General features: G+C 39.1%; 214 protein-coding genes, 2 tRNA genes, 4 pseudogenes, 1 riboswitch and 1 other annotated feature. Of the genes and pseudogenes, 124 read left to right on the top strand and 96 right to left on the bottom strand.

Going from position 1 to position 230686, the window contains the following annotated elements:
• Positions 1-112 precede the first annotated feature (112 nt).
• Positions 113-508: a hypothetical protein gene (locus HRT96_RS06925; RefSeq protein WP_043994888.1), complete on the top strand. Its 396-nt coding sequence runs from the start codon at positions 113-115 to the stop codon at positions 506-508.
• Between the two features lie 48 nt (positions 509-556).
• Here the strand turns inward: HRT96_RS06925 and HRT96_RS06920 are convergent, their stop codons facing one another.
• A complete protein-coding gene (locus tag HRT96_RS06920; protein ID WP_293154152.1) occupies positions 557-1642 on the bottom strand; it encodes a tyrosine-type recombinase/integrase in 1086 nt (361 codons plus the stop codon).
• A 357-nt stretch (positions 1643-1999) separates the two neighbouring features.
• Here HRT96_RS06920 and HRT96_RS06915 point away from each other — a divergent pair, with 357 nt between their 5' ends.
• From HRT96_RS06915 to HRT96_RS06905, 3 genes are all read left to right on the top strand, one after another.
• Entirely contained in the window at positions 2000-2632 is a 633-nt protein-coding gene (locus tag HRT96_RS06915; RefSeq protein WP_293154149.1) for an SDR family NAD(P)-dependent oxidoreductase, read from the top strand.
• A gap of 77 nt (positions 2633-2709) precedes the next feature.
• A complete protein-coding gene (locus HRT96_RS06910) occupies positions 2710-3162 on the top strand; it encodes an MEKHLA domain-containing protein (protein WP_293154147.1) in 453 nt (150 codons plus the stop codon).
• Between the two features lie 52 nt (positions 3163-3214).
• Positions 3215-3314, top strand: a riboswitch (purine riboswitch).
• 67 nt (positions 3315-3381) lie between these two features.
• Positions 3382-4389, top strand: a complete 1008-nt coding sequence (locus HRT96_RS06905; RefSeq protein WP_293154145.1) for an adenosine deaminase — start codon at positions 3382-3384, stop codon at positions 4387-4389.
• Between the two features lie 72 nt (positions 4390-4461).
• On the opposite strand, the gene HRT96_RS06900 is transcribed toward HRT96_RS06905, so the two are convergent.
• Positions 4462-4701, bottom strand: a complete 240-nt coding sequence (locus HRT96_RS06900) for a plasmid replication protein RepB (protein WP_293154143.1) — start codon at positions 4699-4701, stop codon at positions 4462-4464.
• Positions 4702-4870: 169 nt separating this feature from the next.
• Positions 4871-6418 (bottom strand): sodium:alanine symporter family protein, encoded by a 1548-nt coding sequence (locus tag HRT96_RS06895; protein WP_293154141.1) that lies wholly within the window; start codon positions 6416-6418, stop codon positions 4871-4873.
• Positions 6419-7016: 598 nt separating this feature from the next.
• On the opposite strand from HRT96_RS06895, the gene HRT96_RS06890 reads away from it, so the two are divergent.
• From HRT96_RS06890 to HRT96_RS06880, 3 genes are all read left to right on the top strand, one after another.
• Positions 7017-7511 (top strand): hypothetical protein, encoded by a 495-nt coding sequence (locus HRT96_RS06890; protein WP_293154138.1) that lies wholly within the window; start codon positions 7017-7019, stop codon positions 7509-7511.
• A gap of 12 nt (positions 7512-7523) precedes the next feature.
• Positions 7524-9152, top strand: a complete 1629-nt coding sequence (locus HRT96_RS06885; protein WP_293154135.1) for an ABC transporter ATP-binding protein — start codon at positions 7524-7526, stop codon at positions 9150-9152.
• 146 nt (positions 9153-9298) lie between these two features.
• On the top strand, positions 9299-10174 hold the full coding sequence (locus HRT96_RS06880) for an alpha/beta fold hydrolase (protein WP_293154132.1): 876 nt from the start codon (positions 9299-9301) through the stop codon (positions 10172-10174).
• A gap of 173 nt (positions 10175-10347) precedes the next feature.
• Here HRT96_RS06880 and HRT96_RS06875 read toward each other — a convergent pair whose 3' ends face one another.
• A complete protein-coding gene (locus HRT96_RS06875) occupies positions 10348-10929 on the bottom strand; it encodes a TetR/AcrR family transcriptional regulator (protein WP_293154130.1) in 582 nt (193 codons plus the stop codon).
• Between the two features lie 157 nt (positions 10930-11086).
• Here HRT96_RS06875 and HRT96_RS06870 point away from each other — a divergent pair, with 157 nt between their 5' ends.
• Positions 11087-12139 carry an alkene reductase gene (locus tag HRT96_RS06870; RefSeq protein ID WP_293154127.1) on the top strand — a complete coding sequence of 351 codons (1053 nt, stop codon included), beginning with the start codon at positions 11087-11089 and terminating at the stop codon, positions 12137-12139.
• Positions 12140-12210: 71 nt separating this feature from the next.
• Here the strand turns inward: HRT96_RS06870 and HRT96_RS06865 are convergent, their stop codons facing one another.
• The gene (locus tag HRT96_RS06865) at positions 12211-13032 is read right to left on the bottom strand and encodes an AraC family transcriptional regulator (RefSeq protein WP_293154124.1); all 822 of its coding nucleotides are present in this window, start codon (positions 13030-13032) and stop codon (positions 12211-12213) included.
• 159 nt (positions 13033-13191) lie between these two features.
• On the opposite strand from HRT96_RS06865, the gene HRT96_RS06860 reads away from it, so the two are divergent.
• The 9 genes from HRT96_RS06860 to HRT96_RS06820 all read left to right on the top strand — a co-directional run bounded on the left by HRT96_RS06860 (position 13192) and on the right by HRT96_RS06820 (position 19113).
• A complete protein-coding gene (locus tag HRT96_RS06860; RefSeq protein WP_293154121.1) occupies positions 13192-13677 on the top strand; it encodes a YHS domain-containing (seleno)protein in 486 nt (161 codons plus the stop codon).
• A 43-nt stretch (positions 13678-13720) separates the two neighbouring features.
• A complete protein-coding gene (locus HRT96_RS06855) occupies positions 13721-13999 on the top strand; it encodes a DUF2282 domain-containing protein (RefSeq protein WP_293154118.1) in 279 nt (92 codons plus the stop codon).
• A gap of 16 nt (positions 14000-14015) precedes the next feature.
• A complete protein-coding gene (locus HRT96_RS06850) occupies positions 14016-14894 on the top strand; it encodes a DUF692 domain-containing protein (RefSeq protein WP_293154115.1) in 879 nt (292 codons plus the stop codon).
• Entirely contained in the window at positions 14887-15669 is a 783-nt protein-coding gene (locus tag HRT96_RS06845; protein ID WP_293154112.1) for a DNA-binding domain-containing protein, read from the top strand. Before HRT96_RS06850 ends, HRT96_RS06845 begins: the two co-directional genes overlap by 8 nt.
• A gap of 2 nt (positions 15670-15671) precedes the next feature.
• Complete coding sequence (locus HRT96_RS06840; RefSeq protein ID WP_293154109.1) at positions 15672-16136, top strand: DoxX family protein; 465 nt, start codon at positions 15672-15674, stop codon at positions 16134-16136.
• Positions 16137-16582: 446 nt separating this feature from the next.
• A complete protein-coding gene (locus HRT96_RS06835) occupies positions 16583-16804 on the top strand; it encodes a hypothetical protein (protein WP_293154106.1) in 222 nt (73 codons plus the stop codon).
• 541 nt (positions 16805-17345) lie between these two features.
• Complete coding sequence (locus HRT96_RS06830; RefSeq protein ID WP_293154104.1) at positions 17346-18146, top strand: abortive infection family protein; 801 nt, start codon at positions 17346-17348, stop codon at positions 18144-18146.
• A 118-nt stretch (positions 18147-18264) separates the two neighbouring features.
• On the top strand, positions 18265-18603 hold the full coding sequence (locus HRT96_RS06825) for a hypothetical protein (RefSeq protein ID WP_293154101.1): 339 nt from the start codon (positions 18265-18267) through the stop codon (positions 18601-18603).
• Positions 18604-18690: 87 nt separating this feature from the next.
• A complete protein-coding gene (locus HRT96_RS06820) occupies positions 18691-19113 on the top strand; it encodes a VOC family protein (protein WP_067042391.1) in 423 nt (140 codons plus the stop codon).
• A gap of 251 nt (positions 19114-19364) precedes the next feature.
• Here the strand turns inward: HRT96_RS06820 and HRT96_RS06815 are convergent, their stop codons facing one another.
• From HRT96_RS06815 to HRT96_RS06805, 3 genes and pseudogenes are all read right to left on the bottom strand, one after another.
• Positions 19365-19742 carry a transposase gene (locus HRT96_RS06815; RefSeq protein ID WP_293154094.1) on the bottom strand — a complete coding sequence of 126 codons (378 nt, stop codon included), beginning with the start codon at positions 19740-19742 and terminating at the stop codon, positions 19365-19367.
• Positions 19742-19870 carry a transposase domain-containing protein gene (locus HRT96_RS06810; RefSeq protein WP_293154217.1) on the bottom strand — a complete coding sequence of 43 codons (129 nt, stop codon included), beginning with the start codon at positions 19868-19870 and terminating at the stop codon, positions 19742-19744. Before HRT96_RS06810 ends, HRT96_RS06815 begins: the two co-directional genes overlap by 1 nt.
• A gap of 87 nt (positions 19871-19957) precedes the next feature.
• Positions 19958-20404: pseudogene (locus HRT96_RS06805) on the bottom strand (transposase); the annotation flags it as partial.
• A gap of 548 nt (positions 20405-20952) precedes the next feature.
• On the opposite strand from HRT96_RS06805, the gene HRT96_RS06800 reads away from it, so the two are divergent.
• Together HRT96_RS06800 and HRT96_RS06795 are read left to right on the top strand one after the other, a co-directional pair.
• Positions 20953-23202, top strand: a complete 2250-nt coding sequence (locus tag HRT96_RS06800; protein WP_293154092.1) for a pesticin C-terminus-like muramidase — start codon at positions 20953-20955, stop codon at positions 23200-23202.
• A 14-nt stretch (positions 23203-23216) separates the two neighbouring features.
• On the top strand, positions 23217-23603 hold the full coding sequence (locus HRT96_RS06795; protein ID WP_293154089.1) for a hypothetical protein: 387 nt from the start codon (positions 23217-23219) through the stop codon (positions 23601-23603).
• 663 nt (positions 23604-24266) lie between these two features.
• On the opposite strand, the gene HRT96_RS06790 is transcribed toward HRT96_RS06795, so the two are convergent.
• Positions 24267-24458, bottom strand: a complete 192-nt coding sequence (locus HRT96_RS06790) for a hypothetical protein (protein ID WP_112712778.1) — start codon at positions 24456-24458, stop codon at positions 24267-24269.
• A gap of 796 nt (positions 24459-25254) precedes the next feature.
• Here HRT96_RS06790 and HRT96_RS06785 point away from each other — a divergent pair.
• The 3 genes from HRT96_RS06785 (at position 25255) to HRT96_RS06775 (ending at position 29976) form a co-directional block, all read left to right on the top strand.
• Entirely contained in the window at positions 25255-27666 is a 2412-nt protein-coding gene (locus HRT96_RS06785) for a glycyl radical protein (RefSeq protein WP_293154081.1), read from the top strand.
• 171 nt (positions 27667-27837) lie between these two features.
• Positions 27838-28770, top strand: coding sequence for a glycyl-radical enzyme activating protein (locus tag HRT96_RS06780; protein ID WP_293154078.1), 933 nt, complete (start codon positions 27838-27840; stop codon positions 28768-28770).
• 48 nt (positions 28771-28818) lie between these two features.
• Positions 28819-29976, top strand: coding sequence for an iron-containing alcohol dehydrogenase (locus HRT96_RS06775; protein ID WP_293154075.1), 1158 nt, complete (start codon positions 28819-28821; stop codon positions 29974-29976).
• A 106-nt stretch (positions 29977-30082) separates the two neighbouring features.
• On the opposite strand, the gene HRT96_RS06770 is transcribed toward HRT96_RS06775, so the two are convergent.
• From HRT96_RS06770 to HRT96_RS06760, 3 genes are all read right to left on the bottom strand, one after another.
• Positions 30083-31408: a type II toxin-antitoxin system HipA family toxin gene (locus HRT96_RS06770; RefSeq protein WP_293154072.1), complete on the bottom strand. Its 1326-nt coding sequence runs from the start codon at positions 31406-31408 to the stop codon at positions 30083-30085.
• A complete protein-coding gene (locus tag HRT96_RS06765) occupies positions 31402-31746 on the bottom strand; it encodes a helix-turn-helix transcriptional regulator (protein WP_293154069.1) in 345 nt (114 codons plus the stop codon). The genes HRT96_RS06770 and HRT96_RS06765 overlap by 7 nt, the downstream gene beginning before the upstream one ends.
• Before the next feature lie 1210 nt (positions 31747-32956).
• On the bottom strand, positions 32957-33412 hold the full coding sequence (locus HRT96_RS06760) for a TerB family tellurite resistance protein (protein ID WP_293154066.1): 456 nt from the start codon (positions 33410-33412) through the stop codon (positions 32957-32959).
• A 400-nt stretch (positions 33413-33812) separates the two neighbouring features.
• Between HRT96_RS06760 and HRT96_RS06755 the strand changes: the two genes are divergently transcribed.
• On the top strand, positions 33813-35600 hold the full coding sequence (locus HRT96_RS06755) for an ABC transporter transmembrane domain-containing protein (RefSeq protein ID WP_293154063.1): 1788 nt from the start codon (positions 33813-33815) through the stop codon (positions 35598-35600).
• 137 nt (positions 35601-35737) lie between these two features.
• Positions 35738-35911: a hypothetical protein gene (locus HRT96_RS06750; RefSeq protein WP_293142476.1), complete on the top strand. Its 174-nt coding sequence runs from the start codon at positions 35738-35740 to the stop codon at positions 35909-35911.
• Between the two features lie 66 nt (positions 35912-35977).
• Here HRT96_RS06750 and HRT96_RS06745 read toward each other — a convergent pair whose 3' ends face one another.
• Positions 35978-36529, bottom strand: a complete 552-nt coding sequence (locus tag HRT96_RS06745) for a hypothetical protein (RefSeq protein WP_293154060.1) — start codon at positions 36527-36529, stop codon at positions 35978-35980.
• A 133-nt stretch (positions 36530-36662) separates the two neighbouring features.
• Positions 36663-39320, bottom strand: coding sequence for a beta-N-acetylhexosaminidase (locus HRT96_RS06740; RefSeq protein WP_293154057.1), 2658 nt, complete (start codon positions 39318-39320; stop codon positions 36663-36665).
• Between the two features lie 623 nt (positions 39321-39943).
• Between HRT96_RS06740 and HRT96_RS06735 the strand changes: the two genes are divergently transcribed.
• Positions 39944-41062, top strand: a complete 1119-nt coding sequence (locus tag HRT96_RS06735; RefSeq protein WP_293154054.1) for a porin — start codon at positions 39944-39946, stop codon at positions 41060-41062.
• Positions 41063-41318: 256 nt separating this feature from the next.
• Positions 41319-41987: a thioredoxin domain-containing protein gene (locus tag HRT96_RS06730; RefSeq protein WP_293154051.1), complete on the top strand. Its 669-nt coding sequence runs from the start codon at positions 41319-41321 to the stop codon at positions 41985-41987.
• 176 nt (positions 41988-42163) lie between these two features.
• Here HRT96_RS06730 and HRT96_RS06725 read toward each other — a convergent pair whose 3' ends face one another.
• Positions 42164-42445: a peptidylprolyl isomerase gene (locus HRT96_RS06725; RefSeq protein WP_006033961.1), complete on the bottom strand. Its 282-nt coding sequence runs from the start codon at positions 42443-42445 to the stop codon at positions 42164-42166.
• Positions 42446-42696: 251 nt separating this feature from the next.
• Between HRT96_RS06725 and pgm the strand changes: the two genes are divergently transcribed.
• The 12 genes from pgm to ttcA all read left to right on the top strand — a co-directional run bounded on the left by pgm (position 42697) and on the right by ttcA (position 54756).
• Positions 42697-44334 carry a phosphoglucomutase (alpha-D-glucose-1,6-bisphosphate-dependent) gene (gene pgm / locus HRT96_RS06720; RefSeq protein WP_293154048.1) on the top strand — a complete coding sequence of 546 codons (1638 nt, stop codon included), beginning with the start codon at positions 42697-42699 and terminating at the stop codon, positions 44332-44334.
• 465 nt (positions 44335-44799) lie between these two features.
• Positions 44800-46227, top strand: coding sequence for a cytochrome-c oxidase, cbb3-type subunit I (gene ccoN / locus HRT96_RS06715; RefSeq protein WP_293154045.1), 1428 nt, complete (start codon positions 44800-44802; stop codon positions 46225-46227).
• A 13-nt stretch (positions 46228-46240) separates the two neighbouring features.
• Positions 46241-46843 carry a cytochrome-c oxidase, cbb3-type subunit II gene (gene ccoO, locus HRT96_RS06710; protein WP_293154042.1) on the top strand — a complete coding sequence of 201 codons (603 nt, stop codon included), beginning with the start codon at positions 46241-46243 and terminating at the stop codon, positions 46841-46843.
• A gap of 11 nt (positions 46844-46854) precedes the next feature.
• Positions 46855-47046, top strand: coding sequence for a cbb3-type cytochrome c oxidase subunit 3 (locus tag HRT96_RS06705; protein WP_293135830.1), 192 nt, complete (start codon positions 46855-46857; stop codon positions 47044-47046).
• 12 nt (positions 47047-47058) lie between these two features.
• Positions 47059-47970 (top strand): cytochrome-c oxidase, cbb3-type subunit III, encoded by a 912-nt coding sequence (gene ccoP / locus HRT96_RS06700; RefSeq protein ID WP_293154040.1) that lies wholly within the window; start codon positions 47059-47061, stop codon positions 47968-47970.
• 96 nt (positions 47971-48066) lie between these two features.
• Positions 48067-48558 (top strand): FixH family protein, encoded by a 492-nt coding sequence (locus tag HRT96_RS06695; RefSeq protein WP_293154037.1) that lies wholly within the window; start codon positions 48067-48069, stop codon positions 48556-48558.
• A complete protein-coding gene (locus HRT96_RS06690; RefSeq protein WP_293154034.1) occupies positions 48558-50951 on the top strand; it encodes a heavy metal translocating P-type ATPase in 2394 nt (797 codons plus the stop codon). The genes HRT96_RS06695 and HRT96_RS06690 overlap by 1 nt, the downstream gene beginning before the upstream one ends.
• Positions 50951-51142: a cbb3-type cytochrome oxidase assembly protein CcoS gene (gene ccoS, locus HRT96_RS06685; RefSeq protein WP_293154031.1), complete on the top strand. Its 192-nt coding sequence runs from the start codon at positions 50951-50953 to the stop codon at positions 51140-51142. Before HRT96_RS06690 ends, ccoS begins: the two co-directional genes overlap by 1 nt.
• Positions 51132-51818 (top strand): sulfite exporter TauE/SafE family protein, encoded by a 687-nt coding sequence (locus HRT96_RS06680; RefSeq protein WP_293154028.1) that lies wholly within the window; start codon positions 51132-51134, stop codon positions 51816-51818. The genes ccoS and HRT96_RS06680 overlap by 11 nt, the downstream gene beginning before the upstream one ends.
• Before the next feature lie 44 nt (positions 51819-51862).
• Complete coding sequence (locus HRT96_RS06675) at positions 51863-52609, top strand: FNR family transcription factor (protein WP_293154025.1); 747 nt, start codon at positions 51863-51865, stop codon at positions 52607-52609.
• Between the two features lie 187 nt (positions 52610-52796).
• The gene (uspE, locus tag HRT96_RS06670; protein WP_293154022.1) at positions 52797-53708 is read left to right on the top strand and encodes a universal stress protein UspE; all 912 of its coding nucleotides are present in this window, start codon (positions 52797-52799) and stop codon (positions 53706-53708) included.
• 118 nt (positions 53709-53826) lie between these two features.
• Positions 53827-54756, top strand: coding sequence for a tRNA 2-thiocytidine(32) synthetase TtcA (gene ttcA, locus HRT96_RS06665; protein ID WP_293154019.1), 930 nt, complete (start codon positions 53827-53829; stop codon positions 54754-54756).
• Positions 54757-54829: 73 nt separating this feature from the next.
• On the opposite strand, the gene HRT96_RS06660 is transcribed toward ttcA, so the two are convergent.
• The gene (locus HRT96_RS06660) at positions 54830-55477 is read right to left on the bottom strand and encodes a DUF2987 domain-containing protein (protein WP_293154017.1); all 648 of its coding nucleotides are present in this window, start codon (positions 55475-55477) and stop codon (positions 54830-54832) included.
• Between the two features lie 267 nt (positions 55478-55744).
• On the opposite strand from HRT96_RS06660, the gene potA reads away from it, so the two are divergent.
• The 4 genes from potA (at position 55745) to HRT96_RS06640 (ending at position 59578) form a co-directional block, all read left to right on the top strand.
• Positions 55745-56848, top strand: coding sequence for a spermidine/putrescine ABC transporter ATP-binding protein PotA (gene potA / locus HRT96_RS06655; RefSeq protein WP_293154015.1), 1104 nt, complete (start codon positions 55745-55747; stop codon positions 56846-56848).
• Positions 56841-57698: a spermidine/putrescine ABC transporter permease PotB gene (potB, locus tag HRT96_RS06650; protein WP_293154013.1), complete on the top strand. Its 858-nt coding sequence runs from the start codon at positions 56841-56843 to the stop codon at positions 57696-57698. The genes potA and potB overlap by 8 nt, the downstream gene beginning before the upstream one ends.
• Positions 57691-58461 (top strand): spermidine/putrescine ABC transporter permease PotC, encoded by a 771-nt coding sequence (potC, locus tag HRT96_RS06645; RefSeq protein ID WP_293154011.1) that lies wholly within the window; start codon positions 57691-57693, stop codon positions 58459-58461. Before potB ends, potC begins: the two co-directional genes overlap by 8 nt.
• 82 nt (positions 58462-58543) lie before the next feature.
• On the top strand, positions 58544-59578 hold the full coding sequence (locus HRT96_RS06640) for an extracellular solute-binding protein (RefSeq protein ID WP_293154009.1): 1035 nt from the start codon (positions 58544-58546) through the stop codon (positions 59576-59578).
• A gap of 95 nt (positions 59579-59673) precedes the next feature.
• On the opposite strand, the gene cobB is transcribed toward HRT96_RS06640, so the two are convergent.
• On the bottom strand, positions 59674-60399 hold the full coding sequence (cobB, locus tag HRT96_RS06635) for a Sir2 family NAD+-dependent deacetylase (RefSeq protein ID WP_293154007.1): 726 nt from the start codon (positions 60397-60399) through the stop codon (positions 59674-59676).
• Between the two features lie 263 nt (positions 60400-60662).
• Positions 60663-61292 (bottom strand): phasin family protein, encoded by a 630-nt coding sequence (locus HRT96_RS06630; RefSeq protein ID WP_293154005.1) that lies wholly within the window; start codon positions 61290-61292, stop codon positions 60663-60665.
• Positions 61293-61535: 243 nt separating this feature from the next.
• Between HRT96_RS06630 and HRT96_RS06625 the strand changes: the two genes are divergently transcribed.
• Together HRT96_RS06625 and radA are read left to right on the top strand one after the other, a co-directional pair.
• Positions 61536-62762: a threonine/serine exporter family protein gene (locus HRT96_RS06625; protein ID WP_293154003.1), complete on the top strand. Its 1227-nt coding sequence runs from the start codon at positions 61536-61538 to the stop codon at positions 62760-62762.
• A gap of 85 nt (positions 62763-62847) precedes the next feature.
• Entirely contained in the window at positions 62848-64242 is a 1395-nt protein-coding gene (gene radA / locus HRT96_RS06620) for a DNA repair protein RadA (protein ID WP_293154001.1), read from the top strand.
• Between the two features lie 215 nt (positions 64243-64457).
• Here radA and HRT96_RS06615 read toward each other — a convergent pair whose 3' ends face one another.
• From HRT96_RS06615 to HRT96_RS06600, 4 genes are read right to left on the bottom strand one after another with little or no spacing between them, the layout of a single operon-like run.
• The gene (locus HRT96_RS06615; RefSeq protein WP_006034116.1) at positions 64458-64892 is read right to left on the bottom strand and encodes a YcgN family cysteine cluster protein; all 435 of its coding nucleotides are present in this window, start codon (positions 64890-64892) and stop codon (positions 64458-64460) included.
• Between the two features lie 11 nt (positions 64893-64903).
• Positions 64904-65575 (bottom strand): fumarylacetoacetate hydrolase family protein, encoded by a 672-nt coding sequence (locus tag HRT96_RS06610; protein WP_293153999.1) that lies wholly within the window; start codon positions 65573-65575, stop codon positions 64904-64906.
• Between the two features lies 1 nt (position 65576).
• Positions 65577-66539: a lytic transglycosylase domain-containing protein gene (locus HRT96_RS06605; RefSeq protein ID WP_293153997.1), complete on the bottom strand. Its 963-nt coding sequence runs from the start codon at positions 66537-66539 to the stop codon at positions 65577-65579.
• Positions 66540-66576: 37 nt separating this feature from the next.
• Complete coding sequence (locus HRT96_RS06600; RefSeq protein ID WP_293153996.1) at positions 66577-66855, bottom strand: YcgL domain-containing protein; 279 nt, start codon at positions 66853-66855, stop codon at positions 66577-66579.
• 125 nt (positions 66856-66980) lie between these two features.
• Between HRT96_RS06600 and minC the strand changes: the two genes are divergently transcribed.
• The 3 genes from minC to minE are packed head-to-tail and all read left to right on the top strand — an operon-like array spanning position 66981 to position 68789.
• Complete coding sequence (gene minC / locus HRT96_RS06595) at positions 66981-67700, top strand: septum site-determining protein MinC (protein ID WP_293153994.1); 720 nt, start codon at positions 66981-66983, stop codon at positions 67698-67700.
• Between the two features lie 15 nt (positions 67701-67715).
• The gene (minD, locus tag HRT96_RS06590; RefSeq protein WP_293153992.1) at positions 67716-68525 is read left to right on the top strand and encodes a septum site-determining protein MinD; all 810 of its coding nucleotides are present in this window, start codon (positions 67716-67718) and stop codon (positions 68523-68525) included.
• Complete coding sequence (gene minE / locus HRT96_RS06585) at positions 68526-68789, top strand: cell division topological specificity factor MinE (protein WP_293153990.1); 264 nt, start codon at positions 68526-68528, stop codon at positions 68787-68789.
• A 46-nt stretch (positions 68790-68835) separates the two neighbouring features.
• Here the strand turns inward: minE and rnd are convergent, their stop codons facing one another.
• From rnd to HRT96_RS06560, 5 genes are all read right to left on the bottom strand, one after another.
• Positions 68836-69966, bottom strand: coding sequence for a ribonuclease D (gene rnd, locus HRT96_RS06580; RefSeq protein WP_293153988.1), 1131 nt, complete (start codon positions 69964-69966; stop codon positions 68836-68838).
• Positions 69967-70075: 109 nt separating this feature from the next.
• A complete protein-coding gene (gene fadD, locus HRT96_RS06575; protein WP_293153986.1) occupies positions 70076-71734 on the bottom strand; it encodes a long-chain-fatty-acid--CoA ligase FadD in 1659 nt (552 codons plus the stop codon).
• A 227-nt stretch (positions 71735-71961) separates the two neighbouring features.
• Positions 71962-72837 (bottom strand): alpha/beta hydrolase, encoded by an 876-nt coding sequence (locus HRT96_RS06570; RefSeq protein ID WP_293153984.1) that lies wholly within the window; start codon positions 72835-72837, stop codon positions 71962-71964.
• Positions 72838-72842: 5 nt separating this feature from the next.
• Positions 72843-73547 carry a tRNA (adenosine(37)-N6)-threonylcarbamoyltransferase complex dimerization subunit type 1 TsaB gene (gene tsaB / locus HRT96_RS06565; RefSeq protein ID WP_293153982.1) on the bottom strand — a complete coding sequence of 235 codons (705 nt, stop codon included), beginning with the start codon at positions 73545-73547 and terminating at the stop codon, positions 72843-72845.
• A gap of 12 nt (positions 73548-73559) precedes the next feature.
• Positions 73560-75470 carry an ATP-dependent DNA helicase gene (locus HRT96_RS06560; protein WP_293153980.1) on the bottom strand — a complete coding sequence of 637 codons (1911 nt, stop codon included), beginning with the start codon at positions 75468-75470 and terminating at the stop codon, positions 73560-73562.
• A gap of 406 nt (positions 75471-75876) precedes the next feature.
• Between HRT96_RS06560 and HRT96_RS06555 the strand changes: the two genes are divergently transcribed.
• From HRT96_RS06555 to HRT96_RS06535, 5 genes are all read left to right on the top strand, one after another.
• On the top strand, positions 75877-76980 hold the full coding sequence (locus HRT96_RS06555) for a phosphoribosylaminoimidazolesuccinocarboxamide synthase (RefSeq protein WP_293153978.1): 1104 nt from the start codon (positions 75877-75879) through the stop codon (positions 76978-76980).
• 324 nt (positions 76981-77304) lie between these two features.
• Positions 77305-77973, top strand: a complete 669-nt coding sequence (gene hypB / locus HRT96_RS06550; RefSeq protein ID WP_293153975.1) for a hydrogenase nickel incorporation protein HypB — start codon at positions 77305-77307, stop codon at positions 77971-77973.
• Between the two features lie 42 nt (positions 77974-78015).
• Positions 78016-80703 carry an FAD-dependent oxidoreductase gene (locus tag HRT96_RS06545; RefSeq protein ID WP_293153972.1) on the top strand — a complete coding sequence of 896 codons (2688 nt, stop codon included), beginning with the start codon at positions 78016-78018 and terminating at the stop codon, positions 80701-80703.
• Between the two features lie 116 nt (positions 80704-80819).
• A complete protein-coding gene (locus HRT96_RS06540) occupies positions 80820-81161 on the top strand; it encodes a hydrogenase maturation nickel metallochaperone HypA (RefSeq protein WP_293153970.1) in 342 nt (113 codons plus the stop codon).
• Between the two features lie 456 nt (positions 81162-81617).
• Positions 81618-84305, top strand: a complete 2688-nt coding sequence (locus HRT96_RS06535) for an FAD-dependent oxidoreductase (protein WP_293154214.1) — start codon at positions 81618-81620, stop codon at positions 84303-84305.
• Positions 84306-84449: 144 nt separating this feature from the next.
• Here the strand turns inward: HRT96_RS06535 and HRT96_RS06530 are convergent, their stop codons facing one another.
• Positions 84450-86066, bottom strand: a complete 1617-nt coding sequence (locus HRT96_RS06530) for an NAD(P)/FAD-dependent oxidoreductase (RefSeq protein WP_293153968.1) — start codon at positions 86064-86066, stop codon at positions 84450-84452.
• Between the two features lie 223 nt (positions 86067-86289).
• Between HRT96_RS06530 and fdxA the strand changes: the two genes are divergently transcribed.
• The 23 genes from fdxA (at position 86290) to hisIE (ending at position 105710) form a co-directional block, all read left to right on the top strand.
• The gene (gene fdxA / locus HRT96_RS06525) at positions 86290-86613 is read left to right on the top strand and encodes a ferredoxin FdxA (RefSeq protein ID WP_293153966.1); all 324 of its coding nucleotides are present in this window, start codon (positions 86290-86292) and stop codon (positions 86611-86613) included.
• Positions 86614-86664: 51 nt separating this feature from the next.
• Entirely contained in the window at positions 86665-86946 is a 282-nt protein-coding gene (locus HRT96_RS06520) for a L,D-transpeptidase family protein (protein ID WP_293153964.1), read from the top strand.
• 292 nt (positions 86947-87238) lie between these two features.
• Entirely contained in the window at positions 87239-87448 is a 210-nt protein-coding gene (locus tag HRT96_RS06515; RefSeq protein WP_293153961.1) for a Flp family type IVb pilin, read from the top strand.
• 30 nt (positions 87449-87478) lie between these two features.
• Positions 87479-88069, top strand: a complete 591-nt coding sequence (locus tag HRT96_RS06510) for a prepilin peptidase (RefSeq protein ID WP_293153958.1) — start codon at positions 87479-87481, stop codon at positions 88067-88069.
• Positions 88070-88109: 40 nt separating this feature from the next.
• Entirely contained in the window at positions 88110-88331 is a 222-nt protein-coding gene (locus tag HRT96_RS06505; protein WP_293153955.1) for a hypothetical protein, read from the top strand.
• Positions 88332-88482: 151 nt separating this feature from the next.
• The gene (gene cpaB, locus HRT96_RS06500; RefSeq protein ID WP_293153952.1) at positions 88483-89277 is read left to right on the top strand and encodes a Flp pilus assembly protein CpaB; all 795 of its coding nucleotides are present in this window, start codon (positions 88483-88485) and stop codon (positions 89275-89277) included.
• A gap of 27 nt (positions 89278-89304) precedes the next feature.
• Positions 89305-90774 (top strand): type II and III secretion system protein family protein, encoded by a 1470-nt coding sequence (locus HRT96_RS06495; RefSeq protein ID WP_293153949.1) that lies wholly within the window; start codon positions 89305-89307, stop codon positions 90772-90774.
• A gap of 50 nt (positions 90775-90824) precedes the next feature.
• Positions 90825-91067, top strand: coding sequence for a hypothetical protein (locus HRT96_RS06490; RefSeq protein ID WP_293153946.1), 243 nt, complete (start codon positions 90825-90827; stop codon positions 91065-91067).
• Between the two features lie 15 nt (positions 91068-91082).
• Positions 91083-92438, top strand: a complete 1356-nt coding sequence (locus HRT96_RS06485; protein ID WP_293153943.1) for a Tad domain-containing protein — start codon at positions 91083-91085, stop codon at positions 92436-92438.
• Between the two features lie 8 nt (positions 92439-92446).
• On the top strand, positions 92447-92923 hold the full coding sequence (locus HRT96_RS06480) for a TadE/TadG family type IV pilus assembly protein (RefSeq protein WP_293153940.1): 477 nt from the start codon (positions 92447-92449) through the stop codon (positions 92921-92923).
• Entirely contained in the window at positions 92923-93411 is a 489-nt protein-coding gene (locus HRT96_RS06475) for a TadE family protein (RefSeq protein WP_293153937.1), read from the top strand. Before HRT96_RS06480 ends, HRT96_RS06475 begins: the two co-directional genes overlap by 1 nt.
• A gap of 39 nt (positions 93412-93450) precedes the next feature.
• Positions 93451-94677, top strand: a complete 1227-nt coding sequence (locus tag HRT96_RS06470; RefSeq protein WP_293153934.1) for a hypothetical protein — start codon at positions 93451-93453, stop codon at positions 94675-94677.
• Entirely contained in the window at positions 94677-96002 is a 1326-nt protein-coding gene (locus HRT96_RS06465; protein ID WP_293153931.1) for a CpaF family protein, read from the top strand. Before HRT96_RS06470 ends, HRT96_RS06465 begins: the two co-directional genes overlap by 1 nt.
• Before the next feature lie 11 nt (positions 96003-96013).
• Complete coding sequence (locus HRT96_RS06460) at positions 96014-96982, top strand: type II secretion system F family protein (protein WP_293153928.1); 969 nt, start codon at positions 96014-96016, stop codon at positions 96980-96982.
• 2 nt (positions 96983-96984) lie between these two features.
• Positions 96985-97962, top strand: coding sequence for a type II secretion system F family protein (locus tag HRT96_RS06455; protein ID WP_293153925.1), 978 nt, complete (start codon positions 96985-96987; stop codon positions 97960-97962).
• Positions 97959-98957 carry a tetratricopeptide repeat protein gene (locus tag HRT96_RS06450; protein ID WP_293153922.1) on the top strand — a complete coding sequence of 333 codons (999 nt, stop codon included), beginning with the start codon at positions 97959-97961 and terminating at the stop codon, positions 98955-98957. Before HRT96_RS06455 ends, HRT96_RS06450 begins: the two co-directional genes overlap by 4 nt.
• A gap of 168 nt (positions 98958-99125) precedes the next feature.
• Positions 99126-99244: a sequence feature (His leader region), on the top strand.
• Positions 99245-99281: 37 nt separating this feature from the next.
• Positions 99282-100193: an ATP phosphoribosyltransferase gene (gene hisG, locus HRT96_RS06445; protein WP_293131986.1), complete on the top strand. Its 912-nt coding sequence runs from the start codon at positions 99282-99284 to the stop codon at positions 100191-100193.
• Positions 100194-100232: 39 nt separating this feature from the next.
• Positions 100233-101528 carry a histidinol dehydrogenase gene (hisD, locus tag HRT96_RS06440; RefSeq protein ID WP_293153919.1) on the top strand — a complete coding sequence of 432 codons (1296 nt, stop codon included), beginning with the start codon at positions 100233-100235 and terminating at the stop codon, positions 101526-101528.
• The gene (gene hisC, locus HRT96_RS06435) at positions 101525-102592 is read left to right on the top strand and encodes a histidinol-phosphate transaminase (protein WP_293153916.1); all 1068 of its coding nucleotides are present in this window, start codon (positions 101525-101527) and stop codon (positions 102590-102592) included. Before hisD ends, hisC begins: the two co-directional genes overlap by 4 nt.
• 38 nt (positions 102593-102630) lie before the next feature.
• The gene (gene hisB, locus HRT96_RS06430) at positions 102631-103704 is read left to right on the top strand and encodes a bifunctional histidinol-phosphatase/imidazoleglycerol-phosphate dehydratase HisB (protein WP_293153913.1); all 1074 of its coding nucleotides are present in this window, start codon (positions 102631-102633) and stop codon (positions 103702-103704) included.
• The gene (gene hisH / locus HRT96_RS06425; RefSeq protein WP_293153910.1) at positions 103704-104324 is read left to right on the top strand and encodes an imidazole glycerol phosphate synthase subunit HisH; all 621 of its coding nucleotides are present in this window, start codon (positions 103704-103706) and stop codon (positions 104322-104324) included. The genes hisB and hisH overlap by 1 nt, the downstream gene beginning before the upstream one ends.
• A 1-nt stretch (position 104325) precedes the next feature.
• Positions 104326-105099, top strand: a complete 774-nt coding sequence (gene hisF / locus HRT96_RS06420; protein ID WP_293153907.1) for an imidazole glycerol phosphate synthase subunit HisF — start codon at positions 104326-104328, stop codon at positions 105097-105099.
• On the top strand, positions 105096-105710 hold the full coding sequence (gene hisIE, locus HRT96_RS06415; protein WP_293153904.1) for a bifunctional phosphoribosyl-AMP cyclohydrolase/phosphoribosyl-ATP diphosphatase HisIE: 615 nt from the start codon (positions 105096-105098) through the stop codon (positions 105708-105710). The genes hisF and hisIE overlap by 4 nt, the downstream gene beginning before the upstream one ends.
• Positions 105711-105864: 154 nt before the next feature.
• Here the strand turns inward: hisIE and HRT96_RS06410 are convergent, their stop codons facing one another.
• Positions 105865-106512, bottom strand: a complete 648-nt coding sequence (locus HRT96_RS06410) for a lysophospholipid acyltransferase family protein (RefSeq protein WP_293153901.1) — start codon at positions 106510-106512, stop codon at positions 105865-105867.
• Positions 106513-106851: 339 nt separating this feature from the next.
• Here HRT96_RS06410 and HRT96_RS06405 point away from each other — a divergent pair, with 339 nt between their 5' ends.
• The 6 genes from HRT96_RS06405 to cydC all read left to right on the top strand — a co-directional run bounded on the left by HRT96_RS06405 (position 106852) and on the right by cydC (position 113948).
• Positions 106852-107415 (top strand): GbsR/MarR family transcriptional regulator, encoded by a 564-nt coding sequence (locus tag HRT96_RS06405; RefSeq protein WP_293153898.1) that lies wholly within the window; start codon positions 106852-106854, stop codon positions 107413-107415.
• A gap of 20 nt (positions 107416-107435) precedes the next feature.
• Positions 107436-109025, top strand: a complete 1590-nt coding sequence (locus HRT96_RS06400; RefSeq protein ID WP_293153895.1) for a cytochrome ubiquinol oxidase subunit I — start codon at positions 107436-107438, stop codon at positions 109023-109025.
• Between the two features lie 11 nt (positions 109026-109036).
• The gene (gene cydB / locus HRT96_RS06395) at positions 109037-110176 is read left to right on the top strand and encodes a cytochrome d ubiquinol oxidase subunit II (protein ID WP_293153892.1); all 1140 of its coding nucleotides are present in this window, start codon (positions 109037-109039) and stop codon (positions 110174-110176) included.
• A 10-nt stretch (positions 110177-110186) separates the two neighbouring features.
• Entirely contained in the window at positions 110187-110321 is a 135-nt protein-coding gene (gene cydX / locus HRT96_RS06390; protein WP_006034505.1) for a cytochrome bd-I oxidase subunit CydX, read from the top strand.
• 115 nt (positions 110322-110436) lie between these two features.
• Positions 110437-112188, top strand: a complete 1752-nt coding sequence (cydD, locus tag HRT96_RS06385) for a thiol reductant ABC exporter subunit CydD (RefSeq protein ID WP_293153889.1) — start codon at positions 110437-110439, stop codon at positions 112186-112188.
• Positions 112185-113948, top strand: a complete 1764-nt coding sequence (cydC, locus tag HRT96_RS06380) for a thiol reductant ABC exporter subunit CydC (protein WP_293153886.1) — start codon at positions 112185-112187, stop codon at positions 113946-113948. The genes cydD and cydC overlap by 4 nt, the downstream gene beginning before the upstream one ends.
• A 67-nt stretch (positions 113949-114015) precedes the next feature.
• On the opposite strand, the gene HRT96_RS06375 is transcribed toward cydC, so the two are convergent.
• From HRT96_RS06375 to HRT96_RS06345, 7 genes are all read right to left on the bottom strand, one after another.
• Positions 114016-114495, bottom strand: a complete 480-nt coding sequence (locus HRT96_RS06375; protein WP_293153883.1) for a DUF1499 domain-containing protein — start codon at positions 114493-114495, stop codon at positions 114016-114018.
• A 101-nt stretch (positions 114496-114596) separates the two neighbouring features.
• Entirely contained in the window at positions 114597-116897 is a 2301-nt protein-coding gene (locus tag HRT96_RS06370) for a polysaccharide biosynthesis tyrosine autokinase (protein WP_293153880.1), read from the bottom strand.
• Complete coding sequence (locus HRT96_RS06365; RefSeq protein ID WP_293153877.1) at positions 116897-117415, bottom strand: polysaccharide biosynthesis/export family protein; 519 nt, start codon at positions 117413-117415, stop codon at positions 116897-116899. Before HRT96_RS06365 ends, HRT96_RS06370 begins: the two co-directional genes overlap by 1 nt.
• 9 nt (positions 117416-117424) lie before the next feature.
• Positions 117425-118615 carry an outer membrane beta-barrel protein gene (locus HRT96_RS06360; protein WP_293153874.1) on the bottom strand — a complete coding sequence of 397 codons (1191 nt, stop codon included), beginning with the start codon at positions 118613-118615 and terminating at the stop codon, positions 117425-117427.
• Positions 118616-118674: 59 nt separating this feature from the next.
• Positions 118675-120069 (bottom strand): undecaprenyl-phosphate glucose phosphotransferase, encoded by a 1395-nt coding sequence (locus HRT96_RS06355; RefSeq protein ID WP_293153871.1) that lies wholly within the window; start codon positions 120067-120069, stop codon positions 118675-118677.
• A 271-nt stretch (positions 120070-120340) separates the two neighbouring features.
• Positions 120341-121780 (bottom strand): lipopolysaccharide biosynthesis protein, encoded by a 1440-nt coding sequence (locus HRT96_RS06350; RefSeq protein WP_293153868.1) that lies wholly within the window; start codon positions 121778-121780, stop codon positions 120341-120343.
• 56 nt (positions 121781-121836) lie between these two features.
• Positions 121837-123075 carry an O-antigen ligase gene (locus HRT96_RS06345; protein ID WP_293153865.1) on the bottom strand — a complete coding sequence of 413 codons (1239 nt, stop codon included), beginning with the start codon at positions 123073-123075 and terminating at the stop codon, positions 121837-121839.
• 191 nt (positions 123076-123266) lie between these two features.
• On the opposite strand from HRT96_RS06345, the gene HRT96_RS06340 reads away from it, so the two are divergent.
• Positions 123267-124367, top strand: a complete 1101-nt coding sequence (locus tag HRT96_RS06340) for a right-handed parallel beta-helix repeat-containing protein (RefSeq protein ID WP_293153862.1) — start codon at positions 123267-123269, stop codon at positions 124365-124367.
• A gap of 10 nt (positions 124368-124377) precedes the next feature.
• Here the strand turns inward: HRT96_RS06340 and HRT96_RS06335 are convergent, their stop codons facing one another.
• Together HRT96_RS06335 and HRT96_RS06330 are read right to left on the bottom strand one after the other, a co-directional pair.
• Positions 124378-124920, bottom strand: a complete 543-nt coding sequence (locus HRT96_RS06335) for a DUF882 domain-containing protein (protein WP_293153858.1) — start codon at positions 124918-124920, stop codon at positions 124378-124380.
• A 69-nt stretch (positions 124921-124989) separates the two neighbouring features.
• Positions 124990-126216 (bottom strand): L,D-transpeptidase family protein, encoded by a 1227-nt coding sequence (locus HRT96_RS06330; protein ID WP_293153855.1) that lies wholly within the window; start codon positions 126214-126216, stop codon positions 124990-124992.
• 209 nt (positions 126217-126425) lie between these two features.
• Here HRT96_RS06330 and HRT96_RS06325 point away from each other — a divergent pair, with 209 nt between their 5' ends.
• From HRT96_RS06325 to HRT96_RS06315, 3 genes are all read left to right on the top strand, one after another.
• The gene (locus HRT96_RS06325) at positions 126426-126881 is read left to right on the top strand and encodes a YaiI/YqxD family protein (RefSeq protein WP_293154211.1); all 456 of its coding nucleotides are present in this window, start codon (positions 126426-126428) and stop codon (positions 126879-126881) included.
• Positions 126882-126932: 51 nt separating this feature from the next.
• Positions 126933-127406 (top strand): NYN domain-containing protein, encoded by a 474-nt coding sequence (locus HRT96_RS06320; RefSeq protein WP_006034223.1) that lies wholly within the window; start codon positions 126933-126935, stop codon positions 127404-127406.
• Between the two features lie 314 nt (positions 127407-127720).
• Positions 127721-128629, top strand: coding sequence for a TIGR01777 family oxidoreductase (locus tag HRT96_RS06315; protein WP_293153852.1), 909 nt, complete (start codon positions 127721-127723; stop codon positions 128627-128629).
• Between the two features lie 21 nt (positions 128630-128650).
• On the opposite strand, the gene HRT96_RS06310 is transcribed toward HRT96_RS06315, so the two are convergent.
• On the bottom strand, positions 128651-128989 hold the full coding sequence (locus HRT96_RS06310) for a hypothetical protein (RefSeq protein WP_293153849.1): 339 nt from the start codon (positions 128987-128989) through the stop codon (positions 128651-128653).
• A 14-nt stretch (positions 128990-129003) separates the two neighbouring features.
• Entirely contained in the window at positions 129004-130212 is a 1209-nt protein-coding gene (locus HRT96_RS06305; protein ID WP_293153846.1) for a ComEC/Rec2 family competence protein, read from the bottom strand.
• A 391-nt stretch (positions 130213-130603) separates the two neighbouring features.
• Here HRT96_RS06305 and HRT96_RS06300 point away from each other — a divergent pair, with 391 nt between their 5' ends.
• Positions 130604-131122 carry a DUF2062 domain-containing protein gene (locus tag HRT96_RS06300; RefSeq protein WP_293153843.1) on the top strand — a complete coding sequence of 173 codons (519 nt, stop codon included), beginning with the start codon at positions 130604-130606 and terminating at the stop codon, positions 131120-131122.
• Positions 131123-131202: 80 nt separating this feature from the next.
• Here the strand turns inward: HRT96_RS06300 and lolE are convergent, their stop codons facing one another.
• The 3 genes from lolE to HRT96_RS06285 are packed head-to-tail and all read right to left on the bottom strand — an operon-like array spanning position 131203 to position 134388.
• Positions 131203-132450 carry a lipoprotein-releasing ABC transporter permease subunit LolE gene (gene lolE, locus HRT96_RS06295; protein ID WP_293153840.1) on the bottom strand — a complete coding sequence of 416 codons (1248 nt, stop codon included), beginning with the start codon at positions 132448-132450 and terminating at the stop codon, positions 131203-131205.
• Positions 132450-133169, bottom strand: coding sequence for a lipoprotein-releasing ABC transporter ATP-binding protein LolD (lolD, locus tag HRT96_RS06290; protein WP_293153837.1), 720 nt, complete (start codon positions 133167-133169; stop codon positions 132450-132452). The genes lolE and lolD overlap by 1 nt, the downstream gene beginning before the upstream one ends.
• Positions 133162-134388 carry a lipoprotein-releasing ABC transporter permease subunit gene (locus HRT96_RS06285; RefSeq protein WP_293153834.1) on the bottom strand — a complete coding sequence of 409 codons (1227 nt, stop codon included), beginning with the start codon at positions 134386-134388 and terminating at the stop codon, positions 133162-133164. Before HRT96_RS06285 ends, lolD begins: the two co-directional genes overlap by 8 nt.
• 215 nt (positions 134389-134603) lie before the next feature.
• Here HRT96_RS06285 and HRT96_RS06280 point away from each other — a divergent pair, with 215 nt between their 5' ends.
• From HRT96_RS06280 to HRT96_RS06270, 3 genes are read left to right on the top strand one after another with little or no spacing between them, the layout of a single operon-like run.
• Complete coding sequence (locus HRT96_RS06280) at positions 134604-135212, top strand: hypothetical protein (protein ID WP_293153831.1); 609 nt, start codon at positions 134604-134606, stop codon at positions 135210-135212.
• Positions 135213-135235: 23 nt separating this feature from the next.
• Entirely contained in the window at positions 135236-138712 is a 3477-nt protein-coding gene (mfd, locus tag HRT96_RS06275; protein WP_293153828.1) for a transcription-repair coupling factor, read from the top strand.
• Complete coding sequence (locus HRT96_RS06270) at positions 138709-139875, top strand: CsiV family protein (RefSeq protein WP_293153825.1); 1167 nt, start codon at positions 138709-138711, stop codon at positions 139873-139875. The genes mfd and HRT96_RS06270 overlap by 4 nt, the downstream gene beginning before the upstream one ends.
• Before the next feature lie 10 nt (positions 139876-139885).
• On the opposite strand, the gene HRT96_RS06265 is transcribed toward HRT96_RS06270, so the two are convergent.
• From HRT96_RS06265 to HRT96_RS06240, 6 genes are read right to left on the bottom strand one after another with little or no spacing between them, the layout of a single operon-like run.
• Entirely contained in the window at positions 139886-141739 is a 1854-nt protein-coding gene (locus HRT96_RS06265) for a sugar transferase (RefSeq protein WP_293153822.1), read from the bottom strand.
• 2 nt (positions 141740-141741) lie between these two features.
• Positions 141742-142803 carry a glycosyltransferase gene (locus tag HRT96_RS06260; protein ID WP_293153819.1) on the bottom strand — a complete coding sequence of 354 codons (1062 nt, stop codon included), beginning with the start codon at positions 142801-142803 and terminating at the stop codon, positions 141742-141744.
• Positions 142787-144256 (bottom strand): capsule biosynthesis protein, encoded by a 1470-nt coding sequence (locus HRT96_RS06255; RefSeq protein ID WP_293153816.1) that lies wholly within the window; start codon positions 144254-144256, stop codon positions 142787-142789. Before HRT96_RS06255 ends, HRT96_RS06260 begins: the two co-directional genes overlap by 17 nt.
• Positions 144257-144258: 2 nt before the next feature.
• Positions 144259-144744, bottom strand: a complete 486-nt coding sequence (locus HRT96_RS06250) for a hypothetical protein (protein ID WP_293153813.1) — start codon at positions 144742-144744, stop codon at positions 144259-144261.
• A 21-nt stretch (positions 144745-144765) separates the two neighbouring features.
• On the bottom strand, positions 144766-145959 hold the full coding sequence (locus HRT96_RS06245; RefSeq protein ID WP_293153811.1) for a glycosyltransferase: 1194 nt from the start codon (positions 145957-145959) through the stop codon (positions 144766-144768).
• On the bottom strand, positions 145956-146477 hold the full coding sequence (locus HRT96_RS06240) for an acyltransferase (protein WP_366931166.1): 522 nt from the start codon (positions 146475-146477) through the stop codon (positions 145956-145958). The genes HRT96_RS06245 and HRT96_RS06240 overlap by 4 nt, the downstream gene beginning before the upstream one ends.
• A gap of 463 nt (positions 146478-146940) precedes the next feature.
• On the opposite strand from HRT96_RS06240, the gene HRT96_RS21935 reads away from it, so the two are divergent.
• Positions 146941-147078, top strand: a complete 138-nt coding sequence (locus HRT96_RS21935) for a hypothetical protein (protein ID WP_366931168.1) — start codon at positions 146941-146943, stop codon at positions 147076-147078.
• A 164-nt stretch (positions 147079-147242) separates the two neighbouring features.
• Here HRT96_RS21935 and HRT96_RS06235 read toward each other — a convergent pair whose 3' ends face one another.
• Positions 147243-148004, bottom strand: coding sequence for a Nif3-like dinuclear metal center hexameric protein (locus tag HRT96_RS06235; RefSeq protein ID WP_293153808.1), 762 nt, complete (start codon positions 148002-148004; stop codon positions 147243-147245).
• On the opposite strand from HRT96_RS06235, the gene HRT96_RS21930 reads away from it, so the two are divergent.
• Positions 148003-148377, top strand: a complete 375-nt coding sequence (locus tag HRT96_RS21930; protein WP_366931165.1) for a DUF1853 family protein — start codon at positions 148003-148005, stop codon at positions 148375-148377. The two genes, HRT96_RS06235 and HRT96_RS21930, sit on opposite strands and share 2 nt — an antisense overlap.
• A gap of 221 nt (positions 148378-148598) precedes the next feature.
• Here HRT96_RS21930 and fabV read toward each other — a convergent pair whose 3' ends face one another.
• Entirely contained in the window at positions 148599-149804 is a 1206-nt protein-coding gene (gene fabV / locus HRT96_RS06230; RefSeq protein WP_293153805.1) for an enoyl-ACP reductase FabV, read from the bottom strand.
• Positions 149805-150070: 266 nt separating this feature from the next.
• On the opposite strand from fabV, the gene HRT96_RS06225 reads away from it, so the two are divergent.
• The 4 genes from HRT96_RS06225 to HRT96_RS06210 all read left to right on the top strand — a co-directional run bounded on the left by HRT96_RS06225 (position 150071) and on the right by HRT96_RS06210 (position 154392).
• Positions 150071-150727, top strand: a complete 657-nt coding sequence (locus HRT96_RS06225) for a pyrimidine 5'-nucleotidase (protein ID WP_293153803.1) — start codon at positions 150071-150073, stop codon at positions 150725-150727.
• A gap of 154 nt (positions 150728-150881) precedes the next feature.
• Complete coding sequence (locus HRT96_RS06220; protein WP_293153800.1) at positions 150882-153320, top strand: YgiQ family radical SAM protein; 2439 nt, start codon at positions 150882-150884, stop codon at positions 153318-153320.
• 226 nt (positions 153321-153546) lie between these two features.
• Entirely contained in the window at positions 153547-154065 is a 519-nt protein-coding gene (locus tag HRT96_RS06215; protein ID WP_293153797.1) for an aminoacyl-tRNA deacylase, read from the top strand.
• 45 nt (positions 154066-154110) lie between these two features.
• Complete coding sequence (locus tag HRT96_RS06210) at positions 154111-154392, top strand: hypothetical protein (RefSeq protein ID WP_293153794.1); 282 nt, start codon at positions 154111-154113, stop codon at positions 154390-154392.
• 7 nt (positions 154393-154399) lie between these two features.
• Here HRT96_RS06210 and HRT96_RS06205 read toward each other — a convergent pair whose 3' ends face one another.
• The 4 genes from HRT96_RS06205 to HRT96_RS06190 all read right to left on the bottom strand — a co-directional run bounded on the left by HRT96_RS06205 (position 154400) and on the right by HRT96_RS06190 (position 158571).
• A complete protein-coding gene (locus HRT96_RS06205; RefSeq protein WP_293153791.1) occupies positions 154400-154708 on the bottom strand; it encodes a carboxymuconolactone decarboxylase family protein in 309 nt (102 codons plus the stop codon).
• A gap of 184 nt (positions 154709-154892) precedes the next feature.
• Positions 154893-155426 carry a molybdopterin adenylyltransferase gene (gene mog, locus HRT96_RS06200; RefSeq protein ID WP_293153788.1) on the bottom strand — a complete coding sequence of 178 codons (534 nt, stop codon included), beginning with the start codon at positions 155424-155426 and terminating at the stop codon, positions 154893-154895.
• 240 nt (positions 155427-155666) lie between these two features.
• Positions 155667-156893, bottom strand: a complete 1227-nt coding sequence (gene alr, locus HRT96_RS06195; RefSeq protein ID WP_293153785.1) for an alanine racemase — start codon at positions 156891-156893, stop codon at positions 155667-155669.
• Positions 156894-156942: 49 nt separating this feature from the next.
• Positions 156943-158571 carry a methyl-accepting chemotaxis protein gene (locus HRT96_RS06190; protein ID WP_293153782.1) on the bottom strand — a complete coding sequence of 543 codons (1629 nt, stop codon included), beginning with the start codon at positions 158569-158571 and terminating at the stop codon, positions 156943-156945.
• 358 nt (positions 158572-158929) lie between these two features.
• Between HRT96_RS06190 and HRT96_RS06185 the strand changes: the two genes are divergently transcribed.
• Both HRT96_RS06185 and dcuC read left to right on the top strand, forming a co-directional pair.
• Complete coding sequence (locus HRT96_RS06185; RefSeq protein WP_293153779.1) at positions 158930-159130, top strand: hypothetical protein; 201 nt, start codon at positions 158930-158932, stop codon at positions 159128-159130.
• Between the two features lie 239 nt (positions 159131-159369).
• Complete coding sequence (gene dcuC / locus HRT96_RS06180; protein ID WP_293153776.1) at positions 159370-160737, top strand: anaerobic C4-dicarboxylate transporter DcuC; 1368 nt, start codon at positions 159370-159372, stop codon at positions 160735-160737.
• A 400-nt stretch (positions 160738-161137) separates the two neighbouring features.
• Here the strand turns inward: dcuC and HRT96_RS06175 are convergent, their stop codons facing one another.
• Entirely contained in the window at positions 161138-162127 is a 990-nt protein-coding gene (locus tag HRT96_RS06175) for an alpha/beta hydrolase (protein WP_293154205.1), read from the bottom strand.
• A gap of 285 nt (positions 162128-162412) precedes the next feature.
• Here HRT96_RS06175 and HRT96_RS06170 point away from each other — a divergent pair, with 285 nt between their 5' ends.
• Positions 162413-163078 (top strand): HAD family phosphatase, encoded by a 666-nt coding sequence (locus HRT96_RS06170; RefSeq protein WP_293153773.1) that lies wholly within the window; start codon positions 162413-162415, stop codon positions 163076-163078.
• Between the two features lie 104 nt (positions 163079-163182).
• Positions 163183-163347 carry a hypothetical protein gene (locus tag HRT96_RS06165; protein WP_293153770.1) on the top strand — a complete coding sequence of 55 codons (165 nt, stop codon included), beginning with the start codon at positions 163183-163185 and terminating at the stop codon, positions 163345-163347.
• Positions 163348-163350: 3 nt separating this feature from the next.
• Here HRT96_RS06165 and HRT96_RS06160 read toward each other — a convergent pair whose 3' ends face one another.
• From HRT96_RS06160 to HRT96_RS06150, 3 genes are all read right to left on the bottom strand, one after another.
• Positions 163351-163653, bottom strand: a complete 303-nt coding sequence (locus HRT96_RS06160) for a hypothetical protein (RefSeq protein ID WP_293153767.1) — start codon at positions 163651-163653, stop codon at positions 163351-163353.
• A 229-nt stretch (positions 163654-163882) separates the two neighbouring features.
• Positions 163883-165040 carry an iron-containing alcohol dehydrogenase gene (locus tag HRT96_RS06155; protein WP_293153764.1) on the bottom strand — a complete coding sequence of 386 codons (1158 nt, stop codon included), beginning with the start codon at positions 165038-165040 and terminating at the stop codon, positions 163883-163885.
• Between the two features lie 15 nt (positions 165041-165055).
• Positions 165056-165736 carry a type 1 glutamine amidotransferase domain-containing protein gene (locus HRT96_RS06150; RefSeq protein WP_293154203.1) on the bottom strand — a complete coding sequence of 227 codons (681 nt, stop codon included), beginning with the start codon at positions 165734-165736 and terminating at the stop codon, positions 165056-165058.
• A gap of 247 nt (positions 165737-165983) precedes the next feature.
• Between HRT96_RS06150 and HRT96_RS06145 the strand changes: the two genes are divergently transcribed.
• Both HRT96_RS06145 and HRT96_RS06140 read left to right on the top strand, forming a co-directional pair.
• Positions 165984-166889, top strand: coding sequence for a LysR family transcriptional regulator (locus tag HRT96_RS06145; RefSeq protein ID WP_293153761.1), 906 nt, complete (start codon positions 165984-165986; stop codon positions 166887-166889).
• Between the two features lie 109 nt (positions 166890-166998).
• Positions 166999-167382 carry a hypothetical protein gene (locus HRT96_RS06140; RefSeq protein WP_293153758.1) on the top strand — a complete coding sequence of 128 codons (384 nt, stop codon included), beginning with the start codon at positions 166999-167001 and terminating at the stop codon, positions 167380-167382.
• Positions 167383-167528: 146 nt separating this feature from the next.
• On the opposite strand, the gene HRT96_RS06135 is transcribed toward HRT96_RS06140, so the two are convergent.
• From HRT96_RS06135 to HRT96_RS06125, 3 genes are all read right to left on the bottom strand, one after another.
• Positions 167529-168386: a PA4780 family RIO1-like protein kinase gene (locus HRT96_RS06135; RefSeq protein ID WP_293153755.1), complete on the bottom strand. Its 858-nt coding sequence runs from the start codon at positions 168384-168386 to the stop codon at positions 167529-167531.
• Positions 168387-168510: 124 nt separating this feature from the next.
• Positions 168511-170607 carry a 3-hydroxyacyl-CoA dehydrogenase NAD-binding domain-containing protein gene (locus HRT96_RS06130; protein ID WP_293153752.1) on the bottom strand — a complete coding sequence of 699 codons (2097 nt, stop codon included), beginning with the start codon at positions 170605-170607 and terminating at the stop codon, positions 168511-168513.
• Between the two features lie 3 nt (positions 170608-170610).
• Positions 170611-171825 (bottom strand): acetyl-CoA C-acetyltransferase, encoded by a 1215-nt coding sequence (locus HRT96_RS06125; RefSeq protein ID WP_293153749.1) that lies wholly within the window; start codon positions 171823-171825, stop codon positions 170611-170613.
• A 200-nt stretch (positions 171826-172025) separates the two neighbouring features.
• On the opposite strand from HRT96_RS06125, the gene HRT96_RS06120 reads away from it, so the two are divergent.
• The 6 genes from HRT96_RS06120 to HRT96_RS06095 all read left to right on the top strand — a co-directional run bounded on the left by HRT96_RS06120 (position 172026) and on the right by HRT96_RS06095 (position 180527).
• Complete coding sequence (locus HRT96_RS06120) at positions 172026-173741, top strand: DEAD/DEAH box helicase (protein ID WP_293153746.1); 1716 nt, start codon at positions 172026-172028, stop codon at positions 173739-173741.
• 307 nt (positions 173742-174048) lie between these two features.
• On the top strand, positions 174049-175158 hold the full coding sequence (locus tag HRT96_RS06115; protein WP_293153743.1) for an efflux RND transporter periplasmic adaptor subunit: 1110 nt from the start codon (positions 174049-174051) through the stop codon (positions 175156-175158).
• 11 nt (positions 175159-175169) lie between these two features.
• The gene (locus HRT96_RS06110; RefSeq protein WP_293153740.1) at positions 175170-178298 is read left to right on the top strand and encodes a multidrug efflux RND transporter permease subunit; all 3129 of its coding nucleotides are present in this window, start codon (positions 175170-175172) and stop codon (positions 178296-178298) included.
• Between the two features lie 179 nt (positions 178299-178477).
• Positions 178478-179047, top strand: a complete 570-nt coding sequence (gene mobB / locus HRT96_RS06105; RefSeq protein ID WP_293153737.1) for a molybdopterin-guanine dinucleotide biosynthesis protein B — start codon at positions 178478-178480, stop codon at positions 179045-179047.
• A 65-nt stretch (positions 179048-179112) separates the two neighbouring features.
• Positions 179113-179562, top strand: coding sequence for a pilin (locus tag HRT96_RS06100; protein ID WP_293153734.1), 450 nt, complete (start codon positions 179113-179115; stop codon positions 179560-179562).
• 5 nt (positions 179563-179567) lie between these two features.
• A complete protein-coding gene (locus tag HRT96_RS06095) occupies positions 179568-180527 on the top strand; it encodes a sterol desaturase family protein (protein ID WP_293153731.1) in 960 nt (319 codons plus the stop codon).
• On the opposite strand, the gene HRT96_RS06090 is transcribed toward HRT96_RS06095, so the two are convergent.
• The 16 genes from HRT96_RS06090 to HRT96_RS06015 form a co-directional block, all read right to left on the bottom strand.
• Positions 180465-183494 carry an immune inhibitor A domain-containing protein gene (locus HRT96_RS06090; RefSeq protein WP_293153728.1) on the bottom strand — a complete coding sequence of 1010 codons (3030 nt, stop codon included), beginning with the start codon at positions 183492-183494 and terminating at the stop codon, positions 180465-180467. The genes HRT96_RS06095 and HRT96_RS06090 overlap by 63 nt on opposite strands.
• 1 nt (position 183495) lies before the next feature.
• Positions 183496-183873 (bottom strand): tetratricopeptide repeat protein, encoded by a 378-nt coding sequence (locus HRT96_RS06085; RefSeq protein ID WP_293153725.1) that lies wholly within the window; start codon positions 183871-183873, stop codon positions 183496-183498.
• Positions 183874-183900: 27 nt separating this feature from the next.
• On the bottom strand, positions 183901-185508 hold the full coding sequence (locus HRT96_RS06080; protein WP_293153722.1) for a hypothetical protein: 1608 nt from the start codon (positions 185506-185508) through the stop codon (positions 183901-183903).
• A gap of 11 nt (positions 185509-185519) precedes the next feature.
• Positions 185520-186134 carry a hypothetical protein gene (locus HRT96_RS06075; RefSeq protein ID WP_293153719.1) on the bottom strand — a complete coding sequence of 205 codons (615 nt, stop codon included), beginning with the start codon at positions 186132-186134 and terminating at the stop codon, positions 185520-185522.
• Between the two features lies 1 nt (position 186135).
• Positions 186136-187350: a type II secretion system F family protein gene (locus HRT96_RS06070; RefSeq protein ID WP_293153716.1), complete on the bottom strand. Its 1215-nt coding sequence runs from the start codon at positions 187348-187350 to the stop codon at positions 186136-186138.
• Positions 187350-189011, bottom strand: coding sequence for a GspE/PulE family protein (locus tag HRT96_RS06065; protein ID WP_293153713.1), 1662 nt, complete (start codon positions 189009-189011; stop codon positions 187350-187352). Before HRT96_RS06065 ends, HRT96_RS06070 begins: the two co-directional genes overlap by 1 nt.
• Complete coding sequence (locus HRT96_RS06060) at positions 189012-190100, bottom strand: type IV pilus twitching motility protein PilT (RefSeq protein ID WP_293153710.1); 1089 nt, start codon at positions 190098-190100, stop codon at positions 189012-189014.
• A gap of 3 nt (positions 190101-190103) precedes the next feature.
• Positions 190104-190757 (bottom strand): hypothetical protein, encoded by a 654-nt coding sequence (locus HRT96_RS06055; RefSeq protein ID WP_293153707.1) that lies wholly within the window; start codon positions 190755-190757, stop codon positions 190104-190106.
• On the bottom strand, positions 190754-192532 hold the full coding sequence (locus HRT96_RS06050; RefSeq protein WP_293153704.1) for a hypothetical protein: 1779 nt from the start codon (positions 192530-192532) through the stop codon (positions 190754-190756). Before HRT96_RS06050 ends, HRT96_RS06055 begins: the two co-directional genes overlap by 4 nt.
• Positions 192529-193680, bottom strand: a complete 1152-nt coding sequence (locus HRT96_RS06045) for a type II secretion system protein (protein ID WP_293153701.1) — start codon at positions 193678-193680, stop codon at positions 192529-192531. The genes HRT96_RS06050 and HRT96_RS06045 overlap by 4 nt, the downstream gene beginning before the upstream one ends.
• Positions 193670-194212 (bottom strand): hypothetical protein, encoded by a 543-nt coding sequence (locus HRT96_RS06040; protein ID WP_293153697.1) that lies wholly within the window; start codon positions 194210-194212, stop codon positions 193670-193672. Before HRT96_RS06040 ends, HRT96_RS06045 begins: the two co-directional genes overlap by 11 nt.
• Before the next feature lie 29 nt (positions 194213-194241).
• Positions 194242-195018, bottom strand: coding sequence for a type II secretion system protein (locus tag HRT96_RS06035; protein WP_293153694.1), 777 nt, complete (start codon positions 195016-195018; stop codon positions 194242-194244).
• Positions 195019-195155: 137 nt separating this feature from the next.
• Entirely contained in the window at positions 195156-196148 is a 993-nt protein-coding gene (locus HRT96_RS06030) for a type II secretion system protein (RefSeq protein ID WP_293153691.1), read from the bottom strand.
• A 157-nt stretch (positions 196149-196305) separates the two neighbouring features.
• Positions 196306-196479 carry a hypothetical protein gene (locus HRT96_RS06025; protein WP_293153688.1) on the bottom strand — a complete coding sequence of 58 codons (174 nt, stop codon included), beginning with the start codon at positions 196477-196479 and terminating at the stop codon, positions 196306-196308.
• A gap of 10 nt (positions 196480-196489) precedes the next feature.
• The gene (locus HRT96_RS06020; RefSeq protein WP_293153685.1) at positions 196490-196870 is read right to left on the bottom strand and encodes a hypothetical protein; all 381 of its coding nucleotides are present in this window, start codon (positions 196868-196870) and stop codon (positions 196490-196492) included.
• 320 nt (positions 196871-197190) lie between these two features.
• The gene (locus tag HRT96_RS06015) at positions 197191-197619 is read right to left on the bottom strand and encodes a MerR family transcriptional regulator (RefSeq protein ID WP_293153682.1); all 429 of its coding nucleotides are present in this window, start codon (positions 197617-197619) and stop codon (positions 197191-197193) included.
• Between the two features lie 125 nt (positions 197620-197744).
• Between HRT96_RS06015 and HRT96_RS06010 the strand changes: the two genes are divergently transcribed.
• A complete protein-coding gene (locus HRT96_RS06010; RefSeq protein ID WP_293153679.1) occupies positions 197745-198272 on the top strand; it encodes a carboxymuconolactone decarboxylase family protein in 528 nt (175 codons plus the stop codon).
• Between the two features lie 124 nt (positions 198273-198396).
• On the opposite strand, the gene HRT96_RS06005 is transcribed toward HRT96_RS06010, so the two are convergent.
• From HRT96_RS06005 to queE, 4 genes are all read right to left on the bottom strand, one after another.
• Positions 198397-199773 (bottom strand): DUF1329 domain-containing protein, encoded by a 1377-nt coding sequence (locus HRT96_RS06005; RefSeq protein ID WP_293153676.1) that lies wholly within the window; start codon positions 199771-199773, stop codon positions 198397-198399.
• Between the two features lie 79 nt (positions 199774-199852).
• Positions 199853-201754 carry a DUF1302 domain-containing protein gene (locus HRT96_RS06000; protein ID WP_293153673.1) on the bottom strand — a complete coding sequence of 634 codons (1902 nt, stop codon included), beginning with the start codon at positions 201752-201754 and terminating at the stop codon, positions 199853-199855.
• A 284-nt stretch (positions 201755-202038) separates the two neighbouring features.
• A complete protein-coding gene (locus tag HRT96_RS05995) occupies positions 202039-202422 on the bottom strand; it encodes a DUF4440 domain-containing protein (RefSeq protein ID WP_293153670.1) in 384 nt (127 codons plus the stop codon).
• A gap of 162 nt (positions 202423-202584) precedes the next feature.
• A complete protein-coding gene (gene queE, locus HRT96_RS05990) occupies positions 202585-203253 on the bottom strand; it encodes a 7-carboxy-7-deazaguanine synthase QueE (RefSeq protein ID WP_293138082.1) in 669 nt (222 codons plus the stop codon).
• Positions 203254-203385: 132 nt separating this feature from the next.
• Here queE and HRT96_RS05985 point away from each other — a divergent pair, with 132 nt between their 5' ends.
• The 3 genes from HRT96_RS05985 (at position 203386) to HRT96_RS05975 (ending at position 204830) form a co-directional block, all read left to right on the top strand.
• On the top strand, positions 203386-203784 hold the full coding sequence (locus tag HRT96_RS05985; RefSeq protein ID WP_293153668.1) for a CidA/LrgA family protein: 399 nt from the start codon (positions 203386-203388) through the stop codon (positions 203782-203784).
• A complete protein-coding gene (locus HRT96_RS05980; protein ID WP_293153665.1) occupies positions 203781-204470 on the top strand; it encodes an LrgB family protein in 690 nt (229 codons plus the stop codon). Before HRT96_RS05985 ends, HRT96_RS05980 begins: the two co-directional genes overlap by 4 nt.
• A 156-nt stretch (positions 204471-204626) precedes the next feature.
• Positions 204627-204830, top strand: coding sequence for a CPXCG motif-containing cysteine-rich protein (locus HRT96_RS05975; RefSeq protein WP_293138086.1), 204 nt, complete (start codon positions 204627-204629; stop codon positions 204828-204830).
• Positions 204831-205011: 181 nt separating this feature from the next.
• Here the strand turns inward: HRT96_RS05975 and HRT96_RS05970 are convergent, their stop codons facing one another.
• Positions 205012-205617, bottom strand: coding sequence for a riboflavin synthase subunit alpha (locus HRT96_RS05970; protein WP_293153663.1), 606 nt, complete (start codon positions 205615-205617; stop codon positions 205012-205014).
• A 272-nt stretch (positions 205618-205889) separates the two neighbouring features.
• Between HRT96_RS05970 and HRT96_RS05965 the strand changes: the two genes are divergently transcribed.
• On the top strand, positions 205890-207263 hold the full coding sequence (locus HRT96_RS05965) for an MATE family efflux transporter (protein WP_293153661.1): 1374 nt from the start codon (positions 205890-205892) through the stop codon (positions 207261-207263).
• Between the two features lie 123 nt (positions 207264-207386).
• Here HRT96_RS05965 and norR read toward each other — a convergent pair whose 3' ends face one another.
• Entirely contained in the window at positions 207387-209024 is a 1638-nt protein-coding gene (norR, locus tag HRT96_RS05960) for a nitric oxide reductase transcriptional regulator NorR (RefSeq protein WP_293153659.1), read from the bottom strand.
• Positions 209025-209273: 249 nt separating this feature from the next.
• Between norR and HRT96_RS05955 the strand changes: the two are divergent.
• From HRT96_RS05955 to HRT96_RS05945, 3 genes and pseudogenes are all read left to right on the top strand, one after another.
• Positions 209274-209819: pseudogene (locus HRT96_RS05955) on the top strand (FAD-dependent oxidoreductase); the annotation flags it as partial.
• A gap of 173 nt (positions 209820-209992) precedes the next feature.
• Positions 209993-210757 (top strand): hypothetical protein, encoded by a 765-nt coding sequence (locus HRT96_RS05950; protein ID WP_293153657.1) that lies wholly within the window; start codon positions 209993-209995, stop codon positions 210755-210757.
• A gap of 229 nt (positions 210758-210986) precedes the next feature.
• Positions 210987-211366, top strand: a pseudogene (locus tag HRT96_RS05945) (transposase); the annotation flags it as partial.
• A 40-nt stretch (positions 211367-211406) separates the two neighbouring features.
• Here the strand turns inward: HRT96_RS05945 and HRT96_RS05940 are convergent.
• Positions 211407-211928 carry a GNAT family N-acetyltransferase gene (locus tag HRT96_RS05940; RefSeq protein ID WP_293153655.1) on the bottom strand — a complete coding sequence of 174 codons (522 nt, stop codon included), beginning with the start codon at positions 211926-211928 and terminating at the stop codon, positions 211407-211409.
• A 340-nt stretch (positions 211929-212268) separates the two neighbouring features.
• On the opposite strand from HRT96_RS05940, the gene hmpA reads away from it, so the two are divergent.
• From hmpA to HRT96_RS05925, 3 genes are all read left to right on the top strand, one after another.
• The gene (hmpA, locus tag HRT96_RS05935) at positions 212269-213459 is read left to right on the top strand and encodes an NO-inducible flavohemoprotein (protein ID WP_293153652.1); all 1191 of its coding nucleotides are present in this window, start codon (positions 212269-212271) and stop codon (positions 213457-213459) included.
• A gap of 95 nt (positions 213460-213554) precedes the next feature.
• Positions 213555-213630 (top strand) — tRNA-Val (locus HRT96_RS05930).
• A 6-nt stretch (positions 213631-213636) separates the two neighbouring features.
• Positions 213637-213712 (top strand) — tRNA-Val (locus HRT96_RS05925).
• A 234-nt stretch (positions 213713-213946) separates the two neighbouring features.
• Here the strand turns inward: HRT96_RS05925 and HRT96_RS05920 are convergent.
• The gene (locus tag HRT96_RS05920; RefSeq protein ID WP_293153649.1) at positions 213947-215668 is read right to left on the bottom strand and encodes a choline/carnitine O-acyltransferase; all 1722 of its coding nucleotides are present in this window, start codon (positions 215666-215668) and stop codon (positions 213947-213949) included.
• Between the two features lie 322 nt (positions 215669-215990).
• On the bottom strand, positions 215991-217034 hold the full coding sequence (locus tag HRT96_RS05915; protein ID WP_293153647.1) for a hypothetical protein: 1044 nt from the start codon (positions 217032-217034) through the stop codon (positions 215991-215993).
• Between the two features lie 194 nt (positions 217035-217228).
• Between HRT96_RS05915 and HRT96_RS05910 the strand changes: the two genes are divergently transcribed.
• Positions 217229-218608 (top strand): lyase family protein, encoded by a 1380-nt coding sequence (locus HRT96_RS05910; protein WP_293153645.1) that lies wholly within the window; start codon positions 217229-217231, stop codon positions 218606-218608.
• Between the two features lie 131 nt (positions 218609-218739).
• Complete coding sequence (locus HRT96_RS05905) at positions 218740-219675, top strand: hypothetical protein (RefSeq protein ID WP_293153643.1); 936 nt, start codon at positions 218740-218742, stop codon at positions 219673-219675.
• A 5-nt stretch (positions 219676-219680) separates the two neighbouring features.
• Here HRT96_RS05905 and HRT96_RS05900 read toward each other — a convergent pair whose 3' ends face one another.
• From HRT96_RS05900 to HRT96_RS05890, 3 genes are all read right to left on the bottom strand, one after another.
• Entirely contained in the window at positions 219681-221144 is a 1464-nt protein-coding gene (locus tag HRT96_RS05900; protein WP_293153640.1) for an SLC13 family permease, read from the bottom strand.
• Between the two features lie 263 nt (positions 221145-221407).
• Positions 221408-222283, bottom strand: coding sequence for a protease HtpX (gene htpX, locus HRT96_RS05895; RefSeq protein WP_293153637.1), 876 nt, complete (start codon positions 222281-222283; stop codon positions 221408-221410).
• A 270-nt stretch (positions 222284-222553) separates the two neighbouring features.
• Positions 222554-222739: a hypothetical protein gene (locus HRT96_RS05890; RefSeq protein WP_293153634.1), complete on the bottom strand. Its 186-nt coding sequence runs from the start codon at positions 222737-222739 to the stop codon at positions 222554-222556.
• 280 nt (positions 222740-223019) lie between these two features.
• Here HRT96_RS05890 and HRT96_RS05885 point away from each other — a divergent pair, with 280 nt between their 5' ends.
• Positions 223020-223787, top strand: coding sequence for an ATP-binding protein (locus HRT96_RS05885; protein WP_293154201.1), 768 nt, complete (start codon positions 223020-223022; stop codon positions 223785-223787).
• Positions 223788-223959: 172 nt separating this feature from the next.
• On the opposite strand, the gene HRT96_RS05880 is transcribed toward HRT96_RS05885, so the two are convergent.
• From HRT96_RS05880 to HRT96_RS05865, 4 genes are all read right to left on the bottom strand, one after another.
• Positions 223960-224949: a 2-hydroxyacid dehydrogenase gene (locus HRT96_RS05880; protein WP_293153631.1), complete on the bottom strand. Its 990-nt coding sequence runs from the start codon at positions 224947-224949 to the stop codon at positions 223960-223962.
• A 61-nt stretch (positions 224950-225010) separates the two neighbouring features.
• Positions 225011-225358 carry a DUF2956 domain-containing protein gene (locus HRT96_RS05875; RefSeq protein ID WP_293153628.1) on the bottom strand — a complete coding sequence of 116 codons (348 nt, stop codon included), beginning with the start codon at positions 225356-225358 and terminating at the stop codon, positions 225011-225013.
• Positions 225359-225585: 227 nt separating this feature from the next.
• Positions 225586-226431 (bottom strand): MBL fold metallo-hydrolase, encoded by an 846-nt coding sequence (locus HRT96_RS05870; protein ID WP_293153625.1) that lies wholly within the window; start codon positions 226429-226431, stop codon positions 225586-225588.
• Positions 226432-226963: 532 nt separating this feature from the next.
• Positions 226964-227137, bottom strand: a complete 174-nt coding sequence (locus tag HRT96_RS05865) for a hypothetical protein (RefSeq protein ID WP_293153622.1) — start codon at positions 227135-227137, stop codon at positions 226964-226966.
• A gap of 266 nt (positions 227138-227403) precedes the next feature.
• On the opposite strand from HRT96_RS05865, the pseudogene HRT96_RS05860 reads away from it, so the two are divergent.
• A pseudogene (locus HRT96_RS05860) lies at positions 227404-227616 on the top strand (tyrosine-type recombinase/integrase); the annotation flags it as partial.
• A 111-nt stretch (positions 227617-227727) separates the two neighbouring features.
• On the opposite strand, the gene HRT96_RS05855 reads toward HRT96_RS05860, so the two are convergent.
• Positions 227728-227874 (bottom strand): hypothetical protein, encoded by a 147-nt coding sequence (locus tag HRT96_RS05855; RefSeq protein WP_293153619.1) that lies wholly within the window; start codon positions 227872-227874, stop codon positions 227728-227730.
• Between the two features lie 494 nt (positions 227875-228368).
• On the opposite strand from HRT96_RS05855, the gene HRT96_RS05850 reads away from it, so the two are divergent.
• Positions 228369-229394, top strand: a complete 1026-nt coding sequence (locus tag HRT96_RS05850; protein WP_293153616.1) for an IS91 family transposase — start codon at positions 228369-228371, stop codon at positions 229392-229394.
• A 251-nt stretch (positions 229395-229645) separates the two neighbouring features.
• Here HRT96_RS05850 and HRT96_RS05845 read toward each other — a convergent pair whose 3' ends face one another.
• On the bottom strand, positions 229646-230104 hold the full coding sequence (locus HRT96_RS05845; RefSeq protein ID WP_293153613.1) for a hypothetical protein: 459 nt from the start codon (positions 230102-230104) through the stop codon (positions 229646-229648).
• Positions 230105-230313: 209 nt separating this feature from the next.
• Here HRT96_RS05845 and HRT96_RS05840 point away from each other — a divergent pair.
• Positions 230314-230686 (top strand): site-specific integrase (locus HRT96_RS05840; RefSeq protein ID WP_293153610.1); only part of this gene is annotated, 373 nt, incomplete at its 3' end.

Genomic DNA, 230686 nt, shown 5'->3' with positions numbered 1-230686 from the left:
AAGGTAAGTATAATGAATGGTAAGTGAACTAATTAGTGTGCTAAAATGTATTCACTTAATTCCTATTTTAAAATAAATAGGTTTTTGTTAACTCATGGACTCAGTGGTAAACATGAAGATTAAACCTGATGCAACACGAAAAAATAGCACGATAAGAATGTACGAAGACTTACTCGAAAAATTAGAAACGATAAGCGAACAATGTAACGTTTCAAAAAGTCAGTTTGTTGAAGGCATGCTTACAGATGTGTTTGAAAATGGTATGAATAATCTGTTACTAGGGACGGGGATTATTACCGTACACTTAAGTAATAAGATCACCAGGAAGCATGCTGAAAATGTGTTAATGGAAAACTATCCAAAAATTAAAAACACACTGTATGTAGAGACTGATAATGATGACACCGAAATTACGGTTAACTTAAATGGTAATCAGTTTAGTCATGACGATGTCAGTTGTATGTTTCATGCCACGCTAAATGAAATGGTACTGCTGATTGATGGGTAGACCTGAATTATTGGAAAGGTCATGTGCCTTTCCACTATCATGCAATACTTATATGTCGGTCATTGTTTCCAATCGTTCTCTAAATTCTCGTACTGTCGCGAATTTATTATTCACACCTCGAGTATAGAGCTCGACCATTCTTAATGTTTTCCATCTTCCCGCACGCATGACTAATGAGTCATCATAACCTGCACTAACAAGATCGCAAGAGGCGCCAACTCGGGCAGAGTGTCCACTGAATGGGCGTTCGGGTAAATCAACATGGAGATCAAAACTGACAGATTGATTATAATCTGTTATTGAATGCCAAGTATTAGCAAATACCAACTCAACAGTTTTGGTTGATATCGGTTTGTCATGTGGGTTTGGACTATGGTCACTTGATTTTAACTTTTCTAATTTACCACCGCGCGGGGTAATACGTTTAAACAAAAACTGGCCATGATGTGCTGATATCTTTTGTAAATACAAAGGCAGTAATTTAGAGGTGAATTTACTTAAATGAACAATAGAACCATCTAATGATTTATCAGTTTTAGAGTTAGTAATGTTAATGTTATACAGACCATTCACTTTTTGAATTTGATCAACAAATAGATTACAGGCTTCACTTTCTCGTAACAAACCGTCATAGCAAATGTTGAGCAATAGTGCATTGCGTATCGACAGTAGCGAGTTTATATCGAGTTGCTCGTTTACAAATTTCAAATGGTCATAAGAAAATGCGACAGCTTGCTTGCGCTTTATACCGCGTTTTACCTCTTGTTTCGAGATTATTTTTAACCGAGCGGTAATTATCGTTTTGAAATAAGGGATCTCTAAACCGGCTAAACTGTGGATCTTCGAAACGGCCCAGGCATAAATACGCAGTGTTTGGGCTTTGCAACCGCGCTCATTTTCTTGTATAAGAAATGCCTCAAGTATCGTTGCGTCTTGGAGAGGCAAGGGAATGACATTATGAGTGAGGCAATAATCATTAAATTTACTCACATGGTAATGTAACGACTTTAGCGTGTTTTCTTCTAACTGTTCTTTACGATCACTAAACCTAATTAGATTTTCTATGTGTTCTTCGGTTAAGTGTTTAGACGAGACTATTGAGTTATTATTTATATTTATCAATGCTTTAGGCATTACTTGTCCAGGCGAATAAAATGCTATTAATGATTAACCGCGCAATTATAGCATTAACAACTGTATAAGCAAACAGTATAAACACCTTGTTTTTTGGTGCGCTACGTGAAATCTGATTACGTGATGTGAGTCCTAGCTAGTAGATTTTACACAGGAACGCCTAAATTATTAATTTATATGGTATTATCGAAAAATAACCATTTTAATAACTAAATGGTAATGATCGAGTTTGCAACTTATGACTTATGTCATGCGGAACGGATACTTTTAAACAGCTGATTTATTGATCTTTGTCGTGACAGAGCAGCACATTTAGTTATAATGAGAATCATTATCAATAACGTGGTATCTAATAATATGAATGAAGTAGTAATTTTTGGTGCAGCAAGTGGTTTAGGACTAGCGATGGTCAATTACTTTACGAGTAATGGTGTGTCAGTCATTGGTGTTGCGCGTAATGTCGAAAAAAATGCACTTTCAATATTATGCGATAAAACGTATCAATGTGATGCAACCGATCAAGCGCAGGTTTCAAGTGTTGTCGAATCACTTAGTAAAGACGCTATTGTTATCTCAACTATGGGTAGCTTTCGTGCCGATATACCTGTTGATTATATCGGTCATAGGCATCTTATCGATGCATTAGAAAGTGCTGGCATTAACCGACTTTTATTAGTAACTTCATTGGGTTGTGGTGATTCGTGGCAGTTTATGTCTGCGCGATCTAAAGCTGCTTTTGGTAGTGCAGTAAGAGAAAAGTCACTGGCAGAATCGTACTTACAAACCAGTACCCTAGACTTTACGATCTTACGACCGGGTGGATTAAAAGATGGTGACGTGACTAACGCTGGTGACTTATCACAAGGTAAGGAAGTGCATGGAATGATCACTCGTCACGAAGTTGCACGATTGGTTCATGCATTACTACTTCAGGATAAGAGTAAGAAGCAAGTATTTGAATGTGTTGATCCAACTGTTGTTTACGGATAGTTGTGTAGCATATACGAATAGTTATGTAATAATAAGGTCCTTGACTCGACTCTTCATAGATAACAAGGATCTTATCAATGAAACAATATCCTAGTCCAAAAAACGGATATCGCCATGAACATGCCGATCTATTAATATCAAGTTACCAACGCCTAACAGGTAAAAAACTCATTGATAGTCGCCATATCGATATTGGCAAAGCTTTATTTGACGCTGACTTTGTCGTGGTATCGCATGGCACTGAAAGCGATCCGATATTTAATTATGGCAATAAGTCGGCATTAAAATCATTTGAACTTAACTGGTCAGAATTTGTGGCTTTACCATCGAGAAAGTCAGCAAAGCCCCTAGACAGAGATGAAAGACAGGATTTATTGGCGAGAGTCACAACGTTTGGTTTTATTGATGATTATCGCGGTTTACGTATTTCCTCTACTGGTCGTACTTTTTGGATAGAAAATGCAACTGTGTGGAATCTTATTGATAACAATGGGGCTTTTCGTGGTCAAGCTGCTATGTTTAAACCATAGACTTGCTAAATTACATTCTGTACAATCAGTTTCAAGCTAATTCAGCATTTCAATTCTGCAATTAGTTTCCCTTCGTATAACCCTAATAATATGGATTAGGGGTCTCTACCAGGAACCAATAATTCCTGATTACGAAGAGTTTAGTACTTTAGTACTTTTCTCTTTGTAGTGTCTGTTATTAAAGAGAAGTACTTAATAAATTTTATTAGGAACTTAATCATGAAACAATTTATTCAAAATTTACCGAAAGTAGAACTTCATTTACACATCGAAGGCACGCTTGAACCCGAACTTATGTTCGAACTTGCCGCACGCAATAATATAGATATTCCTTTCAGCTCATGTGCCGAAGTTAAAGATGCGTACAACTTCCATAACCTGCAATCGTTTTTAGATATTTATTATCAAGGCGCCAAGGTATTAATCACAGAACAGGATTTTTTCGATCTTACCTGGGCTTATCTACTGCGTTGTAAAAACGACAATGTTGTTCATACCGAGGTGTTTTTCGATCCACAAACACACACAGAACGCGGCATTAGTTTTGATACTGTTGTTAACGGTATCCATAATGCGTTATCTCAAGCCGTTGATGAGCTCGGTATTACCAGTGAATTGATCATGTGTTTTTTGCGTCATCTCGATGAAAAATCCGCATTTACAACATTAAATCAATCACTTGAACATAAAGACAAGATCGTCGCCGTCGGGTTAGATTCGTCAGAAAATGGTAACCCAGCCAGTAAGTTTGAGCGAGTATTTAAATATGCACTTGATGAAGGATTTTTAACTGTGGCACATGCTGGTGAAGAAGGGCCCGCCAGTAGTATTCGTGATGCGTTAGACCTGTTGAAATTAACCCGTATTGATCATGGTGTACGCTGTTCGGATGATGAAACGTTAGTTAAAGAGTTAGCCAAACATAGAACACCGCTGACCGTTTGTCCTCTTTCTAACATCAAACTAAAAGTTTTTGAACACATGGCTGAACATAATATTGTTGAGTTATTGCGTAAAGGTGTGTGTGTGACGATCAATTCGGATGATCCGGCATACTTTGGTGGTTATATGACAGACAATTTTATGGCTGTTGGAGAGGCGCATTCTATGTCTAAATCTGAAATAGCACAATTTACCTTTAATGCAATTGAAGCAAGTTTCATTTCAGATCAGGAAAAAAACCGGTTAATGTCGATGAATCAAGCCTATTTAGAGCAAAATATGTAATCTAGCACCGAAAAAGTGCCATTTTTACGGGGGGTGAATTACACCTGTATATATATACAGGTGTAATTCTGATCACGTAAAATCGATACTTATCTTCTTAAAACCAATCTTTTGTGCATTGGCTGCTGCCGCATCAATCGTCTTAAATGCCCTTGGGGTATTTGATTCTTCACGTTGTGATGTCATCACATGTACATTCTTATTTACTGTTTTTACGATTAAGATATAACCGTTCATTAAAGGCGCTCGTTTTATAGTGACCGCTTTAAGCCCGCCATTATCAAACAAAACTTTCAATTCTTTGAGTTCCAAACCAATGCATTCCTGATTTTTTGATTAAAATAAAAGATGTTATTGTACAATCAAAACTCGTATTTTAACAATCAAATTAGAAATTTGATTTATCTATATATAACGAAAAATGGTCCAGTCAATATTATTGACTGGACCATTTACTCTTTAAAAATAGAGGGTTATAAAATTAGTTATTTAACTCTTTAGATACTAGCGTACCTTCTTTACTGTAATCTTTTATTTCACCAGATTTAACTCGGGCAATAAACGATTGTAGCTCTTTTTTCACTACTGGCATTAAGAAATACAAACCGATGATATTGAAGATAGACATTGCAAAGATAGCTGCATCAGAGAAATCAATCACAGCACCAAAGCTAACACTTGCCCCGACAACCACAAAACAACAGAACATAATTTTATAGACAAGTTCCGTCGTTTTGCCTTCACCGAACAGATATGTCCAAGCTTTAAGGCCATAATAAGACCACGAGATCATTGTTGAGAACGCAAACATAACAACGGCGATTGCCAGAATATACTCGAAGATATCTGCCGTTTCAGTAAACGCCGCGGCGGTAAGTGTTACACCGCTAAGGTCGCCATTATTCATTCCTGAAATGGTGATCACCAATGCCGTCATCGTACAAATGATCACGGTATCAATGAATGGTTCGAGAACCGAAACGAGACCTTCAGTGATAGGCTCTTTGGTTTTTACTGCTGCATGTGCAATCGCAGCTGAACCCACACCAGCTTCATTCGAGAATGTCGCACGTTTCATACCTTGGATTAATGCACCAACAAAACCACCGGCAACACCAGCACCAGTGAAGGCACCTTCAATGATTTGTGCAAATGCATCGCCAATCATAGATGCGTTAGATACCAACACAATAACCGACATACCTACATACAATAGGGCCATTGCTGGGACTAATTTACTTGTTACTTTCGCAATGGATGGCATGCCACCAATAATAACCGAACCAACCATAATGGCTAAAATAACCCCTGTAACCCAACCATAGCCGTCAGGTATACCCAGAGCTTGTACAATCATTGCGTTCGCTTGGTTGCCTTGGAACATGTTGCCACCACCCAGCGCACCTAAAATAGTCATAATTGCAAAGCCGACAGCCAGGAATTTGCCTAGATTAGTAAAACCACGTTCTTTTAAACCTCGGCTTAGGTAATACATTGGACCACCCGAGACTTCACCGTTTGGCAGTTCATTACGATACTTAACACCAAGTGTACATTCACAGAACTTTGAAGCCATACCGAGTAGGCCACACAGGATCATCCAGAACGTGGCACCGGGACCACCAATAGCAAGTGCAGCACCAACGCCGGCAATATTACCAAGCCCGACCGTACCAGAAAGCGCGGTTGTTAAGGCTTGGAAGTGAGAAACTTGGCCGGGATCGTTATTGTTCGGATCAGTGAAGTCACCTTTAACGATCTTAACGGCTAAACCAAAGCGCTTGAACTGAACAAAACCAAAATAAAATGTGAAAATAATGGCCGCAATAAATAACCAGCCTACGATGATGGGAAAGTTTGTCCCATTAACAGGAACTGAGGTGAAAATTGTATTAGCAAACCAACTGAGGTTTTCGTTGAAGAACTGATCAACAGCCTTATCAAACCCGACTGGTTCACTGGCGGCGAAAGCCGAAGAGGTAAACATGCTTAATATTACAGCAATATAGAAACTAACCTTTGAGATCATATTCAATTCCATCCATGTATTATCTTATTTAAGCGATACCAATAGAATAATTCACTATTCAACACCGAATTACCGCTCCATGGCAAAATAAGTTAGCAATAAATAAACATTTCATCAACAATTGACAATGACTTACAGTAGATGTTTATTCTTATAAAAACTTTACAGATAGTTTTATAACCCACCATAAAGGGGTGTATCCAGTCGTCACAGCTGAAATATGGTGGTTGTTAGTTGATGTGCGATTAACGTCTTATAGGTTACGATCTGTTAAGTTTGTCACCTTTTTTTAGCATAATACTCTAAATTAGTTAGTCTATTTGGTTTCATGTACTTATAAGGAGTTAGTCTATTTAGGTGTTTAAATGGGGGGATTTAAAAGCATCAATTGTAGTTAATGTATAATTCATACCATTGCTTATTTCGGTTTTAGTAATCGGTCTATATAGGTTAATCCTCTTATTAAACTGACTAAATAACGGATAATTAGTGTGACATTATTATTTTAGTGATACATCTCACTATGAGAATGATTTTGATTTGCAATTGATAATAAATCTCATTAACATCGTTACCTCTTATAAATTTGAGGTGGATTATGGAATTGGAGCAATGCTGGATGCGTTACCTGAAGGCAGAAAAGTTAATGGAACATGGTTATTGGCCAGAAGCTCATCAGCTATATGGGGAGGTATTAGACAATCTTCCAAACCATATTCATCAGGCGTTAGAAAACGAACATATTAAACCATGCCAGTTTTCATGCTTGTTATTAGGATTAAGAGATGCCACTGTCGCACAGTCTGAAATTCTCAATCAAATGGGGCAGCAACAACGCGCATTTACCACGTTGAACCAGTCTTATGCGCTATTGCAGTTTATTTCTCTTGAAACAAGTGATCTTGTTCAACGAACGATGACGCTTATCGATAATAAAAGTGAAGATATTCTCCGTCATATGGGTGCTTTTTGTCACGCTCAACGCGATGCTCAGTGGATGCTTAAATATGAACATATCCAGAAAGCGCATCATCACTTTGCCAAGCTAAGAGTGACGGCAGACCCACACCATGCAACGCATCTGTTAAATTGATAAGGACGTATCATGCTAAACCAAACCATTCTTCGAGTTCGTAACCTCTCCGTCAGTTTTACTACCAATGACGGAATGGTGGATGCGGTGAAAAATATCAACTTTGATTTGAGGTCCGGCGAAACACTGGCTATTGTCGGTGAATCGGGATCGGGTAAATCTGTATCCTCTAATGCTCTGATGTGCTTATTACCAGCCAATGCTATCGTATCTTCACGATCGAGCATTGTGTTTGAAGGTGAATCGATCTTAGACAAAACCGAACGTCAAATGCAGTCTATTCGAGGTGACCGTATTGGCATGGTCTTCCAAGAACCAATGACGTCTCTAAACCCTTATTTACGGGTGGGCATTCAGGTTGCCGAAGCCATGATGTGCCATCGTAAAGTGTCAAAACAACAGGCGAAAATACGTGTTTTAGAACTCTTTACTCTCGTGCATTTACCAAATCCAGAACAAGCTTACGGCAAGTTTCCACATGAATTTTCAGGCGGTCAACTGCAACGTATTATGATTGCAATGGCGCTTATTAATGAACCTGACATTCTCATTGCCGATGAACCAACCACTGCGTTAGATGTTACGGTGCAGGCCGAAGTGCTGGATTTAATTAAAGAAATTCAGAAAAAAATGGGCATGGCTATTTTGTTTATTACGCACGATCTCGGCGTGGTTAAGCACTTTGCAGATCGAGTACTGGTCATGTGCAAAGGGGAAATAGTGGAAGAAGGGGAGACCGGACTACTTTTCCGGGAACCACAACACGAATATACAAAAATGCTGATTAACTCGATCCCGAAAGGTCAAAAACAGCCAATCAAAGCAACTGCTCCAGAGCTACTTTGTGCTGAAAATATTAAGGTTAAGTTCCTGGTTAAATCTCACTTTATTCCCAGTAAATCCGAATATTTTGAAGCGGTTAAAGGCATTTCACTCACACTGAAACAAGGTGAAACGTTGGGTATTGTCGGTGAGTCTGGCTCTGGTAAATCGACTCTAGGTCGGGCTATTATTGGCTTACTGCCCTTTACAGGTAATCTATCCTATAAAGGTCAAGATCTGCGTTTACTCAGTGATAAGGAAAAATTTGCACTGAAAAAAGACGTACAAATGGTTTTCCAGGACCCGTACGGATCTTTGTCACCGCGTATGACGGTTGGCGAAATCATTACTGAAGGCTTAAGAGTGCACAAACCCCTGATGTCCAAACAGGAACGCTTACAAAAAGCCTACCTCGCGCTCGAAGAAGTACGCTTAGAGCCGAACTCAATCAATCGTTATCCGCACGAGTTTTCTGGTGGTCAGCGTCAACGTATTGCCATTGCGAGAGCGCTGATCTTGAAGCCGTCTTTTATTTTATTGGATGAACCTACGTCTGCACTCGACCGTTCTGTTCAGCTTACCGTGATTGAGTTACTGAAAGAGATCCAGGTCAAAAACAACATTGGTTTCATCTTCATCAGTCATGATCTTGCCGTCGTCAAAGCCCTATCTGACCGGGTATTAGTGATGCAAAAAGGGAGAGTGATGGAGCAGGGAACTGCTGAGGAAATATTTCATAACCCTCAGCACGATTACACTAGAAAACTGATCAACGCTTCGTTTGACTTGGATGAAGTGGCAATCGAGGGTGTAGCTTAGCTTTCATTAATATAAATAAAATGCCGCAATATGCGGCATTTTATAGGCATCGAGCAAGCAAGTTTGATGGTTTCAAATAATATGTTGAAACTGGTATGACCTCGCGTACAATGTTGTAAATATGTTAAATGAATGGATAAGCTAAAATGGATAATTTTTTCACAGATGAAGTCGATGTTTATTGCCAAGATGGTTACAAACTTTCGGCAACACTCTTTAAACCCACAACGGAGATAAAAGCAGCAATTTTGCTTGCACCAGCGACTGGGATAACACAACAGTTTTACAAAGGTTTCGCCTGTTTTTTAGCAGAGCATGGATATGCCGTGATCACGTTTGATAACCGAGGTATTGGAAAGTCATTATCGGGTAAAGTCAGTGCTAGTACCGCATCACTACAGTGTTGGGGAGAGCAAGATATGCCGGCAGTCCTTGAGTCTCTCAAAACAACCTATCCAGATAGCTCTTATCACCTGATTGGCCACAGCGCCGGAGGGCAATTAGTCGGCTTAATGCATAATGCGAAAGACCTCAGCTCCATTTTCACTTTTGCCAGCTCTTCTGGCCGATTAAAAAATATGAAAATGCCTTATGCTTTAAAAGCACAATTCTTTATGAACCTGTTCATCCCAATGAGTAACCTGATTTTCGGCCATACAAAATCTCAGTTGCTTGGCATGGGAGAGCCGTTGCCCAAAGCTGTGGCTCAGCAATGGCGTCATTGGTGTAATGGACAGGGTTATGTGAAGACAGCCTTTGGAAAATCGATACATAATCACCTGTACAATACACTCTCGATGCCTTCCCTGTGGGTGAATGCCACCGATGATGACATCGCCATTGATGCCAATGTGGCTGATATGCTGACCGTTTTTAAAAATATGAATGCAGAAACACTGACCTTATCGCCTGAAGCATGTAATTTAACTGAAATCGGTCACATGAAGTTTTTTAGTCGCAAGGCAAGTCATTTATGGGAGCACCCTTTAACCTGGTTAGAAAGCAATGTCCCCCCGCAGTAAATTCATCCGGATAGCAAAAGCGTTATGTTCGTAGGGTTGGTAGGAGTAGTGGATTGCTTAAAAAACTATTGGTTATACTATCATCGCTTTAATTGCTTTTGCTTCAGCCCTTGGCTACACAGTTTGGTATAGCGCATTAAGAGGTTTATCAGCAACTGAAGCCGCAGTTTAATCTACCGACACACATCCTGATATAGCTGATCAGCGAGATGCTTAATGGTATTACCTTCTGGGTGAGTATGGGCGAATGTTCGTAATCCATAGATACCCATCATCAGATAGTGAGCACGTAAATCCGCATTACGGTCGCTGGTAATTTCCTTTTGATCAATAGCCTGTTGCAATACATGGGTAATAGCCACCTGCCAGTTGGCAAGATGTAGCGTAATAATGTCATGTACTTCTGCATCTTGTTCAGCGACTTCATTCAGCGCCTTAGTCAGTAAACAAGCCCGAGAGGCATCGCAGCTCTGACATTCTAGAACAATATGATCCAGATAGGCTTTAAGCTCAGTGAGTACGGGACGTTGACCGGTGAAAATCCCAGCGAACTCCGTATTTCTATCTAGACGATACTGCTCTAATGCGGCTAACAGAAGACCGCGCTTATTCTCGAACGCACAATAGATAGAACCAGGGTGCAAACCTGTGGCCTTTTTCAAATCTTGCATACTGGTCTTACCGTAACCTTTATCCATAAAGGAGGTCATGGCAGATCTCAGTACTTTTTCTCTATCAAATTCTGCAATACGCATGGCTAGTCGGTAACTCTTCTTGAGACTCTTTATCGCTGAGTCATATTATGCAATGAAGTCCATTATAATCAATTTTGAATGTTTATTCAAAAATAGTTGTTGAATGATCATTCAAAAAAGATTATCTTGAACGTACATTCAAGAAACGGACATCGCTATGACTGATAACCTATTTCAAACTTATGTACTTAATAAGACTTTATCGTTAAAAAATCGCATTCTAATGGCGCCGTTGACTCGCTGTATGGCTGATGATGAATTAGTACCGACTCAAGATATGGCTGACTACTATGGTCGTCGGGCCGAGGCTGGTTTAATCATTTCTGAAGCGGTGATCATACGTCCAGATGGTCAAGGTTATCCAAATACTCCTGGTATCTTTACACCGGCACAAATTGATGGTTGGAGAACTGTAACTGATGCAGTACATCAAAATGGTGGTAAAATATTTGCACAGCTTTGGCACACGGGTCGTGTTGCACATCCACACTTTTACCAAGCAACAGGTAGCCAAGATGTCATGGCGCCTTCTGCAGTCGGTGTTGAAGGTAGTGTACCTAGAATGCGTGAGCTGACTTATCAAATACCAAAGGCTGTATCGGTAGAAGAGATTGCTCAGTTAGTGAGTGATTATTCTCAAGCCGCAGCAAACGCGATAGACGCAGGTTTTGATGGTGTTGAAATACATGGCGCTAACGGTTATTTAATTGACCAATTCTTACATCACGACAGTAACCGCCGCAGTGATGAATATGGCCAGACACCTGAAAACATGTCACGTTTCGCTCTTGAGGTTGTTGATGCAATCGTTGCTCGTATCGGTAATGAGAGAACGGCACTACGTGTATCACCCGGTGCATACTTCAATATGGCTGGTGACAGTCGTGACCGTGCGGTATTCGATTATCTTATCCCCGAACTTGAGCAGCGTGATTTAGCTTTCTTACATATTGGCATTTTTGATGATGCGATGGAATTTGATTATTTAGGTGGTCGAGCGTCAAGTTATGTTCGTAGCATTTATAACAAGACATTAGTGGGCGTGGGTAGCTTTACTGCTGAAGCAGGTAGCAAAGCGATTACGGATGATAAATTTGATCTGCTGGCGATAGGCCGACCATTTATTGCCAACCCTGATTATGTCGAGCGTGTTCGAGATGGTAAGGACTTAGTTGAATATTCAGATGAGATGTTGACGAGTCTGGTATAAGACAAAGTACTAATATTTTGTAGATAGCGATAAGAATTAAGCGGGTTAGCATTGTGCTAGCCTTTTTTGTATTAAAGCGTTTGCTCAATCCACCGTTTAGGCGAAATGCCGAGTTTCTTCCTAAATACTCGCGCTAGCGCTGACCCATTTTCATAACCTACGGCATTAGCAACAAGGGCCACTGGCTTGTTTTGTAATAGTAGACCCTTCGCCACAACAATACGCCAATCAATTATATAGTCGCCTGGGCTTTGGCCTACCGTACGCTTAAATACGTCGGCAAATTTTGATCGAGACATAAGCGCTAGTTCTGCCATCTCCTCTAATCCCCATTGTCGCTCTGGTGTCTCGTGTATAGCCAATAACACTTTCGATATTTGCGGATGGGCTAATCCTGCGAGCAAACCATGCTGCATGATGTTGTTATCAATAACATGGCGTAGCACGTAAATAATAAAGATATCTGTCAACGCGTTAATCATTGGTAACCGTCCGCTATCTTCGTTAAATGCCTCTTCAAATAACCACTGTGCAGTTTTCATTAGCGCTTCGTTTTCACTGAGTTTGAAGCACAGTAATCTTGGCAGGGCATCGGCAATCGGATTCGCTGTATTTTCATTATAAACGATGCTTGCACAGACCAATTTTGGTGGATTTTCTTCACTGGCTATTACACGGTGCGCATGCTGTGTGGGAAAAAACATCACGGTGGGTTCATTGATTAAATGTGAGGTTCCTTGCTCATCAATTATTGTGATCTCACCACTTTGCAACAGATGTAAATGACCTTTGTTTGGTTCTCGATTGAAATTAGATATACCACAAAGATGACCGGTAAAGAACACTTCGGTATTCATTGAAAATCGTTGAAGAATGACTGATAACGGATCCATTATTACCTCATATAGAACTATTTTGGACGATTGGGTTCAATGTTAGGACTATGTCATCCCTTTTGAATGATTGAAAGCACTATATTTACAACTAAGGAAGACAACCTTCGAATGCGTAAATGGTTAACATTAAACTTTTCATAAAATACGGAGAATACTATGAAGCTTTCAACATTTGTAAAATCAACATTCATGACGACTGCACTTGTCGCTAGCAGCTTAACTTTTGCTGCAAACATTGAAGTAAATGCGAACAGTAATGACATCGCAATCAGTGGTTACGATACGGTGTCTTACTTTACAAAAGGTACGCCAACTAAAGGTTCGAACAATTTCACAGCCGCTTATAATGGCGCCATTTATCAGTTTTCATCTGCTGATAACCGCGATTTATTCAAAGCAGATCCAAGTAAATATGCACCACAATATGGCGGTTTTTGCGCGATGGGCGTGGCATTGAATAAAAAATTAGATACCGACCCAACTGCTTGGCATATTCGTGGCGACAAATTGTACCTGAATTACAACAAGGCTGTTCAGACAAAATGGAACACTGATATTCCTGGTTATATCGAAACAGCGCAAGTTAACTGGATTGATATTAAAGGATTAACCGAAGATCAAATCGAAAAAGTGTACGACTAATATTGAATCGTACTCATGACGCGTTAACGGTATAGGAACCATTATGAATAATAAATTAATAGTAAGTGCTGCATTAGCGGCTGTGATGTCTACGGGTGTTATTGCCTCTGCAGAAGCAGCAAGTAAAAAAGAAAAGTGTTACGGCGTAGCGAAAGCGGGTCAAAACGATTGTGCGAACTTAGCCGGTACCCATTCATGTGCTGGGCAATCAAGCCTGAGTCATGATAAAGGTGAGTGGAAATTAGTCACAAAAGGTACCTGTTCAACATTGGGTGGATTGTCGAAGCAAGAAGCCAAGCAGTTATATTTAACCTCTAAATAAGACTAAGGAGCATGTTATGTCGGTACATAGTAAAGATATATTAGTGGGTGTTGGACTAAGGCACCCACACTTTACCGACATATTAACGTCGGCTAAGCAAGTTGACTTTGTGGAAGTGCATTCAGAGAACTTCTTTGGACAAGGTGGCGCTGCATTATCTGTCCTTAATCAAGTAAGAGAGGCCTATCCTGTTAGTTTGCATTCAACGTCTATGGGTCTTGGATCGTTACAGGATATACCTGCGAGTTATTTAACGCGTTTAAAGCAATTAACGCAAACCATCGATCCTTTTTTAATGTCTGAACATGCTTGTTTTACGTGGGGGCAATTACAAATGCAAGGGCAACTGATACATAGCGGTGACTTATTACCGATAGCGCATACACGTCATAATTTAAATCGAATGTGCGAGCAAATAGATAAAGTGCAATCGTACTTAGGACGTGAGCTGATTATTGAAAATGTGTCGGCTTATGTGAAATTTGATGAAAGTTATCTTTCTGAAGCCGAATTTCTAACGCAACTGTGTAAACAGACAGGCGCTAAAATACTGCTCGATATTAACAATATTGCGGTGAATAGCTTGAATTTTGAAGGCGGAAACATTCAGAAATCGGTCACTAATTATATCAATACCTTGCCAGTGAATAGTGTCGCGCAGATACATCTCGCGGGTTGCAGTGCGGTTCCTGATGGTCAAATGGTTATTGATGATCATGCGCGGCCTGTTTCTGATGACGTTTGGCAAGGCTACCAACAAGCATTAACGCGCTTTGGTGCTGTGCCAACATTAGTTGAATGGGATTCAGATTTACCCGCGTGGTCAGTGTTAGTTGGCGAAGCAGAAAAGGCACGTGCTATAGCTAATACCGTGTTGGGGGCTAGTGATGAATGACTCTTTTATCAATGAACAACAGCGACTATTGGATACGATTTGGAGTGATGAGGAATCAGGTACAGCTCTAAATGGCTTTAGCACTCAAGGCATCAGTATTTATCGTCGTAATTTGTTAGCTAATGCTGAACGTGCGCTAAGCATCACTTTTCCGACTGTGTTTGAATTACTTGATAGTGATATTCGTACTTGTTTGGTCCAGCAGTTTCTGAAAACATCACCACCAGTTCAAGGTGACTGGGGACAATGGGGCGCTGAATTTTCTGAATTTATCGCGGCAACGAAAATTGGTGTGGATTATCCGTACCTTGTTCATTGTGCAGTTTTGGATTGGCACATTCATTGTGCGTTACATGGCCGCGACCAAAGTTTAGAGCAAACGTCATTACAACTGCTGACTAATTTCGAACCCGAACATATATTTATTACGTTTAACGACAATGTGAAATTGCTAAGCACAAGCTATCCAGTAGTGGAGATTTTTGACGCACACCATCACGATAATCAAGAGCAGCGCGATGGTGCTTTTAATCTTGCTAAGCAAGCCTTATCGTCTGTGCTGGTGGACCATACTGTCATGATTTATCGATCTGAGTTTCAACCCCAAGTAACCAAGTTAACAGAGAGTGAAGGGCGCTTCATTTTATCTTTAATGTTGGGGAATTCACTCGCTCAGTCGCTTGATACTGTGCGGCATGATAGTCTATTTTCATTTCAAGCCTGGTTGATTAGCGCCATCGAACATAACTTAATTCATTATTTTAAAGAGAGTTGACCATGAATACTTCAAACTCATTGTTGTTATCAGTGAATCAAATTTATCGACGTATTATAGAAAAAGTAAGTATGTTAGAACCTGTTGCATTACTGGCCGCACGTTTGTATGTCGGTTGGGCTTTCTTTTCATCTGGACTGACAAAGCTAAACAACTGGGACAGTACGTTATTTCTATTTGAAGAGGAATATCACGTACCATTATTGCCTTATGAACTAGCTGCTTATTTAGGGACTGCTGCTGAGATCATTCTACCCTTATTATTGATGGCTGGATTAGCAAGTCGTTTCTCTGCATTGGGGTTATTTTTCGTCAATATTGTGGCTGTTATTAGCTTGGAAGATATTGCCGCCGCCGCTTACGCTCAGCATGTATTATGGGGAACTCTATTGTTGCAAGTTGTTATCTTTAGTGGGGGGCGTTTTGCTTTTGATTATATGGTTAAGCGCAAGGTAGATTTGACGTAATAGACGACATTTTGGCGTTCTCCAAGAGATATTTCAGGGAGATAATTAAAATAAATGAGGCGAGGCTATGTCTCATCACTAACTTCTAATTTCACTTATGAACAGCAACGTGTTGCGTTCTTCAACTAACTAAAATGACTAGATAGGCGTATTTTATACGTGTTATTGGTATTTTGGTGAACGAAGTCTCGATTTATCAAAAGACAGTCAGGTTTATCTTGCAGGCTAAAATTAATGTCAATATACTCAATTACATAGCTAGCCTTGTATATAACTTATAAGACTAAATAAATAATTTACAGGACGGCTCGCTTTTCCATAAGCATGTAATTAATAAATTTGAAGTATAACCTTACTTTTCAATTAATTAATCTACTTTTATTGAGGTGAATGAATTTGGGAAATCGAGAGTCCTGTTATATAAATGTTAGGCAACAAGGGAAAGTATGTCTGAACTTTCAAGAGTCGGTGAAGATCAAGTAACTTGGTATCCATGCCCAATTGGCAGGCTAGAATCTGTATTGAAAAAAGTCTTATATACAAATAGAGGTTATGAACATGTTTATGCCCACAGGAAAAATATTGCTTATAACCTTCAATATATACAATTTCAAGATAAGGTACTTCAAGAGATAAAACTTAGCTCTGTCATTTCTACCAAACGATAAAAACAATTGTTCTTGTCGGTTGCAGTATTATCGAGTCATTATTACATTTCCTACTCATAGTTAATGGTTATCACACTAAAACGGATTGGGTTGAAAAAATTAGCTTTAAAGGCAATCAAAAGAAACTTGATGGTGAAGTGGTTAGAGTCGACACTGTTATTTATAAAAAACTACCCGAAGAAAAACTGAAGCATATGTCATTCGACGCAATGATCAAATGTGCAAAATCAAAACACATCTTTGGTTCAAATAAAGCTATATATGAAAAATTAGAGTCTTTAAGAAACCTGAGAAATAAAGTCCATTTACAGGTTATCAATAATCCAAATTGGAATACTTTTAATAACTTGGATTTATCTGATGTTTGTAAAGTATTGTATGATATTTTCACTAGCAGTCTGTTTGAAGTAACAGAAAAAGAAGAACAGTGTTTTAGATATTTACGGCGTAATTTTGTTGCCTAACATATAAGAATAGGTGTCGCGTAGCCGACACCTTATTCGAGTGTTGAGCAAGCAGTTACTCAAACGGAGGTTCAAATTTGAACGCATTAATTCCAAATTCAGTTATAGGTTCAGTGGCTTCAATAATTGCCGCACATTATTACAGTCACACAAAGCTCGAATCACTATTCATGGAAGCGGGGGCTCCAGGTGATGCTCCTCAGGGTAATTGTGAAACGAAATGTAGCAGTTGGCTAAAGCGTTGCAATGAAGATGATTCAGTTGAAGCATTGGAGGTTTTGGGTGGTGTTATTCAAAAATATATGGATAACGATTCTTTTTGTGGAAACGACCTTGAAACAGGACAAGAAAGGATTTCTGCTGCCTTAGCAAAAAACAACCTTGTATATAGAGTGAATGGCCATGTCATACCAGCAGGATCAAATTCAATAACCAAAACACTTGAAGATTTTTTTAAGACTGGTGACTTTTCGTCTATAGAAAAAGAATTCGAAAGAGCTGTGCTAAACATATCTTCAGACCCTCATGCATCAATTACAGCTGCATGCTCAATTATTGAATCGGCATTGAAATTTTATATCGAGAAGTTTGAGCTTGGGATGCCGAGAAAACTAAACGTAATAGATCTATGGGGAGTAGTGCGTATTGACCTTCCTTTGAATTCTGACCCCGCATTAGCTGCAGATCAGCATAAGATTTTAAAGGGTCTATCTGCAGTAATCGATGGAGTTGGAGCTTTCAGATCCCATATAGGTTCCGCACATGGAAGAGGTCAAACTCCCCCTTCTATTGTTCAAGCAGAGGCAAGGCTAGCAGTTAATGCATCCCATACAGTTGTAGTGTTCGTAATGGAACATTTGCATGCGAAAAGTGCCTAACAAGGCAAATCACGCGGACGGCTAAAGCTGTCACATTTTTTGCTAAAAAAGAAAAGGCGCAAAACACTGCGCCAGCACGCCGCCAGTGTTTGCGGCGTTATACGCCATCGGAGCATCAGTGAATAAACTAGAGTTCACAAAAATTATTAAAGAGGTAGTGTCTCAGTCAGCGATAGACGACACACTTGAGACCCTCAATGATCCTCCTGGCCGAAATCCAGATAAGAAATTACTCGTACAGTCAGAATGGTTTAAGGGTTTGAATGGGCCATTCGAGTTCAAGCGCATTGAATGGCTTGAGCTTCCAAATCGTATTGGGCACAAACCTTATGAGAATGCACCAACTCAATTTAAAACACAGGACCTTTCCAGAATAATCGAGCAGCTAAATGTTATTGGGAGCTTTGAAATTGATAGTGATTCAGAAAGTATCACTATATATGGGTACAAGCCCTAACAAGCGCATGTTGTCGGAATGGTAACCCCGCAAATGCGAGCGTTATAGCGCTGAGTTACATCAGCATTGAATTCAAGGATAGATGAATTGAAACAATCAATAGTACACATTGCGATAGTAGTTAAAGACTATGATGAGGCAATTGATTTTTATGTAAATAAACTCAGATTTGAGCTTGTTGAAGATACTTACCAACCAGAACAAGATAAACGTTGGGTTGTGGTTTCGCCACCAGGTTCCAATGGTGTCACACTATTATTAGCTCGTGCATCTAAGCCTGAGCAAAATGACTTTGTGGGAAATCAAGCTGGTGGTCGAGTATTCCTATTCTTAAATACAGATGACTTTTGGCGTGATTATAATCGTATGTTATCTGAAGGTATAAAGTTTATTAGAGAGCCTAAAGAGCAGGATTACGGCACTGTAGCGGTATTTGAAGATCTTTACGGTAATTTATGGGATTTACTTCAATTAAACCCAAATCATCCGATAGCATCAAGAGCGCTATAACATATAAGAATAGGTGTCGCGCAGCCGACACCTATTCGGGTGTTGAACAAGTCCGAAGCCCTTCTTTATATAGTAAATAACGTGTTTGATCTTGGTGGGTACTTCGCCTTGGGGCTAAACCCAAGACGAGCGAAATTGAGATGAATAACAGGGCTGTTATTTATCAATGAATTAACCTATTTTCACCATAACTATCGCATCTCCAATCTTAAGTGTTAACACCATTATCCTTATTATGTTTAGCCTTTCGGCTAGGTCGTTCGCGTGATACCAACGCACTTCATTTCATGCTGACAGCAAGGACAAATGCGGATTGCTTTGCTTGATATTGTTGCGGCGAGTTCAGATCTTTTCCAATTGAACAGATGCAGCAATATTGTTTGAATGCGCACTCTTAGCCGTGTGGCATTACCGTGTAAAAACCCATAATCCAGCACTCGCTGTAATCCTTTGGGAAGCACATGTTGCAAGATAAGCCAGAGAAATTGAAACGTCGGTAAAATTCTGGTTTTCGTTGTTTGAGTTTGCCCGTCTTTATATTTGAATATCACGGTATTATTGCTTGTGTCGATGATGTTTTTGTCGGGAAATACGCCCCGATATAAGTAAGCGGTCAAGCCTGATATCATCAGGCTTCTAGGTCGTAATTCCAAGGCAATAAATCACTTAAATCAGCAAGTTCATCCCGTTGCAGCAGTTCTCTGAAGAGTTTTTGGAAGTATAAATACGGATTTATATCGTTCGCACGGCAAGTCATCACAATACTGTAAAGTACTGCGATCGCGTCTGCACCATCCACTGATTGACTGAACATCCAATTTTTTCGACCGGTGATAAATGGCCTGATATTTCGTTCAGTGACGTTATTATCAATCCCTAATTCTCCAGAATACAAATAGGGCCTCAGCTTTTCCCTTTGGTTTAAGGTATAACTAATAGCTACGCCTATTTTACTTTTCGGGGTGACTGTCTTTCCACTTTTTATTAGCCATTCATGAAATTGCTGCAAGACGGGTTCTGCTTTTTTCACTCATAAGTGTTGCCGTTCTTCGGGGGTTAATAATTTGGATTTTTTCTCTATCGCGTAAAGCGATTGGATGTAATTTAATGCCACTGTGGCTTTGCATGTTTTTTTGGGCTGCGCGGTTAAGGCATCATGTAACTTACGTCTTGCATGAGCCCAGCAACCAACAGGAATAATATTGTCGATATTTTCATAAACACTGTAACCATCGCATTGTAAATAACCTGAAAACCCCGTTAAGAACGATTTAGAACAGCGACGTGCGATTTAGTTAGCCCACTTTCAGCTTGTAACTGAAATATGCGTTGCCAATGTTGTTCGTTTTTGCTTTGTTGCATGATTATCCTTCATTTAATGAAGGATAATCATGCAACAATTGAAAATATTTGGTAGGTGGGCTTAACTAAGCGTTTACTTTTATACAGTGTTGGAATGGCCGCTATGAATGCATTACTAAGGTGAAAGTTGTTGATATATGTTTGGAAGCCGTGACGTGCTAATTTTTCGGGTTTTGATATGGTAGGGATGTCGATAATCTAAGCCATATGTTCCCATTTTATGTTATGGCATCTACTCAATTAAAAGTTGTTTATGATTATTCGCAATATATTTGCTTATGTGAAATGTGATAATTATGAGCATAATACTTCGCCAGCCCCCCAAATAATAACTTCGAGGTAATAAATAATACAAAAAAACACTTAACTTATTGCAATATAATAACTTATGGTTTAAGTTGGCCCCAAACCAAATCGTTATCATTAAGTCTAATCAGCTTAAAATCACTGCAATTTTTATTTAATTGTGGGCATATAATGAATATACGTTACAAATTTATACCAAGTTCTGAATTATCCCATGATGAACTAGCGTGTAAACAATCCTCCGATGAAGTCATTAGGACGCTTTCGTGTGAGCGAAATACTGCTTCTTGGCTGAACCATCTTCCTCAAAGATTAAAGCAAACTCTTTTGCTTTCAGGTGGAGAACAGGCGTTAAACACACTCCGTCGATTATTATCTAGTGGGCAGTGGGTCGCGGTAAATGCTCAAAATCAGTACGCTCAAAATGAAAAAAAAACTGCCTTTAGAAACGCTTATTATAAACGCGTTACCGATGATATTGTTCAGGTACCTCAATCTACTGATGTGCCTATGGAACTAACGCCTGAGCATAAAATTGTCATCGAAATTGCAGGACAATCACCCGCGGGTAATGCGGAATTTTATTTGAGAAAGAAAGAGGACCAAATTGGAAAGCAATCAAAACCTCAATTAGATGTTCGAAATATACACCGTAGTTTGGTTGAATTTGATGTATTAAAAGACGCTACGCGCGATTTAGATCTGCAAATATACATGCACATACACCCAAAGCCTTTAAGTTATATATTAACGCAAGGGATAGCACCTGTTGATAAGGACACAGAAAAAAAAGAGTGGGATAATGTACTTATTCCTGTTAGAGCTTTAGCGTATTTAGGAAAAGAGAAAGATAAAAATAATATCGCTGAATTCAAAGCGGGGTTTTTATATCTATTTTGGAAAGGAAAATTATGGCGAGAGCTTGCCATAACTGATAATAGTTATTACAAAGACATTGATTTTATGTATTTCAAATTGATATACGTAGAAGAACAACGAAAAAAAACGCCTAAAACAGTGGAAAGATATTCAGAAGGATTTCAACAGCAGCACTTGCTAGTACCTTATAAATTAAAAGGCGAATATCAAGTTGGTGATAATGGTTTAGATTTACTTTTTAGTCCCGTAGCACTGACATTTAAAAAAATAGCTGATTTTGAAGCGAACAAACAAGCATTAAAAAAAGTATCCATCTCTCTTGATCCGCTAAATGAATATTCAAAAACACAGTCATTTGGTATACAAGAAAACATCTCAAATGCAAGTGCTTTTATTGCAGGTGAAGTGAAAGATACTTATATGCCTTGGCTCTCTGGCAATCTTAGGGTTATCAATCATTTAAAGTTCTCCAACATTGCAGTCGCTTATCTTGATGGACAAAATGGGATCTTAAAATCTGAACATTTCTATCCCGTATATAATTTAGATTTATTCACGAAAAGTGAAACTGATTTTTTCAAAAAAGGTGTGAAAGGAGAGGCTGTAAAAAGTATCCAAGAAGCACTTGTGATATTAGGACTAAATATTGGTAGTGCAGGCGCAGATGGTGATTTTGGAAACGCAACACAAAAAGCTATCGTGTTATTCAAGTCCCAATTCACTCCAACGAACAAGGTTCACCAAGATTATAATTTAAATAAAAGTACCGAAGCGGTTGATAAAGACACTTTACTTGGGATTGATGAGGCTCTTGTTGAACATTGGCGTTATATCTCAGATGAAATGGATAAAAAATGGCTACAAGTACCTATAGGGCAACTTACTTTTGATGCTGAAGGAAATGATATTAAGGATAATATGTTTTTCACTCGTGTTCCTCACGTCCCCAATAATGGCGGTAAAGTTATAGAAAGCTCAGGAGTTACGTTTGGGAAAGGATTAGATTTAGGAGGTCGATCCGCTTCTGATGTTGAAAAAATCTTTAAGGCGGCGGCTAAAAACTGCAACCAAATTTCGGATAAGTTATTGACATGGCTAAAAGGTGGAGCAGGAAAAACCAAACAACCAGCTTACACATATTGGCAGACATTGGATAAATGCGTACCAAAAGCAGAGCAAGAGATGACTCGAAAAATGCAGCATTATGCATTTTTAGAAATTTATGACGTATACGTTAAAGACTGTAAGCGTTTAACGCTTAAGCAGGATGTATGTGATGTTTACCTTAATGGTAATTCAATTGACTGGGATGCATTATCGACCAAAGTAAAAGAGGTACTCGTTGATTTACATTTTGTCGGTCGGTATTACGCGAAAACAAAAAGACTCATAATACCAGCGCTGTATAAAGACCAGTTAGAGGGTAAAGTAGGCGAAGATTCAGCATTTTATAAGGTGATGAATGATGATGACTGGTGGTTAGTAAATTTCCCAAAAATGTCTAAAACACGCGGTGATAATAGAGCCGAAAATTTAATTTAAAGAGGGATTGTTATATGTTGAAGGCTTTACTGTTGTTGGTATGCTCATCGTCAGTTTTATTCCCTTCTTTCGCTGAGGAAGAAGTAAATAAATACATTAAAGATTATTCATTTTACGCAATAATTCAAGGCGCTCCAAAGTACGATGCAAAAGGTATTGTTTACCAATTAAAATCTGACCCATGTGTTTATGTTGAGTCATTCAAAAAAAATAAAACCAAACGTTTTTGTAAATTAGGTGATAGCGGTTTAGATTTGGAAAAAGATTACCCTACAATTTACGTCGATGGATTATATGAAACTTGGGGAAAGGTTCGTTTTGACGTCGCAGCACCGTGGAATGAACAACATTGTAAAATTGATGTGTATGAACTAAAGATAGCTTGTAAACCTAGAGGGTAATAGCAACTAGTGGAATTGATTTAATTACACTAAAAGATATAAAAAGAGGGCTTTAGCATATTCTGAAGGTAAAGCCCTTATAACAGCCAAAAAATTTTTGACAGGCAAGATTCCGGTTTTTAGTCTCTATAATTGAATCTGAATGATGGTTTTCGTTTGGATGGTTAATGATCGCGAGCTAATCATATTAAGGATAGGTAATTATGACAACGAAATAACTAGACGACCTTGCAAAGTTAGCAGAAAAAGATTGAAATATCAATAATATACCCTCTATTTTAGTCAAGTTCTCACTGCATATTAACCACCATTGAGGTTATTGGACAAACTTGCTTTTTTCACTGCCCTATAGGTGTCTTTAACCGTTATTCTGTTCATTTTTATGAAGGGAATGACTATGTCACTTCACTTTATGAGTTAAATTCGCTGTGATTTAAGCTAAGTTATGGCTAATCTAGATTGTGTTTACTCACCGATAAACGCTAAACGAGTGCGAGCTTAATAGAAAGCAGAATAGCTTGCTTACCATGATCTCAATTGGGTAATTAATGGTGGCAGGTTTAGTATTAAAAAAATCCCTTTGTTAGTAGGGACTTTTTCTGTGATAAATGCTCAACATACCTATCTAGCCTGTTACTCACTTACGGCCTATAATTCCGGCAGTCAGTAATAACCACCTTCCGGGTTATGAACCTGAGGATCGTCTTTGATATATTCAAATCCGACTTCAAACTCGTGATTATCCATAAAATCAATAACCTGCATTGTATGTTGTTCGCGATCAATACTGATGATGTGGCCATCGCCTTTTTTACTGGAAATCATCATTCCGGTATGTAATTTTGACAGATCCATAAAACCTCCGACTCGAGACTGTTCTATTAATTATAGACACCATTGGCAAACTACAAATGCTGCGGTGCAACAAACGATCTAATAATGCATCTGCGATCGTCGTGTTACTTATCCTGTTGTAGCACTCACTTACCGGCAATTGACTCACCATTTTTACGTAACGCTACGTGAACTCAGAATCTGTAATCGACATCCTAAATCTATTTTACGTCGATTCGCTCCAAGTCAATTACTTAAAACCCGATGAGCATCTCCGGTATGAGATTTGGCTCAGTCATGCCCGCTCCTTTAGGTATATTATTCTATATTGTTCCATATTGAAATGTAGGTAGTGGCATTTTGTTTCAATATGAAACCGGAGGGGCTATTTTATGAATTTTTGTGACTGAAGTTAAATTAACAGCTAACACAAACAAACAAACAATCTTTAATTGTGGGGACGATCGAGCTTATTGAACGCAATATCATAAAAAAGTTTTCTTTAATAAATAGATTGGTTAATTTGGTCTTACAAATAAAAATTATTCTATAAAGTGACGTTTAAATTATTTTCTCACTTAGATTAGCATGTTGATTTAAAAAACGACTCAATGTGGCAGTTATTTTTAATAACCAGAATAATACTGGTGAGTGATGATGAATTATTTATCTAGACGTGATAGCTGTGTCGTATAAGCAAAGCATACAGGCGTTTTTTAATTTTGTTTTCTCGTTTAAATACGAAATGTCGGTTATAGAATTAACAACTAATTTAAAATATAAAAATTAATTGGTTATAATCATAAAAGGGTAAACTATGTACATTTTAAAAGATAATTTTAGTCAACCTAGCGACAGAATAATAACATTGAAAAATCAAATGCGTGACGCTGTCCCACGTGTAGAAGCAAGCCGGGCATTATTACTTACAGAATCATACAAAGAAACTGAAGATAAACCAACCGTTTTACGTAGAGCAAAAGCTTTTGAAAAAATACTAAATGAAATTCCAATAATAATAAGAGATGAAGAATTAATAGTAGGAAGTCAGACTATTGAACCTAAATCATCTCAAGTGTTTCCTGAATTCTCGCATAAATGGATTGTTGATGAATTTGAAACGATGGATAAAAGAAGCGGAGATGCTTTCCAAATAAGTGACGAAGTAAAAGAACAACTGAAAGATGTTTTTAATTACTGGGAAGGTAAAACAACATCTGAATTAGCCATTTCCTATATGACAAAAGAAAATATAGAAGCATTGGAAGAAAATGTATTTACAGTGGGTAATTACCACCTTAACGGCATTGGACATGTTTCGGTCGATTATGCCAAAATTCTAAAAAAAGGTTATCGAGGTATCATTGAAGAAGTAGAAAATACGATGGCAATGGCTGACAAAACAGCACCCCATTATTTAAAACAGAGACCATTCTGGGAATCGATAATTATATCTTGTAATGCAGTTATCAAGTATGCCAATCGATATGCAGATTTGGCAAATGAAATGGCAGCACAGGAAAACAATACTCGTCGTAAAGAAGAGCTTTTAATTATTGCTAAAAACTGTAAAAAAGTGCCTGAATATGGTGCGTCAAACTTTTATGAAGCCTGCCAATCTTTTTGGTTTATCGATATGGTTATCAGCATCGAATCAAATGGTCACTCAATATCTCCGGGTAGATTTGATCAATATATGTATCCTTATTATGAAATGGATACAAAATCAACAGATTTTGATATTGATAAAGCACAAGAATTAATTGATTGTATCTGGGTAAAATTTAATGACCTTAATAAAGTAAGAGATGCGATTTCTACAAGAGCTTTTGGTGGCTATCCATTGTTCCAAAATCTAATTGTAGGTGGTCAGACCAAAGATGGTAAAGATGCGACTAATGATCTTACCTATATGTGTATTGATGCGTCTGCTCACGTACGATTATCTGCACCTTCTTTTTCGGTGAGAATCTGGAATAAAACACCTGATGAACTTCTTATGAGAAGTTGTGAGCTTAGTCGACTCGGAACTGGTATGCCTTCCTACTACAATGATGAAGTCATCATTCCTTCCCTTGTCAATAATGGACTCACTCTAAAAGACGCCAGAGAATACGCAATAATCGGGTGTGTTGAACCTCAAGTTCCAGGAAAAACGGAAGGGTGGCATGACTCTGCATTCTTTAACCTAGCCAGACTTCTTCAAATTGTAGTTGATAATGGCATGTCTAACGGGAAACAAATAGGGCCAGAAACAGGCGAATTTACAGAATTCTCTTCAATGGAAGAAATTATAGACGCTTATAGAAAACAAATGGAATTCTTTGTATACCAACTTATAAGCACTGACAATGTCATCGATCTAGCGCATGCAGAAAGAGCACCTTTACCATTCTTATCTTGCATGGTTGACGACTGTATTTCTACGGGTACATCCCTTCAAGACGGTGGCGCACACTATAACTTCTCTGGTCCACAAGGCGTCGGTGTTGCCAATGTAGGCGATGCCTTTGCCGCGATCAAATATCTTGTCTTTGATACAAAAAAACTTACTTTAAAAGATCTAAAAGAAGCTCTTGCAACAAACTTTGGTGACGATGCAGAAAATGCAGAAGATAAAAGAAAGCATGAAGACATAAGACTACTTATAAAAAATAAAGCACCGAAGTTCGGTAACGACATTGATGATGTAGATGAATTAGCCAGAATTGGTGCTTTGATTTATTGTGAAGAAGTCGAAAAATATACAAACCCTAGAGGGGGCGATTTCCATGCGGGATTATACCCGGCAGCGATCAATGTATTACTTGGCGATCTTATCGGTCCTTCTTTAGACGGAAGAAAAGCTCACGACCCTTTAGCTGATGGTGTATCTCCTTGTACAGGTGCTGATACCAATGGTCCTACTGCAGCAGTAAATTCAGTTGCAAAATTAGATCATCATATTGCATCTAACGGCACTCTACTTAACCAAAAATTCTATCCAGGATCAATTAAAGGAACTAAAGGGCTACAAAATTTAGGTTCTTTATTAAGAGGTTATTTTGATCAAAAGGGGCTGCATATACAGTTTAATGTAGTCGATAAAGAAACGCTAATTGCGGCACAAGAAAATCCTAACGAATATAAAGATTTGGTCATCCGTGTAGCGGGTTATAGTGCTCAGTTTATTATTTTGGACAAACGAATCCAAGATGAAATAATCAGAAGAACAGAACAAGAATTCTAATATTAATAGGTAAGGACAATATTCCGCACCAACGTATTGCCATTTATTTAAAAACGTTAATTTTTACATTTAAGTAATTTAAAAATAATGCATTTAAGTTTAGTGTCTATATAAATCAGGTGCGGGATTAAATTCGTGTCGAATATTAGAATGATGATCAAAGGAATCCGTATGTTACGAGAAGATAGATATAATAAAAATAAAGAGGGTACCATCTTTGATATACAACGTTTTTCTATCAATGACGGACCCGGAATAAGAACTATCGTATTTTTAAAAGGTTGTCCTCTTAAATGTAAATGGTGCAGCAACCCTGAGTCTCAATCAAAAGATATTCAAATTACATTTAATAAAAGTAGCTGTATTAATTGTGGTAAATGTATAGATGTCTGCCCTCAAGGTGCCATTAGTTTAGATGGAAACAATAAAATAGATAGAGATAAATGTGACAATTGTGGTCTTTGTGTAGATAACTGTTATAGCAATGCACTTGTGAAAATAGGACGGAAAATTAAGGTAGAAGAGCTGTTACAAGAATTAAAAAAAGACAGCGTACACTTTAGACGTTCTGGCGGTGGCGTTACTTTATCGGGCGGTGAATTACTTGGACAAGCAGATTTTGTAGCCGAAATTCTAAAAGGTTGTAAATCGATGGGTTGGCATACTACTTTAGAAACGACTGCGTTTGCCAAAAAAGAAGCGGTTGAGAAAGTTATTCCTTTAGCCGATTTGGTTCTTTTAGATATAAAACATACCAATAATGACATTCATATAAACCATATTGGCGTGGGTAATAAAATTATTCTTGAAAATGCAAAACACATTTCAATGATATCAAAGGAACTGATTATAAGAGTGCCCGTTATACCTCATTTCAATTGTGATAATGAAAGTATAAATGCAATTGCTTCGTTTGTTAAAACACTAGAAAACGTCATAAGGGTAGATTTACTCGCTTATCATAATCTGGGGAGTTCTAAATATCAAAATATTGAAATGAAATATGAGATGGACAGTGATATCGCAATACCCACTGAGAATATTATGAATGAATTCAAAGAAGTGTTTGAAAGTTTTGATATGAAATGTGTGATTGAAGGGTGAGATTATACATTTATTTCGATTTTAAATATAAATTATAAAGGAAGTATTATGAGATATTATGATTATTTGATGCCAAGTGTGAATTTTTTTGGTCCTGGTTGTTTAGAAGTGATCGGGAAAAGAGCAAAAATACTGCATGGTAAAAAAGCGCTTATAGTGACAGATCAATTTTTATATTCTTTGGAGGATGGTCCTGTAAAGAGAACGATTGCTTACCTTAAAGAAGAAGGCATTGAAGCCGTTGTTTTCGATCGCGTAGAGCCTAATCCAAAAGACACGAATGTATATGATGGTCTTGAAGTATTTCAAGCCAATAATTGCGATATGATTATCTCTATAGGCGGTGGCTCTCCTCATGATTGTGGTAAAGGGATCGGCATTGCTCATACGCATAAAGGATATGTTTGTGACTATGCAGGGATCGAAACGTTAACGAACCCACTACCGCCAATTATTGCCGTAAATACCACGGCCGGAACGGCTTCTGAAATAACCAGACATGCTGTTATTACAAATACAAAAACAAAGATGAAATCTGTAGTGGTTAGTTGGAGAAACCTGCCTCAAGTATCAATAAACGATCCATTGTTAATGATCGGAAAACCGGCCGCGCTTACTGCCGCGACAGGAATGGATGCGCTTACTCATGCGGTAGAAGCCTATGTATCAAAGGATGCCAACCCAGTAACAGACGCCACCGCAATACAATCTATCAAATTGATAGCTGGAAACCTTAGACAGGCCGTTGCTAATGGTGAAAATCTTAAAGCAAGAGAAAATATGGTTTATGCTTCTCTTTTAGCGGGAATGGCATTTAATAATGGTAACCTTGGTTATGTTCATGCCATGGCTCATCAACTTGGTGGTCTATACGACATGCCTCATGGTGTTGCAAATGCAATGCTACTACCTCATGTTTGCCGTTATAACATGATTGCAAACCCTCAAAAATTTGCTGATATAGCAGAATTTATGGGTGAAAATATCGAAGGACTTTCAGTGATGGCCGCTGCTGAAAAAGCCATTGATTCATTATTTTCACTATCATCTGAAATTGGTATTCCGACCAGCCTTAAAGAAGCAGGGATCAAAGAAGAAGATATACAATTAATGTCTGAAAATGCATTAAAAGACGGTAATGCCTTTAGCAATCCTAGAAAAGGGAATGTAAAAGAGATAGCTGAAATATTCAAAGCTGCATTCTAAATGTGACGAAAGGCTGGAAGTTTCCAGCCTTTTAGTAAGCCAAATGAAGTTATTAATGTAAGGCGCCACGGAATGGTATTCGCCGTGTGGACCTCGTGATTAATTGCTAAATATTAAGCCTTAGATTTGACTCAACTTCATCGATTAACGATAGCGGAACTGCTTGTTCGGTAGCTAGCGCACGCCATGTAGATACGTGCTGTGTGATTTCGTCGATGGTTTCATCTATGAGTTTTTTAGTAAATAGGGGGCTTAGTGTACTCAGACTATAGAAGTCACTACGCTCAAAATGGTCACGCTTACCGTTGAGTGTCATCCAATGGCAACTTACCCAATGACTATCTGGCTTGTATGAGTATGCAATGTCGTAAGCGGGAGAAAGAGACCAGACTCCGGCATCGTTCATCATGAATCCAAAGTTCTTTGAGTGGTCGTCATGGTTGCGCGATATAATATTAAAGATTAAGCGCCTCAATAGTTGCATAGCCTCTGGCGCTTTCAATCTTAGTTGACGGACGACTCCAAACAATTCCTCATACGAGAATGAACCTGCTTGTTTGTAGCTAACATGTGCCATTGCATTCAGGGTCTGCACATGTACGCGCTTGTTTCCGATTCTATCGAAACGTTGAGTGATAAAGTGGCGACGATCCCCTTCGTTCAAGAGTTGAGTTGGCATCATATCAATACCGCAAAGCTTATTTGCCATGAGATAATACGTATATTCCATCGCGCCGTAACCTAACGGATCACCAAATGTCTCTTTGTTCTTGTTGTGCTCACTGACACCATCAAATTTCATTAAGTAATGAGTAAATCCTTCAGGAACTTCAACTTGCCCGGAACGCACTTCGCTAAAATCCTTGTTAAATGCTAAAACCGCTTTAGGTCTAGCACCACCGGCGCTCATTCCTACAGACATAAGCTCTAACATGGCGTCTTTGTCTTCACGGCCAGCATGATCAAGTTCGATTCCAAAGTCTTGTCTCTCAGAAAGAATGTTTTGAGCGACAGAAACCAGAGACTTGATTTCTATCTCTTGCGACTTATTGAAAGAGTTACCGTATCTCTTTGGCGGGGAGTAAGACAATGCACCCATACCTCTCGCGCCAGTATACTTTAGGCGCTCAAGCGGGGTTATCTCACTGGGTAATCGTCCGTTTCGGGCTACCCAAGCATTAAGGACTGTATTACCGAAATCATCTGGTAAAGAATCGGCCAAAAGCCCCGAAAGACCTTTAAAGGTGGCGTGATCGATTGATGGGAATGAATAAATCTTCTTGGAGAGTGGCATCATTAGCGGAGAGAGTTCAATGCCACTCGAAATGAAGCTAGGATCGTATTCAAACGCGCTTTGTTTTGTCACTGGGTCGTAACTGGCTGCGCCGACAGCAAGGTCGTTATAACTGACCTCAATAACTTCTTTTACCATCCTAGGTTATCCTCGTTTACGGGTGCTTGTTTTTGTTGTTCTCTTGGACTAGATGCTCTTTTTCGTTCATTCCCATGGAGTTGGGCAAGCTGAACCGGCGACACCTGGGTTGCCGGAAGAAAAATATCTATTTGATCAATAACGTCCAGTGCCTGCATAATAATGACCATGGTTTCGAGTGAGCATTGCCCATTCTCAGCATTGGCTATCTTTTTACGGGTTAATCCAGCGTCTTTTGCGATTGATGCTTGGGTTTTGTTCGCGTTAAGGCGGTAGGTTTTTAGTCTTTCACCAATCACCGTAGCGATTGCAGGTGCTGTCATGCTTGAATATCTCATATCAACCCTTTAATGTTCTCTTATGTGCTCATTATAGGTTAAAAATGACCTTAATGCTCACTAAATGGTACATTAGTTTAATTTATTTTAATGTCCCATAAATCACTCATTAATAGCTTGAAATACAACTAATGCTCCATATATGAATCATTACATGCAATCCTTATCCGATCACAATTTCAATTTCAGCATTACATTATGGTCAGTTTAAACAGCCAAAAAAGGATAGGGCGCTTGCACCAAAAATTTATAAACGTCTATTAAAAGTCATGATTTTACGGAGTTACACATATAACTGTATATAAACACAGTTATATTTAGATCTCCGTATAATCGAGACTTTTTAAGTGTTATTGATAATAAAATCAATAGTATAGATATTTTACGTGACGCTACGTGAAATCTTAATCAGTAACTAACATCCTAGTTAGTAAATTTAACCTAGGATCGATTCAAAATAGCATCTTGAATTCCAATTAGTATATTCAGTATTAGATTAGTTAAATTTGAAAATTTTAATAATGCCAGTTCAGCAAAATTATATCGAATAGTTAGCTAGATTAAAGCTGAAATCATTTTAAGAACTGTAAATCTAGACTCAGCTAATAAGTGATAACGAATGAATCCATAACGAGCACTATGTAAATCATGTTGGTAATCACAAGGAAAGCTAGCTTAGATTTCACGTATCGACGCGTTTTGAATAATTGTTATCACAAGATTTTGTTGATCGTGCTTGAAAGAACTAGAATACTTGAAGTCAGATAAAAACATTAATAATCAAACGTCTAAATAGAACACGCGCTATGTGAAATCTACAGTAACTATACTGGCATAACATTTTAGATTTCACGTAGCGCACAGGTTTTTGATATCAAATTGAAGTACCAGGGACAGCATTTTGATATCAATAACAAAATTTCAAACCGGACATCTCTATCTGGGTTCATATAGCACTGCGCATAATGTATATTATGTTAAATAGGGCGTAGTGGAACTTGTAATAGATGCCTATTCTATTAATGATGTCTATATTCATGGATATAGACAAGATTGAGATGTTGTCAATTTAACACTTGGGTTATTTACCATAAAGTATATGATATGCATCTAAATGATTACATCATATTTTATCCAAAATATGACGTAATCAAATATATTCACACATATAAAACCAAACACCGAACTGACGATTGGTTTTACCTGCAGATTATAACGGTTCTAGGAGCGTTGCTAACTTAGCTTTTATATAATCCGAATGTGTTACGTAAATGAGATCGGCGACTTGTCTGATTAATGCTTCTTCATGTGGATCAATAACACCGTCCGCATAAGCTACGTGCCACATTGATTCTATAAGCACATTCCTTTGCTTGTATTCAACATTTCGAAGCTTTGACGTGAACTCATAAATTGATATAGATTCTTCACTGTCTTTGATGGCAATTGCCAATAGTTCGCTTGCTCTATCTTTGTCGATACCAAGTAGTAATGAAAGTTGATGTACTTTAGCAGCGCTTTCTTTTTCATTAATGGTGCTATCTGCGCTGGCAACTTCACACAATAATGCCGCCATTGATAATTCAAACTCCTGTGTATCTACAGCACCTGGCAACGACGTATCATTTGATAATTGCTTAAACAAATTTTGTATTGCTTTAAACATACATGTATCACTCTTATAAATAGAAGGAATTAGTCCAGTTAGTCACTTTAAGACAACAAGATAGGTAAAAAGTTGTAATCAATACCCTTCGCTTATATTAACGAATTTCTACTACTCATTTTTATATTATTGTTGATGGCTATTAATGTTAAAGTTCTTTTTATGATAATAAACAACTGTTTTTTATATCTAATTATTCAATCTCGTTGATTATTTGTTATTATCCTTGGTCACTCTATGATTTATTTTAAACGTATTCATTTGCGATGAGTTCAATTGAATTTTGAGTATAGGCAATATTATCTATGATGCCGAAAGGCGCCGTATAGAACAAAAAATAATAACAAAATAGAGAGTATCAAGCTATTGAAACCACTTAATAACAAGTTAAGGTAAAACAATGAGTTCATCACCTACAGATAAGACAAGTGCAACACCATCATTCACTAGTTTGTTGCCTATTTTGGCTTTTATCAAACCATACAAATTAATGGTTTGTTATGCCCTACTCGCATTGTTAGTTACCGCAGCGGTTAACCTATCGCTTGGCCAGGGCGTTAAATTTGTGATTGATAATGGCTTTATTGCCGGTTCAGAATCTCAACTACAGTCCGCTATTGTGGTACTCGTTATGCTTATTGCTCTTCTTGCTATTGGCACATTTAGTCGCTTTTATTTGATGTCATGGTTAGGTGAACGCGTCAGCGCTGACATACGAAAAGCGGTATTTAACCAAGTCATTAAACTACACCCGAGTTATTTTGAAGAAAATAGAAGTGGTGAAATCATGTCAAGATTAACGACGGACACCACACTGTTACAATCTATTATTGGCTCCTCATTATCGATGGCGCTTCGCAGTGTGCTAATGCTCATTGGTGGCTTAATCATGTTACTCGTGACCAACATCAACCTAACACTTTGGGTCGTAGCTTCGGTGCCTTTTATACTCGTGCCTATTTTAATTTATGGCAAAAAAGTAAGACTTCTTGCAGCAAGCAGCCAAGATGCAATTGCAGATATTGGTACCTATGCCGGTGAAATAATTCAAAATATCAAGGTCGTACAAAGTTATACCCACGAAGAAACTGAGCAAGCGTCCTTTGCGAATGAAGTGGAAAATGCATTTTCAGTAGCAAAAAATAGAATTAAACAGCGTTCATTGTTGATCGCAATTGTCATTTTCCTGACATTCGGTGCGATCAGCATTATGTTGTGGATAGGCGGCATGGATGTACTCAATGGCAAGATGACGGGTGGTGAGTTAGGTGCATTTGTTTTCTACGCGATTATGGTCGCGATGTCTGTCGCCACTATCTCTGAGGTTTATGGAGAACTGCAACGTGCAGCGGGTTCTGCAACGCGATTGTTAGAGCTGCTTGAGGTGACAAGTAAAATCCAAAGTCCAGAAGTGCCTAAACAAATTATTAATGATCACGTTAATATTATCGAGTTTAAAAACTTGGATTTTCATTACCCTTCACGTCCCAATACTGCTGCTTTAAAAGCCATTAATTTAAAAATACCAAAAGGAAAAGTGATTGCTTTAGTTGGCCCATCTGGTGCAGGCAAAACCACTTTATTTGAATTACTACAACGCTTTTATGACCCTCAACGTGGTGAAGTCCTGTTTAATAATATTAATATAAATGAGTTAGAACTGAATGAAGTACGTAAACGAATGGGGATGGTCCCGCAACACCCGGTATTGTTTAGTTCCGATGTTTGGCACAATATCCGTTATGGTGATCCGAGCGCGTCGGATGAAGCGGTAATTAAAGCAGCGAAACTCGCTCATGCTCATGAGTTTATTGAACAACTTCCTGAAGGTTATAGCAGCTTTTTAGGAGAGCAAGGGGTTCGTTTATCCGGAGGACAAAAGCAACGTGTTGCCCTCGCCCGTGCTATTTTGAAAGACCCCGAAGTATTGTTATTAGATGAAGCAACCAGTGCGCTCGATGCCGAAAGTGAGCACCATGTTCAAGCGGCTCTCGAAGAGTTAATGCTAAATAGAACAACTCTTATTATTGCCCATCGTTTATCAACGGTGATAAACGCTGACCTTATCTTGTTGATGGATAAAGGCGAAGTGATAGCACAAGGCTCGCATAATGAGTTGATTGAGTCATCTGCATTGTATCGTCGTCTATGTGAATTACAGTTCGATAACGTAGCCAATCGAGCTTAAGTTAGCTAGATCTTAATTTTTATAATGAATTAATTTGAGGCACTTGTAGTTTGTTAGCCACTGTCTACTATTAGGAAGTAAGACGTAATATCGATAACATAAATCCCTGTATCCACTTATAAAAAGAGTAGGATAATATGAATAAATTAATTTTAATGATCACGTTCATCATCGCTTCAGCTACATTCAGTGTTAGCGCAACTGAAGGACAAGGTTCCGGTGTATTGGGACCAGAAGTAAAATGCACACTACAGGATGGCACTGTAATTAACACCTACGCGCAAATTTGTGTTGCGCGTAAAGGCAGTTAGTTCACACCAGAACCACATCAAGCATCAATTAGTACAAGCTTAATATTCTTGTACTAATGAGTCATTTCATTTAACGCCGTTTTGAATTTTATGTTGTACTTGCTCGTAACCCGTTATATAAGCAGCAGGTAGCGATATAACGGGGCCAAATTTACTGTTAGCTTTCTCTTGTAATTTGATCTCAAGGTCATCGTTATTGTTTACTAATTCAGGCATAGCGAATGAAAATACCTGGTCATAAACACATAATTCGTCGCAGGTTCTAAATGTCGCGCGCTCTTGTTTAATCTTCACCGATTCCAATCCATTGATAGACACGAAACCATATTCAAAACCAAAGTCTGTGTGTTTAACTAATAAGTTGACTCGTGTATCTATCTGATGCATATCATTGCTGCTTTCTCTGCCATACAGGTAAGCGTCAGCTTTAAACAGCGCCTTTGCTGTACCCGTCTCAGGCGGGAGCGTAATTGTTGGACCTGTTAATCGCTTACCTTCCCAAGTCTGTGTTATAGAAACCATGTCTTTAAATTGTTGAGCACTCGCGTGTTGATAAGTATTCGAACAAGCCACAAGTGTGAGTGGTAATAGGAGTAGTGCCAAAGATTTTAGTTTCATCTTAATCGTCTCTTGTTATAGGTCTGATAGTGTTAATCATAAGATTGTTTAGACTGTAATATAGCGACAAAGGCAATTGAATTAATATCCAATCACCCTTTAATTTAAGTCATTATAACGTTAGCTTAGTTAGCTATTTTACCGAAGTAATACGGCTAAAGCGTTTACCGTCTGGCGATACTGTTCTTAATTCAGCAGTCGTTACATCGACAGGTTTCGTCCATGTCGTCCATGTTGAACCTAAGTCAGTACTGTATTGCACTTCTAGACCAGGGAATGCGACGTTGGTGATCAGCTTACCTGATTCAATTTTACCACCTGGTACTGGTAGGCGATATTGAACACCCGTTTTGTCTATTTTAGCAAGTTCACGCTGACCAATGATGTTCGCAAATTGATTCCACGCAGATTGTTGTTTATTTGCGTCAACAAATGTTGTTTCACCACCTTTGAACTCACGGTCTTTGACGTAATCAAGTTCCCATGACGCTTTATGCCATGCACGTTCTGCTAACGGTAAGATACGTGGGTAAACCATGTATTCAAATTGGGAGTCTGTACGCACTGTTTCACTCCAAAGTTGACCTGAAATGCCATTGTAACCACGATTTTGAGTGTCGCCTTTTATGTTGAAATTATTACCGTCACGGTCTTTAGATGTTTCGGCGTTCTGAGGTAAATTATTCGGTGAGAATTTAAATACCTTTTTGCTGTCTGTATAACGTGTTGCCCAGTAATAACCACGCTCTTTCGAGTTTACTTCGTATGGGAAATCGAAATACAGGTAGTCAGGGTGCGACTGTACTACTTCAAAGCCTTTTTCAGTCATATGGTTAGACGTGTTTGCCCCGCCCCAGTATAAAGTTTCCCATACATTAGCCACAGCCGTTAAAGGCAAGTCTTTCGCATCTACACCTTTAAGCCCATCTTGCCATAACTGCGTTTTTTCAATGCCTGCAGCGGCAATAATGTTAGCCACTTTCTTCACAAACATTGGGCCAAGATCGTGTGGTGTTTCTAAGTTGTCATCTGCCGCTATTTGCGCTACGCATTGCGGTGATTTAGCCCAAGGCATTGATTCTTTAGTTAAGTCTTTATCACCTTTCCAACCAGTGGTGCCACCAGTCTGTTCGAAACCGTTACCGAGGTGAATATTCTTGGCTTCATCACCACCCATGTGCCATGTTTTTAATGGTTGGCCCGCTGCTTGGTGCATCGCTTGAACTTCGGCGATCACTTTACCGATGAAATTATACGTGGAGTCCATACAAGGGTTTAAGATACCGTCATTGTAGAATTGAATCGTTGTATAAACAGACTTGTCATCCGGATCGGTTAAGCGATATTCAGTTGCTTTTTCGATGTCAGAGTCTTTGTATTTATTGTAGCGTGCTTCCATTGCCACAACACCTGCACGCGCATGGGCTGGCATATCGATTTCAGGAATAACTTCAATATTACGTGCCTGAGCATATTGTACTAGCTCAATATAATCCGCTTTAGTTAGGTAACCTGTACCTCGATTGTCCGACGTTGGGCCTGAACCCAACTGAGGTAATAAACAAGTTTTCTCCTCTAAATCATGACAACGTTTTGCGCCGACATCGGTTAACTCAGGTAAACCAGGGATCGCCAAACGCCAACCTTCATCATCGGTTAGATGTAGGTGGAATTTATTCATTTTATAAGCACTCATCTGATCAAGTAAGCGCAATAGTGATTCTTTACTGTGGAAGTTACGTGCTATATCAACTTCCATACCACGGTACTCAAAATTTGGCGCATCTTTAACACTTACCTGTGGAATACGTTTGTTTGATGAAAAATCAGATGGGATTAATGAAGCAATAGATTGTAACGCATAGAGTGCGCCAGCATTATCAAACGCGAGCACTTCTGTCCCTGCATCTGATATTTCAAGTGTGTAGCCACCAGATTTAGCGAATTCATTGATTAATTGTTGCGGTGCAATAGTGATATTAACAGGGTAACTACCTGCTACATTTACACCAAAGTTTTCGAATCGTTGAGTCACAGCGTCCAGTGAACTCTGTTTCATTGCTGGTGCGTTAATGTAGATGCCTGCACTTAAGTCTGCAAAGCCTGTAACTTTGTCATCTTGCCACACTGGTGTTGGAATAATTTTGTTCGCTATTGAAGCCGCAGATAATTGCGATGTCGCTTCGTTTGTATCAAAACGGGTATTCGCGTTCATCACGATGTTGTTATCGCCGGCATGTCTTTTAAGATTTTCACCCGTTAACGGTGTAATTATTTGTGACATATCTTCCGTGTCAGTATTACTGATAACCTTCGGCTGTGCATTCTCTGCGGTTACATAATAACGAGGCATTACATCTGTTTCGAATAATGACCAATATTCAGCAATGAAGTTAACATCCACTGTTGAGTTAGCGTCAAAGCCTTTAAACTCTGCTGTTGGTGTGATTTTGTGTAAATCACCGTTGATATGCTCAATGGTAAACTCTGGAGATCTCACTTCTAGGATACGTCGAATACTGTGGAAGTATATCTCCCAATCGGCTGACTCAATCGCAGAGCCACTGTTAGTGAGTTGAATTGTTGCCTCTTGGCAAGCCGCCCATTCAGCACCTAATTGCTTGCATGTTGCTGCAGCATCACCTTCAAGCTTTTGATTTACGACATAAGTTACTTGAACAGATGTAGAAATAGCGTCGACGATACTTTGTGTTGTAGCAACTGGAGATGTAGTAGTACTACAACCCGCTAATGCAACACTTAACCCAAGTGCTATCGTTGTTTTTTTCATATTCGGCCTTCCTTTGAATGAAACATTTAAACTAAAGCTAAAGTAAAACTTAATACGCACTGTAAAGTAACTGAGGTGATTTACTATCTTAAATTCCATTTCATGTGACAATTATCACTAATATAATGGGTTTTATAGGAACTTACGTGATTAATGTCATTTAAACCAAAATCTTAAAATATGATAAGCAGTAATTTATTACTGCAAAAGACTAAATGCACGTCATCACATCAATCTACCAGTTAACATATCAGTAACCATTGCATAATACAATCAAATAAAAGCAATGTTGCACACCCTTCACAAGCCTGCAAAATCAACGGCTTGAATAGGTCACCAATCTAAATGTAAATGAATTGTATTATCTACGTTTCATTTTTCCTTGGGTTTAAACTGAGTTCGCCCTATAAATTATTAGCGTAAATTAATCATTTTAATTAACGGTAAATGCGACATTAATCATTGTTTATAGTTTTTAATTGAAAATATTGTGATTTTTATCACGACTAAGAACAACTTAATTTGTTTAGCGAATTAATATGGGTAGACTTCGAGTTATTAAGTTCAATATTAATTACCGAAACAAACCAAATAGCATTTGCATCTACTAAAAGGAATTTAAAATGAATAAGTTAAGTCTTAACATGGTTGCCGCAGCAGTTTCAACTGCCTTATTGTCAGCTGGCGCTAATGCATACGTATTAGGGTCCGAAAATACAGGCAATGTTGAAGTGTACGGTGTTGTCGCTGTGTCTGCGTATGGGCATACAGGTGATGACACCAACGTTACTGATTACAGTATCGATAATGAAACCCGTATCGGTTTCCGCGGCAGCAAGCAAATGACCGACGGTATCAATGTTATCTTCCAAGTTGAATCGGGCTATACAGATGTAGATGACTGGGCTGGTGGTGGTTTGGGATTTCGCGACACTTTTGTTGGTGTCGAAGGTGATTACGGTAAAGTAACCGTTGGTCGTCAGCTTACGCCTATGTATGAAGTGGTTGATTGGCCTTTCACAAACCCTGGTTTAGGGCGTGTATTTGACCCTGCTGCAACCGGTGATATTGCTTATATGTACGACCGTACGGAATCAATTCGTTATTTCGCTCCTGCGATGGGTAATCTGAACATCAATGTGGCAACGGGTCGTGCCGGCAGCGGTGAAAATGCCCACTGGTTCGGTGGTGCAGCGAAATATAAAGCATTTGATACGATCACATTACATGCGACGTTTGAGTATGGTAATAATAGACAATCAAAAGCAGCTGTAGATGGTGTCGCAGCAGGACACAAAATTGATGAGAATGGTGTGATTGTACCTGTTGCAGCTGTAGATCCAATAGACGCAGTTGTAACGGACACTTTTACTTATCTCGTTGGTTTTGAAGTGCCGATTGCCAGTACAGGTATTAGCATCGCTGCTGCATATAAATATGGTCAGGCAGAGAATGTTGCGACCAAAAATGTTGACTCACAAGGCTCTTACTCTGTTGTTGCACAATATTGGAATGGCCCGCTGGGTATTAAATTAGGTTACGCTGCGACTGAAGACGTTGAGTCAGATGACAACTCAAATGTAAGTAAAGGCGCTTCAGTTACATCATTACAAGTAATGGGTGTGGTTAACGGCTTTGTTCCTTACGTACGTCTAGGTATGACAGATCAACTTGGTTGGGGTGCAGATCCACTTGAAGACCAAGAAATATTTGCTCGTGTAGGTCTTGAATACGGTTTCTAACAGTTCGACCCTTATATAGCAAAGAAACATAGATAACAAAAAACCAGCTGCAGATGTTAAAATTTGTAGCTGGTTTTTTAATTTTACGTACTGATATTGTTCATCACTTAGCCTGGTATTAGTTTCATGAACCGATAAAGTGATTATCTGTACTTTTATCCGTACTTTTTATCTGTAAATGGACGTTTGATCAAGACGTTATTGATTTTTAAATCTAGAATACACAGTGTATTTCATTTTCTATTTAGGTTTATTCATGAAAAAATTATCTACTAAAAAAAGTTTAGAAGTAAAAAAGAGAAATAAAATAATCTCAATAGCCGTTTTGTGTATCGCTGTTGTTATCACTGCACTGTCATTTACGTCTAAAGAGTCTATAAATATTGACCAACATCTATATAGTCAAAATGATCTTATTTTCGGCAATAAATATGCAAAAGTAACTATCGTTGAGTTCTTTGATCCTGCTTGCGAATCTTGTCGTGCTTTTTACCCTCTCGTTAAAAGCCAAATAAAGAAATATAAGGGTAAAGTTAACTTGATTGTTCGACCTGTCGCATTTCATCGAAACGTAGGCCCTGTTGTTGCCGCATTAGAAGCGACTAAAATGCAAGGTAAATTCTGGGAATCACTTGGTACTACGCTTAATTATCAAAGTCGTTGGGCTATAAATCATGTAGCCAATGTTGATTTATTATATCCATATCTTCAAGATATTGGTGTTGATATTGAAAAGCTTAAAATTGATGTTAAGAACCCCGCTATCGCAGAGAGTATGGCGCAAGGTGCCTTAGATGCTAAAACATTAAAAGTTTTAAAAACGCCTACATTTTATGTGAATGGTACTGAGTTAAAAAGGTTCGGTGCTGAACAATTAAAAGCACTTATTGCGAAAGAAGTAAGCAAGGCTTACCCAGGAAAATAACAGCGTAAACGGACACAATCTAAACAATTGGTCACAGTAAACGTAAGCATAAAAAAGCCCTCAAATGAATTGGGGGCTTTTTCAATTACGAGCTAGTCGCCTGCATAGAAATTTGTATTAATACATCAGATATGAATTAAGTATGGTATACAACCTTGATAATATGATAACCGAGATTACGTTCTATATAATATCTTAACAATGTGCCAACCATGCTTGGTCTTCACAAGATGTGGAGTAAGAATTTCAGCATTGAAACAAACCTTGTCGAAGGCTGGAACCATCGCACCTTTTCTGAACTCTCCTAAATTACCGCCATCCTTCTTACCTGATGGGCAAATCGAATGCGACTTGGCAAGCTTCTGAAAGTTTTCACCCTTCTCGAGTTTTTTCAATATTTCGTATGCTTTATCTTGGTGCTTCACTAAGATATGTAATGCTGCTGCTGTTTTCGCCATAACTAATTCAACTCTAAATAAATAATTTACAATAGAGTATTTTAACACAATCAATCCACCAATACCTATAGTCTTAATCTACCGGCACTGGCGACTGGTTATAGAAAGCGCAGAAACAACAACTAAGACCCGTTTTTAGTGCGTTAATAGTCGTTTCAAATGAAGCAGTGTGCCAATGTCAACTTATAAGAGGTATACTATTAACAATTTAATTCATCATAGCTTTCATTTATTAAAGGATAAAATCGCACATGGCAGTTCATCCAAGAGCCGGTCAAAAGGCATTAAATTCCGATCTTTGCAACATCCCTGCACTTGTTTCAAACTATTACATCAATAAACCTGATGTAACTAAAATTGCTGAACGTGTAGCATTTGGCACATCTGGTCACCGTGGTAACGCTTTTGCATCTTCTTTTAATGAGGACCATATCCTAGCGATTAGCCAGGCTATTGCTGAATATCGTCTTGAACAAGGTATTACGGGTCCTTTATTCATCGGTAAAGACACACACGCATTGTCTGAACCAGCGAATATCTCGGTTATCGAAGTATTAGTGGCAAATGGTGTTGATGTACGCGTTCAAGCGGATGATGGTTATACACCTACGCCGGTTATCTCACATGCTATTTTAACGCATAACAGTCAGAATGAAATTCAAGCTGACGGTATTGTTATTACACCATCACACAATCCCCCACAAGATGGCGGCATTAAATACAACCCGCCACACGGTGGACCCGCTGACGGTGATGTAACAAAGATCATCGAAAACCGTGCTAACGATATCATTGCCCAAGGTTTAACGGCAGTTAAACGTATTAGCTTTGCTATTGCTATCGAGTCTGCGCATTATCAAGAGATTGACTATGTAGCAGGTTACGTTGCTGATTTAGAAAACGTACTCGATTTGAAAGCCATTTCAGATGCAGGCATTAAAATCGGTGTCGATACGTTAGGCGGCTCTGGTTTTGCATATTGGGAAGTGATCGCTGCGAAATATAATTTAGATATTGAAGTCGTAAACGATCGCGTTGACCCAACCTTCTCATTTATGTGTCTAGATAAAGATGGCAAGATCCGCATGGATTGCTCATCACCTTATGCGATGGCAAGCCTGATTAACTTAAAAGATGACTTTGATATTGCCATTGGTAATGATCCAGATTATGACCGTCACGGTATTGTCACTAAAAGTGGTTTAATGAATCCAAACCATTATCTTGCTGTTGCAATTCAATACTTATTTACCAACCGTACTAACTGGCCTGTCAATGCGAAAGTGGGTAAAACGCTAGTATCAAGTTCGATGATCGATCGCGTTGCCGAAAAAATTCAACGCCCTCTTTGTGAAGTGCCGGTAGGCTTTAAATGGTTTGTTGATGGTCTGCACACTGCAGAATTTGCCTTTGGTGGTGAAGAAAGTGCCGGTGCTTCATTTTTACGTAAAGACGGTACCGTTTGGACAACTGATAAAGACGGTATAATTTTAGCCCTACTTTCTGCAGAAATTCTTGCGGTAACAGGTAAAGACCCAGCGCAGTTATACGCTGAGTTGACTACAGAATTCGGTTCACCCGTTTATAATCGCATTGATGCCCCGGCTTCATTTGAAGAAAAAGCGATTCTTGCTAATTTATCACCAGAGTCTGTTCAGGCTGAAACATTGGCCGGTGAAACAATCACGGCTAAATTAACCAACGCACCAGGTAATAATGGTAAAATTGGTGGTTTAAAAGTAACGACTGAAAATGGCTGGTTTGCGGCTCGTCCATCGGGCACCGAGGCTATTTATAAGATTTACGCTGAAAGTTTCAAAGATGAAACACACTTAGCGTTAATTTTGAGCGAAGCACAAGAAATCGTGTCTGCAGCTTTAAAAGCTTAAGGCTGTTTTGATAACAAAAAAGCCAAAAGTATCGTTTTTAAATAGGTACTATTAATAGAAAAGACTAATCACTCATTTTATAATCAGAGAGATTAGTCTTTTTTTGTTAACAAGCTACCAACAAGGCCGGTACATTATTATATCTGCTTATCATTACTGGTACACAGTGTCATATATTTTGGTCGTTTTATTAAGCACTTTTGCTTGATCATAATCAATTTGAACATGAAAATTACATTTTAAGGCCGTTTTCTATTGATCTAAATCAAGCTAAGTATAAGACTCTATTTTTAGGACATTTTTAACAATATAACAAACAAATTCCGCTGTTAATGTTACGGAAAATCGCGTAATATCCCCATCTGAGTATGACTGTCAATTTAGATTACTTAAATTTACACATATTCTTTTTGGGTATTCACGCATCAACAGATGTTTAATTATTCGTAGCACCGGAAGCAAAATATGAGCTCTCATTCACCTATAAAAATTGACTATAACTATAAAGTTGTACGACAGTTTACCGTGATGGCTGTTATCTGGGGTATTGTTGGTATGTCAGTAGGTGTGCTAATTGCAGCACAGCTAATTTGGCCTGCACTAAATTTCGATACTCCTTGGTTAACTTATAGCCGTCTTCGTCCCCTACATACCAATGCAGTAATCTTTGCATTTGGTACTTCGGCCCTAATGGCAACATCTTTTTATGTTGTTCAACGCACGTGTCAAGCTCGCCTATTTGGCGGCATTTTACCTGCGGTTGTATTTTGGGGTTGGCAACTTGTTATTATCTCTGCCGTTATATCATTACCACTTGGTTATAACACGTCAAAAGAATACGCCGAACTTGAATGGCCGATTGATATCTTAATCACCTTTGTTTGGGTTATTTATGCCATTGTATTCTTTGGTACCATTGTTAAACGCCGTACGTCGCACATTTATGTAGCGAACTGGTTCTTTGGTGCATTCATCTTGACCGTTGCTGTTTTACACATTGTAAACAGTGCCGCTATCCCATTAAATGGAATGAAATCTTATTCTATTTACGGAGGTGCGATTGATGCAATGGTTCAGTGGTGGTATGGACATAATGCCGTTGGTTTCCTGCTAACAGCTGGTTTCCTTGGTATGATGTATTACTTCGTGCCTAAGCAAGCGAATCGTCCTGTTTACTCATATCGTTTATCTATTGTTCACTTCTGGGCATTAATATCGTTATACATCTGGGCTGGTCCTCACCACCTTCATTACACAGCACTACCTGATTGGACTCAAACAGTTGGTATGGTAATGTCGTTAATCCTATTCGCGCCTTCATGGGGTGGTATGATCAACGGTATCATGACGCTTTCAGGCGCATGGCATAAACTACGCTATGATCCTATCTTACGTTTCCTAATTGTATCTCTGTCTTTCTACGGTATGTCTACGTTCGAAGGACCAATGATGGCAATTAAGAGTGTAAACGCATTATCGCATTACACTGACTGGACTATCGGTCACGTACACTCAGGTGCACTAGGTTGGGTTGCAATGGTATCTATCGGTGCTATCTATCACTTAATCCCTGTATTGTTTAACCAAGGTCGTATGTACAGCATCAAGCTGATCAACGTTCACTTCTGGTTAGCAACTGTTGGTACGGTTCTTTATATTGTTTCAATGTGGATCTCGGGTGTAATGCAAGGTCTGATGTGGAGAGCGGTAAATGCTGACGGTACATTAACGTACAGCTTTGTTGAATCACTACAAGCTTCATATCCATTCTACTTCGTACGCTTCCTTGGTGGTGTGTTCTTTGTTACAGGTATGTTGTTAATGGCGTATAACGTCTTTAAAACAATGTCTGCAGCAGATCACTCAATCAAAGCTGACGCTGACGCTGCATAGTTAGGAGATAGTTATGAAACATGAATTAATTGAAAAGAACGTTGGTCTATTAGCGATCTTCATCGTCATTGCTATCAGCTTTGGTGCGATGGTTGAGATTACACCATTGTTCTGGCAAAAAGATACCACTGAACCACTTGACACTCTACGTCCTTATACGGCGTTAGAGATGGAAGGTCGTGATATTTATATCCGTGAGAACTGTGCCGTTTGTCATAGTCAAATGATCCGTCCATTCCGTGCCGAAACAGAGCGCTATGGTGCATATTCTGTAGCTGGCGAATCTGTATGGGAACATCCGTTCCTATGGGGTTCTAAACGTACTGGTCCTGATCTAGCGCGTGTTGGTGGTCGTTATTCTGATGATTGGCACCGTGCGCATTTACTTGATCCTCGAAGTGTTGTTCCTGAGTCAAATATGCCTGCTTTCCCTTGGTTAGCTGAGAATGTATTAGACGGTTCAGAATCTGCGGCGAAACTAAGTATCTTTAAAGACTACTTTGATGTTCCTTACACAGATGCCGATATTGCTGGTGCAGAAGCCGCAGTAAAAGATCACACTGAACTAGACGCTTTGGTTGCATATCTACAATCATTAGGTCATGCATTAAAATAAGGGGATAACTTATGGATTACGGTACATATCAAGGGGTTTATACCCTTATACTCATGGCCATTATGATCAGTATTATTGTTTGGGCTTACAGCAAACGTCAAAAAAGTGCGTTTAATGAAGCTGCTAATTTAGTATTTGCTGATGAACAAGTCCACAGTGATTCACTTAATGGAGAGCAGAAAGATAAATCTGCTCATATTTAGGAGTTTATGATTATGAGTACTTTTTGGAGTATTTGGATCACAGTGATCACACTAGGTAGTATTTTTGCTTGCCTAGCTCTGCTTTGGATGTGTGATAGAAATGACACAGGCGTTAAAGAAGGCGAATCAATGGGTCACTCTTTCGATGGTATCGAAGAGTTAAATAACCCATTACCAAAATGGTGGAAATACTTATTTATTTTCACTTGTATTGGTGGTTTTATCTATTTCGCACTTTACCCAGGTCTAGGCAGCTACAAAGGTTTACTTGGTTGGACTAGTGCTAACGAGTATGAGCGTGAAGTTGAATCTGCAGACGAAAAATATGCTGCTGTATTTAACAAACTGGTTAAAACAGAAGAAAGCAACTTTACCGAATACCGTGAAATTGCTGACATCGCTAAAGACACTGAAGCAGTAAAAGTAGGTCAACGCCTATTCTTACAAAATTGTTCTCAGTGTCATGGTTCTTCTGCTCGTGGTGCGAAAGGCTTCCCTAACCTAACGGATGGTGATTGGTTATACGGTGGGTCAACTGCTAATATCAAAACTACTATCATGCATGGTCGAGCTGGTGTGATGCCAGGTTGGTTACCTGTATTAGGTGATGAGAAAGTAGCCCAAGTAACTACCTATGTTGTTGGTTTATCAGGCCGTAAAGTAAATGCACGTGAAGCAGCAGCAGGTAAAGAAGTATTCCTTCAAACTTGTTTAGCTTGTCACGGCGCAGATGCTAAAGGTATGACTATGCTTGGCGCACCAAACCTTACGGACAAAGTTTGGTTATACGGTGGCTCACGTAAAGCTATCGCACAAACTATTAGTTATGGTCGTAACGGTGTAATGCCAGCATGGGGTGATATCCTAGGCGAAGATAAAGTAATGCTATTAAGCGGTTATGTTTACAGTTTAAGTGTAAAGTAACGTAATTGTAGTAATTTAAAGCTCCATTTACTGAATGGAGCTTTTTTTTTGGCTGTAACTTTGTTAAATTTCACCTTTCCCTTCTTGGAGTTCACAATGAAATCTTATTGGTATAAAGAACCTTGGTTCTGGTTCGTGGTTTTCTTCCCTGTATTGTCTGTGGTTGCTGGCACTTCGACTTTTATTATCTTTCAAAATAATCAACCAGATATGGTCTCTGATGATTACTATAAAGATGGTAAAAAGATCAACCAAGACTTAACTAAATACCACACAGCTTTAGCGCGTAATATTACTTTCAACCTTAAATTTGAAGATGGATTTGCCGTGTTTACACCAGCAACAGGTGATATGGTAGAAAATGAAGCGCTTAATATTTCATTTTTCCATGTTACGTTGGCAAAACATGATATTTCAGTGCTGGCAACAGCGTCGGGTGACGGAAGTTACCGCGTAGAAATACCTGGAGATATGCTACAAGGTAAATGGCGTGTGCGGGCAGAATCTTTTGATGGCAAATGGCGCATTCAAGAATACGTTAAATATCCAAATACTTCAGTAATTAAGTTAGACGGCGAGCAAGATTAATGTCAAACGGTACTAATTGTTATCACTGTGGCGAAGGTGTTTTAGCTGCAGATAAAAATAAATATAAAGTATACATCGCGCCTGAAGAACGTGACATGTGTTGTCCAGGTTGTATGTCTGTCGCTGAAATGATTGTCGGCTCCGGTTTAAGTTCGTATTATGCACACAGAACTGATTTATCACCGACAGCAAAGCAATTAGTACCGGATGAATTATTACGATTAGAAATATATGATGATAATGAAATTCAAGATGAGTTTGTTTATCAAGACGGCGAAATAAAAGAAATAACCCTCACCGTTGAAGGTCTTAGTTGTGCGGCCTGTGCTTGGTTAATTGAACGAAGCTTTCGCAGTACCAAAGGTATCCATTTCATTAACGTCAATGCGACAAGTAATCGTATATCGATTAAATGGATAGCTGAACAAATCAAACTAAGTGATATATTAAAACAAATTAATAACTTAGGTTACAGTGCATCGCCTTTTCAAGCCGACCAGCATGAACTGATGTACAACAAGCAACTTAAATCTTATTTCAGACGCTTGGGGTTAGCAGGGTTAGCGACAATGCAGGTGATGATGTTTGCTGTTGCGCTCTACTCTACTTGGTTTAGCGATATGGAAGAGATGTACCGCCAACTTTTCCGCTGGGTAAGTTTAATTGTTGCCACACCAGTACTTCTTTATTCCGCACAACCTTTCTATTCTAACGCGCTGCGTAATTTACGTACCCGAACCCTTGGTATGGATGTACCGGTGTCGATCGCGTTGCTCGGCGCTTACACCGCCTCTGCTTATGCAACCATGACGGGCACAGGTGAAGTTTATTTTGAATCAATTTCGATGTTCACTTTTTTCTTATTATTTGGCCGCTATTTAGAGTTAAGGGCACGAAAGAAAACATCAGAACTCAGTGCCAATATGGCAAAACTTATACCCAACATGGCATTACGTGTTAGTGAAGATAAGAGCGAACAACTGATTCCAACCAAACAACTTAATATTAATGACCACGTTATTGTTAAAAGTGGCGAAGTGATCCCCTGTGACGGCATTATTACGAATGGCGAAACAAGTGTGGACGAATCGATGCTTACTGGTGAATTTTTACCTATTGTTAAATCAGTTGCTAGTGATATCTACACAGGTAGTCTCAATGTCGAACAAACAATTACGATATGCGTAACTAAAACACACAAGCATAATTTGATTTCAGAAATTATTCGTTTACAAAATACAGCGCAGTCATCAAAGCCGAAGATTGCTATTTTGGCCGATAAAATATCACGTTATTTTGTGCTCACGTTATTAATCATATCCGTTGGTACTTACTTGTTCTGGTTAGGCCATGATCCCGACAAAGCCTTTTGGATCACCTTGTCTGTCCTTGTTGCAACCTGCCCTTGCGCATTATCATTGGCGACGCCAACAGCACTTACTTGTGCAACCAGCTTCTTGTCGCAGCGTGGGATCTTAATCCGTAAAGAGCACGTACTTGAATCGCTCACCAAAGTTGATGAAATCGCATTTGATAAAACAGGTACGTTAACCAAAGGTGTATTCACCCTTACCAATATAAAATCGGACAGTGGAATGTCAGAGGATGAACTGTTACGTACTGCAGTGTCATTAGAACAGCATTCAACGCATCCCATTGCGTCTGCGTTTAAATCAAACAGAGATAAAATTCAATTTGATAAAACAGAAAATCACATTGGTTTAGGTATTTCAGGATGGATTGGTGATGATAGTTATAAAATTGGCTCTGCTAAATTTACACAACAAATCAGCACAGAATCCGATGGTAAAGACATCGTTGTTTATTTAACAAAGAACAGTCAACTGATCGCACGTTTTTATATTCAAGATGAGATGCGTGATAATGTTGCGACGACTTTAGATTATATCGCTGAATCAGGCTTAACGGTTACGTTACTCACTGGCGACAATGAAAACAATACCGATAAAGTAACCGAAGGCTTGGCAATTACCAATAAGAAAACAAGCCAATCACCAGAAAGTAAACTTGCCTACATCAATCAACAACAAGCACAAGGAAAATTAATGCTGATGGTTGGCGATGGGGTTAACGATGCGCCAGTGCTCAGTGCTGCGACAGTATCTGTTGCCATGGGCGAAGGTTCTGATTTAGCTAAAAATAGTGCTGACGTGGTGTTATTAACTACAGATTTTATCGCAATGAAATATATGCTGGCTACTGCGACAAAAACATATAAAATAATCAAACAAAACTTAATGTGGGCGCTTGGGTATAATTCATTAATTTTACCGTTAGCAATCTCAGGTAATGTACCACCGTACATTGCAGTGATTGGTATGTCACTTAGCTCACTGCTCGTCATAGGTAATTCATTGAGGTTGTTGAAGTAATGGAAATTATTTTCATGTTAATTCCGATAGCGATGATTTTCGTTGCTATTGCCGTTGCTATCTTTTTTTGGGCTGTTAAGTCAGATCAATTCGAAGATTTAGAACGTGAAGGCAGTAATATCTTGTTTGACGATGATGATAATAATAACGAATCACCGGTTGTTAAATCTGTAACCAAACATGATAACTAGTCTAATTGCGGCGTTTATGATCGGGATATTAGGTGCTGGCCATTGTATTGCTATGTGTGGCGGTATCTCAGGCGCTATTGCACATGCCAGCAAACAAACGACAGACGCTAATACCCTCGCCCCGCTTTTTTATAATTTAGGACGAATCAGTAGTTATACACTGATTGGGGCTATCGTCGGGTTCACTGCGCAAATTGGATTAAATTTTGGCGCAGGTTATGATTTATTACTGATCTTACGCTTTGTTTCGGGTATTACATTAATACTGATTGGTTTATACATTGCACAACTCAATTCAGCGATTCTCCAACTCGAAAAAGTAGGTCGTTTAATCTGGCGCTACATTCAGCCACTTGCACGCCGATTTTTACCCTTAAAAACACCTTATCATGCCTTTCCTTTAGGCTTTTTATGGGGTTGGTTACCCTGTGGTTTAGTGTATTCTGCATTGACACTGGCTTTATCTAGCGGGTCTACATTAAATTCGGCATTAATTATGTTCGCATTCGGCTTAGGCACCTTCCCTATTATGTTCTTGGTTGGTAGATTATCAAGTGAATTCAACAAGTTAATACAGAATTCAAAATTTAAAAAGTTTAGTGGTTTATTACTGGTTTTGTTCGGTTTACATGTTATTTACATAGCTTTAGTACAATTAAGTGCTTCTGGTATATAAATTTGTTACAATATTGATATATATCAAAAGAGTTTATTGGAATTATGGCCTTAGATAAGAAGATACCAACACGAACTACTGCTTCGAAGAGTGAAATCCACTGTCAGAACTGCAGCATCAGTCAACTTTGCATACCATATTCTTTGAATGATTCAGAGCTAGATTCACTCGACCAAATTATTGAACGCAAAAAGCCTTTTCAAAAAAATGACGAGATTTTTAAAGCTGGAGATAAAGTTAAAGCACTTTATGCTATCCGTTCAGGTTCTGTTAAATCATATACAATTACTGAGCAAGGTGATGAACAAATCACAGGCTTCCATCTAGCCGGTGATTTAATCGGCTTTGATGCATTAAGCACAGGTGTGCACCCAAGTTTTTCACAAGCACTTGAAACATCGATGGTGTGTGAAATTCCGTATGACACCCTTGATGAACTGATTGGTAAAATGCCAATGTTACGTCGTCAAGTGATGCGCTTAATGAGTGGCGAGATCGCTGCAGACCAAGAAATGATCTTATTGTTAAGCAAGAAGAATGCCGAACAGCGTCTCGCTGCTTTCTTAAATAATCTTTCGATGCGTTTCTCTGAACGTGGCTTCTCTGCTAAAGAATTCCGTTTAACCATGACGCGTGGTGATATTGGCAATTATTTAGGCCTTACTGTTGAAACTATTAGTCGCTTACTCGGTCGTTTTCAAACAAGCGAAATGATTGAAGTAAAGGGTAAGTACATCAGCATTATCGATCGTGAAAGCCTTGCAGTGCTTGCAGGTAAAAAAGAAGCTTAAGCGAGTCACCTTTTAGTTAACCGCCCTTGAGTCAAAATGTTAACTCACGGGCTTAACAAAAAAGCAGCGCATTTATGGCATCTATCACAAATTGGGATATAGTTAGGTAAGTAACATTGTTGATTATGTATAATCAATATAATAAACATATACTTAATCTATATTCAATTTGTTATCAAGGTGTCTTATGAATAAATACAAAAATATTCTAGTGGTTGCAGATCCAGTAAACACACCACAAATCGCATTATCCCGTGCTTTGTATCTTGCTTCTCAACAAGATAATGTTTCTATTTCTCTTCTCCTTGTTATCTATGACCTTTCTTATGAGTTAACCTCTCTTTTTTCGAGTAATGAACGTCAGTCTATGCAAGACGCGATTGTTTTCGAAGAGAAGAAATCATTTACCAGACAATTAGAACAAGATTATCCAGGTATCAATATAAAGTTAAAGCTGATTTGGCATAAGCGTCCATTCGAATCAATATTAGAAGAAGCGAAGCTGAATAATCATGATTTAATTGTTAAAAGCACTCACGCTCATAATAAATTAAGTGCTGTAGTGTTTACGCCAACTGATTGGCATTTATTACGTAAAAGTCTTTGTCCCGTGTTATTAGTAAAAGATCATGAGTGGCCAATCGATGGCAATATTGTCGCGGCAATTCAGGTGCTTGAAAGCTCGAGCTTAAGTTCAGAAGATGATTATTCAATTAACGAGCGGATCACACAAGAAGCACTGCAGTTAAAAGAATTGTTGAATGCAAATATACACTTAGCTAACGCATACCCAAGTACGCCTGAGCATATCTCAATAGAAATCCCCAATTTTGATGCTGTTGCCTATAATCAAGAAATCGAAGAGCATCACAAAACAGCCATGTATAAACACGCAGAAAAATTTAACGTCGCTAAAGAAAATGTGCATATACAATCAGGGGCTCCAGAAGATGTTATCGCTAATATTGTTCAAGAAGTCGATGCCGAATTGGTCATTCTCGGGGCTCCAACGCGTAATGGGTTTTCTGCTTTCCTCATTGGCAATACGGCAGAAATGGTGATTGATTCAATTAACTGTGATCTTTTGGCGTTAAAATAATTCACGAATATGCGTTTACAAATTTAAGCTAACGCTATGCTCTGACTCCCGAACTTGCTTTTCAGGCTTGCTTGGGTATACTGCGCTGCTTACAGCAATATTTATCCTGAGTGTCCCAATGAATCCTGAAAATCTTACCGTTTTAGAAAAAAAACAATTTGCTAAATTGAACAAAAAATTGCGCCATGAAACAGGTAAAGCAATCATTGATTATAATATGATTGAAGATGGTGACAGAGTCATGGTTTGTTTATCTGGTGGTGCTGACAGTTATACAATGCTAGACATTCTGATTCAATTACAAGCAGCGGCCCCAATCAGTTTTGATATTATTGCGGTGAACTTGGATCAAAAGCAACCGGGTTTCCCTGAAGATATTCTACCCCGCTACCTTGAAAATCTGGGTATTGAATACAAGATTGTTCAGAAAGATACTTACAGCATCGTTAAAGACAAGATCCCAGAAGGCAAAACAACGTGTAGTCTTTGCTCTCGTTTACGTCGTGGTATTCTTTATAACGCAGCCGTCGAACTACGCGCGACCAAACTTGCACTTGGTCATCATGCTGACGATATCGTTGAAACATTATTCTTGAATATGTTTTTCGGCGCCAAAATGAAAACAATGCCGCCAAAACTGATTTCGGATGATAAACGTAACATTGTTATTCGTCCTCTGGCATATTGTCGCGAAGCCGATATTAAAGCTTACTCCGCATTTAAAGCATTCCCGATTATTCCTTGTAACCTTTGTGGTTCACAAGAAAATCTACAACGCCAAGCCGTCAAAAAAATGTTAGCACAATGGGATGAAACAAATCCAGGGCGAGTAAATAATTGTTTCAACTCGATCCGTAACATTGTACCAAGTCACCTTGCCGATCTTAAAGCGTTTGATTTTGTGAACATGGATCTAGAACGTGCTGATGAATTAACAGAATTCGATACTGCATTTGATAATGAAATTGATGTCATACCGACTGCACAATCTAAGTCAGGTGTTGAGAATTTCGATCCAACTGAAATGGTTACTATTGTCGAATTATAAAAACGGCAGAAGTTAAGAATAAAGTTAGTATTTTAAATAGAAAAGCACTGCGTTAATGCAGTGCTTTTTTTTCTTAAATTTCAGTTAACGGTACGATGCGTAGCGGCTGTTTACTGAATTTTATTCCAGCAATTTTATCGCGAATAATTTCGTCCTGCGATAATGAAATTTGTTTGCCGCTTTTAAATAAATGTCCACTGGTAGTGTAAGCATCTACAGTCTCATCAAAAATAAACTGTACGCCCACCGTTGCTGGTAAATTCATTCGGCCAAAGTAACCTGCCATATTGCCTAAAAACAAATCAAACTCTTCAATTTGCTTCACTAAAGATAAAGTTGAATATTCAGCAGTATTATTTTCTGTTGTCATAATTTGAAACGCAAGGTCACATGACGCTGTATCGGTCACGTTCACGTGCAGTTTTGCTTTATTGTCACGTAAGTCTTTATCGAATGGGAGCAGCAGCTCAGAGTCAGCACCAATTTCGACATCCGTAATAGCGCCTTCGAAATTAATAAATGCATTTTCAATCTGGCAATGTTTACCAGTCTGACTATTATTAAGAAAAACGCCTATTTTGGTATTAACATATTGTTCTTTTTTACTATTTTTTATTCGATTATAAAAACCATCATAACCAACGACTAATTCTTGGGCGCTTAAAGAAGGGACAAGGAGACTTGAAAGAAGCACCACTTTAATGAAATGGTTATTGAACATGATCTGATCCTTAATAAATAAGTAAAGGGCTAACTAAAACGAAAAGTTATATGACTTTGATTATACCTAACATCAGTCATAAATTAGAGTACATATTCCGCCTTTATTGACTTTTAAAGTTTTAAAAATGACCTGAACGTGTTTTAAATTCATTATTTTTATTGAAGTGTAAATTTATGCTTCATTTCTGTGAACTATAGCATTAGAATTCACGCAAATTGCTCATCTTATTAGATTAGATGTACCTCTTATTATTTAGGTTTATTGATGCTTAATAAAAATCAGAACTCAATCATTAGACTTGCTAACGCAAAAAAGTCATTTGATAACAAACTTATTATTAATGACTTAACATTAGATATTTACGATGGCGAATTCGTTACCATTTTAGGCCCTTCTGGTTGTGGTAAAACAACCGTATTACGTGTACTTGCAGGTTTAGAAACGCTAGACAGTGGTGATGTATATCTGGAAAATAAATGCATTACTCATGTACCCGCCGAAAAACGTAATACCAATACTGTATTTCAAGGCTATGCACTGTTTCCTCACATGACGGTGTTTGAAAATATAGCCTTTGGTTTACGCATGAAAAAAATTGCGGCATCAGAAATCACACAACGCGTAAACGATATTCTCGCTATCGTCAAGTTAACTGATTTTAAAGATCGCCAGCCAGGTCAACTTTCAGGTGGTCAACAGCAACGTGTGGCAATTGCACGCGCTGTGATTAACCAGCCAAAAGTACTGTTATTAGATGAATCGTTAAGCGCATTAGATTATAAGCTACGTAAAGAAATGCAGAACGAGCTTAAAATGTTGCAACGAAAGTTAAACATTACGTTTATATTCGTTACGCACGATCAAGAAGAAGCATTAACAATGTCTGATCGTATTATTGTAATGAACAACGGGAATGTTGCACAAATAGGTACACCACGAGAAATTTATGAAACACCGATTAACTTATTCGTGGCTAAGTTTATTGGTGAAATTAATATCTTCCCTGGCGTTATTGAATCATGCCTAGGTGATAATAAATACATTGCCAATGTGCATGGCTGCCAGTATACGATTTCAACAGAATTATCGTTAGATCTCGATCAGCACGTCAATATTCTATTACGCCCCGAAGATCTAAGAATTAAAGAAATAGACGCTAAAGCGACGTCGGCACAGATTACTGGGCATATTGTCGAACGGAATTATAAAGGAATGACACTGGATTCGGTTATCCGCTTAGATTCAGGTGAAAGAGTACAAATCAGTGAATTTTTTGACGAAGATGATCCAGATTTTGATCATAGTCTCGGACAAAAAGTGGCGGTTTCCTGGGTTGAAAGCTGGGAGGTTATCTTAACAAATGAATAATTCGTCGCTTTTTAAGCGTTTCTCTATTGGACTGTTACTTGTTTGGTTGAGCGTCTTCGTCTTAGTGCCTAATTTAATGATTATCGTCACCAGTTTTTTAACGCGTGATGATGCAAACTTAATTAGTTTAACGTTTACGTTAGACAACTATGTGCGTTTATTTGATCCCTTGTACTTTAAAGTATTACGTCATTCTGTATACATGGCGAGTATAGCAACGTTTGTCTGCTTAATTATTGGCTACCCTTTTGCTTATACGATAGCCAAATTGCCTAAAAAAATAAGACCGGTGTTGTTGTTCTTAATTATCGTACCGTTTTGGACCAATTCATTAATTAGAACATATGGCATTAAGATTTTATTAGCCAAAAAGGGGCTACTCAATGCTTTATTACTCAATTTACATATTATTGATAAACCGTTAAAGCTGATGTACACCGAATTTGCCGTCATTTTTGCCTTGGTGTATATATTACTGCCATTTATGATTTTACCTTTGTATTCTAGTATTGAAAAAATAGATAAAAACTTGATTGAAGCCGCGAAAGATCTTGGTGCATCCAAGTTTACTACTTTTTTAAAAGTGGAATTACCTTTGACTATGCCGGGTATTATCGCTGGTATGCTATTGGTATTTTTACCTGCGATGGGGATGTTTTATATCGCCGATCTGGTCGGTGGTGCTAAAAACTTATTGATTGGTAATGTCATCAAAACACAATTTTTGAATATTCGAGATTGGCCGTTTGGTTCTGCCGCGAGTATTACCTTAACGGTGTTCATGGCTGGGTTACTATTTTTCTATTATAAGGTAGGTAAATCGATTAAAAACAGAGGTAACAATGCTTAAACGTCATATTTCCAAAGTCTTGTTATTATTCGTATATATCTACTTGTATACTCCCATCTTTATTTTGATCGGAAATTCGTTTAATGGTTCTAAATACGGCTTAAAATGGAAGGGGTTCACGACAAAGTGGTACGAGCTACTCTGGAACAACGATACATTACTCCAAGCGGCATTTAACTCGATTACCATCGCTGTTTTTGCATCATCCATTGCCGTTGTTATTGGTACGTTGGGCGCTGTGGCTTTATTTAAGCATCAGTTTAAAGGGAAAAAATTTATATCTGGGCTACTCTTTGTGGTAATGATGTCTCCTGATATTGTGATGGCGATTTCATTGTTAGCTTTATTTATTATTCTTGGTTTAGACCTTGGTTTTGTTACCTTACTTATCGCTCACATCACCTTTTGCATCCCGTTTGTTGTGATCACAGTTTACAGTCGTTTAAGTAATTTTGATAATGCAATATTAGACGCCGGTAAAGATTTAGGCGCAAGCGAAGCAACCATTTTTAGACGTATTATTTTACCGATTGCAAAACCAGCTATTATTGCGAGTTGGTTATTGTCATTTACCTTATCGCTTGATGATGTAATTGTGAGTTCGTTCGTGACGGGCCCTAGTTTTGAAGTACTGCCATTGAAGATATATTCAATGGTTAAAGTTGGCGTTTCGCCAGAAGTTAATGCATTAGCGACGGTCATGATTTTAATATCAATTTCGTTTGTTATTGCCGCTGCTCTTATTAATAAAGGTGAAAAGTAGATCCACTAGAATCGCTTTAACTTGTTATGCAGCCTTGTGCTGCTGTTGTTTACTATTCAATAAAAGAAGATGTCAAATTACTATGTTTAAATCGACCGTAAAGTGTATCGCCGCTGCCCTACTCTTTAGTAGCTCAGCTTACGCAACGACCATTAATTTCTATAACTGGTCTGAATATATTCCGCCAGGTCTGTTATCTCGATTTACAGAGGAGACCGGTATCAAAGTTGTTTACTCGACATATGAATCAAACGAGTCTATGTACGCTAAATTAAAAACGTATGATAAGAATGGTTATGACTTGGTAGTACCTTCAACTTATTTCATTAGTAAAATGACAAAAGAAGGTATGCTTCAAGAAATCGATCATAACAAGCTAACTAATTTTGATAACCTCGAACCGTCTTTGTTAAACAAAGAATACGATTTAGGTAACCGTTATAGTATTCCATATATCTGGGGCGCTACGGGTATTGGTGTTAACACTGCAAATATTGAACTATCGTCAGTAACAAGCTGGAAAGACTTGTGGGATCCAAAATGGGAAGGTCAGTTATTATTAACCGATGACGCTCGTGAAATATTCCATATGGCACTAAAAATACAAGGTCATTCAGCTAATACACAAGACAAAGAAGAATTAGCACAAGCATATGAGTTATTAAAAAAGCTTATGCCTAACGTGCTTGTATTTAACTCAGACACACCTGCTAACCCTTATATTGCTGGTGAAGTAGAGTTTGGTATGATTTGGAATGGCAGCACGTACATGGCGCAACAAGAAGATAGCGACATTACAATGGTATATCCAAAAGAAGGTGCTGTATTTTGGATGGATAGCTTAGCGATTCCTAAGAATGCGAAGAACGTTGATGCCGTACACAAGCTCATTGACTTTTTGTTACGTCCAGAAGTTGCAGCAGAAGTTGCTTTAGAGATTGGTTACCCAACACCCAACAAAGCAGCTAAAAAATTACTACCAAAAGAGTTTACTGAAAATAAGATCGTGTTTCCAGATGCAGAAACAATTGCAAACGGTGAGTTCCATTCTGATGTTGGCGAAGCGAGTATTATATACGAACGTTATTACGAAAAATTAAAAGCACAAAACCTATAAGGTTAGCCGCTAATTAACGTGAGTGTTGGATATTAAAAAGGTGCATAGAAGATGCACCTTTTTATTATCCATTATATAAGATTACAATCGTTCGTTTAGAAGAACTGTTTATCGCGAGCCATTAACTCTTCTACCAATTCTCTCACTTCATCTGTTGCTTTTCCTACACGATGCTCTCTAAAGTTATCCGAGATATGAGTCGCATCAAGGTTTATTTCAATTGTGTGTGCACATACTTTATTGGCTTCATTAACAAAATCAGCCGCTGGGTAAACCGAGCCAGATGTACCGATAGCGATAAAAAGATCAGCCGTGCTTAGCGCTTTATAAATATCGTTCATAAATAACGGTATTTCATTAAACCAAACCACATGTGGACGAAGGTTACCTTGTTCGTTACAACATGGACATTTCAATGATTTATTTAACTGCTTGTATGGGAATAATTTTTGTGTTTTTTCACAGCGCGCTTTGACTAACTCGCCATGCATATGAATAATGTCTTTTGCTCCGCCTCGCTCATGTAAATTATCAATATTCTGAGTAACAATAGTGACATTACCGGAATAATTTTTTTGCAATTCTGCGAGTGCTACATGCGCGTCATTCGGTTGAATGCTGGGCAAAGACAATTGATTAAATCTTTGATTATAGAAACTATAAACTAACTCAGGATCTCTACGGTAACCTTCCAGAGTGGCAATGTCATCAATGTGATGCTTAGCCCATAAACCATCACTTGCACGGAATGTTTCAATCCCTGATTCAGCTGAAATACCAGAACCGGTGAGGATGACTATGTTGTTATAGGTGTCAAACATTTAACTTCTCTTTGTTATAAAACTTGTGTTAACCATACCATTATTGTGCTTTTGTGGCACGATGAAATAATCATTTGAGATGATTTATTTGTGTAATGTGATACGGATTTAGAACTTACTATTCAAATGATTATAATGAATTACGTGACCAGCTGTTACATCTTCGACGCAAGATTAATGAAAGACGAGACGTGTATTCTAAGCATTAAATCGGTAGTAAAAGTCTGCTCACTATTACTACCGAAATAACCATTTTAAAATTCTTATTTCTTTTTAGCTACGTTTTTTTTAACACGGCGATTAGTTACTTTTTTTGTATGTGGCTTAACTACTGCCACTTTTCCAACTACTTCTGTTACTACAGGTTTAACGATAACGGGAGTCACTTGAGTAGTAATTTCAGTCACTGCCTCCGTCACTTTTTCAACTGCTGTCGTGATTTCAGCAGTGACTGTTGCAGGTTTATTTGTTACCGCTAGCTCGACTTTTCCAATGACTTCCTCTGTAGCCGTTACATTTTGTTGTTCTGTTTTAGCATCTGCAAGTGCAATTTCAATTTGTTCTATTTTATCAATAATGTTATCGAAAGTATTAGCATCAATATGCGTTAAATTTGAAACTGCACTTTGAACTTTACCTTGTAAAGCATTAGTCGCATTTTGACTAGCCGATGCTAATTTATCTTTTTGAAATGAGATAGTCTTTGTCGTATCAGCCTCTAACTTGCGGCCACGTTCGACTAATTCGTCAAAAATAGAATGGCTTTTAGTCATAGTGTTAGATGCAGATTCATAACCTTTATCATAGGCTCCTAAACCTGCTAACCAGATATTACGTGTAATTTGATCTTTGGCAGACCATGCTTGTTTTGCTGCAGTGATTACTTTAGACATAAAAAACCCTTTTAAAGCCGTTAATTCAATGTAAATTTTGTTACTCACATATTATCGAGGTAAATTAGAAGATACATTCCAAAGTTTTAGATCCATAAGCCAGCTCGCACTGTTAAAATAATTTGTTGATTAACCCTATATTAATAAGTTTCAATTAAATTAAAAATATCCAACAATTTAGCTAACAAATTAACTTAAATAGAACTAAAATAAGTGTCCTTTTGTATTTCCCAGAATATAACTATGCCCACTCAAACCCATAAACTGCAAATAAACTTTATTATTAAACTTGGCCTTGCATTACATCGTTGTGGTGCGACAAGTTACAGAATTGAAAACCATTTGTTGAATTTGGCAAAATTCTGGAATATTGAGGCAAGTTTTCTTGTAACACCCACTGCTTTTACCTTCATATTTTCTAGTAATCCAGATGATCAACGCACACATATTGCACGTGTTCAGCCCTCTGAAAATGATCTGGGGAAATTGGCTGTTATTGACGAAATCGTCGAGAAAGTTGTTGATTCACAGGTGACTCTCGATGAAGCTATCGAATTGTTAATCGAAGCAAAGCAACAACCGGGTTTTTATGGCGTTAAAACAGAAGCGCTAGGCTGGTGTGTAACAGGCGGTGCGTTTGCTATGTTATTATCATCGTCAAGTTTAGATATCATCAGTTCGTTCTTATTTTCATTTCTGGTGTTTATATTATATAAATTATCAGCTCACTCTCTCCGTTTAGCGTCTGTTGTGGAGTTTTTTGCGCCGTTTATTTCCGCTATCCTAGCCTGTTTCGTCGCAAGCCTCGGCATACACATCAATGTACCTTTTGTGATTTTATCTTCGGTTATTATTTTCATTCCCGGGCTTGCACTCACAGTGGCATTAAGTGAAATCGTAAATAAAGATCTTGTATCTGGTACATCAAAGCTAGTTGATGCAACGATGCTGTTGTTCAAACTGTATTTCGGTGCATTACTCGGTATTACATTAGGGAACCTGATATGGACAATCGATCCACTGATGTTAGATATGAGTTATTCACTACCTGACTGGAAAAACTATATTGCAGTTGTTGCGCTCTCAACAGGACTTGTTGTTGCTTTTAATGTGCACAAGTCAGATATGATTTGGGGTATTGCGGCGGGTCTGATTGCATATATAGTCAGTACCTTTGCCGCACAATATTTAGGATTTACACTGGGTACTTTTGTGGGTTCGTTTACTGTTGGTCTTTTCAGTAATATCTATGCCATTGTTAAAAACAGACCCGCATCGATTGTATTACTTCAAGGCATTGTATTGTTAGTTCCTGGTAGCCGTACATACATGGACTTGAACACTTACATCTCGGGACATCAAATTTTAAATAACATTAATGACAGCGGTTTTGTATTTATGATCTTTATCGCAATCCTCGCTGGTATGATCCTAGCGAATGCCGTGTTACCTGCGAAAAAGAGTTTGTAATATCATCAAGCTACCTTAATAACTGTATATACATCCAGATACTCATGTTATCATTACGGCATGAGTATTTTTTTATAGTTAAGTCATGGCCAAAACTCCAAAAATAAAAATAAGTTTCCTCTGTTCCGAATGTGGCGCTAACTTCCCTCGTTGGCAAGGCCAGTGTAACGCTTGTAAAGCATGGAATACATTAGCTGAATTCAAAGAAGCAACATTACCTAGCCAACAACGAACAATTGCATCTCAAGGTGGTTACGCCGGTACAATCGGCAATACTGTTAAAAAGATGTCAGAAGTATCGCATGTCGAATTAAACAAAATTAATACACAAATTGGTGAATTAGACCGTGTGCTTGGTAATGGCCTTACCGTCGGCTCTATTGTATTGATTTCTGGTGATCCTGGTGCAGGAAAAACGACAATATTGACACAGCTCGCTGCAAATATTAGTAAGCAAATGGTTTCAATGTACTGCACTGCGGAAGAAAGCTTAGAACAGTTCAAAAGCCGCGCGATAGAACGCTTGAAAATTGATTTTATTGAAGACAACTTTCTTCTCATGTCTGAATATATCGTTTCGAATATTATGGAACGAGCACTCGAATCAAAAGTTAAATTTTTAATTATCGATTCCATTCAAGCGCTAGAAAGTGAACATTGTAATGGTAGTGCCGGTTCAGTCAGCCAAGTGAAAGGCTGTGCACAAGAGCTTAGTCGATTTGCGAAACAACACGGCATTACGCTAATCATTGTTGGTCATGTGACAAAAGGCAGTGACTTAGCCGGTCCTAAAACACTTGAACATATTGTTGATACCCTACTCCACATTGAAGTTAACGACAGTATTATTCGTACTATTCGCGCGAGTAAAAACCGTTTTGGCGATGTTGACCAAGTTGGTATTTTCCAAATGCACAGTAAAGGTATGCTGTCTGTTGATAATCCAAGTAAATTGTTCTTGTCTGGTGCTGACGAGAAAGTAGCTGGCTCTGCGATTACTTGCATACGTGATGGCAATCGTAATTTGTTGCTTGAAGTACAGTGCTTAGTTTCGGAATGTGAAGCTGAAAATCAACAACGTGTCAGTATTGGTCTTAGTTTCAACCGTTTGAAGATGATAACAGCCGTTCTACGTAAACACGGCCGGATTAAACTCTTCCATGATATTTATGTTAACTTGGTCGGCGGTTTAAAATTACCTGAAACAGACACGAGTGCTGATTTGGCCATTGCGGCGTCACTTATTAGTTCACTGAATGATATAGAAATGTCTCGTAAACATTGTTTTATGGGGGAAATATCACTGAGTGGTGAAGTTAGACCGATTAATGGTGGTGTTCCTCGTGTAAACGAAGCGATCAAACACGGTTTTGAAGTTATCTATATCCCTAAAGCTAACTATCATAAGTCGATGGAAAGTAATGGCGCTAAGATAATTCAGATCGAAAAGATTAGTGATCTGTTAGAAGCGCTTAATTAACTTAGTTTGCTAGGAAATCATTGAAATTGAATGTTTAGATAATGGTCCGTCTAAGTGTTTAATTTAAAGTAAGATGTTTTTAGCAATATCAAAAACATCTGCATGATGGTCTAAGTAAGCTAGAGTGAATTATCTAATAAGCCTTAAAATACAGCGTAATTAAAGGGGCAATTAAGCCCCTTTAATGTTTTTACAACCACAACTTGTTTGAGCGGTTATAATTTAAACATGATGATATGGTCTTCTAAATCACCTGCTTGTGACTCGGCAACCGCTTTACCACGAATCGAATAACCTAACTTATGCATCTCTGATTGACTGCCCGTGAGTAATGGATGCCATTCCGGTATGTCACGCCCTTCTAAGAGACGCTTGTAAGCACATGTTTCTGGAAGCCAATGGAATGCATCAATATCATCGAGTGTGACTTTAAAACAATCAGAAACGTACTTAAATCGCTTTTCATATTTTTTACAGCGACATGTTTTAGTGTTTAATAATTCGCAAGCTACATTGGTGAAATGAATTTCTTCTGATTCATCTTCAATGATCTTATGTAAACAACACTTACCACATCCATCACAGAGTGATTCCCACTCTGAATCTGTCATTTTAGCGAGTGTTTTAGTCTGCCAAAATTTTTCTACCATGTAATTAATCTCTAAATGAACTCGCAGCCGAATTTATAACGGTTTGTAAGTGTTAATGCAAGCTTATCGCCTGAATTAAGTACCCCTACCCCTGCGGGCGTGCCTGTTAATACAATATCACCGGGTAACAAGGTAAAACATGCCGTAATTTCAGTCAGCAATGACTCAATAGAACGCATCATATTAGCAGTACATCCCTGCTGCCTTAGCTGATCATTGACGGACAACGTGAAATCAAGGTTATTCACATTTCCAAACTCTGCAAGTGGGATAAATGGAGTAACCGGACAAGCATTATCAAACGCTTTAGCCCTTTCCCAAGGATGACCTTGGGTTTTAAGCGATGATTGCAAGTCACGTAAAGTAAGATCAAGCCCTAAACCAACCCCCCAAATTAACTCAGAAAGTACAATTGATGTTCCTTTCGTTATTGGTGACTTAATTAATAGTGCCACTTCTAACTCATTGTGGCACTCCCCTAAATCAACTGGAAGTTGCAACGGCTTATCGAGTGCAACTAATGAGGTTGAAGGTTTAATGAAAAGTAATGCTTGCTCGGGTACGTCATTACCAAGTTCACGGATGTGATCAAGGTAGTTACGACCTATACAAACAACTTTACCAACTGGCAGTGCGAGTTGCTTATTATCTATGGTTTGGTGTTCATAAAGAGAATCAATCATTTCAGTCCCTGAATTTGATAGCATCTGATAAGTGTGCGACGGATGTTGCAAAATAGTCTGAACGGTTCCAACGCATTATGCTTTTATAATTGTTGTAAGCTAAATAGATACGACCATTTTCACCATCGGGCATGATCAGTGACGCATCAAGAACAACGTTTGGTAATGATTCACCTTCAAATGTTCTTATACCTAACGCTTGCCATTCTGGTAGCGTCTTGGTCAGTTTTAATCCTGAAATCTTAGCATCATAGCCTTTTGGCAGTGTTACTTGTCGACCCCAAGTATGAGTATCGTCCCACTTTGCTTGTTTAAGATAGTTTGCAGCAGAAGCCAGTGCGTCAGCTCTGCTGTTCCAGATATCTTTTTTACCGTCGTTATTATAATCAACAGCATATGCATTAAAGGATGTTGGCATGAATTGAACCTGACCCATAGCGCCGGCCCAAGAACCTTTCATATTTTCGGTGGTAATATGACCTTCATCAATAATTTTTAAGGCCGCAAAAAATTCCTTCTTAAAAAAGGTTTCGCGTCTGCCATCATAAGCAAGGGTAGCCAATGCGGAAAGTGTCGAAAAGTTGCCCGTATAATTACCAAAGTTAGTTTCAACACCCCATAAAGCTACAATAAAGCGTGGTTGTACACCATAGTCTTTACCTATGCGCTTTAATAATTCGATATTCTGGTCGTATAACCTACGTGCTTTCGCTATTTTCCACTCAGGCACGGCTCTGGGAATGTATGCATCGAGCGTGATTTTTTGACGCTCTGGTTGCGCTTTATCATGCACAATGGTTTTTTTACGGTATTGGATAGAAGCAAACGCGTCATCAAGCGTATCCGAACTCAATCCAAGTGTTTCTGACTCTGTACGTAAGGTAGATAAATACTCATCAAATGTCGGTTTAGCTGATACAACTGATGAACTTAAAACGAATAATACTAATCCTGCTAATTTCATTTTATCTCCTTATAACGACGTTCAAATAGTATTTCGTCTATTTATTATTATCACGCCATTTTTTATATTCTACTAAATGATCGATTGGTGGTGGCGGCATTTGCAGATAAAACCCTTCCGATGTTAAATTTGCTAATACATTTTTTGTATTAGCAAAAGCCAACGTTCGTTTTTCTGTCAAATTCATCGTCACAACTAACTTAGGTTGACCGAACATTTCCAATAAAGTTTCTGGAACTTGGCTAAAATCTTCACGACGAGATATAAATAAATACATCCCTTCTTTTTTATTTGTCTTATAAATTGAACAAAGCATTGTTTTTCTCTTAAGTTATGAACTTGCCTATTTTACGAGTAAAATATAACATGGCATAATGATTTATCTAAGTGCTATAACGATAAATGCTAAAACAGGCATAAAAACTAAGCAACCAGGAAAAAATGATGGTAGAACAGTCGATAAAATTTAAAGGGACAAGTTTTACACTTTCGGTGATTCATATTGAAAATGATGCGGCTATGGCTAATCTGCACACCTTTATTGCCGACAAAGTAGGCCAAGCACCCGCATTTTTTAAATCTGCTCCCGTGGTGGTTAATGTTGCCAACCTTGTTGAAAATATCGATTTTAAGGCCATTCAACAAATTATCACCCAAAATGGGATGAACCTCGTTGGTATCGAAGGTTGCCAGACTGCGGAACAAAAACTCGCAGTTCGAGAGTCAGGACTTTCGGTTATTTCAAATACGGCTAAAAATACAGCGACTAAATTAGTGCCGGCTGCAGATATAAAACCAGAAGTTCAGACGGTCATTGTTGAAAAATTGATAACAAAGACCATAGTTCATAAAGGACAGATACGTTCAGGTCAACAAGTTTACGCTCAGAATGCTTCATTAACAGTACTCGGTAATATAAGTGCTGGAGCAGAAGTGATCGCAGACGGTTCAATTCATATCTATGGCGCATTACGTGGCAGAGCAATAGCGGGCGCTAAAGGTGATGAAAGTGCACAAATATTTTGTAATAAATTAGACCCTGAGTTACTGTCCATAAATGGTACTTACATTTTAAGTGATGCAGTCCAGGCTGAATTCATAAATACTCAAGCACAAATTAATTGTATCAATAACAAATTAGAAATTACAAAGTTCGATTAAATTCAAGGAATTAAAATGGCTGAAATTATTGTTGTCACATCGGGTAAAGGTGGTGTAGGTAAAACAACTACCAGCGCTGCAATTGCTACTGGGCTCGCACTACAAGGGAAAAGAACTGTTGTTATCGATTTTGATATCGGTCTACGTAATCTAGACTTAATCATGGGGTGTGAACGCCGTGTAGTTTATGACTTCGTTAATGTGATCAATGGTGAAGCAAACCTATCTCAAGCATTAATCAAAGATAAGCATGTAGATAACCTTAATATCCTACCCGCATCACAAACACGTGACAAAGATGCACTAACAAAAGAAGGTGTGGGTAAGGTTTTAGAACAATTAGCTGAAAATCATGATTATATCGTGTGTGATTCGCCTGCAGGTATCGAAGCAGGCGCTATGATGGCATTATACTTCGCTGACATTGCAATTATCACCACAAACCCAGAAGTATCGTCAGTGCGTGATTCAGACCGTATCATCGGCATGCTGCAAAGCCGCTCACGTCGTGCTGAGCTCGCTCTTGAACCGATTAAAGAGCACCTGCTCATCACACGCTATGTTCCAGAGCGTGTCGAACGTGGTGATATGCTGAGTGTTGAGGATATTACTGAAATTTTGGCGATACCACTTGCAGGTGTAATTCCAGAATCAAGTGCAGTACTTAAAGCGTCAAACAATGGTCGACCTGTGATCTTAGATACAGAAAGTGAAGCTGGACAAGCATATGCTGACACAGTTGCTCGAATTCTTGGTGAAGAGCGCGAATTTCGCTTTCTTGAAGTAGAAAAAAAAGGCTTTTTAAGCAGAATTTTTGGAGGTTAAATGTCGTTACTTGATTATTTTCGTTCGTCTAAACCAGATGCAAGTTCAGCAAATCTAGCAAAAGATCGTTTACAGATTATCATTGCTCATGAACGTAGTTTACGTGACAGTACTCCTGATTATTTGCCACAGTTGAAACTTGATATACTTGAAGTGATTAAAAAATATGTTGCAATCACCTCTGACCAAGTTCATGTTAAACTTGATCAAAAAGACAACAATCTTTCTGTATTAGAATTGAACGTGACTCTTTCTGAAAAATAAAAATAGTTAAGCAAGTGCTTCAAATAATCTGCACTTGCTTAATTTTTTATTTATTTACCATTAAACTTTCAAATACAGTATTGCCTATCAATTCTGCACGCCAATTACATAACATAATAGGTTTCTCTCCTACTTCTCGCTCTTCGGCTGTTAATTTCCAACACCAATTCAATAACTCATTAATAATTTTCTTTGAACCAATTAATTCAGCTGGAATATTTTTATCTTCAGCGACAACCGCAATTTTATTTCGTATCGATTGGACAATCTTTTTGTAACCTGGGTGATCTGAAATACGTATCAGTGGTTCAGGTAACTGAGCATCAGAGAGTACCTCGACCTGTTTTACGATTTCAATTATTTGTTTACCATGGCGTTTGATTTCTATTGGTAATAACTCAAGCTTATTTAAATCTCGTAATGACTTTGGTTGCTGCTTTGCGATTTCAAGAATGTGTGCTTCTTTGACAACAAAGTTTACAGCCATATCACGATTTACAGCATTATTTTCACGCCATTCACCTAATGCTTGTAATGTGGCCAGTTGGCGAGGAGACAAGAAAGATGCGTTTTTGAATTGCTTATACACCGTTTTAGGGTTTTTCTTTTGCATTTTACGACGGCGTAAATTATCTAATTCTTGTAAGTAATAATCATAATACCCTAGCTCGTTAAGTTTAACTTCTAATTCATTCCAGCAAGGTAATAAATGATAAACGTCCGCGGCGGCATAACTTAATTGCTTCTCTGTTAATGGGCGAGCCAACCAATTAGAACGTGATTCACCTTTATCCAGAGTGATTTTTTGGAACTCAGCAACTAAGCCGCCAAAGCCAAGAGAAGAACCGAGACCACAAAATGCCGCAGCGATTTGGGTATCATGGAAAAAGTCGGGAAATTTATTTGCCACTGTCATGAATACATCGAGATCTTCAGAACAAGCGTGAAGAACGACAGGTTGGCGATCAAGAAGTTGCCATAAAGAACTGAGGTCTTCGACGGCAAGTGGATCGACTAAATAAGTTTCGGTGCCTGTATATAGCTGAAACAATCCAAGAATGGGGTAATAAGTACGCTGTCTGATAAATTCCGTGTCGATTGCTAACACTTCAACTTCCGCACATTGCGCTATCATCTTCTGCAATGTTATTTGATCTTCAACTAAAATATATTCCACTTATAACCTCAAAAAAAAAGCCACTTTCTTACAATTTAGAAAGTAGCTTAATTTTAACGAAATATATTACTAATTATAAGTGTTTTATGACTTTAAATTAGATAAATCATTAATCACGCAATTCACGACGTAATATTTTACCCACATTACTCTTTGGTAATTCATCACGGAATTCGATAATCCGTGGAATTTTATATGCAGTAAGATGTTCACGACAATGAGCGATGATTTCTTCTTTCGAAATCTCACCTTTTTTAACAACAAATATCTTAACAGTCTCGCCTGAAGATTCGTGAGGCACACCAATAGCTGCAGCTTCAAGAATGTTGTCGTTTAACGTTAGTACATCTTCGATTTCGTTAGGGAATACGTTAAAGCCAGAAACAAGGATCATATCTTTTTTACGGTCAACAATGTAGAAGAAACCAACTTCATCCATACGAGCGATATCACCAGTGTTTAACCAGCCATCAGCAGTCATCACTTCAGCGGTGTCTTGTGGACGCTGCCAATAGCCTTGCATAACCTGAGGACCACGCACTTGCATTTCGCCTACTGCACCAGGTTTTGTTAATACACCACCTTCATCATCAATAATACGAACTTCTGTTGATGACACAGGTAGGCCAATAGAACCATTATATTCATGCAAGTCGTAAGGGTTTACGGTTACAAGTGGTGAACACTCCGTTAAACCATAACCTTCAAGTAAGTGATTGCCTGTGATCTTCTTCCACTTTTCAGCGACTGAACGTTGAACAGCCATACCGCCGCCAACTGAAAGTTTCAATGCAGAAAAATCAATCTTTGCGAATGTTTCATCATTTACAAGCGCATTAAACAAGGTATTTACACCTGTAATCGCAGTTGGTTTATGGTCGTCAATTTCTTTGATTAACGCAGGGAGATCGCGAGGATTGGTAATAAGAATATTTTTACCACCTCCTAAGAAGAACAACAAACCATTCACTGTTAATGCAAATACATGGTACAGCGGCAAGGCCGTAATAACGGTTTCTTTACCAGGGTCTATAATACTACCGTATGCACCTTGTGCCTGTAATACGTTAGCAAGCATATTTTTGTGCGTTAAAATTGCACCTTTTGATACACCCGTTGTGCCACCGGTATACTGGAGGAACGCAATATCATCAAAGCCAGTTTCAACTTTGGTAAAGGGTAATGAACGACCTTTACTTAATACACGGTTGAATGAAATTGAATTTGGTAGGTTAAATTTAGGTACCATTTTCTTCACATACTTAACGACTAAGTTGGTGATAGCGCCTTTTATAGGAGAAAAAAGATCACCTAATTGCGTTAAGATTACGTGCTCAACAGCTGTATCTTTAATTACTTTTTCTAACACACTAGCGAAGTTTGAAATGATAACGATGACTTTTGCGCCTGAATCATTTAATTGATGCTTCAACTCACGCGGTGTATATAAAGGATTAACATTAACAATAACCATACCGGCACGTAATGCACCAAACAACGCTATTGGGTATTGCAGTAAGTTCGGCATCATTAACGCGACACGGTCGCCTTTCGTTAATTTAAGCTCGTTTTGAAGGTAAGCTGCGAAAGCTCGAGATTTCACATCGATTTCGCCATAAGTTAATGAACAGCCCATATTTACGTATGCAGGTTTGTTTGCATAGTTTTGAACTGTCTGATCGAATATATCGTTTAAAGAATGAAACGAACCAAAGTCAATTTCTGCGGGAACATTTTCCGGGTATCTCTTTAACCAAACCTTTTCCACCTTAACACTCCTTTTATTTAACTTTTTAATTTAACAACACAATGGCTTTATTATTAATCCCTTAATAATTAATGGCTATTGATGAAATTATTTATTGTGAACGGATCTTAATTGATTAACACTCAATTAACAAATGAAATATCGACATTAGTCGTTTATTTAAACCTTCATAATTTAGAATTAGATTACAATAATCTTATTTTAAGCTGTCAAATAAACCATGATAGTTAATGATTAACAAATTTAACGATAGCGCTTGCGGTTTCAGCAGCATTATCCATGTGAACATGATGCCCGCCTGAGAGTTTTAGAATATTAAAATTTTCTTTACAAAATATTTCTAAATTTAAGCTCTGATTAATTAAGGGATATCCTTTACCGCCAATTATGATCAAGCATCTAGTTGATATAGAAGATAAAATATCAATTACTTGGGGTTCTGTCAAACGCACTAATGAACGAACTTTCAGCTTAGGGTCAGAACAAAAACTAACGCCACTTTCATTAATGGTTACATTTCTGTTACAAATCAATTTTGCATGTTCTTCATTTAAATCTGAAACGAAACAGCGGGCTTTCACAATCTTTTCCAACGTTAAAGCATTATTTTTACGACTCGTACTTTGGTTGCTGTTCTTATTGTAAATCGCCCGACTCTCTATGCCTTTACGTAATTGGTTCACTGTTTGCTCTGCTTCTGCTGAAATAGCACCCAAGCCTTCAATTAATACAACACGTGTTACTAACTCTGGAAAAGTCGCAGCAAGAATAGAACAGATCATCCCTCCCATTGAATGCCCTATAATAGTGACAGGGCCCCAACGTTGAGATTTAATAATCTGATATAAATCATCGACCCACTCAATAAAGTTGTAATGCCCTACTTTATGGGTAGAAAGTCCATGACCAGGTAAATCTATCGCAATTAATTGATAAGGTAGAGAACCATCGTCCAAACTGTCTTTTAACGTATCTGCGAGCGGGATAAAACTGGCAGCATTATCTAACCAGCCGTGTACGGCAAGCAGCACGGGTTTAGACCTATCTCCATATTGTAAACCAGCAATAATATTGCCGTTAACCTCCATGTTAAAATCAATCATTATTGTTACTCTCTGCCTGGTAGCTTCTTCCAAGTAACAGTATCTCGAACATAAACAGGCATTGCATCTTCGACTGCAACGGCTTTACCGTTTGCAAAATCAGCAGCCGCTATCGCGAGCATATCGTGTGATATTGGAAACTGAATACCTTCACATGCAGTGAGTCGCGATACATTTAATCCAGCAAGTTGTTCTGCGTACGTTTCCCAACCGGTACCAAGCGTATAAAACTCGCGCTCTGGTTGGTTGAAATTAGCCACTAATTCAGCAGCGGTAATGACCATTTCATTGCCAACTAACGTCATTATACCGGCATCATTAAGCTGGTATTGAGCAAAGTATATTTCGCCCATTCGCGCATCAATAGCCGGTAATACATCGGTTGCATTATGTAATCGATGTGCACCTTGCGCCATTATCGCCAATGTAGACACTGGTAACATTGGTAAATCAGCACCAAAAGCGAGCCCTTGCGCAATACCAGTACCAATACGAACACCGGTAAAACTGCCCGGCCCGCGACCAAATGCAAGTGCATCTAAATCTGTCAACTTAATGCCCGCTTCAGACAATAAGCTATCAACCATAGGTAAGATTCGCTTAGTGTGTTCACGTGGACTTACAAACTCTCTTACTAATACCTCACCGTTAATACTCAGTGCGGCAGAACAATTTTCTGTTGATGTATCTAGTGCTAAAATATTACTCATAAAATTCACTTTCTAATTGTTAGTTTTCTTAATAAAAGATAAAACGCTATTTATATCTCTGGTTCGTGGCATATCTGGTAAGCTATTGATAAACGTAGCGCCATATCCACGAGAGACAATACGCGTATCACAAATAATAACACATCCCGTATCTTTGACATCACGGATTAAACGCCCTACCCCTTGCTTTAAATTAATCACAGCTTTTGGTATTTGCAACACAGAAAAAGGATCTTCACCTTTGCGCTGGCAATCTTCGATACGCGCTTGTAAAAGAGGATCATCAGGTGATGCAAAAGGCAATTTGTCAATAATAACACAGCTTAAGGTTTGTCCGCGTACATCGATGCCTTCCCAGAACGAGTATGTGCCAATAAGTAATGCATTACCGTGCTCAATAAATTGGTCGAGTAACACTTGTTTATTATCTTGTCCTTGAACAAAAATTGGCATACTAAGCTGTTGTTGTAATAGACTCGCTACCTGTCTAATCATGTAATGACTTGTGCATAAGAAAAAGCAACGACCTTTATTGGCAATAATAATGGGCGCTAATTTTTCAACCAGTATTCGGGCAATATTGGGATCATTGGGCTCGGGTATATTACGCGGTACACACAATATGGCCTGACTTTGATAATCAAATGGACTTGCTAGGATTAGTTCTTTGGCATCGGCCAATCCCATTTGTTGGCGATAATGTGAGAAACAATTATCGACAGCTAATGTCGCAGAGGTAAAGATCCAGGCTGATTTACTCTTGGCTTGTTCAGCGCTAAAACGTTCTGCAATATTAAGGGGCGTTATATTTAAAGTAAAGTTTCGCTTAGTGCATTCGTACCAATAGCTCTCACCGGTATTATTAACCGCCATTATTTGTTGAAATGTGGCTTTAATTTCCACAATACGATCGAAGCATTGATCGACAAGTTCCGTTCTACCAAGATTAAGCTTGATTACTTCATATATGAAATCGAGTTGATCTTGAAAGCGTATAATCGTTTTCATTACCGCTTGTTGATTGAATAAATGTCGCCAATTTCCGCGACCAGATTCCATCGAAAAACTCAATCTTAAATCTTGCGTCGCATTTGCTAAACCATTTGCGGCTTTGGTTACTTGTATTGAGTCCTTAAGGTCTGTTCGCCCCAAATACTGCACGTCTTTACATAACGCTTGTATCTGTTTACTGGTGATACTTTTACCAAAATACGCTGAAGCGATATCAGGTACTTGGTGGGCTTCATCAAAAACAATCACATCAGCGTCTGGTAATAGTCGACCAAACCCTGAATCTTTAACATTCAAATCAGCAAAATATAAATGGTGATTAACAACCACTATATCCGCGTCAAGTGCCTTCCGGCGGGCTTTGACTAAAAAACAATCGTCATAATCAGGACAATCTCGTCCTAAGCAATTATCATTAGTCGAGGTAACTAAGGGTAAGATCTCAGCGTCGTCTTTCAGTCCCGGCACTGAACTCATGTCACCGCTAATGGTGATATTGGACCAACCCTTTACTTTGACATAGTCACTTAATATGGTCTGGTTTTGATATTGAGTTTCTCGCCCTAACCGCGTTAATCGTTCGGTACACAGGTAATTACTTCGACCTTTAAGCAACGCAGTTTTGGCTTTGCTGTTTAACGCATCAATAATAAAGGGTAGATCGCGATTGAATAATTGCTCTTGAAGATTTTTACTCCCCGTACTGATAATGGTTGTTTTATCATTAATCAATGCTGGTATTAGATAGGCAAACGTTTTACCTGTCCCTGTTTCAGCTTCAACAATTAAATTACCCTTGCTTGTGATCACTGAATTGATGGCTTTTGCCATATCTATTTGTGGTTGACGAGCGGTATAGCCATCGATGACCTTGGCTAAAGCGCCACCCGATAAAAAATATTGCTCTATCACCAACAAGTTTCCATATAGTTTTATAAGACAGCATTTAATATCATCACTGGTCACAATAATCAAATTGATGTTTTATAAAACTGAGTTTATGGTTGTTTTTCGACCCTATTTTAGACACTATCACGCTAATACATTATCTGCATATTACGCCTTGTTCTGATATCTAAGCGAGTCTCTGATATAACATGTTGAAGTAGTTTGAGGATATAGGTTGTTCTTTTTAACAAAATTAATCAGTAATAGTGGCATCACTCTCCACATCTGCTAAAATCGCCGTCAATCGACAGCAACACCTCGAATCTAGCTAAATGAGTCCAAAGTAACTTGGAAGAGCCTTCAGGGAAATTGAAAGAAACTCTTCCAAGTTACTTAGGTATAAGATTAAACTCTATAAGGATAGTTAACAATGAGTCTTGCTGATAAAGTATTAGCTGTAAACAATGATTTACCGATCCGTACAGATAAACCGGTTCACAGCGGTAAAGTACGTTCTGTTTACTGGTTAACTGAAGCTGACAGTCGTCGTCTAATCGAAGAAAAAGGTTACGATGTAGCGGCGGATGCACCACTTGCGATTATGGTTATTAGTGACCGTATTTCTGCGTTTGAATGTATTTGGCATGGTGAAGATGGCATGCGCGGTGTACCTGGGAAAGGTGCTGCGCTAAACGCAATTTCAAACCATTGGTTTAAGTCTTTCCGTGAGAACGGTTTAGCTGATAGCCATATTCTTGATATCCCTCACCCATTCATTTGGATCGTTCAAAAAGCCAGACCAGTAATGATTGAAGCAATTTGCCGTCAATACATCACGGGTTCTATGTGGCGTGCTTATAGTAAAGGTGAGCGTAACTTCTGTGGTATCGAACTACCAGAAGGTTTAACTAAAGACCAAAAGCTACCAGAATTACTCATTACACCGTCGACTAAAGGTATTTTAGAAGGCATTCCAGGTGTTCCAGCTGTCGATGATGTTAACATCACTCGTAAAAACATTTCAGATAACTTCGAAGCATTTAACTTCAAATCGCTTGATGATATTGCTTATTACGAAAAGTTACTAAAAGAAGGCTTTAACGTAATCAGTGATGCATTAGCAGATGTTGATCAGGTATTTGTCGATACTAAATTCGAATTTGGCTATGTCACAGACAGTAAAGGTCAAGACAAGCTTATCTATATGGATGAAGTGGGTACGCCTGACTCATCACGTATTTGGGATGCAGCCGCTTTCCGCGAAGGTAAAGTGATTGAAAACTCAAAAGAAGGTTTCCGTCAATTATTACTTAACTACTTCCCTGAACCAGATATTTTACTCAATAAAAACAGAATGGATGAACGTTTAGCGCTCGCTAAACATAATGTATTACCAACATCTGTATTAATGTCTGTTTCTGAAACTTACTTAAATATTGCAGAAAAGATCACTGGCGAAAAGATTTTTTTATCTGATAATCCGAAAGCTGAAATCATCGAGATCTTACGTAACGATTATAATCTTATCGACTAATACGACTCCGCACAAAATACATCAGTATCAAGCGAAAAAATAATAATCTAACTAATTCTAGAGCCGTTCACTTAAAGTGCACGGCTTTTTACTTTTCCATTCCAGCGCTGTCAAATTTAATATCTAAATTTCAATCATTAAGCTTTCGACCCCGCACCTCATTATTGATTAAATATGATCAACATCTAATATTAGAGTTAATACTCAAATTTTCACAAGTACCCACTAGTAGGTATCGAGTGGTAAGCGTAGAATGGAATCAACTAATTTAATTATTGTTGGGGGAACGCATCAGCCTACCCCACGCTACATACAGGTGAGTTTATGGATAACTTTAAGATTATAGAAATAAAAGAAGGCATATTTGCCAATAATAACAAACACGCAGATTCGTTACGACTTGAGTTAAAACAAAAAGGTAATTTACTAATAAACTTAATGTCATCTCCGGGTTCAGGTAAGACGACAACCCTAGTTGCTACAATTAGCAAACTTAAAAATGAAATGAATATTGGTGTTATGGAAGCTGATATTGATTCCGATGTTGACGCCCACACTATTGCCAAAACCGGTGTCAAAGTGATCCAGTTACACACGGGTGGAATGTGCCATCTCGATGCAGAAATGACGATGCAAGGACTACAAGGGCTTGATGCGGAAGGGCTTGATTTAACGATTTTAGAAAATGTTGGTAATTTAGTTTGTCCGGCCGAATTTGATACTGGCGCAGCCAAAAATGTAATGATTCTGAGTGTTCCTGAAGGTGACGACAAACCGCTTAAATACCCATTAATGTTCTCTATCTGTGATGTACTCCTAATTAATAAAATGGATGCAATGGACTTCTTTGATTTTGATTTAGAAGCCGCTATAGAGCGTGTCAAAAAATTAAATCCAAATATTAAAGTATTTCCAATTTCAGCTAAAACTGGCGAAGGTATTGAAGATTGGACTAACTGGCTTCGTACAGAAGTTAAAGATTGGAAAAAATAAAAATAAAAATAAAAATAAAAATAAAATTTTGGAGGCAATGTGATGGGAAAAGACAAAGTTTTAGATCTTGCGAACAAGATCAGTCGGGTTAAACGTGGTTCAAAAGCTGGTATTACGTTTGACGATCCTGAATATAAGATTTATAGCCCTTGGATGTCTGAAGACGTGGCAGAGGTTACCCTTTGTTTGAAACTACGGGAAAAAATGAGTGCGGCGGAAGTTGCTTCTGTTTGCGGCAGGCCGGAGGAGGAAGTAGCTAAACTGCTATGGGAATCAGCAGTAGGCGGAGCAGCCTTTGTGAACAATGTTGAGGGTGTGGACAAATACTGGGTTGATATCTGGGTTCCTGGCCACATGGAAATGGTTGTTAACAATAAAGAGCTTATTCAGAAGTATCCTGAACTAGGTGCCGCTTTTGATGCCTTCGGTAAGAAAAAAGGCCCACTGTGCGCAGGTAATATCCCTGTTGGTAAAGGCCCTATGCGTGTAATTCCGATCGAAACTTCGATTGATGGAGATACAAGAACGGCCTCTTATGAAGAAGTGTCTAAATACCTTAATGATAATGAAGTTTTCTCTCTTTCTGATTGTGCTTGCCGTACATCTCGCGAAGCCATGGATGAAGGTTGTGGTCATTTAAAAGAAGATATCTGTATTCAGATGGGCCATGCGGCGGAATACTATATCCGTACCGGTCGTGGTCGCGAGATCACCCGTGATGAAGCGATGGAAGTGATTAAAAAAGCGGAAGATAACGGCTTGATGCACAGCATTCCAAACTTAGATGGTTCTGGTAAAACTCACGCAATCTGTAACTGTTGTGGTTGTGGTTGTTTCGCAATGAGACTTGCGGAACAGTGGCAAAACCCGGATATGGTTCGTTCTAACTATACGGTTAAAATTGATCTGGATAAATGTGTTGCTTGTGGCGAATGTGTTGAAACATGTCCGACTAATGCGTTGAAACTAGGTCAGAAACTATGTAGTAAAGTGCCAGTAGCTGAAAAAGAACGTGAACTGCCTCATAATACTGAATGGGGCGAAGATAAATATAACCCTGATTACCGTACCAACAAACAAGTTGTTACGGAAGGTGGTACTGCACCTTGTAAAGCAGGTTGCCCGGCTCATATCGGCGTTCAAGGCTATATCAAACTTGCTTCGCAAGGCAATTATGAAGAAGCTCTTAAACTGATCAAGATGGAAAACCCGTTCCCAGCAGTGTGCGGACGCATCTGTCCAAAATTCTGTGAAGACGATTGTACCCGTTGTGATCTTGATGGTGCAGTTGCTGTTGATGACATCAAGAAATTCATTGCGCAGAAGGAAATGGACGCGGATACACGCTATATTCCGAAAATTAAATATGACTATGATAAGAAAATTGCTGTTATCGGTGGTGGTCCAGCCGGTCTTTCTTGTGCTTACTACTTAGCAGTTGAAGGCTACAAAGTAACGGTATTTGAAAAACAAACTGCGCTGGGTGGTATGTTAACCCTTGGTATTCCGTCTTATCGACTTGAAAAAGATGTGATAAACGCAGAAATCGATGTTTTGAAAGAATTGGGAGTTGAGTTTAAAACTGGCGTTGAAATAGGTAAAGATATCACTCTTGCTGAACTGAGAAAACAAGATTACCAAGCATTCTACTTGGCAATTGGTGCTCAGGCTGGTCGTTCGCTAGGTCTTGAAGGTGAAGATGCGCAAGGTGTTGTGACGGGTGTTGAATTCTTACGTAAAGTTAACCTAGGTGAAAATAGCGAACTTGAAGGAAAAGTGATTGTTATAGGTGGTGGTAATGTTGCCATTGACGTAGCAAGAACCGCTACCCGAGTTGGTGCTGCACAAGTGGATATGTTCTGTCTTGAAAGCCGAGAAAGTATGCCTGCTCACGTAGATGAAGTAAGTGAAGCCTTAGATGAAGACATTAACATCAACAATTCTTGGGGTCCAAAACGTATCGTGACGGAAAATGGCCGAGTTGTCGGGGTAGAATTCAGAAAATGTATTTCTGTAATAGATGCAAACGGCAGATTTAACCCGAGCTATGACGAAAACAATACAAAGATTGTTGATGCTAACCATGTATTGCTTTCAGTTGGTCAAGCAATAGATTGGGGTAACATACTTGAAAACAGTAACATCGAGTTAAATCCTAACCAAACAATCCCTGCAGACGCTGCTACTTATCAAACGGATGAGCCAGACGTATTTGCTGGCGGTGACGTAGTAACTGGCCCTCGATTTGCCATTGATGCGATTGCAGCAGGTAAAGAAGGTTCAATCTCTATCCACCGTTATGTTCAAAATGGTCAAAGTTTGGTTCTTGGTCGTATTAAACGTGATTACCGTGCATTTGATAAAAAGAACATTAATCTTAATGGATTTGACAATGCACCAAGACAGAATATTGCTCATGTTGACGGTAAACAGTCTAAACAAACATTCCGTGATCTACGTGAAACATTCACCGAGGAGCAAGTACGGTTAGAAACTGAGCGTTGTCTCGGCTGTGGTGTAGCTGTTGCCGACGAATTTATGTGTATAGGTTGCGGTTCATGTACAACGAAATGTAGATTTGGTGCGATTACGCTTGTTAAAACACATAATGCTGAAGGTTCAGACCTGAAAGAAGTGAAGAAGATCATTATCAAGCATGCGTTAAAACGTAAAGTGCGAGTGGCAGTAAACAAACCGATCAAAAAAATAAAAGCGTTTATTAATAGCTAAGCCCTAAAGCTGGATAATTAATCAATGTTATAAAACCAGCGGTTTAGGTCAATGGTATCAAAAGGGCGAGGAATATAGTTATTCGCCCTTTCAATCAAAATAATAAGGAGGTTCTTATGCACGAATTAGGCGTTGTCTTTGAAGTCATAAAAACCGTTAAAAATTTCGTAGATAAAAATGGATTAACAAAAGTCGATACAATTGTGCTGCAAATTGGTGAACTATCATCGATGATCCCAAAATACATTCACGAATGTTTCCCTGCAGCCGTCGACGGTACGGAGTTTGAGGAGACAAAATTGGACATTGAAATCATTCCCGCAGAAGCAATCTGTAAAGAGTGTAAGTATGTTTTTAATATTATCAGACACAAATCTGAATGTCCGAGATGTGAAAGTCTGGAATGGGGTATGTTAAGCGGTAAAGAGTTCTCGATAAAAGAAGTCATTGCTTGCTAATAGTTGCACACAGCTGTTTTTTTATGACTGATTTTTCATATTACCTAAAAGCTAGGTCGCTGGTTGTCACGTGTTGGCAAAGGCGATCTCGGCAATTTAAATCTTAATTCCCACAAGCCACTTCTGCTTCAAACTTAAATACCGTTCGTTAACAATAATGTAGTAATTAACTTTTCACAGACATAACACGTTGTTTTTTAGCTAATCGTGATTTGCATCCAATCATAAACACTCAAAAATGAGTATAATAACCACATATTTAGTGCGTGATTGTATGCGTGGGATAAGACCTAGTTCCTATTATAACAAGAGGTCGAGCAGGCACTCTTATCAGCGTATTAGCGGCGCATAAAAAACTTAACGTTCCCCCTTAACTGTGTCAGAAGGCGATGACTGGACATGCAGTTAAGTGACTAATTTAAAATAATAATAATTTAAACATTTGGAGTTAATGTGATGGTAAAAGAAAAAGTAATAGACTTGGCGAATTTGATCAGTAGGACTAAACGAGGGGCTAAAGATGAAGTCAAACCAGAACACCCTGAATATAAAGTATTAGAACCTGTAGTCACCGATGAAATGGCAGAAGCGGCGTTGTGTCTTAAATTTCGTAAAGGGAAGACTGTAGAAGAAGTTGCTTCTGAGTGCGGGAAATCACCAGAAAAAACCAAAGAACTGTTATGGGAACTCGCCATGGTAGGAGCCACTATTGTGGGCGAGCAAGACGGCGTCGATAAATTCTGGCTCGAGCTCTGGGTCCCCGGCCACATGGAAATGCTGGTCAATCACAAAGAAAATTCGATTAAATATCCGCAAATGGGTAAAGCATTTAGTGATTATGGCAGAAAAAGAGGCCCCCTTGCGATAGGTAACTTTCCGATAGGTACGGGACCGATGCGGGTTATACCAATCGAATCTGCGATTTCAGGTGAATCTAAACGTGTATCGAATGATGAAATATCTAAATACTTAAATGATAACGATCGATTCTCGGTATCAGACTGTTCTTGCCGTACTGCCAGAGAGGCAATGGGAGAAGGCTGTGGTCACCTTAAAGAGGACATGTGTATTCAATTAGGCAACGCCGCTGAATATTATATTCGTACTGGCCGTGGTCGTGAAATCACCCGTGAAGAAGCATTTGAAATCATTCATAAAGCCGAAGATAACGGTTTAATGCATAACATGCCAAATGTAGACGGACCTGGGCACACACACGCGATATGTAACTGTTGCGGTTGTGGTTGCCTTGCTTTAAGAAACGCCAACATGTTGACGAACCACGATTTCGTGCGTTCTAACTATACTGTAAAAGTAGATGCAGATAAGTGTGTTGCTTGTGGCGAATGTGTTGAAGTATGCCCGACTAATGCATTGAAACTAGGACAAAAACTGTGTAAGAACACGCCTATTCCGAAGGTTGAACGTGAGCTTCCGTATAACACAGAGTGGACGCCAGACAGATGGAATGAAGATTACCGTATTAACAGAGAAGTTGTTATGGCAGAGGGCACAGCACCTTGTAAAGCGGGCTGCCCTGCGCATATCGGTGTTCAAGGTTATATCAAGTTGGCATCGCAAGGTAAATATGCTGAAGCACTCCAACTGATTAAGCTGGAAAATCCGTTCCCTGCGGTATGCGGACGTATTTGCCCAAAATTCTGTGAAGATGATTGTACCCGTTGTGATATAGATGGTGCGGTTGCTGTTGATGATATTAAGAAATTCATTGCACAGCAGGATATGAACGCTGACACGCGTTATGTTCCAACGATTAAACATGACTACGATAAGAAAATTGCCATTATCGGTGCTGGTCCTGCTGGTCTATCTTGTGCTTACTATTTGGCTGTGCAAGGTTACAAAGTTACCGTGTTTGAAAAACAAAAAGCGCTGGGCGGTATGTTAACACTGGGCATTCCTTCTTACCGTCTTGAAAAAGATGTGATCAACGCCGAAATCGATGTATTGAAAGACTTGGGCATTGAATTTAAAACCGGCGTTGAAATTGGTAAAGATATCAGCCTTAATGATCTTAGGACACAGGATTACAAAGCATTCTACATGGCTATCGGTGCGCAGGCGGGTCGATCGCTAGGACTAGAAGGTGAAGATACACAAGGCGTTATCACCGGTGTAGAATTCTTACGTCATGTTAATCTAGGCGATCACTCGAAATTTGAAGGTAACATAATTGTTATCGGTGGTGGTAATGTTGCTATTGATGTAGCAAGAACGGCAACCCGAGTCGGCGCTGCACAAGTAGATATGTTCTGTCTTGAAAGCCGTGAAAAAATGCCTGCACACGCAGAAGAAGTTGAAGAAGCGTTAGATGAAGACATTAACGTTAACAATTCTTGGGGTCCAAAACGCATCGTCGCTGAAAATGGCCGAGTTGTCGGTGTAGAATTCAGAAAATGTATTTCTGTATTTGACGCAGATGGCAAATTTAATCCGAGTTATGACGAGAATGATACTAAGATTGTTGCAGCTGATCACGTATTACTTTCAGTGGGTCAAGCGATGGATTGGGGTAGTATTCTTGCAGACAGCAAAGTTGTATTAAATCCTAACCAGACTATTCAAGCGGATGCTGATACTTTCCAAACGGGTGAACCAGATATTTTCGCCGGTGGTGATGCATTAACAGGTCCTCGTTTTGCCATTGACGCGATTGCACATGGTAAAGAAGGTTCTATCTCTATTCATCGTTTTGTTCAACGTGGTCAAAGTTTGGTGTTAGGTCGCCTAAAACGTGATTACCGTGCATTTGATAAGGCTAATGTTAATCTTGCTGGTTTTGATACCGCACCAAGACAACAAACTTCGCATGTAGATGGCAAAAAATCGAAAGAAACCTTCAAGGATCTTCGTGAAACATTTACTGAAGAGCAAGTAAAGAAAGAATCGGCACGTTGCCTAGGCTGTGGTGTGGTCATTGCAGATGAATACACGTGCATTGGTTGTGGAGCCTGTACCACCAGGTGTAAATTTGATGCTATAACCCTAACCAGAACCTACGATGCAGACGCGGTAGAGTTTAAAGACCTGAGATCTACGGTCATTAAACACGCACTAAAACGCAAGGTGCGGGTTGCGGTCAACAAACCAATTAAAAAGATTAAAGCAATTTTTTCGAAGTAACCAATAAAATTATTAATCTATAAAAAGGGCGGTTAATTCACACTAACCGCCCCTCTCTCTATCATAACGCGAATGTTTTACGCGTGCATGTCGATGTTTAATCAACTCATTAGCTAAACACTAACAACACTTGATTTAAAAGAACTAAGTTTCTTTTCCAAGCATAGAAAGTGCCATTGCTTCTGCCACTTTAATACCATCAATACCAGCAGATAAAATGCCACCAGCATAACCTGCACCTTCACCGGCAGGGTATAACCCTTTCGTGTTGATACTTTGGAAATCACGACCACGTTTAATGCTTACAGGCGATGATGTACGCGTTTCAACACCCGTTAGTGTTGCATCTTTGGCAGAGAAACCTTTAATTTTCTTTTCAAAAGCCGGTATCGCTTCACGGATAGCAGCAATCGCAAAAGGAGGAAGCGTTTTGCTTAAGTCAGTAAACTTAAGTCCTGGCTTATATGATGGCACAACATCACCAAATTCACCTTCACCACGACCAGTAAGGAAATCGCCTACTGTTTGTCCAGGAGCATCGTAGTTACTACCACCAATAACGAAAGCGTTCTGTTCCCATTTACGTTGTAAATCAATACCCGCTAATGGGTTACCTGGGAAATCTTCTGGCGTAATACCAACAACAATAGCGCTGTTCGCATTCATTTCATTACGCGAGTATTGGCTCATGCCATTTGTTACCAAACAACCTTCTTCTGACGCTGCCGCAACAACAGTACCGCCGGGACACATACAGAAGCTATAAACCGAACGACCATTCTTACAATGATGAACAAGTTTATAATCCGCAGAACCAAGTAGTGGGTTACCGGCATTTTTACCAAAACGCGCGTCATCAATGGCTGACTGTTTATGTTCAATACGGAAACCAATTGAGAAAGGCTTAGCCTCTAGGTAAACGCCACGTTTTTGTAGCATTTCAAATGTATCACGCGCACTGTGACCAATAGCCAGAGAAATATGATTTGTTTCAATAATTTCGCCACCAGCAAGTTCAACACCGGTAACTTGACCATTTTCAATTAAAATATCATCAACACGGGCACTAAAACGAATTTCACCGCCAAGCGCAATGATATCTTTACGCATACGCTCAATCATAGTAACCAGCTTAAATGTGCCAATATGTGGCTTACTTAAGAACATGATCTCTTCAGGCGCGCCCGCTTTAACAAATTCAGTTAAAATCTTACGCGCATGAAATTTTGGATCTTTTACTTGGCTATACAATTTACCGTCAGAGAATGTACCCGCGCCACCTTCACCAAATTGAACATTTGATTCTGGATTTAAAACACGTTTACGCCAAAATCCGAATGTATCTTTTGTTCTTTCACGCACTTCTTTACCACGTTCGAGAACAATTGGTTTTAATCCCATTTGCGCAAGGATTAACGCTGTAAATAAACCACATGGACCAAAGCCAATCACAACAGGACGATGCTCTAGTTCTTCTGTTTTTTCAGCAACAAATTTGTATTCCATATCAGGCGTCATTCGAACATGCTGATCTTTTTCAAACTTAGCCAGAAGCGTTTGCTCATCTACGCTATCAGCCAACGTAATATCTAATGTATACATTAAGATAATCACATCTCGTTTACGTGCATCATAACCACGACGAAAAACAGTATATTCACTCAATTGTTCAGGTTGCAGTGACAATCTCTGTAAAATATATTCATTAATAGCTTGATCATCATGATCTAACGGAAGTTTTACATCGGTTAAACGTAACATAGAAAATTATCCAAATATCAAAGTGCATCGCGCTGTTAGAGCACTAGCCAGAAAACTAAAATCTTAGGGCGAGTATTTTACGTTATTATGAAGAGATATGCATTTTATTATTTGAAACTAGCTTGTTTTTCATGCCTCTTTTTCAATCTACCTAGGATGTTAATTGCTTTTAGGTCGTGCTTACGTATAATGCCTGCACTTTGAAAATTGAGGAACAAGCATCATGGCTTTTGTCGTAACCGAAAACTGTATTAAATGTAAACATGGTGATTGCGTCCCTGTATGCCCTGCCGATGCCTTTCATGAAGGACCAAACTTCCTCGTCATCAATCCTATAGCCTGTATTGATTGTGGACTGTGCGTGCCAGAATGCCCTGTCGATGCCATTTACCAAGAAGATGAAGTGCCAGAAGATCAACAGGTATTTATTGAAATAAATGAAGAGCTCTCTGAACAATGGCCTATTATTACCGAAAAATGCGAGCCACCAGCAGATGCCGACGACTGGGATGGTGTAGAAAATAAACTGTCTTTATTAGAGCGTTAGCCCTCACCGCTCTAATCTTAAACCGTTTATATTAATGAAAAGCACTCCGAAGTGGAGTGTTCAGCTGGCGATGGCTTTCCTTACCCCGTCTCCCTCAATCCTACATGGACACCTACTCGTAATATTATTAACAACGACCTGCTGCCGTTACATAACAAAAATCACACCGCTTTAAAAAGTCTTAATTTTTATCGAGCCAAAGGTTACGATTTAAATACGTTATACCAAGAGAACCACCTTAAAAATAACAACGCTATATTTTTACATGACACGCCAACTAAATATCTGTTTAAACATCACAATAGAGCATTGAGTCACGGTTGTATCCGTTAGGTATAAACCACCTGAGACTACAACAATTATTGCCCGTTTTTATCACTTATCAAACAGCCTGGATTGATAACTTAGGGGACATCAATTGGCGTAACGACTTATATAATAAGGACAAATCATCGAACACAAGCACAATTCATAAATATACACAAGAAACATTAGCCAATAATCAGTTAGTGCTCTAGTTTTATCTATATGCTTCTCAAGCGTGGTATACAAAGAAGTAAAGCTAATAAAATCAATGCATTAATTTATGTTTGTGGATTAAAAGCAATGTAGCTGGAGTAATAAAATGAATAAATTATCAGTATTTATCCATGATTTTATAAAAGATGAAAGTGGTCTTACTGCAGTGGAGTATGCCATTGCCGGCGGATTAGTCGTTGGCGCAATGGTTACAGCGTTCTCTGACTTGGGTGATGCTGCCGTAGTGCGAATTGATTGTTTAGCTGATGCCGTCGGTGGTGCCGTTGGGGCTGGTTGTGCACCTGTTGTTCCGTAATCAAACGCTATTTTAGTCTAGGGGAATAATATGACGGAATATGCGTTGTTAACATCGGTAGTGATCACATTATTTAGCTTAAGTGTGGCTTTATACTTTGACCTTCGTTATCAACGTATCCCTAATCTGTTGTGCTTATTAACTTTCTTACTAGGCATAACAGTTAACAGCTATTTTCATAGTTGGGATGGTCTACTTGAAGCATTATCTGGAGCAGGTCTTGCCACCTTATTGTTAATCCCAGCTTATTATTTCAAAATCCTAGGTGCTGGAGATGTCAAATTAATAATAGGTATTGGCACGTTGGCTGGTCCCTTAGTCCTAACGTGGTCGATTGCTTACGGCGTTATCTTTGGCGCATTTACAAGTATATTAATTGCAACCAAAGCGGTAGGTTGGCGTGGTTTAAAAATGATGATTTATCGTTATATCGATTGCTTATATTTACGTACATATTTTAAACCCGAAAAAGGAGATGCAGGAAGGGTTAATGTGCCCTACGCACCCGCATTGATGCTTGGTTGGATGTTAGCTACTTATGTTAACCATGACATTGACGATTTGATGTGGACGATAGAAGTCATTATTAATGAAATTAGCACATCTCTTAATCTCATATAATTCTCCTATAACTTTAATATAAATAGGAACGGACATGATTATGACGGACCAATCGGTAAATGGGCAGCAACAAAATCAACCAACATTATCCACTGATGACAATACCCCCTTACCTGGAATCGTTTTAGAACAAGAAAAAACTAATTTTACTTATGAACACCTTGCTAAACGCCCGACAACGATTACCGAAACAGGCTTATCCGCTCAACTCCTGACACAATTACTTATTAAGCACATACTTTTCAGATCTAATGCTTTCTGATGACACACCCGCTGAGACATTGTCTACTCAGTATCATTACTGATCAAGTTAAATTGAATGAACTCCAAAACCAAGTCGAAAACAACTTAATAGATATCACATGGAAGCACTACTTTGTTAGTCAGAACGAATAATATTAGAGGTAGGTAACATGAATAAAAAAACCGTAATTTCAGTTACAATCTCGATTATGTTTGGGGTTGGCGCTATTTTAATCGCACAAAACTGGTTAGAAACCAATAAAGTGGCGGCTCCAGAAAACCAAGTTTATATAGCCTTTTCCACTATGATTATTCCCGTAGGTACGATCATTGAATCCAAACATATTAAATTGAAAGTTTTGCCCGAGTCTATGTCAGCTGATAATACTGTCGCTGAACCAAATGAAATCTACGGCATGATAGCGAAAGAGACTATTTATATAGATGACATCATCCGATTAGAAAGACTGCTCATCAAAGGTGAAGGCAGTACACTAGCAAGCCTTATTTCAGAAAATATGCGCGCTGTATCTATCCGTGTTGATGATGTTGTCGGTGTGGCTGGTTTCTTATTACCAGGTAACAGAATAGATATTTTAAATACGGTATCCGGTAGCGGAGGTTACGTAAAGACAGAAGTAATTCTACATAATATTAAGATATTAGCCATTGATCAACGCGCAGCAATAAATGAAAACAAGCCTCAACTTGTAAGAGCTATCACCGTCGAAGTTAACCTAGAACAAGCTGAAATATTGATGACGGCCCGTAATAAAGGACGGTTACAGCTAGCACTACGCAATCCAACAGACAGCCACGCTGTCGATTTTGCAAGCAATAAAGAAGTGACCACCGATGATATTGTTGAAATAGCGCCACCTGTGTTTAAACCGCGTCAAATTAGAAAACATAAAGTCGAAATAATCCGTGGAACAACCCAAGAATCTGTCCAACTTAAAATTTAGTTATTCGACTATAAATAGGTGATACATATGAATATAAACTCCCATTTTTATAAATATGAGTCTAAGCAATGGTCATTAGTTGTTTTAATTTTCATCTCCAATTTAATTTTAGTGAGTACAGCGTTCGCTGGCGGACCAACTGCATTAGATGATGATAGTGTTAGAATTCCTATTTTCAAATCTAAAACGTTACAAATGGATAAAGCGATCCATCGCGTATCCGTAGGTAATTCTGATATTGCTGATATCCTAATTCTACGCAGTCGCGAGCTGTATATAGTCGGTAAAAGATTAGGCACCACGAACATGATGGTATGGGATAAAGACGACAACCTAGTTCACGTGCAAAATCTAGAGGTAACCCATGACTTAAATAGTCTTAGAAAACGTCTATACAAATACTTACCAAATGAAGACATTGGCGTAGAAACCTCACAAGGTCAATTGGTGGTCAGTGGGCAGGTCTCATCATTAGTGAAAATGAATACTGCCGTAGAAATTGCCCAAGGTTATGCAACAGCAGCTAACGTGGACAAAAGTAACAGTACTGTCGTTAATATGATGTCTGTCGGCGGTGGTCAACAGGTCATGTTAGAAGTCACGGTTGCGGAAGTTAGTACAGATATAGGTCGCAATTTGGATGGTAACACCGTTCTGGGTGCATTCGGTTCAGATGGATTTGCTGGTATAGGGACAGGGACTGGTAATGTGCCGACTAATATTTTAGGCACAATAGATACTAATATTTTTGCTCGCTATCTCACTGGTGATATGTTGTTTAGCGTTGCTTTTGACGTAGCAAAAAGTAAAGGGTTAACGAAAATACTTGCAGAACCCAATTTAACGGCACTGAGTGGCCAGTCTGCTGAGTTTTTATCTGGTGGTGAGTATCCAGTGCCGGTTTCAACTGATGATGGCGTTATAATCGAATATCGAGATTTTGGTGTGGGTGTCAGTTTTGTACCAACAGTACTTGATTCTGGTAAAATCAACCTAAATCTTAAGGTACTTGTCAGTGAACTCAGTAGCGTCAATAGTGTGATGATCTCAGCATCAGACTCCAACACATCAACTATCATCCCCTCTTTAATCAAAAGATCTACCGCAACCACGGTTGAACTCGGAGATGGCCAAACTATCGTTATTGGTGGCTTGCTAAGTGATAACCTTCGTGAATCTATCACTAAATTCCCAGGTTTAGGTAACATTCCGATTTTAGGCCAGTTATTCACAAGCCAAGAGTATATAAGTGGTCAAACAGAACTGGTTATTATGGTGACACCTCGCTTAGTCAGACCCTTTAACAAAGATGGCATGATATTACCTACCGATGGCTTTGTGCCCGTGTCTGATATGGAGTTTTACTTACTCGGTAAAATGACACAGCAAGAGAAAGGCTCTGATACCAAAAAACCTAATGATACTTCAGATACGCCCGCAAGTATTGTGCCAAATTCGGGTGGCACGGAGCAACAGTATGGCCATACTCTCAATTAGCTAAGTATTGATAATACATTTATAGCAAGCAATTGAATTAAGGGATCATGATGAAATATATAAGTTTAATACTGCTCTGTAGCCAATTCTTATTCGGTTGCGTGCAAGAGCCTAATTACGAATTATCAGCATCAACGCTATATTTTAAAGACATACAAATTCTTGATCCCAATGCCCCTGCAAAAAATGATGGCATAACCAATACTCTTGAAGGTAAGTATGGCCAAAAAGTTATCTCTTCATATCATGATAGTGCTTATGACGCTAAATCTGCGCGTGATATTTCACAGTAATTGAAAGGCTACATTATGGGTATCAACTCAAACAACACCTTAAGAAATAAACAAAACGGTAACGTTCTCATTGTGTTTACAGTAGCCTTATTTGCTCTTATTGGCATGGCTTCATTAGCGCTAGACGGCGGCCATTTATTACTAAACAAAGGGAAATTACAAAATTTAGTCGATGCTGCAGCTTTGCATGCTGCTACAGAGTTAGATGAAGGTGCAACTCATGAGCAAGCTAGGGCTGCAGTCGTCGCCTTGATCCAATTAAACATAACGCATAACGATCACCATGAGTTAGCAAGTGCAATCGACTTTTCAAGTGTGAATAATAGTCTCGATCAAATGACAGCGCAGTTAAACGTAGAATTTTCACAATTACCAGATCCGTTTATTCAAGATAATAATGAAAGCGCAAAGTATGTGAAAGTATCTTTATCACAGTTAGATCTAGATAACTTTCTCGCTGATGTGTTCAGTTTTAATAAACAAGTTTCAGCGACAGCACTGTCGGGTCCTAGCTCTGATATAAGTAATTGTTATCAAGACTTAGTCCCTATGGTCGTTTGTGCTGACTTAGCGAACGCTAACGCAGATGCGCTGACAAATGAGTATGGTTTAAAAGAATATAGTCTAAATTTGATGAAAATTGGTTCAAATTCAAACTCTCCAATCGGTCCCGGAAATTTTCAGTTACTTCGTCTTGGTTCCAATACCGGGGCCGCAGACATCCGTGCGGCAATGGCTGGTGACACAAATCTTGGCACAGTCTGTTTCACGCCCGGAATAAGCAATCAATCGGTACCAACAGAACCAGGTAATACAGTAGGGCCAGTTGCACAAGGACTGAATACCAGAATGGGAGAATGGTATGGACCCGTTAATTCGACCGAGCACCTAAGAGATACCAATATATGTGAAGGCGCGACGATCGAACTTGATTCAAATGGTGACGCTCTTGAAGCAGGTGCTGCCGCTAAATCATATACATTTAATGACTACGATAACGATGAAGCCCAATATCTAAACGACGCGAACACTTCATGCGATGCCATTAACCCGATATCAGGCGGTAATATCATTGCAGAACTGAGTGCTGGGTCGCAAGTGGCCAGATCAGACCGCCGTATTTTACAGGTTGTTATCGCAGATTGTAACGGTACAACAAATGGCGCGAACGATCTTGACTTCCTTGATATTGGTTGTTTTTTTATGACCCAAAAAGTGGGTAGTTCAGGACCAACTTCCTATGTCGTGGGTGAGTTCATTAATAGTGGCGGAAACTGTACTGATAGTGGAACACCCTCTATAACTCCAGTGGATAATGATGGTCCATATAAAATTGTATTATTTCATGTACCAGGAAGCTCTGATTCTTAGGAGGCGTTATGTTACGAACCACAATCAAAACAGGCGGTGCAAAACATAGTAAAGAACAAGGTTTTGCCGCGATTGAACTTACGATAATCCTACCTTTTCTCTTATTAATAATTTTTGCGACTGCCGAATTCGGTCGGTTACTGTATCAATATAATGCCCTTAATAAAACAGTACGAAACGCATCCCGCTATTTAGCAGGTAATACCAAACTTGGCACTGGTGTATATAAAATAAGACCGGACGTAGCAACTAAAGTGACGACATATATAAAATATGGTGGCCCAGGCTCAGTAACGCCTCTACTACCAAACTTAACGTCTAGTACCATAGACTTAAGTTTATCCGGTAAATTTGTCACTATTAGTGTTTCTTATCCTTGGCAACCTTTATTTTCAGACATGTTCACTACCTTTGGCTTAGGTAATGATATTGATATTGATATGAGTTTCCCACTAATATCAACCTATACAATGAGGGCGTTCTAATGATTAACTACAATCACAGTAAACAACAGGGTGTATATGCTGTGGAGTTTGCTATAGCTGGTAGTTTATTTTTCTTACTTTTATTTGCCGTGTTAGAAATTGGTAGACTATTTTTCACCTGGAATGTACTAACGGAAGTCACACGACGTGGCGCTAGATTGGCTACGGTTTGCTATTTTGATACCACAAACATTGTCGCTTTTGATGACATGATCTCGACTTCACTATTCAATGACCAACCCATCATTCCGAACCTTTCGGCAGCAAATTTACAAATTCAATACCTAATGGATGACGGGACTCAAGTACTAAGCTCTGTTGACGCTAATTTCATTCATTTTGTCAAAGTAGATATCATAAATTATCAGCACCAATTATTAATACCGGGATTATTTCTAACATTAAATTCACCTACATTTTCAACTACGTTACCAAGTGAGAGTTTAGGCGTGACACCCAATACGACAACTTTATGTACACCAACATAATGATAAGACTAGTAACTATTTATTGGTAAGGAATCATAAATGAACAACCAAAATTCAAATAATATAATTGGATTTAGTGAAAGTCACTCCGTCCCGATAGATCGAGATGCACAAACATTGCCTTTTCCACTAAATTGTTTAGTCGTTTGCCCTAACTCGACACTACGCCAGAATTTGTCCACGTATTTAGCTTCAGTTACAAACTTAAAAGTAGGTTATTGCACCACATTGGAAAGTAACTTAAACAATCATAATTTGGTTATCTTCGTACTAGATAGTGATAACCATAAGACTATAAATGACATTAAAGAAATTGCGAAACATAATATTAATTTCATCCTAGTTGCAGACAACATTAAAAATGAGCTTATTCGAACAGCTGTGCAATTCAAAGTAAAAGACATTATTTCTGTACAGGATGTAGAAAAAGAATTGATTAACTCATTACTAACATCCGCTAATGAGTTAATGCAAGCCCGTAAAATAGCCCCGCTATATACCATCATCAACGGTAAACCAGGATCAGGTGCCAGCTTTATCACCAGTTGCTTAGGTGAGATTAGTGCCCATTTATCGAACCAAGAGATTGCTATTATAGACGCAGATCTAAATTATGGTTCACTTGCTGACACGTTTAATTTTGATGCGAATTATTATTTAACCGATGCGCTAAATGAAGTAGATAAATTAGATAATACAGCCATTAAATCAATGATGCTAAAAAGAGATAACCTGAGCCTGTTAGCCAGTAAACCTTATACTCAGCTCAACACCAACCCACAAATTTTACAATGTTTAGATCAACTAGTTTGGAAAGTAAAGTTGAATCACGACCTTGTATTAGTTGACTTATCACGTGGTATTGAGCATTTCACCATCCCATTATTGAATTTATCATCTAAAGTTCTGATTGTGGTACAGCAAAGCATACTCAGTCTTCGCGAAGCAAAAGTAATGATTCAACAATTAACCCAGAACCTAGGTATAGATACACATAAGTTACATGTCATCGTTAATCGATATTCGGCTAAAAATAGTAATATATCACTCACCGATATAAAAAAAGTCTTGGGCATCGATAGCCTATATGTAGTAAGCAACAATTATCAACTTGCCAATGCGGGTATCGATTCAGGCTCACCATTATTAAAAGTAGCTGATCATAAAGTAATACAAGATGAGGTATCACATATTATCGGGGAGTTATTCTCAATTGAGAGTCCTGTGAAAATAACCTTATTAACTAGAATATTTCGGAGACTATAATGGAATTTGTCAACAACCAAACGAATGACCCCTTTAGTATGTTAACAGCTAGCGATATGGAGACCAAACAAGAAATATTTGGTCAACTGTTAACTCAACTTGATCTCTCGGTGCTAGAAACCTTACCCCCAGAGGTTGCCAAAGAGAAAATAGCTAACTCTTGCTATCAATTTCTGAATAAACAAACCAGACCAATTAGTCTCGATGTTAGGAAAGTGTTAATTAAATTAATCACCGATGAAATATTAGGACTCGGTCCGCTTGAGACTTTACTCGAAGATCCGACAATCGCAGATATTCTAGTCAACAGTTACGACCGAATATTTGTCGAGCGCAATGGTAAATTAGAACAAGTATCAGTTCAATTTTATGATGATAAACATTTGTTAAATATCATCGACCGCATCGTATCCGGGGTAGGCAGAAGAATCGATGAGTCATCGCCAATGGTCGACGCCAGACTCAAAGATGGTAGCCGTATCAATGCCATCATCCCCCCGCTTGCGCTTGATGGCCCTGCATTATCAATTCGTCGTTTTACTGTTGATAAGCTACAGATACAGCAACTTATCGACTATGGTTCGATGACTCAACCGATGGCAGATCTCATCCAAGCAGCTGTATTAGGTAAATTAAATATTTTGATTTCTGGCGGTACGGGTAGTGGTAAAACCACACTATTGAATATTTTATCCGGGTACATACCCGATAATGAGCGAATTATTACCATTGAAGATTCAGCTGAATTACAGCTACAACAGCCACATACGGTTAGGTTAGAAACAAGACCTGCGAATATCGAAGGTAAAGGTGAAGTAACCCAACGTGAGTTGGTAAAAAACTGTTTACGGATGCGTCCCGACCGAATTATTATCGGAGAAGTACGTGGCAGTGAAGCTATAGACATGTTAGCTGCGATGAATACGGGTCACGAAGGCTCAATGACAACACTGCACGCTAACACACCACGAGATGGCTTAGGACGATTAGAGAATATGGTATGCATGGCAGGGTTTGATATGCCAGTACATAACATCAGAACTCAAATATCATCGGCCATTGATGTGGTAGTACAATTACAGCGACAAGAAGATGGCAAGCGACGTATCACCAGCATCCAAGAGGTCACCGGAATGGAAGGTGAAATGATCACTATGTCTGAAATTTTCACTTTCCGACGCGAAGGAAAAAATGATGATGGCAGCATTAAGGGAAGATATGCAGCTACAGGCGTTGTCCCCACCTTTGCGCGTAAACTCAAAAATAAAGGTATTGACATACCTCACAGCCTATTCACTGTCGATATGCTGTCCAACGGATTTTAAGTGGTTAATTTATGAGTTCTCAAGTCATTTTTTTACTCTTAGTATTTGCAGCGGTAGTATTGTTATTTCAAGGTTTTTTCATCTCCGTATATAGTCCACAACGAGCTAATTCCAAACATATACGTAAACATCTAGCATCACTAGCAGATTGCGATGAAGAAGCCCAAGCTGAGATTTTAATCAATAAAAAAGTAGAATCTCTATCCCCTTTCTTACAGTGGATTGAATCATTACCGTTAGTTTACAATTACACCTACAAGATGGAACTTTCCGGATCAAAAATGTTAGGTCATCAATATCTGATACTGACTCTTGTCTTATCGCTTATCGTAGCAATAACAGCATGGTTTATCAGTCTGGATATGATTTTTACAGTGTTTTGTGTCATCACTATGTTTACCATTATGCACTTAATATTGAACCGGAATATAAATAAGCGCATGGAAATGATTGAGCAACAATTCCCTGAAGCATTAGACATACTTAAACGCGGACTGCAAGCGGGTTATGCTTTTAGTGATTCAATTAAACTTGTTTATGAAGAACTTGAGGGAGAACTATCTGATGAATTTAAGCTTATGTTTAATCGCATTAATTTCGGTAACGATGTTCATACAGCCCTGCTTAATTTTGTTAAGCGCGTACCGAGCACGTCCGCAATGGCCTTTTGCAGTTCAGTGTCTATCCATAAAGAGACCGGGGGTAATCTTGCAGAAAATATAGATAATCTGTCGAAAATAATTAGACAAAGGTTTACCTTCAAACGCCGTGTCAAAACATTATCAGCTGAAGGACGACTGTCAGGTTGGGTACTCGTCTTAACACCTTTCGTTTTGTTTGCAGTGCTTTATATTTCATCCCCAGATTACACAAGCATTCTAATTAATACTCCAGAGGGTTTAAATTTACTAAAATGGGGCGGGATCGGCATGCTGCTTGGTATATGGTGGATTATTAAAATAATTAAGATTGAGGTATAATCATGAATCAAATTATACAGCTTTTTGAAGCAACGTTTACCGACCCTGTCATGGTTAAATGGGCTATTTATCTGATTGCAGGTATCGCAGGAATAATGCTAGCGATAGCTCTTTCGTCATTAGTATCGGGACTTTATTCCCCAGTTAAAAAACAATTAAATAAACTATCTAAAGAATCGACACAACCCGACGACTTAGCTAAAGAATACGAGTCATCACTAGAACATACGATTGATAAATTAAACAATATCCCTTTTATCAACAAACGTTACCAAGGGGACTCATCCACTAAAAAATTGCTGATTCACGCAGGCTTTCACACTCAAGACGCTTTAAAAATATTCAATTCAATTAAGTTATTATTACTCTTAATCAGTGGCGCGCTAGTCCCTTTATTAATCAATCAAATTTCAACTTATTCAACATCCACGATTGTCTATATAATGTGGTTTGTACTGGGTACAGCTTATCTTTTACCAGCTATTATTTTACAAAAAATAGCCAAGCGTAGAATGGCTGATTTAAAACGTTATTTTCCTGATGCGCTTGATTTACTTATCGTGTGCTGTGAATCAGGGCTAGGTTTACTTGAGTCATTTCAACGTGTTGCAAAAGAATTGAAACTTGCCCACCCTTATCTCTCTTATGAGCTCAACCTCGTCTGCAGTAAAGTTAGATATGGCCTAACATTGCAACAAGCTTTGAAAGAATTTAGCGACAGGACCGGTCTGGACGATATTAGAGGGCTTAACTCCGTCATTGTTCAAAGCTTAAGACTGGGTACTGGTGTAGCTGCGACGATCCGTATATATGCAGATGAATACCGTGAAAAAAGGCTGCAAGCTGCAGAAGAGAACGCAGCTAAATTAGGCGTAAAAATGATTTTCCCTATGATGTGTTGTATTTGGCCTTCCTTCTTTATTGTCGCAATCGGACCTGCAGTACTAAAAGTGATGAGTGTTTGGGGAGATGCATTTTGATTATAAAATCAGATCGAATCAAAAATTGGTTATCTGCCATTATAGGGTTTACTTTTTTAGTTGGTTGCACGACTACCACAACAGGTGGCAGCCAGCTCAATTTTTCAGACGTCCCGCCGGACTCAAGAGAAACAACGCTATCACAGGCTATTTCCGCTGAACAAAATAGCCAATATGACAAAGCCATCGTGCTCTATGCCAAAGCATTAAAGTTACAACCTAATGATGACGACAATCCAGCAATCAGTATGACCAATACAGCGTTATTTTATAAAATTGGTTTACTTGAAGTTAAACAGGGCAATACAGAGCTGGCCAGAAAAGCATTTGGACAAGTACTTAAAGATGAACCAGCACATGTTTTAGCGCAAACACAGCTTGGTGTTATATATTTAGCTCAAAAAAACAAACAAGATGCGTTAGTACTATTAACAAAAGCGATAACCACAGATCAACAACGCCTTACTAATCAAGTCAAACCTGTAAAGGGCTATGTGAAGCTTGATGAACAATCACCACTACAAGCTTACATGGGGCTCGCTATCATTCATGATCTTAAAGGCGCTCACAAACAAGCACGCGCATTGTTAAACTTAATATTACCGATAACACCACAAGACCCAATTCTATTCACTAATATTGGATATTCTCATTATCTGTCTGGAAATTACGTTGAAGCTGAAATAAATTTTAAAAAAGCCATCGACATCGATATCCGATTTTCTAAAGCTTGGGTAGATTTAGGTTTAGTTTATGTCCGTAAGGGGATGTACTCAAGAGCATTACAAACCTTAAAGCAGGTTATGCCAACAGAACATGCGTATAATGATATCGGTTACTTTCTAATATTAGAAGGTCGCTATCGTGAAGCCGAATACTTTCTTGAACGCGCAATAGAACTCTCGCCAAGTTATTTTGTGAAAGCCAATATCAACCTTGAAAACCTTAAACTTCATTTAAATAAAGATATCGATTTAGCTTATTCAGATAAATAATGATCCTTAGTTTCGATAGCGTTTAGGTTTTGATATAAATATTGTGTAAATAATAGTTAAAAATCATTGCAATTTTATCCTAGGTTGCTATTGTGAACTCAACCAAACTTATTAGTAACATTATACTAACTGGAAAAAACTTATGAATAACACTCTGAAAGTAAACGTGCATCACCATCATCATATTTGATTAGCTTTCAGGCTGTTGACTGGAGGTGTATGCACGCAAGCTTCCGGAACTCATTTAGAAAACCCTCGGAAGATTTATCTTTCGGGGGTTTTTTCGTTTATAGACAATTATTTTGACAAGGTTAAAGGATGACAATGTTAGAAATTAAAAATGACCAACCAAGACTAAGAATCGCAATTCAAAAATCAGGCCGTCTTAGCACTGAATCTCAAAACCTGCTTAAAGCAATGGGTCTTAAAATTAACATGCGCGAACAACGTCTGATCGCGCACTGTGAAAACATGCCAATTGATCTACTGCGTGTACGTGACGACGATATCCCCGGTTTAATCATGGACGGCGTTGTTGACCTTGGCTTCATTGGTGAAAACGAATTAGAAGAAAAAGAATTAGAGCGTAAACGTCTTGGCGAACCCGCTGAATATAAAAGGCTTAAGCGTATGACTTTTGGTAGCTGCCGTTTATCAATTGCAACAACTGAAGAATTTGACTACCAAGGCCCTCAATCACTTGAAGGTCTACGTATTGCAACGTCATACCCTGAATTGCTAAAACGTTATTTAGACGAACAAGGTATAAACTTTAAATCAGTGATGCTTAATGGTTCTGTTGAAGTTGCCCCTCGCGCTGGTATTGCTGATGCAATTTGTGATCTGGTATCAACAGGTGCAACACTTGAAGCGAATGGTCTTAAAGAAGTGCAAGATATCTTCCACTCAAAAGCCGTGTTAATCCAAGCAAAAGCGCCATTATCTGAAGATAAACAAGCGTTAGTTGATCGCCTGATGGTTCGCGCTCAAGGTGTAATACAAGCGAAAGAAAGTAAATACATCATGCTACACGCACCAAAATCACAACTAGATGCTGTCATTGCGCTGCTTCCAGGTGCAGAACACCCAACGGTATTACCACTTGCATCAACTGACGATATGGTTGCGGTACACTTGGTTAGTACTGAGAAGTTATTCTGGGAAACAATGGAAGAACTTAAACAGTTAGGCGCAAGTTCAATTTTAGTATTACCAATTGAGAAAATGCTCGGTTAGTAGCAAACATGCACAAGCAATGTTAAGGGAGGATCAAGCATGAAAACAGTAGTATGGGATCAACTTAGTCAGGCAGAACAATCCGCATTATTAATGCGCCCTGCCATATCAAACTCAGCAAAAATAGGTGACATTGTTACCGATATTATTGCTCAAGTGAGAAATGAAGGTGATAACGCTTTAAAAGCACTCACCGCAAAGTTTGATAAAGTTGAGACGGATTGTTTACGTGTGACGGCGGCTGCAATTGAAGCCGCAAGCCAACGCGTAGACAATGAAACCAAACAAGCGATCAAACAAGCACAACAACACATTCATCTTTTTCATGAAGCGCAAGTACAAGATACGATTCGTGTAGAAACGATGCCTGGTGTGGTGTGCGAAATGCACACGGTTGCGCTTGATGCTGTTGGTTTATATATCCCCGGCGGCACAGCCCCACTACCATCAACTGTACTCATGCTTGCGACACCGGCTAACATTGCAAACTGTGAACGTATTGTATTAACAACACCACCGCCGATAGCCGATGTAATTTTGTATGCTGCGCAATTATGTGGTGTAACCGAAATTTATACGCTGGGCGGCGCACAAGCAATCGCCGCTCTCGCTTATGGCTCTGAATCGATCAACAAAGTAGATAAAATATTCGGCCCTGGTAATGCCTTTGTAACAGAAGCTAAACGCCAAGTAAGCATGGATATTAAAGGTGCTGCGATTGATATGCCCGCTGGTCCATCCGAAGTATTGGTGATTGCCGATGCTGACGCTGACGCTGGTTTTATTGCCGCCGACTTACTTTCGCAAGCTGAACACGGACCAGATTCACAATCAATACTGGTTGTATCATCGGCCAAACTAGCGGCAGAAGTGTCTCAAGAAGTTGAACTACAATTAGCGTGTTTATCTCGACAGGACATAGCGGTACAGTCTATTGCATCAAGTTTAATCATTGTGACCGATGATATAGACACATCGATTGCAATTAGTAACCTCTATGCTCCAGAGCATTTAATTGTTCAGACTGAAAATGCACGTGGTTTGTTGCCGAAACTAAAACATGCAGGTTCAATTTTCTTAGGTGCTTGGTCTCCAGAATCTGTCGGTGATTATGCAAGTGGCACCAACCATGTATTACCAACCTATGGTTACACTAAAACCTATTCAAGCTTAGGGCTTGCTGATTTTACCAAACGCTTTACTGTTCAGGAGTTAACCCAAGATGGTCTCAAGAGCTTGGCGAAGACGGTCACTTGTCTGGCTGATGCAGAAGGACTCGACGCACACAAACGTGCCGTCACAATCAGAATCGATCGTTTGGAGGCAATGCTATGAGCAACAAGTTAACAACACTCGCAAGAAAGAGCGTACAAGAGCTAACGCCATATCAATCAGCGCGTAGAATCGGTGGTACAGGTGACATTTGGTTAAATGCCAATGAAGCTCCTGATTCAGGGCACTATTCATTGGACTGCAGTCGCTTAAACCGCTATCCAGAGTTTCAACCGGCATCTGTGATCAATGGTTATGCCGATTATGCCGGTGTAAAACCAGCACAAGTTATCACCACTCGTGGTGCTGATGAAGCGATTGAACTGCTGATACGTACTTTCTGTGAGCCGGGTGAAGATAGTATTCTCATTAACCCACCGACTTACGGTATGTATGAAATCAGTGCTGAAACCTGTGGTGTTAGTATCATAAAGCAAGATCTAGATGCGAACTTCGACCCTGATTATGCTGCGATTAAAGCACAGTTAGACACAGTGAACATTGTATTCTTATGTGCGCCAAATAATCCAACCGGTAATCTACTCAATACTGATAAATTAACGGATTTATTGATCGCAGCGACAGATAAAGCCCTTATCGTATGTGATGAAGCTTATATCGAATTTTGCCCCGAAGCATCACAAGTACAGCTATTACAAGATTTTGATAACCTGGTCATTTTAAGAACGCTATCAAAAGCATTTGCGTTAGCATCATTGCGCTGTGGTTTTGCATTAGCCAGTGAAACCGTTATTGGTTTAATGTCAAAAGTGATTGCACCTTATCCTGTACCAGAGCCGGTTGCACAAATTGCCAGTCAAGCGTTAACAGAATCTGGTATCGCGGTGATGCAAGCGCGGGTAAAACAACTTAACGGTATGCGCAGTGCATTTATCGACGAGTTAAATCAATTACAGGGCATCAACAAAGTATTCCCTGCAACGGGTAATTATGTATTAGTACAATTTAACGCAGACCAAAAAGTGTTTAGCTTATTAGGCGAACAAGGTATTGTATTAAGAGATTTTAATTCCAAAGTAAGATTAGAAAACTGTATTCGAATCACCTTAGGCAGCGCGGCTGAAATGAACACTACATTAGCCGCTTTAAAGTCCGTACTCTCTTAAATAAAGAGTCTTAAAAAATAAACGAGCAGGAGTCCGATGTGAGCAAGGAAAAATTCTTATTTATTGATCGTGATGGTACATTAATTGATGAGCCCATTAGCGATAAACAAGTCGACAGTTTAGAAAAGCTAAAGTTTGAACCATTCGTGATCCCAGCGTTACTCAAATTACAAAATGCGGGTTACACACTGGTCATTGTTTCTAATCAAGATGGGCTTGGGACTGATAGCTACCCACAAAGTGATTTTGATATCCCCCAAAATGCCATGATGGCGTTATTTGCTTCACAAGGTGTTAAATTCGAGTCTGTATTACTCTGCCCACACTTTACCGAAGATAACTGCAATTGCCGTAAACCGCATTTAGGCATGGTAAAAGAATACTTACACTCTGGTCGAATCGATTTTGCTAACTCGTATGTGATTGGTGATCGTATCACTGATATCCAACTTGCCGAAAACATGGGCATTGAAGGGATCTTCTATAATAGAGATAACTTAAATTGGCCGATGATTGAACAGCAAATACTGAATAAAGGTAACCGTGTTGCGAGTGTCACCCGCACCACGAAAGAAACCAATATCCAAGTCGATGTCGACCTCGACAGCCAAGGTGGTAACATTATTGATACCGGTATGGGATTCTTTGATCATATGTTAGATCAAATTGCTACACATGGCGGTTTTCAACTAAAACTGAGCGTCACTGGCGATCTACACATTGATGATCACCATACCGTTGAAGATACAGCACTGGCGTTAGGTAATGCGATCAAGCAAGCATTAGGCGACAAACGTGGAATTGGCCGTTTCGGTTTTGTATTGCCGATGGACGAATGTGAAGCATCTTGTTCTCTGGATCTATCTGGCCGCGCTTACCTGAAATTTAATGCAGACTTCCCTCGCGATCATATTGGTGAGTTTGCAACCGAGATGGTGCCACATTTTTTCCACTCTTTAAGTGATGGCATGGCGGCGACGCTGCACCTTAAGGTTGAAGGTAAAAATACCCACCACCTTGTTGAGAGTTTATTTAAGGTATTTGGCCGGACACTGCGCCAATGCATTAAAGTCGAAGGCGATGTACTACCAAGCTCGAAAGGAGTGCTTTAATGGATCAAGCAAGTGGCAATGATAAATTAAATAGCAAGGTTGTCATTATTGATACCGGTTGTGCCAACCTGTCATCGGTAAGATTTGCTATAGAACGCCTTGGTTATACGGTAACAGTAAGTCGCGAAGCAGACGTATTACGTAACGCGGATAAATTATTCTTACCCGGTGTTGGAACTGCGCAAGAAGCTATGAAAAACTTAGCCGAACGCGAACTGATTGAATTAGTCAAAAGCCTCACTCAGCCGGTATTGGGGATTTGTCTAGGTATGCAGTTACTGGCTGAATTCTCGGCTGAAGATGATGTGGCAACACTTGGCTTAATTAGTGGCAGTATCGAACATATGCCAAGTGAGGGTGTTCGGCTACCTCATATGGGCTGGAACCAAATAGAGCCACAACAAGATCATCCGTTATTCAAGGATATTCCGAGTGGCAGTTATTTCTATTTTGTACACAGTTATGCGCTGGCCGTTGGCAGCGACACGATTGCAACCTGTACCCACGGCGCACCGTTTACTGCGGCCGTGAATCGAGATAATTTCTACGGTGTACAATTCCACCCAGAGCGTTCAAGTAAAGCGGGTGCACAATTAATCAAGAATTTCCTGGAGATGTAATATGTTAGCAAAACGCATAATACCGTGTTTAGATGTTAAAGATGGTAAGGTCGTCAAAGGGGTTAAATTCCGTAATCATGAATTGATTGGTGACATCGTTCCACTTGCTAAACGTTACGCTGAAGAAGGCGCTGATGAATTAGTATTTTATGATATTACCGCCAGTGCGGATGATCGTGTCGTGGATAAAAGCTGGGTAAGTCGCGTTGCAGAAGTGATTGATATTCCTTTCTGTGTTGCTGGTGGTATTAAGAGTGAAGAAGATGCAGCGCGTATTCTAGAGTTTGGTGCTGACAAAATATCAATCAACTCCCCTGCATTGGCGGATCCAAGTTTAATTAACCGTCTTGCTGCTAAATTTGGCGTGCAATGTATTGTTATTGGTATCGATAGTTATTTTGATGAAAATACCCAAGAGTATAAAGTTTATCAGTTCACCGGTGATGAAACTCGCACCCAAGTAACCAAGTGGACAACCTTTGAATGGATCAAAGAAGTTCAAAAACGCGGTGCCGGTGAAATCGTACTTAACGTGATGAACCAAGACGGTGTTCGTGGCGGCTATGATACGGTGCAATTATCTAAAGCCCGTAAGATCTGTAAAATACCATTGATCGCGTCTGGCGGTGCCGGTGAAATGGTGCATTTCGATAGTGTATTTAAAGATGCAGACGTTGATGGCGCATTAGCCGCAAGTGTATTTCATAAGCAAATCATCAATATTGGTGAACTAAAAGAATACCTACGAGATCAAGGTGTGGAGATCAGAACATGATAACAAACGAACAAATTAGCCAACTTGATTGGAAAAAGGTAGATGGTTTAATGCCAGCAATCATTCAAGACTCAATATCAGGTGAAGTATTGATGCTGGGTTATATGAATGAAGAGGCTTTAACGGCAACACGTGAATTAGGTAAGGTGACATTTTTTAGCCGTACTAAACAACGTCTGTGGACAAAAGGGGAATCTTCAGAGAACTACCTGTTAGTGCAAGAGATCACCAAAGATTGTGATAACGACACATTACTTATCACCGCTAAACCTTGTGGTCCAACATGCCACCTCGGCACCGAGAGTTGTTTCGTAACAGAAAACAAACCCGCCCTCACTTTTATCGCACAACTAGATAAACTATTAGAACAACGTAAAACAGCGGACCCAGCAGAAAGCTACACAGCAAGTTTATTTGCACAAGGCACTAAACGCTGTGCACAAAAAGTCGGTGAAGAAGGTGTTGAAGTTGCATTGGCTGCTGTTGCAAAAGACCGAGATGAATTAGTGAATGAAAGTGCTGATTTACTGTATCACCTGCTCGTGCTATTGCAAAAAGAAGATGTGCCACTAACAGAAGTTGTTCAGTGTTTAGAAAACCGTCATAAATAGCGTCAAAACAGATACTAAATAGGTATCAAACAGCTACTTATTAGATCTAAATCAGTTAAAACTCAGGTTTTTCCGAACCCGGAGTTTTAACTGTACATTTAAACAGTACTTTTAAGGTTCCCGTAAAAAACGAACCAGACAAGGTTATTTTCAATTAGCGCTTAAATTTGGCCAGACAATATTTCTCTTTAAATTTCGGTGTTACATCTTTAAATACCATATCAATTGCCGCGAGATCTTTCTCAATATCACCCGTCACCTTGATCACATCACCTATCGTTACTCGCTTATTCTTATAATCGAGTTGATATAAAATAATCGGCACATTTGCTTCTAACGCTATGTAATAAAAACCTGAGCGCCAAAAATCTTGATATTTTCGTGTACCCTCTGGTGACATCGCATAGAGAAACCGTTCTTGACTATTAAAAATATTAACAACACTCTGCACCATATTGGTCGACTTTGAACGTTCAATCGGCACACCACCTAAAAAGGTCAATACGTTTCTAAATGGCCAACGGAACATTTCAGATTTACCAGCCCACTGCACGTTCACCTTATTGGCAAATCGAGCACTCATTAACAATGGGAAATCCCAGTTTGAAGTATGCGGCGCATAGGCAATTACCGCTTTTTTATACTCATGTGGGATCGGTTCGCAATACCAACCGGTTAAATCAAGAATTTTATTCGCGATCCTGCTAAAAAATTCATTCTGAGAACTATCCTTACTTATATCTTTACCATTTGTGTCGTTGTTATTTATGCTTGATATTCCAGTTTCATTCTTAATTGTCATTATTTTATCCACTATTTATAAACAGACAATTGATACACATAAAATCAGGTTAATATCCGCTCACCTATATAGATATTAACCTTATGTAAATTAACCTAATTTAAAATGCTTTATTATTTAATTAAGTTAATCTAAATCACAATCGTCGTAAGAATGGCTACAGGGTGTCATTAAATCCTGTTTATAACAAGTTTTTATAAATCAATCCCACGTTATAGCATTTTGATATAAATCAACAAAACTTTACACTCCAGAGCTATTTACACCGTATTTGACCTTGATCAATTACAGTTAGTGATTTAAACTTTCAGAAATTTCTGAAAGTTTATTAGGTGCAACGTGAATATCTCCACACAAAACCAATCTTTTGTATATCACTTCGGTGAAATGGGCAGCCGTTGGGGCTTTAACCGTACTGTTGGCCAGATGTATGCGCTGCTTGTTATTTCTGAAGAACCTCTCAACGCCAATGATCTTGCCAGTGGGTTAAGTATCTCTCGCGGCAATGTCAGTATGGGCATTAAAGAACTGCAATCATGGCAGTTGATCCAAGTTAGCCACATTCCAGGTGATCGCAAAGAATACTACAGTGCCATAGGCAGCATTTGGGATATGGCGAATACTGTATTCAAAGAACGTAGAAAGCGTGAAATTGATCCGACGCTATCTTTGTTACGTGCTTCACTGTTAGACAAACCAACAGATGCAAGTGACGAATATGCTCAGGGGAAAATGCAAGAGATCCACGACCTACTGGAAATGGTCACTGAATGGGCGGCAGAATTACAGCGCCTTAACCCAGAACAACTCAGTCGATTAATGAAGTTGGGTGCTGGTGTCTCCAAAATGTTGTCTGTTAAAGATCAATTATTTCCTAATAAAAAAAATTCTGATTCAAATTAATCTAGTGGAGTATTGTTAAAATGATTAATGAAACCTTAGTAGAGTTATCCCGCTGGCAGTTCGCCATCACAGCTCTATTCCATTTCCTTTTCGTGCCGCTCACAATCGGTATGACTTGGATCCTGTTTATCATGGAAGCAGTATACGTGATGACGGGCCGTATTATTTACCGTGATATGACTAAATTCTGGGGTAAGCTGTTTGCAATTAACTTTGCCATCGGTGTCGCGACTGGCTTAACAATGGAATTTGAGTTCGGTACTAACTGGTCTTACTATTCACATTATGTGGGTGATGTATTTGGTGCCCCACTCGCCATTGAAGGTCTTATGGCATTCTTCCTCGAATCGACCTTCGTTGGTATGTTCTTGTTAGGTTGGGAAAGATTAAGTAAAAGACAGCATCTGGCTGCCACTTTCTTAATGGCAATAGGGACCAACCTGTCAGCGATGTGGATCTTAGTTGCAAACGGTTGGATGCAAAATCCCGTCGGCAGTGAATTCAACTACCAAACAATGCGTATGGAGATGGTTAGCTTTTCCGAACTAGTGTTAAACCCTGTAGCCCAAGTTAAATTTATTCATACTGTTGCTGCCGGGTATGTGGCAGGCGCAATGTTTGTCATGAGTATCAGTAGTTACTATCTATTAAAAGGTCGTGACGTGGCGTTTGCTAAACGTTCATTTTCTGTTGCAGCCGGATTTGGTATTGCTTCTATCTGCTCGGTATTACTACTGGGTGATGAATCAGGTTATGAAGTTGGCGAGGTACAACGTGTTAAGCTGGCCGCTATTGAAGCTGAATATCATACAGAGCCCGCACCTGCCGCATTCACCCTCATTGGTTTTCCTAATGATGAAACCATGGAAACGGATTACGCAATCAAGATCCCTTATGCGTTAGGTATTATTGCCACCCGTTCACTTGACGGTCAAGTAACAGGTATCAGTGATCTGAAAAAAGAGCATGAAGTACGTATCCGTGAAGGTATGTTCGCTTATGATTACTTACAAAAATTACGTAATGGTCAAGAAACGCCAGAAAATATTGCCCGTTTCAATGAGCTAAAAGGCGACTTAGGCTATGGGCTATTGTTAAAACGTTACACTGATAATGTCATTGATGCGACTGAAGAACAAATTCAGATGGCCGTTGAAGATTCTATTCCACCTGTTGCGCCAATATTTTGGGCATTCCGTATCATGGTTGGTAGTGGCGTTGTTATGTTTGGCTTGTTTATCTTAGCCTTCTACTACAACGCTCGCCGTGTTATTGAACAAAAACGCTGGTTATTAAAAGCCATTCTATTTGCCTTACCACTGCCTTGGGTTGCGATAGAAACAGGCTGGTTTGTTGCAGAGTTTGGCCGCCAACCTTGGGCTATCAGTGAAATTTTACCGACCTTCATGGCGACTTCAAGTTTAGAAGCAAGCTCAGTACTCTTTACTATGATTGCCTTCATCGTTGTATATGCAGTGTTGTTCGTTATCGAAATGTGGTTAATGATTAAATTTGCGAAAATTGGTCCAAGTTCATTACATACTGGTCGTTACCATTTTGAGCAAGAAACTCAACAAGCATCACCACAATTACGTCAAGACAAATACTAAGGGCTTAGATTATGTTTGATTATGAAAGCTTAAAACTTATCTGGTGGTTAATCATCGGGATACTACTCATCGGGTTTGCAGTGACCGATGGCATGGATATGGGCGTGGGTGGTTTACTGCCTTTCGTTGCAAAAGATGATACTGAACGCCGTGTTGTGATTAATACGATTGCCGCCCACTGGGACGGTAACCAAGTATGGTTTATCACCGCAGGTGCGTCTTTATTCGCGGCATGGCCAATGGTATATGCGACTGCATTTAGTGGTTTCTACTTTGCCATGATGTTGACACTTTTCTGTCTATTTTTACGTCCATTAGGATTTGACTATCGCAGTAAAATCGATTCACCAAAATGGCGCTACAACTGGGATAAAGCCTTATTCGTTGGCAGTATGGTTCCGCCATTAGTGTTCGGTATTGCGTTTGGTAATTTACTACAAGGTGTACCATTTAGCTTTGATGAATTTATGCGTGTTACGTACACAGGTTCATTCTTTGCATTGTTTAATCCTTTTGCACTTCTTAGCGGTGTAGTGAGTGTATCTATGATGCTTATGCACGGTGCAACTTGGTTATCAATGCGTACCGATGAACATGTAGCAGCGCGTTCAGCAAAAGCAGCACAGATATTTGCAGCCGTACTTGTTGTTAGCTTTAGCCTTGCAGGTCTAATGATTGCCACTTCAATTGATGGTTTTATCATTCAAAGCACGATAGATCCACTTGGCCTTGCACAACCAACAACAAAAGTTGTAACCACAGCAACAGGAGCTTGGTTAAATAACTTTAATGCACATCCTGTACTTTGGTCATTACCTGCAACAGGTCTTGTGATGGCGATTGTCGCTGGCTTACTTGCACGCTTCAAGCCAGGTGGTTTAGCATTTACTGCAAGTGCATTATCAATTGCTGGTGTGATATTCACGATGGGTGTCTCTATGTTCCCATTCATCATGCCGTCAAGCAGTATGCCTAATCACAGCTTAACGTTATGGGATGCGGTATCAAGTGAGAAAACATTAAACATAATGCTCATTGTGGTCTCGATATTCTTACCAATCATCCTTTGTTATACCACTTGGTGTTATCACAAAATGTGGAGAACGGTAACCCGTGAAGAAATTAAAGATAACAACTATACATCTTATTAAGGAGTAAACCATGTGGTATTTCAGTTGGATCCTAGGTGTTTTACTGGCTGTTTCGCTCGGTATCATCAATGTAATGTGGTACGAAATGGAACAGCATACAGATAACGTAGCAAAAGATCAGGATGATGAAAATAACGAAAAATAAGGATTAAGCTTTGCGCCCAAGGATGGGCGTCTGTTTATATACCCAAGTTACTTGGGTATAAACCTCCAATTTCAGGGTCTATCATTTCAATATTCCTCCAATTTCAGGCTACCCAATGACAGAATCAGTTAATACAGATTACACGCAAAAAGAACTTTTAACTTGGCTTAAAAGCCAACGCACTCAGGCCCAAGGTCGTTTAAGCAAAGCGATTGCATTAGGCGCATTTAATGGCATATTGATGATTGTTCAAATGGCTATTTTAGCTGGCATCATCAACGAAATCATATTCTTAAACAAAACCCTTACAGAAATAACCCCGTTATTATTTGGCTTGGTTGCCATCATTATTACGCGTACTGTATTCGGTTATATCAGTGAGCGATACAGTCGTCATGCTGCCATGCTCATTAAAGTGTCGATAAGACAACAATTGTTGCAGCACTTATTCGCAATGGGTCCCGCAAAAACACAGACTATCGGCAGCGCCAAAATAGCCCAACTGCTACATCAAGGTGTTGATTCACTCGAAGATTACTTCTCAGGTTACTTACCTGTGGTCGCTTACTGTTCGGTGATCCCAAGCGCGGTTTTATTTGCCGTATTCCCAATGGATTGGCTTTCTGGTTTAGTGTTAATGCTAACGGCGCCGATGGTGCCAATGTTTATGATCATTATTGGTCATAAAGCGCATGATTTAAACCAAAAACATTGGACCAAACTACTGCGCATGAGCAGCCATTTCCTTGATATTATTCAAGGGCTGACTCAGCTTAAAATATTCAACGCATCGCGCCAAGAAATGGCTGCCGTAAAAACCATTAGTGAAGACTATGGTAACCAAACCATGGGGATCTTAAAGATCGCCTTTCTGTCTTCATTCATGTTAGAGTTTTTGGCCTCTATTGCTATTGCACTTGTTGCTGTGATCTTAGGTTTTAGACTTTATTATGGTGATGTCGATTATTTATTAGCGCTGTGGGTGTTGTTACTTGCCCCGGAATTCTATTTACCATTTAGACAACTAGGTACTCAGTATCACGCTAAGATGGCCGGAGTTACCGCAGCCCAAGATATGCTACAAATTCTCAGCATACCCATTAAAGAAAATCAAGCTGAGACACAGTTTAAAGCACCTTTCGACATCAGCTTAACTGATGTTAACTTCACCTACTCGGGTCGTAAAAATACGCTTAAAAATATTAACTTAACGCTATCTAATCACGGTTTATATGCTGTTATTGGTGAAAGTGGCGCGGGTAAGTCAACGCTGATCGATACCATCTTAGGTTTTAATACCCCTGATAGTGGCTCAATGACGATCAACGGTACTAAACACACATCTGCAGAGCGTGATGCTTGGCTAAATCATTGTGGTTGGATCGCACAACAAGGCCACATTTTCTACGGCAGTCTTGGTTTCAATATCGCGTTAACAGAAGACTATGACAACGCTAAGATCCAGCAAGTATTAACCAGTGTCGGTCTTGCTGATTTTGTAGCGCAATTAAAAGATGGGTTAAACACCCATGTTGGTGAAGGTGGTGTGGGTATTTCTGGTGGTCAGTCTCAACGATTAGCATTAGCACGTGCATTTTACCACCAGCCGGATGTGCTCATTCTTGATGAGCCAAGTAGCCATTTAGATAAAGATACCGAGCAAATTGTCAGTGACAGCGTCGCTGAATATGCCAAACAGCATTTGGTTATTGTTATCGCCCATCGTTTACATACAGTGGTTGACGCGAAACAGATCATTGTATTAGAACAAGGTCAAATTATCGAACAAGGTACCCACACAGAATTACTTGCGCTAAATGGTAGCTATGCAAATACTGTTAACATCGATATGGAGATGAACGTATGAATCCATTAGTTAGATTGATGAAACTCCTTAAACCACAGCTCCCGTTAATGTTACTTGGTACCTTGTTATCGATTATCACCATAATGGCTAATATTGGCTTGCTCGCGGTTTCCGGTTGGTTCATTACCATCATGGCCATTGCGGGACTGTCTGGTGTAACAGCTAACTATTTCACGCCTGCCGCCATTATCCGTTTTTTAGCAATTGTACGTACAGCAGGCCGATATGCTGAACGTTTGTTAACGCACCGGGCGACATTTAATACCCTTGCTGCATTACGTTACTATTTTTATACCCGCTTAGAGCCGTTATTGCCCTACTACCGTGTTAACTTTAAGTCAGCCGATATCCTTGCTCGTTTGCAACAAGACATCGATGAACTTGATAATTTTTACTTAAGAGTGTTACTCCCTGCATTCGTTGCTATTTGTAGTATTCCACTGGTTGGCTGGGGGGTGAGTTTTATTTCATCCGACCTCGCGTTGGTTATTGTCGGTGCATTAATCCTTGTTGGTTTTGTGTTACCCATATTCATTTTCTTATTAAGTAAAAAGCGCGCACAACAACAAGCAAAACTCTCAAGTGAGCTAAAAGTTGAATTAGTCGACGGCATGGTATCAATGCGTGAATTATTGGTTTATCAAATTTCACATCAATATCAACAGTCGATCAATCGAGTGTCAGAAAGCTATCACCGCGCTGAATTACATTTACACCGCCTGCATGCATTAGCCACTGCGTTAACATTTTTAGCCATTAACGCTACCGTGTTTGCAAGCTTATATCTACTGGTACCTCTGGTACAAACTGGCGATTTAAAACCTGAGTTTGTTGCTAGTAGTGCACTGCTCATTTTAGTTTGTTTCGAAACGGTCATTAATATGCCCCTCGCCTGCCAAATCTTACCTAAAGTGCATGACAGTGCCGCTCGTTTGTTCGAAATTATTGATAAGCCTATTCCCGACCTTGGTGGCGATACTTTAGTAACAACCGGTCCAATTAAGTTTAATAATCTAAGTTTCACTTATCCTGATGGTCATGACTGTGTATTAAAAGATATTGACCTTACCATTCAACAAGGTGAGAAAGTGGCGATTATCGGTGCCAGTGGTGCGGGTAAATCAACCTTAGCTAATCTATTAATGGGATTCTGGCCTATTCCGCCATCGAACAATACGTCACAGTCAGATATGCTTGATAAGTTAACGCCATGTATCACTATTAATGACGTTGACTTAAATCAGTTGAATACAGAATCATTACGTGAACACATTGCATTGATGAGCCAAAACAGCCATCTTTTCCATGCCACGATTGGTGACAACCTGCGTTTAGCCTACCCGAAAGTAACAGAATCACAAATGCGTGATGTATGTCAGATTGTGGGGTTAATCGATTTTATTGATGAGTTAGAGAATGGATTTAAGACGTGGCTAGGAGAGACTGGTTCTGGTTTATCCGGTGGTCAAAAACAACGATTATGTTTAGCGCAAGTGTTATTGCGAAATGCAAAGGTGCTCGTGCTCGATGAGCCAACCAAAGGACTTGATCGCCATAGTGAAAGAACCATCATTACCAATCTATTTCAACAACTGGAACAATCACAGCAAAGTTTACTGTTGATCACCCACAAACCATTAATGTTACAAAAGATGGATAAAATCATCGTGATGGACGAAGGGACTATTGTTGCCCAAGGGGATCATAAAACCTTAATGGAAACCAATGATTATTACCGAAAACTGCTCAACTATTTCTAGACGTTGGTAACGCAGAATATAAACCGGGTAATACACACAAATGTATTACCCGTCTTAACTTAAGCAATTACTTAATTGCTTCACTCACTAAGCCTTTCTCACTTAGGTATAAATATAAAGCGTCCACACGCTCTTTATTCACGCCAAAATCAAATTTTCCATATCGAGATGCAGACCGAACGGCAATAATACCGTTTTGTTCACGAAGATGAAGTTCAAAATCATCAACAAAACGCATGAATGTACTTGTACTTTCGACATACAAATAATCTTTAAGTTCTCTCACTATTTCCATATTGCTTTGCGAGTCTAGGTATAGCTTTATTTCAGCCCATACCTGCTCAGAGTTCGCTTCTAATTTGAATGCTGGGACATAGTGACTTTCGTCTAGACTGTCACTTGATACACAATTAGGTGTGTCAGGACAAGGTGCTAACGTTGAATTAACAATACCTAAATTATGGGGACGTGCACCAGTACATGCAGTAAGCACAAGGCTACAAGTTAATATGAATGTAAAACGGGTATATACTCGAGACGTAAACATTTGAATCCTTAAGCTATTAACCACTGACGTAATTTAACCAAAAAACTCAATAAACAGCAAGTAGTCATCTTGTAATAAACATTTGCTTTTATAGCGCACTATTACTTAGCTGGTTTTTCGGTGTACTCATCATCACTGTAATAACCATAATAATAATCAGACCCAGACACACCATCTGTATTAACGTGGTTCATCACAATACCAACAAGATTGGCATCAACTTTAGCAAGACGGCGAACGCCATTTTGAACTAACCGCACCCGTGTTACTTCACTCTTAATGACATAAATAATTGCGTCTGTATGCAGTGATATGATCAATGCATCACTCACTGCCTGAATCGGTGGTGTATCAATAACAATTCGATCATATGACTGCCTTAAACTGCTCAGTAACTGCTTAAACCGTTTCGAAGATAACAATTCTTGCGCATTTTTGGGCGTCGGTCCACAGGCCATAATATGTGCACCGGATACTTTATCTACGGTAATGCAGTCTGTTATATTCGCTTCACCAGTAATCAATTGTGCTAGTCCAGGTTTATCTTTTGGTATATTAAAATTATTTGCTAGACTCGGTTTGCGCATATCAGCATCAATAAGGATTGTTTTTTCAATCTGAGCCAACGAGAAGGCCATATTTGTCGCTGCTGTGGACTTACCTTCGTTCGGTTGCGAGGAGATTATCCCAATAACCTGATTAACCCGTTGACCTTGTGCTAATAAAAAACTAGTTCGCAATGTGCGTATAGATTCAGAAAATTTACGGCCTTTTTCATCAAAGAAATAATGCAAATCTAAATTTTGGTGGCGTTTCCTGCCAATCTTAGGCAGTACACCTAATACCGGAAGACCAAGTTTGGTCTCTATATCGCCGACCGAGTTAAAATTATCAGTGAAGTATTCTTTAACCAATAAATAACTAATATGTAAAATAATCGTCAATACAAAAGCAATGATAACAAGTAGATTCGAACTTAACGTAATAGGTTTATTTGGCGTATGCGCTCTGTCGGTAAAACGTGCGACGGCGGCATTAAAGTCACTGGTTAATGCCGTTTCTTTAGAACGTTCTAGGAAGGTATTAAAAAGTTTACGGTTACTTTCTACGTCACGAACTAATTTCTGGTATTCATTGTCCTTGCCGATGACATCCTGAAATTCACGTTGAATCTTCTTATATTCCCTTTTTAAAGCAGCAACATTACTCTGTTTCATTTTAAGATCTCTACCCAATCCGGTCACTAATTTAGAGATCTGAATGGTCAGATGTTTATTGACCGTATAAAGCTCAGATTTAGCCGCGATAAGATCAGGATGTTTACGCCCATAGATTTGTGATAATTCAGATACTTTTAATTTAGCTTTCACCTTTAAATTTTTAATATTTTGAATTACGGGGTGCGAGGTTATCTCTGGTATTGATTCTAATTTATCAATGTTCTTTATACCGTATTCACTTACTGCTCGGACAAGACTCCGTAATTGATTCACTTCATTTTTGGCTTCAATTAATTGATGAGAGGTTTGCTCAAGCTCATTGCCCACTAAACCCGTTAAACCTCTCCCTCCACGATTTTGTAAATCTATGATATTTTGTTCTTTACGGTATACTTGTAATCGTGATTCCGACACATCAAGGCTCTCGCGTAAATCTTCGAGTCTTTTTCTTAGCCAATGAGCTGCATTTTTATTGATTGACGATTTAACCTCAAGATCTTGCGCTATATAAGCCTCACCAACGGCATTCGCGATCAAGGCAGCCAAAGCGGGATCTTCACTGTCAAACGAAAGCTTAACAAGCTGTGTTTTTCTAATTGGGGTGACAATTAAACTGTTTGAAAACTGTCTTAAACGTGCTCTTTTCTCTTTTTGGCTTTCTAACTCTTCGAAACTAATCTCGCTACCAACTTGCGATACACCATTAATATAACCAGCACCGATATTTTCGCTAAATTCATTATCGACTTTATCGTCAATAACAAAGAAATTCACTGATGGTAAAGCCTCTAGTAGGTGACCGACCAACATACTTTTCCAACTTTCACTTGTTTGGAATGATGGCTGTTGTTGGAGATTTAGGCGATCGAATACAGTTTCTGCGATGGAATAAGACTTAAGAATTTCAAACTGCGTCAAGTAATACTCTTTCCTATTCGAATTGAGCCCTTGAACTGAATCAAATGCAACCGCTTGCACTTGATCAGCTTCGATCAACAAGGTTGCAGAAGCACGGTATACCGGTGACTTATTTGATAGGTATAATGCTGTAAATATAGAGACTAAAACAGCTAGAAAGAATATCCGCCATTTATATCGTTGGATCACATGCCAATGCGGTGAAGGTAACACAATGTCATTATTGACAGACGATTTATTGAGACTCTGTTCTAGTTTATCCATCAGAAAAACCTTTGCTTAATCAAAATGGTATCACCAGCGTTAACTTTATAGGTTAAGCTTGCGTTAATTTGCTTATTTTTGTTTTTTTCCTTAAGTAAATATATCTTACCTTTAGATGCTCTCTCGGTTAATCCGCCCGCTAAAGCAATTGCTTGGCTTACTGTTAAACCTGGCTGATAGGGGTAACCTCCTGGCTTTTGAACTTCACCATGAATGTAAAAAGGACGGTATTCGACAACGTGGACATAGACATTAGGGTTAACTAAATAATCGCCTTTTAAACCTTTATAAATAAGTTTCTCTACTTGTTTAACCGTTAACCCTGTCACCTTTATTTCACCAAAAAAGGGATAATTAATTTGGCCACTATTACTTAGTAATGTTTCCACCGTGAGATCTTTTTGACCAAAGACTTTAATCTCAACTTTATCACCAGGTCCTAAAATATAGAAATTCTTTGCTATAACCGAAAATTGTATTAAAACAAACAACATACCAATAATGATTTTTTTAATCATGCTTGCCACCTAAAGCGTAAACGTTAAACTTACACCAACAACATTTTTATCATATTCAAACACTGTGTTCGTCGATTGGTTTTTATCCCATTCACCAAAGACAGCAATTGCAAAATTTTGAGTTAAATCATAATTAATTTTTAGTGAATACCCATAGGTATCATCAACTCGTGATATACCACTGTAGTCATCTTTATATTTATAGACACCGAAAGAAGTATCATAATATGTCGCCCAGTAATGTCTCCATTCGACCTGGTATTTTGTTTTCAGAACATAATCTCCCTCAACATCTGGGTCTTTAGTTGCTTGGGATGTCGAAAATGTCAGCTTAGAATAAGTAAGTGGTCGCCACACCCCACCAATATTCCAACTAAAACCGGTGAAATCATCACGACGGCTGTCAGTAAACTCTTTAGCTTGAACACCTATTTTAATAAAACCATGTAAGATTGAAGAGGCTTCCCATTGCATGCCAAAAAGTGCCGTGTATACATCCGAATCTCGGTTGAATTCATTCGGATCGTTGTAGTCATAGCCAATTTTTTCAACATTAACTTCTATAACTGTATCTGTGTGTGCTCTAGTCGAATAATAAAAAGTAGAACCGAGTAAAACCGAATCATAATTACTCCGTCTCGTTATTGCATAAAAGTTACGGTATTCTTTCGTATAATATTGAAGATCAAAAACAAGTCGGCCTTTTGTTTGTTCAGCGCCATACTCATAGGCAACCGCCAGCGTGTTTTTCCCATACAGAATTGGTTCATCTGTTTTTTCGAAATCTTCTTCAGTTTTTCCGGTCCCACGTGGTTCCGTTAACCACTCACCTTTTACACTAAGGTCAATACGATGTGTATCATTTGGCTCTATATGCGCATTCATGCCCAGTTCAACATCGGTATAATTATCACTGCTACTTGCTTCGTACATCCCTTTTTCTGCATTTATATCAAAGCTATAATAATTAATACCATCGTCCATTTTAAAATTAACAGACGGCATAACAGCCATAATTACACTACTGGTACCACGTCCTTGCTCGTTATAAATATTATCATCATAGACAACACCGATTTCTAAAGATGGTTTAACAAATAAACCACCATCAGTAATATGCGTATCTGGTATGTAAGCAAATACACCATCACTCAATAAAGCTAAACTAAACCAGTACAAGTTGACATTAAATACTTTCATTCAGGCCACTCCATTTGTACACTAATTCCAGCTTGCATCATGACTTACCTCTACACATACTAATAAGTGTTCGACCTTTTTAAACAGGTCAGTATCGTTAACATTAGAATTTTCAAGTCAAACCAGATTGACCACTGCAAAATATAATAAAGGTCAAATTCAACTCGTTTTTGCATTTTATCTAATGTATCAGTCTCTCCTCGCCAGCCACTGACTTGTGCCCAACCAGTGATCCCAGGTTTTACGTGATGACGTAACATATAAAATTGAATAAGTTTACGATATTCTTCGTTATGCGATACAGCATGAGGCCGAGGACCTACAACGGACATGTCACCCATCAATACATTAAAAAACTGAGGCAGCTCGTCAAGAGAGTTACGACGAAGAAAGGCACCAAAGGCGGTGATACGTTTGTCTTCTCTTGTAGCTTGTTTAATTTCCCCATCCGATTCCATTACCGTCATACTTCTAAACTTGAGGACAGAAATTGTTTCGCCTCGTAATCCGTACCGACTTTGTTTAAATAATACGGGGCCTGGAGAGGTCAGCTTTAATGTTATCGCGATGAGAATGTACACAGGAGAGAGCAGTATTATCGCAATTAGACTCACGACGATATCTTCAAATCGTTTAAGCAATATTTTGGAACCTAAATAAGGAGATTCAAAAATACTCAGGGCGTCAATTTTACCTATATGAGTCAGACGACCATGCATAACGTCTGATAACATAAACGCAGGAACGACATATACATCTACAGTGGTATCAGATAATAAATTGATAATTTCGGCGATGCGCTTCTCCGCTGAAATCGGTAATGCAATAAACAGGATATCGATTTCGCCATTTTTTGCGTCATTAATACATTTTGATATATCACTAATTACCGTTAACCCTTTCGGTAAACGGTCTGTTTCTCTATCATCAAAAAATCCAACAAAATCAAAACCTAATTCGTCACAATGACTGATTTCATGATATAAATTAGCCCCCGTTGATGTCGCGCCTAATATAGCCATTTTGCGAAGATTTATGCCGAGTTTACTGCGTACCACTGTCCATTGATGTTTTAAGATTCGCCACGTAAAACAACTCGAAAATGACACGAAAAACCATGTACTTAAAACATAACTGGGAAAATAAAATGAGTTTTCAAGCCACATTCCTATCCCCAAAAGTATAAGAAATGAAGATATAAACACAGCAATAACCGTCATCAACACTGTTAAAAACCGGCCGACACGCCAACATTGATATAAATCAAGCGCTTCCGCGATATATAAAAACACTACCAACGCTGTTAACGCAACAATAATATAGTCTTGTGTCATTTCAAGACTATTACTATTAATTACAAAGACTAAAGAAAATGTAATACAACTTAAATCCAAAAGACGATAAATAAAATAATAATTATCAGAACTCACCTTAAATGTATTAACAGGTTTCAAAACGCGATTCCTTAACAAATTTAAAGTAGACTCATTTTTAAATAAATGAACTACTGAGCTACAAAAACTTACCGCTCATCCATTGAATATGTCATTGATAATCCGTTAATCTCTCTCTATTACTACAATATAATTAGATTGTATATAAATACACATCGAATATATCATTAACTATAGCAGTGATTTTTTTTATGGCAGTAACCTAGAGATTTGATAAAAACGCTCATTTTTGTAAATAAATATAACATTGCCGAGTAAAAACTCGGCATGACTAAATTTTAAATCTCATTTTTCGGTTTAAGAAAAACGCTATTATTGCAACAACTACAATAGGGAGAACTACATTCGCTATATTATAAAGGCTATTCACAAAACTAAACGAATCTTGCGGGACGTTATTGGTTGATTCAAACAAGAGGTTAACTAAACTAATCAATACTAATAAAGACAATAGGACAAAGTACTTCAACCCTTTAATTCTAAATACATAATAATGTAAAACATAAAAACATTGGAAATAATTAATTATAAAAGCGACAACTAAACTAATACACAACACTGTCATTTCACCCGTATAAATACCCAGAATGATAGCCGAGACATTTACAATTGATGAGAATATGCCGCAATAAAACATTTCCTTTGTCGCGCCCATAGCTTGATATACCCCCCCAGTGGAACTTAAAACCATTTGCACAGGAATAGACAGCGCCAATATTTTCAACAACTCACTTACAGCCAACCACTGCGAACCGAATAATATGAAAATAATATCATCGGCATACCAAAATATGATATTAGCTGTTAGCATTCCCAACACGGCAAGTTTATAAATTAATTTATAATAAGCAGAAAAAATGATACTTGGCTGATGTTTATAACGTGTCAATACAGGTTGTAACGCGGGGTTTATTGCAAAAGTAAACAATTGCAGTGGATAACGCATAATTTGGTAGGTTTTTTCATAAAATCCTACAGTCGAGATCCCAAAATATTTAGCCACCAATAACGTGTCTAAATTCCGAGAGAAAAAATTAAGTATATTAAAACCGAGCTGAAATTTAGCTATCGCTAATAACGGTAGAATACTCGTTATCTGAGTGCCCAATTTGGCTTGACCTATTTCTGTCTGAGCGGAAAAACGGTAATAGAATACAAATCGGCCTACCGGTGTGACCAACAGTTTAATCGCTAACGCCACCACGCCAAAACCGAGAAAATAAAGCAAAATACAGACCATTAACGCCATTATTTCTGCCAATATCTCAGCTTTACCAATAATAATAAATCTGGTATCTTTTTGTAATGAGGCTAAAGGCAACATTGCTAGCGCTGAAAAAAATACATTCAATGCTAATACATATGTTAACAAGTTAACGTTAGTTAATTGAAGCCAGTTCGCCAATACCGGCGTAAGATAAATGAATAATAAAGTCAGTGATATACCAATAATAAGCGTCGCCGTAAATATACCATCACGCTGATTAATTGAGATGGTTTCTTGGTGAATAATGGCAGGAGCAAGACCCGATGTAGCTAACAATTGAAAAAAAAGAATTAACACTTGTAATGCCGCCAAGGTACCAAAATCTTCAGGTGTGAATAAACGCGCCAATATAGATAAAGAGGTAATTTGAAGCAGATAAAGCGAATATTTGCCAATGAGACTGTGTCGGATCCCTTTATTCAACTCTTGATTTATTCTACTCATCAGTATATATACCTGTTGCGAAGCAGATAATTAAATCATCAGGTGTCATTAATTAATTATCGTGTATTGTTCACTTCATACCTAACTTGATAAATACCTGATGAAATTATTATTACGACCATTAAAAACCATGCCATATTCACATCTCTAAATATACTTGACTCGGTTACATTATGGAGGATAGGAATAATAAGTGCGGCATGTAAATATTTATTATTAGACTTTAACATTGATATCATTAAAAATGTAAATATGAACAACGAACCGACAACACCAAATTGTAGTAATAATTGTAAATAACCATTATGCGCCGATGATACATACTGCAAAAAACTATATTTATCATCTAATACGAACGGTATTACACCCACACCAAAATAACTGCCATAACCATAACCCAGAGTTATCGCATCAAAAAATCCAAGATCGTAATATAGCGCATCCCATATAATCCCTCGACCAGTAAAAAAATCATCATCCACGTATAATGCAACATGCTGGTAATCATTAATATGATAACTAACCCCAGGAATTAAAATGAATACACTAAAAAAAATGATCGCCAAAGAGGATGTTATGACTTTTATTTTAAACAAGCTAAGTTGTGTCATCAAAAAATAAATCACACAAAGTACGATACTTGTTTTACTCTGTGTTAATACAAGCAACATAAATAGTAAAACAAGCATTCCATTTAAAAGTTTACTATTTATATTAAATGATTTAGTCCACATGTGACTTATAACGATAAGAACAACTAAGTTGACACCCATCGTATTTTTAGATTTCAAATAGCCAGCCAGTTGGATATTTTCATTTAATCCAACGCCTTGTAAAACGGCTGACAACACCATCAGAATACATATAATAACTGCAAGTTTAAGGTTTAACTCAATACTTTTATGATAATAAGAAAAACACAGTCCAACCGATAGTGACGTACAAAATAAAACTTGAAACATAGCACGTTTCATTGAAATAAACGGATAATTTGACCAACTAGCACTCATTAAAGCAACCGCACAAACGACCATTAAAAAAAAAGTTTTATATATTATTACTGGTTTTAATTTGTTGATCTCGGTGTTTATTAAAAATCTAAACGAAAAAAACATGAATACAAAAATCCAAAATACTTGTTTAAATGTATTACTCTGAGCTAGGCTATTAGTGAACACATCTAATTCATGGTCCACAGCGCTCATTTTATTGGTAAAGTCAGGATTGAAAATACTAAGACAAAACAATAGCATGAATAATAAACCATATTTTTCAAGCCAAATAATAACATTCATAAAAAATCCAACTAAGAAGTGATAATACCGTGAATATGTTGGTACTATTTTAGATGATCGCATAATAATTAATTCAGCATAAATATGATATTAGACGCTAGGTAAGCATTTGGCATTTCATTCGCTGTCAAGGTGAGTCTAATGCGCTATCCTTAACACTGTTACATTACCCTGCGGCAAGGTTCGGTATGATGTATAACGTTATTAATCGATATAAAAACAAAGTATCTTGGTTTATATCAATTTTATGTATAGCTATTTTTGCCATTCCCGAAAATGCTGAATCAACAAATACCAAACGTGACTGTACAAAAATAATTACAACGGGAAACAAGAAGTTATCGAGTTATATACCATCGTTTTCGAAACTTAGTCTCGCTTTAGAACAGCATATTGAGGGGGATATAATCTGTCTTGCTGATAAACGTCAGCCAGCCATTATGATTGAAGATTTCGACAGTGGCAGTAAGCCGCTAATAATACGTCCTTTGCATTACCTTGGCACCACCATTAAAAGTAGGCATTACACAGGAACAGGAATAACAATAAAACATTCAAATGGCATTATCATCGAGGGTTTAATTATAACCGGTGGCTTAAGCGCAATTCTGATACAAGATTCATCAAATATTTCACTTTTATCGAATAGGGTCTTTAATACCGGCAATCAAGCGATATCGATCAAACCACGGTATTTCGGAGGCAAGCACTATATAATTGAAGATAACATCATATTTAATACTGGGTTGCTCAATCCCCGATTTGGAGAGGGCATATATATTGGAGATGGGTCCTACACTCAAGACCGGAGTCAGTTGAAAATACAGTACACAGTGAGTGACGTAATGATACGAAATAACATTATTCATCACACTGGCAATGAAGCGATTGACGTAAAATCAAATGCCTACAATGTAAAAATAATCCGTAATAGCATAAACCATATCAATTTAAAATTTAACGCTGCGATCACCATCGCGACTGAATCATCCTTTGCACCGCTTGGCGGATATCTAGTTGAAGATAATGTGATCGCGAATATCACTAATCGTTCAGGCTATCGACCAATAGGTATCGCGGCTGGACATGGTGATACCATCATTAAAGATAATCTGATTATCGATAAGAATGAGAATTTCATCGCAATTTGTCTATTCACTACTTTTTTAAATCCTAAATTAAATCACGTTATATTAGAAAATAATCAATTAATTGGTACCGGAGTACCATTTTCAGACGCATGTACAGGCGGGACTAACAACAACGCTAAAGCAGAGATCACATTTAAGTAACACTTTTAAATCACCAAATTCTTACACGGCCTGTATCTACATGGACAAAACCTGATTTAGGGTAGTAACCTACACCCCCCAGTTTTAACGATATAGCAGCATCACGTAAATGAGATATCTTCACATCAGGTATGGCGATATCAATTGCCATACCTCGCATATGATAGCTTTTAGTGGCAACCGCACTACTTTTTCTCGCTAACATTTCGTTAGTTTTAGGTGATCGGTAACCCGAAATAACATGATATTCATCAGCAACATTCAATGTTTTATTGAGCTGATATAACAGCTCGTATAGACGCTTGTCCATCGGTGCAGATAAATTTTGTCTGTGGTCACGCAATAAATGGCTGAAATTTTCGAGGGTGTCTTGTTGATACGAACCATCAATCCAGAAACTTCCCTGGCTACGCTCTCTCGTGTGTATATTATAAAAACCTAACTTTTTAATACCGAGTACACTTTGACTTGCTTGAGCCGGCATAACTGAATATGCAGCTAATCCGCCTAAACCTACTAACACCTTTCTACGTGTTGGACATACTGTTGACACGAAACCACCTTGAACGATTTTTATACAGAAACAGTGGAATGTATATGCAAAATACGACTTAATCAAGTTTTATCTCTGCAAAGCATATATGTCGTCACGGAATTGGCTTAATCCACTGTCATCGATCCATGCTGTCCAATACACCAAGTGAACAGGTAAAGGATCATTTAAAGGGAACCATTTGGTTGTTTCTCGGCTAATTTTTAGTCGTGACCATAGCGGTTTATTATCAACTAGGCTGTTTGCTATCCAATTGGCTAATTCATCAACTTTTTCAATTCGGATACACCCAGACGACAATGCCCGGTTTGCATTACTAAATAATTGCGGATTACTTGTATCATGTAGGTATACGCTATAATCATTAGGAAAATAGAATTTATAACGACCAAGCGCATTTTGGGTACCAGGCATTTGTTCGAGTCGATACGGAAATTGACCATAGGCAAGTTTCTGCCACTCTTGAGGGGATTTTTCTATTTTTTGGTTTTGATAGTTAAACACCTTAAAATTACGCTGGCTAAAAAATTCACCATTGATTTTTACTTTCGGTAATAAGTCATCTTCTAAAATACTTCGTGGCACTCGCCAACTCGGATTAATGACCATACTACTGATTTCACTTGTTAATATTGGCGTAGGTTTTTTAGGTTTACCTACAATAACACGCGAACGCAGCGCTATTTCACCGTTATCGCTGAGTAGTAATTCATAAGCGGGAATGTTTACAAGTAAATATCGATCACTAAGATTAGCCATAAAATAGATTTTTTCTTCCATATTTTTCCGTAATAACTCTGCTCGACGCTGAGGATTAATATTTAACCACTTTAAAGTATCAGGACCAATAATCGCATCTGCTTTAAGGCCATGACGGCGTTGAAAATTGCGAACAGCAACCGCTATCTCGACGGTATAAACATCAGATAAACGTAGTGACTCTTCACTGTCGCCGAGTAAAATAAGTCTTGAATGGATTTCATCTACGGCTGCACTACTATCACCGACATGTAAAAGGCGTGAAAGCGCTATATCATCCCAGCTATATTGCACTGAAAGCCAATTTAAATAACTGGCACGACTCGAAAATTGCAGTACTTTTTTGGATACCGGTACGTCACTAATAACATCCATGTTGGGTAATAAATTATCTGGTTGTATATTACGATGATTCACATATGCGTAGTGTTTATTGCTGACTGTATTCATGCCATTTATCATATGCGCTGCTTTACCGAGCATCGACACTTGATGATGCGGTAAAGCTGACGCATGATAACTAATTGATGATATCATAATGAACAATAAAGAAGATTTTAGCTTGTTGTTATCAGTGCGTTTTTGTATAATTTTCAATCTCTTAAAAAGATAATCCTTATACATAATAGTCTCCCAGTGAGCATAAATTAAGTATGGTTAATAAATATCAACTCACCAACATTTTTATCTTTTTATACGTTAAAATATCCTTCTTTAAATAAGCATGAGGTTATATGCCAAACAATATTACAATATGGGTTGATGCGGATGCATGCCCTACTCCGATGAAAGAAATTCTCTTTCGTGCTGCAGTACGTGTAAAAACACCACTAGTATTCGTCGCAAACCACTGGATACGCGTACCAGCTTCTCCTTATATATCAATGACCCAAGTACCTTCTGGATTTGATGTTGCAGATGACCACATCGTATTAAAAGTCGCTAAAGATGATCTTGTTATTACCTCTGACATTCCATTAGCTGCTGAGGTTATCGAAAAAGGGGCGCATGTGATAACCTCACGTGGTGAAAAATATACATTAAGCAATATTCGTGAACGTTTAAACATGCGTGATTTCATGGACACAATGCGAGCGAGTGGCGAGATGACTGGTGGTCCACCAGCATTAGGGTCAAAAGATAAACAAGCATTTGGCAATGCGCTTGATCAGTACCTCGCGAAATACGCAAACAAAGCATAGTCCATTATCATAGAACTAAATAAATCTACCGCGGAATAACAGGAGTTGCACGTGCAAAAAATAGCCGTATTTGTTGACGTACAGAATATCTATTACACCACTCGCCAGACTTATGGGCGTCAGTTTAATTACCGCAAGCTCTGGCAACATTTATTATTACAAGGTGACGTAGTCACTGCTTATGCTTATGCGATTGATAAAGGTGATGATCAGCAACGTAAATTCCAAGATGCACTCAAACATATCGGTTTTGACGTGAAGCTTAAGCCGTTTATCCAACGCAGTGATGGGTCAGCGAAAGGTGACTGGGATGTAGGTATCACCATCGATGTACTACAAGTTGCAGAGTCAGTCGATACTGTTGTACTGCTCTCTGGTGATGGTGACTTTGCAATCCTGCTTGATACGATAAAAGCCCGTCATCAAGTCAGAGCTGAAGTTTATGGTGTGCCGGCCCTAACAGCAAATGCATTAATAAATAGTGCCACGGTATTCAACCCTATTTATGAAGATTTCTTATTGTAGGCTAGCCACTATTGCTAGTTGATCGTTGATCGTTGCTAATGGCTAATTGCAAATATAAAAGCCGGTATCGATCTCATGCGCTTGTACAACACATGTTGTTATTCACGTTTTTTCCACATGTTTGATGTTAGGTTTACGGTTTCTACACGGGCCAGCTAAGATTAAACATGAATATCAAATATATTAATTTAGTCGCGATGCCCGCTGGTAGCACGAGCGAAGAAACGTATGCTGGTATATTGTATGTCAAAATAGTAATAACACAGACTTAAATAGCCTACACTAAAGGAAGGGTTATTTACAAAGGGGCGAGTATGCATATTCTCATAACAGGTGGAACTGGCTTTATCGGCCAAGCATTTATTAACACCTTTCATGCTGATTATGATTTCACGGTATTAACCCGCGATATCAGTAATGCCAAAAATATTTTTTCGTATATTTCAACTGATAACATCAGGTTCATCTCTCAGCTAATTGAATTACCGAGTGCGATTCATATTGATGCAGTGATCAATCTAGCCGGCTCACCTATTATGGATAAAATGTGGAGTGTCAAACACAAACATATTTTAGAATCAAGTCGCTGGGAAATAACCCAAGATTTAGTGGACTTGATCTCAACAAAGACCATCACACCTGAGGTTTTTATTAGTGGTTCAGCCATTGGTGCCTACGGTCGTCAAGGCGCGCAAATTATTGACGAAAAGCATACCGAGCATCACCCAGAATATGCAAGTCATCTCTGTGAACACTGGGAAGAAATAGCCCGTACAGCCTGCCCGTTAACGCGTACGGCAATCATACGAACAGGCATTGTATTAGGTAAGAACAACGGCGCCTTACAAAAAATGGAGTTGCCTTTTAAATTAGGACTTGGTGGTCCAATCGGGCAAGGTGAGCAATATATGTCTTGGATACATATTGATGACATGGTCGCGGCCATCAATTATGTAATACAGAACAAATCAATATCAGGCACTTTTAACTTTACATCACCAAACCCTGTAACCAATCGAGAATTTTCGAATAAATTAGCCGCTTGCTTTGGTAAGAAAGCCCGGTTTACTATCCCTACACTATTTTTACGGCTGTTATTGGGCGAACGTGCAGATCTTATTATTTATGGCCAACGGGTATTACCAACTCGATTACTCGATGTTGGTTTTACTTTTCATTTTGACAGCTTAGACCAAGCATTGTCTGCCATCTATGCTTCATGAACACGTATATTGTAGAGACATTTACTCACGTTTTCGTACTAATCTAATTGCATCTACAATATTGACTAGCCATACACAAACTAACGAGACAGTAGCAAGCTGAATACCTTGAGTATCGAGGCTGGCCATCTGTTGTGTCACTAATTCATTAATACTCAGCAAGTCTAGTTGCCCTCCAGACATCAATACTTTGTCTACCATCAATTGCGTTTGCGTCATCGTGACATCTATTATGTAATAAAGCGGTAACGCCGCAGCAATTGCATATATACCTGCCGCCAACTGTTTTTTTAACCACCAATGGGCAGCCCCGGGAAATACAAATGCAGATAAAAGCACTGCTTTAACGGTATTATTCATAAAACATTCCTGATTCAACTGAAATAGCTATAACAAATTAATGGTAATAATAACAAAGATAAAGCATGTAATGTACCCCGGAACGGTTTTAATATAAAACTTACAATCAATAGTACTAACATAAGTAACAGACTATTAGAAAAAGTATTATCGAATGTGCCATCAAACTCCAGCCAAATTACATCATTAACCGTTAATGCACCCCAAACACCTTGGATAAAATTTAATACCTCATTAACGCTAGCAATCAAGATACGACTCAGCCCTGGCATGATCGCTAATAACAGCACCGCCAGTAGTAATACAGGTAAAATCAATACACTAAACACTGGGATAAAGACTAAATTAACCAACGCAGACAACAGACTGAATCCAGAGAATACAGCCATTTGAATGGGTAAGATGAGTACCGTGAGTAACACTTGGCTATAACAAAGGTGGGTGACTTTATGTAGAACCCCCTTAATGACCTCAGTTACTCTATCCTTATTGGTAACAACACTGTTTCGATCTATTGCCACAGGTTTAGTTGGCTTATTCAACCACACAAGTATAAAAACAGCCGCCATCGCTGAAAATGATAACCAAAAACTTATTGAAAATACCGCAAAGGGATCTAGCAGTAAAGTAATCAACAACATCATTGAAAAAAGTTGAGACAAAGTAACTTTGTAATATTGAACACGATATAAGCAATGCAGGCACAACAAAATAATGGCGCGTAATGCAGGTAATGAGAAGCCCGCAATCCAAGCATAAAATATTGCAACCAAAAGACTCATCGACAAACTGATAACGAGATAATAAGGCGTTTTAACCAACCTTAACAATCCTTGTATAAAAATATAACAGAAACCAAATATCAGACCAATGTGCAAACCAGAAATAGCAACAAGATGACCAATGCCCAGTTGTTGTAGCTGGGTCCAAAGTTCATTGGTAATGTAATGTCGGTCTCCAAAACTTAAAGCATACAACATAGGGTTGGGATTGGCTGGCAATACGGACTTGAATATTTGATACAAATGGCCACGTAAACTAAGCTTAGATCGTATTACCTCTCCTTTTGTTATGATGCCAGCGAACGTTATATGACGTGATAACAACTTCGGTTGCTTAGTGTTAATTAGTCGTACCTTAAAGCGCCACACTTGACCAATCCCAAGTGGCCCTGGATAATCATAATCTGGATTTGACCACTTTAAGGCTAGTTTCGGTTGCATAGAAGAAAGCAACATATTATTAATTTTTATCACCTTTACATCAAACAAAAGTCGGTTTTTTTTATTTACTAATGTTATTACCTCAGCTGTTATGATATTGTCTTGAGCTACTGTAGTTGACAGTTGTTTGTGTTGGAACACCGTATTGTATAATAATGTATTTGATTCATTTATCACGTTATTTTTATACAACGTAGACCAACTTAATACGACAAACATGAGTACTAATATAGGTGGTACTTTAGCGTAAACAAGGACGAAGGCAGCGACTGTTATTATCGTGATAAATTGAATGCGTTCAATATCTACAAAGAACATACTTATTAATATGGTAATGGAAAGTAGTATGGCCTTTAAGGTCATTCATTACCCCTGACATTTGATTAGAATTATGCCTAAGAATTTAATTAAGAAATATCTCCCAAATCCCGAGTCAATCAAAGAACACAAGCACCTTAAGATTTTTGGTGACCTGTTACACAACGCAAACCTTTGGCACTTAAATCGCCGCTCTGCAGCAGGTGCATTTGCTGTTGGTCTTTTTATAGCATTTGTTCCCGTGCCTTTTCAGATGTTATTAGCGGCCGGCTTTGCAATTTTATTTCGTGTTAACTTACCCTTATCAGTAGCACTAGTGTGGTTATCAAACCCTGTGACCATGCCACCGATGTTTTATGCTACTTATGAGTTAGGTGCATGGTTATTGCAAGTTCCCGTTCACCCATTCTCTTTTGAGCTGACTTTGGAATGGTTAATGCAGGCTATATCCTTATATGGACCGGCATTTTTACTCGGCTGTTTTGTATCCGGTGCATTTTTTTCTATCGTAGGTTATTTTAGTATTCGCTGGCTATGGCGTTGGAAAATTATTAATGCATGGAACAAACGTAAAGAGTCACGCACAAAATAATAGTTAAAAATGAGAAGGCCACATCACTTAATCAGTGATGTGGCCTTTTTTATATCTGTAGGAATGGACGAGGAATCGCGTTATTTATTGCCTAATTCATGCGCAGGCTGTACCGAACACGCTTTATTCGCAGGATAAATGGTCGCTATCACACTCATCATCATAGCAACACCACCAACCACCAGCACATCATTTAATGCTAGCTGTGACGGTAAGAAGTCAATAAAGTAAATATCACCGGATAAGAATTCCTGACCGATCAAGCCTTCAATAAATTGGATAATCACAGTGAGATTCTCTGAAATCAAAATACCTAGCACCGTACCAGAAACTACACCAAGAATACCGTTAATCCCACCGTGTACAATAAAAATTAAACGTAATAGCGTATTTGATGCACCCATGGTTTTCAATATTGCAATGTCAGCGCGCTTATCATTAACAGCCATGACCAAGGTGGTGACAATGTTAAAACAGGCAACGGCAATCACTAATGTCAAAATCACGTACATCAAGCTTTTAACCATCTGTATATCTTGGTATAAAAAGCCCTGACTGGTCATCCAGCTGCGAATATACAAGTAATGATCTAACTGATTACCCGCTTCGCGAACAATGCGGTTAGCAGAAAAAATGTCTGTTACCTTAATACTCATGCCATCTGCTTTAAACGCTTTATCTTGAATATCTTGAGCTGCGCTTAAAGGTATATAAGCAAGGTTGTTGTCTAATTGTCCACTAAGATGAATGATGCCAGAGACGGTAAATCTGAACCGACGTGGCGCCTTAAATGATCGACCTGATTGCTGTGATAATAATACCGTGACCGGATCACCAAGTTCTAAATTCAACTCTTTTGCAATACCGCGTCCAATTACAACGGTTCTATTATTAGCTGGGTCACTTAAGCTATCCCAACTTCCCTCTGCAACATAACGATACACTTCAGATACTTGCTTTTCAGCCTCACTGTCAACAGCACGAAGTTGTACCGCTTTTAGTTCATTTCCTTTTTGCAATAAACCATTAAGCTTAATAAAAGGTGCGGCGCCGACAACTTCTGGATGCGCAAGTAATTGATCCTGTGTGCGCGGCCAATCATCAAACGGTTGACTCACACCTTCAAGTTCACCATTAGGCACAACCGCTAAGATCCGATTTTTAAGCTCATATTCAAAGCCATTCATTGCCGATAAACCAATGATCAGTACCATCACCCCTAACGCAATGCCAATCGTTGATGACGCCGAGATAAACGCAATAAAACCATTACGGCGCTTCGACGAGGTATATCTCAATCCGATATAAGCGGCTAACGGACGAAACATTATACTTCCTCCATCACAGCATTTACCTGTACTGTTTCGCAATCATTGGTCAATACACCATCAACCATATGCAAAGTACGGCCTAATCGGTTCGCTAGCTGTTCATCATGAGTAACAATAATAAAGGCGGTATCACACGTTTCATTTAACTCTTTTATCAAATTGAAAATAGTGTCCGCACTGCTTTGATCTAGGTTACCGGTGGGTTCATCTGCAAAGACGATATTCGGCTCATTAATTAACGCACGAGCAATCGCTACACGTTGACGTTCACCACCAGAAAGTTCACTTGGTTTATGTTCAACACGATGGGATAGCCCCACTCGCGCTAACATAGCCAAGGCTTTTTGCTTAGCAAACGTCACTTTCATACCCGCTATTAATAGCGGCATGCACACATTTTCTAACGCGGTGAACTCATTGAGTAAGTGATGAAATTGATACACAAAACCCATATTCTGATTGCGCATTGCAGCTTGTTGTTTCTCTGACATACTATGAATATCGACACCATTAAGATATACAGAACCTGAAGTCGGCATATCTAACGCGCCCATCAAATGCAACAAGGTACTTTTACCAGAACCAGAACGGCCAACAATCGCAATTAACTCGCCTTTTTCGACAGTTAACGACACTTGTTTTAATACGTGGGTATCAAGATTACCTTCTTGGTAAACTTTTTCGAGATTTTTGCAAACTAATAAAGGATTATTCATATCGTAATGCCTCGGCAGGTTTTACATTTGCCGCTCTAAATGCAGGGTAAAGTGTTGCGAGTAGACTTAATGCAATCGCACCGAAAATAATTGATGCGATCTGCGACCAATCAAATAAAACAGGTAATAAGCGGGCTCCACCCGATGCTTGCGCTAACAGGTTGAGTCCAATTAATGACATAAACTCATTGAGATTGGCTGCTAAAGTAATGCCCATAATACCGCCAGAAATTGCACCCAATACGCCGGTCCAAGCGCCTTGGATAACAAATATTTGCACAATAGTCGGTCTATTCATGCCCAAGGTTTTCATGATCGCAACGTCAGTTTCTTTCTCCGTCACTAACATGACTAACGATGACAAGATGTTAAATACTGCCACCGTAATAATTAAGAACAACAATAACCCTATCATGTTCTTTTCCATTTTCACGGCTTGGAATAATTCACCACGGGTTGTTTGCCAGTCCAACGAATCAAAGTTACTGAAGAAATCTCGACTCGCTAGTTCATTAACCGAAAACGGATCATGTACAAAAACACGATGTTGCATTGGACTTGACCGTGATAAGCGCACCAATTTACCCGCATCAGAGATATTCACTAATACCTGGGTGGCTTCGACATCAGAACCAACCGAATAAATTCCCACCACCGTAAATTTACGTTGGCTCGGCACTCGACCCATCGGGGTGAAAATACTGCCTTTAGTCGAAATAAGTCTGATTTTATCGCCGAGTTTAACATTCAATGACTTTGCCATGCTCCGGCCAATTATGATGTTGTACTTACCTGGTTGCAGTAATGAGATATCACCGATCAGCATATTCTGACGAATAACGTCCCATTGCGGATAGGACGATGGGTCTATTCCCTGTAACTGTGCGCCTTGGATCTGGCTTTTACTTTGTACCATTGCATCAGCTTGTAAAAACGGTGTAACCGCGGCAACTAAGGGATCGTCAGCTAAAGCAGATAAACTTTCATCAATATTATCCGAGCTTAATTTAGGTGTCACGATGACATGCGGCACAGCACCGAGAATACGCGTTTTCAAATCTTGCTCAAAACCGTTCATTACCGATAAAACCGTGATCAAGGCTAATACCCCGATAGTGATGCCAGCGGTCGAGAATAAGGTAATAAATGAAACAAATCGATTGTTGCGCTTCGAGCGAGTGTAGCGCAAGCCGATAAATAAACTTAGAGGGTAATACATAAATAGAGTAAGAAGTCCTTGCTAAAAACTGCTATTCATTCTAGAGACATGACCACTAATGAGCAAGTAAAATCATGCTTTGTCTTCAACTTGTGACCGATTAGTTATTCTGGTTTAAAACAGCGTCTTAAAAGCGACTACCATAAACTAAACAAGATAAATATAAATTAATATGGCACAATAACAGGTTAGCAATCTAGAAAAGGATGACTGCAATGACTCAACAATATTTTTCTATTAAGCACAGTTTATCTGTCAATATTGAACCAGTTTCTATTGATCAGGTCCCAACATCTAGATTGGCACTCGAAAACGAAATGCCAATCCCATTTAAAATGGCCAATGATGTTGCTGAAATTGACAGCTCTGCCCTGCGATCTATTCGCAATATCGGTGAACAAGCTGACGCGCTTGCTGATTTCTTACAGATGCAAAACAACAAAATAAACTTGATCATGGGCTATGTATTGGCACAACAAGATCACCCAGAGTCTCGCTTTGACACCTCAGAATTTGGTGCCGGAGAGGTCAAATTTTTAGCTCATGGTGATTTAGCCTTAGAACAAGCAGTGCGTATTAAGATATTTTTACCGAACGACTCTTCAGCTATTTATTGCTATGGCACCATCTCTGCACGTGAAGTACAAGAAACAGATCAGAGCCTCATTGAGTACACCGCTGCGTATACACGTATCCGTGATATCGACCGCGAAATATTGATCCGCGCAACCTTACGCATTCAGCAGTTACAGCTTAAACAACGTGCCGAGCTACGCCAACAACACGATCTGAAAAATGATGATCAACAACACAACCCTCAATAATTACGATTAGATTACTGACCACTATGAAATCAACAGCTATTCTTTCTTTACCGTTACCAAAAAAACAAGGCGACAAGATCGCCTATGGTAACCTTGTTGGCAGTAGCCTCGCATTCACACTTGCAGAGCTATGTTCACAAACCAAATCCCCTATCCTTGCGGTTGTTGCCGATACCCCAAGTGCATTAAAGCTTGAGCAAGAAGTACGGCACTTTTTAGCCGACGACAAACCGCTAATTACATTCCCTGATTGGGAAACGCTGCCGTATGATAACTTCTCTCCACATCAAGATATTATCTCGCAACGAATTCATGCTCTGCACCGCTTCCAACAAACCACCAACGGGTTGATTATTGTATCGGTAAATACCTTGATGCAACGTATCGCGCCAGTCAGTTTCTTAGCCCAGCATAGCTTGATCGTAAAAACAGGCGACAAGATTGACATGCACGCGATGCGCCAGCGGTTAGAAACCAGTGGTTATAATGCCGTTGACCAAGTACTAGAACACGGTGAATTTTCTGCTCGCGGTTCTATTCTTGATCTGTATCCGATGGGCAGTTCATCACCGTTTCGAATCGACTTTTTTGATGATGAAGTAGAAGAAATTCGTGGTTTTAATACCGAGACACAACGCTCGGAAGATATCCTTGACGCGATTAACTTATTACCCGCTCACGAATTTCCTACGGATGCTAAAGCGATAGAATTATTCCGTCAGCAGTTCAGAGAATTGTTCACACCATCGCGTGAAGCTGAATCAATTTATCAGCAAGTAAGTAAAGGCTTCTTACCTACAGGTATTGAGTACTATCACCCATTATTCTTAACTGAAACTGCCACGTTATTTGATTATTTACCTAAACAACTGACCATTGCGCAAATAGGTGAATTGCATCAAGCATCAGAAGTGTTCTTCCAAGACGTTGAACAACGCTACGAAGATCGCCGCCATGATATTCAACGTCCATTACTGACACCAAGCTCACTTTATTTGCCTGTTTCAGATCTATTCCAAGCACTTGGCCAGTACAGTAAAGTCAGCTTAAGCAGCGAATTGCTAAATGAAAAAGCAGGTAATACCAACCTAGGCTTTAGCAAGTTACCTGAAATAGCCATTAACCATCAGAAAAAAGCGCCGCTAACACCCTTGCTAGAATTTATCGAAGGGTTTGACGGTAAAATCATCTTTAGTGTTGAATCTGAAGGTCGCCGTGAAACACTGTTAGAGCTACTTGCAAAAACTAAATTAAAGCCTAAAGCAATTACCAGTATCGCTAAGTTTTTGAAAGCTAAACCTGTGATCGGTATTTGGGTTAGTCAGTGTGAAAACAGCTTTATTATTGACGAACTAAATGTGGCCATTATTTGTGAGAACGAATTACTTGGTCACAAGATCATCCAGCGTCGTCGCACCGATAAAAAAATACAAGCAAATAACGATGCGCTAGTCAGAAACCTAACCGAATTAAGTATCGGTCAACCTGTTGTACATATCGAACACGGTGTTGGCCGTTATCTTGGTCTACAGATCATTACTAATGCAGGCATGGAAACTGAGTTTTTAACGCTGGAATACGCTAATGCAGCAAAGCTTTATGTTCCCGTTTCAGCACTACACCTGATCAGTCGTTATAGCGGTGCAGGCGAAGCATCGGCACCACTGCATAAACTAGGCAGTGATAGCTGGGTAAAATCGAAAAACAAAGCAATGGAGCGTGTTCGAGACGTTGCGGCAGAATTATTAGATATCTACGCACAGCGGGCAGCTAAAAGCGGTTTTCAATATAAATGCGATAAAGAATCGTACGCAGCCTTTGCCGATGGTTTCCCGTTTGAAGAAACTGACGATCAGAAAACTGCAATTCAAGCCGTCATGGACGATATGCGTCAAAACAAAACCATGGATCGTCTGGTGTGTGGTGATGTAGGCTTTGGCAAAACAGAAGTAGCAATGCGCGCCGCGTTCATGGCAATGATGAACGATAAGCAAGTCGCCGTACTGGTACCGACCACCTTACTTGCTCAGCAGCATTTCGAAAACTTCAAAGATCGTTTTGCGAACTGGCCGGTACGTGTGGAAGTGATCTCTCGCTTTAAAACAGCGAAAGAGCAAAAGTTGATTTTAGCTGACGTCAAAAACGGTAAAGTTGATTTACTCATCGGCACACATAAATTGCTCAGTAACAAGATTGAATATTCTGATCTCGGTTTATTGGTCATCGATGAAGAACATCGCTTTGGGGTGCGCCAAAAAGAAAAAGTAAAAGCGTTGCGTGCGGACATTGATATTTTAACCTTAACAGCAACACCGATTCCAAGAACATTGAACATGGCAATGAATGGCATGCGTGATTTATCTATCATCGCCACACCACCTGCGAAGCGTTTAGCGGTGAAAACATTTGTTCGCCAATACGACGAAAATATCGTAAAAGAAGCGATCATGCGTGAAATCATGCGTGGTGGCCAAGTTTATTTCTTGCATAACAATGTCGATTCAATAGACAAAACCGTAGAAGCACTCGCAGAACTGATACCTGAGGCGCGTATTGTTGCCGCCCACGGACAAATGGCAGAGCGTGAATTAGAATCGGTTATGGCTGATTTCTATCACCAGCGTTTTAATGTATTAGTCTGTACTACCATTATTGAAACCGGTATCGATATTCCCAGCGCGAATACCATCATTATGGATCGCGCAGATAATCTCGGTTTGGCACAACTTCATCAATTACGTGGTCGTGTTGGGCGTTCTCATCACCAAGCCTACGCATACCTGCTAACACCACATCCGAAGCGTATCTCCAGCGACGCTAAAAAACGTCTTGAAGCAATTGCCTCACTAGAAGTCCTAGGGGCAGGTTTCACCTTGGCAACGCACGATCTTGAGATCCGTGGGGCTGGTGAACTATTAGGTGATGAACAAAGTGGACAAATAACCTCTGTTGGTTTCGCGCTGTATATGGACATGCTCGACCAGGCAGTGAAAAGCATCAAACAAGGAAAATCAGTTTCGCTTGAAGAAGCCCTCAAAAATCAAACCGAAATTGAACTGCGTGTGCCCGCGTTATTGCCGGATGATTACATTCACGACGTTAATATGCGTTTATCACTGTATAAACGTATCGCAAGTTGTCAAAGTGAAGAGCAGTTACGTGAGTTGCAAGTAGAACTCATTGATCGTTTTGGATTATTGCCCGACAATGCTAAAAACTTGATCCGTCAAACCGAGTTAAAATTACTAGCAGAGCCTTTAGGTATTAAACGACTTGAAATAGGTCCCGCTGGTGGCTATATTAGCTTTGGTGATGATAATCAGGTTGATGTAGGTTATCTTATCCGTCTTATCCAGCAACAGCCGCGTGTTTATAGTATGGATGGTCCATCAAAATTAAAGTTTGCAATCAAATCACCGGATGCAAAAGATCGAGTTAAGCTAGCTGAAGCAATGCTAGTTGAATTTGCAAAAAATAAGATTGCAGGAGTTAAACGTTGAAAAAGTCGTTAATCAGTTTATTAGTAGGTCTATCTGTTGGCAGTTCATTTGCAGTGAGTGCGGCAGATCAAGAACGTTGGTTTGAAGTCGAAGTCATTTTATTCGAGCGAAATATCAACCCAGCCAAAGTAACAGAACATTGGGACCAGTCTTTATATCCAACTTATTCGAAATCGAATAAGAACCCGATGGCATTATTTATCAATGACGATAATTTAATCACTCCAAATAGTAGACACGGCATCAATACGCTAGCGTTAGGCAACGAAAGCAATACCGTGGCAAGTGGTCTACAACCAACCATTATTGATGATAGCCAAACTTTACCTGTTTTCGGTGCTGATCGAGACGAGTCTGTGGTGCAAGCAGTTGATACAAACGCGGACATCATCAAAGCGACAAATGTGGTTATCGATGGTGCTAATTTAAAAGATAGCGTTAAGGATCCAGCTCTCGAAATAGTGCCTGCAAGTGAATTACAACTTACAGCGCAATTTAAAGCATTAAACAATCACGCTAATTATAATGTTGTTTTGCATTCAGCATGGCGTATGCAGCCAAAAGACCGCAACGAAGCAGTCCCTATTCGCTTGTTTGCAGGTCACAATTATCAACAACAGTATCAACCAAATGGCGATGTAATCACCCAACAAATAGAACCTGTTGTTACACCAATCAGCGCATTAGATGTATCTGCTGAACTTGCAGAGCCAACCGCACCAGTTTGGAAAATTGACGGTGAGTTGACCATTTATCTAGAGCATTACCTTTATGCAAAAACAAATCTATTTGTGCGTAAAGAAGGAACTAAAACCATAACAGCGAAGGAAAGCATTGCAGCTGAATCACAAGAATCAAACCAAGCTACTAATGTTGAAAATATTGACCTATTAGCATTATTAGGTATTCATTTAGAGCCAAAAGCTGCTGAGCATAACGGAGTGGTATTAAGTAATGCGGAAGTTACGGTTGAAGAAACTAACATTATCGAACCTCAAGATAAAACAGTGCCTTTCTTGAATAGTTATCCGATGCAGCAACTGAGGGTGATTCGAAGTGGTGAAATACATTACCTGGACCACCCTATGTTTGGCATGCTCATTCAAATACGTAAATATGAGCAGCCAATGACCAAAGATACCACATTGAAAACAGCGAAGTAATAACGCCTTATTAATGACCTTCAAACTTCACCATCGTTAAAAAGGTTCTTAATATGATCATCACATCTGCTTTTATCCAACGCGTAAAACTCGTTAGGCTTAGAGCATATGTATGATCCCAATAGAGTTTATTTTGCACATCTTCTAAGCATGTATCTGCACCTTGTGATATTTGAGCTAAGCCTGTGATACCAGGCCTAACACCATTTGTACGCTCTAAGTAATAAGGAATTTTCTCTTCTAATTTACCACAAAATACTGGTCGTTCGGGTCTTGGCCCTACGATCGCCATATCTCCTAATAACACATTAATCAATTGCGGTAATTCGTCAATGCGCGTTTTACGTAAAAATCGTCCTACCGATGTCACTCTTGAGTCTTGTTTCTGCGCCCACACAGGACCCGATTTTGACTCACACTCCACACCCATGCTCCTAAATTTTATAAGCATAAATATTTCAACATAGTCATTGCGAATTTCTCCGACCCTAAGTTGACGATAAAAAATCGGTCCTTCAGAGTTGAATTTAATCGCCAACGCAATAAATGGCACAATAGGAATTAAAATAGCGAGCGCAACGATTGATATAACAATATCTGAAAAACGCTTAGGTATAACCACACTTTTCTTCTGAAAATCAGATGTTGCTTGTTCGGTATTAATCTTGATCCAAGTACCACGATCTAAACCAAAAATGTAGCGGATACCACCATAAAAACTAGCCATGTACCCAACAGCTATATAATACAAAGATGCCCAAGGTTGCTTCACTGGTGCTGCCTCAAACAATAATCCCAGCGCAGAGCCACCATACAGGCAGCATTGCCCTAGCCACAAAAACCAAGCTGTATTGGCAATAACCGTTGAATTACTGTTTGTTAAAAAAGCAGTAAATATAAATAAAGCTAATAAGTTAAAGGGCATTAACGTGCGTAAAAACTTACCACTGAAAAAATTAAAACCAGTCAAACCGTGTTGAGATGAAAACAAACCGCGTAATCTTAATACTTGTTGAACATTGCCAGCACCAATACGTGTTCGACGAGAAAAATCATCGGCTTCATTTGTTGCTTCCATCTCAATAATCGAAATACGCTCATCCCATACAGCTCGATAACCACGGCTCACTAACAACATTGGAAAAACAAAATCATCATTAATGGTATCAACCGGGATCTCTTCGAACAATGATGCTTTAATCGCATATAACGCACCCGAAGGGCCAATAATAGAACCGGTAATACTCTCTGCTCGACGAATATTACGTTGATAGTTCCAATAATGTGCCTCACCTTTAGATCCATGATCATAAAGTTGGTAATCGCCGGTGACAACACCCACCCCCTCCTCGGCCATGCGATATGCAAATATTTGCATGGCATCAATCGAAATTAATGCACTCACATCACTTAATACTAAAATATCTGATGTCATCTTATAGCGCATCAATAGCTTATTTATAACATGCACCTTACCGTGATTAACTTCAGCAATGTCTAATTCAAGATTTACATTATGCAATTGATATTGTTTTAAATACTCCTTCGCAATAGCAACTGAATCATCAGTACAACCATCAAAACCGAGCACCACATTGAGCTTATCTGCAGGGTAATCCAGCATTAATAAGTTGCTGAGTTTTGCGCCTAAATGTTTAGCTTCGTTAAAAACAGGCATCACAATAGTGATCATAGGGAGAGCTCGATCTACATCATTGGATAGGTAATTCCGAGATTGAAATGTATCAACCCTGCCATCAGCAGGCCGTGATGTTGCATAGTACTGCAAAAACTTAGGGTAAACCCAATGATGATAGATAAATAAATTGATCGATACGATAGATCCAAACAAAAGCCAATCCATAGCTACTCCTTAATTAATTGATTATAGGCTTTAATCATCATTCTTATATCAAAGTGCTTAGTAATGAAATTGCGCGGATAATACTCAGTGCTACGTTTCATCTGCGCTTGGATCGCAACGTGAAATTCATTAACAGTATTTAGTTTAATTAAATGCCCAGTTTGTTTGCATACACCTTCATGCACAGCCCCCACATCACTACAGACAACAGGCACGTTACAAGATTGCGCTTCTAAAATTGACAGCGGTAGTCCCTCATTAGATGAGGTTAATACAAATAAATCTAATTGATGATAAAATCCAACCATATCATCTGTATAACCAATAAATTTAACTTTAGTTGATAGGTCTAATTCCTGCACTAAATTGGTCAGGTTTTGCTTTTCAGGGCCATCTCCAGCAATATACAACACAACATTAGGTATATCGGCAACCGCTTTAATCAAAATATCTAATGATTTTTCCGTTACCAATCTTGCTGCACAGCCAATCTTGAACACCCTTGATCTATATTTATAACGCTTGTGATTTAGACTGGGATAAAATTTTTCGGTATCAATGCCATTTAAAATCGTAACAGGGACGACTCCTCGACCTAGTACTTGTGATAACTGTATTCCAACAGTCTCAGCATCAGCGACTAAGGTAATATGATTCAATCGCAACATTAACTTTGTCATCTGTAATTGTTTATTATCAAGTAAGTGCCACGCATCATGCTCTGTATGTATGTGCTGTATATTTGTTAATCTTAAGGTTGCCATTACACCATAAAGTAACGGTCCGATATGATGCGTATGTATAATATTAGTATCCAATGACATTAATACTTTACGTAAGCGCCTTACTGTTACAAGTTTAAATCCAGGCTTTTTTTCTAAAAATATTAACCGTTCTTGATAACGTTTCAATATCGGCCAGTGAGTCAAACAAACTGACTTCTCACCTTCGAGAGCAACGATATACACTTCGACATTAGAGTTTTGTAAACGCATGATATCAAAAACTAATTTCTCTATACCACCGGGTTTTAGATGCTGAATTATTTCAACCATTATTTTCATTTTCGCTGTCCTTTTCATAATCAATCGAAGGTAATCGCGCGAGGATATTTATATTATCAAATGCATTGAAATTTCTGATATGCCATAACGTATCATCTAATAATTCAGCAGCCACAGTCAGACCAATACCACAGCCAATACCGCCAATAAGGCCCAGAACGATATACAGAGATAAAGACAGATTTGTGGGATAACCGGGAGTGAAAGGCATGTCGATCACTTTTATTTTTTCAGGTTCTTCATGCCGACCTAACTCACCAGTAACTTTCGCCATTTCATGACGATTTAGTAGATCATGATACAATTTTGTATTCACAATCAAATCACGCTCTAGGGCACTCAGCTCTTTAGCTACATCAGCCTCCATTGCAACGTTACTCGTTAAACGCTTCGATTGTTGGTGCAACATTGCAATTTCATTTTCCAATTGAATGACTCGTGATTGTGACGTTTGCAGGTTTTCTAACTGAGACAGTAATAATGAGGGGGCTTTGCTCTCACCATTTCCACTGTCAGGTACTGAAGCAAGATTCCATAACTGGTTTAACTGTTCGTCAGTAAATTCAACATTTTTACTGAGTAATTTGTTTTGTTCGTTTTTAAGATTATTTAACAGTAATTCAACGGATTGTACTTTAGAATGTTTACGGGTATATCTGGCTTTTAATAATGACAGTTTTGCCTCTGCTGATACTATTTGTTCTTCGACAATACCGATTACAGGATTAGTTTGAGCCAACTTCAACTTCAAGCTTTTCAACTGGCCATAAGCGCCTGACAATTCAATATCTTTATCTCTAATTGCACTATAAATTGAAAACAATGTCTGGTTGTTTTGAATAAATAACTCAGGTAAAACACCGAGATGTTGGCGACGGAAGGCTGCCATTTTTTCTTCTGCGGTGACTAATTTGTCACGTCTCAATTCTAACTGCGTAAGTAAAAACTTTTCCGATGAAACGATAGAAGCTCTACTTGGCGCCATTAAACTATCAATGAATAATTGGCTCACTGAACTTAAAATAGATTCCATTTCCCTTGGATCATCCCAACTCAACGATATAATAACTAAGTCCGTACCAGACAAGGTTAATGTGATCGCGTCAGAAAGTTGTTCTACAATCAGATCTCTTGCTCGATAATCACTGTTTTTATCTATTAATTCATTCTGCTCTGCAACGGTAAATAGAATGTGCCGACTATGTAATAATACCCGTAAAGCCACCATTCGGAACTCAAGGTTAAAAGACACGGATAAATCTTCTAAAAATGGATTAAGTAGTGCGCTTTCCTGAACCAAGATTGATGTGTGAGCGTCGTATCGTTTAGGGGTTAGAATACTGATCAACGACGCAATCATTACAGCAAATAGAATAGAAATGCCAAGATAAAAACGTCGACGCCATATTATTTCGATAAATCGATAGATATTCCCCCATATAGTGGTACCCATACTTACAACCTAGTACTCTCGATTAAGCCTACAGGTTTATTGGTTGTTGCATGTGTTGCTTTCACAATTTTCTCTTCAATCAACATAGAATCAACCACTAATGTTGGGTCATAACTAATTTTAATAACCTCTTGGTGTTTTGCTAAAGCTTGAATAACGGCTTGTACGCGTTTATGCCCAATAGATAACCCCATATAATCATTTGCAGATTTTACTTTACCGTAACTGATGATCGCACCATGCTGCCAGTCATATAGAGACAGTAATTGATTGCGCTGTTCTCTCGTCAGTTCTATCTGTTTGTACTCAAAAATAAAATTTAGCGTCCTCGGTTCTACAACTGCTGGTTTACCTAGTGCTGATATTGATGCGATCCCAGGCATTGCCATTGGTATAACCGTAGGTGAATTTACACATCCATACAGCAACATCAATGGCATTAACAATAATTGCACTCGTATAAGTTTATAATGAATAAATCCGTTCATAATATTTTCCCGGCAGCCTTATTATTTATATTCAATACTGCATTTAACCGCTAATTTTTCAGTTAGTAACGTCGTAACATAATCACATCGAGCCTCCCACGTTGCACTTTCAACCATTTTCCGTGATTTATCTTTTAATCGTATTAACTCTGTCTTAGTTAATGCTAATGCCGAACTTAATTGTGCTAACATTTGTTGCTGATTTTCAGCGATATAAAGACATTCCGAAAATGCCATCACCGCAGGATATTTAGTACTTACAATTGGATGACCAATGGCGAGGTACTCTCTTAATTTTAATGGGTTACATGCTTGAATCTGTTTATTATCAACAAATGGAATTAAAGATACTTGCCAATTAGCAGCATATTGAATCAGCTGTTCGTGTGCCATGTCAGGCAGATGAATAATATTGTCATATTCAAAAATTGGACACTCTGCAGTATCAATTCGACCAATAAATAAAAATGTAACATCAGGTCTAGAACTCGCAAGAAAAATAATTAATTCAAAATCTAACCAACTCGTGATACTGCCATAATAACCAACGACCAGATCAGAATCAGGGTAATTATCAGGGCAGTCACAGACTGTTGAGAAATATTTTAAGTCAACACCATGCGGGAGCAAATAAGTTTTATCCTGAGGAAACTGACGTGCAATGTTCTCACTCGCAGCAAAGATAACATCGGCACATTTAACTAACTCATCCTCTTCAATTCTAACTTGTTTATGATCAACGCCATGCAACGCACTAAAATCATCACCAACATAATAAACAACTATATCTTCTTCTAATGCTCCGATAACACAGCGGCCCGTTGGTAATGATAACCATAAGATCCGCGGTAAGCTTTTATTAACTGTTTGCTTAGCCAATAATGCGCGGGTCTGGTATGTAAGTAACAAACGATTGATCACATAAGCAATATTGCTTCCTGGCCAAGGTACAGCCACTGGTGCTAGAATTTCTAACGGTTTAATCTCGGCAACAAACCGAGTTTCATTATGATTAAAATCATTTGTCGTTGCATTAAACAACTGTTTTAACTTTTCAATAATACGTTTACTATCCGTCAACCTCGGATGTCTCAAACCGATAGAGTTAACCCAATACACTTGATGCTTATTTGTCATGCATTTCATCAAATGTTGAGTACTACTTGGGTGACGGCCCCAGTCTTCACCAAATACAATCCATTGCCAATTGTTCATAGCGATTTAATCACCTTAGCGGGTATGCCAGCAGCAAGTACACCGGAGGGTAAATCATTGGTCACGATACTACCTGCCGCTACAATTGTGCCTTCACCGATAGTGACGCCAGCCATTACACTAACACCCGTGGCAAGCCAAACATTACGTTTTAGAATGATGTCGCCGACTTGTGATTCATGGTCAGGCAATCCTGCAGCACGCTCTTGAGCATCAATTGGATGACCAGGATACCCAGCAAGAAAAACTTGTCCTGCTAACCTGACATTATCTTCAATAATAATACTGCCACCGACAGCAATATTATTTTGCCAATTTATATCCACATTATTACCAATGACCAGATGTGATGCTTGTCCATTCATACTACGCCCGCTTAATGTTGATATGCCAGAAACTCGGCAATTATCACCCATTTCAATGGTTAAATGCCCTAATACTAGTGGCATGCCTGAGTATAAATATAAATTACTCGGTTTCGTTATTAAGCGACTTTTAAATAACGGTGTCCAATACATAATCCGCAATATACTTGCGAATAAATACGTAATAAATAGATGGATTCTAAGCATACAAGGATGGAGAATTGGTATGACGGGACTAGACACATGCATAACCCCACGAATGCAACGATAACATGTTTTGGCTAGCGCACTTTCGTCATTTTTTAACCACAACTTAAATGAACCAAGCATATCCATATAAGTATATTCCTTGCAATCAGTTAACTATGTAACAAGCCTAGACTATATAAAAACAATGGGTTAGATGTGATATAAAAATATGTCATATTAACCGCCACCAAATGTGAAAAACATCACCACAGTTACTAATTAAATCGACTAAGCTAACTATTAATACAAAGGATTTGTAATGATTAAAATAGGGGCGAATATGAAACCAACAATGAGTGTCATTATTCCAAATAAGAATTGTCTTCCTTCTCTGCCTCGAGCAATCGAGCGTATTTGGTAACAACGTATAGAAAAGATAGAAGTCATTATCGTGGATGATGGTTCAACTGATGCGCGCTGGAAATGGATTTGCCAGCTTTGTCGAAAACACAATAATATTATCGCCAAGTCGCATGTCCAGCTCAAGCATTGGCTTGTGATATAAGAGCATTGTGCGAACAACTAGCATCACGTCGTTTTAGTAATATTTTAACCGACTTGAAACTCAGTATTCATATTTCTGAATACGATAATGGGATGAATTTTTAATTTGATAAGTGAATTGTGGTTTACTCATCAAATATATATTTAATGAGTAAACCCTTCTAATTAAACAGGGTTGTCGATATCAATAAAGGTAACGTCCAGCCCTTTTTCTTCCGCTAGCCACTCCCCAAGAGCTTTAATACCATAACGTTCTGTTGCATGATGGCCCGCAGCAAAAAAACTCATACCGGCTTCACGCGCTAAATGAATTGTCTGTTCGGATGCTTCACCACTGATGAATGCATCAATGCCCTGTTCAATCGCTAATTCAATATAACTTTGACCACCACCAGTACACCAAGCCACCGATTTTATCGGTTTACCAGCATCTACAACCAGTGGCGCACGGTTAAGTTGAGTTTCGATACGTTGAGTGAGTTCCTCAGTTGAGATCTCATCTTCAAATTTACCCACTAAAGCAACACTCGCTTTATCCCACGGTTCCAAACCACGACGAACCGTAATACCTAATAGCTTAGCCAATTCAACATTGTTACCCAATTCAGGATGTATATCTAACGGCAGGTGGTAAGCATACAAGTTAATATCATGCTTGATCAGTGTTTTAATGCGGTTATATTTAATCCCCGTAATCGCTGGTGATTCATTTTTCCAAAAATACCCATGATGCACCAAAATTGCATCAGCTTGTTGCTCTACTGCAGCGTCAATTAATGCTTGAGATGCTGTGACACCCGTGATCACTTTAGTCACAGTATCTTTACCCTGAACCTGCATACCGTTAACGGTAAAATCACGAACACGATGTGGCTGCATAAATTCAGTTAAAATATTTTCAAGTTTTTTATTATTGAGTGAGGCCATGCCCGCTCCTCGTTATTTGTTGAATCCTAATCTAAGGTTATATGTATACGTTAAGTTGGAGCTTGAAGCAAATAACATGCCGATAGAAAGTATTTTAGACACCTATAACTATAATTTTAACCATCCGATAGTACGTGTTCTAGCATGGTCGATTGCAAGTCCTCCAATGGTAAACGTAAATAGTCACGCCCTTATTTCAACAGATTGGTTAGCTCAACAATACACTGACTACTTACCGCGGCTCTTTGCTTTAGATATCGAACCTGCGCCATTACTTAATTTTATACGACCAGCTACAAGGTTGGGTTTATATTTTGAACAACTTTGGCACTTTTTTTTACTGATAATCCAAAATAACACATCATCATTTTAGGGAAATATGTATACACCATGATTGGTATCAAATAATGAAGCCTGATTACCTTGCGACTCGTACAATGCGAGAACTTGATAAATTTCAACACCAAAATCTGAGCGAAAAAAAACCGCTGCAGCTGCTTAGATATGACAATCAGAAAGAAGCTGAACGGTTAATACTGGTACCCGATGAATGGTTAGTTAAATTATACTTGGCCGCTCAAAATAGATAATAAATTAATCCAGTGTGATTGGTTCAAAATCAACAATTGGATTAACGTCAGCATCATAATCAACCCCTTCAACGCCAAAACCAAATAATGCCAAGAACTCATCTTTGTAGTACTGGTAATCAGTCGTTTCAAATAAGTTGTCGTCAGTCACTTCGTCCCATAACTTCACGCAAGTTGCTTGAATGTCGTCACGTAATTCCCAATCATCCATGCGTAGACGATTTTCGTCGTCTAATTTAGCGCAGCTAACACCTTGCGGGTAAAGTGAACCACGGAATAAACGTGAAATTTGCTCTAAACAACCTTCATGTAAACCATGTTCTTTCATCACACGGAATGCCATTGCGATATAAAGTGGCATAACCGGAATTGCAGCACTTGCTTGTGTGACGACACTCTTAAGTACCGCTACGTTTGCACTGCCACCTTTTGCTTTCAAGTCGGCATCGATCACATGCGCGGCACGATCAAGATCTTGCTTCGCCTTGCCGAGTGCACCATCCCAATAGATAGGCCATGTAATTTCTGTACCGATATAGCTATAAGCAACGGTTTTACATCCGTCAGCTAATACACCAGCATCAGATAATGCAGACATCCATAGTTCCCAATCTTCACCACCCATAACGGTAATGGTATCTTTGATCTCTTGCTCTGTTGCTGGTTCAACACTTGCTTCAAATATTTTATTTTTATTGGTATCAACCGCTTTCGCTGTATACGTCTCACCAATAGGTTTCAAGCAAGAACGTACAACTTCGCCTGTGCTTGGCAATTTACGTACCGGTGATGCTAATGAATAAACAACGAGGTCAATTTGACCAAGATCTTCTTTAATTAGGTTAATTGCAGTTTGTTTTGCTTGGTCAGAAAATGCATCGCCATTAATGCTCTTTGCATATAGACCTTCTTCCGCTGCATATTTTTCAAATGCAGTGCTGTTATACCAACCTGCTGTACCCGTCTTTCTCTCCGTTGCCGGTTTTTCGAAAAATACACCAATAGTTGAAGCACCACCTCCGAATGCAGCAGTAATACGAGACGAAAGCCCGTAACCACTTGATGAGCCAACTACCAATACACGTTTTGGTGCATTTTCAATAACACCTTGTTCTTTATTATACTGTATCTGTTCTTTAACATTTAAATCACAGCCAATAGGATGAGCTGTGGTACAGATGAAACCGCGAGTTTTTGGTTTAATTATCATATTATCTTCACAATGTTGAGACACAGTAGATAGAATAAAAGTTTCTGAAAAATTAAGCACCTATTTTTTAACGTTTTTCATCTGGTTGGAGTTCTAACCACAAAAATAAGACGCTATTTAAGCAAACAAAATAGGATACATTTGCATTATTGTACTTTTACACTAATATTGCAGCCTTATAACGTTTACTGCTCATTCAGGTTTTCATCACACATAACAAATGTACTATTAATACATTGAGCAGAGTCAAAAGTAGAGAAAGTAATATGCAGAAAATTAACCAAGCCAATACTTATTTATTCGATCTTGATGACACCCTTTATTCTCCAAAACTTGGTATTTTAAAACAAGTTGAATCACGAATGCATAAATTCATTTCAAATGCATTATCATTACCACTTCCAGAAGCAACACTTTTATCTAACCAGTATTACAAACAATACGGCGGTACAGTGAAAGGGTTGATCAAGCACCATCATGTGAATCGTGATGATTTCATCCATTATTGCCACGACATCAATATGACAAAACTGAAGGCACAGCCAACTTTAGGTCAACAGATTGACCAATTGGCTGGCCGTAAAATAATTTATACGAATTCACCAAAACATTATGCAACTAAAATTCTAACGGAATTAGCGTTAATCGATTGCTTCGATGATATTTTTTCATTAGAAGACGCCAATTATGAGCTAAAACCACACAATTCAAGCTATCAAACACTCTGTAATAAACACGCGATTGATAGTCATAACACCGTCTTCTTTGATGACCAATTACGTAACCTAAAACCGGCTAAAACCCTTGGTATGACTACTGTATGGTTAACTGGTTCAGAGCAAGTTGTTCCTAATCTGGACTACAAAGCCGATTATGAAGCAAATAATTTGACTCAGTTTTTCAACTTGTTACAAGCAAGCTAAATATTTATAGCTACTTTTAATCGCAAAAGACGTTATAAGTGGCTATAATCCGCCCTCAGTAACGGCTGGCTTCTCTTTATAGTATTTATTCCAGTCGTGAAAATAGCCTTCGCAATTAACTTTGCGCACTAAAATTAATACCCAAGAGTACTTTATGCAACAAACTGCCAAAGATCTTTTTTCATACCCAAAATATCAGAATCGGGTGACAAAACCCGCACCATTTTTGCCCATGACACGTGCAGAAATGGACCAACTCGGCTGGGATAGCTGTGACGTTATTGTTGTTACAGGTGACGCATATGTCGATCACCCAAGTTTTGGTATGGCTATAATTGGCAGAACCTTAGAAGCACAAGGTTTTCGTGTGGGTATTATCTCACAACCAGATTGGGAGGATGCAGAAGCGTTTAAACAGTTAGGTCGTCCAAACCTGTTCTTCGGTGTCACATCGGGCAACATGGATTCAATGATCAACCGCTATACTTCCGATCTTAAGTTACGTCATGATGATGCTTATACTGCAGGTGATATCGGTGGTAAACGTCCAGATCGTGCCGTATTAGTATATACCCAACGTTGTAAACAAGCATATAAAGAAGTACCCGTTGTGATTGGTGGTATCGAAGCAAGTCTACGTCGTATTGCCCACTATGATTATTGGTCAGACAAAGTTCGAGGTTCCGTATTACCGGATTCAAAAGCTGATATGCTGATTTACGGTAATGCAGAACGACCACTTATCCAAGTTGCACACCGTCTTGCCAGTGGCGAATCAATTAAAGATATTAAAGATGTTCGTGGTACGGCTGTCATGCTAAAAGAACCACTACCGACTTGGAAAGGTATTGATTCTCGTACATTAGATACTCCGGGTAAAATCGAACCGATTATCAGTCCGTACACAGAAATTGATGAAACTTGTTCTAAACAAGATAATGAAGACGTCATTGATAATTCCGATGCCGATGTAGCGAAACCTATCGTGATGCAAGCGCCTAAGCAAATGCCTTGGCACGAAACCTATATTCGCCTTCCAGACATGGAAACTGTGAAAAAAGATAAAATGTTATATGCGCATACATCACGTGTATTCCATCTGGAAACGAATCCTATTTCATCGCGTGCTTTGATCCAAAAACATGGCGCACGTGAAGTATGGTTAAATCCACCAGCGGCTCCGCTTGCAGAAGGTGAAATGGACGGCGTATTTGATTTAGAATATGCACGTGTTCCACACCCGAGTTATGGTGATGAAAAGATCCCTGCATACGATATGATCAAAACATCGATTAATATTATGCGCGGTTGTTTTGGTGGTTGCTCTTTCTGCTCGATTACCGAACATGAAGGTCGCGTAATTCAAAGTCGTTCAGAAGATTCTATCGTAAAAGAAATGGAAGCCATTCGCGATAAAGTACCTGGTTTTACCGGTGTTATCTCCGATCTTGGTGGACCAACAGCAAACATGTACAAATTAGGTTGTATGAGTGAAAAAGCAGAAGCGACGTGTCGCCGCCTGTCTTGTATCTTCCCGACCATTTGTAAGCACATGGACACAGACCATACTCCAACAATTGACTTGTATCGTCGCGCACGAAAAGTTCCGGGCATTAAGAAGATCTTGATTGCATCGGGTGTACGTTATGACTTAGCGATTGAAGATCCACGTTATGTAAAAGAATTAGTACAGCATCATGTCGGTGGTTACTTGAAGATTGCCCCTGAGCATACCGAAAAGTCACCGCTTGATATCATGATGAAGCCTGGTATGGGCACATATGATAAGTTTAAAGAAATGTTTGATCGTTTCTCTGCGGAAGCGGGCAAGAAACAATACCTTATTCCTTACTTCATCTCGGCGCATCCAGGTACCAACGATAAGGACATGCTGACGTTAGCCTTATGGTTAAAACAGTATAAGTTCAAACTTGATCAAGTACAAAACTTCTACCCTTCACCACTTGCAAATGCAACGGCTGTGTATCACACAGAGCTTAACTCATTACATAAAGTACGTGAAACAGATGAAAAAGTCGTGGTACCAAAAGGTGCACGTCAACGTCGTCTGCACAAAGCGCTGTTACGTTACCACGATCCAGCTAACTGGCCAATCATTCGCGAATACCTGCTTAAAACAGGTAACCGTCATCTGATTGGTCGCGGACCAAAACATTTGGTACCACCAGAAAGCTTAGCTGAAAAACTAGCAATACAAGCGAAGGCGAAACCACACTTAGGTAAAGGTGGCGCGAACAGTAAGAGCAAGCCGAGTACCAGTAATAAAGGTGTTAAGCAACAACGTGCAGAACCAGGTACTAAGCAGTTCACTAAAGCGTTAACTAAACACACCGGTCTAGCGCCACAAGAAGGTGTTGGTATTAACGAAAGCAGTAACAAAGGTAGTAACAAGCCGAACCGTAAAAAGCCAACTGTAGGTGGCAATAGCAGCACCAACGGTAGCAAGAATGCGAACGGCAGTACCAAGGGTGGCGGATTTAAGAAACCAGCGGGTAACCGTCCAGCTAGTGCGAATAAGTCAGCTAATAAAGGTGGTCAAGGCCAGCAAGCTAAGCGCAGTAACAAACGTTAAGCATTAGTGCGCTTTATTGCCTAACTTAAATAGATAGCTAAATACTAAAGGGTAAAATGTTTATGCATTTTACCCTTTTTCTATTCCCCCCATCGATCAACATTTCATCATTTCTTTTACTGAGCTTGTCCCATAATCCATCATTAAAGCAATTAACAACTATAATTAAAGCTCCGAAACATTCTTGAAACATGTATTAGCGCATTAACCGCAAGGGAGGTTGATTATGCTCATGCGAAAAATAACCCATTATTTAGATCAAGCTTATATAAACTACCAAAGTGATCATCACCCGCCCGGTTATACAGCGCAACATGTTGCTGAATTAAGTAAAACCAGTGGCATGTCTTTTGCCAAAACTGTCATTATTACCGCAGATACAAGACTAGTGATGGTTGTTATGCCCGCCCCTTACACCATCGATTTTGACAATATTGCTTTTTCTATTGGTGCTAGTTACGTCAACTTAGCATATGAACACCAGTTCAGTAGTATGTTTCCCGACTGTGAAATCGGTGCTATGCCGCCTTTCGGTCATTTGTTTAACATGCCCGTTTATATTTCAGACACGTTAATACAGCAAGATGAGCTCAGTTTTAATGCAGGTGACCACGCTGAAACGATTAAGATGAAAACGTCAGATTTAGTTGACCTAGTACAACCAATAATAATTAGTTGTGGCTTTAACAAAGCAGGCAGTGGTTATCATCATGAACATGCGAGACAAGGTAAATTAAGGCATTAAAAACACGTTAAATATTCCTATTCACCACCAGAGGATCTCTAAGTTATGAGGATTAGCGGCGCGTTATTAACCAGTTCAGAAAGTACATTAGCTAAAATAAAAGGTCAATCAAATTGGCAGCAAGAAGTCGATGCACTTGAATCTAACTCTGATGAACAAGCTGTGATAGATATCATCACCGCCAATATAATCCTCACGATTCAATGCAGCGGCATCACTATGATTGGTGAGCTATACAAAAATATTGATGTCTATGCCCAAGACGCATCACAACATATTAAAATTGATGTAGATAATGTTATTCACAAGGTAATGCGTAATCTATAGGTTAAGACTATAACTTTTCATCTGCCCAACTCATTGCAGCCATAACGCAGGGAAAACCCAATGTGCTGGTGAGCAGCAGTAATGCATGGCGAATTTCATCAATGCTTGCACCTGCTTCAAGCGCTCTTTTAGTATGACTATGAACAGCCCCTTCTGAACGAATAGCGGCGGCAGCAGCTAATTGGATTAACTGTGCGGTTTTTTCATCGATTGGTCCTGCCTGCTTTGCTGCTTTACCAAGTGATTCGACGGCATTGATCAATTCAGGGTGTCTTTGCTTTATCTTCAGATATTGAGTGGATGGAGTTGTAGCCATAAGTTGATCCTATATTTAGCCAGAGAATAATCATGTGTTTATTATGATTGGTATCACTACTAAATTAGCTCAAAATGCAAAAAAAGCTAAACCCTTTATACTTAAAAAGTATTACAGTAGATTAGCTTATAGCTTAGCGGCCGCTAAATATGGGCTTTCATTGGGAGAATAAACAAATGGTCTATTATTTCGCTTTTGGTCTGAACGGTTTAATTACCGACTCATCGCATTCAAGGAAAGGACCATCCATCAAATCAATGCAATAAGGGATAGCTGGGAATACCGCATCTAAACATTCGCGGATTGATTTCGGTTTACCCGGTAAATTCACAATTAATGTGTCTGCACGTAGCCCAGCCGTTTGACGAGAAAGAATTGCAGTTGGAACAAATTTTAACGATTCAGCACGCATTAACTCGCCAAATCCAGGCATCATACGATCACAAACCGCTTCTGTCGCTTCTGGCGTTACGTCACGCTTAGCAGGGCCTGTGCCACCTGTTGTTACGATCAAACTACAGTTTTGCTCATCTGCCATTTTGATTAATGTTGCTTCAATCACGTCTTGCTCATCAGGAATAACTTCATAAACAGCTTCCCACTCAGAAGTCAGGTACTCGTTTAATACAGCGATAATGGCTTTACCAGAAAGATCTTCGTATATGCCAGCACTGGCTCTATCACTTACTGTCACAATACCGATTTTAGCTTTAGTCATGTTTATTCCATATAGCCTATTTGATTAATGCCTAATTTTAACTGAAGCGATGTGATGTGTAAAATCAACGAGTTGATCTACCTCAAGCTATATTATAACTAAAAGTAAAAAAACTTGGCTACCTCGCTGTAATTATAGTCATCCCAACTCACAGCTAAGACTGCATCGTGGCCTGTTTCATTTAGCCACAATACAGAATATTGCTATGTATTAGTCAACGACTTTGACTTTTCAGTATTTTTATTTAACGTAAAATCGTGGATTAGCCGAGCCCCATAAGGTATAAAGTTCTGGGAAGATAAGGTCTGCATTTTTTTCCATTTCAGAAATCGTAATTCGTTCTTTGTTTTCAGCACCAAAAAGCGTTACCTCTTGCCCAGGAGAAACGCCTTTAATATCAGTAATATCGACCATAGTTGTATTCATTGATGTCATGCCAATAACTTTTGCTCGTTGACCATTAATAATCACTTCACTTGTATTACCCATCTTACGAGGATAACCATCAGAGTAACCCACAGGTAGGTTTGCCAGGATACTTGCACGTTTAACGGTATAAGTACTGTCATAACCAACAGTTTGGCCTTCAGGCAGGTGATGAATTGACGCAATACGTGTTTTAAACGACACAATTGAAGGGTATTCAGGGTTAGTTGGTAAATCACCATAAAAAACGCCGCCCGGTCTAACCATATCAAGCTGTGCTTCTTTCACATTAATCGCCGTATAAGAGTTTGCAACATGCAAAATAATATCATCTCGATTTAGTGATGCATGCTTCATTAACCAAGTACTATTTTGTTTAAATTCAACCAATTTATTACGGATATATTCTGCATTGTAATTAGGAAAATGAGTCATGATCCCAACTACTTCAATACCTTTTGATGTAGCGATAGTAACAGCCTCCTGCTTGCCAGACTCAGATGACATATCAATACCGTTTCTTCCCATGCCACCATCATTTAATGCGATATGAACCTTAATGGATTTACCTGTTTTCTGATAAAGTGCTGCCAATTGTTCTACTTGACTCTCGCTCCCAATTAACTCTTCGATATTCAGTTCTAAGCTCTGTTTAATTTCATCTATACTCGCAGAACGAACACGCATAAGCTGACCATCAAAGCCACTTACTCGCACCAATCGAGCTTCTGCATTACTCGCAATGGCAATACAGGGTATCCCCTGAGCGATTACCGTAGGCATCAGACCACGGATCCCATTTCCATACGCATCTGCCTTCATAACCGCACAGATCTTAGTACCGGGCTTAATGTGTTTTTTAAACTGTTGAATGTTTTGTTCGAACTGGCCTAAATTTATCTCTAACCAAGCATTGGATTGCTGGATCTCTTGTCGAGACGGAATCGGATTATCTAATAATAATGGGGCTGAGCTAGTTAAAAATGACGGAAGCAAAAGAGAAGCGATTGATAAAGATAATAATTTTTGTTTAAAGGTCACGAGAAATCCTACATAAATAAAGCCCTCAGAAACGAGGGCATAAAATTAACTAAAGTTTGAAACGGCCCATTGCATTTTGCAATGTTAAAGATAATTGACTGAGTTCGCGGCATGACTCTGCCATTTTCTCTGCGCCATTAGCTGCATCCTGAGAAGAAACATGAATATTTTCTACGTTTCTACTTAGCTCATCAGCAACACAGTCTTGTTCACTACATGCACTCGCAATTTGCGCACCCATATCAGCTATATGTGCAATGGATTCTTCGATTGACAACATAAACTGTTGCGAATTAATACCTTGCTCTACACATGTTTCGATACTGGCACGAGAACGAGCCGTCGCATCACTGGCCTCTTTAGACATTAGTTGTAGTTTTTCAATAATGACAGTGATCTCTCCGGTTGAAGCTTGTGTGCGTCCTGCAAGAGTTCGCACTTCATCAGCAACCACTGCAAAACCTCGACCTGATTCACCGGCTCGTGCAGCTTCAATCGCAGCATTCAACGCTAATAAATTAGTCTGTTCTGCTATATCACGGATAACGTCGACGACAACATTAATTTGTCTAGACTGCAGTTCTAACTCAGAAACAGAATCACCCGCTAAGCCAACTAGGTTAGCAACTTCTTGAATGGAATTAACCATGTCTTCATTGTTACGCGCACCTGCTTTTGATTTGTCATTCGCGCTAGATGCCTGAGAAGCAGATTGCTCAGTATTATTTGCCACCTCAGCCACAGCCGCTTTCATTTCTGTCATTGCTGTTGCAACTTGAGTGATTTGACATTGCTGATCTTTCATTCCATCCGCAGATGAATTGGAAACAAGGCTCATATCTCCAACCGCATTACTCAGTTTAGTCACTGCAGAAATAATCTCATGAATCAGCTGACGTAGATTACTTTGCATTTTAAGTGATGCATCGGCCAAAGTGCCTAATTCATCATTACCAATACAGTCTCGATCTAGTTTTTGTGCTAAATTGCCATTTGCAATTGCGTTGGCTTGCTCAACGACTAATTTAAGAGGACCACAAATAAGTCGAGTCAACATCATGGTCATCCCCACCATAAGCACTAAAATCGTAATATTGCCGATAATAGAGGTAGTGTTTAAACTCATAACCGAATTCAAAATTGAATCACGATTCTGATCTAATGCCTCTTTTAAGATCTCGATAAGCTTATTAATATCTGATTCAAGACTTTCAAATTGAGTAAGAGACTGTGCCAATATTGGATATGCGGCAGCATTATCCATCGCAAGCATTTTATTGTTAAATTGGTCCATACGTAAAAGATACTGGTTCCAATTATTCATCAACCGATTGAATGTTCGAGTTTCTTCACCCGGCCACACGGTTTTACCATAAGCAGCCAAACCCACTTTAATTTTTTTACGAAGCTGTTTATTACGCTGGATAAACTGTTCTATCTTGATTTTATCTTGAAGAGGAATAATAGCAAACTGGCTACGACGTAAAAGAGACATTTTATCGCGTATTTCATCCACTTCAAATACCGCAGGTAAAGTATCATCGGTGTAGTTCAGCAGTTCACCCTTGATCTTTCCTAGCTCCGTAATAAGGAGTAGGCCTAGCGCCAAATTGATCATCGCAATAATCGTAAAAGCAAGAGCAATTTTCTTGCCTATCGAAAGGTTTTTAGCAAACATAAGTGAATTACCTTAAATATACATTTCTATAACCAGCAATATCCTATACATAGGACTGCCAGCAAAATTATATGTCGAAAAGCCGTGCAAGCTATCATCTCGATACGCGGTTAACAACAGTAATATTTACATTGCTTACATCCCACATAAACCGGTCACGCAACGCTCGATTCGAGTTCAAATTATCAGCAATCACCTCATAAACCAATCCAATTTACACTATCTATAATTAGATAGTGCAAAACTAACCATCGAATAAAGTTAAATATTGACATACACGAAAATTTCACATTCAAACCCCACAGGAACATCACGACCACAACATTCCATTAACGCCCTTATCAAAAAAGGTGTTTTCATGTTGGCATTATTTATTGATCTAGCTGTAACGATCCCAGTGGACGATTTTATTATACAAGAATACAAAGCAGCGGAAGTATTGCTCACAACAGATATTTCGCTGCTAAGCATAATAGGATTACTGGGTAAACAAGTTCTGACATCAAGCATAACAAGTACAGGAAATACAGTTACAGATTTTGTAGTAAAGTTTGTATAATCAACAACCGGAGTCACGTTCCAACGTGAGATGTCTCCCAATTACACATAAAACAATCACTGCAAGCCCCTCCCTGTTAACGTGACAATAAAAATCCTGTTTTAGATCATTAATTTTGTTGTTAACAATCGTTTTATCATCCCTTTTTAGGTACCTTGTCGGTTGTGATATCTAAAGACTATTTTAAATATCAAATTATTTTATTACTCACTTTAATACAATAAAAAAAAGGTGTTTTCATGTTGGAATTATTTATTGGTCTGGCTGTGACTATCGCAGTGGGCTATTTCATTGTAAAAGAATACAAAGCAGCTGGCGTATTGTTAACCGCAGGTATAACACTACTTATCGCCACCGGTATTCTTGGCAAACAAATACTACCTGGGCACATACAAACAACCGGTAATATACTCACCGATTCATTAGAGTTTGTTAAGTACATGTTGCAACATCGTGGTGGCGGCTTAGGCATGCAAATTATGTTGCTATGTGGTTTTGCAGCTTACATGACTAAAATTGATGCCAACAATGTGGTTGTGAAACAATTTTCAAAACCACTGTCATTTATCAAATCACCTTATACCCTACTTGTTGCGGCCTATATTGTTGCTTGCTTAATGTCACTAGCGGTAAGCTCTGCGACAGGTCTTGGTGTACTACTCATGGCGACCTTATTCCCAATGATGACGGCAATAGGTATATCTCGACCAGCGGCCGTCGCAGTTTGTGCATCACCTGCTGCAATCATTTTGTCCCCAACGTCTGGTGATGTGGTTGTCGCAGCCGAAAAAGCTGGATTACCACTGCATGTATTCGCTGTTGAGACAGTACTACCAGTATCAATCAGTGCCATCATTGTTATGGCTGCCGCGGCATTTTTCTGGAATCGGTATTTAGACAAAAAAGAAAATACGCCTATGGTCAAAACAGATATCTCAGAAATAACGGTAACCGCACCAGGCTATTATTCAATTCTGCCATTTTTACCCATCGTAGGTGTATTTGTATTTAATGGATCTACAATTGAAGGGTTGGAACTGGATATCTATACCATCGTGGTTTTTTCTATCTTTATTAGCGCAATTGTCGACTTCATCACTAAGCGATTTAACGGTAAGGCAACCTTAGAAGATTTAGAAGCCTGTTACGAAGGAATGGGCGATGCATTTAAAGGTGTAGTCATGCTATTAGTCGCTGCGGGTGTATTTGCACAGGGCTTAATGTCTATTGGTGCGATTGATAATTTAATCGGTCTAGCTGAAGCAGCTGGAGCTGGTGGGTTTGCATTAATGCTGATGTTGACAGGTTTAACTGTTGCGGCAGCAATAGCGACAGGTTCAGGAAACGCACCTTTTTACGCATTTGTTGAACTAGCCCCTACCCTTGCCGGTAAAATGGGCTTAAACCCAGCTTTCTTAATTATTCCTATGCTACAGGCATCGAATCTCGGTCGCACAATATCTCCGGTCTCAGGTGTAATTGTAGCGACCAGTGGCATGGCTAAAATTAGTCCATTTGAAGTGGTTAAACGGACTTCAGTCCCCGTGTTAGCAGGCTTAATAACCGTTATCGGTGGTACTATGGTTCTTGTCCCTATGTATGCTTAATCTTACAGTTTTAGTTTTAAATTAAGCTAAATAACGAATATTAACGATATAAGAGGCTAGGATGGAAACCCCTAGCGTTAAATGACCTCGACTGTGATTAATACCTAAAAATCCCTAGTGCTGCATGCTTATTGCGTGCAGTACTAGGCCAATAGCATATTAACATTATTATGTGGTCGGTAACGATGGCGTTAAACGGTCTTATCGGTGCTGGCGTACCGCATGATTGGCTAACACACGTGATTGGATGACCATGCACTTAGTGAACGTGAAAATATCACCTTGGAAGTAAGTCGTAAGATTTTAGAAGCTGCATTATAAGATCTCTTTTATATACAATATCGGCTGGTTGGTAATATGGCCAACCTTTAAAATGCTAACCATATACACTTAATTTTACTTATTTCATGTAGCCATCTAACCAGCGGAATAATTCGCTGTAAACACGCTCTCGGACATCCTGACGGGAAAGTACTAAATCGTGTAAACCATCTTCAATACGGATCTTAGTTATAACATCACCAATATTATCAGCATATTTATCGATTGCATCAACGTTTAGTACGGTATCTGTTCGTGATGCTTTTTCGGTATAAAAAAGAGGTGAACTACTGTATTTAGAATGCATGACTAAGATCGGCATTTTAATATTTAGACCTTTATGCAAAATATTTTGTGCTTTATACACAGACGCAAGCCAACCCGAATAAACAGGAATGTTACCATTTACAACAGGTTTCCAGTCGTAGTTAAATTCCCATTCACCGTAATAATCATTACTTAACGACTTGCCATATACTTTAAGAGCTGGAGGTGTTGGTAGTTTACAGTATGGGCAGAGTAGGCCTGCACTAATTACGGCCGTCGCTAGCGGGGTTTCAGAAAAATACGGACTGTTTAAGAATACTGCATCAATTGTATTGTCATCCTGAAACTTATTAGCATAGATAGCGCTAATTAAGCCACCAGTTGAGTGCCCGGCTAATAATAGTTGGTTATTACCTTCTTCACCGCGAATAATGTGGATAGATTTGGTTATCTCTTCATCATATTCACTGATATCCTTCATCATATTAGGATGCTGGTTTGGTAGCATCGAACGGCCATATTTTCTCAGGTCTAAAGCATAGAAATTATAACCATGGTCTATATATTCTTTGGCCATTTCTTCTTGGAAAAAATAGTCTGAGTAGCCATGAATATATAAAACTGCTTTTGTAGAAGTAAAATCATTACGTTGTCTGATTAGGGTTGCAATTGCTTCCCCGTCATAATCATCCGGTAATGCTATTGTTGTGGTTTCAAAGTTAGATAGTTCAGTATCTGCTTGCCAGGTTATTGCATAGACGGGGTTAATTAATCCGATGAACAAAGTGGTCATAGCTAACATGTTTTTCAAAATACACTCCCTAAAAATACCTATAAGAGGGTGTTATGTTATCATTTATGATTGTGTATGTTGTGACTTATATCACTTAGCATATTTAATTAAGCGTTTATTCTGCATTGCGAACGTTATGTTCTTATGTTCTTATACTATTGTAATATAATAGCTATTTGATAAAGAAGGGATAATAGTATCGAATAAGTCGATCTTAGCCTTAACTTAATTACACATCTTAAATCTGGTAGAGTAGATAACTCTCAGATATTTAATGCTATAGAGGAAAAACAAGTGAATTACCAAGCTGCTATTTTTGATATGGACGGACTACTTCTTGATACAGAGCGTGTTTGTAAGAGGATCTTTGAAGAAGCATGTGCCTCATTATCAATTCCTTTTTTAGAAGATGTCTACTTAGATATTATAGGTCGTAATTCTCAAGGCATTGAAAAAGTCATTCGCGCAGGTTATGGCAGCGACTTAGATTACCCAGTACTACATGAAGCGTGGCGTATTCGCTATAACGCCGTCGTTAAACACCAAGCCATCCCAGTTAAAGACGGTGTTGTTGAACTCTTAACATGGTTAAAAAATAACAACATTCCGACGGCTGTTGCAACATCAACACAACAAGATGTGGCTAAAATAAAATTAAATCTTGCCGGTTTAGACCACTATTTTGATAATTTAACCACTGGTTGCGAAGTTAAAAATGGTAAACCAGACCCTGAAATTTATTTACTTGCGGCAGACCGCTTAAATATTCAGCCAGAGCAATGTTTAGCCTTTGAAGATTCTAATAATGGTGTACGCGCTGCTGTAAGCGCGAATATGCAAACATTCCAAATACCTGATCTTGTCCAACCAACTACAGAAATATTGACATTAGGTCATACTGTAACCCATTCTTTATCAAACGTTTTAGCTACTCTAAAGAAAAATTCACAAGCTGCATAATATACTTGAAGTAACTTGAGTATAAATATACTCCCACCTCGAGTAACGCTTCTGCCAAAAACAAACTAAAATTATTGATATGCGGGTTATTAGAGGTAATCAATATGTCTGTATTTAACGAAACCATGCGCCAGAGAGGCAAAGCTGAAGAAGATATATTCTTTGCTAAGTTAGATCTTGAACTTATCTCGGCGCTACACAAGAAATTAGATAAAGAACAGCAACAAGAATTACAGCAAATACCAACGGAATCAGGTTACGATCGTTAGCGCTTAAACCTGCAAGGCAGATGTCGAATCAAAAAATAACGAGACCAGCGCCTTCAAAGCACCATGATCAACCAAAGTAGCACTACCAACAACAAAAATGATAATGCCTGCAATAAAATAACGGAATAAACTATGCATTCCATCATCCAAAATAGCTTCTGGTGAACTATTGTCAGATTGCGGTCTATCGGCAGACACTAAGATCTTTTTGTGTTGAAAATACCGATGTAAATTAAATCGAGCAATTGCAGCAAACAAAAAACCCGATAACATAATTACGCCCAATATTAACTCTAATTCAGTCATTACTCTTCCTTAAGTATACATAACAACAATTCAATGAAATATATTAAACAACCTTATCATTAAGTTATAACATCATTGAATTAAAAAAGTATGACACTGGGACTAATATATGACTATTCGTCATTTTATAAGTAAAAAAAAGCTGAAATGAATAATCATTCCAGCTTTTACTAATAACATGTTATTTACTACTAGTTAACGACATAAATAAAGTGGTAAAGCTCTGAATTTACAATGCGGTCTCTAGGATCTTACGGCTTACTTCCAAGGTGATATTTTTACGTTCACCCAGTGCTACCATGCCGTGTTTCTCTAGTTTTGCAATCAGATTATCGATGTCACCCGCTGTAATACCCACTTCAGTAAGGGTTGTAGGTACTTCCATTGCTTTAAAGAAAGCTTCTGTTTTTGCTATCGCTTGATCGATTTTTTCATCTTCGTCAGCAACAGTAATATTCCAAATTCGTTCCGCATATTGCAATAGTTTACTGCGTTTATCCTCACGAAGTACTTTCATTACTGCTGGCAATACGATAGATAAACTACGCGCGTGGTCAATGCCATGTGCAGCAGTCAATTCATGGCCAATCATATGCGTGGCCCAATCATGTGGAACACCAGCACCAATAAGACCGTTTAGCGCCATCGTTGCTGACCACATAATATTACCACGAACGTCTAAGTCGTCTTTCGTTTCAGGCTTTAAAGCTTTTGGCCCTTCTTCGGTCAGCGTTAACAATAACCCTTCAGAAAAACGATCTTGTACTTTAGCGTTGATGCTATAAGTCATGTATTGTTCCATAGTATGAACAAATGCATCAACAACGCCGTTACTGATTTGGCGATCAGATAGGCTTAAACTAACCGCAGGATCAAGGATCGCAAAAGTAGGTCGAACAAGCGGACTACCAAATGATAACTTGCTGCCGTCACGCATAATTACCGCACCACCATTTGACTCAGACCCGGTAGCAGGTAAGGTTAATACCGCGCCCAAAGGTAATGCTTTAGTAACCGACGCACCTTTACTCAAGATATCCCAAGCATCATCACCTTCAAATACAGCGGCTGCAGCAATAAATTTACTACCATCAACAACAGAACCTCCACCAACAGCAAGGATATAATCAACATTGTGCTTGTTAATAACGTCAACAGCTTTAATTAATTGGTCGTATGTTGGATTAGGTTCAATACCTGAAAATTCAACCCAATTATGCTCAGACAACGCAGCCACAACCTGATCATAAACACCATTTGATTTGATCGAACCGCCGCCATAAGTCACTAACACTTTAGCATCTAATGGGATTTCTTTGCTTATAACTTTAATTTGATCATCACCAAAGTGAATGCGAGTTGGGTTTTGAAACGTAAAATTCAACATGTTTGTTTCCTAATATTAAGCGTGTGCGATTAGTTTTTCAGCTACTAATGCAGAAGACGCAGGATTTTGACCTGTAATGATCAAGCCATCTTGTACAGCAAACGGTGTCCAATCAGCAACCTTCTGATAGTCACCGCCACGCTTTACAAGCTCATCTTCTAATAAAAATGGTACGATATCAGTTAATTGTACCGCATCTTCTTCTGTATTTGAAAAACCTGTTACGGCTTTACCCTTAATTACATACTCACCTTCAGGTGTTTTAACATTCAGTAGCGCCGCACTTGCATGACAAACCGCTGACACAGGTTTGTTATTCGCAATAAAAGCAGCGAGTAAATCAATTGATGTTTGGTTGTCCGTTAAATCCCAAAGTGGACCGTGGCCGCCTGGGTAAAATACGGCATCAAAGTCTTGCTCGTTTACATCAACGAGTTTCACTGTTGTCGCCAGCGCTTGCTGTGCGGCATCATCAGCATCAAAACGACGAGTTGCATCTGTTTGCATGCTTTCATCGGCACTTTTAGGATCAATCGGTGGCTTGCCACCAGCCGGAGAAGCCAGAGTAATGTTCATACCGGCATCAAGGAACACATAATAAGGTGCAGCGAGTTCTTCAACCCAAAAACCGGTCTTTTCACCTGTATTACCTAAATCTGCATGTGATGTTAAAACCACTAAAATATTTTTGATCATACTGTTGTTATTCATCATAGTTTCTCTCATTTTAAATTTAGACATCAATTTATGTCCGAGCTGTTATGCCACTGTTTATTAATAATGACTTGGTTTATTAATCGTTACTTGGCTTATTAATAGCGGCTTGTTAACAGCGAATAGAAACAGTCTATACCTCAACATTAAATCTAACAATGCAGAGTATATTGATTACACTGTTCGAATTTTTGATACAATGTAACTAATATCACTATCTGGATTAGTTATGAATGTATCATTTGAACAATTAAAAAGTATGGTTGTTTACGCACAAATTGTCGAACAAGGCACGCTTTCCGCGGCAGCTCGGCATTTAAACCTCTCACGTGCAGTAGTCAGTTACCATCTTAAAAAGCTGGAAACCCATTTAGGACTAAAATTACTTAATCGAACCACACGCAGTTTTACGCTCACCGAAGCAGGACAGCAGTATTACCAGCACTGCCAAGAAATTGCCCAACAGGCTGAAGCAGCAAATCAACAAATAGAAAATTTAAAGCATGAACCTGAAGGGTTATTAAAGATAACCTGTCCGGTCAATGTAGGATTGCAGATAATTGTTCCGGCATTAAACATGTTCAAGATCCAATTTCCGAAGATTGAATTAGACATAATACTTACTGATGATATTGTAAACATCATGCAAGAAGGAATTGATCTGGCGATCAGGGGCGCTCCATTAGTTGATTCAGGCTTGCAAGCACTAAAATTAATATCAATGAAAACCTGCTTATGTGCATCACCTGATTACTTAAACAAATATGGTAGACCCGTTTCCCCAACTGAACTGAACGAACATAATTGGGTATTATATAAATTAAGTTCAAGTACCTTAACACTGTCCAAAGGCACTCGTGCTTATAGCGTTAAACCAAAAGGAAGTATAAGTACCAACAATGCAGCAGCACGTACAGCATTTGTCGAGGGTGGTCATGGCATTGCAAGGATCCCGCTTTACGATGCTGCACCCAAGATTGCCTCACACAAACTCGAACAACTGTTGTTTGATTATGAATTATCAAACATTGAACTATACGGCGTTTTTCCTCCGGGGAGCGCGGGTTCGAAAAAACATCGTGTGTTATTAAGTTTCTTAAAGGAACATTTCAATCATTTAGCGAAAATTATGTGAGCAAGATCGAACTATTACTTTTTAGGCATTATTAATCAAGTCTAAACGTCTCTAAACTAGGGTTTGACGCTAGACTTAAAATTAGTTTTAAACAAGTGGAGATAAACCAATGCAAGCAGTCGCATTTATTAATGAGAAATCAGCACTATTAACGGACAATGTAAATCAATTTCTCATGCATAAAATCAGTTACAGCGTTTTAAGTAACTTGGTATGGGATGTACTACAGGATTGGCAATCTCTAGATGTCGTAGACGAAAAGGTCTCAAGTGAAAAAGAGCAGATCTTTTGGTTTCTCGTTTTTGAATTACATTATTGGGGTGAAGAAAAATTAGTAAGTAATACCGAATTACGTAAAAACCTATATAGCTGCGCATTATACTTAGAGCGTGAGAAAGACATGCCTAAACATTGCATTGGTTTACGACCAAATAGATTGGTTTCTGAAGAAACGTCAACAAACATGGAACAAGATATCGTTACATCGCGTTAGCCCCTAAATTTATAGGCTATTAAGAAACATGGATAATAATCAAATCCGCATTTCAACATTATAAAAAACCCCTTAGAAATTAATATCGCTAAGGGGTTCATCATTTAACTTCAAATTATGACTTATCTAACATTTACTAATTCTAGTTATTCAACTTCTTCCGAAAATTGAATTCTCGCTAAGCGTTCAAGTTCTTCTTCTCTAGCTGCATTAATCTCGTCTAAAATACCTTCTACATCAGCAGATTCCGTACTTTCAACAAACTCACCTGTCAATTTAACGTCAACAGTGAGCTCTGCAGCTTCGTATAAAGCCCACATCTCTTTAGCATACTTTGTTAGAAGTAACTCAGGTGCATATTGTCCGTAATATTGGGTCATATTGTCAACATCACGTTCCAGCATCCACTTAGCATTATTGTTTGCTGACGCATCAACCGCTTGAGGCAAATCAATAATAACAGGTCCATGTTCATCAACAAGCACATTAAATTCGGATAAATCACCATGAATAAGTCCATCGCAAAGCATTAACCTTACATAATGGATCACTTTATCATGATCAATTACAGCCTGTTCAGGGCTTAATTGAACATCCGCTAAACGCGGCGCAGCAAAACCATCAGCATCAGTGACTAACTCCATGAGTAAGACACCGTCAAAGCAACCATAAGGCTCAGGAACGCGTACACCCGCATTATCTAAGCGATACAACGCATCGACTTCGGCATTTTGCCATATTTTTTCTTGTTCGTTACGCCCAAAGCTAGAGCCTTTTTCCATTGCACGAGCACGTCGACTGTTACGAACTTTACGACCTTCTCGATATTGCACCGCTTGTTTAAAACTGCGGTTCTCTACGTCTTTGTAAACCTTCGCGCAACGGATCTCCTGACCACAACGCACAACGTATACCGTTGCTTCTTTACCACTCATTAACTGACGTAATACTTCGTCAACAAGCCCGTCATCAACAAGAGGTTGTATTCTTTGAGGCACTTTCACTAGTTATTATTCCCTAGTTAACCGTTACATGAACCTAGGATAATAACATTAAGTTAATTTGATTTAAAAGGCTATCGCCTAATTTATGAACGGTCATCATTGAGTTTTTCAGTGATTACTGGTTTCACCACTCAGATAAAATAGCAACAGGCGTGAATTGCGGCCCAAACTGCTCACATAGTTGCTCTGCGCGCTGCTTAAAGTTGTCCGCACCATAATGGTCTACGAATTGTAAAACACCCCCCGTCCAAGCAGGAAAACCTAACCCCAAAATAGAACCAATATTAGCATCGCGCGTACTTGTCACTACACCTTCTTCATAGGCTCTAAGTGCTTCGAGTGATTGCACAAACAACAAGCGGTCTTTAACTGTATCTATATCCCAGTTCTCTTGGGTCGGAAATACATCAACTAACCCAGCCCATAATTGCTTGTGCCCTTGCCCGTTGTAATCATAGAAGCCTGCGCCCGCTAGTTTTCCACGTCGTTTTAATGCCAGAAGCTTATCTAACACAGCATCGGCAGGGTTATCAAGCAGCACTTTACCTTCGGCTTTAAAATCTAATCGGGCTTGATTCCGCACATTATCAATCAGTGATAGGCTCACCTCATCAGTAATAGCCAAAGGTCCTACTGGTAATCCGGCTTGAATAGCGGCATTCTCAATAACTTCAGCGGGAATGCCCTCACTTAACAGTCGCATACCTTCCGAAACATAAGTAAAAAAAACTCGCGAGGTAAAAAAACCACGACTATCGTTAACCACAATTGGCACTTTACCAATTTGGATGACTAAGTCATAAGCTGCTGCCAGTGTCGCGGATGATGTTTTATCGCCTTTAATAATCTCGACGAGCGGCATTTTTTCTACCGGTGAGAAGAAGTGTAACCCAATAAAGTTTTCAGGTTTTGTCGACGCGGTGGCTAAACTTGAGATAGGTAATGTCGACGTGTTTGATGCCATGATCAACTCAGTTCCAACAGTAGTCAATATCTCTGTGATAGCTTGGTACTTAACCTTACGGTCTTCAAAAACAGCCTCAATAACCATATCACAACCGATTAAATCTGCTGATTCTTTGGATGGCGTAATACGTTGTAAAATTTCACATTTTTCTTCATCGTCTAATTTACAGTTAGCTAATATCGACGCTGTATATGACTTAGCAAAGACCGCCTTTTCCAAACTAATATCTTTTAAGACCACGGTAATACCATGACTCGCTAATGCATAAGCAATACCCGCGCCCATCATACCTGCGCCTAATACCCCGACTTTACTAAATTTTTTCACTGGCAGAGCAAGAGGACGAGAAGCGCCTGCTTTAATTTCATTATGCTGATGCCAAAACGTATTAATCATATTCTTAGCCACTTGACCACGAATAATACTAAGAAAATAACGTGTTTCTAATCTTAACGCTGTTTCAACATCCACTTCTGTCGATTCAATCATCACTGATAAGATAGCTTCAGGTGCGGGAAGGTTACCTTGTGTTTTTTTCTTTAATGTAGCAGGCGCTTGGACAATCATGCTGACGACATTAGGATCACTCACATTGCCTCCCGGTAGCTGATAGCCTTTTATATCAAAATCTTGGCTAACCAGATGCTGCTGTGACAAGATCCAATTCGTTGCTTGCGCCATCATTTGCACATTTGATGTTGCAGTTTGATTTATCAAGCCTAGTTTAAAGCCCTCTTCACTATCAAATTGTTTACCTTTAAGTAGATAAGGCATTGCCGCTTGCAAGCCGAGTAATCGAGTCATTCTGACAACACCACCGACACCAGGTATTAAACCTAACGTTACTTCAGGTAAGCCTAATAGCACATGTTTCACCAGCGCTATGCGATAATGACAGGCTAATGCTAACTCCCAGCCACTGCCAAGTGCTGCACCATTAATACAAGCCACAACAGGTTTTCCACACGTTTCTAGCCAACGCATCGCATCTTTAAGCGAAGACAATAACTGGAAGCTTTCCTCAATGCCTTGTTCAGCACTATGACTCAGTTCGGTGATATCACCACCAGCAAAAAAACTGGTTTTCGCAGACCGAAAAATAACACCGGTAAACGTCATCTGCTTGAGCTTGTTAACAGTCGTGACATAGTCATCAATAAAACTGCTATCAAGTAAATTCACCTTTGACGCAGGTTTATCAAAGATAAAATGCATTATTCCTGCATCGTCTAGCTCTAAACGGATTGATGACATACTTTATCCCTCTACACGTTCAATAATTGTTGCGATCCCCATGCCTCCACCTACACACAAGGTTACAAGACCACGTTTCAAATTACGCGTTTCTAATTCATCTAACAATGTCCCTAAGATAATTGCACCCGTTGCACCGAGTGGATGACCCATGGCAATAGAACCACCATTAACATTGACAATCTCAGGCGAGACATTAAGTTCGCTCATAAAACGCATCACAACAGCAGCAAACGCTTCATTAACTTCAAACAAATCAATATCGGCTATGGTTAACCCTGCCACTGCTAATGCTTTTTTGGTGGCTGGTACAGGCCCAGTCAACATAATGGTAGGATCGGCACCAACCACAGCAGTAGCAACGATTCTTGCTCTGGGTTTTAAACCCCACTTCACACCAGCTTCAGCACTGCCCACTAACACCAATGCTGCGCCATCGACAATCCCAGACGCGTTACCCGGAGTATGGACATGTTGAATTTGTCCAACTTGTGGATAACGACGTTTAGCGACGCTATCAAACGCAGTTTGACCAAGGCGAGCAAAAGCAGGATTAAGTTTGGCTAATGAACTAACAGAGCAATCAGGGCGAACAAGCTGATCTTTATCAAGTAATAACATGCCGTTGCGATCGCGTACTGGCACAACAGATTTATTGAATGCACCACGTTGCCAAGCCGCTGCGGCACGTCGATGGGAACGCGCTGCAAAAGTATCTACATCTTCACGACTATAACCATCGAGTGTGGCAATTAAATCCGCACCAATACCTTGCGGCATATAATCAGTCGCTAAACTAGTTTCAGGATCCATTGACCAGGCACCACCATCACGGCCCATTTTCACCCGCGACATCGATTCAACACCTCCAGCGATAACAAGGTGCTCCCAACCAGAGCGTATTTTCATCGCAGCTATATTGACTGACTCTAGCCCTGATGCACAAAATCGATTTAAACTTACCCCAGCTACATTGTCTTTCCAACCCGCAACTAACGCCGCTGTTTTAGCAATATTAGCCCCTTGCTCTCCAATAGGCGTAACACAACCCAATACGATGTCATCCACCGCGTCAGTATCAAAGCCATGTCGAGCTTGTAAATGGTTAAGTAAATCTGCCAATAGATTAACGGGTTTCACTTCATGCAAAGCACCGCTGGGTTTGCCTAAACCTCGCGGCGTTCGAATTGCGTCATAAATGAAAGCTTGGGGGATCATCAATTACTCCTAAATACTTGTTTAAGTCTTACTATACGCGTATACATTAACAATACGTTAAGACCCACCTCAAAAATAGCACAATACTTTATCAATTTCCGAACAAGCTATTAACACTATGAATTTTCGATCAATCATATTGATCTTTGCGTTATACTGTATCCCACTTAATGTAATAACCTAACAATGACAAATCTGATATGCCTCTTCGCGATTACCAACAAGCAGCTGTCGACGCTGCTTTAGCTCACTTTAGAAAATCGGATCAACCAGCAATCATTACACTGCCAACGGGTGCAGGTAAAAGTCACGTATTGGCTGAATTAGCCCGTCTAGCACGACACCCTGTCCTTATCCTTGCCCATGTAAAAGAACTGGTTGAACAAAATCACAGCAAATTTGAATATAATGGTTTCCAAGCCGGTATCTTTGCCGCCGGGTTAGGCAAGAAACAAGACGGTTTCAAAACAACGTTCGCCAGTGTTCAATCATTAAGCCGAAATCTTGATAAGTTTGACGGCTTTTACTCCTTGCTGATTATTGATGAATGCCACCGCGTTAGTTTGAGTGAAGATAGCCAATATCAAAAAGTCATTCGTCATTTGCAAAAGACCAACCCAAAACTGAAAGTACTAGGCCTTACAGCAACCCCTTACCGTTTAGATAAAGGCTGGATATATAAAAAACACTATCAAGGCTATGTAAGAACAGAAGATGAGACCCCCTTTGATAGCTGCATATTCGAACTTCCTTTACGCTATCTGGTACAAAAAGGATTCTTAACCACTCCCGCAGTGATTGATGCACCAGTTGCGCGTTATCAGTTTGACGACTTGCCACGGGAATACAATGAAGTACAGCTCGATCAATTTCTAGCGAAAAGCCCGCGCGTGACACAAGCTATCTGCAAACAATTAATCGAACTTGCCGCCAATCGTCAAGGCATCATGATCTTTGCCGCCAGTATTAAACATGCTCAAGAAATATTTAAACTATTGCCAGACGAACAAACCGCTATCATCACAGGTAAAACCGCCATTAAAGAACGTGATGAACTGATCCGCCAATTCAAAGCCAAAGAAGTCAAATATCTGGTCAATGTATCCGTATTAACCACTGGATTTGATGCGCCACATGTCGATGTTATTGCCATTTTACGCCGCACCGACTCGGTGAGTTTATATCAACAAATCGCAGGTCGAGGATTACGTCTCGCAGAAGGAAAAACCGATTGTTTAATCATTGACTACGCCGGTAATGGATTTGATTTATACCAACCTGAAATCGGCTCAACCAAACCAAACAGTAATAGTGATTTAGTACAAGTCCCCTGCCCAAGTTGTGATTTTGCCAATCTGTTTTGGGGGATCACGGATGCAGATGGTGACATCATCGAACATTACGGCCGCCGCTGCCAAGGTTTAATCGAACTCAATAACGGCAGTGAAGAACAATGCAACTACCGTTTCAAATACAAGCAATGCCCACAATGTAATGCTGAAAATGATATTGCCGCTCGCGAGTGCCAACAATGCCATGTCGATTTGATCGACCCTGATAATCAATTGAAAAAAGCGCTGCAACTTAAAGACCGTAAAGTGTTACGTTGTTCAGGTATTTCAGCGCTAGCTGATGGCGATAAAATAAAAATAAATTACCATGATGAAGATGGTGATGTTGTCAAAGAGACCTTCTATTTCAGTAATAAAAAACAACGCCAACGATTTTTCAGTATATTTTCTAGAACAGTCACAGGGTCACCGATTAGCGCGACCACTGCCGAGCAAATAACAGCCCAAATTCAAAGCTTTGTCGCGCCGGATTTTATCATTGCAAAAAAAGAAAAATACTTCTGGAAAATTGAACATCGTATATTTGACTACAAAGGAAATTACCGAAAAGCCAATCAGCAATAAAGTATTCCTAAGTCACAAAAGCTTGAAAAATAGTCACAAAAGTTTAAAAAAAAAGCAGTTGGCTGTCACTCTTTCAGAGGTATTGTCAACAGAAAAAACTACTAAAACTACCTATTTGGTAAATATACGTAAATAAGCACTTTTAGTCTATAAAAGACTTGATTGGGACCCGTTAACATCTAGAATGAGTAGAACAAATACATCATCAGAATGAGCTTTAATCAGTATTTATTGACAAGCTTAGTCTCACCTCAGAACTTATATAACTTTTATATAACTGTATATAAATCTCGGAGTTTATCAAATAATGAAAAAGTGGACCTTTGCCATGTTACTAATCGCACTAGCCTTATTTGGTAGTGTCATTGGTATGAACCTTATGAAACAAAAAGGTATTGCCGAATATATGGCTAACAGACCGGAGCCGGAATTTCCAGTGACCGTTGTCGATACTAAGACATCTGATTGGATACCAACAATTCAAGCGATTGGTTTCATCGAACCTAATCAAGGTGTCAATATTGCCAATGAAGTAGCGGGTAAAATTGATAGCATCACTTTTGATTCTGGTACTAAGGTAAAGAAAGGCCAACTATTAGTAAGCCTAGATTCTGACGTTGAAAGAGCAAATCTGAAAAGCTCGCAAGCAAAACTAAATGCCGCGAAGTCTAAATTCTTACGATACGAAGCGCTTTATAAAAAGAACGCCGTATCAAAAGAAGCATTAGATGAATCAGAAGCATCTTACTCTTCGTTACTTGCTGATATCGAAAGCCAAAAAGCAACAATTGCTCGTCGTAACATCACCGCACCATTCGATGGTGAAATTGGTTTACGTAACGTATTTTTAGGTGAGTATTTATCTGCTGGTACAGCGATTGTTCGTTTGGAAGATACCAGTGTAATGCGTTTACGTTTCACCGTGCCACAAACACAAATCTCTAAAGTTTATTTAGGTCAAGAAGTTGAAATTTTTGTTGACGCTTACCCTGAAACAGCATTCAACGGTAAAATTAGTGCCATCGAGCCTGCGGTCAACTACCAAAGTGGTTTGATTCAAATCCAAGCAGATATTCCAAATAACGAATCACAACTACGTTCAGGTATGTTTGCACGTGCTAATGTGATCCTACCAACAATCAAAGATCAAATTACTGTTCCACAAACAGCAATTACATTTACGCTTTACGGTGACAATATTTACCTTGTTAGTGAAGATGAAAATGGCGATCTACGTGTAACACAATCTGTTGTTAAAGTGGGCGAGCGTATTGATGCAATCGCTCATATTTTAGAAGGTGTTAAAGTGGGTGATAAAGTAGTTACATCAGGCCAAGTTCGTTTAAGTAATCACGCTAAAATACGCGTTATTGAAAACGATACCCTGAAAGTACCTGCTGAAACACCAATGCTTTAATCGGAGGATACATGCGCTTTACTGATATTTTTATTAAGCGTCCTGTTCTAGCGGTATCTATCAGCTTTTTGATTGCATTGCTTGGTGTACAAGCAATTTTCAAAATGCAGGTTCGAGAATACCCTGACATGACCAATACGGTTGTTACCGTATCTACTGGCTACTACGGTGCCAGTGCCGATTTGATCCAAGGCTTTATTACTCAGCCCTTAGAACAAGCGGTTGCCCAAGCCGATAATATCGACTTTATGACTTCATCGAGTGTATTAGGTAAATCAACGATTACCATCACGATGAAACTTAATACCGATCCCAATGCGGCATTATCTGATATTTTGGCTAAAACGAACTCAGTTCGTTCACTATTACCAAAAGAATCTGAAGATCCAACCGTAACTATGTCTACGGGTTCAACGACTGCGGTAATGTATATTGCCTTTAGCAGTGATGAACTATCTTCAAGTCAGGTAACCGATTATCTTGACCGTGTGATCAATCCACAGCTATTTACCATTAGTGGTGTATCTAAAGTTGACATGTATGGTGGTATTAAATACGCACTACGTGTTTGGCTCGATCCATTAAAAATGGCTGCATATGATCTGACCGCAACCGAAATTATGGGTGTATTGAATAGTAATAACTATCAGTCTGCAACAGGTCAAGCGATTGGTGAATTCGTTCTTTATAATGGTAATGCCAATACGCAAGTATCAGGTACTGCAGATCTTGAGCGTCTTGTTGTTTCTACTGACAAAGGCCAAGTTATCCGTTTGGGTGATATTGCTAAAGTCACGCTAGAAAAGAGCCACGACGTATATCGTGCATCCGCAAATGGTAAAGAAGCCGTTGTTGCCGCCGTTAATGCCGCGCCAACAGCAAACCCAATCACCATTGCTGCTGATGTATTAGCGATATTACCCGAACTTGAACGTAACTTGCCGACAAACATCCACATGAACGTGATGTATGACTCGACAGTTGCAATTAATGAATCGATTAAAGAAGTAATTAAAACGATTATAGAAGCAGCGCTTATCGTGATCGTGGTCATTACTTTATTCCTTGGTTCATTCCGTGCCGTCATCATTCCTATCGTCACTATCCCACTGTCACTGATTGGTGTCGCGATGATTATGCAGTCATTTGGTTTCTCGTGGAACTTAATGACACTACTGGCAATGGTACTGGCAATTGGTCTGGTGGTAGATGACGCGATTGTTGTATTAGAGAATATTGATCGGCACATTAAACTCGGTGAATCGCCCTTCCGTGCCGCTGTTATTGGTACACGTGAAATCGCAGTGCCAGTTATTGCAATGACAATAACACTGGGTGCGGTATATGCGCCGATCGCGTTAATGGGTGGTATCACGGGTGCGTTATTTAAAGAATTTGCCCTTACTCTAGCGGGTGCAGTATTAATTTCGGGTATTTTAGCACTCACATTGTCGCCGATGATGTGTTCTAAAATCTTAGTAGCCAATGCGAAACCAAGCAAGTTTGAACAAATAGTTCATGGTTTCCTTGATCGTATGACTAATACCTATGAAAAAATGATCAGTGCAGTAATGCAAAAACGCTCTGTCATGATCGCATTTTCAATTATCGTATTTGCTGCTTTACCTATGTTGTTTAAATTTATTCCAAGTGAACTTGCACCGTCTGAAGATAAAGGCGTAATGATGATGTTGGGTACTGCACCATCAAATGCGAACTTGGATTACATTCAAAATTCAATGAATGAAGTTAACGAAAAACTAAACGAGCAACCTGAAATAGCCTACGCACAGATTTTCTCTGGAGTGCCGAGCTCAAACCAAGCACTTGGTATTGCATCTATGGTGCCTTGGAGTGAACGTGAAGCAAGTCAAGCTGAAATAGTTAAACGTGTAACGGGCTTAGTTAAAGATGTACCGGGAATGTCAGTTATTGCTTTCCAAATGCCTGAGTTGCCAGGTGCGGGTTCTGGGTTACCAGTGCAATTTGTTATTACTACCCCGAATAGCTTTGAAAGTTTATTCCAAGTAGCAAGTGATGTATTGACTGCAGTACAAGCAAACCCTTTATTTGTTTATTCTGATTTAGATCTGAACTTCGATTCAGCGACGATGAAGATTAATATCGATAAAGACAAAGCCGGTGCTTACGGTATTACCATGCAAGACATTGGTATTACGCTAAGTACGATGATGTCTGATGGTTATGTTAACCGTATCGATTTAAATGGTCGTTCATACGAGGTTATTCCTCAAGTTGAACGTAAATATCGCTTAAATCCAGAATCAATGAACAGCTACTACGTACGGGCTGCTGATGGCCGCGCCGTTCCACTAGGCAGCTTAATCAGCATTGATGTTGTTGCTGAACCACGCTCACTTCCTCACTTCAACCAGCTAAACTCAGCAACAATTGGAGCAGTGCCTAGTCCAGGTGTTGCTATGGGTGATGCAATTTCATGGTTCGAAAACACAGCGTCATCTATGCTGCCAAAAGGTTATCGTTATGACTTTATGGGTGAATCACGTCAGTTTGTAACGGAAGGTAGTGCCTTGTATATGACTTTTGCACTAGCACTAGCAATCATTTACCTCGTACTTGCGATTCAGTTTGAATCAGCACGAGATCCTTTAGTTATCATGGTTTCAGTGCCGTTAGCAATATCAGGCGCATTGGTTTCTCTTGCTTGGGGGCTATCAACCATGAATATCTATTCTCAGGTTGGTTTGATTACCCTTGTCGGTTTGATTACTAAACACGGTATCTTGATCTGTGAAGTAGCAAAAGAAGAACAGCTACATAATGGTAAGAACCGAACAGATGCTGTTATTGAAGCGGCTAAAGTACGTTTACGTCCAATCCTAATGACAACAGCAGCAATGATTGCGGGTCTTATCCCGTTAATGTATGCAACTGGTGCGGGTGCTGAACAGCGCTTTAGTATTGGTATTGTGATCGTATCTGGTCTTGCAATCGGTACGCTGTTTACCCTATTCATCTTACCTGTAATTTATTCATTCCTTGCGACGGAGCACAAACCATTACCGATTTTCGTTGAAGATGAAGAATTAGAAGAAAGTGATAAACAATATGCGATTGCATGTGCTAAGACAACTTGTGAAGAAAAACCAGCAAGTTAGTTCGAGTATATAATCGGTGGCTAAATCATGCCGTAATCAGTTCTAGATCAATATCTATGTAGAATTGATGTAAAGAGGTCGCTTATGCGGCCTCTTTTTTTACCCATCACTTCAGTTCAAAGGTATATTAAACACCTAGTGAATTTTAACCTTCTTCATCCTGTAATTGAGTATTCATCATGACGTCTTTAGAGCACTTCCCTATTCCCTTGCTTGGCTTCGCCGCATTCAGTGGCACAGGTAAAACAACGTTAATCACCCGACTACTACCCGAATTAACGAAACGTGGCCTACGAATTGGCATGGTGAAACACAGTCATCATGATATCGAAATGGACAACCCTAACAAGGACAGTTATAAATTAAGAAAAGCCGGTGCTTGCCAAATGGTACTGGCATCGCCACACCGAACTGTTCTATTTGTAGAACAAGATGCCCCCGTAGAACCCGCATTAATCACTCAGTTGAATTGGCTGAACACCAATGAATTGGATTTGGTGTTGGTCGAAGGATTTAGGCATGAAGCCTTTACCAAGATAGAATTGTATCGCCCTAGTTTAGGAAAACCGATATTAGCGAAAGAAGATGAGCACATTATTGCCATCGCGTCCGACACAGAAAAAAGTGAATTGATATTAAATAACATAGAACTAACAGGTAAAAATATAGACTACTTAAACATAAATGACATTAATCAGATTTGTGAGTATATCTTTGGTTACATTAAGCGATCATACAATAACCGTTGATAAATAAGCCACTCAACAGTATGATGTAAACAATTATCATTTAGATTTAATTACAAGGAATGTTGATGTCTACGATAATAAAAACCAGTGCGATACTCGGGATGGTTGTATTAGGTGGCGTATATTTTGGTAAACCAGCCTATGAGAGTTATCAAATAACGAAAGCCTTAACACAACCAATTAATTTTGGTGAAACCTTATTACCCCAAATCGATAAACTCATCGCTGATTATGATTATTTTCCGACTACCGAAGACATAGCCAAAGCCGGTATCAATAGTAGTAAGATACCTATGGTCGCCTACATATCTTCCACGGGCGATACATTAAACATCGAAGGACAACTCAAACTCGTTCTGATCAATGATGGTATTGCTCCCGAACTTATTAATCAAAAAGTTATTTTTGTAAAAGACAGTAATGGCGAGTGGTCGTGCTCTATGACAGTTGAAGAACAATATAGACCAACCAATTGTAGTATAAACCCTCCTCAACAGCCTGTTTACGTTGGTTAATCGATTTGTTCGATGATTTAATAATACAAGTAAGCCTACTCCATGATGGTAGGCAAGCTACTTATTGGCCCTATCTTCTTTCCTCCCTGTTTATCGCCATTATATATCTCGCACCGAAAGCCAAATTAAATGCTATTCATATACTTACACACCGGTCTGCCAGAAGAGATTATGGCTGGTTTATTATCAATAACACATTCGCACTGTTCTTATTACTGCCTTTAGTCTCTGGTTACTCACAATTTATCGTTGCTACATTTGATGATGTCCTACCATTAAGAACCAGCACGTTACTACAAAGCACCCCGTCAATCTGGATTGACCTAATTTATACATTCACTATGTTCATTAGCTACGACCTGACTTATTTTTTCATTCATAAGCGGTTTCACGCAGATCCTATGTTATGGCTTTTCCATCAAGTCCATCACAATGCCGAAGTACTTACCCCGGCGACAGTATTTAGAGTGCATCCCGTAGAAACACTTATAAAAGTCATCAGTATAAGCACCGTGTTATCACTTACCCATCACCTATTTTCTTATATTACAAACTACACATTAACCTTGTTTAGCATTACTGGTGCCAATGTATTCCTTTGGTTGTTTTTTATTAGCGGCTACCACCTAAGACACAGCCATATCGCTGTTCATTATCCTCGTGCTATCAGTTTTATTTTAATGAGTCCAATACAGCATCAATGCCACCACAGTAAAGTAAGGAAACTGAGTAATTGTAACTATGGTTTTGCACTGTCTATCTGGGATTCACTTAACCGCAGTGTATACATTCCTAAAAAAGGGGAAGTTGTCGAACTTCCCCTCAAAAATATATCAGTTAGCGAACAATTGAGTTTACCGTGTAAAGCAGCAATCAAACACTATCCTTTAAAGTCTGCGTTGCTATTTGCATGCCTTTTGGCGCCCGCGATAATAAGTATTTATCATCAATACCATCACGAGTAACAACAAAGCGGTTAAGTCAATACTGCCACTTCCGAAGCTTCCACCAACTTTCACATTTCGAGTTTTTGTTGCCATTACACCGTCACTATTCTCAATCGTTAACGTGACACCATAACGACCAACTTCCTCGAAGTTATGAATGGGAGAATTTTCAGTGCTGGATTGTCCATCTCCAAAGTCCCAAAGGTAATTTCCTGGTTCAGACGACAGATTAGTAAACGTCACATTACGCGCTGTCACGTCATAGCTAAAATCAGCCAGTAATGTAAAACCAACATTAACTGTTAGCGATGTCTCGATAATGTCGTTCTTTGCATCTGTCACAGACAGCTGAACTTCATATATGTTGTTAATGTTATAGTGATGCTGTGGATTTTTTTCATTACTGACATGACTAGCGTCACCAAAACGCCACTCGTAACTAAAAGGCGCAGTACCACCATAAACCAAAGCTACAAAATCAACATCTACACCTCTCACCTTGGCTCCTATTTCGGCCGTTAGAGGCTCTTCCTGTGAGTCAGAGATAATTAGATCTTGCACTGACACATCCGAGTTTCCTAATACATCGGTCACTCTATGTGTAACTTGATAACGACCAGGTTTTGTATAACTGTATGAAGGTGATTTATCAGAACTCTGACCGACTCCGTCACCAAAATCCCAATAGTAACTATTGATTGCAGAGTGCCCAACGCTATTGTTCGTAAATGACGCGGTATAGCCCCCCCGCTGAAAACGGTAAGCAGAAGTGAGTGAATAGACATCTCGAACAATTCTCAACCTGACTTCACTACTATCAGCTGCTTGGCCTAAAACTTGAAATTTAATCCCCCATTTCGGAAGTTGAACACCTGAACTAGGTTGAAGAGGTGAACTATAATCCAGGCTATCATCGAAGAATTGATTGCTACTGAGATTGTCATCATTAGGGTAGTTGGATTGCTGAAATAGACTAAAGGCAGCATCCCTAACTTGAGTAACGCCGCCCGCTTGAGGTATTACGTTTTGGTCAGCATCAACAACCGAGATGAAACCATACCCAGGATTAACCGTTACGTGATTGCCAGTATAATTTTCGTCAGCGAACCACATAACCACACCTGGATCATAACCTTTTAATGCTAAACCTTTCTCAAGCTGTTGGTTGCTTCTTAGTTGAACATAATAATACTGATCTCGCATAGGGCTGTAACTCGCCGTTTTCTCAAAACCATTAAGTACTGAAATGTTGGTTTCTGCATTATCAAAAAATACATTTCCTTTCGACGAGTTAATCATCAGATCATCAACTAAAAGACCAAACCCAGATTTAGAGTCGTCTGTAATATACTTAATTTGCACTTCGATAGGCATGCCTGCATAATCGGACAAATCAAATTCAAGCAATGTCCAATTTGGTAGCGATTTACCCATCAACATATACTTAACACCAGCGAGTTCGGGGGCAGAGCTTGTATCTTGCGTATAGCGATTTTTTAATGGTGTGCCGTTAACGAGAAATTGAACATAATCACTATCAGTTTCAATATCCCATAGTGCTTGCATTGATAATGTTAGACTTGCATCTTCAGGTAAAATCGCATGAAACGTCAAGCTATTACGAAGCAAGTTACCAACCCCTGAAGCATAATTAAAACTACCAGAATATGCTTTTTTATAAACTTGCATTTGTGGTGGTAATTTTATTTTGACTTGGTTCAATGAATTGCCGTGTTGTTGAGCCTCAAACAAGGTTATATCTAAACCTGATTCATTTAGTTCACTTGCGTCTAGGTAAAGCTGATTCATCCATTTACCACCGTAGCGCTGTTGTAAATAATCGCGTGCTAAAGGGCTAAAACCACTGGGTTCAACTCCTCTTACTTCACCTAAATAACTACCCCTTGCCATAATCGACCAATACCCTACCGGTGCGTCAATCTGGTTTTGAAAAGTATCATATTCGTCTTTAAGTCCGAGATCATGTCCAAATTCGTGCGCAATTACACCCGTTGCCGCATCGATGGGGGCTATCGTGTAATTAAAAACGACATATGGTGTATTTTCAATACGATGAAAGACCACAGATCGATGTGACCATATTGCATCCTCGCCCAATACACCACCACCCGTTTCTTCGCCGATACTCGAATGGAAGATCATGACATGATCAATAATGCCATCGCTTTCATTCCGATTACCATCACCATCTAAATCATAAGGATCTTCATTATCATAATCTGCAAGATTAACCGAATTAGAAGCTGCCATAGCATCAACAGCTTCCATGACTAATTGACTAACCTGGCTATCATTATACTCCTTATTCTTGCCATAATATGATGCGTTTTCACTCGCAGTATGCCAACCAGACACTTGACCATTGAAAAAGAAAGTATTGCCTGACTCGTTAAGGAAGTACTGGTATGCGGATAAATAATTTTTACCATTTGGTCCTGTAAAACCATTTGATGAGAATAGGATACTCGAATAATGTCCAGGAGAATAACGAGAGTAATACATAGGTGTATCACCCGGTTCTAGCCTATTATCATTGTTTAGCAAATCGGGGAAATCAATCAAAATTGCCAGCACGTTAACATGATGGCTTGTAGGAAGCTCAGCAGAGGTTATGTTCTTATTAACTGCATCATTAAACTGTTTTTTAGAACGTTGTTGTTTATAATCATTCAGCGCTTTAATGCTTTCTTCTGATAATGGCCTTATTTTCTCATTTTTGTAATTTGCCACATAATCTTGTACCGCTTCGGTCATTTTTTGCTTTGATGCATCATTTGCCAGCTTATTACGCTTTTTTAACCAATACGCTATACGCTCTTTATCAACTAAAGCTGAATCAAGGTGGTACGACGAACGACTATTAGCATCGGTTTTACTGGCCTCACTTAGCATATCAGCCATTGAAAGCTGAGAAGTAAAAAAAAACATAATAAAAAATATAATTTTTTGCATTGAGTTAGTCATTTCAGCTCACACCTAGTCCATTTTCATTCATATGATCCAACATAGACTGACCATGGTTGTGCCCCCTTTCAGCCGCTTTTTCATACCAGTAATATGCTTTTCCCAGGTCTTTATCGCGCCCCAACCCCAAGAAATAAAGTTCCCCCATTAGCGTCATTGCGTTGGGGTTTTTTTCAATAATTGATTTACCACACCAATAAAAAGCTTTGTCATAATCTACCGCAGCATTGTAATCACCGTACATATATTGATAACAATATGAATGTGTCATCTGTTGATGTAGCGTGGCTTCAAGCTGTGTATTAGAGTGAGAAATACTCTCGCAGCCACTCACCATACATAACCAAAATAAAAAAAAACATTTTAACATTATATCCATAATATCCCTATTTTTATTACTCTCTATTTAGCGGCATAAAAGTGCGCACTGTAAGGCTAAGTCTTCTAACGATAATTGCTTACCTTCCCGTGTTAAATCATTTTTATTAAATTCCCCGTCTTCAGGAGAAGTCAGTAACCTCGGTGTAATTAACAAGATAAGTTCACTGCGCTGTTTCTTATCCGAGATCGATTTAAATAAATTACCCAAAAAAGGAATATCGCCTAGGAAAGGTACTTTAGTTTGATCATCACTGATGGTTTCTCGGATCAATCCACCTACGGCAATAGTGTGGTTGTCTTTAACAATAATGGTGCCTTCGAGCCTCGCTGTATTAATCGTATCAATGGATAGCACTTTAATTTCACCTTGAGAGTTAACCAAACTTATATTCGCACCCGCTTGTCTAATACTCGAATTCTCTTGTTTTATATTGAGTCTAATCGTCCCATCTAACATATTAATAAATGGCGTTATTTCGATACTGTTGCCTACCTCTTCTATTTCAGTCAGTGGAATAATGCCACTGCTACTTGTCGTAATGCCATTCGTTGTCGTTGTCGTGTCAGAAGATTCATAACCTTTAACAAGTAACTGTTCTTCACCCACAAACAGCTTAGAAGTTCGGTTATTTGATGCAAGAATCATTGGTGTTGACAGCACATTTACTTTCTTGTTTTTTTGTAATAATTCAATGTTAGCTTTAAGATAATTGTTCATGTATTCAAAAATAAATGAACCACTATTTGCGAGTGGATTATTACCGATTAATATCGGCGCTTGGCTTTTTCCTTGGATGGATACACCGTTAATATCAAAGTTAAATACCGAGCTAAAATTATCATCCACAAGAACGTCAAGAATCTTCATTTCAAGAAGTACCTGGGGCACTGGTCTATCTAACTCTTTTATTAATTTACCAATTTGTTCAAGGGCCCTTCGATCACCGGTGCGAATCAACACTAAGTTGTGCTCTTCGGCAACAGTGACATAGATAGGCTCTTGCTGATCAAATAGCTGTTGAACTTGACTTGCCGAGATGACGTTATTACCTAAACCATTTGTTTTAAGTGATGATAATTGGTCGATACTCAGTTCACCTGAAATGGTATTTTTAGACGCCGTTCCTTCTTCACTTGATTGACCTGCACCGCCACTCCCTGTAGAAAACCGTTCTCCGGAATTACTTCGTTTAACCCGCTCTCCGTATAAATTGCCAATAGCATCAGCAGCCAGATTCACGTTTAAATTATTAAGGTTAAACACCTTGGTTTCTTCATCTCTATGGATAACTAAATCTTGTGCGTACTCTGCGTTTGTCATAATGCGATATGTATTAGTGGTATCCTCTTTTCGATACCATAAATTGTTAATACGGCAAATTGTTTCAATTGCATGTTTAACACTGATATGGCGTAAAAACACTGTAACTTCAACTTCTTTAGCACCTGGTGTGATCACAACATTCACATCCGACAGCTCAGATATGATCCGAACAGCATCTATTAACGCCGCCCCTTTAAACTCTAACTCTTCCAATATTTGTTCATCATTTGGTACTGCGGAATTAACTGGACTCGTGAAAATAAACAGTGTTAAAACGAGCGTCATTACCCCGATATATAATTTTTTCATCGTCATATTCATTATCTCACAACAATTAAATCGCCGAGCGTGCCGACTTCGACAATCACATTGAGCCGACTGATTTTTTTTATTTTTAACACTTGTTTCGGCGAGGCCGGATTAAAGCCAATTTCGTCGCCAATTCGAACCATATGAACACCATGTCCGCCGATATCAAGCAAAGCTAAAGGTTCTTTAATATTTTTCTTAAAAACCACTCCCTTTAAAGTCAGTTTTGGTAACGTCGTGGAAAATGCACTATTTTTAAAATCGTATCCAGCATAGGGAGTATCTTGTGCTACTGACATTTCAGGTTTTGTTAATTTGGCTAGTGATTTCGTCATCGAAAAAGGATCTCTAACACCATCAATAAAAGCATTAATATTGACTGTAAATCGTGCGGTATTTGGTTTTAAATGGCTTTTAATTTCAGTTTCAACGTAAGGGTCGGCTAGATCTCTGTTAGACATTTTATCTTTGAGTATTGAACTATGATCTTCTATAATTTGAAGCAATCCTGTGACTTGTTCTTTTGCTGTTTCACCACGCAAATTAGCACTCCAAAACAACCCTAAGATAACAATCAGATAAGCCCATAACTTGTAGCTGAACAAAATGGATATAATGGCATTCATACTAGGTCGATGCCCCCATCATAGCTTTAAAAAATCCGATATAAACCGTCATCACCATACCGCCAATCAACAAAATGGACGCTGGCTCAACAAGATTCGCCATTGTTTTACTTAATGCTTTCAACCCTTCTTCATAGAAACATCCCGCTTCAAACATAATTTCAACCAAGCCCCCTGTTCTTTCCCCCACGGATGCAAGTTGAGAGATAAGCGGATCGATGTAGGGAGACGTTAAACTTGAACCCAGATCTCGTCCAATAAGCACGCTGTCTGTCGCTTTTTTTATTTCCAACGCAATGACTGAATTTGGAATAAGTTTTTCGACAATTTTTAATGCTTCCACCAGTGTTAAACCACTTTGTAATAACATCGATAAACCCCAACCAATTTGCGACATAGCGCCAACTCGAACCACCTTGCCAAACACAGGGGTCATAAGGACTATTTGGTCGGTAATATATCGACCTTTTACCTTTGTTCTTATGTAATGAAGTAATGCAAGACCTGCCGCGACACCTAAGATAATGAACAAACCATAGGCATTAATGAAGTTGGAAATATCAATTAATCGTTGTGTCTCAGGCGGGAGTTTTTTACCCGAATTTTCAAAAATTTTGGCAAACTTTGGGATCACAGTAGCGACGAGAAAATACCCCATAAATACAGCTATCAGCATAGTTATTCCAGGATATAACATGGCAGCCATCATCTGACGTTTCATCTCGGCTTTACGACCCATATCATCTGCGACCCGTCCCATCACAACATCTAATTCACCCGTGGCTTCAGCACTGCGGATCATATGTTCTGACATACTGGTAAATACACCCGCTTGGGCAATACCATCTGAAAAACTACCGCCGCTTTTAATGTGATTACTGATATCGGTGACAATTAACCCAATTTTTCCACCCATGATATTCGCGACCATGTCTAAACTCTCGGTGAGCGCGAGACCAGAACGGAGCATTAAAGCCATTTGTCTAAAAAAGAAGATTTTCTTATTACTTGATACAATACCGACTTGTGCCAAGAGTTTACTTAACTCACCTTTAACGCCTGCATCCACGTTTGTTTCTGCATCATGGGTGACTTCTAATCCAAATAGCCCGAGTTGGCGTAACTGTGCATTTACATCACGTTTATCCTCGGCCTCAAGTGTGCCAAACTGCTCATTACCTTGTTTATCAAGTGCGACATAATTAAATAATGGCATTAGTTAATCGCCTCTTCACGACCTAAAGATAAACGTTCGAATTCAGCAATGCTTGTATGCCCTGCTCGTATTTTTTCTCGGCAGTCATCCGCTAAACTCACAAAATCCGTAGCATTTTCGAGAATTTCTTTTTCAGTCGCACCATTACCAATCACTTGCGCTAAATGATCGTCAACCCACAGGGTTTCAAATAAGGCTATTCGCCCTTTATAACCACTGTCGTGACAGTTCGCACACCCCTTAGCTTGATAAACAGTACCCTTGAAAACATTCGCGTCATCAATTTTTTTTTCATTCACATAGCCATTATGCTCATGAGTTAGGCGCAATAACTTTCTATCATCGTCAGAAAGTTCAACAGATACTTTACAAAACCCACATAATCGACGCACCAAACGCTGAGCAATAATACTCACTAACGTTGAACCGATTAAAAATGGTTCGGCACCAATATCGATCAAACGACTGATGGTTGAAACAGCAGAATTAGTATGCAAAGTTGAAAATACCATGTGACCAGTCAATGCCGCTTTCATGGCAATCCCCGCTGTTTCACTATCTCGAATTTCCCCGACCATGATCACATCTGGGTCATGACGTAGAAATGATCTTAATGCACTGGAAAATGATACTTTTGAGCTAACTTGAACCTGAGAAATGCCTTCCATTACATATTCAATGGGGTCTTCAACAGTCAACACATTGATATCGTTACTGGCAATTTGTTGGAGCGCAGAATACAGGGTCGTTGATTTACCAGATCCCGTTGGACCCGTAATTAAAATCATGCCATGAGGGCGTTTGATGACGTCTGAAAATCGCGCTAAAGCCCGTTCTGAGAAGCCTATTTTCTTTAACGATAATGCTTCACTGTCAGAGCCTAATAACCGTAACGTAGCCCTTTCTCCAAACTTAACAGGCACGGTTGCGGCACGAATATCAAAAGAAATATTATTATCTAATTCATAAGTCATGCCGCCATCCTGCGGCATACGTTGTTCTGAAATGTCCATACCTGCAAGTACTTTCATACGACTCATGAGAGCAGCGCCTTGCTCTGCACTAAAAATCTGTGCGTAAGGCTGTAAGCAGCCATCAATTCTAAATCGAATATGGAATGTTTCTTTTGCAGGTTCAAAATGTATATCCGATGTACGGTACAAATAGGCTTCACGGATCATCTCATCCAAACTAATAACAGGATCAAACTCAGGTGGTTCCTCATCGTTTGTCGCTTGCGTAACCCGAATCACGAGCTGCTGTAATAAATTCGGATCCGTCATACAAATTTCTATATCGGGCGGAAGTAATCGCTGTACCTGTGATAACCCAGCTCTATCTTCAGGATTATCCACCAGCAATAATGCGGTTTCGTCGATGGGCATTAATGGGACCACTAATCGACGCTCAATGATTGAAGGTGATATTTTTCTTAATAGCTGAGGATCAACACGTATTTCATCATTAGTCAAAAATCGGATTCCCTGCGTTTGTGCATACGCCCGATATAAATCAGCAATAGGAAATCGCAATTTATAAGTTAGCAGATGCAACAAATCAACACGCTCACGTCTTGCTGCAAGTTTGTATTCTGCAATCTTAGTTTCATCTAACATACCCGTTTGAATACCCGCATTGATTAATACGTTATCTCTGATCATTTAGTTATATCCCTTCAGTAATTGATTAACTAACTCATTAAACGCATGTGGTTTTCTTGCTAATCTAACGCCTTGCTCTCGAGGAATTAATTTTTCTTTCACCCGTAATGCCAATGCATAATCATGCGTTTGATTACCTAACGCACGACCTGATTCCATAACAGAATAGATCTGTTCCGGTTTATGATTTCTGATCAAGTTAGATACAGCTGAATTAACGATAAGGATTTCATTAACAGGTACACGCCCTGTTGCGTTATCAGGACGTACTAAGGTTTGTGTTACCACTGCTCGAAGTACCATTGATAATTGCTGACGCACCCCCGATTGTTCCTCACCAGGAAACGCACCAACTAAGCGGTCTATAACACCTATCGCGTCATTGGTGTGTAACGTAGAAAACACTAAGTGGCCTGTTTCAGCAGCCATTAACGCGGCGTTCATGGTTTCGAGGTCTCGCATTTCGCCGAGTAAGATCACATCAGGATCTTCACGCATAGCGGCCCTGATTGCATCGGAAAAACAATTAACATCTCGGCCTATTTCTCGTTGATGTATCATTGCTTGTTTATTGTGATGTAAAAACTCCACAGGGTCTTCAATCGTTAAAATATGACAGGGTCTAGTTTCGTTTATCTCATTGATAATACTGGCTAACGTCGTGGACTTACCACTGCCCGTCGCGCCTGTGACTAATACTAACCCATCTTTTAATTGCGCTAGTTTTAGTAGTTGTTTTGGTAATCTCAATTCTTCTAAACTATGAAAACTGCCATCTAACCAACGTATCGCAAGGGCTGGGCATCCTCGCTCAAAATAGATATTTACACGATACCTTAAGCCCGTTTTACTCGTAAATGCGAGGTCTATACTTCGATGTTCAACTAACTGCTGATACTGTCTGTCATCAGTAATAACTTTACAAAAACCTTGTAATGTTATCGGTGTTAATTGGTCTAAATCCGTCTGTTCAACTAAACGACCAGAAAGCCTAAATGTAGGGTAGCAACGGTCAGACAAATGTATGTCAGACGTATTTAACCCATCCGCGACAGTTAAGATTGATTCAAAAGATGCTAATGTACTCATAAATTAAAAACTCAATGTCAGTTGAATAAGCAGCTCTTTTTTACCATTAGCAGCTTGGAACGTATTTCTACGTGAGGATAAAGAAAAATGCGTCACAACAACTCGGTTAGGTAAGGTATCTAATTGTTTTATAAAATTAAGTAGGTGGTGATAACGTCCATAAAGCTTTATATTAAACATTGGACGCTCTAAAAAATCAGACAACTCCTGCTGATGAGCCTTGGTAAATTTAGTGAGATCTTGGTTTGACTGCGAAACGCTTGCCATTCGTAATGAATGGTTTTGTGCAAGGGCAGTTAAACGCCCGCGCATATCTGCAACGGCCTTTTTACTGTTTAAATCAATAAAACGTCCTTCAATACCCGCCACATTTTCTTTGGTTTGGTTTATTAATAATTCGATTTGTTTGATCTCTTCAGCTAGTTTCTCTGAGTCATAATTACTTGCTCTGTGCGGACGCGCAGATTTACGGTCGTCTTGACTATCTGTTAGCTGCTCTTGCCAGACTTCACGTTGTGTTATTTGCGTCTTTACACGCAACATTAAATAACCACCAATGACACAAGAAATAGCAAGGACACCAATGAGTAATTTTTCACGTACACTAATTGGTTTTTTCTTAATTTTCACCGTATTTATGCGTTTATCAGTCATCACTCTACTGGCTCCAACGTCATCATAAATTGATAGCCGTCAACGCCAAAGTCACTAGTACTTTCTTGGCTAGAACTATTCGTCAATTGCATTCTCCAAGGTTCTAGCTCTGAAGTAAGCTGTTGATTAAAATCATCAATAGCAAGTTGTTCAGACGCCCAACCGCTTAATGAAAAATGATACCAATTACCCTCTTCAACCATTTCCAGTATCAATTGGTCATTAATACTACGAGAAATTAGCGGTAATAAATTGGCGATAAACTCCTGTCTTTTTAGTAACACCGAATTCAGTCCTTGTTGACGAACAGATAGAATCACTAGCTTTTCTTCGAATTGTTGTTTTTGCTTCGTTAGGCGCGTATATCTTACATTTTTACTATTCAGCGCATCATTTATCTTATCAATGACCTCAACTGCAATTTCATTCTGCTGAATTTCTAAGAAAACACGTTGTTCGGTATAATAATAATGCGCTTCATTTGCAGCGATAAAGGCGAATATACTTAAACAAATTAACCCACCTTGTACAGATGTGTTTTTATACCAAGCGGGTGGTAGGGGTGTGCCAATTAAACGACTTTGCTGCTGTAAGGAATATTGATTAAAATAATGATTTGCAGCACCGGCTATGGCAGCATCGCCAACAATTAATGCTTGTTCATCTTTCGCTAAAACACCATCTAAACATATCCATGTAGCATTTAATTGCGGCGTCATTTCAGTAATTAAGTGGCTTATCTGAGGATGATAACCACTATAATAGATAGCACTCGGCTCATCCGTTATATCGGTTTGAAGTTGAACGTTTAAATGCTCAGTCAATAAAGTAATTATTTCATCGCTTGTTAGTGCATGATCACTACATCTATACTGCTTAGTTACTGTTACTCGCTTATTTTTAACGACAATGCCAGTAACCAGCCCGACATTGAAAATGATCAGTAATTGCTCGTTTTCACTTATTGGCAATTGGCTAACAGCACTGTGATGTTGCGAATAAATACCCGAAAGAAAAATCTTATTATGGCTAAATGCATCGACCCATTGTTGTCGAATTTGTGCATTCATGGCAGCACATAACCAGAGCCCACCCTGTTGATCCGTTGCAATCGCGTTATCACTCCAACTACAGTCAATCGTTGGATCTAATAATTGTGTTTCTTCATGAATACGTAAACATTCATCAAGTTGTTCCTTAGTAATATATGCAGCACGTATGGCCAGTTCACCAAATCGTGCAGGGGCACGCCCACCTCTACCTGCTAATTTTTCTTTTTGTTCACCAAGGTCAATGAGCAATTGCTTACGTTGTGATTCTGTTAAGTAATCTTTGGCTATTAATAATCCCCCAATAGTCCAATAGGCGATGAATTCGTTAAACAGTGGTTCCATTTCCCAACGAACAAGTTCTAACATCTGTTTATCTGACAGTGTTTTATCACTATCTATCGGCAATGAAATTAATGCAGCTGTCACAGACCCTGACACCAATAATGCTTTTTTAGGTATCGCACATTCCGCCGCCGTTAACTGCTCACAAATGTCAGCTAATGAATCATCACAACTTGCTATTTTGTTATGCACAAATTCAATTAATATGATTGCATTACCACTTCTCTCAATAACATACGCATTAATACCAAAACCACGACTTTCAATAACCAATAATCGATTGGTGCCTGCAGACATTTTTTCAAGAAACGGACGACTTAATGCGTTCCCTTTATTTCTAACTAAGTTTCCGAACAAACTGAGTTTTGAAGGTGATTGACTCATAATAAACTCAACATAATAGGTTCAGGTGATACGCCAGGTAATAGATTCACATAGGTCACAATAGGATTTTCAGCATTGTATATCTGCCATGTATTTGAACTCGGCGATATTTCTTCCAGCAATATGACCACATGACTGCCCACTGTGATTTTTGCTTCCGCATGGTCTGAAAAATCAAACTCTGTAGCTTGCGTAGGCATTACGGCATTGAAATGCCATTGCTTATTAGCGTCATCGGTAAAAGTAAGTTCGGTCATTTTGTGGGTGTTGATGTTGCTTGGTTCAGGCGAAATGGATTGAATTTTATTAGTGTCATCGACAAAAATCATATTATCGTCACTGCTTTCAACTATTTTGAATACGTTATTAAAAGGCGCAGGTGACGCTGTATTAACATTGCTTTTTAAAGTTTGCCAACAGCGTTTAATTTCGTCACTGTTGCCATTACAATCAGTTCGATTAGTAAACGAAATTAATGCCACTTTAAAATGGCTTGTTGCATCAGGTAAATTGTTTACAGTTACAGATAATTCATTGACATAAATAGATTTTTCGATATTGATACGATGAAAATTATTACTGACATTTTTATAGGTCGAGCTTGCGGCCGAAATCGCAACGCTAAATTCAGTATCATTATTCAACGTCTGAATATTAAAGGACTCACCCCAACTGTCTTTTATTTTCCCCTCTCCATCACGATATTGACTAAGATCGAACAATCCAGGACGACTACCTTTAAACAGCTGAGTATTAACAATAATTTGTTTGCGACTACCATTAGCATCACTTGAATCATCAGCATCAATATTGACAAAAATAGGTGTCGCTGAGTAAACATAATAATCATCTGCTGATGTATAGCCGAGGAGCATATTAATTAACTCATTATTTAGTCCATTATCAGCACTGAACCCACTATTAATTAACTGGCCTTGGTAAAGATGTACAGATGATATAAATCGTTGGATCATTTTTAGTTTTTCAACTGACTGTTGATAACGTTGTTGGCTATCTTTTTCATCTATAAAAGTTAATGACACTGAGGCCATAACGCCCATAATGACCATCACTAAGACCAATTCTAATAATGAAAAACCGTGCTGACTTTTTTCTCGTCGCTGATTGTTACTTAAATTAGCGCGCATTAACTTCGCGCCTTTTACGTTCAATTAAAAAACGTTGGAACCAGTTAGGTTCTACTTTTTTTTCCCAACTATAAATCAGTAATCCTGGTCCATAGGGAGAGTTGTAAACATGGAATGCTTCGAAAGCTACATCATCGCCAATGTTTAAATGCTCATTCATTCCATCCGCTAGCTCATCAATAATGTAAACAGATAATGATTTATCATGTTTAGAAACTATTGTTATCCCCTTTGTTGATACAACTGTAGACTTAGGCGCTATATCTCGAATAACTTTGTCTAAATAACCATGTTTGCGTTCATAAGGAAGTTCAATAACTTGACCTTCAAATTTTATTTTTCGAAATAGCGATAATTCAACAGTGCCTTCACGCGTTGCTTTAAACTCGACAAGCATTTGATCAAGTTCATAAAATGGTATTTCACTTTTTTCAGCGTCAGCTGCCATCAAATGGGTCGAAAATATAATTAAAATAAAAAATGAAACCAAGCGTAATCTAAACAGTAAGAAATTTAAACGAGCGTTATTCATTAATAATTCCTTTTTAAATAAATACATTTTTAGTAAACACATAACACGAGATCATCATTAAATTGACTATGACATGTTTCATCACTCGTTAATGCACGTCCGTCATAACGGCCATTGGGTCCCATACTCACAATTCTTGCGTGGTCTTTTGTATTGAGATCAAACAACAAATAAGGTCGACCATATGCTTGATGGGGGGGTTGATAATTACTTGATGTTGTACCAACTGACCACCATTCCAATACACAATTATGTGTGCTCGGATCGGGGTCATTACACGCTTGGATAGTACGCGTATCTTGTTTGAATTTTTGAGGCATCAATTGAAATGGGTCGGGAATAGCGCGAACTATACTGCTCATGTCGCCAAATAAGGGACTGCCCGAACCGTCTGAAATTAATTGGTTTCCGATATCCACTAAGCCGCTATCACCGCCACTTAAATAAGGGCCACGCCAACCACGTTGATAATCATTATTCCACGGTATTTGAATTGTGCCGTTACTGTCCATGCTTGAATATAAAAACAATAAATCAACAGGAGATGTCTGACTTGGAAATGAAAAATTGTCTTTTTTATAAGTTAATAACGCATTTCTAATATTAAGCATTTCAGTTTTAGCTGTTGCTAATTGACTCTCTTTAACCGAATTTTGATTAAATGAATACATAGCGCCACCAGCAAGTATTGCTAAGATGCCCACTACAACTAATAATTCCAGCAAGGTAAAACCACGATGACGATGATCGATTGCATAATGAGTTCGAGGTATAATATTAGATGATATTTGTGAAATATATGTCATAGGTAACAACTAGAATAAGCAGTAAATATAAAGAAATAGAAAGTAGAATTAATTCGATGTTAAATAGACATAACCAAGAGGTATTCCCCCTTGATCATGTCTTACTAAACGAGTTAATTAACTTTAATTAAATACGATTAGATTTTTTGACCGTTAAATTCAGCTATTTCTTCATCTAAGAAGTCACCACGCGCATCAACAACCGCTTGTACTTGTGTTTCACCGTTAGTAAACTCGTCACCTGCAGGACCCACGTTGATAAGTGCAATGTAATGAGCGTATTTATCTTTACCTACTTGACCGTAGAAAGGTGCTTTACTGAATGCAGCATTAGGACCTGTACCCACTAAATCAGACGCTTGGCCTACACCCATCGCGATAAGCACATCACTTTCCGCTGCGCCAAGTTTAATGTTGTTATAACCACCGTCGCCTTTTTTCCAAATTAGCACTGGAGAAGCCGTTTCAATCGTACCGGCAAAACCAATACCACGGAATTTATAACCAGTTTGACCATCTGGGCGTAAGCCTTCAAATGCTTGATTTGGAATATCAATACCTACTAGACCCTCACCGCCATCACCAAAATCAACTGATGTAGTACCATCTAATGCGAATATTGACGCTGTCGTTGTAACATCCGTATCACAAGCTTCAGAAATTGCATAACGCATGCTTGTAATACCAACATCGTTCAGTGCTGTTGCTTGCAGCGCTGTTAGTGCCGCGATATCGAATTTAGCCGCTAGTTTTTTAGTCATACCGCCGCCAATACCCGATGCATTTGATGTGCCACCGTATTTATAAGACGTAGTTGCTGCCGCTGTTGCAGGAAGTACACCACCATCAGCTGCTGAAGGGACTGAAGTTGATACCGTACCAGCGGCATCATAGTTAGCACAAACAAGAGATTCCATGTTGTTCGGAAGCGTACCTTTAGTTGTAGCACGGTAGATACGAGTCGCATCTTCAATACCTGCGATTGCGCTTGTTGCAACACCACGTGCAGCGGTAGCTTCTTGCCCACTGAATGATGAAAGCATTGCGCCACCGATGATTGCGATGATACCAACAACAACTAATAGTTCTAAAAGCGTGAAACCGCCTTGATTTTTGTTTACGAATTTCATTTTTAAAATACCTATACTTATGATTGTATAGAGTACACAGGCCTCGCGCCCGCTGCGTTCTATGAGATTTTAGTTTGTAGTTAAAATGGACGACCTCTCGCCGCTCCATGGTTCCAATTAAAAACAGTTGCCTTTAACTGGGGTTTACTGGATATAATCAGTCTTTCTGAAAATCCAAAGTAAATCTGTACTGCTTACCGCAGTGGATAATTATTTCTTTTTGATTACGTTTCAATATTTTCATTTCAACTCTAAAGTCACCGTAACCATCATGTTCAAATACTTCGTCAAACACTTCATTTAATTTTTGTTTTACTGATAGTTCACTCATTCTTAGTCCCTTAAGTTGCGCTAATCACCTCTTGTGTATTCATCACTCGGTCGACTAAATTAAATAGATAAGCCGGTAAGATAATTGATTTTTGTTTCGCTAATACTCGTTTTAGGTCTCGAGTACCAGTGCCATCTACTTTAATTTTGGACCAACGAATAATCGTCTCGTTACCGCTAAAGTGAACACCATAATTAATCACGTTAATCTTATTAAGTTGTTCATCACGAACCAACTCAATCACAATAACTCTACTTTTCTTGTTTATCGAAAAATCAACGACACAACCCGCATTTTTAGGTAACTGTTTATTGAGTAGTATTAATACTGGTGTCTTTTTACTAATGACACTTTTTTTAAACCGTTTAAGCTTTGACACAAAACCCAACACAAACAACCCCCTATAATCAACCTACGAATGCGAACCATTCGCATATCGATGAGGGCATTCTAACTATATTTATGAGTATTGCAACATTGCTCACAATGAATAGTGCTTTGAAGAGTACTTTAAGTTTTCGAAGGCTGTAATAAAAGTGTCACACGATAGAGTGTAAAACCAAAATAAAGGAGTGTAACGGTGATAATGTCGGCGTGATTACAGATGTTCAGATTTAAAATCTTATTTTGTTTTATTTTAATTTTACTTTGATTTAAATCAAAGTAACTATTAATAGATAGTTACTATACACTATTAGTTTCAGCTGATTTTTAGATGTCAAGCAATCTCGCAACATAGTCATTATAACTTGATTCTATATCCAGATCACATGCAGATAAATCTTTCATCGCTATCTTTTCTAGTATTTCTAGTTCAGCTATATTCTCTTGTAATGCAAGTTGCTGATCACGTAACTCATTCAACCGTGTGCGGCTTTGATGTAGCATATACAGCATACGCGGCGCGCTGTCTGGCTTGTCATCGTATAAAGCAAGGTAATGCTTTGCTGACTCCAAGCTAATCCCTAAACGCTTACTACGTAAGATAATAATTAAGCGTGCACGTTGACGATAATCATAATACATAAACCGTCCTCGACGTTCTGATTGTAGCAATCCTTTCGTCTCATAAAAACGGATAGCTCGTCGTGTGACTGAAAACTCTTCAGCAAGATCCGCCGCGGTATAATACGTCGTCATTTAATTAAATCCTTATCTAGAAACAGCCTATGCTTTACAACGAATAATCTACCACAAATTCACCCTATTGCTTAATTTAACCCATAATTAGTGTTGCAAAGCTTATGTATGCATCGAGGTGAGTTATGCGTATCCCCAAATTACAATCAAGCCAATACTCGTGGTTTATACGCCCGATCTTGTGGTTACTTGCGAGAAAACAAAATAAAACCTTAAAACCCGCACAAATATTGGGGCGTAAACCTCGATTATTCGCTGCCATTTTCCTATTATATAAAACAATCAATAGAAAGAGTTCCCCTATCCAACCTTATATTCACGCACTCATGAGTGTACGCATTGCGCAGCTAAACCAGTGTCAATTTACCATCGAACATGATTCTAAAGTATTGCGACGTCTCAAAGAAAGGTTAAATAAAGATAAATTATTAGATTGGCAGCATTGCAGTGATTTCAAACCTCAAGAATGTGCGGTACTGGCCTATACAGATGCGATCACCAATACGTCATTACATGTAACCGACAGGCATATTGACCAATTACGTTGTTATTATAACGATGATGAAATTGTTGAGTTAACGACTATTATTGCATTCCAAAATATGACTACAAAATTTAACGCTGCATTTGATGTGTGTAAAAAAACAGTTTAGTGATCGAAATTAATCCTAAACAAAAAAAAGAGATATTTAATACTTGAATTAAGTACTAAATATCTCGTTTCAATAAGCAACTAACTTAGACTAGCCGTTGCTCAATCATAAACATGAGGGCAGATTAACGACCCATACGTTTCAATGCTGATGTAGAGAAGTCTTTACGTTTAGCTTTAACGTCGAACTGAATACCTTTACGCTCTTCATTATTCAAGCCTGTCACTAGATAACGACCCGCGATAATGTCATATAGCGTCTCAGCAGCAAACCAGTTCACATCTGCATTATAATATTGAACTGAATGCGCTTCGGCTACACGCCACAAGTTACCACGTGCGTCATAATGATCAATCACACCGGCTTGCCAGCTATCTTCATCAATAAAGAAGTTACGCTGTGCGTAAACATGACGTTGACCCTCTTTTACTTTTGCTTGCACTTCCCAAACACGATGCTTTTCATAACGCGTATAGTCTTGATTAATATGACCTGGCTTCACAATATCTTCATATTCAAGATCGGTAGAAGAAAGATTGTAAGAGTTATATGGAATATACAGCTCTTTCTTACCTACAAGTGTCCAGTTATAACGATCAGGAGCGCCATTGTACATATCATAGTTATCTGACGTACGAGAACCTTCTACGCCGATACCTTCGCCATCATACGACACGTTAGGTGCGCGACGAACACGACGTTGGCCAGAGTTATAGATCCATGCTTTACGTGGTTCTTTCACTTGGTCGATGGTTTCATGCACAAGGGCAATTGTGCCAGTTAAACGTGCAGGGGCAATAATCCGTTGCATGTAATAGAACAAAATGTTGTCATCTTTTTTGGCATCACGACCGCCTTTCAGCGCTTCAGGAATATAGAATTTATCTTCTACTTTCACCGCAGTATACGCACCATTACGTTGTACCGGAATAGTGGTAATAACACGTTCAGCATGACCACCACGATAACGAGTAATGTGATTCCAAATAACTTCTAAACCATTTTCAGGGATTGGAAATGGAATTGATATTTTAAAATTGTCTAAACCATTACCACCCGCTGAAAGACTCGCATTTAACGCGTTATCTTTAATCGTGGCATAGATATCATCTGGCTGAGCAAAACTACGGCGCGTTTCGTATACTGGCATTTTATAAGTTTCAGGATACTTCTTAAACATCGCCAACTGGCCAGGCGTTAAGTTGTCTTTATATTGATCAACATTCGCCGCAGTAATAACAAACTGTGGTTTATCCGCTGCAAATGGATTAGTTACACGATCATTTTTACCAATGTCAGTACCTAGAATGGCATTAGTAATACCGCCCGTCCATGCCGGAATAGTTCCGTCTGCATTACCAGCCGTGACAGCGCCTACCGGTGTTAATTCTTTACCTAATTTAGCCGCATCCGCTTCACTTACTTTCGCAAGCGTTGATGCCGAGAATGCCATTGCCACTGAAATGGCTGCTACGCTATATGCTTTATTGAATACTTTCATAATTAAAATCCTTTTCTATAACTTTTATTCGTTCTATCCATTTAAATAATATAAAAATAAATTATATTTCTATTATTTATTAGAACGATATACCAACTGCTGCAGAAACATAGTCACGGTCTGATAGTGGATTAAAATCACCGCCGAACTGCGTGTAACTAATCGACATAGAATACATATTTAGGTAATTAGCTTTAAGTGCTAGATTCACACCTGTGCGACCTTCTTGGAATGTACCTTGTGGTTCAGGGCTGTAACCATATACGTCATGTGACCAAGCTACTGATGGCGCTAAATCAACACCAGCGAAAACATTACGATAATCGGCTTTAACCGCTAAACGATAACCCGCACTGTCTGTTGTTGTGAAGCCATCGTTATCATCGCCTTTATTATCAAAGCTAGCACCGAAGGTAGTAGAGCGACCGTATTTAATATCATCGTCACCTTCAGGTAAGTCCCATACGTGACCATAACCAAATTCAGCCACCGCAGTAATACGATCGGTGCCCAACGCTTTATCAAAGAATTTAATCAAGGTTAATTGCGATTGGGTATAATCAAAACGACTAAAACCATCAAGCGTGCCTCCACCAGCGACGGTATTATAACTTGCATCGGTTGGAGAGCCCGAATTACCAGCAGTTAATGCCGAGTTTAATATATCTGAACCGTTAATTTGTAGAGGCATATCTAAACGATGGCTAACCTCACCAGAAACAGCCCATTCCGAAACAGTGGTATTAAAGCTTAAACCAAACAGCTGAATGTCTTCCGGATAGACAGTATGATATTTAGGATTGAATTGTGCGGCAGTTATGCCAAGACCAGCAGCGATTAAATCAGTATTTGCCGGTACAAATGCTTTACCTCCGAGTAAAGTCCCGTATGTATTTCCACCATGCGCAGGGTTGGAGGATACGGTATTAGCTAAACCCGCTTCCACACTAGCATACGGTAGTCGAGAGTGGTAATTCATATAATATAGACCGAATTCAGTTGCATTCAGACTTTCAGCATAATATTTGAATGCCACACCAAACTGGCCGTTATCAGAAACGTCCTCATCTGTACCTCGCTCTGCATATAATGTACCATTATAAACATTTGAATCACCGAGATCACCTGTTAGGTTACCATCTAGAAAGACTAAAGTATCACAACCTTCTGCTAAGAAATCAGACGTCGAAAAATAAGTACCGCAGCTATCAATCACTGTTGGTTCAAACTCTAATTGATAAAATGCTTCGACGCTAAAATTATCCGTTAAACCGATATTTGCAAAAATCATGTTTACCGGTAGTAACCCTTCTTTTACTTCCGCACCAGGGCGGCGGAAAGCGGCAGCATCAATCGGGTTTACCGCATTGATACCACCTTGGATAAATGAACTTTCTCCCCAGTTCACCACTTGTTTACCAATTCTTAAGTCGACTGCCACATCACCGATGTAGAAACCGGTAAAGACATAAGCATCAAGCAGTGCAACACCTTTAGCTTTAGTCAAATCATCAAAATTGCTGTCATCAAGCGGTGTATTGGCTACATACCCATTATTACCATGGCCATGATCAACGTCATTTTGATCTAAAGCATAATCATACCAATATTTACCACGAACAAACGCACCAAACGTTGTTCCGTCCTCCGTTTCATAGGTTAAACCAAGGTCATGGAGACCTTTAATCGTTTGGGTAAATGCATCACCTTTATCATAATTTAAGTTTCCATCATCACCTGTTGGCGTATTACTAGTTACACCCCTAAGGCCATTTACACTCGCATTACCCGCACCTAGATTCTTTGCGTCAGCTTCTTCTACACGCCAACTTGAGCCAGCTGTAATTTGAGAGTTGAATGAGCCTTCAACATCACCCCAATTAAACTCTATCGCTTGAGGAGAAGCCGTATAGCCTGAAACTATTAACGCCAAAGCAATTGGTGTTGCTTTAAAAAATTTCTTATGAGTTGTGTTTTTCATTATTGTATCCATCCTATACCTTTAATTTGTTTTCATTCCATTAACAATTAGGTCGTAGGTATTATATTCACATAATACTTTTGTTACACAGTGTCAGATACAGGCCAAACGTGCCAAATTATTGTCAATCGAAGCCAGCATGATATTTTATGCGAGCTGCGTCAAAGATTTACAATCAACAAAGAAACTTAATATCGGCGAAGTTACCCCCTAAAGAGGGTTATAAACAGAGAAATAGTACTAGATAGGTATGTGAGACATGAATTATTAAATAAATATATTTGTTAGTTTTTTGTTGCTTGATGGAATTGAAGTAGCCATTGTCGGTTGTAAAAACGCCAAATTGAACTACGTAAACTGCCTGTTTCTTTTACATTACCGTCATTAATCGAATTAGCCTGATAACAAACCAACATGGTATCAGTTGCCAATGCAACAACTTTAAATTGGGTCAAACTCCAACGTTGCAACGGTGACTTAGCCAAAAGCCAACTCACAATTTCGCTACGAGTGGTATAACTTCCTATTGGTGATATCTCAAATAACTCAGGATGTAAGAAGTCATCAAGCTGCATCCCGGGTTTAGAAAAGTCTGTATGTAATAACGTTTCTTCACGGTGTTTAAACTGTTCAATCAGTGCGCTTTCTGATTTGTCAAAATGGTTCATCACTAGTCCTTTGTCTATTTATTTATAGTAATGGTCTGTTAATACCAATCGGCTCTTGCAGCCAAGTTAATTATAGATTTTCTCATCGGTTATCTCGACATACCTTCAGCTACTGATAGATAGAGCAGAAGGTATACGAATACAAACGAATACGGATAAAATTTAATCTATAAAGATATATTTATGCATTTGAACAGACAACTTCCAATTACGTTCAATACACAGCTTGATCGCAAGATCTGTTGCACGTTTTTGTTGTGAAATCGGTTGTAAACACATGATCTTATCAGACGTATCAATATCTGCGATTAGCGCATCAAGTTCTTCAATGTGCTTTTCCATTGCGATCACATGCTTTATTTCATTAGCACGACGCAATGCACTTTGTAAGACGGGCAACTGACCTTTCATTTGGATCTTTGGGGATACAGTCACCCAAGTAGAATCTGTTGCACGTACTTCCGATGTACCTGACGTTTCAATCTGGCAGAAATACCCTGCTTGCTCCAATTCACTTGTCAATTCAACAAGATCATATTGGCAAGGTTCACCGCCCGAGATCACAATATGCTTTGCAACAAAACCATTTTTTTGTATCATAGTAATGAATTCTTGTGCAGTAAAGTTCGCCCAATGTGGTTTATCATCGCAAGCTTTGTTCACCGTTTGTTGAGATACTTGCATCTCAGGGTCTACCAACCAAGTTTGTTTGGTATCACACCAAGAGCAACCTACATCACATCCTTGTAGACGAATAAAGATGACGGGATAACCAGTAAAATGGCCTTCACCTTGCACTGTTTCAAAAATTTCATTAACCGGATACTGCATTTTTATAACCTAATAAACTTCAATTAACGTTTATTATATCATCTGCCCTATATATTTTTAACATTTTATATAGGACGTTTTCGATCGCACAGTAATTGCTTAGCAATCGCATAATTAGTAGGTAGGTAATCAATGAAAATATGGCTATATAATATTTTCACCATTTTTTGTTTTGTCATTTTAGGTCGAGGAGTTGATATGCTATTGCCCGTCGAGTTTCCTTCTAGCATCATCGGCTTATTACTCTTATTCATCGCATTAAGCAGTGGCATACTAAAGAAAAAGTATGTCGAAAAAATATGTGAGCAATTTAACCGGCACATTGGTATCTTATTTGTACCTGCTGGTGTGGCACTCATGGGCTACTTTGATTTAGTCCAACAAAACTTGCTGCCACTCATCATGGCGGGTTCCATTGGCACCGTCGTTATCTTTTTTACGGTTGGTCACACTTATTGTTTTTTGAATCGCGCAAGTAGCAATAAAACATTAAATAAAAAATCAAATGCGAAGCAAGGTGAGAATAAATGATCTTATATTTAGCCATCCCATTAACCCTTGTTACCTATGTTCTTGCGCAATGGGTGTATAAAAAAACCGCACTCGCGATATTGAACCCTATTCTACTTTGCATTGGCGCGTTAATTAGCATCATGTTAGCATTTGGATTAGACCTTAATGAATATGAACAAGGCACAACGATCCTGACTCGCTTACTCGAACCTGCAGTCATTGCCCTTGCCTTTCCGTTATACCAACAGTTTGTCCATGTGAAGGAAAAAATAATACCTGTACTTATTGCATGCAGTGCTGGCGTGATTGTCGGTTTGGTTGTTACTACATTCGTTGCAATTAGCTTTTCAGCTTCACCTGAAATTATCGCCTCACTTGCGCCCAAAGCGGTAACGACGCCCATCGCAATGGCAATCAGTCATACCATAGGCGGTATTCCTGCTATTTCTGCGATCCTGGTTATTATGGTCGGGATATTCGGTAACGTCTGCGGGCCTTTCTTACTAAAGCATTCGCGTATTCGAACACCCGAAGCGCAAGGACTTGCGATGGGTGCAGGTTCACACGTGATAGGAACCTCTAAAGCAATGGAATTAAGTTGTATCCATGGCGCATTCAGCACCACCGCATTACTGATTAGTGCGGTCCTGACATCCATTATCACGCCTGTACTTTATCCATTTTTAATTACCTGGATGGTATAATATCAATCACAAAAATAGATGATATAGGCATTGATACAGCATAATTTCAATGTCTATTATCTACCCGAAAGACAGATCTTCGCATATAAATGCAAAAGTGAAATTTTCAACTAAAATAAGCTTAGAAGATGCGATATATAGCCTATGGAGGTTATCATGAAACAATTTTCTCATAGGACAGTAGTGTGTCCGCATTGTGGTCAATTTATTACCGCTGATATTGATGCCAGTAATGGCGCGCAAGATTATTATGACGAGTGCAGCGCCTGCTGCAATAGTATTCATTTTAAGTTATTGCATGATCAGGTTCATGAGAAGTATGAATTATTTATTGATGCGGATGATGAGCAGATCTTTTAAATACTTAGTTTTGATACAGCGTAAATACATCGTTTTAAATGCACAGCTTAAAATGAAAAGTTTTATATTATATGTACATAAGGTCCGTTTAAAACACGTGTTAAATTAAGAGCGATACACCATGTTTAAATAAACATCTAAGCTTGAATATCGCTCTTATATTTGTAATTGAAAGCGCCCGTTACTTTTTCAACATCATACGTTCTACCGTATCAACAATCGCTTGAGTTTGACTGTCAATTTCGATATTGACATACTGGCCCACTTTGCGACCACCTAAGTTAGTAACAGCCAATGTTTCTGGAATTAAGTGTACCCAGAAGTGTCCATCGGCAACATCACCTAAGGTTAAGCTAATGCCATCAATCGAAATGAAGCCTTTTGGTAACACGTATTTTTGCCATTTTGGTGCTATTTTAAAGCAGATATCACAGTTAGTCTCAGTACGATTAATCGTCACGATTTCAGCTTGGGTATGGACGTGACCCGATAATAAATGCCCGCCAATCTCATCACCAAATTTAGCGGCTCGTTCTAAGTTAACTTCATCACCCACTTCTAGGTCAATAAGGTTAGTCACGTTGAGCGTTTCTTCAATAACATCGAAACACACACTGTTGTCATTTATCTTTACTACCGTTAAGCATGTACCATTGTTGGCGATACTTGCGCCGATAACTAAACCGTCTTGATGTGCTTTAGCAAGCGTTACTTCTAATGTATGTAATTGCTCTTTTTTGTCGATACTAATAATCTTTGCTTTTCTTTGTACAATGCCAGTAAACATAAATGACCTTTATCACTACTTGAACGAATATACCTAACTATATCGTGTTAGTTTAGATAATTCATCTAGTTAATAACCAGATGTTCATATCAAGAAGATATTTTTAAATACATCTTTAAAAACTAGCTATAAAGGATTAATATGCTCCTAGCTGGATCAGGTACGTCCTCACGAACGCGAATATCACAACATTCATAATCATTTCTTTCGTTTTCAGCAACATCAAATCTTAGAATACACAACATAACAACCCAAAAATATCCGGAGTATCAGTGCAGAAATATCGATCTGAGGTTTCTAACTTATTTAGATTAATGGTTCCAATTCTGATCGCACAACTTGCGTTCACAGTCATGGGCTTTGTTGATACCGTAATGGCTGGCGCAGTAAGTGCAACAGACATGGCGGCTGTTGCCATTGCCAACAGTATTTGGTTCCCAGTATTAATGTTCTTAGTGGGCATTTTAATGGCGATCACCCCGATCGTTGCGCAGCTTTATGGCGCGAAAAAACAAAGTGAAATTGCGCAAGTCGTACAGCAAGGTGTCTGGTTTGTATTAATCATCTTCCTGCCAATGATGGCGTTGCTATATTACAGCCCGATGATCTTAGAATTCATGCATGTTGAAGATAGATTGGCCGAGCTAACAACAGGTTATTTACGCGTTATTTCATTAGCATTACCGTTTGCATGTGGTTATCAAGTGATCCGTAGCTACCATGAAGGGTTAGGTATTACCAAACCAACCATGGTAATTGGCTTGATTGGTATCATGGTAAACGTACCTGCAAACTACATCTTCATCAATGGTCACTTTGGTATGCCTGCACTGGGCGGTGTTGGTTGTGCTGTTGCGTCTGTATTAGTATTTGTAGCTATGTGTTTCTCGATGATTGCTTATAGCTATTTCCATAAAGATTTTAAAGAGATCAAATTATTCGATCAAGTTTATGGTATCAATAAGAAAGAAATGTCGCACATGATTGATGTTGGTTTTCCGATTGCAGCATCGATGTTCTGCGAAGTAACCCTGTTTGCGGTTGTGTCTATTCTGTTAGCACCACTTGGCGCGATCACGGTCGCTGCGCATCAGGTTGCGTTAAACTTCTCATCAATGATATTCATGTTACCGCTTAGTCTGGGTATTGCAACGACAATTATCGTTGGTCAATATATCGGTGAGAAAAAACCGTTACAAGCAAAGTTTGCCAGTATCACAGCAATGTGGATGGGCGTTGGTTTATCTGTTATTACAGCGATCTTAACTATCCTACTGCGTAATGAAATTGCAACAATTTATACCGAAGACATGACCACCATTAACATTGCAACAGGGTTAATGTTGATTGCAGCTGTATATCAAATATCGGATGCAGTGCAAGTTATTGCCGCAGGTGCATTACGTGGTTATAAAGAAACAAGTGTGATCTTTTACATCACCCTATTCTCTTATTGGGCTGTGGGTATGACAATTGGTTATACACTGGCGTTAACAGATTTAATCGTACCAGCAATGGGCGCTGCGGGTTTCTGGATTGGCTTTATTTCGGGGTTAACAATGGCGGCAATATTGTTATCGATTAAACTTGCGAATGTGTATAAGAAAACAACGCAAGGTCATACACCTGAGCTAACAGCAATTTAATCGCGATGAGTGCTTAAAGCCTATTTTGTTAAGTGCTTCATAGGACGTCGTGAATAAAAAGGCGGTAGTGAACCACATCACTACCGCCTTTTTATTCATATTTCATTGAGTAAGTATAATGAATTACTGAATGTCGAGTCGTTTCATCAATCGGTGTAAATTACTTCTATCAACGCCTATCGCACGCGCCGTGGCAGCTGAATTACCGTTATTTTCAGCTAACATCTTTTTGATAAACTGAGTCTGAAAATCATCCGTTATTTGTTTTAAATTGTTGTCGTTATCAACAGTACTAATTACGATGTCATCTTGCCCTGCTACATGAGCCACGCTAGCCATGCCTTTTGCAATAACGTCAGAATCCGTGTTCTTATTAGCATGTAAGCTAGCATTTGATTCACCAATTGCAGACTGAATATCTAAATCACTGCTTTCTAATACAACGACCCGATCGTCTTTACGGTTACGAGCTGCGGCTCTTAATGAAGCTCGACTTAAAAGATGCTCTAACTCTCGGACATTACCTGGCCATTCATACGCCAGTAATACACGCTCAGCGTCTTTGGCTAAGGTCAAGTTGTTAAGACCTACTTTACGCTGGATCTTGGCGAGGAAGCTACCTGCTAATAATAAGATATCATTACCGCGTTCTCGTAAACTTGGCACTTTTAATGGATACACAGTTAACCTGTGGTACAAGTCATCTCTAAATCGTCCCTCTGCAACTTCTTTAGCAAGATCTCGGTTAGTTGCGGTAATTAACCTTACGTCCACTTTATGGGGTTTATCACTGCCTAAGCGTTGCAGTTCGCCAAACTGAATAACCCGTAATAGCTTGGCTTGAATAGACAAAGGCAGTTCACCTATTTCATCCAGAAATAATGTACCACAGTCTGCAAGTTCGAATTTACCCAGACGATTTTTCATTGCACCAGTAAACGCACCTGCAACATGACCAAACAACTCACTTTCGACCATCGTTTCGGGTAATGCGGCGCAGTTCACGGTAATTAATGCTTCCTTGGCACGTTTTGACGACATGTGAATTCGACGCGCAACTAACTCTTTACCTGAGCCCGATTCACCATATATCAATGCCGCTAAATCTGAATCAGCAACCAAATCTATTTCTAAATTAAGCATGTTCATCGCAGGACTAGAGCCTATCATTTTCTCGCTGAATTTCTCACTAATTAAGCTGGCGGTTACCTGCTCTTGTCGTTGCACTTTTTGGTCTAATGAAAAAATTAAGTTGGCGGTTTTGATCACTACTTCAGTCAGGCCAATCATAGAGTTTAAAATCTTTGGGTCGAGTGAGTCGAAGCGTTGTGGATTAAGTGCATCCATAGTGATGATCCCCCACGGCTTATTATCAATCACTAACACCGCGCCCATGCAATCATGTACATTAAGTTGGCCGTCAGGTGTTTGGATCAAACCATCATAAGGATCGGGAAGCTCACAATCCGCATCAAAACGGTGTACTTTTTTTTGAATTTCATTTTCATAGTGAGCTAGGATCTGCTCAAGTCTGGGATGTTCTGCAATGGGGAAATGTCGTCCCATTGCGTCGATTTGTAACCCATTCGCCGATTTAGGGATTAAGTTGTCGCCGTCCAGCTTTAGCAACACGCATGCGTCACATGAAAAAATATCCCGCCATGCCTGTAATAGTCGGTTATATCGTTGATATTTAGGCAACTCTCTAGATAGGTCATAAATAACAGTATCTATGATCTCGATAAAGCGCAGATTTTCCATGTAACAGCTCCTTAAAACGGTCATTCAGTTGAGACTAGTTATAGCATTTCGTGGTCAAAGTGACAACAGGTTAAATCATCACCGTTGATTTATAGACTGCGGCTTATTGTTGATTTGTATCAACTGTTTTTATTGATTTACTAAAATTTTTTAGCCGATTATCTAACATGTGGTAAGTCGCCCTACTAAATATATTAATAGATAAATCTGCCGGATTAAGACTCGACATAATAAGGAATTTTTTGTGTCATCAACACTGCTGGTTTCCAATTTAAAAATGGTGCGGCTTTCCACGCCAATGGTAAATATACTGAGTTTGATTTCACCGAAAAATATACGGCTGGTGAAGGCACTACATTCCAAGTACAACGTGGACACTTCGACAAATTGCTCGCCGACTGTGCAGAGCAACAAGGCGTCACTATTAGCTATGAGATAGAAGCTGATTTTATCCTTGATGCCAGTGGCTTCGGTCGTGTGCTACCGCGTTTATTAGGATTGGAAGTACCATCGACCCTTCCACCAAGACGCGCTATCTTTACTCATATTGAAGACCACATTACTGCGGCTCACTATGCTGATACGTTAATGACAGGTGTTAACGCATTCCGTTGTTATGTTGAAGGTTGGTACACTGGCGAATTCCAAGACGTGGTCTTGCATGACAATCCTAATCCGAAGATAAAACAAATGATCTGTTCGATCTTAGCTGGTTATGCGTGGGATGAAACCAATCCGTTTGTTGCAGAACCAGCCCGTCGATTGAAAGCGGTTGCCGCGATTTGTAAGTCTTAAATCAATAACAAACCTTCATTGATGGCCGAAGAAGGTTTGTTATTATAAACACCATTATGACCTGCTTCCTTTTTTACCAATCTAACTAGGTATAAAACTACCGACTCTATCACAATAATTGTCATAAACTTCTGCAAAACTACGTAGTTAATCATATTCATGGAGAGAATATAATGAAGACATTAGCACGTTCAAACGAAACCGAAGCATTAAAAACGTTAATGGAGGAAAGACCGGAAATATTTTTCTGGGCGATGACAGCCGCGTTTGGTTGGTTTTTTGCGACACCAGTGACAGCACGGGCCGATCGACAAGTCGGTTATATTGAAGAGTTTCCTAAAGCGCGATTTATCTCCACACTAAAACTACTTTGGAGTGTGGTTGAAAAAGGCGCAGATTGTAAAGCACTACAACGCATTAACCAGACACATGCTAGCGCTGGTATTTCAACTCAAGATTTCGCCGATGAATTTCGTATGATCATCGCGGTATTTGTTTGTGAAGGTATTCGTTTTTCATCCAGCTATTCCTCATCAAAAGTAAGCGCCGAAGAACAAGCTATCTGGTTTAACTTTTGGACTAAAGATGTCGCTAACGCGATGGACATTACCGGTTTACCTAGCTCGATTAAAGCGCTAACGCGTTGGCTAACTGAGTTTAAAAACGCGCAAATACTTACAGGTGGTAATGAAGATACGCATGCTTTAGGTGCTATTTTATTCGGTTTACTCCAAGACAAAGACATACTGCAATCACCCCACTTGCATGTGCCTGAATGGGTTAGACAAGACGGTCAATTGGCCCCTGCGATTCTTGCTGCAATGGATGATAAAGTGCTCGGTGCTTTAGGTGCACCAATCATGCCTACATCTCAAGTTGTAGAGGTTGAGAGAGGGATGAGATCGCGTTCATCAGCATTGGAAATCGAAACAGTCTAAGATTTTTGCTATACAGCTCTTAGAGAGTTAAGTACTAAGCCTTCCTCTACGACTGAGGAAGGTTGATTGTATAGTTTAGGCGTGGGTACATCTTGTCATCGAGACGTGAGTAGTCATGACATATTACGTCAATAATTCAGTATGCATCTAATATCTCGGCCCTGTCCCGAAATCTGTGTAATTGCCTATCATTAACTTAATCATATTAAGGATAGGTAATTAGACAACGCAAGAACTAGAAGCCTTTGCAAAGGAAGCCGCAAAAAGCTTTAAATCTCAACAAAATCTCCTCGATTTTAGTCAAATGCTCACTAAGATCACCGTTGAAGCTGCGCTCAATGCAGAGCTAGATGAACATCTTGGTTATGAGAAAAATCAGAAAGACACTTCAATAAATTATCAAAATGGTTATTCTTCTAAAACACTAAAAATGGCCAATTTGAACTTGATACACCAAGAGATCGTAATGGTAACTTTGAGCCTAAGCTGGTCAAGAAAAACCAAACTCGCTTTACGTCGATGGATGATAAGATTCTGAGTCTCTACGCTAAAGAGATGGCAACACGCGATATCGTTGATTCGTTTAAGGAAATGTACAATGCTGATATCCGAGCAACGCGTCGACTATCCAACACCTGTTCTTATATGTTTACATTTTCAGATGGTATATGTGAAGATCCTGATTTTTATTATCGGCATTCATATAGTTAGGTATTGAACCCACTAACTCAGCCCCAGACTTTTTTGCCACACGAATACTCGCGGTATTATTTTCAAGGCACCTAAATTCAATTATTTTTACATCTGTGTTCGCTAACAAAAAAGAGGATATCTGGGCAATGATTTTAACGATAATGCCATTACCATGTGCAACATGCGAGAGCCAATAACCAACCTCAGCAATACCACTCCCAACTGAAATTGACTTGATACCAAAGACACCACAAACTTGCTCGTGGAATTGTATTTTGAACCATCGCGAACCTGACAACCCACTATTGATACGTTCTACTATGTATTTATGCGCGGATATCTCATCTCGAACACCATCAACCCAATAGAGATATTTTCCTAATTGGGCTCGGCTGTATTCAACTAGATCTAATATATCAGAGGAATCCGTCACCTCTAGAGGGAGTAACTCGATGTTTTCTGTAATACTCAATTTCATATAGCGCGTCCTCGTAAATATATCAACTCAACAGTCGGGACTGAAATGTTCTAAATCCTTTATGAACAACACTTTACCAATTTAAAACCGCAAGGTACAAGGATTGTGAATATTTAACTTTTGTTGGCATTAAATACACACAATGTAAGTTGTCATTTAGATAACTTGTTGTGTTTATGACAACTTACACTAGTTGTCATAAACACAACAACTAAAACATTTAAATATATATTAATTTAAAAACAACAGCTTACAAACTTGGCATGACTACTGCTATAGAATAAATACAAACATTGATCTAAATCAATTTATCTTACCAACCTATTACAAGGTAGCTATTATGTTAACGCAACACACTATTGATATTATCAAAGCGACTGTCCCTGCTGTTTCTATTCATGCCAATGATATTACAGCGCATTTTTATCCTTTGATGTTTAGAGAATATCCAGAAGTAAAACGCTTCTTCAACCAAAGCAACCAGGCGGGTAACGCACAGCCTAAAGCACTGGCAAATGCCCTTGTTGCATATGCAGGTAACATAGAAAACCTAGCGGTATTAGAAGCAGCCGTAAACCGCATTGTTAACAAACACGTGTCACTTAATATCCAACCAGAACAATACGCGATTGTTGGCGAATGCTTATTAAAATCAATCAAAGCCGTACTGGGTGACGCAGCAACAGATGCTGTGATCGAAGCTTGGGGACTAGCATATTGGCAGCTAGCTGATCTACTAATCGCAGCAGAAGAAGCGGCTTATACAGCCAATGCAGAAAAAGAAGGCGGCTGGCGTGGTGAGCGTGAATTCGCTGTCACAACAAAAGTAGCTGAAAGCGACAACATCACATCTTTCTACCTGACTCCGACTGATGGCAAACCTGTGACATCATTCACACCAGGTCAATTTATTGGTTTAGTATTAACCATTGATGGTGAAGAAACGCGCCGTCAATACAGCTTATCTGATGCTCCAAATTCAGAATACCTACGTATAAGTGTTAAACGTGAAGAAGGTGGCACCGTATCGAACTACCTACACAGCCGTGTTCAAGCGGGTGACACACTGCGCGTATTAGCACCAGCAGGTGACTTCGTGTTAAAAGACAACAACAAACCCGTTGTACTCGTCACTGGCGGCGTTGGTATTACACCTGCAATCAGCATGCTAAACAGCTTGAAAGGCACAGACCGCCCAATTCACTTTATTCATGCAGCGATGAATACCAAGGTACATGCATTCCGTGACCATGTAACCAACCTTGCTGCTGAAAACGACAACATCAAACCCTTCTTCGTTTACAGTGATGCAACAGCAGAATGCAAACCAGATGCAACCGGTTTCATCAACTTAGCCATGCTTGAAGAAAAAATCGGTGATGATCGTGATGTCGAATTCTATTTCTTAGGTCCAAAACCTTTCATGCAAGCAATGAATAGCTTCGCACCCAAACTAGGGATCCCAGCTGAAAATGTGCATTTTGAATTCTTTGGTCCGGCAGAAGATCTAAATATCGACCCAACTGCTTAGTTTTAAAGCAAAGGACTGATATTATTTAAAAAAGACTTGCCGATAATTTGGATGCGGGCTAATATTTGTCTCGTCTTAACGACATACCAAATTATGCTCGCTTAGCTCAGTTGGTAGAGCGCTAGCTCGACATGCTAGATGTCACAAGTTCAAATCTTGTAGCGAGCACCATATTCCGCGTCCTTAGCTCAGTTGGTAGAGCGCTAGCTCGACATGCTAGATGTCACAAGTTCGAATCTTGTAGGACGCACCAAATAATGAAGCCTTGCTCAATGAGCGAGGCTTTTTTATATCTAGATAATTTGAAATCAATCACTTCACTACTCTGACTACCCCCGCTGATTTCAGCTCGACTCTCTTAAAACAATATTTAATAACGCCCTCATTGTGGCTAACGCTCATCTAGGCTTTATCGCGAACAATGCCAGTATTTATTAAATAGAGCTGAACGATATCAGAGTAATAACTGAAATATCCATAATGTATATCAACGTTGCATCAAATCAGCCATTTCATACAATGATTGCTCAATGTATATATACATTTTATCGAGATTATCCTGCATTTCGGTACGACTAGTCATATTAAAACAGATAGAATCATCGCGTTGAAAATACCGAATACCATAACCGTCATCAACAATAGGCCCGTAACCAGCAAGGTCTATACCATAGTCTGATGTAGTACTGCTACAAACGACACTGTGATTCAGGATCTGGTATCCCTTATCAGTAAATACATCGGGAAGCGAATCAATACCGAGTTTATGACCCGCCATTTTATAGTGGTATTTTAGCGCGAGAAAATGAGAGTAAATCCCTTGACCAAACCGACACTCATTAGCCCTTTCAATATGTTTTCGAGCTGCCTGAATAAGTGAATCTTGTTTAGTTTGAGTACTGCATTTATCGTCGTACATATTGTATATAAAGGCCATTGACTCGGGCGATACGGTATACAAAACATCAATGCGCCCGTCGATAAATGTTCTGGTCATCACGGCTTCATAAGCACTGTAACACTTTCCATATAGCTTATACTCAGCCAGTTGCAATGCCAGTTGAACAAACGCATCTGGGCTGACACCAAATTGCTTGATCTGATTTTTGCCAAACTGAGTAAAATCCAAGACTCTGGTTTGTGTATTAGCGGTGTGTTTAATAAAGGTCTCTGCTGCGGCTCGAATTGTTTGTATTAGCACAGCGTCTAAATCAAATGTTACTTCTTCAATGATGGTCTTAGCAGCCGCCCCTCTTTCATCAATGCAAACCTTATCTATCGTGTCATAGATATGCCCAACTAGGCGTAGCATAACAGAACCATCTAAACCAGAATGCTCAAAATTAATGCCTGTTTTTCCATTTTTAAAGACGATAAACTGCAGTGATTTATCGAAAAATCGATCTCTTCCATCCCCATGCAATAATTTTTTTGATATTTGGTTTAGCTGTTCCGGTTTATTCTCATCTAGACACAAAACAAAAGTCGCGTCTTCAATTATCGCCATTGCACTTTTATTATTAGCCGATATCTGCAGAAGGGCCGCCCTACTTTCTGTCCAAGTATCCCGCTGCATTGTAGTTAGCAAGCCTAAATTTTGACCTTCACCTGAGATAGCAAGAATGCAGTCAATATCAAATTTAATCGCCGATGGTGACCTAATATTATCTGTTGAATCAAGAATGTCGAGCTTGTATATGCGCATATTATGCATTATTACAATATGCATTCTGGACGATGAAACTTTGAGTTGATCTTTACCCTGCTGCGGGATTCGAGTTGAGGAGAAAAGATTGTGGTACTGATTCATGCAAAGCGGCGTGTCTTTTTGCATATCAACCGGGAGTTCTTTTTTATTAAGTAAAGCAATAAAATTATAAACGCTGACTATCAGTGCCGCAGCTATGTTGGCCTGTGAATAAGTCTTTTCATCCAGCTTACTTTTCAGATAATAAAATACGTTGCTGTTAATGACCAAGGCATCTCGTGAATCAAGATAAATATTACGCCAGATGGGTGCTGCCCAGTTAGATTGTGGATTGCGTTTATTCCATTCAGTTAATTCATTCTGTAGTTTTTCACCTTCCCCGCCCAGCTGCAAAAATTGTGCAATCACCTCTCTGGTGTTGATTGATTCTTGCTCCGTTAATAACGGCGCAGCCCATTCAATCAGTTTATGGCATGTAATATTTAAGTCCGGTACCGGCATTACTGGTAACCCGGTTTGATAACTAAATGTGTTCCCTAACAACCTTTCAACTCCTTGGTTCAAAATAAGCCTAAGCTCAATGAACCCTACCCGACAATATCACTTTAGGGGTATACGATACTCTTTTTTTGCTTTATTTTCAATTTAATGCCCGCGTTAAAGAATTGTACAACACATGTAGGGATTATGGGATGTGAATAACAGTGATAAAAAGAGTCGCTAGTCCGATACCTATTCCAGTCCTACTTTATTCGTCACATTACGTACGTCTATGCAAGTTTTAATCTTTTAACAAGTAAAATAAAGTGCAGGGCTTAAGTGTTTACGTCCTAATTTTTAAAAATTCAGCGAGGCAAGTATTACTATCAATACCACTATTATTCAACACACTTAACGCATTCACAACAATCGTTTTCAACTCAGTAACCACAGTTACGTAATCAGAATCTCCTTGTTGCAGTACTTGATATTCTGGAAAACTCAACTTCAACTTATTGATTTTCTTATCAATGCAGTTAATCATCGCCACTAAACTTACGTGATAGTCAGAAACCAACTTATCCGCGCTTTGTTTCTCAATAACAGACAAGCCTTGTAAGATCCCTGTTTCGCTAGCAAAGTGCTCAGCCAGTGCAAATTTAACATCTTTATACCACTCACGCACAGCTAACAGTGGCGCGACATCAGTATGTAACCCTTGATGAGAAGTAGCTAAGATCGGTGCTTGAGCAAACAACTCATTAAAGCGCACTTGAGTATCAGCGTATTTGATCATAGCTGGAAATAACAACTGTATGTCATCAAGCTTGAGCTGTTCATTGGCTGAGAGGATTAATGCTTGTTGCTTGGCTTTACGCCATTTAGCGGAGAACCAACGAAACATCCCTGCATTATCCAAACAGCATTGGATCGATTGCAGTGAACTTATCGACCCCAGCGCATTGGTATTCACAAACGGCGCAAGCTTCTTGTTTAATGGTTTTAAAATGGCTAAATGCTGTTGTAATGCCACTAAACGAAAATCCATGTCATAACAATTAAAACTATCATCCCTTAACGACCATAATGCTTGCGGCGCACTCTGGATAAGTTGCACCAACACAGCAAGTCGTTCAGTACTGGTTGCAGAGCCATGTAAGCAAATTTGTAATTCTGATGGTAAACCCGCTTTTCGCTGCGCGTAGTTATCTTGCAATTGCTGACAGCTCGCTAAAACGGCATCAAGTTCAAGGGTCTGGAATTCAATTGCTTCAAGTGTCATCAAACCCGAAATACCCAAGTCGTTTAGCTGTTTAGCGGCACCAGCATGGGGTTCGTCGTTTAGTGTTTTATCTTGTAGTAAACGACCCATTTCCAAAGATGACATTATTTTATCCTACTCAATATGAGGTTATGCAAATTAACCGCCTGTTTAACTTAGCATAATCAACTGCAAATATTTAACAGACTTCAGCTTACCTTATTCCGCAGCGTTAATCGACCTACTTCATCTTACCTGCTATTCACTATACTATTTAATGATATATCTTGATTTTATAACTGACTGTAGCAGGTGACATCATGGTTAACACTCGAATTGAACGCGACAGCATGGGGGAAGTCAACGTACCCAGCAATGCGCTTTATGGCGCTCAAACGCAACGTGCGATAGATAATTTTCCTGTCAGCGGTCAAACGCTACCCGTAGATTTCATTAAAGCGCTATTACTGATTAAATCAGCCGCTGCAGAAGCCAACCTCGCATTGGGGTTATTGCCCGAGGATATTACCAACGCTATCTGCACTGCAGTTAATCAGTTGCTAGCCGACGAAAATATCATGCAGCACTTTCCAGTAGATATTTATCAAACTGGTTCAGGTACCAGTTCTAACATGAATGCCAACGAAGTGATTGCCCATCTGGCTAGTATCTATAGCCAAACCAAAATTGATGCCAATGATCATGTCAATTATGGTCAAAGCAGCAATGATGTCATACCCAGTGCAATTCATGTCAGCGCCGCAATCTTAGTCGAGAAACAGTTATTACCGGCACTGCAGCATTTACAGCAAACCATCGTCGACAAAGCGCTAAGCCTAAATCATCTCGTTAAAACTGGTCGAACCCATTTGATGGATGCCATGCCCGTAAGAATGAGCCAATCATTATTCAGTTGGGCAGCTCAAATCAGTTACAACATAGATAATATTAAGATGTTACAAGCCAAGTTACAGCGACTTGCACAAGGCGGAACCGCAGTGGGTACGGGGATCAATGCCCATCCCGATTTTGCAAAGCACTTTAATCAAAAACTGTCTGCATTAACCAACGTCAGTTTTAGCCAAGCGGATAACTTTTCTTTCTTAATGGCAACGCAAGACACAGCAGTCGCGTTATCCGGTCAGTTAAAAACAACCGCTGTCTCGTTAATTAAAATAGCCAATGATTTACGCTGGATGAACTCGGGCCCACTGGCCGGATTAGGTGAAATCAGTTTACCGGCGCTGCAACCTGGTTCATCAATTATGCCGGGGAAAGTAAACCCAATCATACCAGAATCAACTGCGATGGCAGCGGCACAAGTGATTGGTAATGATGCCGCCATCACCATTGGTGGGCAATCAGGTAACTTTGAACTGAATGTGATGCTACCAATGATCGCGACTAACCTCATTAGCAGTATTAATTTACTGACATCAAGTTCACGGTTACTCGCTGACAAAGCGATAGCTGGTTTTGAAGTACATGAACAACAACTAACACAAGCACTTTATAAAAATCCGATTCTAGTCACTGCACTAAACCCCGTCATTGGTTATCTTAAAGCCGCTGAAATAGCAAAACAGGCTTATCGTGAACAGCGACCAATTATCGATGTCGCAGAAGAAAATACAGCGCTAACACGACAAGAACTAACAAAATTATTAGACCCTGTACAATTAACACGAAATATAAAGTAACCTCAAAACTGGCATAGTAGTTGAATGCTATGAATTAGTTGTTTAAATGTTTATTAAAAACTGTTTAAATGTTGTAATTATTGTTGATAATTTTAAATTCAAAACATAAATTCAAAGAAAAGTGGTGATCTATGAAGACAATGCCAATGCTAGACCAGTTCATTCAGCGTCACCAGTTGGATGCAGATTATTTAACACATGCATCAGAGTACTTTTCTAGTGCACTACTAAGTATCGTCTCGCACCAAAAACAGGAAAAAAAGACCTTTATCGTCGGTATCAACGGCTGTCAAGGCTCGGGGAAATCAACCCTTGCCGATTATTTAGGCACTCGCCTAAGTAGCGAATTTGATTTAAATGTTGCAGTATTATCTCTGGACGACTTCTATTACAGCAACAAACAACGTAACGAACTAGCCAATCAAATTCACCCTCTATTACGTACCCGTGGTGTTCCTGGGACGCATGATATGACCCTTGCCAAGGCAACATTAGATAAACTCTGTGCAGGCGCAACGGCAGACGCCCCTGTACTGCTGCCGCGATTTAACAAATTTGCTGACAACCCTTACCCTGAATCAGAATGGCCAATTGTCGATCGTTCTATTGATGTGATCATCTTAGAAGGTTGGTGCCTAGGCGTACAACCACAACTGATGAAAGACCTTATTTATCCGATCAACAAATTAGAAGCGACAAAGGACAAATACGGTATTTGGCGCAGTTATGTTAATCAACAATTAAAACAGAACTACCAAGAATTTTATCAACGCATAGATCATTGGTTAATGCTCAAAGCACCTAGTTTCGACAGTGTACAAGCATGGCGATTAGAACAAGAAAATAAACGTAAAACGTTACAACAGAATACTGACTACAAACAAAAAGAAACATTCATGACCAGTGCAGAGGTGCGTAATTTCACCGCTTATTTCCAACGCATTACCGAGCAGTGTTTAGCCACGTTACCCAACCAATGTGATTGGGTATACGAATTAGATAATAAACGTAACATCGTTAATACTACGCAGCCGGCTTTAACAACATCAGCAACGACTGTAGATTGAAGCGGCTAAACCAGTACCAGAATAACCACATAAACCAGAGACAAACCAGCAAGGCCCATGATGAGTCCAACTCTTGCCATATCCTTGCTGGCAACTAATCCCGTCGCATAGGCCAACGAATTAGGCGGTGTTGAAACCGGTAATATCATCCCGAGTGAAGCAGAACACGCCACCACCACCAACATCACCAACAATGACAAATCATCCATTGAAGTCGCGACTGCCGCTGCAATGGGCATTAATAAGTTAGCCGTAGCGGTGTTGGAAATAAAATTGGCCATTAACCAACACAAGAAAGACATGACTAAGATCACCAACAAGGCCGGCAGCACTGAATAATCAATCGAGTTGGCCATGACAGCCGCTAATCCCGTTTTATCTAATGCAATTCCAATCGCAATACCACCAGCAACCAGCCATAATACATCCCAATTAATTAACTTAAGTTCTTCTTTGCCTATGATGCCTGTTAGCGTGAAAATCGCCAGAGGCACAATGGCCACAACATAGGTATTCATCCCGTGTAGACCAGTGCTCATCCACAACACAATCGTGAGCGAAAAAGTGATATACACAACTATCGCTTGCCAACTCCGCTGGAAATCACCACCGAGTTGTAAATGTAAACGGTCACCACTGAATGGGAACAATTTTTGTAATAGCCACCACGCAAAGGCTAATAATACCAACACAAATGGTAGCCCAACCATCATCCAATCAAGAAAGCTTACACTATAAAGATCATTTAAATACTGTAATGCAATCGCATTGGGCGGCGTGCCTATCGGAGTTGCAATACCACCGAGATTGGCAGAAATGGGGACGCAAAGCACTAACGCTTTAACGCCCTTCTCTTCTTTCGGTACTGACATTAGAATTGGACCTAATAATGAAAGCATCATCACAGTCGTTGCGGTATTGGACATAAACATCGAGAACATCGCAGTGATCATCATTAAGCCCAGCATAATCGAAGCGGGTTTCGTGCCAAAAGGTTTTAATAATACGTTGGCGAGATTGGTATCAAGGGCATATTTATTCGCTGCAATGGCTAACGAGAAACCACCAAGAAACAACACAATAATCGGTGACGAAAAAGCCGCAAAAATATCGTTATAATGCATCAAGCCTTCGATATTAGCGGCGATATCAGTTGAATCATGCTGTAAAAATCGAAAGCTGTATAAGCCTTGATCAGACAGCATCATCAACTCAAGCGTGATAATTAAAATTGAAGTAGCAAATACAGGAACAGGCTCGAGGATCCATAACAAAGCAGCGAGAATAAAAATGGCTAACAATCTATGCTGGATTATAGTGAGGTCATCAAAGGGTAATTGTGTGGTGGGGACAGAGAGTAAAAATAATGGGATACCAAACGCAATTAATAGTTTAACCAATCTAATCATTAACAAATGGCTACCGTTATCGTCAACCACAGGTACTTTATCTACAGTCATATTCGTCATTAGCTTTAACCTCATAAGCCACTAATTCATAACATATAAAATACACTTTTTTGATATTTATTATTCGTTTGTCTATCACATTTTAAAGTTATAACGACATTTCACTAACCATAAAGATATCGTATTTAAGTTATGCCGCTAACCTTATCTCTAAAATAGCCTTATAGAAGGTAAAAAGCCCCAAAGGGTTGATCTTATTGTGAGTAAGAGTGCCAATGGGGCTAACTTAATCATCGCAAATGATTATTTAAAACATCCGTATATTAAAGGTTACGTAATGCGTTAATACGGTTTTGCAGTGGTGGATGGCTCATTAATAACTCCATCATGGTCTTCTTACCAGTAATACCAAACGCCAACATCGAACCTTCAAGTTGTGTTTCTTGACTTGTTTTTAGACGTTCTAGTGCAGCAATCATCTTCTCTTTACCAACTAGCTTTGCTGCGCCAGAGTCTGCTTTAAACTCACGTTGACGGCTGAACCACATAGTTAAGAAACTGGCTAAGAAACCGAATAGCATTTCTAACGCCATTGATACAATGAAGTAAGTCATAAAGCTACCGCCTTCACCCTCGCCTTCTTCATCACTCGATGTGAAACCACTTACTGCATTAGCAATTATACGTGATAAGAAAATAACAAACGTATTCACAACACCTTGCATCAAGGCCATCGTGATCATATCACCGTTAGCAACATGGTTGATTTCGTGAGCAACAACCGCTTCTGCTTCATCACGTGTCATTTGTGCTAATAGACCCGTAGATACCGCAATTAAGGCAGCATCACGTTTAGCACCGGTTGCAAATGCATTCATCTCGGCAGCATCATAAATTGCAACATCAGGCATGCCAATACCCGCTTGTTTTGCTTGTCGAGCAACCGTTTCTAATAGCCAATGTTCATTCGAGTTACGAGGCTCTGTGATGATCTCGCCGCCAATTGAACGTAGCGCCATTTTCTTCGACATCATTAATGAGATTAATGAACCACCGAAACCAAACAATACCGCCATTACCAACAATCCAGAAAGGCTACCTGATTGAATACCTGTAGTTGCATAGATAATGTTTAATACAATACTAAAAACCACCATTACGGCCAGGTTGGTTGCAAGGAATAGCATAACGCGTTTCATATATGTGTTTTCTCCAATAAAAATAGAGTGACATAATATGACAAAATATCCGAAACAAAAAGAGATGAAACTGTAAAGAGGAGTAAAGAACAAAAAATGACCTTTTAAACGCCCTAGGCATCTAAAGGTCAAAAATACAAATGTCGCTGAGTGATGACACTGTATATACTACAAGGAAATTATTGATATCGGCTACAAGAAACGACTATATCAAGTACTAATCAAATGACCCTGGTCTTGCACAAAGGCAAAAATCGTATTTCACTAAAATTAATTTATGGCGATTTGAATAAGGTCAATCAGCTCATTTTCCGTCGCCGGTTCACGCGCTAAATCGAGTTCAGGTGCCGCGCCACCACTTAAAGAGTAGACCTTCGAACCACAGTGATCGTAATGATACCAAGTACCATCAATACACACGTCCGTGTAACATTTAGGATTGCGTAATAATTCCATTTTTACCACCTTTTAAGCTTGTGTGTTAATCACTTTACATACTGTTCACATTTAATATAAGCGCACATTGCCATTGTCGCTATTGATGCAGATCAACGAATAATCTATTTAGCAATTAAGCATCACTTTATTTCACTAACTTGCAACATGAACACGTGTTATTTCTCATCAAAAATACTTAACTCCCTCACGATATACCCTCTAAATGCGATATACTCATCACGGAACTAAGCTTAGACTTTAAGGATCACAAGGCTGTATGTTAGAAGTTAAAAATACGATGAATATTAATGGTACCTGTATTTCACACACTGTCGATGAGCACGGCCCCATTTATGTTTACGAAACAAAGAACAGCCGCATTCTTAGCTTTGATGGGAAAATCTATCAAAGTTGCATGAAACTAAATAACATTAATGGATTACCCCTAGGTTACACCAAGGCTATGATGGCGGGGTTATTTTTTATTCCCACAGTAACAACAGCGACCATCATGGGACTCGGCGCAGGCTCAATGGCAAAGAACTTACTCAATAGCTTCCCCGAGTTGAACGTACACGCGGTTGAATACCGTGAAGCAGTAGCTAAAACAGCAAAAGAATACTTCTACTTACCCGATACAGATCGTCTCGTTATTCATATCGACGATGCTGTAAATCACATGAAAAACACCGACATGAAAAGCGATATTATCTTTTCAGATCTATACAACTCGGAAGGTATGGAACCGAAACAAGTACAAGCATCTTACTTGCGTGATTGTAAAAACGCGCTCAACGAACAAGGTGTCCTCGTACTCAATATCTGCCATACAACACTTGAATTACAAAAAGAGTTCGATGCATTACTCGCGCTGGAATTTGACAACCAATTGCTTAGTTTCGCCGTAGACAGTAACAACACAATCGTACTCGCATTCAAGAACGATATCCCTTCAATAAAAAAATCAGAGCTACTGACTAAAGGTAAATGGCTGCAAGAAGAAATGAACATTCCGATGCTACGCTATGCTGAATTACTTTGGGATACGCAAGATTTATACGGCTAGCAAGCGAACAACACCCACGATGTATAAAAATAGATTTGAAAGCGTTAATAGCGGCATAGCTATTTAAATGCAACGGATGTAGTGAGGGGGTCACAATTTTATCACTGACGATATTACCCCCTCGAATACCAGTATAGAGTCTAACAGCAGCTCGTTAAGCTCTCACTCTAGACTACGTAAGCACCTGATTAGCGCAAATATTCCCTGCTCCAATATCGTTTAAATTATTGAGCGTAGTTTGGGCAATACTGATTAATGCTTCTTTGGTCAAAAAAGCTTGATGGCCAGTAAAAATTACATTGTGACAAGCAGATAGTCGACGGAAAGTATCATCGGTAATAATTTCACTGGAATGATCATTGAAGAATAAATGTTCTTCTTCTTCATAAACATCTAAACCTAGTCCACCAATTCGACCCAATTTTAAAGCTTCAATTGCATCATTCGCATTTAGCAAACCACCACGGCTGGTATTAATAATCGTCACACCATCTTTCATTAACGCAAACGTCTTTTCATTCAATAAATATTTATTTTCAGAGGTTAATGGACAATGTAAACTGATCACATCACTGTGAGTAAACAGAATATCTAGGTTGACATATTCAGCACCTAATGCAATTGCATGCTCAGAAGGATAAGGATCATAAGCTAAAATGTTACAACCAAAACCTTTTAAAATAGCCATGGTAGCAACGCCAATTTTACCCGTGCCAATAATACCGACAGTTTTACCGTGTAAATTGAATCCCACTAAACCGTCTAAAGAAAAGTTAGCGTCACGGGTACGTTGATACGCTTTGTGAATACGACGATTGAGTGTCATTAATAACGCGATGGCATGTTCGGCAACAGCCTCTGGTGAATAAGCAGGGACACGAACGATGGTGATCCCAAGTGCTTTAGCACAATCTAAATCAATGTTATTAAAGCCTGCACAGCGCATTGCTATACACTTTATGCCCATTTCATTAAGTTGAATTAAAACAGGGGCACTTAAATCATCATTAACAAATGCACAAACGGCATCATATCCTCTGGCTAATATGGCTGTTTGTTGATTTAGCTGAGCATCAAAAAAATTAATACTGATGGGATCTGATATTAATGGTTCAAAATATTGAATATCATAACTACGGGCGCTAAACATGATGACTTTCATAAATGGTTCCTCATATTAATTTGTATTGTTACTATTAGTTTGTGTGGCAGGTAAGAAATGTTTAACCTATGCTAAGCACACCATTTTGTACAAGATAGCCTGCAAAACCAGCCCAGCTTAGCGCTAATAATGCCCATGGTAATCGGCTTGAACTTGCTTGTGTTTGTTCAATTTCAATCTCTGCTTCATTTTCCTTTGCTGCTGCCGCAGTATTAGATCTTATTTTTTGTTTTTTCTGCTTATCAAGTTGTCGAGCTTTAGCTTTATGCTGTTTTTTGTATTCAGCAATTCCCTTCTCAATACCTGCCGCGATCAATTTAGTCTGTTCTCTGCTTTGACCTGGTTTTTTAATGCCGTTAGCAATGCGTGTCGATTCAGTTTGCACTTCTGTTGATACTTTCTGTGTCATGGATTGTTCACTCTTAATTCAGTTAACTTGATGATAAATAACTCAGGTCCATGTTGCAAGTTAGCAAAATTATATTCCAAGTTTTCTATGACCTATTTCTGGAAAACAGTGCCGTCATGTACTCTATGGGATATGTTGAAAAACAAATAATCAAGTTATACCAAGTTAACTTATTAAGGGGTCAGTTCGCCTTAGCATGCACACGGCTTAGAGCGGCCTATTTTAAATCAAATGATTACGCTACGTCCTGTTGGGAAGTACTCAAGAGAATCACCAAGCACACCTTTTAATATTTCATAAGCTTTCATACCTGTACAATGGCCAGTATAGAGCTTATCAATTGGATAAGTGAGCATGGTTTCACCAATTGCCTCAATGTCTTTCTTTGTTCCGCCAATACTATTAAATAAAGGTAATCCGACCAAATGAAATCCACCGACAACAGCCTTAATTCTCGTGTTTGGGAACAATTCAATAGCAGTTTCAATCATATTGAGCACCCCACTATGAGCACAACCAGTAAATACTATAAGACCATCATCTTCTTTGATGACTAAGAGTAGCTCATGGTCAAATGTGTCTGGTTTACAGCCATCACCTGAATCAGTAAAGAGATATTTATTACCTTTTGGCTGTTCATACTTATGGCTCAAACTTGTAATAATAAAAATATTTGGCCGTATCTCAGTAGTTTTATTAATGAAACTGAATCGCCCACTGGCTTTGTTTAATAATGCTTTATCAATACCCACATTACTTTTGAAACCAAACGCTTTGAAACTATAATCAGTTTCTGTACATTCGCGGAAATAGACCTGAGCCTTAGAATTTCGGTCGAGGAAATGAGTGACGCCATTACAGTGATCATGATGACGGTGCGAAATAATTGCAGCATCAACATCTTCCATCTTAATGCCTAACAAAATGGCATTGTCACAAAAAGCTTTACTGCTACCGGCATCAAACATAATTTCTTGCCCCATCGTTTTTATATGAAAAGATAAGCCTCTTTCAACCGTAAGGTCTGTTCTATCATCTAATCGAGTATTATCAATTAACGCTGTCAGTATCATATCTACGTCCTAAACCATTGTTTAGTTGAGTCTACTGTACCTGAATTTTCAGGTACCATTATTTACACTAGTTTATTAATATTACTAACTACTTAACAGCCATTTCACGACTCAGACAAAGCCCTCTTTAATGCTTTCGTGATATGAAAAATCACTCCAATGCCTCACATAAGAAAATCTATGGATAATTGTCATGAACAAAATATGAGTGAGTTAAAACTCTAACAAAGAAAGGGGAAATTCCGGCTTAAAGCTTGGGCTTTAAAGGGGATTGTTCGCATTAGATAAAGTACAATGAAATTGAGATTAACGCCGCATTAAGCGGAATGAAATAGTGAGTTAAAATGCGTGAAAACCAGAAGCGTAACCCACTGTTTTAGTTGCATTTAAACGACTTGTCATATACTGATAGAACTACGTAATTTAGTTGATATGCTATCAAATTCCTGAGCGGTATAGCCACATAAAGTTGGCATTTCCCAATCAAAGAATCTTTTATCTTCTATTGCATGAAAAATTAATGAAGTTACACCTAATGTTTCTTCTGGTGAAATGACGCCACCAGAATATTCTTCTTTACTTTCTTAAGTATGACTTGGCTGACTTCATCAATAATAGAAGTCGTTATTACTAAATCTGAATTTTCTTCACACTCTAATAAAGCAGTCGATATTGCATTAAGTAAACGAGAGTCTAATTCTTCCACTGAAATCTCCTAGGCATATAACGCCCTAATTTGTCCTGTTAATTAGCTTGTTGAACGAATCCGCTGCGCGGCGGAGTCTTTCCACCACCGTTCATACTAACCAATAGCATCACCATTATGGTGGTGCCTTATTGGAGGTATCAGTATGAATCATTCTCAACAGCCTGATCCAGACCCACTCTTGGAGCACCGTTAAAATCGACCGTAATGGCTTGCAGTTTTTCTACTGCTATACGCTATATTGTCATAAAGAGTAACAATGGGAATTGCTCAACATTGTCAAACCTCCGCAAGTTAAACGCTTACCCGATATCTTGACGCCAGCGCAAATAAGTAAAATGATAAGTGCGACGAAGAAACAGCGCTATCAAGTGTTCTTTCTCACCCTTTACAGCATAGGCCTGCGATTAAGCGAGGGCTTAAACCTTACCGTTCATGATATTGATAGCCAAACCATGCAGGTTCATATCCGTGAAGCGAAAGGCGGACACGTTATTTACTATATAAAGAAGGGCTTGGGCTTGCTCAACACTCGAATAAGGTGTCGGCTGCGCGACACCTATTCTTATATGTTATGTGCCGATTGCTACCTATTTATCGTCGTTTTCCAATATAGGTTGATCGTCCTGCGGCTGATCATCATCTACTCCTGTTTTTTTCAACCGTTTCTCTTCCTTCTTTTTCTTTTTTGCTATTTCTTTCTGGCGCTTTTCAAAACTGTAATTTTGCTTAGCCATTGATATTATCCTCTACATAACTTCGAGATTATAGCCTTTAGAATACGGTATTTTGCAACCGATTGCGCTCTTCATAGCATCGAAAGTGCCCACGATCGTGATCGTGTACAGATCAATACAGAATGTACACAGTCCCTCAGGCACATAACGCCCATTTAATTAGCGAAGCAATGTTGGCTAGCTTTTTTGCGGGTCTTTGCAAAAAGCAGGACAACTTACGGAACCTGATTGAAATGCTTGTTGAACGAAGCCGCTGCGCTGCGGAGTCATTGCCCGACCTGTCATACTTACCAATAACATCACCATAATGGGGATGACATTGGAGAATTCAGTATGAACAACTCACAACAACAACGCTTTAATGTTCTTTATGAACAACACCTTATCAATTTACGTTTGCAAGGTAAACAACCAGCGACTATTGATACCTATTCTCGTGTAATTCGACAGATTAGTGCGTACTTTGATAACGCCACAGATAAATTAACGCTTGATTGGAGTTTGAACGGCAATTTGGTAATCAGCTATCTCACGATAGCCGACGTGCAATCTACGCCATGCTCAGTTGTAAAACGAGCAACCAAGGTTGCTCACAATGGTATTGTGGTCACTGCCAACATGATGACCGACTGCCGCTTTCTTGCGGCCATCGACATTGTCCGCAATGCCAGCAACGCACGACTTCTGATTGGCTTGAGCGCCAACAATCAAAGTTACTGCCCGTGCATTACTTTATGGTCACCTTCACTTTACCCTATGAATTACGAACGCTTGCGCGTTCGCAACCTAAAGCGCTCTATCAATCCATGTTCTCAGTCGCAGCAAGTGTGTTGAAGGACTTTTACAAACGTAGAAACGGCGGTGAAATAGGCTTCACCTCCGTTTTTCATACTCACAGCAGGAAACGTAATTTACATCCCCACTTACACATTATAGTCGCCAATGGCAGCTACAATAAAACGCGAAACCAATGGCATAAAGGTAAGAGTAACTATCTGTTTAACGCCTTTGCACTAGCTAAAGTCTGGCGAGCTAGAATGATTGATGCAATCAATCAGCACGCTGACCTATCGCTGGCGAACGCTGATACATTACCCACTAAATGGGTCGTTGATTACCGAAAAGTCGGTTACGGTCTTCCCGCCTTACAATATCTGTCACGCTATTTATATCGGGGCGTATTACCTGATAAAGATATCATCGATACAAGCAATAATACGGTGACATTCAACTATAAAGACGGACAAACTCAAGCAACGAAAACCAGAACCTTACCGACGCTGCAATTTCTCTGGCTCATCTTGCAACATGTGCTTCCCAAAGGATTACAGCGAGTGCGGGATTATGGCTTTTTACACGGTAATGCCACACGGCTGCGAGTGCGCATTCAAACAATATTGCTGCATCTGTTCAATTGGGAAATTCCTGAACTCGTCGCAACGATAACTGCGAAAGCAATCAAGATTTGTCCTTTCTGTCAGCATGAAATGAAATGCGTTGGCATCACGCGAACGACCTAGCCGAAAGGCGTAACATAATAAGGATAATGGTGTTAACACTTAAGATTGGAGATGCGATAGTTATGGTGAAAATAGGTTAATTCATTGATAAATAACAGACCTGTTATTTATCTCAATTTCGCTCGTCTTAGATTTAGCCCCAAGACGAAGTGACCACCAAGATCAAACACGTTATTTACTATATAAAGAAAGGCTCGGGCTTGTTCAACACCCGAATAAGGTGTCGGCTGCGCGACACCTATTCTTATTTGTTATGTTTTTCTTTTTACAAAGCTATCTAATAATTTCGGTTCTAATATACGATCACATTCTGTAATAACTTTTATATATTCAGTTGAAACCATTTCTTTATACTCTCGATAATCTTCATGTTCTATTTTTGCACTAACGGTAAGGTTACAAGCATGAACAAAACCTCGAATGGCTTTTGCTAATTCAGGGTATCGAGCGAACCTTCCTGCAACATATTCTAAATTCTCATGGAGAGGTATAAAGTCAGCTCTTAATTTTTCGACACTGGTGTATACAGAAACAACTTCTTGGGCAATCCCAATTTGTTCCTCAAGATTTTGTAACCTTTCAATTTCATTATTCCAGCGTAATGTACGCTTCTCTCTATTAAAAGTTAATTTTGAACCCAAAAATAGAGATAATATAGAGGTGAATGCAGCTAATATTGCAGCAATTAAAGTTAACTCTTCCTTTGTCATCGACACAACATCCTCGAAAAACATAACGCCCACTTAAGCGGGCAAAAATAGTTGGCTATAATGGTGGAGCGAAGCGGAACAGAGCCAACTGTTTTGTTCCGTTTAAAGCGCTTGTTGAACGAAGCCGCTGCGCGGCAGAGTCTTTGCCCTACCAGTCATACTAACCAATAGCATCACCATTATGGTTGTGCCTTATTAGAGTTATTAGTATGAATCATTCACAACAGCAACGATTTAATTATCTTTATGAACAACACCTTATCAATTTAAGGCTACAAGGTAAACGACCAGCGACCATTGATGCCTATTCTCGTGCAGTTCGACGCATTTCGGCTTACTTTGATAAGTCCCCAGACACATTAACTACTGCCGATTTAAAAGTTTATTTCAATAGCCTGATCCAGACCCACTCTTGGAGTACCGTTAAATTAGACCGTAACGGTTTACAGTTTTTCTACCGCTATACGCTCGACAAGCAGTGGGAATGGCTCAACATTGTCAAACCACCACAAGTTAAACGCCTGCCTGATATTTTAACTCCTACGCAAATAAGTAAAGTCATTAACGGCACCAAGAAGCAAC

The organism is Moritella sp., from assembly GCF_013215705.1.
Taxonomy (GTDB): Bacteria; Pseudomonadota; Gammaproteobacteria; order Enterobacterales; family Moritellaceae; genus Moritella.
The sequence above is the reverse complement of the archived record's forward strand: the minus strand, read 5'-3'. Positions and strand labels throughout refer to the sequence as shown.

Excerpts from the sequence above, each read along its gene's own strand:
- HRT96_RS06925 (WP_043994888.1), top strand. The coding sequence starts at position 113 with ATGAAGATTAAACCTGATGCAACACGAAAAAATAGCACGATAAGAATG.
- HRT96_RS06920 (WP_293154152.1), bottom strand. The coding sequence starts at position 1,642 with ATGCCTAAAGCATTGATAAATATAAATAATAACTCAATAGTCTCGTCT.
- HRT96_RS06915 (WP_293154149.1), top strand. The coding sequence starts at position 2,000 with ATGAATGAAGTAGTAATTTTTGGTGCAGCAAGTGGTTTAGGACTAGCG.
- HRT96_RS06910 (WP_293154147.1), top strand. The coding sequence starts at position 2,710 with ATGAAACAATATCCTAGTCCAAAAAACGGATATCGCCATGAACATGCC.
- HRT96_RS06905 (WP_293154145.1), top strand. The coding sequence starts at position 3,382 with ATGAAACAATTTATTCAAAATTTACCGAAAGTAGAACTTCATTTACAC.
- HRT96_RS06895 (WP_293154141.1), bottom strand. The coding sequence starts at position 6,418 with ATGATCTCAAAGGTTAGTTTCTATATTGCTGTAATATTAAGCATGTTT.
- HRT96_RS06890 (WP_293154138.1), top strand. The coding sequence starts at position 7,017 with ATGGAATTGGAGCAATGCTGGATGCGTTACCTGAAGGCAGAAAAGTTA.
- HRT96_RS06885 (WP_293154135.1), top strand. The coding sequence starts at position 7,524 with ATGCTAAACCAAACCATTCTTCGAGTTCGTAACCTCTCCGTCAGTTTT.
- HRT96_RS06880 (WP_293154132.1), top strand. The coding sequence starts at position 9,299 with ATGGATAATTTTTTCACAGATGAAGTCGATGTTTATTGCCAAGATGGT.
- HRT96_RS06875 (WP_293154130.1), bottom strand. The coding sequence starts at position 10,929 with ATGCGTATTGCAGAATTTGATAGAGAAAAAGTACTGAGATCTGCCATG.
- HRT96_RS06870 (WP_293154127.1), top strand. The coding sequence starts at position 11,087 with ATGACTGATAACCTATTTCAAACTTATGTACTTAATAAGACTTTATCG.
- HRT96_RS06865 (WP_293154124.1), bottom strand. The coding sequence starts at position 13,032 with ATGGATCCGTTATCAGTCATTCTTCAACGATTTTCAATGAATACCGAA.
- HRT96_RS06860 (WP_293154121.1), top strand. The coding sequence starts at position 13,192 with ATGAAGCTTTCAACATTTGTAAAATCAACATTCATGACGACTGCACTT.
- HRT96_RS06855 (WP_293154118.1), top strand. The coding sequence starts at position 13,721 with ATGAATAATAAATTAATAGTAAGTGCTGCATTAGCGGCTGTGATGTCT.
- HRT96_RS06850 (WP_293154115.1), top strand. The coding sequence starts at position 14,016 with ATGTCGGTACATAGTAAAGATATATTAGTGGGTGTTGGACTAAGGCAC.
- HRT96_RS06845 (WP_293154112.1), top strand. The coding sequence starts at position 14,887 with ATGAATGACTCTTTTATCAATGAACAACAGCGACTATTGGATACGATT.
- HRT96_RS06840 (WP_293154109.1), top strand. The coding sequence starts at position 15,672 with ATGAATACTTCAAACTCATTGTTGTTATCAGTGAATCAAATTTATCGA.
- HRT96_RS06835 (WP_293154106.1), top strand. The coding sequence starts at position 16,583 with ATGTCTGAACTTTCAAGAGTCGGTGAAGATCAAGTAACTTGGTATCCA.
- HRT96_RS06815 (WP_293154094.1), bottom strand. The coding sequence starts at position 19,742 with ATGATATCAGGCTTGACCGCTTACTTATATCGGGGCGTATTTCCCGAC.
- HRT96_RS06810 (WP_293154217.1), bottom strand. The coding sequence starts at position 19,870 with ATGACTTGCCGTGCGAACGATATAAATCCGTATTTATACTTCCAAAAA.
- HRT96_RS06800 (WP_293154092.1), top strand. The coding sequence starts at position 20,953 with ATGAATATACGTTACAAATTTATACCAAGTTCTGAATTATCCCATGAT.
- HRT96_RS06795 (WP_293154089.1), top strand. The coding sequence starts at position 23,217 with ATGTTGAAGGCTTTACTGTTGTTGGTATGCTCATCGTCAGTTTTATTC.
- HRT96_RS06790 (WP_112712778.1), bottom strand. The coding sequence starts at position 24,458 with ATGGATCTGTCAAAATTACATACCGGAATGATGATTTCCAGTAAAAAA.
- HRT96_RS06785 (WP_293154081.1), top strand. The coding sequence starts at position 25,255 with ATGTACATTTTAAAAGATAATTTTAGTCAACCTAGCGACAGAATAATA.
- HRT96_RS06780 (WP_293154078.1), top strand. The coding sequence starts at position 27,838 with ATGTTACGAGAAGATAGATATAATAAAAATAAAGAGGGTACCATCTTT.
- HRT96_RS06775 (WP_293154075.1), top strand. The coding sequence starts at position 28,819 with ATGAGATATTATGATTATTTGATGCCAAGTGTGAATTTTTTTGGTCCT.
- HRT96_RS06770 (WP_293154072.1), bottom strand. The coding sequence starts at position 31,408 with ATGGTAAAAGAAGTTATTGAGGTCAGTTATAACGACCTTGCTGTCGGC.
- HRT96_RS06765 (WP_293154069.1), bottom strand. The coding sequence starts at position 31,746 with ATGAGATATTCAAGCATGACAGCACCTGCAATCGCTACGGTGATTGGT.
- HRT96_RS06760 (WP_293154066.1), bottom strand. The coding sequence starts at position 33,412 with ATGTTTAAAGCAATACAAAATTTGTTTAAGCAATTATCAAATGATACG.
- HRT96_RS06755 (WP_293154063.1), top strand. The coding sequence starts at position 33,813 with ATGAGTTCATCACCTACAGATAAGACAAGTGCAACACCATCATTCACT.
- HRT96_RS06750 (WP_293142476.1), top strand. The coding sequence starts at position 35,738 with ATGAATAAATTAATTTTAATGATCACGTTCATCATCGCTTCAGCTACA.
- HRT96_RS06745 (WP_293154060.1), bottom strand. The coding sequence starts at position 36,529 with ATGAAACTAAAATCTTTGGCACTACTCCTATTACCACTCACACTTGTG.
- HRT96_RS06740 (WP_293154057.1), bottom strand. The coding sequence starts at position 39,320 with ATGAAAAAAACAACGATAGCACTTGGGTTAAGTGTTGCATTAGCGGGT.
- HRT96_RS06735 (WP_293154054.1), top strand. The coding sequence starts at position 39,944 with ATGAATAAGTTAAGTCTTAACATGGTTGCCGCAGCAGTTTCAACTGCC.
- HRT96_RS06730 (WP_293154051.1), top strand. The coding sequence starts at position 41,319 with ATGAAAAAATTATCTACTAAAAAAAGTTTAGAAGTAAAAAAGAGAAAT.
- HRT96_RS06725 (WP_006033961.1), bottom strand. The coding sequence starts at position 42,445 with ATGGCGAAAACAGCAGCAGCATTACATATCTTAGTGAAGCACCAAGAT.
- pgm (WP_293154048.1), top strand. The coding sequence starts at position 42,697 with ATGGCAGTTCATCCAAGAGCCGGTCAAAAGGCATTAAATTCCGATCTT.
- ccoN (WP_293154045.1), top strand. The coding sequence starts at position 44,800 with ATGAGCTCTCATTCACCTATAAAAATTGACTATAACTATAAAGTTGTA.
- ccoO (WP_293154042.1), top strand. The coding sequence starts at position 46,241 with ATGAAACATGAATTAATTGAAAAGAACGTTGGTCTATTAGCGATCTTC.
- HRT96_RS06705 (WP_293135830.1), top strand. The coding sequence starts at position 46,855 with ATGGATTACGGTACATATCAAGGGGTTTATACCCTTATACTCATGGCC.
- ccoP (WP_293154040.1), top strand. The coding sequence starts at position 47,059 with ATGAGTACTTTTTGGAGTATTTGGATCACAGTGATCACACTAGGTAGT.
- HRT96_RS06695 (WP_293154037.1), top strand. The coding sequence starts at position 48,067 with ATGAAATCTTATTGGTATAAAGAACCTTGGTTCTGGTTCGTGGTTTTC.
- HRT96_RS06690 (WP_293154034.1), top strand. The coding sequence starts at position 48,558 with ATGTCAAACGGTACTAATTGTTATCACTGTGGCGAAGGTGTTTTAGCT.
- ccoS (WP_293154031.1), top strand. The coding sequence starts at position 50,951 with ATGGAAATTATTTTCATGTTAATTCCGATAGCGATGATTTTCGTTGCT.
- HRT96_RS06680 (WP_293154028.1), top strand. The coding sequence starts at position 51,132 with ATGATAACTAGTCTAATTGCGGCGTTTATGATCGGGATATTAGGTGCT.
- HRT96_RS06675 (WP_293154025.1), top strand. The coding sequence starts at position 51,863 with ATGGCCTTAGATAAGAAGATACCAACACGAACTACTGCTTCGAAGAGT.
- uspE (WP_293154022.1), top strand. The coding sequence starts at position 52,797 with ATGAATAAATACAAAAATATTCTAGTGGTTGCAGATCCAGTAAACACA.
- ttcA (WP_293154019.1), top strand. The coding sequence starts at position 53,827 with ATGAATCCTGAAAATCTTACCGTTTTAGAAAAAAAACAATTTGCTAAA.
- HRT96_RS06660 (WP_293154017.1), bottom strand. The coding sequence starts at position 55,477 with ATGTTCAATAACCATTTCATTAAAGTGGTGCTTCTTTCAAGTCTCCTT.
- potA (WP_293154015.1), top strand. The coding sequence starts at position 55,745 with ATGCTTAATAAAAATCAGAACTCAATCATTAGACTTGCTAACGCAAAA.
- potB (WP_293154013.1), top strand. The coding sequence starts at position 56,841 with ATGAATAATTCGTCGCTTTTTAAGCGTTTCTCTATTGGACTGTTACTT.
- potC (WP_293154011.1), top strand. The coding sequence starts at position 57,691 with ATGCTTAAACGTCATATTTCCAAAGTCTTGTTATTATTCGTATATATC.
- HRT96_RS06640 (WP_293154009.1), top strand. The coding sequence starts at position 58,544 with ATGTTTAAATCGACCGTAAAGTGTATCGCCGCTGCCCTACTCTTTAGT.
- cobB (WP_293154007.1), bottom strand. The coding sequence starts at position 60,399 with ATGTTTGACACCTATAACAACATAGTCATCCTCACCGGTTCTGGTATT.
- HRT96_RS06630 (WP_293154005.1), bottom strand. The coding sequence starts at position 61,292 with ATGTCTAAAGTAATCACTGCAGCAAAACAAGCATGGTCTGCCAAAGAT.
- HRT96_RS06625 (WP_293154003.1), top strand. The coding sequence starts at position 61,536 with ATGCCCACTCAAACCCATAAACTGCAAATAAACTTTATTATTAAACTT.
- radA (WP_293154001.1), top strand. The coding sequence starts at position 62,848 with ATGGCCAAAACTCCAAAAATAAAAATAAGTTTCCTCTGTTCCGAATGT.
- HRT96_RS06615 (WP_006034116.1), bottom strand. The coding sequence starts at position 64,892 with ATGGTAGAAAAATTTTGGCAGACTAAAACACTCGCTAAAATGACAGAT.
- HRT96_RS06610 (WP_293153999.1), bottom strand. The coding sequence starts at position 65,575 with ATGATTGATTCTCTTTATGAACACCAAACCATAGATAATAAGCAACTC.
- HRT96_RS06605 (WP_293153997.1), bottom strand. The coding sequence starts at position 66,539 with ATGAAATTAGCAGGATTAGTATTATTCGTTTTAAGTTCATCAGTTGTA.
- HRT96_RS06600 (WP_293153996.1), bottom strand. The coding sequence starts at position 66,855 with ATGCTTTGTTCAATTTATAAGACAAATAAAAAAGAAGGGATGTATTTA.
- minC (WP_293153994.1), top strand. The coding sequence starts at position 66,981 with ATGATGGTAGAACAGTCGATAAAATTTAAAGGGACAAGTTTTACACTT.
- minD (WP_293153992.1), top strand. The coding sequence starts at position 67,716 with ATGGCTGAAATTATTGTTGTCACATCGGGTAAAGGTGGTGTAGGTAAA.
- minE (WP_293153990.1), top strand. The coding sequence starts at position 68,526 with ATGTCGTTACTTGATTATTTTCGTTCGTCTAAACCAGATGCAAGTTCA.
- HRT96_RS06570 (WP_293153984.1), bottom strand. The coding sequence starts at position 72,837 with ATGATTGATTTTAACATGGAGGTTAACGGCAATATTATTGCTGGTTTA.
- tsaB (WP_293153982.1), bottom strand. The coding sequence starts at position 73,547 with ATGAGTAATATTTTAGCACTAGATACATCAACAGAAAATTGTTCTGCC.
- HRT96_RS06555 (WP_293153978.1), top strand. The coding sequence starts at position 75,877 with ATGAGTCTTGCTGATAAAGTATTAGCTGTAAACAATGATTTACCGATC.
- hypB (WP_293153975.1), top strand. The coding sequence starts at position 77,305 with ATGGATAACTTTAAGATTATAGAAATAAAAGAAGGCATATTTGCCAAT.
- HRT96_RS06545 (WP_293153972.1), top strand. The coding sequence starts at position 78,016 with ATGGGAAAAGACAAAGTTTTAGATCTTGCGAACAAGATCAGTCGGGTT.
- HRT96_RS06540 (WP_293153970.1), top strand. The coding sequence starts at position 80,820 with ATGCACGAATTAGGCGTTGTCTTTGAAGTCATAAAAACCGTTAAAAAT.
- HRT96_RS06535 (WP_293154214.1), top strand. The coding sequence starts at position 81,618 with ATGGTAAAAGAAAAAGTAATAGACTTGGCGAATTTGATCAGTAGGACT.
- HRT96_RS06530 (WP_293153968.1), bottom strand. The coding sequence starts at position 86,066 with ATGTTACGTTTAACCGATGTAAAACTTCCGTTAGATCATGATGATCAA.
- fdxA (WP_293153966.1), top strand. The coding sequence starts at position 86,290 with ATGGCTTTTGTCGTAACCGAAAACTGTATTAAATGTAAACATGGTGAT.
- HRT96_RS06515 (WP_293153961.1), top strand. The coding sequence starts at position 87,239 with ATGAATAAATTATCAGTATTTATCCATGATTTTATAAAAGATGAAAGT.
- HRT96_RS06510 (WP_293153958.1), top strand. The coding sequence starts at position 87,479 with ATGACGGAATATGCGTTGTTAACATCGGTAGTGATCACATTATTTAGC.
- HRT96_RS06505 (WP_293153955.1), top strand. The coding sequence starts at position 88,110 with ATGACGGACCAATCGGTAAATGGGCAGCAACAAAATCAACCAACATTA.
- cpaB (WP_293153952.1), top strand. The coding sequence starts at position 88,483 with ATGAATAAAAAAACCGTAATTTCAGTTACAATCTCGATTATGTTTGGG.
- HRT96_RS06495 (WP_293153949.1), top strand. The coding sequence starts at position 89,305 with ATGAATATAAACTCCCATTTTTATAAATATGAGTCTAAGCAATGGTCA.
- HRT96_RS06490 (WP_293153946.1), top strand. The coding sequence starts at position 90,825 with ATGAAATATATAAGTTTAATACTGCTCTGTAGCCAATTCTTATTCGGT.
- HRT96_RS06485 (WP_293153943.1), top strand. The coding sequence starts at position 91,083 with ATGGGTATCAACTCAAACAACACCTTAAGAAATAAACAAAACGGTAAC.
- HRT96_RS06480 (WP_293153940.1), top strand. The coding sequence starts at position 92,447 with ATGTTACGAACCACAATCAAAACAGGCGGTGCAAAACATAGTAAAGAA.
- HRT96_RS06475 (WP_293153937.1), top strand. The coding sequence starts at position 92,923 with ATGATTAACTACAATCACAGTAAACAACAGGGTGTATATGCTGTGGAG.
- HRT96_RS06470 (WP_293153934.1), top strand. The coding sequence starts at position 93,451 with ATGAACAACCAAAATTCAAATAATATAATTGGATTTAGTGAAAGTCAC.
- HRT96_RS06465 (WP_293153931.1), top strand. The coding sequence starts at position 94,677 with ATGGAATTTGTCAACAACCAAACGAATGACCCCTTTAGTATGTTAACA.
- HRT96_RS06460 (WP_293153928.1), top strand. The coding sequence starts at position 96,014 with ATGAGTTCTCAAGTCATTTTTTTACTCTTAGTATTTGCAGCGGTAGTA.
- HRT96_RS06455 (WP_293153925.1), top strand. The coding sequence starts at position 96,985 with ATGAATCAAATTATACAGCTTTTTGAAGCAACGTTTACCGACCCTGTC.
- hisG (WP_293131986.1), top strand. The coding sequence starts at position 99,282 with ATGTTAGAAATTAAAAATGACCAACCAAGACTAAGAATCGCAATTCAA.
- hisD (WP_293153919.1), top strand. The coding sequence starts at position 100,233 with ATGAAAACAGTAGTATGGGATCAACTTAGTCAGGCAGAACAATCCGCA.
- hisC (WP_293153916.1), top strand. The coding sequence starts at position 101,525 with ATGAGCAACAAGTTAACAACACTCGCAAGAAAGAGCGTACAAGAGCTA.
- hisH (WP_293153910.1), top strand. The coding sequence starts at position 103,704 with ATGGATCAAGCAAGTGGCAATGATAAATTAAATAGCAAGGTTGTCATT.
- hisF (WP_293153907.1), top strand. The coding sequence starts at position 104,326 with ATGTTAGCAAAACGCATAATACCGTGTTTAGATGTTAAAGATGGTAAG.
- hisIE (WP_293153904.1), top strand. The coding sequence starts at position 105,096 with ATGATAACAAACGAACAAATTAGCCAACTTGATTGGAAAAAGGTAGAT.
- HRT96_RS06410 (WP_293153901.1), bottom strand. The coding sequence starts at position 106,512 with ATGACAATTAAGAATGAAACTGGAATATCAAGCATAAATAACAACGAC.
- HRT96_RS06400 (WP_293153895.1), top strand. The coding sequence starts at position 107,436 with ATGATTAATGAAACCTTAGTAGAGTTATCCCGCTGGCAGTTCGCCATC.
- cydB (WP_293153892.1), top strand. The coding sequence starts at position 109,037 with ATGTTTGATTATGAAAGCTTAAAACTTATCTGGTGGTTAATCATCGGG.
- cydX (WP_006034505.1), top strand. The coding sequence starts at position 110,187 with ATGTGGTATTTCAGTTGGATCCTAGGTGTTTTACTGGCTGTTTCGCTC.
- cydD (WP_293153889.1), top strand. The coding sequence starts at position 110,437 with ATGACAGAATCAGTTAATACAGATTACACGCAAAAAGAACTTTTAACT.
- cydC (WP_293153886.1), top strand. The coding sequence starts at position 112,185 with ATGAATCCATTAGTTAGATTGATGAAACTCCTTAAACCACAGCTCCCG.
- HRT96_RS06375 (WP_293153883.1), bottom strand. The coding sequence starts at position 114,495 with ATGTTTACGTCTCGAGTATATACCCGTTTTACATTCATATTAACTTGT.
- HRT96_RS06370 (WP_293153880.1), bottom strand. The coding sequence starts at position 116,897 with ATGGATAAACTAGAACAGAGTCTCAATAAATCGTCTGTCAATAATGAC.
- HRT96_RS06365 (WP_293153877.1), bottom strand. The coding sequence starts at position 117,415 with ATGATTAAAAAAATCATTATTGGTATGTTGTTTGTTTTAATACAATTT.
- HRT96_RS06360 (WP_293153874.1), bottom strand. The coding sequence starts at position 118,615 with ATGAAAGTATTTAATGTCAACTTGTACTGGTTTAGTTTAGCTTTATTG.
- HRT96_RS06350 (WP_293153868.1), bottom strand. The coding sequence starts at position 121,780 with ATGAGTAGAATAAATCAAGAGTTGAATAAAGGGATCCGACACAGTCTC.
- HRT96_RS06345 (WP_293153865.1), bottom strand. The coding sequence starts at position 123,075 with ATGAATGTTATTATTTGGCTTGAAAAATATGGTTTATTATTCATGCTA.
- HRT96_RS06340 (WP_293153862.1), top strand. The coding sequence starts at position 123,267 with ATGTATAACGTTATTAATCGATATAAAAACAAAGTATCTTGGTTTATA.
- HRT96_RS06330 (WP_293153855.1), bottom strand. The coding sequence starts at position 126,216 with ATGATATCATCAATTAGTTATCATGCGTCAGCTTTACCGCATCATCAA.
- HRT96_RS06315 (WP_293153852.1), top strand. The coding sequence starts at position 127,721 with ATGCATATTCTCATAACAGGTGGAACTGGCTTTATCGGCCAAGCATTT.
- HRT96_RS06310 (WP_293153849.1), bottom strand. The coding sequence starts at position 128,989 with ATGAATAATACCGTTAAAGCAGTGCTTTTATCTGCATTTGTATTTCCC.
- HRT96_RS06305 (WP_293153846.1), bottom strand. The coding sequence starts at position 130,212 with ATGCAACCGAAACTAGCCTTAAAGTGGTCAAATCCAGATTATGATTAT.
- HRT96_RS06300 (WP_293153843.1), top strand. The coding sequence starts at position 130,604 with ATGCCTAAGAATTTAATTAAGAAATATCTCCCAAATCCCGAGTCAATC.
- lolE (WP_293153840.1), bottom strand. The coding sequence starts at position 132,450 with ATGTTTCGTCCGTTAGCCGCTTATATCGGATTGAGATATACCTCGTCG.
- lolD (WP_293153837.1), bottom strand. The coding sequence starts at position 133,169 with ATGAATAATCCTTTATTAGTTTGCAAAAATCTCGAAAAAGTTTACCAA.
- HRT96_RS06285 (WP_293153834.1), bottom strand. The coding sequence starts at position 134,388 with ATGTATTACCCTCTAAGTTTATTTATCGGCTTGCGCTACACTCGCTCG.
- HRT96_RS06280 (WP_293153831.1), top strand. The coding sequence starts at position 134,604 with ATGACTCAACAATATTTTTCTATTAAGCACAGTTTATCTGTCAATATT.
- mfd (WP_293153828.1), top strand. The coding sequence starts at position 135,236 with ATGAAATCAACAGCTATTCTTTCTTTACCGTTACCAAAAAAACAAGGC.
- HRT96_RS06265 (WP_293153822.1), bottom strand. The coding sequence starts at position 141,739 with ATGGATTGGCTTTTGTTTGGATCTATCGTATCGATCAATTTATTTATC.
- HRT96_RS06260 (WP_293153819.1), bottom strand. The coding sequence starts at position 142,803 with ATGAAAATAATGGTTGAAATAATTCAGCATCTAAAACCCGGTGGTATA.
- HRT96_RS06255 (WP_293153816.1), bottom strand. The coding sequence starts at position 144,256 with ATGGGTACCACTATATGGGGGAATATCTATCGATTTATCGAAATAATA.
- HRT96_RS06250 (WP_293153813.1), bottom strand. The coding sequence starts at position 144,744 with ATGAACGGATTTATTCATTATAAACTTATACGAGTGCAATTATTGTTA.
- HRT96_RS06245 (WP_293153811.1), bottom strand. The coding sequence starts at position 145,959 with ATGAACAATTGGCAATGGATTGTATTTGGTGAAGACTGGGGCCGTCAC.
- HRT96_RS06240 (WP_366931166.1), bottom strand. The coding sequence starts at position 146,477 with ATGTATTGGACACCGTTATTTAAAAGTCGCTTAATAACGAAACCGAGT.
- HRT96_RS21930 (WP_366931165.1), top strand. The coding sequence starts at position 148,003 with ATGCCCGCTCCTCGTTATTTGTTGAATCCTAATCTAAGGTTATATGTA.
- HRT96_RS06235 (WP_293153808.1), bottom strand. The coding sequence starts at position 148,004 with ATGGCCTCACTCAATAATAAAAAACTTGAAAATATTTTAACTGAATTT.
- fabV (WP_293153805.1), bottom strand. The coding sequence starts at position 149,804 with ATGATAATTAAACCAAAAACTCGCGGTTTCATCTGTACCACAGCTCAT.
- HRT96_RS06225 (WP_293153803.1), top strand. The coding sequence starts at position 150,071 with ATGCAGAAAATTAACCAAGCCAATACTTATTTATTCGATCTTGATGAC.
- HRT96_RS06220 (WP_293153800.1), top strand. The coding sequence starts at position 150,882 with ATGCAACAAACTGCCAAAGATCTTTTTTCATACCCAAAATATCAGAAT.
- HRT96_RS06215 (WP_293153797.1), top strand. The coding sequence starts at position 153,547 with ATGCTCATGCGAAAAATAACCCATTATTTAGATCAAGCTTATATAAAC.
- HRT96_RS06210 (WP_293153794.1), top strand. The coding sequence starts at position 154,111 with ATGAGGATTAGCGGCGCGTTATTAACCAGTTCAGAAAGTACATTAGCT.
- HRT96_RS06205 (WP_293153791.1), bottom strand. The coding sequence starts at position 154,708 with ATGGCTACAACTCCATCCACTCAATATCTGAAGATAAAGCAAAGACAC.
- mog (WP_293153788.1), bottom strand. The coding sequence starts at position 155,426 with ATGACTAAAGCTAAAATCGGTATTGTGACAGTAAGTGATAGAGCCAGT.
- HRT96_RS06190 (WP_293153782.1), bottom strand. The coding sequence starts at position 158,571 with ATGTTTGCTAAAAACCTTTCGATAGGCAAGAAAATTGCTCTTGCTTTT.
- HRT96_RS06185 (WP_293153779.1), top strand. The coding sequence starts at position 158,930 with ATGTTGGCATTATTTATTGATCTAGCTGTAACGATCCCAGTGGACGAT.
- dcuC (WP_293153776.1), top strand. The coding sequence starts at position 159,370 with ATGTTGGAATTATTTATTGGTCTGGCTGTGACTATCGCAGTGGGCTAT.
- HRT96_RS06175 (WP_293154205.1), bottom strand. The coding sequence starts at position 162,127 with ATGTTAGCTATGACCACTTTGTTCATCGGATTAATTAACCCCGTCTAT.
- HRT96_RS06165 (WP_293153770.1), top strand. The coding sequence starts at position 163,183 with ATGTCTGTATTTAACGAAACCATGCGCCAGAGAGGCAAAGCTGAAGAA.
- HRT96_RS06160 (WP_293153767.1), bottom strand. The coding sequence starts at position 163,653 with ATGACTGAATTAGAGTTAATATTGGGCGTAATTATGTTATCGGGTTTT.
- HRT96_RS06155 (WP_293153764.1), bottom strand. The coding sequence starts at position 165,040 with ATGTTGAATTTTACGTTTCAAAACCCAACTCGCATTCACTTTGGTGAT.
- HRT96_RS06150 (WP_293154203.1), bottom strand. The coding sequence starts at position 165,736 with ATGATCAAAAATATTTTAGTGGTTTTAACATCACATGCAGATTTAGGT.
- HRT96_RS06145 (WP_293153761.1), top strand. The coding sequence starts at position 165,984 with ATGAATGTATCATTTGAACAATTAAAAAGTATGGTTGTTTACGCACAA.
- HRT96_RS06140 (WP_293153758.1), top strand. The coding sequence starts at position 166,999 with ATGCAAGCAGTCGCATTTATTAATGAGAAATCAGCACTATTAACGGAC.
- HRT96_RS06130 (WP_293153752.1), bottom strand. The coding sequence starts at position 170,607 with ATGTCATCAATCCGTTTAGAGCTAGACGATGCAGGAATAATGCATTTT.
- HRT96_RS06125 (WP_293153749.1), bottom strand. The coding sequence starts at position 171,825 with ATGATCCCCCAAGCTTTCATTTATGACGCAATTCGAACGCCGCGAGGT.
- HRT96_RS06120 (WP_293153746.1), top strand. The coding sequence starts at position 172,026 with ATGCCTCTTCGCGATTACCAACAAGCAGCTGTCGACGCTGCTTTAGCT.
- HRT96_RS06115 (WP_293153743.1), top strand. The coding sequence starts at position 174,049 with ATGAAAAAGTGGACCTTTGCCATGTTACTAATCGCACTAGCCTTATTT.
- HRT96_RS06110 (WP_293153740.1), top strand. The coding sequence starts at position 175,170 with ATGCGCTTTACTGATATTTTTATTAAGCGTCCTGTTCTAGCGGTATCT.
- mobB (WP_293153737.1), top strand. The coding sequence starts at position 178,478 with ATGACGTCTTTAGAGCACTTCCCTATTCCCTTGCTTGGCTTCGCCGCA.
- HRT96_RS06100 (WP_293153734.1), top strand. The coding sequence starts at position 179,113 with ATGTCTACGATAATAAAAACCAGTGCGATACTCGGGATGGTTGTATTA.
- HRT96_RS06090 (WP_293153728.1), bottom strand. The coding sequence starts at position 183,494 with ATGACTAACTCAATGCAAAAAATTATATTTTTTATTATGTTTTTTTTT.
- HRT96_RS06085 (WP_293153725.1), bottom strand. The coding sequence starts at position 183,873 with ATGGATATAATGTTAAAATGTTTTTTTTTATTTTGGTTATGTATGGTG.
- HRT96_RS06080 (WP_293153722.1), bottom strand. The coding sequence starts at position 185,508 with ATGAAAAAATTATATATCGGGGTAATGACGCTCGTTTTAACACTGTTT.
- HRT96_RS06075 (WP_293153719.1), bottom strand. The coding sequence starts at position 186,134 with ATGAATGCCATTATATCCATTTTGTTCAGCTACAAGTTATGGGCTTAT.
- HRT96_RS06070 (WP_293153716.1), bottom strand. The coding sequence starts at position 187,350 with ATGCCATTATTTAATTATGTCGCACTTGATAAACAAGGTAATGAGCAG.
- HRT96_RS06065 (WP_293153713.1), bottom strand. The coding sequence starts at position 189,011 with ATGATCAGAGATAACGTATTAATCAATGCGGGTATTCAAACGGGTATG.
- HRT96_RS06060 (WP_293153710.1), bottom strand. The coding sequence starts at position 190,100 with ATGAGTACATTAGCATCTTTTGAATCAATCTTAACTGTCGCGGATGGG.
- HRT96_RS06050 (WP_293153704.1), bottom strand. The coding sequence starts at position 192,532 with ATGAGTCAATCACCTTCAAAACTCAGTTTGTTCGGAAACTTAGTTAGA.
- HRT96_RS06045 (WP_293153701.1), bottom strand. The coding sequence starts at position 193,680 with ATGCGCGCTAATTTAAGTAACAATCAGCGACGAGAAAAAAGTCAGCAC.
- HRT96_RS06040 (WP_293153697.1), bottom strand. The coding sequence starts at position 194,212 with ATGAATAACGCTCGTTTAAATTTCTTACTGTTTAGATTACGCTTGGTT.
- HRT96_RS06035 (WP_293153694.1), bottom strand. The coding sequence starts at position 195,018 with ATGACATATATTTCACAAATATCATCTAATATTATACCTCGAACTCAT.
- HRT96_RS06030 (WP_293153691.1), bottom strand. The coding sequence starts at position 196,148 with ATGAAATTCGTAAACAAAAATCAAGGCGGTTTCACGCTTTTAGAACTA.
- HRT96_RS06025 (WP_293153688.1), bottom strand. The coding sequence starts at position 196,479 with ATGAGTGAACTATCAGTAAAACAAAAATTAAATGAAGTGTTTGACGAA.
- HRT96_RS06015 (WP_293153682.1), bottom strand. The coding sequence starts at position 197,619 with ATGACGACGTATTATACCGCGGCGGATCTTGCTGAAGAGTTTTCAGTC.
- HRT96_RS06010 (WP_293153679.1), top strand. The coding sequence starts at position 197,745 with ATGCGTATCCCCAAATTACAATCAAGCCAATACTCGTGGTTTATACGC.
- HRT96_RS06005 (WP_293153676.1), bottom strand. The coding sequence starts at position 199,773 with ATGAAAGTATTCAATAAAGCATATAGCGTAGCAGCCATTTCAGTGGCA.
- HRT96_RS06000 (WP_293153673.1), bottom strand. The coding sequence starts at position 201,754 with ATGAAAAACACAACTCATAAGAAATTTTTTAAAGCAACACCAATTGCT.
- HRT96_RS05995 (WP_293153670.1), bottom strand. The coding sequence starts at position 202,422 with ATGAACCATTTTGACAAATCAGAAAGCGCACTGATTGAACAGTTTAAA.
- queE (WP_293138082.1), bottom strand. The coding sequence starts at position 203,253 with ATGCAGTATCCGGTTAATGAAATTTTTGAAACAGTGCAAGGTGAAGGC.
- HRT96_RS05985 (WP_293153668.1), top strand. The coding sequence starts at position 203,386 with ATGAAAATATGGCTATATAATATTTTCACCATTTTTTGTTTTGTCATT.
- HRT96_RS05980 (WP_293153665.1), top strand. The coding sequence starts at position 203,781 with ATGATCTTATATTTAGCCATCCCATTAACCCTTGTTACCTATGTTCTT.
- HRT96_RS05975 (WP_293138086.1), top strand. The coding sequence starts at position 204,627 with ATGAAACAATTTTCTCATAGGACAGTAGTGTGTCCGCATTGTGGTCAA.
- HRT96_RS05970 (WP_293153663.1), bottom strand. The coding sequence starts at position 205,617 with ATGTTTACTGGCATTGTACAAAGAAAAGCAAAGATTATTAGTATCGAC.
- norR (WP_293153659.1), bottom strand. The coding sequence starts at position 209,024 with ATGGAAAATCTGCGCTTTATCGAGATCATAGATACTGTTATTTATGAC.
- HRT96_RS05950 (WP_293153657.1), top strand. The coding sequence starts at position 209,993 with ATGAAGACATTAGCACGTTCAAACGAAACCGAAGCATTAAAAACGTTA.
- HRT96_RS05940 (WP_293153655.1), bottom strand. The coding sequence starts at position 211,928 with ATGAAATTGAGTATTACAGAAAACATCGAGTTACTCCCTCTAGAGGTG.
- hmpA (WP_293153652.1), top strand. The coding sequence starts at position 212,269 with ATGTTAACGCAACACACTATTGATATTATCAAAGCGACTGTCCCTGCT.
- HRT96_RS05920 (WP_293153649.1), bottom strand. The coding sequence starts at position 215,668 with ATGCCGGTACCGGACTTAAATATTACATGCCATAAACTGATTGAATGG.
- HRT96_RS05915 (WP_293153647.1), bottom strand. The coding sequence starts at position 217,034 with ATGTCATCTTTGGAAATGGGTCGTTTACTACAAGATAAAACACTAAAC.
- HRT96_RS05910 (WP_293153645.1), top strand. The coding sequence starts at position 217,229 with ATGGTTAACACTCGAATTGAACGCGACAGCATGGGGGAAGTCAACGTA.
- HRT96_RS05905 (WP_293153643.1), top strand. The coding sequence starts at position 218,740 with ATGAAGACAATGCCAATGCTAGACCAGTTCATTCAGCGTCACCAGTTG.
- HRT96_RS05900 (WP_293153640.1), bottom strand. The coding sequence starts at position 221,144 with ATGACGAATATGACTGTAGATAAAGTACCTGTGGTTGACGATAACGGT.
- htpX (WP_293153637.1), bottom strand. The coding sequence starts at position 222,283 with ATGAAACGCGTTATGCTATTCCTTGCAACCAACCTGGCCGTAATGGTG.
- HRT96_RS05890 (WP_293153634.1), bottom strand. The coding sequence starts at position 222,739 with ATGGAATTATTACGCAATCCTAAATGTTACACGGACGTGTGTATTGAT.
- HRT96_RS05885 (WP_293154201.1), top strand. The coding sequence starts at position 223,020 with ATGAATATTAATGGTACCTGTATTTCACACACTGTCGATGAGCACGGC.
- HRT96_RS05880 (WP_293153631.1), bottom strand. The coding sequence starts at position 224,949 with ATGAAAGTCATCATGTTTAGCGCCCGTAGTTATGATATTCAATATTTT.
- HRT96_RS05875 (WP_293153628.1), bottom strand. The coding sequence starts at position 225,358 with ATGACACAGAAAGTATCAACAGAAGTGCAAACTGAATCGACACGCATT.
- HRT96_RS05870 (WP_293153625.1), bottom strand. The coding sequence starts at position 226,431 with ATGATACTGACAGCGTTAATTGATAATACTCGATTAGATGATAGAACA.
- HRT96_RS05855 (WP_293153619.1), bottom strand. The coding sequence starts at position 227,874 with ATGGCTAAGCAAAATTACAGTTTTGAAAAGCGCCAGAAAGAAATAGCA.
- HRT96_RS05845 (WP_293153613.1), bottom strand. The coding sequence starts at position 230,104 with ATGACAAAGGAAGAGTTAACTTTAATTGCTGCAATATTAGCTGCATTC.